Source organism: Pararhizobium sp. A13, assembly GCF_040126305.1.
Classification (GTDB): domain Bacteria; phylum Pseudomonadota; class Alphaproteobacteria; order Rhizobiales; family Rhizobiaceae; genus Pararhizobium.
In genome coordinates, this window is the sequence record NZ_CP149510.1 from 2318641 (window position 1) to 2540610 (window position 221970).

General features: G+C 61.2%; 237 protein-coding genes, 1 tRNA gene and 7 pseudogenes (1 of these 245 only partly in view). 114 read left to right on the forward strand and 131 right to left on the reverse strand.

Features of this window, described 5'->3' with window-relative positions; all coding sequences use genetic code 11:
* The first annotated feature begins 20 nt into the window (after window positions 1-20).
* A complete protein-coding gene (locus WI754_RS11245; RefSeq protein WP_349433449.1) occupies window positions 21-287 on the forward strand; it encodes a hypothetical protein in 267 nt (88 codons plus the stop codon).
* A 24-nt stretch (window positions 288-311) separates the two neighbouring features.
* Here WI754_RS11245 and msrB read toward each other — a convergent pair whose 3' ends face one another.
* Window positions 312-719: a peptide-methionine (R)-S-oxide reductase MsrB gene (gene msrB / locus WI754_RS11250; RefSeq protein WP_349433450.1), complete on the reverse strand. Its 408-nt coding sequence runs from the start codon at window positions 717-719 to the stop codon at window positions 312-314.
* 240 nt (window positions 720-959) lie between these two features.
* Here msrB and WI754_RS11255 point away from each other — a divergent pair, with 240 nt between their 5' ends.
* The 10 genes and pseudogenes from WI754_RS11255 (at window position 960) to WI754_RS11300 (ending at window position 9384) form a co-directional block, all read left to right on the forward strand.
* Window positions 960-3323: a putative monovalent cation/H+ antiporter subunit A gene (locus WI754_RS11255; protein ID WP_349433451.1), complete on the forward strand. Its 2364-nt coding sequence runs from the start codon at window positions 960-962 to the stop codon at window positions 3321-3323.
* Window positions 3320-3739, forward strand: a complete 420-nt coding sequence (locus WI754_RS11260) for a Na(+)/H(+) antiporter subunit B (protein WP_349433452.1) — start codon at window positions 3320-3322, stop codon at window positions 3737-3739. The genes WI754_RS11255 and WI754_RS11260 overlap by 4 nt, the downstream gene beginning before the upstream one ends.
* Window positions 3739-4116 (forward strand): Na+/H+ antiporter subunit C, encoded by a 378-nt coding sequence (locus tag WI754_RS11265; protein WP_349433454.1) that lies wholly within the window; start codon window positions 3739-3741, stop codon window positions 4114-4116. Before WI754_RS11260 ends, WI754_RS11265 begins: the two co-directional genes overlap by 1 nt.
* Window positions 4117-4123: 7 nt before the next feature.
* Entirely contained in the window at window positions 4124-5686 is a 1563-nt protein-coding gene (locus WI754_RS11270) for a Na+/H+ antiporter subunit D (RefSeq protein WP_349433455.1), read from the forward strand.
* Window positions 5683-6159 carry a Na+/H+ antiporter subunit E gene (locus WI754_RS11275; protein WP_349433456.1) on the forward strand — a complete coding sequence of 159 codons (477 nt, stop codon included), beginning with the start codon at window positions 5683-5685 and terminating at the stop codon, window positions 6157-6159. The genes WI754_RS11270 and WI754_RS11275 overlap by 4 nt, the downstream gene beginning before the upstream one ends.
* Entirely contained in the window at window positions 6156-6539 is a 384-nt protein-coding gene (locus tag WI754_RS11280) for a cation:proton antiporter (protein ID WP_349433458.1), read from the forward strand. The genes WI754_RS11275 and WI754_RS11280 overlap by 4 nt, the downstream gene beginning before the upstream one ends.
* Window positions 6536-6898, forward strand: a complete 363-nt coding sequence (gene mnhG / locus WI754_RS11285) for a monovalent cation/H(+) antiporter subunit G (RefSeq protein ID WP_349433460.1) — start codon at window positions 6536-6538, stop codon at window positions 6896-6898. The genes WI754_RS11280 and mnhG overlap by 4 nt, the downstream gene beginning before the upstream one ends.
* Window positions 6899-7374: 476 nt before the next feature.
* Window positions 7375-7806, forward strand: a complete 432-nt coding sequence (locus WI754_RS11290) for a MucR family transcriptional regulator (RefSeq protein WP_349433461.1) — start codon at window positions 7375-7377, stop codon at window positions 7804-7806.
* Between the two features lie 518 nt (window positions 7807-8324).
* Window positions 8325-8546, forward strand: coding sequence for a hypothetical protein (locus WI754_RS11295; protein WP_349433462.1), 222 nt, complete (start codon window positions 8325-8327; stop codon window positions 8544-8546).
* 70 nt (window positions 8547-8616) lie between these two features.
* Window positions 8617-9384: pseudogene (locus tag WI754_RS11300) on the forward strand (DUF6456 domain-containing protein).
* Window positions 9385-9390: 6 nt separating this feature from the next.
* Here the strand turns inward: WI754_RS11300 and WI754_RS11305 are convergent.
* Window positions 9391-9813: a SufE family protein gene (locus tag WI754_RS11305; RefSeq protein ID WP_349437797.1), complete on the reverse strand. Its 423-nt coding sequence runs from the start codon at window positions 9811-9813 to the stop codon at window positions 9391-9393.
* 209 nt (window positions 9814-10022) lie between these two features.
* On the reverse strand, window positions 10023-10457 hold the full coding sequence (locus tag WI754_RS11310; protein ID WP_349433464.1) for a DUF5330 domain-containing protein: 435 nt from the start codon (window positions 10455-10457) through the stop codon (window positions 10023-10025).
* A 546-nt stretch (window positions 10458-11003) separates the two neighbouring features.
* Here WI754_RS11310 and WI754_RS11315 point away from each other — a divergent pair.
* From WI754_RS11315 to WI754_RS11325, 3 genes are all read left to right on the forward strand, one after another.
* Window positions 11004-12605 (forward strand): HAMP domain-containing sensor histidine kinase, encoded by a 1602-nt coding sequence (locus WI754_RS11315; RefSeq protein WP_349433465.1) that lies wholly within the window; start codon window positions 11004-11006, stop codon window positions 12603-12605.
* Window positions 12577-13524, forward strand: a complete 948-nt coding sequence (locus WI754_RS11320; protein WP_349433466.1) for a peptidoglycan-binding domain-containing protein — start codon at window positions 12577-12579, stop codon at window positions 13522-13524. Before WI754_RS11315 ends, WI754_RS11320 begins: the two co-directional genes overlap by 29 nt.
* 415 nt (window positions 13525-13939) lie before the next feature.
* Window positions 13940-14287 carry a DUF1491 family protein gene (locus tag WI754_RS11325; protein ID WP_349433467.1) on the forward strand — a complete coding sequence of 116 codons (348 nt, stop codon included), beginning with the start codon at window positions 13940-13942 and terminating at the stop codon, window positions 14285-14287.
* A 10-nt stretch (window positions 14288-14297) separates the two neighbouring features.
* Here WI754_RS11325 and WI754_RS11330 read toward each other — a convergent pair whose 3' ends face one another.
* On the reverse strand, window positions 14298-15347 hold the full coding sequence (locus WI754_RS11330; protein WP_349433468.1) for a DUF2336 domain-containing protein: 1050 nt from the start codon (window positions 15345-15347) through the stop codon (window positions 14298-14300).
* Window positions 15348-15726: 379 nt separating this feature from the next.
* Window positions 15727-16560, reverse strand: a complete 834-nt coding sequence (locus WI754_RS11335) for an SH3 domain-containing protein (RefSeq protein WP_349433470.1) — start codon at window positions 16558-16560, stop codon at window positions 15727-15729.
* Between the two features lie 258 nt (window positions 16561-16818).
* On the opposite strand from WI754_RS11335, the gene WI754_RS11340 reads away from it, so the two are divergent.
* A complete protein-coding gene (locus tag WI754_RS11340; RefSeq protein WP_349433471.1) occupies window positions 16819-17097 on the forward strand; it encodes a hypothetical protein in 279 nt (92 codons plus the stop codon).
* Window positions 17098-17499: 402 nt separating this feature from the next.
* Window positions 17500-17682, forward strand: a complete 183-nt coding sequence (locus WI754_RS11345; protein WP_349433472.1) for a hypothetical protein — start codon at window positions 17500-17502, stop codon at window positions 17680-17682.
* Window positions 17683-17759: 77 nt separating this feature from the next.
* Here the strand turns inward: WI754_RS11345 and WI754_RS11350 are convergent, their stop codons facing one another.
* The 4 genes from WI754_RS11350 to WI754_RS11365 form a co-directional block, all read right to left on the reverse strand.
* The gene (locus tag WI754_RS11350; RefSeq protein ID WP_349433473.1) at window positions 17760-18305 is read right to left on the reverse strand and encodes a DUF1254 domain-containing protein; all 546 of its coding nucleotides are present in this window, start codon (window positions 18303-18305) and stop codon (window positions 17760-17762) included.
* Complete coding sequence (locus WI754_RS11355; protein ID WP_349433474.1) at window positions 18298-18885, reverse strand: DUF1214 domain-containing protein; 588 nt, start codon at window positions 18883-18885, stop codon at window positions 18298-18300. Before WI754_RS11355 ends, WI754_RS11350 begins: the two co-directional genes overlap by 8 nt.
* 240 nt (window positions 18886-19125) lie before the next feature.
* Window positions 19126-19449: an endonuclease domain-containing protein gene (locus tag WI754_RS11360; RefSeq protein WP_349433475.1), complete on the reverse strand. Its 324-nt coding sequence runs from the start codon at window positions 19447-19449 to the stop codon at window positions 19126-19128.
* A gap of 247 nt (window positions 19450-19696) precedes the next feature.
* Window positions 19697-21943 carry a transglycosylase domain-containing protein gene (locus WI754_RS11365; RefSeq protein ID WP_349433477.1) on the reverse strand — a complete coding sequence of 749 codons (2247 nt, stop codon included), beginning with the start codon at window positions 21941-21943 and terminating at the stop codon, window positions 19697-19699.
* A 151-nt stretch (window positions 21944-22094) separates the two neighbouring features.
* On the opposite strand from WI754_RS11365, the gene WI754_RS11370 reads away from it, so the two are divergent.
* Window positions 22095-22562, forward strand: a complete 468-nt coding sequence (locus tag WI754_RS11370; protein WP_349433479.1) for a YcgN family cysteine cluster protein — start codon at window positions 22095-22097, stop codon at window positions 22560-22562.
* Between the two features lies 1 nt (window position 22563).
* On the opposite strand, the gene WI754_RS11375 is transcribed toward WI754_RS11370, so the two are convergent.
* Window positions 22564-22923, reverse strand: a complete 360-nt coding sequence (locus WI754_RS11375) for an MmcQ/YjbR family DNA-binding protein (RefSeq protein ID WP_349433481.1) — start codon at window positions 22921-22923, stop codon at window positions 22564-22566.
* Window positions 22924-23109: 186 nt separating this feature from the next.
* Between WI754_RS11375 and WI754_RS11380 the strand changes: the two genes are divergently transcribed.
* Complete coding sequence (locus tag WI754_RS11380; RefSeq protein WP_349433483.1) at window positions 23110-24003, forward strand: hypothetical protein; 894 nt, start codon at window positions 23110-23112, stop codon at window positions 24001-24003.
* Window positions 23984-24154, forward strand: coding sequence for a hypothetical protein (locus WI754_RS11385; RefSeq protein WP_349433485.1), 171 nt, complete (start codon window positions 23984-23986; stop codon window positions 24152-24154). Before WI754_RS11380 ends, WI754_RS11385 begins: the two co-directional genes overlap by 20 nt.
* 285 nt (window positions 24155-24439) lie before the next feature.
* On the opposite strand, the gene WI754_RS11390 is transcribed toward WI754_RS11385, so the two are convergent.
* Window positions 24440-25423, reverse strand: coding sequence for an IS1595 family transposase (locus WI754_RS11390; RefSeq protein ID WP_349433486.1), 984 nt, complete (start codon window positions 25421-25423; stop codon window positions 24440-24442).
* A 263-nt stretch (window positions 25424-25686) separates the two neighbouring features.
* Between WI754_RS11390 and WI754_RS11395 the strand changes: the two genes are divergently transcribed.
* Together WI754_RS11395 and WI754_RS11400 are read left to right on the forward strand one after the other, a co-directional pair.
* The gene (locus tag WI754_RS11395; RefSeq protein WP_349433487.1) at window positions 25687-26547 is read left to right on the forward strand and encodes a hypothetical protein; all 861 of its coding nucleotides are present in this window, start codon (window positions 25687-25689) and stop codon (window positions 26545-26547) included.
* Window positions 26520-27071, forward strand: a pseudogene (locus tag WI754_RS11400) (DNA-packaging protein); the annotation flags it as partial. The gene WI754_RS11395 and the pseudogene WI754_RS11400, both read left to right, overlap by 28 nt.
* A gap of 347 nt (window positions 27072-27418) precedes the next feature.
* Here the strand turns inward: WI754_RS11400 and WI754_RS11405 are convergent.
* Entirely contained in the window at window positions 27419-27568 is a 150-nt protein-coding gene (locus WI754_RS11405; RefSeq protein ID WP_349433489.1) for a hypothetical protein, read from the reverse strand.
* A gap of 163 nt (window positions 27569-27731) precedes the next feature.
* Here WI754_RS11405 and WI754_RS11410 point away from each other — a divergent pair, with 163 nt between their 5' ends.
* From WI754_RS11410 to WI754_RS11505, 20 genes and pseudogenes are all read left to right on the forward strand, one after another.
* Window positions 27732-28463 carry a hypothetical protein gene (locus WI754_RS11410; protein ID WP_349433491.1) on the forward strand — a complete coding sequence of 244 codons (732 nt, stop codon included), beginning with the start codon at window positions 27732-27734 and terminating at the stop codon, window positions 28461-28463.
* A 162-nt stretch (window positions 28464-28625) separates the two neighbouring features.
* Window positions 28626-29779 (forward strand): annotated as a pseudogene (locus tag WI754_RS11415) (phage portal protein).
* A 56-nt stretch (window positions 29780-29835) separates the two neighbouring features.
* Window positions 29836-30096: a ribbon-helix-helix protein, CopG family gene (locus WI754_RS11420; RefSeq protein ID WP_349433492.1), complete on the forward strand. Its 261-nt coding sequence runs from the start codon at window positions 29836-29838 to the stop codon at window positions 30094-30096.
* Window positions 30097-30630: 534 nt separating this feature from the next.
* Window positions 30631-30942: a DUF6107 family protein gene (locus WI754_RS11425; RefSeq protein ID WP_349433494.1), complete on the forward strand. Its 312-nt coding sequence runs from the start codon at window positions 30631-30633 to the stop codon at window positions 30940-30942.
* A gap of 41 nt (window positions 30943-30983) precedes the next feature.
* A pseudogene (locus WI754_RS11430) lies at window positions 30984-31530 on the forward strand (HK97 family phage prohead protease).
* Window positions 31531-31614: 84 nt separating this feature from the next.
* Window positions 31615-31788: pseudogene (locus tag WI754_RS11435) on the forward strand (phage major capsid protein); the annotation flags it as partial.
* 226 nt (window positions 31789-32014) lie between these two features.
* On the forward strand, window positions 32015-32407 hold the full coding sequence (locus tag WI754_RS11440) for a phage head-tail connector protein (RefSeq protein ID WP_349433496.1): 393 nt from the start codon (window positions 32015-32017) through the stop codon (window positions 32405-32407).
* Window positions 32408-32453: 46 nt separating this feature from the next.
* The gene (locus WI754_RS11445) at window positions 32454-32660 is read left to right on the forward strand and encodes a hypothetical protein (protein WP_349433497.1); all 207 of its coding nucleotides are present in this window, start codon (window positions 32454-32456) and stop codon (window positions 32658-32660) included.
* Window positions 32661-32782: 122 nt separating this feature from the next.
* Window positions 32783-33034, forward strand: a complete 252-nt coding sequence (locus WI754_RS11450) for a hypothetical protein (protein ID WP_349433498.1) — start codon at window positions 32783-32785, stop codon at window positions 33032-33034.
* Between the two features lie 127 nt (window positions 33035-33161).
* Entirely contained in the window at window positions 33162-33848 is a 687-nt protein-coding gene (feuP, locus tag WI754_RS11455) for a two-component system response regulator FeuP (RefSeq protein WP_349433499.1), read from the forward strand.
* A 73-nt stretch (window positions 33849-33921) separates the two neighbouring features.
* Window positions 33922-35316, forward strand: coding sequence for an ATP-binding protein (locus tag WI754_RS11460; RefSeq protein ID WP_349433501.1), 1395 nt, complete (start codon window positions 33922-33924; stop codon window positions 35314-35316).
* A 193-nt stretch (window positions 35317-35509) separates the two neighbouring features.
* Window positions 35510-35959 carry a hypothetical protein gene (locus WI754_RS11465; RefSeq protein WP_349433503.1) on the forward strand — a complete coding sequence of 150 codons (450 nt, stop codon included), beginning with the start codon at window positions 35510-35512 and terminating at the stop codon, window positions 35957-35959.
* A gap of 96 nt (window positions 35960-36055) precedes the next feature.
* The gene (gene ccmI, locus WI754_RS11470; protein WP_349433504.1) at window positions 36056-37210 is read left to right on the forward strand and encodes a c-type cytochrome biogenesis protein CcmI; all 1155 of its coding nucleotides are present in this window, start codon (window positions 36056-36058) and stop codon (window positions 37208-37210) included.
* Window positions 37207-37659, forward strand: coding sequence for a cytochrome c maturation protein CcmE (ccmE, locus tag WI754_RS11475; protein ID WP_349433506.1), 453 nt, complete (start codon window positions 37207-37209; stop codon window positions 37657-37659). The genes ccmI and ccmE overlap by 4 nt, the downstream gene beginning before the upstream one ends.
* Entirely contained in the window at window positions 37656-39644 is a 1989-nt protein-coding gene (locus WI754_RS11480; protein ID WP_349433508.1) for a heme lyase CcmF/NrfE family subunit, read from the forward strand. The genes ccmE and WI754_RS11480 overlap by 4 nt, the downstream gene beginning before the upstream one ends.
* Entirely contained in the window at window positions 39641-40102 is a 462-nt protein-coding gene (locus WI754_RS11485) for a cytochrome c-type biogenesis protein (protein WP_349433510.1), read from the forward strand. The genes WI754_RS11480 and WI754_RS11485 overlap by 4 nt, the downstream gene beginning before the upstream one ends.
* Window positions 40103-40300: 198 nt before the next feature.
* Window positions 40301-41871: pseudogene (locus tag WI754_RS11490) on the forward strand (Do family serine endopeptidase).
* A gap of 149 nt (window positions 41872-42020) precedes the next feature.
* Window positions 42021-42721 (forward strand): annotated as a pseudogene (locus tag WI754_RS11495) (response regulator transcription factor).
* Window positions 42718-44127 (forward strand): ATP-binding protein, encoded by a 1410-nt coding sequence (locus WI754_RS11500; protein ID WP_349433512.1) that lies wholly within the window; start codon window positions 42718-42720, stop codon window positions 44125-44127. Before WI754_RS11495 ends, WI754_RS11500 begins: the two are co-directional and overlap by 4 nt.
* 43 nt (window positions 44128-44170) lie before the next feature.
* The gene (locus WI754_RS11505; RefSeq protein ID WP_349433514.1) at window positions 44171-47125 is read left to right on the forward strand and encodes a bifunctional [glutamine synthetase] adenylyltransferase/[glutamine synthetase]-adenylyl-L-tyrosine phosphorylase; all 2955 of its coding nucleotides are present in this window, start codon (window positions 44171-44173) and stop codon (window positions 47123-47125) included.
* Here WI754_RS11505 and WI754_RS11510 read toward each other — a convergent pair.
* Window positions 47115-49472, reverse strand: coding sequence for an ATP-binding protein (locus WI754_RS11510; RefSeq protein WP_349433515.1), 2358 nt, complete (start codon window positions 49470-49472; stop codon window positions 47115-47117). The two genes, WI754_RS11505 and WI754_RS11510, sit on opposite strands and share 11 nt — an antisense overlap.
* A gap of 206 nt (window positions 49473-49678) precedes the next feature.
* Window positions 49679-52327: an aminopeptidase N gene (pepN, locus tag WI754_RS11515; protein ID WP_349433516.1), complete on the reverse strand. Its 2649-nt coding sequence runs from the start codon at window positions 52325-52327 to the stop codon at window positions 49679-49681.
* Window positions 52328-52812: 485 nt separating this feature from the next.
* Here pepN and WI754_RS11520 point away from each other — a divergent pair, with 485 nt between their 5' ends.
* On the forward strand, window positions 52813-53751 hold the full coding sequence (locus tag WI754_RS11520) for a DMT family transporter (RefSeq protein ID WP_349433517.1): 939 nt from the start codon (window positions 52813-52815) through the stop codon (window positions 53749-53751).
* 24 nt (window positions 53752-53775) lie between these two features.
* Here WI754_RS11520 and WI754_RS11525 read toward each other — a convergent pair whose 3' ends face one another.
* The 6 genes from WI754_RS11525 to WI754_RS11550 all read right to left on the reverse strand — a co-directional run bounded on the left by WI754_RS11525 (window position 53776) and on the right by WI754_RS11550 (window position 58328).
* Window positions 53776-55056, reverse strand: coding sequence for an MFS transporter (locus WI754_RS11525; protein ID WP_349433518.1), 1281 nt, complete (start codon window positions 55054-55056; stop codon window positions 53776-53778).
* A 225-nt stretch (window positions 55057-55281) separates the two neighbouring features.
* Complete coding sequence (locus WI754_RS11530; protein ID WP_349433519.1) at window positions 55282-55428, reverse strand: hypothetical protein; 147 nt, start codon at window positions 55426-55428, stop codon at window positions 55282-55284.
* Window positions 55429-55482: 54 nt separating this feature from the next.
* The gene (locus WI754_RS11535; RefSeq protein WP_349433521.1) at window positions 55483-55659 is read right to left on the reverse strand and encodes a hypothetical protein; all 177 of its coding nucleotides are present in this window, start codon (window positions 55657-55659) and stop codon (window positions 55483-55485) included.
* Window positions 55660-55811: 152 nt separating this feature from the next.
* Window positions 55812-56699: a uracil-DNA glycosylase gene (locus WI754_RS11540; protein WP_349433522.1), complete on the reverse strand. Its 888-nt coding sequence runs from the start codon at window positions 56697-56699 to the stop codon at window positions 55812-55814.
* A 65-nt stretch (window positions 56700-56764) separates the two neighbouring features.
* Complete coding sequence (locus WI754_RS11545; protein WP_349433523.1) at window positions 56765-58063, reverse strand: Hsp70 family protein; 1299 nt, start codon at window positions 58061-58063, stop codon at window positions 56765-56767.
* 19 nt (window positions 58064-58082) lie between these two features.
* The gene (locus WI754_RS11550) at window positions 58083-58328 is read right to left on the reverse strand and encodes a hypothetical protein (protein ID WP_349433524.1); all 246 of its coding nucleotides are present in this window, start codon (window positions 58326-58328) and stop codon (window positions 58083-58085) included.
* A gap of 184 nt (window positions 58329-58512) precedes the next feature.
* On the opposite strand from WI754_RS11550, the gene WI754_RS11555 reads away from it, so the two are divergent.
* The 4 genes from WI754_RS11555 (at window position 58513) to WI754_RS11570 (ending at window position 63268) form a co-directional block, all read left to right on the forward strand.
* Window positions 58513-60177: an electron transfer flavoprotein-ubiquinone oxidoreductase gene (locus WI754_RS11555; protein WP_349433525.1), complete on the forward strand. Its 1665-nt coding sequence runs from the start codon at window positions 58513-58515 to the stop codon at window positions 60175-60177.
* A 203-nt stretch (window positions 60178-60380) separates the two neighbouring features.
* Complete coding sequence (locus WI754_RS11560) at window positions 60381-60998, forward strand: L,D-transpeptidase (RefSeq protein WP_349433526.1); 618 nt, start codon at window positions 60381-60383, stop codon at window positions 60996-60998.
* 274 nt (window positions 60999-61272) lie between these two features.
* Window positions 61273-62274 carry an ABC transporter substrate-binding protein gene (locus WI754_RS11565; protein ID WP_349433527.1) on the forward strand — a complete coding sequence of 334 codons (1002 nt, stop codon included), beginning with the start codon at window positions 61273-61275 and terminating at the stop codon, window positions 62272-62274.
* Between the two features lie 106 nt (window positions 62275-62380).
* A complete protein-coding gene (locus WI754_RS11570; RefSeq protein WP_349433529.1) occupies window positions 62381-63268 on the forward strand; it encodes a proline/glycine betaine ABC transporter permease in 888 nt (295 codons plus the stop codon).
* A 105-nt stretch (window positions 63269-63373) separates the two neighbouring features.
* On the opposite strand, the gene WI754_RS11575 is transcribed toward WI754_RS11570, so the two are convergent.
* Entirely contained in the window at window positions 63374-64279 is a 906-nt protein-coding gene (locus WI754_RS11575) for a DMT family transporter (RefSeq protein ID WP_349433530.1), read from the reverse strand.
* Between the two features lie 146 nt (window positions 64280-64425).
* On the opposite strand from WI754_RS11575, the gene WI754_RS11580 reads away from it, so the two are divergent.
* Window positions 64426-64899, forward strand: a complete 474-nt coding sequence (locus tag WI754_RS11580) for an Lrp/AsnC family transcriptional regulator (RefSeq protein WP_349433531.1) — start codon at window positions 64426-64428, stop codon at window positions 64897-64899.
* A gap of 61 nt (window positions 64900-64960) precedes the next feature.
* Here the strand turns inward: WI754_RS11580 and WI754_RS11585 are convergent, their stop codons facing one another.
* Together WI754_RS11585 and WI754_RS11590 are read right to left on the reverse strand one after the other, a co-directional pair.
* Window positions 64961-65407 (reverse strand): DoxX family protein, encoded by a 447-nt coding sequence (locus WI754_RS11585; RefSeq protein WP_349433533.1) that lies wholly within the window; start codon window positions 65405-65407, stop codon window positions 64961-64963.
* A 204-nt stretch (window positions 65408-65611) separates the two neighbouring features.
* Complete coding sequence (locus WI754_RS11590) at window positions 65612-66625, reverse strand: zinc-binding alcohol dehydrogenase family protein (RefSeq protein WP_349433534.1); 1014 nt, start codon at window positions 66623-66625, stop codon at window positions 65612-65614.
* A gap of 102 nt (window positions 66626-66727) precedes the next feature.
* Here WI754_RS11590 and WI754_RS11595 point away from each other — a divergent pair, with 102 nt between their 5' ends.
* A complete protein-coding gene (locus WI754_RS11595; RefSeq protein WP_349433535.1) occupies window positions 66728-67075 on the forward strand; it encodes a helix-turn-helix domain-containing protein in 348 nt (115 codons plus the stop codon).
* Window positions 67076-67088: 13 nt separating this feature from the next.
* On the opposite strand, the gene WI754_RS11600 is transcribed toward WI754_RS11595, so the two are convergent.
* Window positions 67089-68594 (reverse strand): glycosyltransferase family 39 protein, encoded by a 1506-nt coding sequence (locus WI754_RS11600; protein ID WP_349433536.1) that lies wholly within the window; start codon window positions 68592-68594, stop codon window positions 67089-67091.
* Window positions 68595-68799: 205 nt separating this feature from the next.
* Between WI754_RS11600 and WI754_RS11605 the strand changes: the two genes are divergently transcribed.
* Window positions 68800-69696 carry a diacylglycerol kinase family protein gene (locus tag WI754_RS11605; RefSeq protein ID WP_349433537.1) on the forward strand — a complete coding sequence of 299 codons (897 nt, stop codon included), beginning with the start codon at window positions 68800-68802 and terminating at the stop codon, window positions 69694-69696.
* A gap of 27 nt (window positions 69697-69723) precedes the next feature.
* Here the strand turns inward: WI754_RS11605 and WI754_RS11610 are convergent, their stop codons facing one another.
* On the reverse strand, window positions 69724-70731 hold the full coding sequence (locus WI754_RS11610; protein WP_349433538.1) for a glycosyltransferase family 2 protein: 1008 nt from the start codon (window positions 70729-70731) through the stop codon (window positions 69724-69726).
* 108 nt (window positions 70732-70839) lie between these two features.
* On the opposite strand from WI754_RS11610, the gene WI754_RS11615 reads away from it, so the two are divergent.
* Window positions 70840-71796 carry a lysylphosphatidylglycerol synthase domain-containing protein gene (locus WI754_RS11615; protein ID WP_349433539.1) on the forward strand — a complete coding sequence of 319 codons (957 nt, stop codon included), beginning with the start codon at window positions 70840-70842 and terminating at the stop codon, window positions 71794-71796.
* A gap of 4 nt (window positions 71797-71800) precedes the next feature.
* On the opposite strand, the gene WI754_RS11620 is transcribed toward WI754_RS11615, so the two are convergent.
* The 4 genes from WI754_RS11620 to WI754_RS11635 form a co-directional block, all read right to left on the reverse strand.
* Complete coding sequence (locus WI754_RS11620) at window positions 71801-73303, reverse strand: AMP nucleosidase (RefSeq protein ID WP_349433540.1); 1503 nt, start codon at window positions 73301-73303, stop codon at window positions 71801-71803.
* Window positions 73304-73379: 76 nt separating this feature from the next.
* The gene (locus WI754_RS11625) at window positions 73380-73700 is read right to left on the reverse strand and encodes a YnfA family protein (protein WP_349437798.1); all 321 of its coding nucleotides are present in this window, start codon (window positions 73698-73700) and stop codon (window positions 73380-73382) included.
* Window positions 73701-73780: 80 nt separating this feature from the next.
* Window positions 73781-73954, reverse strand: a complete 174-nt coding sequence (locus WI754_RS11630; RefSeq protein WP_349433541.1) for a hypothetical protein — start codon at window positions 73952-73954, stop codon at window positions 73781-73783.
* A gap of 12 nt (window positions 73955-73966) precedes the next feature.
* Complete coding sequence (locus tag WI754_RS11635) at window positions 73967-74140, reverse strand: hypothetical protein (RefSeq protein WP_037121339.1); 174 nt, start codon at window positions 74138-74140, stop codon at window positions 73967-73969.
* Window positions 74141-74383: 243 nt separating this feature from the next.
* On the opposite strand from WI754_RS11635, the gene WI754_RS11640 reads away from it, so the two are divergent.
* Window positions 74384-75025 (forward strand): glutathione S-transferase family protein, encoded by a 642-nt coding sequence (locus WI754_RS11640; protein WP_349433542.1) that lies wholly within the window; start codon window positions 74384-74386, stop codon window positions 75023-75025.
* A 45-nt stretch (window positions 75026-75070) separates the two neighbouring features.
* Here WI754_RS11640 and WI754_RS11645 read toward each other — a convergent pair whose 3' ends face one another.
* Entirely contained in the window at window positions 75071-75412 is a 342-nt protein-coding gene (locus tag WI754_RS11645; RefSeq protein WP_349433543.1) for a DUF2147 domain-containing protein, read from the reverse strand.
* 547 nt (window positions 75413-75959) lie between these two features.
* On the opposite strand from WI754_RS11645, the gene WI754_RS11650 reads away from it, so the two are divergent.
* Window positions 75960-76226: a sel1 repeat family protein gene (locus WI754_RS11650; protein ID WP_349433544.1), complete on the forward strand. Its 267-nt coding sequence runs from the start codon at window positions 75960-75962 to the stop codon at window positions 76224-76226.
* A gap of 61 nt (window positions 76227-76287) precedes the next feature.
* Here the strand turns inward: WI754_RS11650 and WI754_RS11655 are convergent, their stop codons facing one another.
* From WI754_RS11655 to WI754_RS11665, 3 genes are all read right to left on the reverse strand, one after another.
* Window positions 76288-77409 (reverse strand): pyridoxal phosphate-dependent aminotransferase, encoded by a 1122-nt coding sequence (locus WI754_RS11655; RefSeq protein ID WP_349433546.1) that lies wholly within the window; start codon window positions 77407-77409, stop codon window positions 76288-76290.
* A 121-nt stretch (window positions 77410-77530) separates the two neighbouring features.
* Window positions 77531-77962 (reverse strand): PilZ domain-containing protein, encoded by a 432-nt coding sequence (locus WI754_RS11660; protein WP_349433547.1) that lies wholly within the window; start codon window positions 77960-77962, stop codon window positions 77531-77533.
* A 211-nt stretch (window positions 77963-78173) separates the two neighbouring features.
* Complete coding sequence (locus WI754_RS11665; RefSeq protein ID WP_349433548.1) at window positions 78174-78530, reverse strand: PilZ domain-containing protein; 357 nt, start codon at window positions 78528-78530, stop codon at window positions 78174-78176.
* Window positions 78531-78863: 333 nt separating this feature from the next.
* Between WI754_RS11665 and WI754_RS11670 the strand changes: the two genes are divergently transcribed.
* Window positions 78864-81089 (forward strand): caspase family protein, encoded by a 2226-nt coding sequence (locus tag WI754_RS11670; protein WP_349433549.1) that lies wholly within the window; start codon window positions 78864-78866, stop codon window positions 81087-81089.
* A gap of 77 nt (window positions 81090-81166) precedes the next feature.
* Here WI754_RS11670 and WI754_RS11675 read toward each other — a convergent pair whose 3' ends face one another.
* The gene (locus WI754_RS11675) at window positions 81167-81346 is read right to left on the reverse strand and encodes a hypothetical protein (protein ID WP_349433550.1); all 180 of its coding nucleotides are present in this window, start codon (window positions 81344-81346) and stop codon (window positions 81167-81169) included.
* A 294-nt stretch (window positions 81347-81640) separates the two neighbouring features.
* On the opposite strand from WI754_RS11675, the gene WI754_RS11680 reads away from it, so the two are divergent.
* Together WI754_RS11680 and WI754_RS11685 are read left to right on the forward strand one after the other, a co-directional pair.
* Window positions 81641-81730: transfer RNA gene (locus WI754_RS11680), tRNA-Ser, on the forward strand.
* A 189-nt stretch (window positions 81731-81919) separates the two neighbouring features.
* Window positions 81920-82114 carry a hypothetical protein gene (locus WI754_RS11685; RefSeq protein WP_349433552.1) on the forward strand — a complete coding sequence of 65 codons (195 nt, stop codon included), beginning with the start codon at window positions 81920-81922 and terminating at the stop codon, window positions 82112-82114.
* A 167-nt stretch (window positions 82115-82281) separates the two neighbouring features.
* Here the strand turns inward: WI754_RS11685 and WI754_RS11690 are convergent, their stop codons facing one another.
* The 40 genes from WI754_RS11690 to WI754_RS11885 all read right to left on the reverse strand — a co-directional run bounded on the left by WI754_RS11690 (window position 82282) and on the right by WI754_RS11885 (window position 113800).
* On the reverse strand, window positions 82282-83019 hold the full coding sequence (locus WI754_RS11690; RefSeq protein WP_349433553.1) for a hypothetical protein: 738 nt from the start codon (window positions 83017-83019) through the stop codon (window positions 82282-82284).
* 246 nt (window positions 83020-83265) lie between these two features.
* Window positions 83266-84072, reverse strand: coding sequence for a hypothetical protein (locus WI754_RS11695; protein WP_349433554.1), 807 nt, complete (start codon window positions 84070-84072; stop codon window positions 83266-83268).
* A 122-nt stretch (window positions 84073-84194) separates the two neighbouring features.
* Window positions 84195-84890, reverse strand: coding sequence for a hypothetical protein (locus WI754_RS11700; RefSeq protein WP_349433555.1), 696 nt, complete (start codon window positions 84888-84890; stop codon window positions 84195-84197).
* A gap of 19 nt (window positions 84891-84909) precedes the next feature.
* Window positions 84910-85716, reverse strand: coding sequence for a DNA adenine methylase (locus WI754_RS11705; RefSeq protein ID WP_349433556.1), 807 nt, complete (start codon window positions 85714-85716; stop codon window positions 84910-84912).
* Between the two features lie 153 nt (window positions 85717-85869).
* Window positions 85870-86001 (reverse strand): hypothetical protein, encoded by a 132-nt coding sequence (locus WI754_RS11710; RefSeq protein ID WP_349433558.1) that lies wholly within the window; start codon window positions 85999-86001, stop codon window positions 85870-85872.
* Complete coding sequence (locus WI754_RS11715; protein WP_349433559.1) at window positions 86001-87749, reverse strand: hypothetical protein; 1749 nt, start codon at window positions 87747-87749, stop codon at window positions 86001-86003. Before WI754_RS11715 ends, WI754_RS11710 begins: the two co-directional genes overlap by 1 nt.
* Window positions 87750-87786: 37 nt before the next feature.
* Complete coding sequence (locus WI754_RS11720; protein ID WP_349433560.1) at window positions 87787-88116, reverse strand: hypothetical protein; 330 nt, start codon at window positions 88114-88116, stop codon at window positions 87787-87789.
* Window positions 88103-88438, reverse strand: a complete 336-nt coding sequence (locus tag WI754_RS11725) for a hypothetical protein (RefSeq protein ID WP_349433561.1) — start codon at window positions 88436-88438, stop codon at window positions 88103-88105. Before WI754_RS11725 ends, WI754_RS11720 begins: the two co-directional genes overlap by 14 nt.
* A complete protein-coding gene (locus WI754_RS11730) occupies window positions 88438-89562 on the reverse strand; it encodes a pyocin knob domain-containing protein (protein ID WP_349433562.1) in 1125 nt (374 codons plus the stop codon). The genes WI754_RS11725 and WI754_RS11730 overlap by 1 nt, the downstream gene beginning before the upstream one ends.
* Window positions 89552-89779: a hypothetical protein gene (locus WI754_RS11735; protein ID WP_349433563.1), complete on the reverse strand. Its 228-nt coding sequence runs from the start codon at window positions 89777-89779 to the stop codon at window positions 89552-89554. The genes WI754_RS11730 and WI754_RS11735 overlap by 11 nt, the downstream gene beginning before the upstream one ends.
* The gene (locus WI754_RS11740; protein ID WP_349433564.1) at window positions 89780-92959 is read right to left on the reverse strand and encodes a hypothetical protein; all 3180 of its coding nucleotides are present in this window, start codon (window positions 92957-92959) and stop codon (window positions 89780-89782) included.
* Window positions 92959-93387 (reverse strand): hypothetical protein, encoded by a 429-nt coding sequence (locus tag WI754_RS11745; protein WP_349433565.1) that lies wholly within the window; start codon window positions 93385-93387, stop codon window positions 92959-92961. Before WI754_RS11745 ends, WI754_RS11740 begins: the two co-directional genes overlap by 1 nt.
* Entirely contained in the window at window positions 93384-94031 is a 648-nt protein-coding gene (locus WI754_RS11750) for a hypothetical protein (RefSeq protein WP_349433566.1), read from the reverse strand. Before WI754_RS11750 ends, WI754_RS11745 begins: the two co-directional genes overlap by 4 nt.
* Window positions 94028-94681 carry a hypothetical protein gene (locus WI754_RS11755; RefSeq protein WP_349433567.1) on the reverse strand — a complete coding sequence of 218 codons (654 nt, stop codon included), beginning with the start codon at window positions 94679-94681 and terminating at the stop codon, window positions 94028-94030. Before WI754_RS11755 ends, WI754_RS11750 begins: the two co-directional genes overlap by 4 nt.
* The gene (locus WI754_RS11760; protein WP_349433568.1) at window positions 94678-98052 is read right to left on the reverse strand and encodes a phage tail length tape measure family protein; all 3375 of its coding nucleotides are present in this window, start codon (window positions 98050-98052) and stop codon (window positions 94678-94680) included. The genes WI754_RS11755 and WI754_RS11760 overlap by 4 nt, the downstream gene beginning before the upstream one ends.
* Window positions 98052-98342, reverse strand: a complete 291-nt coding sequence (locus tag WI754_RS11765) for a DUF1799 domain-containing protein (protein ID WP_349433569.1) — start codon at window positions 98340-98342, stop codon at window positions 98052-98054. The genes WI754_RS11760 and WI754_RS11765 overlap by 1 nt, the downstream gene beginning before the upstream one ends.
* A gap of 77 nt (window positions 98343-98419) precedes the next feature.
* Entirely contained in the window at window positions 98420-98833 is a 414-nt protein-coding gene (locus WI754_RS11770; RefSeq protein WP_349433570.1) for a hypothetical protein, read from the reverse strand.
* A 53-nt stretch (window positions 98834-98886) separates the two neighbouring features.
* Complete coding sequence (locus WI754_RS11775) at window positions 98887-99816, reverse strand: phage tail tube protein (RefSeq protein WP_349433571.1); 930 nt, start codon at window positions 99814-99816, stop codon at window positions 98887-98889.
* A gap of 2 nt (window positions 99817-99818) precedes the next feature.
* The gene (locus tag WI754_RS11780; protein ID WP_349433572.1) at window positions 99819-100016 is read right to left on the reverse strand and encodes a hypothetical protein; all 198 of its coding nucleotides are present in this window, start codon (window positions 100014-100016) and stop codon (window positions 99819-99821) included.
* On the reverse strand, window positions 100016-100435 hold the full coding sequence (locus tag WI754_RS11785) for a hypothetical protein (RefSeq protein WP_349433573.1): 420 nt from the start codon (window positions 100433-100435) through the stop codon (window positions 100016-100018). Before WI754_RS11785 ends, WI754_RS11780 begins: the two co-directional genes overlap by 1 nt.
* Window positions 100432-100998, reverse strand: coding sequence for a phage virion morphogenesis protein (locus WI754_RS11790; RefSeq protein ID WP_349433574.1), 567 nt, complete (start codon window positions 100996-100998; stop codon window positions 100432-100434). The genes WI754_RS11785 and WI754_RS11790 overlap by 4 nt, the downstream gene beginning before the upstream one ends.
* The gene (locus WI754_RS11795) at window positions 100998-101429 is read right to left on the reverse strand and encodes a DUF1320 domain-containing protein (protein WP_349433575.1); all 432 of its coding nucleotides are present in this window, start codon (window positions 101427-101429) and stop codon (window positions 100998-101000) included. The genes WI754_RS11790 and WI754_RS11795 overlap by 1 nt, the downstream gene beginning before the upstream one ends.
* A complete protein-coding gene (locus WI754_RS11800) occupies window positions 101429-101839 on the reverse strand; it encodes a hypothetical protein (RefSeq protein WP_349433576.1) in 411 nt (136 codons plus the stop codon). Before WI754_RS11800 ends, WI754_RS11795 begins: the two co-directional genes overlap by 1 nt.
* Before the next feature lie 105 nt (window positions 101840-101944).
* Window positions 101945-102844, reverse strand: coding sequence for a Mu-like prophage major head subunit gpT family protein (locus WI754_RS11805; RefSeq protein WP_349433578.1), 900 nt, complete (start codon window positions 102842-102844; stop codon window positions 101945-101947).
* A 9-nt stretch (window positions 102845-102853) separates the two neighbouring features.
* Window positions 102854-103264, reverse strand: a complete 411-nt coding sequence (locus tag WI754_RS11810) for a hypothetical protein (protein ID WP_349433579.1) — start codon at window positions 103262-103264, stop codon at window positions 102854-102856.
* Window positions 103261-104343, reverse strand: a complete 1083-nt coding sequence (locus WI754_RS11815; RefSeq protein ID WP_349433580.1) for a phage protease — start codon at window positions 104341-104343, stop codon at window positions 103261-103263. The genes WI754_RS11810 and WI754_RS11815 overlap by 4 nt, the downstream gene beginning before the upstream one ends.
* Window positions 104344-104593: 250 nt before the next feature.
* The gene (locus WI754_RS11820) at window positions 104594-104944 is read right to left on the reverse strand and encodes a hypothetical protein (RefSeq protein WP_349433581.1); all 351 of its coding nucleotides are present in this window, start codon (window positions 104942-104944) and stop codon (window positions 104594-104596) included.
* 212 nt (window positions 104945-105156) lie between these two features.
* Complete coding sequence (locus WI754_RS11825; RefSeq protein WP_349433582.1) at window positions 105157-106377, reverse strand: phage minor head protein; 1221 nt, start codon at window positions 106375-106377, stop codon at window positions 105157-105159.
* Window positions 106377-107957 (reverse strand): DUF935 domain-containing protein, encoded by a 1581-nt coding sequence (locus WI754_RS11830; RefSeq protein WP_349433584.1) that lies wholly within the window; start codon window positions 107955-107957, stop codon window positions 106377-106379. The genes WI754_RS11825 and WI754_RS11830 overlap by 1 nt, the downstream gene beginning before the upstream one ends.
* The gene (locus WI754_RS11835; protein ID WP_349433585.1) at window positions 107957-109600 is read right to left on the reverse strand and encodes a terminase family protein; all 1644 of its coding nucleotides are present in this window, start codon (window positions 109598-109600) and stop codon (window positions 107957-107959) included. Before WI754_RS11835 ends, WI754_RS11830 begins: the two co-directional genes overlap by 1 nt.
* A complete protein-coding gene (locus tag WI754_RS11840) occupies window positions 109597-110175 on the reverse strand; it encodes a DUF3486 family protein (protein WP_349433586.1) in 579 nt (192 codons plus the stop codon). Before WI754_RS11840 ends, WI754_RS11835 begins: the two co-directional genes overlap by 4 nt.
* A 1-nt stretch (window position 110176) precedes the next feature.
* The gene (locus WI754_RS11845; RefSeq protein ID WP_349433588.1) at window positions 110177-110476 is read right to left on the reverse strand and encodes a hypothetical protein; all 300 of its coding nucleotides are present in this window, start codon (window positions 110474-110476) and stop codon (window positions 110177-110179) included.
* Window positions 110473-110838, reverse strand: coding sequence for a hypothetical protein (locus WI754_RS11850; RefSeq protein WP_349433589.1), 366 nt, complete (start codon window positions 110836-110838; stop codon window positions 110473-110475). The genes WI754_RS11845 and WI754_RS11850 overlap by 4 nt, the downstream gene beginning before the upstream one ends.
* Complete coding sequence (locus WI754_RS11855) at window positions 110835-111056, reverse strand: TraR/DksA C4-type zinc finger protein (protein WP_349433590.1); 222 nt, start codon at window positions 111054-111056, stop codon at window positions 110835-110837. Before WI754_RS11855 ends, WI754_RS11850 begins: the two co-directional genes overlap by 4 nt.
* Window positions 111053-111412: a hypothetical protein gene (locus WI754_RS11860; protein ID WP_349433591.1), complete on the reverse strand. Its 360-nt coding sequence runs from the start codon at window positions 111410-111412 to the stop codon at window positions 111053-111055. Before WI754_RS11860 ends, WI754_RS11855 begins: the two co-directional genes overlap by 4 nt.
* Window positions 111413-111414: 2 nt before the next feature.
* Window positions 111415-112251: a peptidoglycan-binding protein gene (locus tag WI754_RS11865; RefSeq protein WP_349433592.1), complete on the reverse strand. Its 837-nt coding sequence runs from the start codon at window positions 112249-112251 to the stop codon at window positions 111415-111417.
* Window positions 112252-112331: 80 nt separating this feature from the next.
* Window positions 112332-112685, reverse strand: a complete 354-nt coding sequence (locus WI754_RS11870; protein WP_349433593.1) for a hypothetical protein — start codon at window positions 112683-112685, stop codon at window positions 112332-112334.
* On the reverse strand, window positions 112682-112879 hold the full coding sequence (locus WI754_RS11875) for a hypothetical protein (protein ID WP_349433594.1): 198 nt from the start codon (window positions 112877-112879) through the stop codon (window positions 112682-112684). Before WI754_RS11875 ends, WI754_RS11870 begins: the two co-directional genes overlap by 4 nt.
* Window positions 112872-113531 (reverse strand): regulatory protein GemA, encoded by a 660-nt coding sequence (locus WI754_RS11880; protein ID WP_349433596.1) that lies wholly within the window; start codon window positions 113529-113531, stop codon window positions 112872-112874. The genes WI754_RS11875 and WI754_RS11880 overlap by 8 nt, the downstream gene beginning before the upstream one ends.
* Complete coding sequence (locus WI754_RS11885; protein WP_349433597.1) at window positions 113528-113800, reverse strand: hypothetical protein; 273 nt, start codon at window positions 113798-113800, stop codon at window positions 113528-113530. The genes WI754_RS11880 and WI754_RS11885 overlap by 4 nt, the downstream gene beginning before the upstream one ends.
* A gap of 89 nt (window positions 113801-113889) precedes the next feature.
* Here WI754_RS11885 and WI754_RS11890 point away from each other — a divergent pair, with 89 nt between their 5' ends.
* Entirely contained in the window at window positions 113890-114681 is a 792-nt protein-coding gene (locus WI754_RS11890) for a hypothetical protein (protein WP_349433598.1), read from the forward strand.
* Window positions 114682-114732: 51 nt separating this feature from the next.
* Window positions 114733-115452 carry a hypothetical protein gene (locus tag WI754_RS11895; protein WP_349433599.1) on the forward strand — a complete coding sequence of 240 codons (720 nt, stop codon included), beginning with the start codon at window positions 114733-114735 and terminating at the stop codon, window positions 115450-115452.
* 40 nt (window positions 115453-115492) lie between these two features.
* Here WI754_RS11895 and WI754_RS11900 read toward each other — a convergent pair whose 3' ends face one another.
* The 11 genes from WI754_RS11900 to WI754_RS11950 form a co-directional block, all read right to left on the reverse strand.
* On the reverse strand, window positions 115493-116146 hold the full coding sequence (locus tag WI754_RS11900; RefSeq protein WP_349433600.1) for a DUF3164 family protein: 654 nt from the start codon (window positions 116144-116146) through the stop codon (window positions 115493-115495).
* A 4-nt stretch (window positions 116147-116150) separates the two neighbouring features.
* Window positions 116151-116444, reverse strand: coding sequence for a hypothetical protein (locus WI754_RS11905; RefSeq protein ID WP_349433601.1), 294 nt, complete (start codon window positions 116442-116444; stop codon window positions 116151-116153).
* Window positions 116441-116719: a hypothetical protein gene (locus WI754_RS11910; RefSeq protein WP_349433603.1), complete on the reverse strand. Its 279-nt coding sequence runs from the start codon at window positions 116717-116719 to the stop codon at window positions 116441-116443. Before WI754_RS11910 ends, WI754_RS11905 begins: the two co-directional genes overlap by 4 nt.
* Window positions 116716-117018 carry a hypothetical protein gene (locus WI754_RS11915; RefSeq protein WP_349433605.1) on the reverse strand — a complete coding sequence of 101 codons (303 nt, stop codon included), beginning with the start codon at window positions 117016-117018 and terminating at the stop codon, window positions 116716-116718. Before WI754_RS11915 ends, WI754_RS11910 begins: the two co-directional genes overlap by 4 nt.
* The gene (locus WI754_RS11920; RefSeq protein ID WP_349433606.1) at window positions 117015-118040 is read right to left on the reverse strand and encodes an AAA family ATPase; all 1026 of its coding nucleotides are present in this window, start codon (window positions 118038-118040) and stop codon (window positions 117015-117017) included. Before WI754_RS11920 ends, WI754_RS11915 begins: the two co-directional genes overlap by 4 nt.
* Window positions 118041-118159: 119 nt before the next feature.
* Window positions 118160-120142, reverse strand: a complete 1983-nt coding sequence (locus tag WI754_RS11925; protein ID WP_349433608.1) for a transposase domain-containing protein — start codon at window positions 120140-120142, stop codon at window positions 118160-118162.
* On the reverse strand, window positions 120142-120603 hold the full coding sequence (locus WI754_RS11930; RefSeq protein ID WP_349433609.1) for a hypothetical protein: 462 nt from the start codon (window positions 120601-120603) through the stop codon (window positions 120142-120144). Before WI754_RS11930 ends, WI754_RS11925 begins: the two co-directional genes overlap by 1 nt.
* Entirely contained in the window at window positions 120600-121433 is an 834-nt protein-coding gene (locus tag WI754_RS11935; RefSeq protein ID WP_349433611.1) for a ParB N-terminal domain-containing protein, read from the reverse strand. The genes WI754_RS11930 and WI754_RS11935 overlap by 4 nt, the downstream gene beginning before the upstream one ends.
* Window positions 121433-121786 (reverse strand): hypothetical protein, encoded by a 354-nt coding sequence (locus WI754_RS11940; protein WP_349433612.1) that lies wholly within the window; start codon window positions 121784-121786, stop codon window positions 121433-121435. The genes WI754_RS11935 and WI754_RS11940 overlap by 1 nt, the downstream gene beginning before the upstream one ends.
* Window positions 121780-121917 (reverse strand): hypothetical protein, encoded by a 138-nt coding sequence (locus WI754_RS11945; RefSeq protein WP_349433614.1) that lies wholly within the window; start codon window positions 121915-121917, stop codon window positions 121780-121782. The genes WI754_RS11940 and WI754_RS11945 overlap by 7 nt, the downstream gene beginning before the upstream one ends.
* 188 nt (window positions 121918-122105) lie before the next feature.
* Window positions 122106-122423, reverse strand: coding sequence for a helix-turn-helix domain-containing protein (locus tag WI754_RS11950; protein WP_349433616.1), 318 nt, complete (start codon window positions 122421-122423; stop codon window positions 122106-122108).
* Between the two features lie 366 nt (window positions 122424-122789).
* Here WI754_RS11950 and WI754_RS11955 point away from each other — a divergent pair, with 366 nt between their 5' ends.
* The 4 genes from WI754_RS11955 to WI754_RS11970 all read left to right on the forward strand — a co-directional run bounded on the left by WI754_RS11955 (window position 122790) and on the right by WI754_RS11970 (window position 126114).
* Window positions 122790-123080: a hypothetical protein gene (locus WI754_RS11955; RefSeq protein WP_349433618.1), complete on the forward strand. Its 291-nt coding sequence runs from the start codon at window positions 122790-122792 to the stop codon at window positions 123078-123080.
* A gap of 304 nt (window positions 123081-123384) precedes the next feature.
* Complete coding sequence (locus tag WI754_RS11960; RefSeq protein ID WP_349433619.1) at window positions 123385-124422, forward strand: PIN domain-containing protein; 1038 nt, start codon at window positions 123385-123387, stop codon at window positions 124420-124422.
* 99 nt (window positions 124423-124521) lie between these two features.
* Window positions 124522-125196 (forward strand): hypothetical protein, encoded by a 675-nt coding sequence (locus WI754_RS11965; RefSeq protein ID WP_349433620.1) that lies wholly within the window; start codon window positions 124522-124524, stop codon window positions 125194-125196.
* A 78-nt stretch (window positions 125197-125274) separates the two neighbouring features.
* Window positions 125275-126114, forward strand: a complete 840-nt coding sequence (locus WI754_RS11970; RefSeq protein ID WP_349433621.1) for a hypothetical protein — start codon at window positions 125275-125277, stop codon at window positions 126112-126114.
* 446 nt (window positions 126115-126560) lie between these two features.
* Here the strand turns inward: WI754_RS11970 and WI754_RS11975 are convergent, their stop codons facing one another.
* The 4 genes from WI754_RS11975 to WI754_RS11990 form a co-directional block, all read right to left on the reverse strand.
* On the reverse strand, window positions 126561-126857 hold the full coding sequence (locus tag WI754_RS11975) for a hypothetical protein (protein WP_349433623.1): 297 nt from the start codon (window positions 126855-126857) through the stop codon (window positions 126561-126563).
* A 474-nt stretch (window positions 126858-127331) separates the two neighbouring features.
* Window positions 127332-127682, reverse strand: a complete 351-nt coding sequence (locus WI754_RS11980) for a hypothetical protein (protein WP_349433624.1) — start codon at window positions 127680-127682, stop codon at window positions 127332-127334.
* A gap of 112 nt (window positions 127683-127794) precedes the next feature.
* Window positions 127795-128181: a hypothetical protein gene (locus tag WI754_RS11985; protein WP_349433625.1), complete on the reverse strand. Its 387-nt coding sequence runs from the start codon at window positions 128179-128181 to the stop codon at window positions 127795-127797.
* A 210-nt stretch (window positions 128182-128391) separates the two neighbouring features.
* Window positions 128392-128877, reverse strand: a complete 486-nt coding sequence (locus WI754_RS11990) for a hypothetical protein (RefSeq protein WP_349433626.1) — start codon at window positions 128875-128877, stop codon at window positions 128392-128394.
* A gap of 266 nt (window positions 128878-129143) precedes the next feature.
* On the opposite strand from WI754_RS11990, the gene WI754_RS11995 reads away from it, so the two are divergent.
* Both WI754_RS11995 and WI754_RS12000 read left to right on the forward strand, forming a co-directional pair.
* Window positions 129144-129986 carry a Hint domain-containing protein gene (locus WI754_RS11995; protein WP_349433627.1) on the forward strand — a complete coding sequence of 281 codons (843 nt, stop codon included), beginning with the start codon at window positions 129144-129146 and terminating at the stop codon, window positions 129984-129986.
* Window positions 129987-131209: 1223 nt separating this feature from the next.
* Entirely contained in the window at window positions 131210-132202 is a 993-nt protein-coding gene (locus WI754_RS12000; RefSeq protein WP_349433629.1) for a porin, read from the forward strand.
* Window positions 132203-132304: 102 nt separating this feature from the next.
* Here the strand turns inward: WI754_RS12000 and WI754_RS12005 are convergent, their stop codons facing one another.
* Together WI754_RS12005 and WI754_RS12010 are read right to left on the reverse strand one after the other, a co-directional pair.
* Complete coding sequence (locus WI754_RS12005; protein ID WP_349433630.1) at window positions 132305-133201, reverse strand: alpha/beta hydrolase; 897 nt, start codon at window positions 133199-133201, stop codon at window positions 132305-132307.
* A 125-nt stretch (window positions 133202-133326) separates the two neighbouring features.
* Complete coding sequence (locus tag WI754_RS12010) at window positions 133327-135399, reverse strand: lytic transglycosylase domain-containing protein (protein ID WP_349433631.1); 2073 nt, start codon at window positions 135397-135399, stop codon at window positions 133327-133329.
* A 301-nt stretch (window positions 135400-135700) separates the two neighbouring features.
* Between WI754_RS12010 and dapA the strand changes: the two genes are divergently transcribed.
* On the forward strand, window positions 135701-136585 hold the full coding sequence (gene dapA, locus WI754_RS12015; RefSeq protein WP_349433633.1) for a 4-hydroxy-tetrahydrodipicolinate synthase: 885 nt from the start codon (window positions 135701-135703) through the stop codon (window positions 136583-136585).
* Complete coding sequence (gene smpB / locus WI754_RS12020; RefSeq protein WP_264266040.1) at window positions 136585-137061, forward strand: SsrA-binding protein SmpB; 477 nt, start codon at window positions 136585-136587, stop codon at window positions 137059-137061. The genes dapA and smpB overlap by 1 nt, the downstream gene beginning before the upstream one ends.
* Window positions 137062-137119: 58 nt before the next feature.
* On the opposite strand, the gene WI754_RS12025 is transcribed toward smpB, so the two are convergent.
* On the reverse strand, window positions 137120-137698 hold the full coding sequence (locus tag WI754_RS12025; RefSeq protein ID WP_349433635.1) for an NYN domain-containing protein: 579 nt from the start codon (window positions 137696-137698) through the stop codon (window positions 137120-137122).
* 620 nt (window positions 137699-138318) lie between these two features.
* Between WI754_RS12025 and rpoZ the strand changes: the two genes are divergently transcribed.
* The 10 genes from rpoZ (at window position 138319) to era (ending at window position 146577) form a co-directional block, all read left to right on the forward strand.
* On the forward strand, window positions 138319-138726 hold the full coding sequence (gene rpoZ, locus WI754_RS12030; protein WP_113006685.1) for a DNA-directed RNA polymerase subunit omega: 408 nt from the start codon (window positions 138319-138321) through the stop codon (window positions 138724-138726).
* Between the two features lie 157 nt (window positions 138727-138883).
* A complete protein-coding gene (locus WI754_RS12035; RefSeq protein ID WP_349433636.1) occupies window positions 138884-141106 on the forward strand; it encodes a bifunctional (p)ppGpp synthetase/guanosine-3',5'-bis(diphosphate) 3'-pyrophosphohydrolase in 2223 nt (740 codons plus the stop codon).
* A 116-nt stretch (window positions 141107-141222) separates the two neighbouring features.
* On the forward strand, window positions 141223-141810 hold the full coding sequence (locus WI754_RS12040) for a hypothetical protein (protein WP_349433637.1): 588 nt from the start codon (window positions 141223-141225) through the stop codon (window positions 141808-141810).
* Window positions 141811-141819: 9 nt separating this feature from the next.
* Window positions 141820-142278 carry a DsrE family protein gene (locus WI754_RS12045; RefSeq protein WP_349433638.1) on the forward strand — a complete coding sequence of 153 codons (459 nt, stop codon included), beginning with the start codon at window positions 141820-141822 and terminating at the stop codon, window positions 142276-142278.
* Between the two features lie 173 nt (window positions 142279-142451).
* On the forward strand, window positions 142452-142604 hold the full coding sequence (locus WI754_RS12050; protein ID WP_081920925.1) for a DUF3563 family protein: 153 nt from the start codon (window positions 142452-142454) through the stop codon (window positions 142602-142604).
* Window positions 142605-142759: 155 nt separating this feature from the next.
* Window positions 142760-143398, forward strand: a complete 639-nt coding sequence (locus WI754_RS12055; protein WP_349433639.1) for a DUF2062 domain-containing protein — start codon at window positions 142760-142762, stop codon at window positions 143396-143398.
* Window positions 143399-143485: 87 nt separating this feature from the next.
* A complete protein-coding gene (gene acpS, locus WI754_RS12060) occupies window positions 143486-143893 on the forward strand; it encodes a holo-ACP synthase (protein ID WP_349433640.1) in 408 nt (135 codons plus the stop codon).
* Between the two features lie 185 nt (window positions 143894-144078).
* Entirely contained in the window at window positions 144079-144822 is a 744-nt protein-coding gene (gene lepB / locus WI754_RS12065) for a signal peptidase I (RefSeq protein WP_349433641.1), read from the forward strand.
* Window positions 144819-145535, forward strand: a complete 717-nt coding sequence (gene rnc / locus WI754_RS12070) for a ribonuclease III (RefSeq protein ID WP_349433642.1) — start codon at window positions 144819-144821, stop codon at window positions 145533-145535. Before lepB ends, rnc begins: the two co-directional genes overlap by 4 nt.
* Window positions 145536-145644: 109 nt before the next feature.
* Window positions 145645-146577, forward strand: coding sequence for a GTPase Era (gene era / locus WI754_RS12075; protein ID WP_349433643.1), 933 nt, complete (start codon window positions 145645-145647; stop codon window positions 146575-146577).
* A 13-nt stretch (window positions 146578-146590) separates the two neighbouring features.
* Here era and arsC read toward each other — a convergent pair whose 3' ends face one another.
* The 4 genes from arsC to WI754_RS12095 are packed head-to-tail and all read right to left on the reverse strand — an operon-like array spanning window position 146591 to window position 148587.
* On the reverse strand, window positions 146591-147016 hold the full coding sequence (gene arsC, locus WI754_RS12080; protein WP_349433644.1) for an arsenate reductase (glutaredoxin): 426 nt from the start codon (window positions 147014-147016) through the stop codon (window positions 146591-146593).
* Window positions 147017-147036: 20 nt separating this feature from the next.
* Window positions 147037-147711: an MIP/aquaporin family protein gene (locus tag WI754_RS12085; RefSeq protein ID WP_349433645.1), complete on the reverse strand. Its 675-nt coding sequence runs from the start codon at window positions 147709-147711 to the stop codon at window positions 147037-147039.
* Window positions 147711-148238, reverse strand: a complete 528-nt coding sequence (locus WI754_RS12090) for an arsenate reductase ArsC (protein WP_349433646.1) — start codon at window positions 148236-148238, stop codon at window positions 147711-147713. Before WI754_RS12090 ends, WI754_RS12085 begins: the two co-directional genes overlap by 1 nt.
* The gene (locus tag WI754_RS12095) at window positions 148231-148587 is read right to left on the reverse strand and encodes a helix-turn-helix transcriptional regulator (RefSeq protein ID WP_349433647.1); all 357 of its coding nucleotides are present in this window, start codon (window positions 148585-148587) and stop codon (window positions 148231-148233) included. The genes WI754_RS12090 and WI754_RS12095 overlap by 8 nt, the downstream gene beginning before the upstream one ends.
* Window positions 148588-148764: 177 nt before the next feature.
* On the opposite strand from WI754_RS12095, the gene WI754_RS12100 reads away from it, so the two are divergent.
* The 3 genes from WI754_RS12100 to WI754_RS12110 all read left to right on the forward strand — a co-directional run bounded on the left by WI754_RS12100 (window position 148765) and on the right by WI754_RS12110 (window position 153772).
* Window positions 148765-149763, forward strand: coding sequence for a glutathione S-transferase family protein (locus WI754_RS12100; protein ID WP_349433649.1), 999 nt, complete (start codon window positions 148765-148767; stop codon window positions 149761-149763).
* A 299-nt stretch (window positions 149764-150062) separates the two neighbouring features.
* The gene (locus WI754_RS12105; RefSeq protein ID WP_349433650.1) at window positions 150063-151319 is read left to right on the forward strand and encodes a cyclopropane-fatty-acyl-phospholipid synthase family protein; all 1257 of its coding nucleotides are present in this window, start codon (window positions 150063-150065) and stop codon (window positions 151317-151319) included.
* Window positions 151320-151450: 131 nt separating this feature from the next.
* On the forward strand, window positions 151451-153772 hold the full coding sequence (locus WI754_RS12110) for a Tex family protein (RefSeq protein ID WP_349433652.1): 2322 nt from the start codon (window positions 151451-151453) through the stop codon (window positions 153770-153772).
* A gap of 167 nt (window positions 153773-153939) precedes the next feature.
* Here WI754_RS12110 and WI754_RS12115 read toward each other — a convergent pair whose 3' ends face one another.
* Window positions 153940-154308, reverse strand: a complete 369-nt coding sequence (locus tag WI754_RS12115; protein ID WP_349437799.1) for a heparinase II/III family protein — start codon at window positions 154306-154308, stop codon at window positions 153940-153942.
* Between the two features lie 546 nt (window positions 154309-154854).
* Here WI754_RS12115 and recO point away from each other — a divergent pair.
* Together recO and WI754_RS12125 are read left to right on the forward strand one after the other, a co-directional pair.
* Complete coding sequence (recO, locus tag WI754_RS12120; RefSeq protein ID WP_349433653.1) at window positions 154855-155601, forward strand: DNA repair protein RecO; 747 nt, start codon at window positions 154855-154857, stop codon at window positions 155599-155601.
* A 13-nt stretch (window positions 155602-155614) separates the two neighbouring features.
* Window positions 155615-156124, forward strand: a complete 510-nt coding sequence (locus WI754_RS12125) for a PaaI family thioesterase (protein ID WP_349433654.1) — start codon at window positions 155615-155617, stop codon at window positions 156122-156124.
* A gap of 27 nt (window positions 156125-156151) precedes the next feature.
* On the opposite strand, the gene WI754_RS12130 is transcribed toward WI754_RS12125, so the two are convergent.
* The gene (locus WI754_RS12130) at window positions 156152-157021 is read right to left on the reverse strand and encodes a sigma-70 family RNA polymerase sigma factor (protein ID WP_349433655.1); all 870 of its coding nucleotides are present in this window, start codon (window positions 157019-157021) and stop codon (window positions 156152-156154) included.
* A 147-nt stretch (window positions 157022-157168) separates the two neighbouring features.
* Between WI754_RS12130 and WI754_RS12135 the strand changes: the two genes are divergently transcribed.
* The gene (locus WI754_RS12135; RefSeq protein WP_349433656.1) at window positions 157169-157627 is read left to right on the forward strand and encodes a carboxymuconolactone decarboxylase family protein; all 459 of its coding nucleotides are present in this window, start codon (window positions 157169-157171) and stop codon (window positions 157625-157627) included.
* Window positions 157628-157692: 65 nt separating this feature from the next.
* On the opposite strand, the gene WI754_RS12140 is transcribed toward WI754_RS12135, so the two are convergent.
* Entirely contained in the window at window positions 157693-159696 is a 2004-nt protein-coding gene (locus WI754_RS12140; RefSeq protein ID WP_349433657.1) for a PhoX family phosphatase, read from the reverse strand.
* 186 nt (window positions 159697-159882) lie between these two features.
* Here WI754_RS12140 and WI754_RS12145 point away from each other — a divergent pair, with 186 nt between their 5' ends.
* The 3 genes from WI754_RS12145 (at window position 159883) to WI754_RS12155 (ending at window position 164367) form a co-directional block, all read left to right on the forward strand.
* A complete protein-coding gene (locus WI754_RS12145) occupies window positions 159883-162747 on the forward strand; it encodes a DUF2339 domain-containing protein (RefSeq protein WP_349433658.1) in 2865 nt (954 codons plus the stop codon).
* 36 nt (window positions 162748-162783) lie between these two features.
* Window positions 162784-163440: an HD domain-containing protein gene (locus WI754_RS12150; RefSeq protein WP_349433659.1), complete on the forward strand. Its 657-nt coding sequence runs from the start codon at window positions 162784-162786 to the stop codon at window positions 163438-163440.
* 81 nt (window positions 163441-163521) lie between these two features.
* On the forward strand, window positions 163522-164367 hold the full coding sequence (locus WI754_RS12155) for an MOSC domain-containing protein (protein WP_349433660.1): 846 nt from the start codon (window positions 163522-163524) through the stop codon (window positions 164365-164367).
* 11 nt (window positions 164368-164378) lie between these two features.
* Here the strand turns inward: WI754_RS12155 and WI754_RS12160 are convergent, their stop codons facing one another.
* Window positions 164379-165380, reverse strand: a complete 1002-nt coding sequence (locus WI754_RS12160; RefSeq protein WP_349433662.1) for an aldo/keto reductase — start codon at window positions 165378-165380, stop codon at window positions 164379-164381.
* A 104-nt stretch (window positions 165381-165484) separates the two neighbouring features.
* On the reverse strand, window positions 165485-165616 hold the full coding sequence (locus WI754_RS12165) for a hypothetical protein (protein ID WP_349433663.1): 132 nt from the start codon (window positions 165614-165616) through the stop codon (window positions 165485-165487).
* On the opposite strand from WI754_RS12165, the gene WI754_RS12170 reads away from it, so the two are divergent.
* The 4 genes from WI754_RS12170 (at window position 165615) to nadC (ending at window position 171021) form a co-directional block, all read left to right on the forward strand.
* Window positions 165615-166856 (forward strand): MFS transporter, encoded by a 1242-nt coding sequence (locus tag WI754_RS12170; protein WP_349433664.1) that lies wholly within the window; start codon window positions 165615-165617, stop codon window positions 166854-166856. The genes WI754_RS12165 and WI754_RS12170 overlap by 2 nt on opposite strands.
* Before the next feature lie 175 nt (window positions 166857-167031).
* Window positions 167032-168111, forward strand: coding sequence for a quinolinate synthase NadA (gene nadA / locus WI754_RS12175; RefSeq protein ID WP_349433665.1), 1080 nt, complete (start codon window positions 167032-167034; stop codon window positions 168109-168111).
* A 222-nt stretch (window positions 168112-168333) separates the two neighbouring features.
* Window positions 168334-169932, forward strand: coding sequence for an L-aspartate oxidase (locus WI754_RS12180; RefSeq protein ID WP_349433666.1), 1599 nt, complete (start codon window positions 168334-168336; stop codon window positions 169930-169932).
* A 180-nt stretch (window positions 169933-170112) separates the two neighbouring features.
* Window positions 170113-171021 (forward strand): carboxylating nicotinate-nucleotide diphosphorylase, encoded by a 909-nt coding sequence (gene nadC / locus WI754_RS12185; RefSeq protein ID WP_349437800.1) that lies wholly within the window; start codon window positions 170113-170115, stop codon window positions 171019-171021.
* Between the two features lie 18 nt (window positions 171022-171039).
* Here the strand turns inward: nadC and WI754_RS12190 are convergent, their stop codons facing one another.
* Both WI754_RS12190 and WI754_RS12195 read right to left on the reverse strand, forming a co-directional pair.
* Window positions 171040-171261, reverse strand: a complete 222-nt coding sequence (locus tag WI754_RS12190; RefSeq protein ID WP_349433667.1) for a DUF6434 domain-containing protein — start codon at window positions 171259-171261, stop codon at window positions 171040-171042.
* A gap of 9 nt (window positions 171262-171270) precedes the next feature.
* A complete protein-coding gene (locus tag WI754_RS12195; protein ID WP_349433669.1) occupies window positions 171271-171501 on the reverse strand; it encodes a hypothetical protein in 231 nt (76 codons plus the stop codon).
* 507 nt (window positions 171502-172008) lie between these two features.
* On the opposite strand from WI754_RS12195, the gene WI754_RS12200 reads away from it, so the two are divergent.
* Window positions 172009-172677: an EF-hand domain-containing protein gene (locus tag WI754_RS12200; RefSeq protein ID WP_349433671.1), complete on the forward strand. Its 669-nt coding sequence runs from the start codon at window positions 172009-172011 to the stop codon at window positions 172675-172677.
* A 194-nt stretch (window positions 172678-172871) separates the two neighbouring features.
* The gene (locus WI754_RS12205) at window positions 172872-173384 is read left to right on the forward strand and encodes a superoxide dismutase family protein (RefSeq protein WP_349433673.1); all 513 of its coding nucleotides are present in this window, start codon (window positions 172872-172874) and stop codon (window positions 173382-173384) included.
* A gap of 64 nt (window positions 173385-173448) precedes the next feature.
* Here the strand turns inward: WI754_RS12205 and WI754_RS12210 are convergent, their stop codons facing one another.
* The 8 genes from WI754_RS12210 to WI754_RS12245 all read right to left on the reverse strand — a co-directional run bounded on the left by WI754_RS12210 (window position 173449) and on the right by WI754_RS12245 (window position 178526).
* Window positions 173449-174426: an NAD regulator gene (locus WI754_RS12210; protein WP_349433674.1), complete on the reverse strand. Its 978-nt coding sequence runs from the start codon at window positions 174424-174426 to the stop codon at window positions 173449-173451.
* Window positions 174416-174955 carry a tyrosine phosphatase family protein gene (locus WI754_RS12215; RefSeq protein ID WP_349433676.1) on the reverse strand — a complete coding sequence of 180 codons (540 nt, stop codon included), beginning with the start codon at window positions 174953-174955 and terminating at the stop codon, window positions 174416-174418. Before WI754_RS12215 ends, WI754_RS12210 begins: the two co-directional genes overlap by 11 nt.
* Entirely contained in the window at window positions 174955-175563 is a 609-nt protein-coding gene (locus WI754_RS12220) for an HD family hydrolase (RefSeq protein WP_349437801.1), read from the reverse strand. The genes WI754_RS12215 and WI754_RS12220 overlap by 1 nt, the downstream gene beginning before the upstream one ends.
* A complete protein-coding gene (locus WI754_RS12225; protein ID WP_349433678.1) occupies window positions 175560-176399 on the reverse strand; it encodes a folate-binding protein YgfZ in 840 nt (279 codons plus the stop codon). Before WI754_RS12225 ends, WI754_RS12220 begins: the two co-directional genes overlap by 4 nt.
* Before the next feature lie 71 nt (window positions 176400-176470).
* The gene (locus tag WI754_RS12230; protein WP_349433680.1) at window positions 176471-177220 is read right to left on the reverse strand and encodes a hypothetical protein; all 750 of its coding nucleotides are present in this window, start codon (window positions 177218-177220) and stop codon (window positions 176471-176473) included.
* Window positions 177221-177233: 13 nt separating this feature from the next.
* Window positions 177234-177503, reverse strand: coding sequence for a hypothetical protein (locus WI754_RS12235; RefSeq protein WP_113004128.1), 270 nt, complete (start codon window positions 177501-177503; stop codon window positions 177234-177236).
* Between the two features lie 125 nt (window positions 177504-177628).
* Complete coding sequence (locus WI754_RS12240; RefSeq protein ID WP_349437802.1) at window positions 177629-178048, reverse strand: TIGR02301 family protein; 420 nt, start codon at window positions 178046-178048, stop codon at window positions 177629-177631.
* A gap of 55 nt (window positions 178049-178103) precedes the next feature.
* Entirely contained in the window at window positions 178104-178526 is a 423-nt protein-coding gene (locus tag WI754_RS12245; protein WP_349433682.1) for an NUDIX hydrolase, read from the reverse strand.
* Between the two features lie 65 nt (window positions 178527-178591).
* On the opposite strand from WI754_RS12245, the gene WI754_RS12250 reads away from it, so the two are divergent.
* The gene (locus WI754_RS12250) at window positions 178592-179347 is read left to right on the forward strand and encodes an SOS response-associated peptidase (RefSeq protein ID WP_349433684.1); all 756 of its coding nucleotides are present in this window, start codon (window positions 178592-178594) and stop codon (window positions 179345-179347) included.
* A gap of 4 nt (window positions 179348-179351) precedes the next feature.
* Here the strand turns inward: WI754_RS12250 and WI754_RS12255 are convergent, their stop codons facing one another.
* Window positions 179352-179510, reverse strand: a complete 159-nt coding sequence (locus tag WI754_RS12255) for a hypothetical protein (RefSeq protein WP_349433686.1) — start codon at window positions 179508-179510, stop codon at window positions 179352-179354.
* 415 nt (window positions 179511-179925) lie between these two features.
* Here WI754_RS12255 and cysS point away from each other — a divergent pair, with 415 nt between their 5' ends.
* The 10 genes from cysS (at window position 179926) to WI754_RS12305 (ending at window position 187017) form a co-directional block, all read left to right on the forward strand.
* On the forward strand, window positions 179926-181317 hold the full coding sequence (cysS, locus tag WI754_RS12260) for a cysteine--tRNA ligase (protein ID WP_349433688.1): 1392 nt from the start codon (window positions 179926-179928) through the stop codon (window positions 181315-181317).
* 233 nt (window positions 181318-181550) lie between these two features.
* Entirely contained in the window at window positions 181551-181952 is a 402-nt protein-coding gene (locus WI754_RS12265; RefSeq protein ID WP_349433690.1) for an endonuclease domain-containing protein, read from the forward strand.
* On the forward strand, window positions 181931-182131 hold the full coding sequence (locus WI754_RS12270) for a hypothetical protein (RefSeq protein ID WP_349433691.1): 201 nt from the start codon (window positions 181931-181933) through the stop codon (window positions 182129-182131). Before WI754_RS12265 ends, WI754_RS12270 begins: the two co-directional genes overlap by 22 nt.
* Complete coding sequence (locus WI754_RS12275) at window positions 182128-182610, forward strand: GFA family protein (protein WP_349433693.1); 483 nt, start codon at window positions 182128-182130, stop codon at window positions 182608-182610. The genes WI754_RS12270 and WI754_RS12275 overlap by 4 nt, the downstream gene beginning before the upstream one ends.
* Entirely contained in the window at window positions 182607-183101 is a 495-nt protein-coding gene (locus WI754_RS12280) for a GFA family protein (protein ID WP_349433694.1), read from the forward strand. The genes WI754_RS12275 and WI754_RS12280 overlap by 4 nt, the downstream gene beginning before the upstream one ends.
* 2 nt (window positions 183102-183103) lie before the next feature.
* Window positions 183104-183577 (forward strand): GFA family protein, encoded by a 474-nt coding sequence (locus tag WI754_RS12285; protein WP_349433695.1) that lies wholly within the window; start codon window positions 183104-183106, stop codon window positions 183575-183577.
* Window positions 183574-184533: a prolyl aminopeptidase gene (pip, locus tag WI754_RS12290; protein ID WP_349433696.1), complete on the forward strand. Its 960-nt coding sequence runs from the start codon at window positions 183574-183576 to the stop codon at window positions 184531-184533. Before WI754_RS12285 ends, pip begins: the two co-directional genes overlap by 4 nt.
* A gap of 232 nt (window positions 184534-184765) precedes the next feature.
* Complete coding sequence (cimA, locus tag WI754_RS12295) at window positions 184766-186382, forward strand: citramalate synthase (protein ID WP_349433697.1); 1617 nt, start codon at window positions 184766-184768, stop codon at window positions 186380-186382.
* Between the two features lie 81 nt (window positions 186383-186463).
* On the forward strand, window positions 186464-186688 hold the full coding sequence (locus WI754_RS12300; RefSeq protein ID WP_349433698.1) for a DUF433 domain-containing protein: 225 nt from the start codon (window positions 186464-186466) through the stop codon (window positions 186686-186688).
* The gene (locus tag WI754_RS12305; protein WP_349433699.1) at window positions 186688-187017 is read left to right on the forward strand and encodes a DUF5615 family PIN-like protein; all 330 of its coding nucleotides are present in this window, start codon (window positions 186688-186690) and stop codon (window positions 187015-187017) included. The genes WI754_RS12300 and WI754_RS12305 overlap by 1 nt, the downstream gene beginning before the upstream one ends.
* A 20-nt stretch (window positions 187018-187037) precedes the next feature.
* Here WI754_RS12305 and WI754_RS12310 read toward each other — a convergent pair whose 3' ends face one another.
* Window positions 187038-189023, reverse strand: coding sequence for a bifunctional 2',3'-cyclic-nucleotide 2'-phosphodiesterase/3'-nucleotidase (locus tag WI754_RS12310; RefSeq protein WP_349433701.1), 1986 nt, complete (start codon window positions 189021-189023; stop codon window positions 187038-187040).
* A 203-nt stretch (window positions 189024-189226) separates the two neighbouring features.
* Here WI754_RS12310 and rarD point away from each other — a divergent pair, with 203 nt between their 5' ends.
* Complete coding sequence (gene rarD / locus WI754_RS12315; protein ID WP_349433702.1) at window positions 189227-190165, forward strand: EamA family transporter RarD; 939 nt, start codon at window positions 189227-189229, stop codon at window positions 190163-190165.
* Between the two features lie 26 nt (window positions 190166-190191).
* On the opposite strand, the gene WI754_RS12320 is transcribed toward rarD, so the two are convergent.
* Entirely contained in the window at window positions 190192-190812 is a 621-nt protein-coding gene (locus WI754_RS12320; RefSeq protein WP_349433703.1) for a TIGR00730 family Rossman fold protein, read from the reverse strand.
* Between the two features lie 258 nt (window positions 190813-191070).
* Between WI754_RS12320 and WI754_RS12325 the strand changes: the two genes are divergently transcribed.
* From WI754_RS12325 to pssA, 4 genes are all read left to right on the forward strand, one after another.
* Window positions 191071-192897, forward strand: a complete 1827-nt coding sequence (locus WI754_RS12325) for a LysM peptidoglycan-binding domain-containing protein (protein WP_349433704.1) — start codon at window positions 191071-191073, stop codon at window positions 192895-192897.
* A 198-nt stretch (window positions 192898-193095) separates the two neighbouring features.
* Window positions 193096-194982: an ABC transporter ATP-binding protein/permease gene (locus WI754_RS12330; RefSeq protein ID WP_349433705.1), complete on the forward strand. Its 1887-nt coding sequence runs from the start codon at window positions 193096-193098 to the stop codon at window positions 194980-194982.
* Between the two features lie 147 nt (window positions 194983-195129).
* Complete coding sequence (locus WI754_RS12335; protein WP_349433707.1) at window positions 195130-195828, forward strand: phosphatidylserine decarboxylase; 699 nt, start codon at window positions 195130-195132, stop codon at window positions 195826-195828.
* 35 nt (window positions 195829-195863) lie between these two features.
* Window positions 195864-196715 carry a CDP-diacylglycerol--serine O-phosphatidyltransferase gene (pssA, locus tag WI754_RS12340; protein ID WP_349433708.1) on the forward strand — a complete coding sequence of 284 codons (852 nt, stop codon included), beginning with the start codon at window positions 195864-195866 and terminating at the stop codon, window positions 196713-196715.
* Window positions 196716-196786: 71 nt separating this feature from the next.
* Here the strand turns inward: pssA and WI754_RS12345 are convergent, their stop codons facing one another.
* The 15 genes from WI754_RS12345 to WI754_RS12415 form a co-directional block, all read right to left on the reverse strand.
* A complete protein-coding gene (locus tag WI754_RS12345; RefSeq protein WP_349433709.1) occupies window positions 196787-197527 on the reverse strand; it encodes an SDR family NAD(P)-dependent oxidoreductase in 741 nt (246 codons plus the stop codon).
* 133 nt (window positions 197528-197660) lie between these two features.
* On the reverse strand, window positions 197661-199151 hold the full coding sequence (purF, locus tag WI754_RS12350) for an amidophosphoribosyltransferase (RefSeq protein ID WP_349433710.1): 1491 nt from the start codon (window positions 199149-199151) through the stop codon (window positions 197661-197663).
* A gap of 155 nt (window positions 199152-199306) precedes the next feature.
* A complete protein-coding gene (locus WI754_RS12355) occupies window positions 199307-199921 on the reverse strand; it encodes a CvpA family protein (protein ID WP_349433712.1) in 615 nt (204 codons plus the stop codon).
* Between the two features lie 236 nt (window positions 199922-200157).
* The gene (gene radA, locus WI754_RS12360; RefSeq protein ID WP_349433714.1) at window positions 200158-201561 is read right to left on the reverse strand and encodes a DNA repair protein RadA; all 1404 of its coding nucleotides are present in this window, start codon (window positions 201559-201561) and stop codon (window positions 200158-200160) included.
* The gene (locus WI754_RS12365) at window positions 201561-201878 is read right to left on the reverse strand and encodes a type II toxin-antitoxin system RelE/ParE family toxin (protein ID WP_349433715.1); all 318 of its coding nucleotides are present in this window, start codon (window positions 201876-201878) and stop codon (window positions 201561-201563) included. Before WI754_RS12365 ends, radA begins: the two co-directional genes overlap by 1 nt.
* Window positions 201868-202131: a type II toxin-antitoxin system ParD family antitoxin gene (locus WI754_RS12370; protein WP_349433716.1), complete on the reverse strand. Its 264-nt coding sequence runs from the start codon at window positions 202129-202131 to the stop codon at window positions 201868-201870. The genes WI754_RS12365 and WI754_RS12370 overlap by 11 nt, the downstream gene beginning before the upstream one ends.
* Window positions 202132-202185: 54 nt before the next feature.
* On the reverse strand, window positions 202186-203346 hold the full coding sequence (alr, locus tag WI754_RS12375; protein ID WP_349437803.1) for an alanine racemase: 1161 nt from the start codon (window positions 203344-203346) through the stop codon (window positions 202186-202188).
* Between the two features lie 132 nt (window positions 203347-203478).
* Entirely contained in the window at window positions 203479-204123 is a 645-nt protein-coding gene (locus WI754_RS12380; protein ID WP_349433718.1) for a TerC family protein, read from the reverse strand.
* 144 nt (window positions 204124-204267) lie between these two features.
* Window positions 204268-205767: a replicative DNA helicase gene (locus tag WI754_RS12385; protein WP_037121452.1), complete on the reverse strand. Its 1500-nt coding sequence runs from the start codon at window positions 205765-205767 to the stop codon at window positions 204268-204270.
* Between the two features lie 395 nt (window positions 205768-206162).
* Window positions 206163-206738 carry a 50S ribosomal protein L9 gene (gene rplI / locus WI754_RS12390; protein WP_349433719.1) on the reverse strand — a complete coding sequence of 192 codons (576 nt, stop codon included), beginning with the start codon at window positions 206736-206738 and terminating at the stop codon, window positions 206163-206165.
* A 24-nt stretch (window positions 206739-206762) separates the two neighbouring features.
* A complete protein-coding gene (locus WI754_RS12395) occupies window positions 206763-207740 on the reverse strand; it encodes a DUF2232 domain-containing protein (RefSeq protein ID WP_349433721.1) in 978 nt (325 codons plus the stop codon).
* Window positions 207741-207944: 204 nt separating this feature from the next.
* The gene (gene rpsR / locus WI754_RS12400) at window positions 207945-208193 is read right to left on the reverse strand and encodes a 30S ribosomal protein S18 (protein WP_037107250.1); all 249 of its coding nucleotides are present in this window, start codon (window positions 208191-208193) and stop codon (window positions 207945-207947) included.
* 12 nt (window positions 208194-208205) lie between these two features.
* Window positions 208206-208655 (reverse strand): 30S ribosomal protein S6, encoded by a 450-nt coding sequence (gene rpsF, locus WI754_RS12405; RefSeq protein ID WP_056332059.1) that lies wholly within the window; start codon window positions 208653-208655, stop codon window positions 208206-208208.
* Window positions 208656-208919: 264 nt separating this feature from the next.
* Window positions 208920-209480, reverse strand: coding sequence for a GrpB family protein (locus tag WI754_RS12410; RefSeq protein WP_349433722.1), 561 nt, complete (start codon window positions 209478-209480; stop codon window positions 208920-208922).
* A gap of 541 nt (window positions 209481-210021) precedes the next feature.
* Entirely contained in the window at window positions 210022-212025 is a 2004-nt protein-coding gene (locus WI754_RS12415) for a GGDEF and EAL domain-containing protein (protein WP_349433724.1), read from the reverse strand.
* 309 nt (window positions 212026-212334) lie between these two features.
* On the opposite strand from WI754_RS12415, the gene WI754_RS12420 reads away from it, so the two are divergent.
* Window positions 212335-213375 carry a class I SAM-dependent methyltransferase gene (locus WI754_RS12420; RefSeq protein WP_349433725.1) on the forward strand — a complete coding sequence of 347 codons (1041 nt, stop codon included), beginning with the start codon at window positions 212335-212337 and terminating at the stop codon, window positions 213373-213375.
* 145 nt (window positions 213376-213520) lie between these two features.
* On the opposite strand, the gene WI754_RS12425 is transcribed toward WI754_RS12420, so the two are convergent.
* Window positions 213521-214564: an aldo/keto reductase gene (locus WI754_RS12425; RefSeq protein ID WP_349433726.1), complete on the reverse strand. Its 1044-nt coding sequence runs from the start codon at window positions 214562-214564 to the stop codon at window positions 213521-213523.
* A gap of 226 nt (window positions 214565-214790) precedes the next feature.
* Between WI754_RS12425 and fabD the strand changes: the two genes are divergently transcribed.
* From fabD to gmk, 7 genes are all read left to right on the forward strand, one after another.
* Window positions 214791-215735 (forward strand): ACP S-malonyltransferase, encoded by a 945-nt coding sequence (gene fabD, locus WI754_RS12430; RefSeq protein ID WP_349433728.1) that lies wholly within the window; start codon window positions 214791-214793, stop codon window positions 215733-215735.
* 24 nt (window positions 215736-215759) lie between these two features.
* A complete protein-coding gene (gene fabG, locus WI754_RS12435; RefSeq protein WP_349433729.1) occupies window positions 215760-216497 on the forward strand; it encodes a 3-oxoacyl-[acyl-carrier-protein] reductase in 738 nt (245 codons plus the stop codon).
* A gap of 317 nt (window positions 216498-216814) precedes the next feature.
* Window positions 216815-217051 (forward strand): acyl carrier protein, encoded by a 237-nt coding sequence (locus WI754_RS12440; RefSeq protein ID WP_018327362.1) that lies wholly within the window; start codon window positions 216815-216817, stop codon window positions 217049-217051.
* A 220-nt stretch (window positions 217052-217271) separates the two neighbouring features.
* Window positions 217272-218531 (forward strand): beta-ketoacyl-ACP synthase II, encoded by a 1260-nt coding sequence (fabF, locus tag WI754_RS12445; RefSeq protein ID WP_349433730.1) that lies wholly within the window; start codon window positions 217272-217274, stop codon window positions 218529-218531.
* 299 nt (window positions 218532-218830) lie between these two features.
* Window positions 218831-220009 (forward strand): endolytic transglycosylase MltG, encoded by a 1179-nt coding sequence (mltG, locus tag WI754_RS12450; protein ID WP_349433731.1) that lies wholly within the window; start codon window positions 218831-218833, stop codon window positions 220007-220009.
* A gap of 157 nt (window positions 220010-220166) precedes the next feature.
* Window positions 220167-221054 carry a YicC/YloC family endoribonuclease gene (locus WI754_RS12455; RefSeq protein ID WP_349433733.1) on the forward strand — a complete coding sequence of 296 codons (888 nt, stop codon included), beginning with the start codon at window positions 220167-220169 and terminating at the stop codon, window positions 221052-221054.
* 2 nt (window positions 221055-221056) lie between these two features.
* On the forward strand, window positions 221057-221722 hold the full coding sequence (gene gmk / locus WI754_RS12460) for a guanylate kinase (protein WP_349433734.1): 666 nt from the start codon (window positions 221057-221059) through the stop codon (window positions 221720-221722).
* 4 nt (window positions 221723-221726) lie between these two features.
* Here gmk and WI754_RS12465 read toward each other — a convergent pair whose 3' ends face one another.
* Window positions 221727-221970: the final stretch of an isoprenylcysteine carboxylmethyltransferase family protein gene (locus WI754_RS12465; RefSeq protein ID WP_349433735.1), read on the reverse strand. The gene runs 380 nt beyond the window's last position; only the last 244 of its 624 coding nucleotides appear in the window; its start codon lies off the right edge, out of view; the stop codon is at window positions 221727-221729.

Sequence of the window (221970 nt, forward strand, 5' to 3'; positions counted from 1 at the left end):
ACGCCGAGAAGGAGGGGGCAATGGCAGAACCTCGGAGTGCGGCAAGCCGCACACTTTCAAGCGAACACCCGAACTACGGCGTCGATGACAAGGGCGTCCCCCTTTGGAGCGAGGCGGACGAAGAGATGGCGTCGGGCCGCAATTGGTCGATCATCCTCGTCTTCCTGTTCGTTCCCTTGATGGCGCTGGTTGTCCTTGTGCTCTGTCTTTACGCGCTGTTTGCGCATCTCTTCGGCATGCCACAAGCGCCCGAGATGGGCATCGGGAGCACCAGGCTTCCATCCTGACAGACGGCCGCCGGGGCGGGCGGCTCACTCCTGCTCGAAGGTCAGGGCAACCCCGTTCATGCAGTAGCGCAGGCCGGTCGGCGGCGGGCCGTCGGGGAACACGTGGCCGAGATGCGCGTCGCAATCGGCGCAGCGGATTTCCGTCCGGCTCATGCCATAGGACGTGTCGTGATGTTTCGTCACGGCGTTGGGCGAGATCGGTTCGTAGAAGCTCGGCCAGCCGGTGCCGGAATTGAACTTTGCCTGCGAGCGATAGAGCGGTCGGTTGCAGCAGACGCAGTGATAGACACCCTTCTTGCTCAAGTCGAAATCCGGGCTCGAGAAAGCGCGCTCGGTGCCGTGCTGGCGGGTGATGCGGTACTGTTCCGGCGTCAGCTGCGCACGCCATTCCTCATCGGTCTTGAATATTTTCAAGGTGCTGGTGTCGTTCATCGGTCTCTCCTCGGATTTTCTGCCAAGATATAGGAAGGGCGGGGCGTTCCGGCAATCACCCCGGCCCTGCCTCCAATCGTGCGGCTGCTGCAATCTGGGGAGAGGGCGCGTTTTTCACGCCGTAACCTTGAGTTTGTTCCCCGCTTGGCTTATCCCGAAGCGTGTTCGCCACCGACATTCGTTCGCCGCGCCTCCTCATCTCCTTTGCCACCTGCATCCTTGAAAGGAACATGCTGACCCATGAATGTCGCCGATCTGACATTTCTGGCGCTCCTTTTGCCGTTCCTCGGCGCAATCGTGGCACCGCTGCTGACCCGCATTCTCGGTCACAAGGCCGCCTGGGTGCTGGCACTCGTTCCCGTGGCGGTCCTCCTGCATTTTACCAGCTTCTTGGCGCAGATTGCTCGCGGCGAGGTGGTGACCGGCGGCTATGTCTGGGTGCCGTCCTTCAATGTCAGCTTCTCCTGGCTGATCGACGGGCTGTCGCTGACCTTCATCCTTTTGATTTCCGGCATTGGCGCGCTGATCGTGCTTTATTCCGGCGGTTACCTGAAGAGACATCCGCATCAGGGCCGGTTCTTCTCGTTCCTCTTGATGTTCATGGGCTCGATGCTGGGGCTGGTGGCGTCCGACAGTTTCCTGATGCTGTTCGTGTTCTGGGAGCTGACCTCGATCACCTCCTTCCTGCTGATCGGTTTCGATCATGAGCGCGAAGCCGCCCGCCGCGCAGCGCTGCAGGCCTTGGTGGTGACCGGCGGTGGCGGGCTGTTCCTGCTCGCCGGGCTGATCATCCTGTGGAACATCTCCGGCATCACGCAGTTTTCGTTGCTCACCGCTTTTGCCCCGCTGGTCAAGGCGAGCCCGTTCTATCTTGCTGCGCTGATCCTCGTGCTGGGCGGCGCCTTCACCAAATCGGCGCAATTCCCCTTCCATTTCTGGCTGCCGAACGCCATGGAAGCACCGACGCCGGTCTCGGCCTATCTGCATTCGGCGACGATGGTGAAAGCCGGCGTCTATCTCTTGATGCGGCTTTACCCGGTGCTGGGCGGCACGCCGGAATGGCAGGTCATCCTGCCGGTGTTCGGCGCCGTGACCCTCATCGTCGGGGCGCTTTTGGCGGTGCGCCAGACCGATCTGAAGCTGATGCTCGCCTATACGACGGTGTCGTCGCTCGGTCTCCTGGTTCTCCTGACCGGCTTCGGTGCACCCTACGCGATCGAGGCGGCAGCGCTCTATCTGGTGGCCCATTCCCTGTTCAAGGGGGCGCTGTTCATGGTGGCGGGCTGCATCGATCACGAAACGGGAACGCGCGACGTGACGCGGCTCGGCGGCCTGCGTTCCGCCATGCCGCTGACCTTCGTCATTGCCCTGGCGTCGGCCGCTTCGATGGGCGGGCTGCCGCCCTTCTTCGGCTTCCTGGCCAAGGAAGAGGTCTATACGGCGCTGTCCTCCTTGGACCCGCGCGCGATCACGTTTGCGACCCTCGTCGTCGTCGGCAATGCGCTGATGTTCGCCGCCGCCTTCGCCGTGGCGATGAAGCCGTTCATCGGCAAGCGGTTGGAAACGCCGCAGGCCCCGCACGAGGCACCGGTCCTGCTCTGGCTTGGTCCGGCCGTGCTGGCGCTTGCGGGCCTCGCCGCCGCATTCCTGTCCGGCCCCGTTCATGCCCTCGTCTCTTCCCCCATGGCCTCTGCCATCGCCGGCGAAGCACGTGCCGTTGCGATCTCGCTTGAGCCGCATCTCGGCGTACCGCTCATGCTGTCGGTGCTGACCGTCGCTCTGGGCGTCGGTTTCTATCTTGGGCTGACGCGGCTTCGCGCGGCGATCGCCGCCGTCCTCGCCGCTATCGGCTGGGGCCCGGATCGCGGCTTCGACCAGGCGATGCGCGGCCTTGTCCGCCTGTCCTCCGCCGTCACCCGGCGGCTGCAGAATGGCCGGCTCGACACCTATATGACGGCCACCTTCGCCCTGCTGGCGGTCGTCCTCATCGCACCGCCCTTCCTCTATGGCGAACTGGCGCGCGCGCCGGTTTTTCCGCAAGACATCCCACTGCATGAACTCGCCATCATGGCAATCGCGGTGATCGGGCTTGTCGCGGTGGTTCTGGCGCAGGACCGGCTGACGGCGATCGTTTCGCTCGGCATCCAGGGCTTTTCGGTGGCGGTGATCTTCCTGCTCTACGGCGCGCCGGACCTCGCTTTCACCCAGTTCATGATCGAGACGCTCGCCGTCGTCATCCTGGCGCTGGTGATGACGCGGCTAAGGCTTTCGCCATCGGACCATCGGCCGTTTCGCGAGACCCTGCCGGATGCGGCCATCGCGCTTGCCTGCGGGCTCGGCGCGACGCTACTCCTGCTCAAGGTGACCGAAGGACCGTTCAACGCGGCGCTCAGCGATTTCTTCAACCAGTATTCGAAGACGATCGCCCATGGCGCCAATGTCGTGAACGTCATCATCGTCGATTTCCGCGGCACGGATACGCTGGGCGAGATCGCCGTGGTGATGATCGCCGCGCTGGCGATCCTGTCGCTCGTGCGGCTGAGGGCCGGATCGCTCAGGCCCATCGCCGACAACGATCCCGATGCGGAGGAGCCCGGCCGATGAGATCGCTGATCTTCCGCACCGTCGCGCCGGTGATCGTCGGCCTAATGGTCCTGTTCTCGATTTTCGTGCTTTTGCGCGGCCACAACGAGCCGGGCGGCGGTTTCATCGGCGGGCTGATCGCGGTTGCCGCCCTGTCGATCTACGGCATCGCCTTCGGCGTCGAGACCGTGCGTCGGGCGATCGTCGTTCATCCGCTGGCGATCGCCGGGGCAGGGCTGCTTTTGGCGACGCTGTCGGGCCTTTTGTCTATGGTCTTCCATGTGCCGTTCATGACGGGGCTTTGGGTCTATCCGGTCATCCTCGGCGAAGAGGTGCCGCTGTCGAGCGTCATGACCTTCGATATCGGCGTCTACCTGGTCGTCGTCGGCGCGGTCACCTCCGTCGCCTTGTCGCTCGAGGAAAGGGGAGAGGATTGATGGAACCCGTTTTCGCGCTCCTCACCGGCATCTTCCTGGCGATCGCCATCTATCTGCTGATGTCGAAATTCATCATCCGCATGCTTATCGGCGTCGCCATCCTCGGCAATGCCGTCAATCTCCTGATCTTCACCAGCGGCCGGATCATGCGCGGCGTGCCGCCGGTCATCGGGCCGGGTCTCGACGTGCCCGCCGGGCCGGTCGCCAATCCGCTGCCGCAGGCGCTGATCCTGACGGCGATCGTGATTTCCTTCTCGTTCTTCGCCTTCCTGCTGGTGCTCTCCTGGCGCGCCTACAGCACGCTGGGCACCGACAACACCGATGAGATGCGGGTGGCCGAGCCGGACGACGCCGCGCTGCCGCCGCTGGGATATTGACGCGACCATGGCCGCCGTTTCCTCGCCCTCCGCCGATCTGTCCGCAGCGCTGGTTCTTAAGCCGGTGGACGCGCTCGACTGGCTGGTGATCCTGCCCGTCGCCTGGTGCATCGGCATCGGCGCCATCCTGATGATGGTGCGGCACCGGACCTTTCTCCAACCGCTGATCGCCATTGCGGCACTTGGCGTTCTTGTCGGCCTCGACGCAGCGCTTCTGTGGCATGTCTCTCAAAACGGTCCGGTGACCATGGTCATGGGCCGCTGGCTGCCGCCCTTCGGCATCGCGTTCACGGTCGATCTGACCGGCGCGCTGTTTGCGCTCATGGCGGCCGTGGTGGCGCTCGCCGGCGCCGTTGCCGCCGTCACCGACATCAACGGAAGCGGTCGCCGCTACGGCTTCTATCCCTTGCTGATGCTGTTGATGGCCGGCGTCAGCGGCGCCTTCCTGACCGGCGACGTGTTCAATCTCTATGTCTGGTTCGAGGTTCTGCTGATCTCCTCCTTCGGGCTGCTGGTGCTCGGCTCGGAGCGCGAGCAGATCGACGGGGCGGTGAAATACGGCTTCCTCAATCTGGTCGCCACGACGCTGTTCCTGATCGCCACCGGTTATCTCTACGGCATCTTCGGCACGCTCAACATGGCCGACATCGCGGCCAAGGCCGTCGAGGTGCGGGGCACGGCGCCGCTGACGACGCTGATTGCGCTCTTTGTCTTCGCCTTTGCCATGAAGGCAGCGGCCTTCCCGGTGAACTTCTGGCTGCCGGCCTCCTATCATACGCCGCGCATCGTCGTGTCGGCGCTGTTTGCCGGACTGCTGACCAAGGTCGGCATCTATGCGCTGATCCGCGTTTCCGTCATGCTGTTTCCGCTCGAGCGGCAAGAACTCAGCCTCGTCATCGCGCTTGCCGGCGCGCTCACGATGATCACCGGCGCGCTCGGCGCGCTGGCGCAGACTGACACGCGGCGGCTGCTCGGCTATCTCGTCATTTCCGGCATCGGCTCCATGCTTGCCGGTATCGCCGTCGGCGGATCGGGCGGCATCGGCGGCACGGTCTTCTACGCACTGCATTCCATGGTGGTGATGACGGCACTCTATCTGGCCGCGGGCCTTGCCGCCCGTCTCAGCGGTGGCTTTTCGCTGTCTTCGCTGCGTGGGCTCTATACGCGCCATGCGCTGTTTTCGGCGTTGTCGCTGATGCTGTTCTTCGCGGTCGCCGGCCTGCCGCCCTTTTCCGGCTTCTGGCCGAAGGTGATGCTGGTCAAGTCCGCACTCGACACCGGTGCCTGGTGGCTGGCGGGCGCCCTGCTTCTCGCCGGCTTCCTGACGATGATCGCCACGGGGCGGCTGTTCCTGCTCGCCTACTGGCGGCCGGCCGGCGCGGCCGCACCGTCGGGGGAGGTCGCCCTGCCGGCAACGCTGCTGTTGCCGCTGATTGCCCTGACGGCGGTCAGCGTCCTGATCGGGCTGTTTCCCGAGATGTTGCTCGGCCTCGTCCAGAAGGCCGCCTTGACGCTCAACGAGCCGTCCCGCTATCTCCATTCCGTCTTTCCGGCCGGGAGTGCGCCATGAGATTCAGCGTCGTCAATCTGCTGTTGACTTTGGTCTGGGCGGTCGTCACCGGCAGCTTCACCTTGCACAACCTGGTGCTCGGCTTCGTGGTCGGCGCCTTGTCGCTGCTCCTGGTGCGCGAGCAGTTGCCGGCCAGCCTGCATCGCGCCCGCCCGGTGAAAGTGCTGCTGCTGGCGGGATTGTTTCTCAAGGAACTCACGCTGTCGGCAATCAAGGTCGCGTTCATGGTGCTACGGCCGAACATGCGGCTGCGGCCGGGCATTTTCGCCTTTCCGCTGACGATTACGCGCGATTTCGAAATCACCCTTCTCGCCAATCTGATCACGCTGACGCCCGGCACCTTGTCGGTCGACGTCTCGGACGACCGAAAGACGCTTTATGTGCACGCGCTCGATTGCCATGATCCGGCGGCCGAAAGGCGGGCGATCTCCACCGGCTTCGAGCGACGCATCCGCGAGGCTTTTCCGGCATGAGCGCGTCGGCCATCCTTTCTGTCTCGACCACTTTCGCGCTTGTCACCCTGTCGCTTGGCCTGTTGCTGACGGTGGCCCGGATCGTGCGCGGACCGACCCTGCCGGACCGGGTGCTCGGGCTCGATATGCTTGTCGCCATCGCCATTGGCTTCATTGCCGTCATCGCCATCCGCAGCGGCTTCAATCTCTATATCGATATCGCCATTGCGCTGAGCCTTGTCGGCTTTCTTGCAACCGTGGCCTTTGCCCGCTTCATTCTGGCCCGCGGCTTGTCGCCGGAATCAGGCAGCGGCCCACTTGAGGACAGACGTGCCGTGCCAGTGCCGAAGCATGGAGCGGCCATGCCGGCGCGGCGCCAGAAAAAGGGAGGCCGCCGATGAGCGCCGGTCCGGATATGCTGGTGGCGATCGCCGTCAGCGTGCTTTTGGTGGTCGGCTCGATCTTCAGCCTGTTGGCTGCGGTTGGGCTTCTGCGCTTTCCGGACCTCTACACGCGCATGCATGCGGCCTCGAAGGCGGGCACTGTCGGCTCCGGACTGCTTTTGCTGGCCGCGGGGCTGCACGCGCTCGATGTCGCCATTCTGCTCAGAGCGCTCGCCGGATTTGCATTCTTTATTCTGACGGCACCGGTGTCCGCCCACCTTCTTGCCAAGGTCGCCCATCAGGCGGGATACAGGCTCACCAATCTGTCCGTTACCGATCAATTGCCATTGGCAAAACGGAAGTCCGGTAGCCTCTAGTATCCGCAAACACCGCAGCAGATTAGACGTAGAGAATCGCTCGCCCACCAACACAACGCTGTGTCTTTTTTTGGATGTAACGTAATGTTTCCATCACGGTGAGGGTTCGCGCCGCATTTCAAGATGAGTAGGCTAGATCTCGCATAAATTATTATTGGACTTTTCTTTGATCGGTGTTAATCGAGTAAAGGCAAAGTGTCCGTTTCCATATTAATTCGTTGTAAAATTCCAGCATTGGTTGTGAATATTGGTTGTTGCTTTGAGGTTCCGGTATGTCCTGGTGCTTTGGCGACGTATTCAAACCCCGGAATTTGGAGTAATATGAGAGCTTGTCGAGGTTTTACGGTTTCTGTCGAGGGAAATCTTCGAATCAGGATCGTTTGCCGCGCTTTTCGGACATTTTCTTCGCATGTTTTAGTTGTGCTCGCGATCCCGTCGCGGGCATGTTGGAAGAATTCCGATAGGAGAAAGAAAGAATGACGGATCTAACGCTTGGCTCGGGCCATGATCTTCTAGTTGAACTCACCGCGGAGATCGTTGCAGCCTATGTCAGCAATCATGTCGTACCGGTCGCCGAACTCTCGACGCTGATCGGCGATGTGCATGCCGCCCTGAACAACACCAGCAGCCCGGCTCCGGTGGTTGTTGCCATTGAGAAGCCGAAGCCGGCCGTGTCCGTGCGCAAGTCGGTTCAGGATGACCAGATCACCTGCTTGGAATGCGGCGGCACCTTCAAGTCGTTGAAGCGCCACCTGATGACGCACCACAGCCTGTCGCCGGAAGAGTACCGCGAGAAGTGGGACCTGCCGGCCGACTATCCGATGGTGGCTCCGGCCTATGCCGAAGCGCGTTCGCGCCTCGCCAAGGAAATGGGTCTCGGCCAGCGCCGCAAGCGCCGCGGCAAATAAGGACTGGGCGCTCCAGCCCCTTAAGGCAGCAAACCGGCCCGGCGAGACCTGGCCGGTTTTTTACCATCCGCGCGTCGCAGGAGAGCGACATCAGATTCGCGGAGAGAGGAAAATATGCCTAATTTTCTTCGGTTAAATCACTAAAAACCTCGAAAAAACAATGCGCGGTTGCACGAAAGGTGTTCCTTTCATCCCCTCAATCACACTAGGGTGTATGAATTACTTCCTATTTAAAGGAGTAACTCATGCCCCTCTGCAAAGCTGACCCTCCCTCTTTCCGCCCTCCATTTTACGCCGCCGAACCGCAGCCGTCCGGCGGCACGCCAGCGCCAGCCGCTGGAAATCAAATCGGCCGCGCCGCCGTCCGCTCGCAGTGCGGTCACAATTGCAGAGCCCTCGGGACCTGTCCTGCCCGTCGCTGCCCATCTGCGCTGCCGCGTCGTGCGTCAGCTAACGGCGGAGATGGTGATGCTGGTCGGCGAGCGGGTGCCGCTCAGGCGCGACCGCCGGCGCATCAGTTGCCATGTCCGGCAGATCTCCATCTATGCCTGCAATGTCGTGCTGCAGATTTCGCTCACGATATCGGCTACGCCTTCGGCCGCGACCGGACGACCGTCAGCCATGCCTGCAACGTCGTCGAGGACCGCCGCGACGATCCGGCCTTCGATGATTTCGTCGCCTCGGTCGAGCGCGTCTTAACCTCGGTCTTTGGCGCGCCGGGAGGCCGCGAGCATGAGTGATGCCGTCGATGCCGGCCACAAGACTATCGTCCGCCTTGTCCGATATGCCGCAAGTCATTCGGCTGTCTTCATGGAGCCCGTGGACGCAGGCGTGACGCTCTCTTCCGGCGGCGACCGGCCGCAGCGGCATTTCCCTCAAGCCGCGCTGGACCGGGCCTGCGCGTGCCTCGTCGTCCGTGACGGCAACGGCGTCCGCGCCACTTGCGAAGCGCAGGCCTTCCTGCGCCGCGCGCTGCTGGCATCGGAAGACGCGTTTCAGGAGCAGCATCGGGACACTGAAAACCGCACCGTTTCCGTCGGCGGCATCCGCCAGACCGTACGCGTCAATCCGCTGGAATCACCGCTCGGCGCTATCGCCCGGCTGAAGGAGAAATCCGGCCAGGCCTTCTTGGCCCCCGAAGCGCTTGCCGCGGGAGAGCGGCTGCATGCCGATTTCACCCGGGCGCAATTGCAGCCGCGCCTGACCATGGCCTACGAGCCACGGCTTGCGTCCAAGACCAAGGGCGGGGCGGGCGGCACTGCCGACATGTGAGACACGGCGCTCGCAGCGCACATGCGGGTCGGCAGGGCGATGGAGGCGATCGGCCCGGAACTCTGCGGCGTCGCGCTCGATGTCTGCTGCTTTCCGAAGGGATTGGAGCTCGTCGAGAGGGAGCGGCAGTGGCCGGGGCGCTCCGCCAAGCTGATGTTGCGCGCCGCCCTGATGGCGCTTGCTCGTCACTATGCGCCGCCGCGGGCGGCTGGCAGGCAAAGCCATGTCTGGGGAGCGGAGGGGTATCGGCCGGATGCCAGCGGCCCGATGACCGGCCCGTTGACCGGCCCGGTGACCGGTATGTGACCGGCCTTATGCCGACAGCCGCCGGGCAGCCTCGTCCTTGATGCGCTTGACCATCGAGCGCAGGCCGTTGGCGCGCTGCGCGGTCAGATATTCGATCAGGCCCATGCGGCCGAATAGGTCGAGCGCGTCGATCTTGAGGATATCCGAGGCAGGTTTTCCCGAAAAGATCGACAGCACGATGGCGACGAGGCCGCGCACGATATGGGCGTCCGATTCACCTTCGAAGGTAAGGATCGGATCGCTTTTGGCGCTGTCGGCATGGGTGACCAGCCAGACCTGGCTGGCGCAGCCCTGCACCTTGGTTTCGGCCGTGCGCTTTTCCTCAGGCATCTCCGGCAGCTTGCGGCCGAGCTCGATGACATAGCTCATCCGGTCCTGCCAATCGTCCAGATAGGAGCAATTGTCGATGATTTCGGCAAGCGGCGTGATCGGCGATATGTTCATCTGGTCCATACCCTTCATATAGGCGCGATGCCGAGGAGTGTGAAGCGTTTTTGGAAAACATCCCGCTCCCGGCATGCGAATCAGCGGTTTGGCCGGCACAGGGGACGGTAGAAAGAAAAAAGCCGTGAGGGATGAGCGTTCCTCACGGCGGCCGTATATCGGCAGTTCAGGCAGTATGAAGGGAATCGGCGCGGCTACCTTGCCTGAGCCGCCTTCGGCTCGAGGCGCTTCTCCGGCACGGGCACCTTGTTGAAGAGTGGCTCGGCCTCGGCGGAAACCGGTTCCTGCGCCGTGACAGCGGTCGCCGGTACAGGAGTGGCGATGGTGCCGGTCGTCACGGTGTCGCTCGGTTCGGCGAATTGCTGGTCGAGGAAGAGATAGGCGATCTTTGCGCCTTCGCGGGCCCGATGTCCGAGCGCCACGAAGGTCTCGGCGCCCTTTTCGCAGACGTCGGGTTTCTGCACGCAGAGCGCGCTGATATAGCCGAAGGCCTCGGTCGCGGCCGACATCGTGTCGCCGACATCCACCTTCGGACCCTTGTCAAGCGTCGCGCTGCTCGACGGGTCGAGAAACGGCAGAAGCACCAGCACCAGCGAAAACCAGAATGTTCCCTTGATCAGAAACCACATTGTTTTGCCCATCCTTTTGGTCCGGCACCTGACGTCCGGTCTTTGCCGGATTTTCTTCTTGGCGCCTTGTCATCACACCTTAGGCAGGGATTCGGAACATGCCTTTGCCAAAACCGTTCGCATTTGCACCGACTTTTCGTAAAATTGTCGATATCGGCATTTGAACGGTATTTTACGCGCATTTTAACGGTGGCCATTAAGGATCGTGGCAGTGTTGCAGGCAGCGGCCCCGCAAACGCGGGGCGCGCCGAAGGGTCGTTCTGCCACATAGGTTAACAGAGCGGGAAAAACCGCCTGAAATCCGTTGCTTACACCCCATTAACCACAAAAGAGAAAGCCGGACCGATTTGTCCCGGAATGGGATTTTCCGGCGATTCCGCGGGTTTTGCGGCAATTTGATTTATCCTTTCATTAAGCCGCCGGTGCGAAATTCGGATAGGTGAAGTCATCTTCCGGTAAGCCCGTTTTCGGGCCTGAGATGACGACCTCGCATAAGGACGGAACCATGATGGATTCCGGAAAAAGAACGAGCGTACAGGGTTAAACGTGAGCGTATTGCGTAACATTGCTGGCAGGATAACGTCCCGCGTGGACGACGCCGCACGCCTGTGGCTGCCTCGCCGGGTGGCCGGCGAGCCAGAGAGAAGCCGCGAGCTCGCCGTTGTTCGTGCCGTTGCCGCCACCGCTCTCGTTGCTTTCCCCTCCGTTCCGCTGGCGCTGTCCGTTGCCCTGCCGGTTTCGCTTTCGTTGCCCGTCGGTGCGGCACTGGTTGCCGCGGCCGCGCTGATGACGGCGGCGGGCGGCATCGCCTATGTACGCAACCGTCCGGTTGTCCTGCCGGTAGCCGCGCCCGCGCCTGCCGATAATGGCGCCCGGCATTATGATTGCTTCGCCGGCCTCGTCACGATCCACGATATCAGGGGTTCTGTCACCGCCATTCACGGCCGTGACGCGGAATCCTACCTGGCATGCATGCGCAATCCGACGGGTCGCGGTTTTATCGAGCAGATCCACGTTTCCGACCGTATCCTCTTCCTGCAGGCGATCGATGAATTGCGTCAGGGCAATCGCCAGGCGACGATCGATATCCGGTTCGAGCGGCCCAATGTCTTTGCCGAGGGGGAGCAGTTCGTGCACATGCGCTGCGAGATGACCGCGCTCGGTAGCGACGAGGAGCGGCTCGCCTCGATTGTCGTCCAGTCGCGCGACGTCTCCGAGGAGGCGCGCCTGCGGGCCGAGGCCGTCCAGAAGACCCGGCTCGCCGAATCCGCCAATGACGCCAAGACGCGGTTCCTGGCGGCGGTCAGCCATGAATTGCGCACGCCGCTCAATGCCATCCTCGGTTTCTCCGACATCCTTGCCGGCGAATATTTCGGCAAACTCGAAAACGATCGTCAGCGGGAATATGTGGCGCTGATCAACCAGTCGGGCGCACATCTCCTGTCCGTCGTCAACACCATGCTCGACATGAGCAAGATCGAGGCCGGCCGCTACGAACTGATGCCGGAGCCGTTCCGGGTGTCGGAGGTGGTCAATGCCTGCGAAGCGATGCTCGGGCTGCAGGCGCGCGAAAAGGGCGTGCAGCTGACCAGCCGCATCATGCGCACGGTGGGTGAGGTCAATGCCGATCAGCGTGCCCTCCAGCAGATTTTGATCAACCTCGTCGGCAATGCGATCAAGTTCACCGACCGCGGCGGCCTCGTCACCATCGATGCGGAGGTGTCCGGCAGCGATCTGAAGCTGACCGTCAGCGATACCGGCATCGGCATCGCCGAGAGCCAGCTCGCGACGCTCGGCCAGCCCTTCGTGCAGATCCAGAACGACTACACCCGCAAATATGAGGGAACCGGCCTTGGCCTGTCGCTGGTCAAGGGGCTGGTGGCGCTGCATGGCGGCCAGTTCGACCTGCGCAGCCGTGCCGGCGAGGGAACGGTGATCACCGTCACAATTCCGCTCGACGGCTCCGGCATCCGTGTCGCGGACGAGCATGAAGTTGTGGAACAGACAATGGTGGAGTTCCCGCCGCGCCTGAAGGAGCGCACAAGGGAGACGACCAACGGCCGGATGGTTTCGCAAACGAACCGGTCGGATGTCGACGTGACGATTGGAGGCGCTGGTCATGACGGCTCGCAAGCGAAAACAGCCTGAGCGGAAAAAGAAGGCGCAGCGCGGGCCTGGCCTTGCGATGATGGGCCTTGTGGTGGTTGGCCGCGGCCTGATCGTCACCGGCCGTCTCGTCTCGCGCAATCCCCGTCTCTTCGGCGGCTCTGCCGCTTTCGTGGTCGCGTTCAGTTTCGTCGCGGCGAATGCGATGTGGTACCAGCCGGGCGCCCATCCGTCGCCGCTGTTGCGCACCCGCCTGCCGTTCACGCATCCGCAGACGGCCAATCTGGACGAGGAACCGGGTGGCGCCGCGCCGCGCAAGGTGACGACCTTCGTCATCCAGCGGGAGGATGAAACTGCGGCGGCGACTATCGATGAGCCGAAGCCGGAACCCGCAGCTGAGGCGGCGCAAGTCGAGCCGGCGGCAACGCCGGTGACGGGCTCGGCGCTGGTGATCGGCGTCCAGAAGGAACTGGCCCGGCGGGGCCTCTATGACGGTCCGGCCGACGGCAAGACCGGCCCGAAGACCGCAGCGGCGATCACGCGCTTCGAAAAACAGGCCGGCCGGCCAGAAACCGGGGTCGCCAGCGAAACGCTGCTCGCAGCCCTGCAAAGGGAGCCGGCGACGGCCAGGACGCTGACCGCCGCCCGGCCGGCCGAACGGCCCTATGAGAACGTCAAGGGCGGCAAGGGCGAACTCGACCCGGTCGCCGCCGCGATCCGCAATGCCGAGGTCGACCCTGAGTTCATTCCGAAGGTCGATATCCCGGCCTCGAGCGAACTGGTGATGAACATCCAGAAGGGCCTGAGCAACCTTGCCTATAGCGACGTCTCGATCGACGGCGTGGCCGGCGAGCAGACCCGCTCGGCCATCCGCCATTTCGAGAAGCACTACCGCCTGCCCGAAACCGGCCAGCCGAGCGACAAGGTGCTGAAGAAGATGAAGGAAATCGGCGCGCTCTGAAGTGCTGCGTGCACGTCCGACGAAATTCCCGGCGAGCTTTGCCTCTCACCCTGACCTCTCCCCGCAGGCCAGGGCCTCATTGCTTACAGATATGCGGCTTGTTCCCTCTTCCCCCCGGCGGGGAGAAGGTGGCGCGAAGCGCCGGATGAGGGGGTCGGCTGGCGCCGAATTCGCCGAAAAACCCCCTCGTCGCCTCGCATACGCTCGGCACTTCTCCCCGCGGGGAGAAGTGGGAGCTTGTCGCAATCGCCTTCGATCCATATGCGACAGCACTCCCGCCCGACAATAGGGCATCGCTTCATTGGGGGTGTTGCGCGTCTTTCCACCTCGTTGGATGTCAGCTTTCGACAGGATGTGTTCGCCCGCAACCGGGGCGACATTTGCGCTGCAACCCGCACCGGTGTATCTGCCTGCCATGCGCCTGAAATCCGAAATTTTCGTCTCCGCCCTCGTTCGCCGGGTTTTCAACCTCGGCGGCTATGCCGCCGTGCTGCGAAAAGGCGCTGAAGACGCCGGCGCGATTTTCATCCGGCAGCGGTCGCGGCTTGGCAGCGAAACGCTCTATGCCCCCGCACCCCAGAGTTTCTTTGACGGTTCGGCGCCTGGACGGCTGTTCGAGATCCGGCTTGAGGAGGCCGATGGCGAGGTTGTCGATCAGGCGATAGCCCGCGAAATCCGTTTCGATCCGGATTGCTGGGTGGTGGAAATTGAGGTGGATGGTCGCGGCGATCTGTTCGATGTCACCGCCGAAAGGGAAGGCTGACGTCGGTTTGTCAGCGTCCGCGACCGAAAGCCCGGTTCTGCTGGGGGACGGCGCCGTCGCGCGCGGTCGTTTCCTTGGCGACAGGCGTCCGGCGCGGATCGGCGCCGCGTTCGGGCGCAAGATAGGGCTGATGTTCGGCCTTGGCCGCCGCTTCTTCCTGCTCCATGCGCAGCCAGGATTGAAGGCGGAGGCGGCTTGTCTCTGGCGTGAGCGACGCGATGAGCGCATCGCCGCGCGTGGCGCCGCCGAAGCGTTCGCCAAGATCCGGATAGAGCGCGCCAAGGATGAAAAGCGTGTCCGCAGGCTGCATGCCAAGCGCGGTCAGGGCAATGGCGAGTTGCTGGCCGGAGATGTCGAGAAGGATGCGTTCGCCAAGCTCCAGGCTGGTCGACAGGGCGCTCGCAAGGCTGGCGGCGAAAAGATTGGCCTCGCCGGAGCGAGCGAAGCGGACGAGAAGCGCCTCGTGAAGCGGGCTGACGGGCGCGATGACCGGGTCATTTGGCCCGTCCTGCTTGGGCGCGCGGGCAAGCGCCTTGATATCGCTGCGCAATTGTTCTTCGCGCAGCAGTTTCGCAGCGTCCGATGCGGGTGCGGACAGACGCATTTCGGCCGCGGCCGGCACCTCGGGCGTTTTTACGAGCGCGCTGGCCGTCTGGCGGCGCTCGACAAGCGCATCGACCACGTGAACCGATAGGTTTTCGCGGCGGGCAATTGCGGTGGCATGAGCCGGACCCTGGGCGCGGATGATCTGCATGAGGGTCGCATCGCTGATCGAGGTCGAGCGGGTGAGGAAAATCGCGGCAATAGACACTGGCGCGTTGCCGATCAGGAGCGCCACCGATTGCGGCACGTGCGGGCACTGCGAGAGCGCGGCTGCCGCCTGGCGGCGGGCTTCGTCGCTGGAGGCGGCAAACAGGGGTTCGAACAGTTCCGCAAATTGCTTGAGGTCGGACCGGCGCGGATGGCGCAATCCCTCGAAGCCGGTCACGGTCGCCATCAGGACGACGTCCTTCAGCCGTCCTGCCTGCGGCCTTTCCAACTCACGAAACCGGTCCGCCACGGATACACCCACTCGTACATACACACCACTGTCCCGATTTCGGACGAACGGTCTTTCCGGTCACCCGAAGGGATATCGAAATCTCAGGCAAAATCGGAGGGCATCGTTCGAACGTCGTGGCCGACACCAGTGTCAATGACGCTAAAGCGCTGAAAACATTGGCGCCGGCACAGTTCATGCCGACCCTGCCGATCATGGCTGAATGATCGGGAGAGAGTACGGCCACGTGGTTAACATTTCGTTTACCGATCGAAAAGGACGGTACCGGCATCTTGTATACAGGTGTCGCGGCAGCGGCATTGCGGCCGCTGGAAGGTTGCCCGGGAACGCAGAACGGGCGGCATCATGCCGCCCGTTGCAATGTTTGCGGGAAACCATGTCAATCGCAGCGGTCATCGCCTGGCCGGCAACGGCGGCGGCTATCCCGGTTCCGGCTATGGTCGCGGTCCGTGTCGCGGCGCTGCACGCGTGGGCGATCCCTGTCACGCTCGCGCCTGTCGCGGAATTCCCGGACGTCGTCGCGGCGACGGCGCTCGGCGCGGTCACGATCACGGTTGCGGTCACGGCGCTCGATGCGGTCCCGACCGCGGTCACGGCGTTCGATACGATCTCTGTCGCCGTCTCGGCGTTCGATACGGGCCCGGTCGCGGTCGCGGCGAGAGCGTTCGAAGACCTCGCCATCATCGCCGCGGCGCATACGGTCGAAGGCCTCGTAGTCGCGGCGAATGCGGCGATCGCGCTGATAACGATCCCCGTCGGTATCACGGCGATAGTAGTCGCGGTTGCGGCGGTAGTCGTCGCGATCACCGCGATAGTAGTCCCGCTGCCTGTAGAAGTCGCGGTTGCGGTAGTAGCGATCCCAATAATTGCCGATCTCGAAGGTCACAAACGGAATACCGAGCGTGTCGTAATAATCCGGCTCCAGGTAGACGCGGCTTTGCTGGTACTCCACCTGCACGTAGCGGGCCGCGACCCAGCCGCGAGCGTAGTAGAAGGACACGTCGCACCAGGCAATGTCGGCAAGACAGCCATGGATTTCCACCGACGTGCCGACGGGAATGACGGTGACCGCCGGATAGCCCGTGCCCGGTCCCGACCGCATGTTGACATTGGCAGTGGCAAAGCCTGCCGCCGCCTGTGCGGTGGCGGGCAGCAGAAACGCGGCTAGCGCCAGCAAAGCGGCCTTCCATGCATGTTTTCGATATGTCGTCATCAACTCTCCATCCCTATCGATCGGCGTCGGGTCCGCTGCGGCGACCGTGCCATTCGTTGGCGCACACACCTTTGTTTTTATGTCTTTTTTGAGATGACACCTTTTCAAAAGCCGTGCGTGTTTCACGGAGAAACGCGAAAGCCACGCCCTTCGTTCCGAGGAGGGTGAATGGCGCCTGCCGGGAACGGGGCCAGCGAAAAACCGGGAACCAAAGACAGGCTGGCGCGTTGAGACGACGTTGGAAAAGGAGCCCCTGACATGGTCGAAAAGAAATTCGCAGCCGTACCGAATGAAGCCGAAATCGACGGGAGTGCCGCACGGGTCGATCTCGACAACCAGATCGCCGAATTGCGCGCCGAGATCGCCCGGCTGACGGAATCCGTTTCAGCCATCGGCACGGGCGCAAGGGCCGTGGTGGCGTCCGAAGCCGAAGTGTTGACTGAACGCCTGCGCGAACGTGTCCGCGAGGAGCCCGTTTCGACCTTGCTGGCGATCGCTGGAGTTGCCTTCGTCATCGGCCTGCTGGCAAGGCGGTGATCACCGGGGCGTTTGCCCTGTTCCCTTCGGAACGGCGGCGCCTCGATTGCTCGTCTATTGTCATTTTTGAAAGCGGAAGGCTTTGTCCGGTGTTATCGTCCGAGCAAATCAGGTCGGCAAATTAACCAAGAGCAGCGATTTCTATCGCTAGGATTAGGGTTTTGACCGTTAAGGAGCTATTAACTATCGTATGGCTCTATCGGATAGCCGGTGGCAGATCACGCGATCTGCAGACGGCCCCGCTTTTAGGAATGGCATGACATCCGGGTGTCCCGGAAGAAGGAGCAAACGAGAAAGGCGCAGATGTCCGGGCGAAAGCTTGAGGAACGCGTCGGCCCGCAGAACGGGCAGGGTGAAATAAACGATAGTTCATCCGTCTCAACCAGATTTTTGGAGACGAGCATGGCAGAAGTTATTCGAATAGAGGACCGCCTTACGCGGGCACCGCCGAAGCCGGCGATGGGTCCTGTTGCGCCGAGCAACGCCGTCATCCTGTTGTTCACCGGCATTCGCTACGAGCGGCTGGACGGCCACAGGGGTGCAACGCCGCCGAAACCGGTTCCCGACCAGACCAAGAAACATTGAGATATTTTTGAAGCCGGTGCGACTCAGCCCCGCCGCACCTTCTCCGACACACGCCCCTGAATTTTGAGTTTTGCGGCTCAGCGCCGGAACGGCTCGCAGCTCGATTCGGCGAGAAAATTACGCACGGGCTCTTCGAAACTGTCGGTTGGGGCGAGCGCACGCAGCACGGCATAACCTTCCTCGTCCGGCATTTCGACCATGATCGACTGGGCGAGGCTTGCAGGCGGCGTCTTTCTGAGATCGACCAGCTGGATCGGCGTTGCCATCACCAGATCGAGATTGCCGTTCACTGCCGTGTGGTCGTTCATGCTGAAAATCTCGTTGGAATCAGCGTCGTAGATCGACAACGACCAGAAGGGGACTGCGCCCTTGGCAAGGAACCGGACGGCGCCGGCGCTGACTGAAAAGCCGCAGACGGCGACGCGCAGGAACGGGTCCTCATTGGCAAGGCCGGTCGGGCCAGGCTCATTGGTCAGCGGGAAGAAGCTGTCCATTTCGTAAAGACCGAGCACCCGGCTATAGGCATCCTTGCCGGTGAACTGCGGCAGCGCCAGGATGATGACGATGTGCAGCAGTGCGGCACCGACGAGGCCGACGAGGATGGCGAAGAGAACACTACGCATCCTGGCATCCCGTCTTGACGATCTTCGGCATGGCGAGATCGATGAGGCCGGAGGAGCCGGCGGTCGGGGTGTCGAGCAGGGTCAGCACCAGTTTGAAGGCGCCGATGTCACGGATCGCAAGCCAGTTGTCGGGTTGGGCGACTGCGGAGACATGGATCACAAAAGAGCTATCCGGCTGGCGCAGAACCGTCCAGGCATTGATCGCGCCGGGCAAGGCCGGATCGGCCTTCATCGGCTGGTCGTTGGCGCTGGTCGAATAGAGCGTCCAGAAGCGGGCCGGCGGGGTGACGCCGGTTATATCATAGGAGCAGCCGGAGGAGAGCTTTTCGCCGGCGCTGTCGGTGGCTGCGGTGAACGGCAGGCCCTCGGCGCCACCATAAAGCAGCTTGCCTGCGCGCGCCCGGTGCGCCTTGGCATAGGGGTCGGTATTCTTCGTCTGGGCATCCGGAAAGGCGACCCAGGGGCCGAGCGCGATCGCCCCGAAGCCGACCGTTGCCTTCAAGGCCGAGACGGTCGAGACGATGCCGACGCCGAAGGCGACGCACAGGGCAAGGGCGACGAGGAGAGGGATGCGGAACAAGGGCTTACCTTGGGGATGAAGGTTGAATGGCAGGCGAACGGCGTTTCGAGTTCGTTGCGGCGTGCCCCCCTCTGTCCCTTCGGGACATCTCCCCCACAAGGGGGGAGATTGGCAGCAAGCGGCCGCCGGCACCGGCAATAAGCTGTATTTTCGATTGCGCGGAGGCGTGGGAAAAGAACGATCTCCCCCCTTGAGGGGGAGATGTCACGTGGTGACAGAGGTGGGTGAGCCATACATTCATCACTTGAACGCTCCGGCGCCGACGACCCGCACAATGTGCTGGCAGACGTTGTCGATATCGCGAAGAACATCGTCGTTCCAGAAGCGCAATACGGTCCATCCAAGCGACGACAACAGATCATCACGAACATCATCGTGAAGCCGCTGTTCTTCCCGTCCATGACCGGAGCCATCGACCTCGACAATGATCGTGTGCTCGGGGCATGCGAAATCAACGACATAGCCGGCGATCGGCAATTGTCGGCGGAAGCCCATGCCCATCAGCCGATGCGCGCGAAGCTCGTTCCAGAGCTTCAACTCCGCATCCGTCATCGCCTTGCGCATTGAGCGGGCGTTTTTTCGGACAACGGGTCTGACATCAGAGTCCGGCAAAACACCCCCTTCTGTCCCTGCGGGACATCTCCCCCTCAAGGGGGAGATCAGGGGAAGCCCACCCCCCGCTGCATCAAAAACCTCGCCCGCAATTGGCAGCCAGCGAGGGAAAAGAGCAATCTCCCCCCTTGAGGGGGAGATGTCACGAAGTGACAGAGGGGGGTGACCGGGCGGGAGGCTCGCGATCGAAGTGCAGACCTCAGCGTCCCGCATTCCGTCCTCCCTTGACGATCTCGCCGGTGGATTGCAGGTCGATCCCGGCGACTTTGCCGGGCAGGTCGGCCGGCGCCTTCAGCGGGGCAGCGGTGTTGAATTTCTCGGCGATCGATTTCAACAGGCGGGTCACGTCGGACGAGAGCGAGCGGGGGCGCACGAGTGGGGGAAGTGCGTTTTCATCCACGGGCTTGGCGGCTGCGCCCTCGGCCTCCTTCTTCTTGGCGTCGGGGCCTGGCAGCGGGTTTTCGATGCCGGGGATGGCGCGGTGCTCGATGCCCTGCTCGGCATAGTCCATCAGCCGCTTGAAGGTCATGGCCGGAAGCGAGCCGCCGGTCATGTTGTTGGTCGAGGTATAGTCGTCATTGCCGAACCAGACCGCGGTCGTGTAATCGCCAGTGAAGCCGACGAACCAGGCGTCGCGATAGGCCTGCGTCGTGCCGGTCTTGCCGCCGACGACGATGCCGTTGTCGAGTGCCGCCTTGCGGGCGGTGCCGATGATCGGGATCTGGGTCAGCATGTAGTTCATGTTGGCATTGGCTTCCTCGCTGACGACGCGTTTGGCCGGTGGTTCGTCGCGGCCGAAGTCGTAGAGGATATCGCCGTCGTAATTGAGGACCTGGCTGATGCCGTGGCGGCGTGCCTGCAGGCCGCCGGCGGGGAAGACGGCGTAGGCCGTCGCCTGGTCGAGAACCGTGACCTCCGATGTGCCGAGCGGCATGGTCTTGTCGGTGCGGATCGTGGTTTCGACACCCATCTTCTTGGCCGTCGCGGCGATGATCTCGGTGCCGAGCTCATCCTTGGCGAGGCGGACAGGAACGGTGTTGATTGACTTGGCGATGGCGGTCAGAAGCGTGACCCTGCCGGAATAGCTGCGGCCGTAATTCTGCGGCGACCAGCCGCGCCAGGTGACCGGCGCGTCGCTGATGGTCGAATCCGGCTTGAAACCTTTTTCCATGGCGGCCGTGTAGGTATAGACCTTGAAGGACGAGCCCGGCTGGCGCAGCGCCTTGGTGGCACGGTTGAACTGGCTCTCGCCGTAATCCCTTCCGCCGACCATGGCGCGCACGGCGCCGCCATTTTCGATCATCACCATGGCGCCCTGCTTGACCTTGTAGCTTTCGCCATATTGCCGAAGGCTCGCTTCGACCGATTCCTCGGCGGCCTGCTGCAGGCCCATGTCGATCGTGGTGCGCACGACGAGGGAGTGTTGGGCGAACGGCGCGGCAATGCGCTGCACCTCATCGAAGGCCCAGTCGAGGAAGAAATCGGGGGCCTGGACCTGGGCCCGGTCGATGACGGTCGCCGGATTGAGGCGGGCGGCGATCACCTGTCCTTCGGTCATCAGGCCGCCCTGGACGAGGTTGGTCAAGACCTCGTTGGCGCGGGCACGGGCGGCCGGCAGGTTGACATGCGGTGCGTAGCGGGCAGGCGCCTTGAACAGGCCGGCGAGCATGGCGCTTTCGGCGAGATTGATATCGGTGATGTTCTTGCCGAAATAGAACTGCGAGGCCGCCGCTGCGCCGAACGTGCCGCCGCCCATATAGGCGCGGTCGAGATAGAGCCGCAGGATCTCTTTCTTCGACAGGTTGCTTTCCAGCCAAACGGCAAGGAAGGCCTCCTTGATCTTGCGCTCGATGGTGCGCTCGTTTGACAGGAACAGGTTCTTGGCGAGCTGCTGGGTCAGCGTCGAGCCGCCCTGGACGACGCCGCCGGCGCGGGCGTTTTCGGTCATGGCACGGGACAGGCCGAGGAAGTCGATGCCGTAATGATCGAAGAAGCGGCGATCCTCGGTTGCCAGCACCGCCTTGATCAGCGTGTCCGGCAGTTCGTCGATCGGCACGGAGTCTTCATGGATGATGCCGCGATGGCCGATTTCGTTGCCATAGCGATCCAGGAAGGTGACGGCGAAATCGCTCTGGGCGCGCCAGTTGCCCTTGGTCTCCTCGAAGGCCGGCAGCGCCAGCGCCAGCATCAGCACGGAGCCGGCGGTGCCCCAGGTCATGCACTCGCCGAGCACTTCGAACAGCGCCTTCTTCCAGCCGCGCACGGTAAAGCGGCGGAAGAAGATGGTGAGGTCCTCCCACCAGACGCCGAGACGGAAACCGGCATTCCAGACGGTCGAATCGATCCAGGAATCGACGCGCAGCAGGATATGGCGCTTCCTCGGGCGGTCATCCCGCGGGACGCCGTCATTTTGGGTCCGGTTGTCGTCTTGGTTTGGATCCTGCACGGCGATAGGCGTCCTGATGGCTCGGTTCCCCGGGCCGATATTTGCATGGGGCGGGTTTCTATTCTATGCCGATATCGATAATGAGCCTTAAAAAACCGGCAATCTTTTGTAAAATTGTCGCAGAAATCGAACACAAGAAAGTACGAAAATCATGGGCGCCGAGCCCTTCTGGAGGACAAAAAGCCTAGCCGAGATGACCAATGCGGAGTGGGAAAGCCTCTGCGACGGTTGCGGGCTCTGTTGCCTCAACAAGCTCGAAGACTGGGATACGGGCGAGATCGCCTGGACCAATATCGGCTGCACGCTGCTCGATGGCGAGAGCTGTCGCTGCAAGGACTATCCGAACCGGCAGGCGACGGTGCCCGACTGCATCCAGCTGACGCCGGAGGAGGTCGAGACGCTCACCTGGCTGCCGCCGACCTGCGCCTACCGGCTGGTGCGCGACGGGCATGATCTCTACTGGTGGCACCCGCTGGTGTCCGGCGACCCGGAGACGGTGCATCAGGCCGGCATCTCCGTGCGCGGGCGGACCGTGTCCGAGGATGACGTCGATGTCGAGGATTTCGAGGATTATCTGGTGGACTGGCCGCTGACGGTGGGGGCGGAGGCGAAGGGGTAGGCTATTCGGCAGGCTCCTCGGATTTCTGCAGAGGTTCCTCGGTTTTCTGCAGGGTCTTCGGCGCGACGTTGCGCCAGGCGGTCTCCATCACGTGCTCGATAATCTCTTCGTCGGCATCCATGAACCAGACGGAGGTCCAGCCCTTTTCGCCCCAGCCGCCGGGGACCGCGGCGCAGACGCTGGGTTCGGTTTCGATCAACATCCTCTGCTGATCGGGCGTGAACTTGAAGACGGCCCGGCCGGCTTCCGGCAAGGACATGAAGATACGCTTGCCAACGCGAAAATCGCGTTTTCCGAAATGGGCGCTTTCAACCGCACCCGGCAGGCTCAAAGCCCACTTTTCCAGGTCCTCGGTCCTCATGGTGGAAGATTACCACGCATCGTTAAATGTACAAAATTAAGAAAATTATCCGTAATAGGAAAATAATCCTAATTATATACTTGACGTACCAACATTCGAAAGGCATGATTCGAAGTGCGTGACAGGCCGGTTTTTGACGTCTTGAGAATCTGTTACCCTACTGCGACAACCAGTGGGGTAGGCAACGTGAAACGCGTCAATCTTCTTGAATATTTTGAGTTGGCCGAAAGTCTCCAAAGCACCAAGAGGTCTCTTTCAGTCGAAAAAGCGAAAGCTGGGAATATTTTTTTTGGGGTAATGGGGCTTCCGCAAAAACTCGAATCTTTCATAGCTAATGATAACGGATTTGGGACGTGCAAACGGGTAGCGAACGACTTGCTGACCTGTATAAATGATTGGGTCTCAGAGAACGTCATGCCCAACGGGTCTTATTCTACAGAGCTGTTTGAGACCGAGTTGTCTAGCTGGCAATGGGGTAATATTTCGAGGAAAATAGATTCCTTCCGCAGTGTTTTTGAAGCGGAATGCCATGACATAGATATCTATTCGGTGGGCCAGATCGCGATCTACAAAACTCAAGCTCTTGTATCTGATGGGGCGAACATCATCGCCGGGGAATACAGGGCGGATATTTCAGAAGCCGCTTTGAACGAATTTAACAATGCAGGGAAATGCCTTGCGTTTGACCTGCCAACAGCGTGCGGGTTCCATGCTCTCCGGGGTCTTGAGCTAGTCTTGGACGATTATCTGTCTTCCTTCGCTGTTAAGACCGATAAATTCAGGAGCTGGAACGACTATATACAGGCGGCGAAAAAGCTGATTGATGACCAAGCCGCCGTTGATAAACCTTCTCCGAAGGTCGCGGCGATGCTTGATAGAATGCGAGAGCTTGATCGCAACCCGCTCATGCATCCCCGAGATACACTTGATATTGTGGGCGCAGATCAGCTCTTTAAATTGGCGGCTATCACAGTGGGCGAAATGGTGCGAGACGCACGACGCGTTAAGCGCGCCCAAAAGGTGGCGCTAATCGCAAGCAAAGCCGGAGCAGAGTTGTCCGATGGACAGGCAGCAGAATAACGATATTGACGAAAAGAAGGGTGACGAGGTTCTTCGGCGCATGTTGAAGACGCCACCACAGCCTGACGTTAAGCCCCAGGTAAGCAAAGGTGGCTTAAAACAGAAACCGGGCGGCAATCCCGCGAAGAACAACCGCCCGGAAGATCAGTGACTTATGCCACCATCACTTTTTGATGGTCTCAACTACATGGGTACGGGGCTTGTTTACGGCGGTTTTCACCGTTGTAAAACGTCCTGTAACCGCACTGCGGCCGATTTTGGTTGCCTTAGCCATTTCGCTCACCTCCTTTCTCGGGCAGTAGCCCGCCTGTGAAGGTAATGTCCGATAGGAGCCGCGCGAATCACAAAACAACCAGTAATAATATCGCCTATTAGCAATCTCTGAGTCTATGGGCGATTCTTCTTTCGTTTTCGCATTAGCTTTCGAAGCTTTTGCTTAGGCGTCAGCGCCTTCGTCAGCCCGCCGATAAGTAAGACGCTTGCCACGAGCGCCAGCAATAAGCTGTTCGGCGCGTTCGGCATCTGAGATTTTCAGGGCGGTTCGGCGGTTATACCTGAAATCAAACTCGGCAAGATAACGGTGAAGATGGGCTTCACCGCAATGCTGGTAAACGCCAATCATGCCGCGCTTAAAGACAGAGAAGACGCCCTCGATCGTGTTTGAGTGGATAGCAAAACCGTCCTCATAACGAACGTATTCCTTGCGGGAATGCTTCGTTGTCTTGTGGCTGGCGTATTCCTTGCCGGTTTCGGTGTAGAGGCGGCTTTCGTCGGTGATGAGGTTGGTGTCGCGAGACACGTTGCGAACCAGAACATCGCGAACACTGTCCTTGGTGGCGTGGTTGATATGGAAGGTGCGAACCTTCCCGCCGCGCTCTACAAGGCCGATCACAACGCGCTTGTGAGCGCCGCCAGCCTTGCCGCTCTTGGTTGGCGTCGCGATACGGCCACGAGACAGCTGGGCAGGAGTTTCGCGCTTGCCGATGTAGGTTTCGTCGGCTTCAACGGTCTTGCCTTCGCCGCCGATGGGGCCAGAGGATTTAACGTCTTCCTTCATGGCTTCACGAATACGGTGCGCCATAAACCAAGCTGTCTTGTATGTGACGCCAAGCATACGATGGAGCTGATGGGCGCTCATTCCCTTCTTCGAAGCGGCCATGAGGTGAGTGGCAAGAACCCACTTGTTCAGGCCGATCTTCGAGCGCTCGAACACGGTGCCAACAGTCACGGTGAAGGGACCGCGGCAAGCGTTGCACTTATAGACGCCTGGGCGGGTGGATTTTCCGGCCAGCTTTGTAATCGCCGTCTGATCGGAGTTGCCGCAATGAGGGCAGATCGGGCCATTCGGCCAATGGATCGCCTCAAGGTGTTCGCGAGCCTTTTCGGCGTTGGTGTAAATCTCGTTGGTCAAATCGAACATCGGCTATCTCCTTGGGATTATTGATACCAAGAAGGTCGTGGTACGTCAAGTATATAATTAGGAAAATAATCCTTGACGCCGTCGCGGCGCTTTGATAGGGTTATGGCACAGTCGGAAAAGTGCGGTTGGGGTGGCGGTTTCGCTTTATCGTCGGACGGTCACCCCACCCCGGAGCTTCGCTCCGACCCTCCCCCTCAAGGGGAGGGTGAGTATCCGGCGCCTGGTATCATCAGCGTAGCGACGCTGCTCTCAAGGACATTGCGATGACGTCTGATCTGGATTTCGATCCGGAGCTCTTCGGTTTCTGGCCGAAGGCGCCGGTCTATGACGGCTTGCGGCCGGGCGGCGAGGCGGAGCTCGAGGCCATGGCGCGGCACGTCATTCTCGACACGAAGGCCGAGCGCACCTCGCTCGACGACCTGCAGGACATGCTGAACGGCATGACGAAGGAATTGCGCGAGCAGATGCAGCAGTTCCAGCGGCTGCGCGAGGCGGCGCACGAGCGGGAAACCGAGGCTGAGGGCGACATCGACCGCAAGCTGATCCAGGCCGACGACAAGGCGAGCATCGAGGCGATGTCGCTGATCGTGCGAACCCTGGAGAAGATCGACAGCCTGCAGAGGACGATCGTCCGCGACCGGGAACTGCAGGCGGAGCAGAATTTGGATGAAGAAGGGTACGACGCTCTTGTGCGCGAATTCAACAGCCGCATCGAGGAGCAGGCCCTCCAGTTGTCGCGAGCGGAAAGCGCCGAGAGGCCGAAGGCGCGGCAAAGAATGCTGCGGCTGAGCACGCGCCTGCTACAGACGCCGTCGGCGTGCCGCGAGGCGGCGGACCCTCCTGAGCCCTGGCTCGTCGAGGCGGCGCGGCAGTTCTTCGACCTGGAAGATGATCTCGATCGGGAAATGGGCAGCGTGCTGGAAGAGCGATACAACGGTCGAGAACTGATCGGGGCACTGAACGCCGGACTTGCAGCGCCGCTCAAGACCTGCAACGCGCCCTCACGCGAGGCGGCGCCAAGCGGCGGCGATAGCGGGGCGAAAGTGGCGGACGAGGCCGGCTTGTTCCCGAGTGCTGCAGAGCCGCAAGCCGAAGCTGGTCGCGGGCGGAGATCGAGGCGCTGAAACTGCGCGACGCCGGGCCGCTCGGCCGCATCGTCGTCGCGGCCGATCCGCCCTCCGGCGGGGGCCGGGAATCCTGTTGTGGTATCATTGTGGCTGGCCTCGACCGGACCGGGCGCGGCGTCGTGCTGGCGGACTGCTCGGTTGAGGGCGCAAGCCCGGCCGGATGGGCGGGCTCAGTGGTCAAGGCCTATCGGCGGTTTGATGCCGACCGGATCGTTGCCGAGGTCAACCAGGGCGGCGACATGGTGCAGGCGGTGCTGAAGGGCATCGACGCGCACTTGCCGGTGACCGCGGTCAGAGCCTCGCGCAGCAAGTGGTTGCGGGCCGAACCGGTCGCCGCGCTCTACGAGCAGGGGCGGGTGGTGCATGCCGGCTCGTTTCCGGCGCTCGAGGACCAGATGTGCGATTTCGGGCCGGACGGACTGTCATCGGGACGCTTGCCGGACCGGCCGGGCGCGCTAGTCTGGGCGCTGACTGCACTGATGCTGGAAGGCGGCGGCGAGCCGCGGGTGCGGGGGATTTGATCTACCTCCCCCTTGAGGGGGGAGGTCGCGACGAAGTCGGGGTGGGGGTGATCCATTGCGTGCCGCAGAAAGTCACCCCACCCCGGAGCTTCGCTCCGACCCTCCCCCTCAAGGGGAGGGTGAATGGCGGCTTATTTGCGCGGTGTGGAGGCCGACGGTTTGGGCGCGGCCGACGCGTTTTCGCGCATCTGGCGCCATTCGGTTTCGAGGCGTTCGAACTGGGCCTGGGAAATTTGCTGGGCCGGCATGGGCGATCCTCTCTTTGGTTTTGCAGCCACCGGTAGCGTCGAGGGCACCGAAAACCGGTCCGGACGAGGCAATACGATGGAAAAATCAGGATGGGATGATCAACGGTTGTCGTCGGTGCTGCTGGACGGCTTTTGGACGGAGGAGGCATTGAGGCGCATCTGCTGCCAGGCGTTTTCGAACCGGTCGAGGATGTGCTGGGGGACCGTCGAGCGGGTCGTGTCTGGCTGTATCTTGCTCTCTGCGTTCATGCGATCCTCCTTGACGAAAGGGCAATGTCATATTGCTGTCTTCAAATTCCACATCCCAAAGGTAAAGTAAATCAGCAGATTAAATAGTTTAAACGATTTAAATTGATTAAATCGATTTAGAGTCACGACTTTTTTCAACGGGATGAATGGCGGTGGAGCGACGATGACGATGAACCGGGCAGCCTTTTTCAAAGCGGTACGTGCGTCACTTTTCGACGATGTCCTGAAGCAGGGCCAGGTCGAGGGGTTGACGGCGATTCTCGATCGCTGGGCGCAGATGCCGGCACCGGCAGACAGGCGCTGGCTCGCCTACATGCTGGCGACAGCCCATCATGAAACGGGCCGCACGATGCAGCCGGTGCGCGAAACCTTCGCAAAGACAGACGAGCGGGCGATCGCCATTCTGGAGGCCGCGTTTCGCAAGGGCAGTCTGCCTTCGGTGTCGGTTGCCTACTGGCGGCGCGACGGCGAGGGCAAGAGTTGGCTCGGGCGCGGGCTGGTGCAACTGACGCACAGGGCCAACTATGAGACGATGGCGGCGGCGACGGGGATCGACCTGCTCACCCATCCGGAGCGGGCGATGGAGCTTCCGGTCGCCGTCGATATCCTGTTTACGGGGATGCAGAGCGGCGCCTTTACCGGCAAGAAACTCGGCGACTATTTCTCTCTTTCCCGGGAGAGCTGGACGGGTGCCCGGCGGATCATCAACGGCCGCGACAGGGCGGAGCTGGTGGCGAGCTACGGCAAACAGTATCTCGCGGCGCTCAGGCTCGCACCGGGCGCGCCGCCGGCGACCGGCCGGGTAACGGAGCCGAGTCCAGGACACGACAGTTTTGAGAGTACCCCCCTCTGTCACTTCGTCACATCTCCCCCTCGAGGGGGAGATCGGGAGTAAGAGGCCCGCCCACGCCAATCTCCCCCCTTGAGGGGGAGATGCCCGACAGGGCAGAGGGGGAAACGGCCACGTCGTCTATTGTGTTTTACCGCGACGCATTTTTCCCGGATGTGTCGTCTTGGTTTCAGACCCACCCATCGGTGCATCGAGGATTGAGACACCATGAAAAATCCATTTCGTCTGCCGTGGCGCTGCCCGGCGGAGAGCGAGCGCCTGCGCGAAACCAAGGCGGCGTCCGGCTTCATCGCGATCGCGCATGAGGGCCGGGCGCGCTGGACCGGGCGGTCCTATGCGGCGCTTGCCCGCGAGGGCTTCATGAGGAACCCGGTGGCGGACCGGGCAGTACGGCTGATTTCGGAAGCGGCGGCGGCGGTGCCGCTGCTGCTCTACGAGGGGACCGGGGAACGCAGCGAGCACCCGCTGCTATCGCTGCTGGCGCGGCCGAACGGCCGCATGGCAGGGGTCGATTTCCTGGAGACGCTCTACGGCCATCTGCTGCTGTCGGGCAATGCCTATGTCGATGCGGTCAGTGTCGGTGAGGCGCTGCGGGAACTGCATCTGCTGCGGCCGGACCGGGCGAGCATCCGCGAGGGCCGCGACGGCTGGCTGGAGGCTTATGAATACCGGGTCGGCAATCATCTGCTGCGGCGGATCGCGGCGAGCGAGGGGGGCCTGTTGCATCTGCGGCTCTTCCACCCGCTCGACGATCATCTCGGATTTCCGCCGCTGGCCGCAGCACAGATGGCGCTCGATCTCTCCAATGCGGCGGCCACCTGGAACAAGGCGCTGCTCGACAATTCGGCCTGGCCTTCGGGCGCCTCGTCTATCAGCCGAAGGAGGGCGGCAATCTTTCGGCCGACCAGTACGACCGGCTGAAGACGGCGCTGGACGAAAGCTATTCCGGGCCAATGCGGGCGGGCCGGCCGTTGCTGCTCGAAGGCGGGCTCGACTGGAAGGCGATGGGGCTTTCGCCGAAGGACATGGATTTCGTCGAGGCGAAGAACGGGGCGGCACGCGACATCGCGCTCGCCTTCGGCGTGCCGCTGATGCTGATCGGCATTCTCGGCGACAACACCTATGCCAACTACCAGGAGGCCAACCGTGCCTTCTATCGGCTGACGATCCTGCCGCTGATCAGCCGCACCGCCGCAGCGCTGTCCGGCTGGCTGTCGGCGCGTTTTGGCGAGACGCTGACGCTGGTGCCGGATCGCGACCAGGTGACAGCGCTGACCGGGGAGCGCAGCGAAGTCTGGACACGGGTGAAGGACGCGGATTTCCTGAGCGACGAGGAGAAGCGGCAGGCGGTGGGGTATTGAGGGAAGGGACCATTGCTGGTAATTTGTTATACGGCGTATAACAAAAGGATGTGATGATGACCAAGCCTGTTCTGTCCGATCCGATCGCGCTGCGTCTGCCGGTGGATGTGCTGGCCGATATCGAGACAATCGCCAAGGCCTCGGACCGATCCCGTAGCTGGGTGATGGTTCGCGCGATGCGGTATTATCTGGCCACAGAAGGCAAGGATATTCTGGAGATTGAGCACGCCCGCGAAGGCATGCGTCAAGGCAAGTTTCAGGATATGGACGGATTGCTGGAGGAATTGGAGGCGTTGAACAAGGATGATGCCGCTTGATGAAGCTGCGCATTTACGACGATGCCGCGGCTTATCTTAGAGCCGAGCGCGCATACCTTGTCCGCTTCGACAAGCGGGCTGCATCGGCGATGATCCGGCAGCTGCGGCAAACAATGGAGATGTTGCGGCGATTTCCTCAGGCGGGACAAGCATTGGAAGGCTCGAGGCGTGCGCCGCTTTTCTGTGCCGCCCTATCTCATAGACTACGAAGTGGTGGACGGAATTCTCAGCGTCCTCATCATACGTCATGCGCGTCAGCATGATCCGGATATTTTCTCCGACCCAAGCGATGACTTCGAAGATATCTGATTATTTTCAGATGCTTGAAGTGATCTCCGGATTCTTCTTGCTGGTCTGCTGCACCGGCGCCCGAGGTCGTGGATTCGGTTTCTGAACATCACGCCGCAGCCGATTCAAAAGATTAAGAAAACCGCCGCGGCTGACGCAGCGTCAGGCAGCGCCTGACCTTGCGGAAGAAGGCCGCAGGCGCGTGAGACTCGTCCAGTTTTCATAATAGCATCAATGGCTTAATAAATGGCTGATTTTGGCAATGACCCTGGCCTTTGGGCCGCCAAGGGTATCGGCTCGGTAGCCGGTGCTGCCGTATCGCTTGTGTACATGCTGCCCAAGGGCAGGCGCGAGGCGGGCTCCCGTTTCTTCACCGGGATGGCCGGCGGGCTGATCTTCGGCGGACCTGCCGGCCTGTGGATCGTCGCCAAGCTCGGGATCGGCGGCAGTCTTTCCGGCACCGAGGTGATGCTGACCGGATCGGCTGCCGCCAGTCTTTCGGCGTGGTGCGTGCTCGGCGCGGTGGCGAGGGTGGCGAAACGCTACGGCAGAAAATAGCGGCGGCGATCGCCGTCCCATTCCAAACATCGGAGATACCCATGACAACCGACAGCTTGTCTGTCTGGCGAACGAAGAAGTTTGCCAATCTGACGCTTGCCGGGGTGACAGGGGAAGGGCGTTTTTCCGGCTATGCCAGCATTTTCGGCGAGGTCGATCTCGGCAAGGATGCGATCGAGCCGGGGCTTTTGCACAGTCGTCTGCCCGGCGCGGCGCCGGAGGCGTGCGCATGCTGTTCCAGCACGATCCGGGCGAGCCGCTCGGCGCCTGGAAGACGATCCGCGAGGATGCGCGCGGGCTCTATGTCGAGGGGCTGCTTTCGCCGGGCGTCGCCCGCGCCAAGGAGGTGCACCAGCTGATGAAGGCGGGCGCGCTCGACGGGCTGTCGATCGGCTTCCAGACCGTCAAGGCAAAGACCGACAGGGGCGGCGTGCGCCGCATCCTCGAAGCCGACCTCTGGGAGATCTCGATCGTCACCTTTCCGATGCTGCCAGGGTCTCGAACGTCAAGAATGCGCGGTTCTTCCGCGACAACGAAACGGAGCTCGTGCGCACCATGCGGCGGGCGGCCCGGATGATGAAGCTCTGACAAGAAGGATATGCCAATGAGTAAGACGAGCAGTGTCGCCCCGAGATCAAGGTTGCCCCCGAGATCAAGACGGGGCCGGAGACGATGACCGCCGCCTTCAAGGATTCCGACTACCTCGTCGTCGACCGCACGGGCGTGCGGGTGTTACGCGATCCCTGTTCCGCCAAGCCCTATGTGCTCTTCTACACGACCAAACGCGTCGGCGGCGGCGTGCAAAATTTCGAGGCTATCAAGCTCGTCAAATTCGCGGCATCTTGAAAACGCGCGAGGCGGCCCTTTTTCAAAGGGATGCAGATCATTCGCGCCGGCGGTCTTCCCTGCCGCGTGGCGCGAGGACGGACGCGGCTCCCCTCCCGCCGCGTCCGTCCATTTTCCCGCCCTTCGAGCGTTTCCGTTTTCTCCGCTCGGTCGTTTTATTTTCACGCAATGCCGGACGGAAAGCCGCTTCGCACCTTTCCTGGAATTGCTCTAAACGGAGATTTCCATGACCACTACGGAACAGACGCCGCCCGTCGGCGAGCCGCTGACCCTTGCCGAGACGAAGGCGCATCTGCGCCTCGACGGCAGCGCCGAGGACGATCTGATTACATCCCTGATCCGCACGGTGCGCGAGCATCTGGAGTGGCAGACCGGGCTGGCGCTCTTGACCCGCACCTTCCGGCCCTATCTCGACGACTGGCCCCGAACGCGGGTGATTCAGATTGTCAGGGGGGCGGTGCAAACGATTGAAGGCGTTACGGTTTACGATGCGGCCGGGATGCCGGGAGAGATCGATGTTTCCGGGTTCGTACTCGACGGTCGGGCGCGTCTGAGCAGCCGGCGCCAGGGCGGGCGATCAACGGCATCGAGATTGATTTTTCCACCGGTTTCGGCGTAACCGGCGCCGACGTGCCGGATACGCTGAAGCGGGCGATGACGATGCAATGGGTGAATTGAAGAACTGGTATATGTCGAAGACGGTGTGGGGAGGCGTCGTTGCTATCCTTGCTTCGTGCAGCCATCTGCTCGGGGTGGAGATAGCCCCGGACGACCAGAGTGGACTGGTGGACAGTCTGACGGCACTTGCAGCTGCGGCGGGTGGGCTGGTGGCAATCTGGGGCCGAATTTTGGCGAGAAAGCGATTGCGCTAGCGATTGCCCAAGAGACTGCACAAGGCCGGGCAAACCGCGGCGTTAGCAGGACATTCATTTGCCATTCAGACTGTTTCGTTTATTAAAATTACAATGATGCTTCCCAAGTCGAAAGTGCGTCCATGTCCTCACCCTTGATCATAGCAACGCTAGCAGCGGGCCTTTCCGGATTCGCGCCGCCAGCGATTGATGTGCCATCGGCGGTTGTCGAGGTGGATGGCGATTGCGGCCAGGCTGCCGCCGAAGTCGTGGCGAAGACCGGCGGCGAACTCCTGTCCGCACAGCCGACCAGCGACGGTCAATGCGTCGTGACCGTTCTCATTCCCGGCAATGGTGGCCGCCCGAAGAAGGTGACGATGCGGGTACCGATGTAACGCAGCTGCAGGCGCTGGCATCGAAAATGTTCTCGAACCGGATCGAATAGGATATTCATTGAGTCTCGTGTCACAGCGCGCAGCTCAATCCGGCGGGTGGGCTGTCGCTGAAGGAAAAGGTCTGTTCATGCGCATTCTGGTGGTCGAAGACGACGTCAACCTCAACCGTCAGCTGACGGATACGTTGAAGGAGGCGGGTTATGTCGTCGATCAGGCCTTTGACGGCGAAGAAGGCCACTATCTCGGTGATGGCGAGCCCTATGACGCGGTCATTCTCGATATCGGCCTGCCCGAAATGGACGGTATCACCGTGCTTGAAAAATGGCGTGGCGCCGGGAAGGCAATGCCTGTCCTGATCCTGACGGCGCGCGACCGCTGGAGCGACAAGGTCGCGGGTATCGATGCAGGCGCCGACGATTATGTGACGAAGCCGTTCCATGTCGAGGAAGTGCTGGCGCGTATCCGGGCACTGATCCGGCGGGCAGCCGGGCATGCAAGCTCGGAAATCGTCTGCGGGCCCGTGCGCCTGGATACCAAGGGTTCCAAGGCGATGGTCGATGGCGTGGCGCTGAAGCTCACCTCGCACGAGTTCCGGCTTCTCTCCTATCTGATGCACCATATGGGACAGGTGGTATCGCGCACGGAACTGGTCGAGCATATGTACGACCAGGATTTCGACCGCGATTCCAACACGATCGAGGTTTTTGTCGGTAGATTGCGCAAGAAGATCGGCAACGACCTGATCGAGACCGTGCGCGGCCTCGGCTATCGCATGCAGGCGCCGGGCATGGCCAGCAAGGAAGCGAAATCCTGAGCGGGATCGACATGACTGAAACCAAGGGTCTTTTCGCGTTCGATACGCCGGAGCATGACGGGCGCATGTGCCCATGAGGCTTCGCCCGCAATCTCTTACCGCCCGCGTTCTGCTCGTCTCCACTGTCTGGGCCGTGGCGGCGCTGGTGGTGATCGGCGTGGTGATCTCGGCGCTCTACCGGCAGGGCTCGGAGCGTGGCTTTCAGGATCTGTTGCGCGCGCAGCTCTACAACGTCATCAACTCTATCGTCGTCAACGACAAGTCGGTACTGGCCGGCAGTCCGCAACTGGGCGACCTGCGGTTTTCGCAGCCGCAGACCGGCTGGTACTGGATCGTCGAGCCGATCGGCGAATTCAATACGCCGCCTTTGCTGTCCACTTCGCTCGGCTCGGGCAAGCTGCCGATCGCAAGCCTCGACGAAGTTCCCTTCGATATTCGCTACGAGCGCTTCTACACGACGGTCGATTCCTTCAAAAACGAAGTCGAAGTGGCCGAGACGGAAGTCGTGCTTGACATCCAGGGGCATACGGCCCGCTTCCGGGTTGCGGGCAATCGCGACGTGCTGGAAGCCGACATCAACGATTTCAACCGCAATCTCTATCTGGCCCTGTCGATCTTCGGTTTCGGCGGTCTCGGCATGAATGCAATGGCCATTCTCTTCGGCCTTCGGCCGCTCGATCAGGCGCGGCGGTCGCTCGAAAAGATCCGTGGCGGCGAGAGCGAGCGGCTGGACGGCGAGTTTCCGCGCGAAATTCAGCCACTGGCGAGCGAAGTCAACGCGCTGATCGACAGCAACCGCCGCATCATCGAGCGTGCCCGCATGCAGGTTGGCAATCTCGCCCATTCGCTGAAGACGCCGATTGCTGTTCTCATGAACGAGGCGCGGGTGCTCGAGGCGCCGCATGGCGACCTCGTCAAGGCACAGGCCGACGCGATGCAGTTGCAGGTTCAGTCCTATCTCAACCGGGCGCGGATCGCCGCCCAGCGCGAGTCGGTGCTGGCGCGCACGGAAGTGGAGCCGGTTCTGGAGCGGCTGGTGAGGGTCATGCGCAGGCTGCATCCGGAAAAGACCTTCGTGCTGACGGTCTCGCCGCCGGGCCTCATCCTCGCCATGGAGCAGCAAGATGTCGAGGAAACGCTCGGAAACCTCCTGGACAATGCCGCGCGTTACTCCGCCGACCAGGTTCGCGTCACGGCGCACATCGCATCGGAGGGGCTGCAGGGCAAGGACCCGGGGCGGCGGAACTGGATTACCATCGAGGTCGATGATGATGGCCCCGGTCTCGAACCGGACCAGATTGCCGTTGCGATCAAGCGGGGTAGGCGGCTGGACGAAAGCAAACCCGGCACCGGTCTCGGGCTTTCGATCGTCAGGGAAATTGCGGGGGAATATCAGGGGACGCTCGACCTGTCGCGCGGCGATCGTGGCGGGCTGAGTGCCCGGATCCTGCTGCCGGCTGTCTCGTGATGGGACGCTTTGAAAACCTTGCGTGACTTTTTTGACAGAGTCGCAGGCAAAATCTCGAAACGGTTCGGCTTTGGGCTCTCCGTTTGTTGCCTGCCCAAGCGCGGAATGTAAAAAGACAGTCAGCCATGGAATCGGCTCTGAGGCCGGCCATGATCTGCCGATACAACGGAAATCGCGAGAGCTGCCCCGCACGATGAAGAACCAGGCCCGTTTCACGACGCTTTTTTCGGCTCCTCCGGCTGCGTGCCTGATTGCGTCGGCTCTGCTTCTGAGCGGCTGCGGCACCACTTCGCGCGATGCCGGCAAAACTGGCGGCACGGTGACATCGAATACGTCCGCTTCCTATATCGCTGCCCTTGGTGGCGGGGTGATCGGGCGCACCGCGGGGCTTTCGATCAGTAAGGCCGATCGCCAGCGGGCACTCGAGGCGGAATACCGTGCCTTGGAAGTGGCACGTGGCGGCCAGCCGGTCGTCTGGGAGGGATCGGGCATCAGCGGTTCCGTCGTTGCCGCCGCACCCTACCAGGTCGGTTCGCAGAACTGCCGCCAATACAGCCACACGGTGACGATCAAAGGGCAGGACAGCGTCGCGCGCGGCGCCGCCTGCCGCAACCCGAATGGCACCTGGACACCGCTGACCTGACACGATCCGCGCGATGTTGCGGCGAAACGCCTCAAATTTCCGTCATTTCCCGTTTTCCGATTGGAATGGCGTTGTCCGCATAGTAATTGAGCGCACATGCTGTTCTGGATCCTTGTTGCCACCCTGACGGCGGCTGTTGCCGCTGTCCTGCTGCTTCCGCTGCTACGTGCCGCCGCCGGCGCAGAGGTTCCGCAATCCCATGACGTCGAAGTCTATCGCGACCAGCTCGAGGAGCTGAAGCGCGACGAGAAAAATGGCCTGATTTCCGGCGAGGACGCGGAATTTGCGCGCGCCGAGGTGGCGCGCCGGCTGCTTGCGGCGACGGACGCGGTGAAGGCCGCGGGACCCGCTCAGCCAGCGCGGCGGGGCAACCGGCTGGCGCAGCTCGCCGTCATTCTTATCCTGCCTGCCATTGGCCTCTGTCTTTACCTACGCACGGGAAATCCGGACGTACCGGATGCGCCGCTCGCTGCGCGCCTGGCGAACCCGGGCGATGACATGAATATCCTGATCGCGCGGGCCGAGCAGCAGCTTGTCGCCAATCCGGAAGACGGAGCAGGTTGGGATGTTCTGGCACCGATTTATTATCGCAGCGGCAGGATCGAGGATGCTGCCGCAGCTTTCCGCAATGCGCTTCGGATTCTCGGGCCGACGCCCGCGCGTCTCGGCGGCTATGCCGAAAGCCTGATCGCGATTTCTGGCGGCTTGATCACCAACGAGGCGCAGGAGGCGCTGCGCAAATCGCTGGCGATCGAGCCGAACGACCCACGCGCGCAATTCTATCTGGCGCTTGCCTTGAAACAGGAAGGCAAGGCGCCGGAAGCGCTCGCGGCGTTCCAGCAGATCGTCAAGGCATCGCCAGCCGATGCGCCGTGGCTGCCGCTGGTCAATGAACATATCGCCAGCCTCAAGGGCGATGGCGCAGCACCCTCCGCGGATCAGGCGGGGAGCGCATTGGGCGGTCCTACGGCCGACGACGTCGCGGCAGCGCAGACCATGAATGCCGGCGACCGGAATGCTATGATCGAGGGTATGGTGGAGAGCCTTGCCGAAAAACTGAAGGACGATCCGAAGAATTTCGAAGGATGGATGCGGATCATCCGTTCCTATTCAGTGCTCGGTCAGAAAGAGAAGGCCGCCGAGGCCTTGAAACAAGGTTTGAGTGCCTTCCCGGCCGAGGGCGAGCAGGGCAAACAATTGCTGGCTTTGGCAGGCGAACTTGGCCTGACGGCCGATGGAGGCGTGAAGTGACCCGCAAGCAGAAGCGTCTGGCGATCATCGGCGGCGGCGTCAGCTTCATCATCGCGGCCGTGCTTCTGGTGATGTTCGCCTTCAGCCAGGCAGTTGCCTATTTCTACGTTCCCGGCGATCTCGCCAAGGCGCATCTGGCACCGGGCACCCGCATTCGGCTGGGCGGGCTGGTCGAGGCGGGGTCGGTCAAGCGCGGCGATGGCATGACGGTGAGTTTCAGCGTTACCGATACGCTCGAACGTGTGCCGGTGACTTACACGGGCATTCTTCCGGATCTCTTCCGCGAGGGGCAGGGCGTCGTCGCCGAAGGTGCGTTTGCGGCCGGCAGCCCGGTTTTCGTGGCCGATACGGTGCTCGCCAAGCATGACGAGACCTATATGCCGAAGGACGTGGCGGACCGGTTGAAGGCGCAGGGCGTGTCGCTCGGGGGCAAGGAAAATATCCAATGATCATCGAGTTCGGTCATTATGCGCTGGTTCTGGCGCTTGGCGTGTCGGTGTTGCAGGCGATCATGCCTGTTTTCGGCGCGGTGCGTGGCGACCGGGCCCTGATGGAGATCGGCACGGTCGCGGCCAAGGCGACCTTCCTGCTCGTCGCCCTCTCTTTCGGCGTTCTGACCTATGCCCATGTGACGTCGGATTTTTCCGTCCAGAACGTCTGGGAGAATTCGCATTCGCAGATCCCGCTGATCTACAAGTTTTCCGGTGTCTGGGGAAACCACGAAGGCTCGATGCTGCTGTGGATGCTGATCCTCACCTTCTTTTCGGCCCTGGTCGCGGTGTTTGGGGATAACCTGCCTGACACGTTGAAGGCCAATGTGCTTGCCGTTCAGGCCTGGATTGCCAGCGCCTTCTCGCTGTTCATCCTGTTGACGTCGAACCCCTTCAACCGGCTCATCGACGCGCCGGGCGAGGGGAGAGATCTCAATCCGGTGTTGCAGGATATCGGCCTCGCTATCCATCCACCCTTGCTTTACCTCGGCTATGTCGGATTTTCCGTCTGTTTCTCCTTTGCTGTGGCGGCCCTGATCGAGGGGCGCATCGATGCGGCCTGGGCGCGCTGGGTGCGGCCCTGGACGCTGGCTGCCTGGACCTGCCTGACGGCGGGAATCGCGATGGGATCCTACTGGGCCTATTATGAGCTTGGCTGGGGCGGTTGGTGGTTCTGGGACCCTGTAGAGAACGCCTCCTTCATTCCCTGGCTTGCCGGGACCGCGCTGCTTCACTCCGCGCTGGTGATGGAGAAGCGCGAGGCGCTGAAGATCTGGACCGTGCTGCTTGCGATCATGACCTTCTCGATGTCGCTGCTCGGCACGTTCCTTGTCCGCTCCGGCGTGCTCACCTCGGTTCACGCCTTTGCGACCGATCCGACGCGCGGCGTCTTCATTCTGGTCATTCTGATCCTTTTCATTGGCGGCGCCTTCTCGCTGTTCGCGTTCCGCGCCGCGCGTCTCAAGGCGGGCGGTCTGTTCGCGCCGATTTCGCGCGAGGGCGCACTGGTTCTCAACAACCTGATCCTGACGACGGCCGCAGCCACCGTTTTGACCGGTACGCTCTATCCGCTGGTGCTGGAAGCGCTGACGGGCTCGAAAATCTCGGTCGGACCACCCTTCTTCAACATGACGTTCGGGCTGTTGATGCTGCCGCTGCTCCTGGCGGTGCCGTTCGGGCCGTTGCTGGCCTGGAAGCGCGGCGACCTGCTGGGGGCTGGACAGCGGCTCTTCGCGGCGGTGGCGATCGGCCTGGTTGCCGGCTGCGTGATTTATTATGCACGGCATGGTGGGCCGGTCATGGCCTTGTTCGGGCTTGCGCTGGGTGCGTACCTGATTGCCGGATCGCTGACGGAACTGTTGCTGCGATCCGGCATCGGCAAGGTGGCGGGATCTGTTGCACTGCGCCGGCTCTCAGGGTTGCCGCGCTCGGTTTTCGGGACGGCGCTGGCGCATATCGGTCTTGGCGTGACGCTGATCGGCATCGTCGCGGTGACGGCCTTCGAGACCGAGCATATTGTCGAGATGAAGCCCGGCATGACCATGGATGCGGGTGGGTATACGTTGCGTTTCGACGGATTGCGGGATGGCAAGGGGCCGAACTACACCGAGCAGTCAGGGCACTTCACCGTCATGCGGGCGGGAGTTGTCGTGACCGAGGTCTGGTCGGCGAAGCGGCTTTATACGGCGCGGCGGATGCCGACTACCGAAGCCGGCATCCGGACGTTCGGCGTGAGCCAGCTCTATGTGTCGCTTGGCGACGGCATGGCGGATGGCGGTGTCGTGGTGCGCATCTGGTGGAAGCCGATGATCCTCTGCATCTGGGGCGGTGCGCTGTTCATGATGGCCGGTGGCGCGGTGTCGCTGAGCGACCGGCGTCTGCGGATCGGGGCGCCGGCGCGGGCGAAGAAACAGAAGAAGCCGGTTCTGGAGCCAGCGCAATGATCCGGCGGCTGGTCTTCGTTTTAGTCATGCTGCTGTCGGCGTCGCCAGTATTTGCCGTTAATCCGGACGAGGTATTGGCCGATCCGGCGCTTGAGGCGCGGGCGCGTGCTTTGTCGGCGCAACTGCGCTGCATGGTGTGCCAGAACCAGTCGATCGACGATTCGAATGCGGAGCTTGCAAAGGATCTGCGCATTCTCGTGCGCGAACGCATCACCGCAGGGGATTCGGATGACGCCGTCATCGACTATGTCGTGTCGCGCTATGGCGAATTCGTTCTGCTCAATCCCCGTTTTGAGACGAAGACCTGGCTGCTGTGGGGAGCGCCGATCGTCTTGCTTTTGGCGGGCGCGGCCGCGATGATCGTTTCTGCGCGGCGCAGGACCGGCAAAGCGACCGGCACGCCGCTGTCGGACGAAGAGCGGGCAAGGCTGGATGCGGTGTTGAGGAAAAGTGAGTAGTGAGTAGTTGCAGGGCTCCGCCGATTGAAGAGCCTTTTCCACCGACTACCGACTACCGACTACCGACTACCGACTCTCCACCCAACATTACCAAAAGTTCATTCTTCGGACACAAGTCAGTAAGGTGCGTTCGACTATTCCTTTCTCAACGGCTGTTCCTCCAGTCAGCCAGACACATGAAGAGAAAAGGCAAATCGAATGTTTACGACAAACGCACTGCGTCCTTCCCTCAAGACCGCTCTGAAGACCTCGACCGTCGCGGGTCTCGCGGCTGTCCTGCTTTCGACCGGCATTCCCGCCGCCGTCACCTATTCCTTTGCCGCTCCGGTGAAGATCGAAGCGCCGCAGGTTCCGAGCTTCGCCAACGTGGTCGATGCCGTTTCGCCGGCTGTTGTCTCCGTTCGTGTTCAGTCCCGCGCCAACCCGGTTTCCGACGAGGCCAGCAACGGTTTCAGCTTCGATTTCGGCGGCCGTGGTCTGGACGAACTTCCCGACGATCACCCGCTCAAGCGCTTCTTCAAGGAATTCGGCGGCCCGAACGGCGGCCAGGATAACGACAAGCGCGCCGAGCGGGGTCATGGTCCGCGCGACAGCCTGGCCGTCTGCGCCCGACATCGCAGGGTTCCGGCTTCTTCATCTCCGAGGACGGCTATCTCGTCACCAACAACCACGTCGTTTCCGACGGATCCGCTTTCACTGTCATCATGAATGACGGCACAGAACTGGACGCCAAGCTGGTGGGCAAGGACAGCCGCACCGATCTCGCCGTGCTGAAGGTCGATGACAAGCGTAAGTTCACCTACGTCAACTGGGCTGACGACAGCAAGGTTCGTGTTGGCGACTGGGTCGTCGCTGTCGGCAACCCGTTCGGTCTCGGTGGTACGGTGACTTCCGGTATCATTTCGGCACGCGGCCGTGATATCGGTTCCGGTCCTTACGACGATTATCTGCAGGTCGATGCTGCGGTGAACCGCGGCAACTCGGGTGGCCCGACCTTCAACCTCAATGGAGAAGTGGTCGGTATCAACACCGCAATCTTCTCGCCGTCCGGCGGTAACGTCGGCATTGCCTTCGCCATCCCCGCTTCCGTCGCCAAGGATGTCGTCAACGACCTGATGACGCACGGCGAAGTCTCGCGCGGCTGGCTTGGCGTGCAGATCCAGCCGGTCGACAAGGATGTCGCCGAGTCGCTCGGGCTTGCCGAGGCAAGCGGCGCGCTTGTCGTCGAGCCTCAGGCTGGATCGCCGGGTGAAAAGGCCGGTATCAAGAAGGGCGACGTGATCACCGCCGTCAACGGCGACACGATCAAGGGCCCGCGTGAACTGGCTCGCAAGATCGCCATGATGCGCCCCGGCACGAGCGTTGATGTTGCGCTGTGGCGCGACGGCAAGGCTGAAAGCGTGAAGCTGGAAATCGGCACATTGCCGGCCGAAACCAAGGAAGCCGCTGCCGGTACCGACCAGCAGCAGCAGGAAGAGCAGCAGCCTTCGAGCGAGAAGGCGCTGGCTGATCTCGGTGTCACCGTGACGCCGTCGGATGACGGTAACGGTGTCATCATCTCCTCGGTCGATCCGGACTCCGACGCCAGTGACCGCGGGCTGAAGGAAGGCGAGAAGATCGTCTCCGTCAACAACCAGGAGGTCAAGTCGGCTGACGACATCCTGAAGGTGATCGAGGAAGCCAAGAAGGACGGCCGCACCAAGGCGCTGTTCCAGATCGAAACCGACAATGCCAGCCGCTTCGTGGCACTGCCGATCAGCCAGGGCTGACGCGGTTCCACTGAAACAACCGGGCGCCGCGAACCTTGTCCTGAGGTTGCGCGGCGCTCGGCATTTCAGCCCGTCTCATCTGCGCAACCGGGCAGGCGAGGCGGAATTCCCAAGGGCAAACCGGTTGTGGAAGGCACGGGTCCGGGACTATGGTCACGCGTATGAAGATTCTGATTATCGAAGATGACCTTGAGGCCGCCGCCTATCTTGCGAAGGCGTTTCGGGAGGCGGGCATCGTCTCGGATCATGCCAGCGACGGCGAAAGCGGTCTGTTCATGGCCACCGAGAATAGCTACGACGTGCTCGTCATCGACCGGATGCTGCCGCGCCGTGATGGGCTGTCTGTAATTTCGGAATTGCGCCGCAAGGGTGTCCATACGCCCGTGCTTATCCTGTCGGCACTTGGTCAGGTCGATGATCGGGTCACCGGCCTGCGCGCCGGCGGCGACGACTATCTGCCCAAACCCTATGCCTTCAACGAGCTTCTGGCCCGGGTCGAGGTGCTTGGCCGCCGCAAGGGTGCGCCGGAGCAGGACATGGTCTATCGGGTGGGCGATCTGGAGCTCGACCGGCTGTCGCATACGGTGCGCCGGCAGGGCCGGGAGCTGCTGCTGCAACCGCGCGAATTCCGGCTGCTCGAATATCTGATGAAGAATGCCGGCCAGGTGGTGACGCGCACCATGCTGCTGGAGAATGTCTGGGACTATCATTTCGATCCGCAGACCAACGTCATCGACGTGCATGTGTCGCGGCTGCGCTCGAAGATCGAGAAGGATTTCGACCAGCCGCTGCTGCGCACGTTCGCGGTGCCGGTTACATGATCAAGGAAGACGGACGCACCGACGCATGAGCAGACTGCGCGTCCTTTTTCGCACGACCGCTGTTCGCCTCTCGGCGCTCTATCTTCTGCTTTTCTCACTCTGCGCCGCATTTCTGGTCTTCTACGTCACCGCCATGTCGCAGCGACTGCTGGAACAGCAGACGAAGGATGCAGTGACGGCGGAAGTCTCGCAGATCGAGGAGATCTACAGCCGGGCGGGCGTAAACGGATTGCTGCGGACACTGGAGCGCCGGGCGCGCCAGCCGGGCGCCAATCTTTACGTCATTGCCGGGCCGACCGGCGAAATCCTTGCCGGCAATGTTGCCTCGTTGCAGCCGGGGCTTCTGGACCAGGAGGGCTGGACGGGCGAAGCCTTCCGCTACCAGCGCTACACCGACGAAAGCCGCAAGGAAACCCATGTGGCGCTTGCACATGTTCTCGTTCTCGACAACGGGCTGCGCATTCTGGTCGGCCGCGACCTGCAGGAGCCCGAGAAATTTCGCGTGCTCGTCCGCCAGGCGCTGGTCGTCGCACTTGGCATCATGGGTATCGGCGCACTGATCATCTGGTTTGCCATCGGCCGCAATGCGCTGAAGCGGATCGACCGCATGTCGGATGCCAGCACGCGGATCATGGCGGGCGACCTGTCGCAGCGTTTGCCGATGAGCGGCTCCGGCGACGAATTCGACCGGCTGTCGGAATCGCTGAATGCTATGCTTGGGCGGATCGAGAAGCTGAACGAGGGGTTGCGGCAGGTTTCCGACAACATCGCCCATGACCTGAAGACGCCGTTGACGCGCCTGCGCAACAAGGCGGAGGCCGCGTTGGCGCACAAGGCGACGAATGCCGGCTACCGGGCATCGCTCGAGGAAATTATCGGCGAATCCGACCAGCTGATCCGCACCTTCAACGCGCTCCTGATGATTTCGCGCGTCGAGGCGGGCTCTGCGGCCGCGGAGATGAGCGATGTCAATCTATCCCAGAGCGTTGCCGACTGTGTCGAGCTTTACGAACCGGTGGCCGACGAGCAGGGTTTGACGCTCGAAGCGGAACTGCCGCCTGATATCCACGTGTCCGGCAATCGCGAACTGATCGGGCAGGCGCTAGGCAACCTGATCGACAACGCCATCAAATATTCCGAGGGCGGGGACAATCCGCTGATCAAGGTCAGCCTTGTGAAGCGGGATGGGGCAATCGCGGTCTCGGTGGCAGACCATGGACCCGGCGTCCCGGCGAACAAGCGCGGCGATGTGATCGGGCGTTTCGTGCGGCTGGATGAAAGTCGCAGCAAGCCCGGCACTGGTTTGGGGTTATCGCTTGTCGAAGCCGTGATGGAGATGCATCAGGGACGCCTGGAACTGAGCGACACGATACCGGGCGCCGAAAACAATCGCGGTTTGACCGCCAGCATGGTTTTCGGAGCGCCTTCCGGCTGATAGGCATGGGGAGCCGAAATCGGGAGTGGCGGGGAGGGTAACGATGCAGACGGATGCGCGACGTTTAACGGACATCGCCGCATGCGCCTTGCGGCCGATGAGCCAGACGGATGCGAAGTCCGTCCTCTCCAGCCTCAAGGACATGGCCAAGAGTCATTCGGAAATCGCCGACCTCCTGGCCTCGGAAACGCCGCTGAAGGACTTCATCATCGCAGCCCTTTCGCTATCGCCCTACCTGCGGGATACGGCAGTTTCCCAGCCGCAAGTGCTCGTTCGGGCTCTGGGGGGGGCGATCACGCTGCATCTGGATAAATGCATTCAAACGGCAAGGCATGCCTGGAAGGGTGATGCGGCCGGCAAGCCTTTGTCCGATGCCGAGATCATGACGCGGCTGAGAAATGCCAAGCGCGACATTGCCTTCGCCATGGCGCTCGCTGATCTCTCCCGATCGTTCGACGCACGGGAAACGACGCGATGGCTGAGCGAGTTCGCCGGTGCCGCCGTCTCGGCGACTGTCGATCATCTGCTGCTCAGCGCGCATGACAGCGGCAAGCTCAAGGTCGTCGATGTGGAGCGGCCGAGCGAACGGTCGGGTGTCGTGGTTCTTGGCATGGGTAAGCTCGGCGCCTTCGAGTTGAACTATTCCTCCGATATCGATCTCGTTGTCTTCTACGAGCCGCAGGCTCCACTGATCATCGATCCCCAAGATGCGCCGGAAACATTTGCCCGGTTGTTGCGCCGGCTGATCCGCATCCTGCAGGAGCGCACTGGTGACGGTTATGTCTTTCGCACCGACCTGCGCCTGCGGCCCGACCCCGGGGCGACGCCGCTCGCCATTCCGGTGGAGGCGGCGATGCTCTATTACGAGAGCAGGGGGCAGAACTGGGAGCGGGCGGCATTCATCAAGGCGCGCCCGGTTGCCGGCGATCTCAACGCCGGCGATGCCTTCCTGCGCGAACTGACGCCGTTCATGTTCCGCAAATATCTCGACTATGCGGCGATCGCCGACATTCACTCGATCAAGCGGCAGATCCATGCGCACAAGGGGCATGGCGAGATTGCAGTGAAGGGGCACAACATCAAGCTCGGCCGCGGCGGCATCCGGGAGATCGAGTTCTTCGTCCAGACGCAGCAGTTGATCGCCGGCGGGCGGATGCCGGAACTGCGGCTGCGCGCCACCGAGCCGATGCTCGAGGGATTGGCGCGGGCCAACTGGATCGATGCGAAAACGGCGGACGAACTGATTTCTGCCTATTGGTTCCTGCGCGATGTCGAGCATCGGGTCCAGATGGTCCGCGACGAGCAGACGCATGTGTTGCCGACAACGGAGGCGGAACTCAAGCGCATCGCCTATATGATGGGCTTTGCCGACGTTGCATCGTTTTCGACGGAACTGTCGCGCGTGCTGAAGACGGTGGAGCGTCGCTATGCCCAGCTTTTCGAGCAGGAGGCGAAGCTTTCGGCGGAGACGGGCAACCTCGTTTTCACCGGGCAGCGGGATGATCCCGACACGCTCGAAACCCTGAGGAAGCTCGGCTTCGAGCGGCCGCAGGATATTTCGCGGACAATCCGCACCTGGCACTACGGCCGATACCGCGCGACGCAGTCGGTGGAGGCGCGCGAACGGCTGACGGAATTGACGCCGCAGCTTCTGCGCGTCTTCGGAGAAAACAAGCGCGCCGACGAGGCATTGCTGCGTTTCGATCATTTCATTGCCGGTCTGCCGGCCGGTATCCAGCTTTTCTCGCTGCTCGGCAACAATCCGGGGCTGCTTTCGCTGATTGTCAACATCATGTCGTCCGCCCCGCGGCTGGCCGATATCATTGCCAGCAAGCCGCATGTCTTCGACGGCATGCTTGATCCGCGGCTGCTCGTCGAGCTGCCGACGCGCGACTATCTGGCGGAGCGCATCAACGGCTTCCTTTCCGGCGCGCGCCACTACGAGGACATTCTCGATCGATTGCGCATTACGGCTTCCGAGCAGCGGTTTCTGATTGGCATCCGCCTCCTGACAGGGGTGATCACGGGGGGGCAGGCGGGGTATGCGCTCACCGATCTTGCCGACCTTATCATTGCCGCGGCGCTCGACGCCGTGCTGCATGAGGTTGATGCCGCGCACGGCAAGTTTCCCGGTGGACGCGCAGCCGTCATCGGCATGGGCAAGCTCGGGAGTCACGAACTGACGGCCGGCTCCGATGTCGACATCATCCTGCTCTACGACCACGACGAGACGGCCACCGAATCCAATGGTCCAAAGCCGCTCGATTCCGTTCGCTATTTCACGCGCATCACGCAAAGGCTGATTTCTGCGCTCTCGGCACCCACCGCTGAAGGCGTGCTCTATGAAGTCGATATGCGGCTGCGCCCCTCGGGCAACAAGGGACCGGTCGCGACGCGCATCAATGCCTTCGCAAAATACCAGCGTGAAGAAGCCTGGACTTGGGAACACATGGCGCTTACCCGCGCTCGGGCTTTCTGCGGTGAGGACAGCCTGATTGCCGAGGCGAACACGATTTTTCGCGAAGTTCTCGGTCAACGCCGAGATGTTGCAAAGGTGACGGCGGATGTCGCCGAGATGCGCGGGCTGATCGACAAGGAAAAGCCGCCGAGCGATGTCTGGGATTTCAAGCTCATTCCGGGCGGACTGGTCGATATTGAATTCATTGCCCAATATCTCATGCTGATCGCACCGGCGCGGGGCAGCGATGTGCCGCCGAGCGGGACGTCGACTGCCGATGTCCTGCAGGCGCTTGGACCGGCTTTGATCTCGCCCGCCGACCTGGAGACCGTACAGGAGGCGCTTGCGCTGTTCACCAATCTCTCGCAGATCGTCCGGTTGTGCATCGAGAGCGATTTCGAGCTGAAGGATGCACCGGCCGGACTGATCGATCTTCTTTGCCGTGCAGCCGATGCGCCGGATGCCAAGGTGCTGGAGGCGGATATCCGCCGCCTCTCCAAGGCCGTGCGCCGGGTATTTCAGGCGACCATCAAGCCTTAGAGCACGGAACCTCGGCGCGCGCATCCGTATCGGGGATGCGCAGGGAGATGATCGTGCCGATGTTTTCCAACGAATAAATCCTCATCGCCCCGCCATGCAGGTTGGTCAGCGACCGTGAAATGGCAAGACCGAGGCCGGAGCCGCCCTTGCTCTTGGCATACTGGCTCTGCACCTGTTCGAACGGCTGTCCGATCTTCTGGAGCGCCGCCCGCGGAATGCCGATGCCGGTGTCGGCGATGGTCAGCGTCACGGCGCCTGCCACCTTTCGGGCACGCAGCGAGACTTTGCCGCCCTCATTGGTGAACTTGACGGCGTTCGACAGGAGATTGAGCAATATCTGCTTCATTGCGCGCCGATCGGCGACCAGTGTCAGGCCGGACGAGACCTGCTGATCGACGCAGATGTTCTTCTGTTTCGCCGGAATGGTGGTGAAGCGCAGCGTCTCCTCGATCAGCGGCGCGAGATCGATTGTTTCCCGGTTCATTTTCATCTGCCCGGCCTCGATCTTCGACATGTCGAGGATATCGTTGATGACGTTCAGCAGGTGTTTGCCGCTATCATGGATGTCGTGGGAATATTCGTCGTATTTCTCGGAACCCAGCGGGCCGAACATCTTGTTCTGCAGGATTTCGGAGAAGCCGAGAATGGCGTTCAGCGGCGTACGCAACTCGTGCGACATGTTGGCGAGGAATTCGGATTTCGCCCGGTTCGCTGCTTCCGCCCGTTCTTTTTCAGCCTGATAATTGGCATTGGCGACGGACAATTCCGCTTTCTGTCGCTCGAGCGTGATGCGTGAGGTCGAGAGATCGCCGATGGTTGCCATGAGACGGCGCTCGGATTCGCGCAGCCGCACCTGATGGCGTTTGAGCAGCGTGATGTCGGTGCCGACGGAGACCAAGCCGCCATCGCGGGTACGCCGGTCGTTGATCTGCAGCCAACGTTGGTCGGCGAGCTGGACTTCGGATGTCTGCGAATGGTTGGACCGGTCGGGGTCGGCGATCCGCCGCTCGATGATTGGTCGGGCTGCTGCTGCGTTGACGACGGAGCGTTCGGTGCCGGGCACCAGGACATGGTCGGGCAGCTTGTAAGCCTGCTGATAGTGGGTGTTGCACATGACAAGGCGGTCGTTCTTGTCCCAGAGCACGAAGGCCTCGGAGGTGCATTCGATGGCATCGGCCAGCCGCTGGTCAGCCTCGGCGTAACGCTGGGCGAGGCGATGCTGTTCGGTGACATCCATGGCGATGCCGATCAGGTGTACGCGGCCGGATGCAGTGCGAATGACCTGCGCGCGCGCCCTCATCCAGACATAGTGGCCTTCTGCGTGGCGCATCCGGAACACCTGGTCGATCTGCCGGGCATCTCCCTTGGCGATGGTGCGGGCGACCTTGTAGATGCTGCCGTCATCCGGATGCATCAACCGGGCGGCGTCGCCGAAGGACAGAACGCTGCTCTGCGGCGGCATGCCGAGCATTTCATACATCGACCGCGACCAGAAGAGGCGACGGTTGGGCATGTCGAAATCCCAAAGGCCGCAGCGGCCGCGCGAAAGCGCCGTTTCGACGCGCAGGTTGGATTCCGCAAAAATCTGGTCCGCGTCGCGGGCGCGCTTGGCCTGGATGTAATAGGCATAGAGCACGACAAGCAGGATGGCCGAAATACCGGCAAACAGCGTGACGTTCAGCGAAACCTCGTCCCGCCACAGCTTTTCGATCCGCGCCAGCGGCGTCGCGACGAGCAATGTTCCGGCGCCACCCGGTACCTGCATCAGCGCCACGACATGCTCGACGCCGCTGATGAAGGTCTTCATCACGGTCGAGCGCTCGCCAAAGTATTGAAAGGCGGCGATCTCCGGCGCCACTGCCGCAAGTGTGCGGCCGGTATAGACGGCGCCGTCCGGGGAACTCGCGAAAATCCGCCCATCATTGCGCATGGTCAAAACGAATGCGCCGGGTTCAAGCATATCCGGCGGAAGGAAGGCGTTCAGCCGCTGCTCGACATCCCATCTCTGCGCCTTGTCGAACAGGGCCACGCCGTTTTCCTGAAGGGCTGCACTTGCCGTCGCGGCGGCGAGCACCGTTGCCTGGCGCGAGCTCGCCTCCATGCGCGCATGTTCGACCATGATGCCGTTGACGCGGGAGATCGCAACGACGAGCAGAAAGGCAGTAATCAGGATCGGGATGGAGCGCTTCAGCAACGGCTCTGCGCGCGCAAGGCGCAGCGCTGCCGGCTCCTTAAAAATCCGTGCGTGCTGGATGACGCCCTTCTCCAGGTTCAGGAAACCTGGAAATTTTGGCCGCAACCGCTCACCGGCCGCGCGTCCCCGCTGCGCTTCCGCCATCTTCGTCAATTCTGTAGGTCCTCATGTGATTCGATGCGCCGCTCGCTCGAACCTGACCCAATGAATCAATTGTGATTCGGCTTGTCCAGAAGAAAATGTAAAACTTTATTAACCATTTATCGTCATTGGAAAATGATATTGTCGCAACCTGCGGGCGGCTGGAAACGGAAAAACCCCGCTATTGCGGGGTTTCGGCACTATCTGCTTGATAAATCCTAGCCTTTCAGCATCCGCTCGACGATGTCGCTGACATCGGCGGAAAGCTTTGCAGCGGCTGCGATTTCGCGAAGCGCGTTGCGCGCATGCTCGGCACGGACGTCCTCCAGCGACCGCCACGAGCGCATCGAGGTCAGGATGCGCGCGGCCAACTGCGGATTGCGTGGATCGATGTCGAGGATCTGACGAGCGAGGAAACGGTAGCCCTCGCCGTCGGCCCGGTTGAAGCCGGTCGGATTGGAGAAGGCGAAGGTGCCGACGAGAGCCCGGACCCGGTTCGGATTGGAACTGTTGAACAGCGGATCGGCCATCAGCGTCCTGACGCGGTCGAGCGCATCGGTCCCGGGGATCGTCGCCTGGACGGTAAACCACTTGTCGATGACCAGCGCATTGTCCGCGAAGCGTGACTTGAAGGCCGCAAGCGCTTCCGTCGTTTCGGCAGACTCTGGAAACCGATGGGCGAGGATCGTCAGCGCCTGGCTGAGATCGGTCATGTTGTTGGCGGATTTGAACGCATCGACGGCGCGGCCCGGCTGGTTCTCGGCATAGACGAGATAGGAGAGCGCGGTATTGCGCAGGGACCGGCGACCGGCGCTCGCCGCATCCGGGCTGAACGGGCCATCGACCACCATCTCGTCCACAAGCGTCGCAAATGTATCCCGCCCGGCCGCCGCGACGGCTGTCATGATCTGCTGGCGCCCCGCATGGATTGCGTCCGGGTCGTTGTTGCTGCCGATCTCGCGGGCAATATCGGCTTCGCTGGGCAGGGCCAGAGCCTGCGCGCGGAAGGCCGGTTCGAGCTTGCCGTCGGCCGCCGCTGCAAGGAGTGCCTCGATCAGGGCCTTGTCGCATTTTGCGGCCTCGTCGGCCTTGGCGCTGGCTGTCGCCGCGACGAGGTTCGGCAAGGCGAGGTCGTTCAAAGCCTGCCAGCGGGCGAACAGATCACTTTCGTATCTGGCGATATGGGCCCGATCGGCCGGCGTCTGCTCGAAATGCAGGTTGATCGGCGTGGAGAAATCGCGATTGAGCGACAGGACAGGACGCGAGACGATGCCGGTGAATGTGACGGTCTGCTTGCGCTCAACGAGGTGGAGGACGTCGCCCGTGACTTCAGCGCCGATGGCTGCGGAAAGGGCAGCCTCAGAGCCGTCCTCCAGCAACAGCCCGAGCCTGAGCGGAATATGCATCGGCTCTTTGGCGTTCTGCCCGGGCGTCGGCGGCACCATCTGCTCGAGCGACAGGGTGAAGGTTTGTTTGGTCGCGTCGTAGGCGGTCGAAGCGGTGACGAGCGGCGTGCCCGCCTGATGGTACCAGAGCGAGAACTGCGTCATGTCACGCTCGCTGACATCGGCGAAGCAGGCGACGAAATCCTCGATCGTTACCGCCTGTCCGTCGTGGCGGTCGAAATAGAGATCCATGCCTTTCTTGAAGAGGTCCGCTCCGAGCACCGTCGCGATCATTCGCGTGACTTCGCTGCCCTTCTCGTAGACGGTCGTCGTGTAGAAATTGTTGATTTCCCGATATTTTGTGGGGCGAACGGGATGGGCGAGGGGACCCGCGTCCTCCGGGAACTGTTCGGCCTTCAGGTGGCGAACTTCGGCGATGCGCTTGACCGGGCGCGAGCGCTGGTCGGCCGAAAATTCGTGATCGCGATAGACGGTCAGGCCTTCCTTGAGGCAGAGCTGGAACCAGTCGCGGCAGGTGATGCGGTTGCCGGTCCAGTTGTGGAAATATTCATGCGCGATGATCGCCTCGATATTGGCGTAGTCGGCATCGGTCGCGGTCTCGGGATCGGCAAGCACGTACTTGTCGTTGAAGACGTTCAGCCCCTTGTTCTCCATCGCGCCCATGTTGAAGTCGGAAACGGCGACGATCATGAAGATGTCGAGATCGTATTCGCGGCCGAAGACCTCCTCGTCCCACTTCATCGAGCGCTTGAGCGCGTCCATGGCATAGGTCGCGCGCGGCTCCTTGCCGTGCTCGACATAGATTTTCAGCGCGACTTCGCGGCCGGACATGGTCGCGAAGGTGCCTTCGACGACGCCGAGATCAGCGGCAACCAGTGCAAACAGGTAGCTCGGCTTGGGGTGCGGATCGAACCAGGCTGCGAAATGCCGGCCATCGCCCATACTGGCACCGCCGAGATAATTGCCGTTCGAAAGAAGCAGCGGCGCGGTTTGCTTGTCCGCAATGATGTTGACCGTGTAGACGGCAAGCACGTCCGGCCGGTCCGGGAAATAGGTGATGCGGCGGAAGCCCTCGGCCTCGCACTGCGTGCAATAGACATTGCTGGTGCGGTAGAGACCCATCAGCTTGGTGTTGGCTTCCGGGTTGAGCTCCGTCGTCACGGTGATCTCGAAGGGGGCTGTCGCGGGCAGGTTGCGGATGGTCAGCGTATCTTCCGTTGCCTCATAATTTGCCGCCGGAATCTCTTCTTGATCAAGCAGCAGACCGGTCATCTTCAACTCGTCGCCGTCGAGGATGAGCGGTGCATCCGCACTCACGCCCTCACGCCGGTGGAAGATCAGCCGTGCTTCGACCTTGGTTTCCTTTGGGTCAAGTTCAAAGGTGAGATCCACTCTCTCAAGGACGAAATCCGTCTGCCGATAGTCTTCCAGATGAATGATTTCGCCCGTATCTGTCCGCATTGTTTGTCCCGCTGGCATCTCCCGTTGTGTCATGCTCGGGAAGAGGCTTGGTCATCGTGAAGAGGCTGCGCGTTCTGCGGAGCTTCGGGGGTAGGAGCGTTCTTTTCGGTGGCCGGCGCTGTGTTCCAGTGTGTCCGATCTGTCCCGCACCCAGGTCTTGCATCAGAGACTTACGAAATTCGCCCTAACAATATTTAAATCAGGCGTGTCTTTTTGGCACAGATTGTGCAAATTTCCTGGCGGATGTTCGTGTTTGTTGACCCGCAGACGGATCGCAGCGCTTCTGCTGCTGGTTCCAGCGTAGGACATTGACGCGGAGGCATCAAATATTTCCGTCTCACATCAAGAAAATTGATCGCCCTTTCCGTTCATCGCGCGCTAGACTAATTCGGCCTAAGCGACGGATTCTCCGCTCGCATCCCCCCGCAGCCCGTCGTGCTTTTGGTTTTGGCCCGCTGCCGTCTTGTCCGCTGAGCGTGCCGCATATGGATGCCGAATTTTCTCACCCGATGAAGGGTATTTCCCTCAAGGTCCTGTCCGTACTGGTTTTCGTCTGCATGGCGACGCTGATCAAGGCGGCCGGTACAGGGATCGCCACGGGCCAGATCACCTTTTACCGCTCGGCCTTCGCCATGGTGCCGATCCTCGGTTACCTGGCTTTCAAGGGCCATCTGCGTACCGCCTTTCACACTAAGGATATTTTCGGCCATTTGGCGCGGGGCTTCATCGGCATCCTCTCCATGAGCTGCGGCTTTTATGGCCTGGTGCATCTGCCTCTGCCGGAAGCGATCGCCATCGGCTATGCGATGCCACTGCTCGCTGTCGTCTTCGCGGCAGTCTTTCTCAAGGAAACGGTGCGGGTCTACCGTTGGTCGGCGGTCCTGATCGGCCTTGTCGGCGTGATGATCATCACCTGGCCGCGCCTGACATTGCTGCGCGACGGCGGCTTCGGATCCGGTGAGGCGCTCGGCGCGTTGTCGGTGCTCTTGTCGGCGGCGCTCGGCGCCGTTGCCATGGTGCTGGTGCGAAAACTGGTCGCCAAGGAGCGCACGCACACCATCGTGCTTTATTTCTCCCTCTCGGCCTCCTGCTTCTCGCTGCTCACGCTGCCCTTCGGCTGGGAGCCGCTGCCGTGGAACTCCTTCCTGCTCCTTTTGGCGGCCGGTTTCTGCGGCGGCGTCGCGCAGATCCTGCTGACGCAGAGCTATCGTTACGCTGACATGTCGACGATTGCGCCCTTCGAATATACCTCGATCATCCTCGGCCTGATCATCGGGTATTTCCTCTTCGATGAAGTCCCGACCGGCGTGATGCTGATCGGCACCGCGATTGTGGTGGGTGCCGGCATCTTCATTATCTTCCGGGAACACCAACTGGGTCTTGAGCGCAAGGGTGCGCGAAAACACGTCACGCCGCAGGGATGACGAAAATCCCCTGGAAGGTGAAGATCAGGACGACGTGACTGGAGCCGTATCGTCCTCCACCAGTTCGGTCAGTCGCACTGCCTGGTTCATCGCATTCACCGCTTCCGTGCCCGGAGTGGGCACGGTGTTTGCCTGGAAATCGGTCTTTGCGACCAGGCCGTCCTTTTGGCTGCGCTGGGCGATGCGCCAGGCAGCATAGGCCGCGTAGAGCGCAAAATAGACGGCGAGCAGCACGAAAAGCGCCGGTGGGCCGAACCAGTCCATCACCGGTCCCACCATCAGCGGGCCTGAAATCGTACCGATACCATAGGTGATCATCATGCCCGAGGAGACCTCGACATATTCGTTCGGTCGGGCAAGGTCGTTGGCATGGGCGACGTTGAGCGCATAGATCGGAAACAGCACCGAACCGACGCAGGCCGCGACGACGTAGAGGACAAGCGGGGTGGCGCCGACGAACGCCACCATGGCGAGGCACGACACGACGCCGAAGATGCCGCAGGCAACCATGACGATGCGCCTATCCATCCTGTCGGACGCTCGCCCGATCGGAATCTGGGAGAAGGCGCTCCCCGTCAGCAGGGCTGCCAGAAGCGTGGCGCCCTCGGCGGTCGAGAGGCCGATTTTCTGGGTGAAGACGCCGCCGAGATTGAGCCAGGCACCGGCCATGGCACCGGCAAGGAAGGCGCCGACGACCGCGACCGGTGAGCGGCGGAAAAGGCCCGGCACGTCGAAATTGGCCTGTGCCGGCGGCGCCGGCATGGCGGATGAGGATAGTGCCGTCGGCAAAAGCGCGAGCGAAAACAGGACGCCGCAGAGAATAAAGAGCGAGGAATTCGTCGGATCGCCCAACGGCACGAGATATTGCCCGCCGATCGTCCCGACCATGGTTGTGATCAGATAGACCGAAAACAGCATGCCGCGATTTTCGTTGGTCACCCGCTCGTTCAGCCAGCTCTCGATGACGAGGTAACTTCCCGAAATGGCAAAGCCGGAGATGGCGCGAAAGAAGATCCAGGCGCGCCAGTCGACGACCAGGCCGCACATCAGAATGGCGATGCTGAGCAGCGTGATCAGGGCGGCAAAGACCCGGACATGGCCGACGCGCGCGACGAATTTCGGCGTAACGATGCAGGAGAGGGTGAAGCCGAGCGTATAGCCGGTGGCGATCAGCGAGATGATCAGCGTCGACCAGCCTTCTGCCACCGAGCGCACCGGCAGAACATAGCTCGCCAAGCCGAAGCCGATCATCATCAAGAGCGTCGACAGGATCAGGCTGAACACGGATCTGAGGCTGGTCAGCATGAACGCTCCCCGGGCGCATTCGCCGGCTGCTTGATCGTTGTCAAGCGGTCAGGCGGGCGCTGAAAACAGGTTGGAGCGGATTGCGCGGTCAGAACGGTTGGAATTGCACGGCATGCCGCCCTTGAGTTTGAAGGACGAGTGTGGCTCTAACCAATTTCTCCTGCGCTGTCGATTGCGACAGGGTTTGGCGCAGATCAGGAGATCGACGTCTGTGTCTGAGACAAACTACTTCGGCAGCAGCGCGCTGATGGCGTGCCGGTCTGCCTGTTTCGCAGGGGCATCGATGCTCAGGCGGCTATATTCACGCGAGGCGCGCACGGCGGTCCCGATGTCTGCGACGGTTTCTATCAGGGCGCGGATGGAAGCGGACATGAACGGGACTTTCGAAATCTTGGCAAGACGGCCGCGCGCAGGCGCGGCCTCAAATTAACGCTGGATGAATTCGGAAAAGATTTGCACCGGGCGCGTGGTGCGGCCGTAACCTGCGGCAGTCATCTGTTCGTTCGCAGCCGAGCCGAAGCTGGCGAAGGGCGTGCGAAGCGGAGAGCCGGCTTGGCGGAGCGTCTCGAAGCCGCTATGCAGAGGACGAAAACGGGCGGTCATGGTTCAATTCCTTATTCCAGTCCTCCCGTGACCTTATATTGCGACGCAGCATCGATTCCGCAATGCATCATTTCGCGTTGCTGATATGCGTAGGCCGCATGGCTCTCTTCATTGTTTGTTCACAAATCAGGCAGACGGCCGTTGAGAAACTCTTAACCACGAATCCGGGCGCGAAACGCCAGCAGGTCCTGCCAGGCGAGTCGCTTGCTGGCTGGGGCCGACATCAGATCCTGCGGATGCAGCGTGGCAAGGGCAGGAACGGTTGTGCCGCCAACTGCGATATCGCGCCATTCGCCGCGCATGTGGTGGATGGTGTCGTTGCCGCCGAAGAAGAAACGGCCGGCGAAATTGCCGAGAATGAGCAGATGCCGGGGCTCGGCGAGCATGATCTGGCGCTCGATGAATGGCCGGCAGATATCGGTCTCGCGCGGCGAGGGCACCCGGTTTCCCGGTGGCCGCCAGGGAATGACGTTGGTGAGCAGCACGGACGTCCGGTCAAGCCCGATCGCCGCCAGCATGCGGTCCAGCATCTGTCCCTGCTTTCCGGAAAAGGGAATGCCGTCCCGGTCGTCGTCGCCGTTCGGCATCGGGCCGATCACCATGATCCCGGACGACGGGTTTCCGTCGGCAAACACCATGTTGCGAGCGCTGTTTCTGAGGTTGCAGCCCGAAAATGCCTCCATGGCGCTCTTCAATTCGCCGAGCGAGCGGGCCGACTCGGCCGCGAAACGGGCCTCGGCGATGGCCTGCTCGTCGGGGATGGCCATTTGCGGGACGGCGGCCGGTGCCGCGGCCATGCGATTGCCAGACGGGCTGGACGTGTCCCGGTTTGTTGATGGGCGTGGCGTGTCGCTCTGTGCGGAGGTCTGCGTTTTTTGCACGGCTTGCGAGCCGATGTTGCCACGCGCCGCTTTTGCTTGCGCGAACTCGGCGAAACGATCGACGGGATCCCGTTCCAGCAGCCATTCGACGCCCGCTTCCGCATGGAAATGCAGAAGGGCGGCAAGTTCGGCCGGGGTCATCCTGTCGCTGGAGATCATGTTCTCTCTTCTACAGAAGGGTGGATCACCCGGAAAGCGGAAAAGTCGCCGCGTCCTCAGCCATTTCAGGCAGCCATCGCCGTCCAGCGTTCTATATCGTCGCGCTCGCCGATCAGCGCCAATCCATGGGCGATCGACAGCAGTTCGCCGCCGCTTTCGATGCGGTCGCTGGCGAAGCGGTTTTCGAAAAGGCGGCGAATGGCGGGCACGAAGGACGTGCCACCGGTCAAAAACACCTTGTCGATGCTGCCGGCGGGTGTGTTCGTCGTCATCAGAACCTCGTCCAGCGCCTCCTCGATCCGCGCCAGGTCGGGCGCGATCCAGCTTTCGAAATCGCTGCGGCGCACCGTCTGCCGGCTCCTTTCGCCGAGCGGCGCGAAGTAAAACTCGGTTTCCTCCTCGCGCGACAGCCACATCTTGGCGGCGGAGACCGCCTGGTACAGCGGGTAGCCCTCATCGTGCTCGACGAGATCGACGAAGGCCTCGAGCTTTTCCGGCTCGACGGCCGAGCGCACCAGCTGCTTCAGATCGGTAAAATCCTTCAGCGTCTTGAAGATCGACAGCTGGTTCCAGCGGCCGAAATTGGCATAGTAGCTGGAGGGCACGTCGAGCAGCTTGTCGAAGCTCTTGAACTGGCTGCCCTTACCGATCAGCGGCGAAACGACATTGTCGATGATGCGGAAGTCGAAATGATCGCCGGCGACGCCAACGCCGGAATGGCCGACCGGCACGGCCGTCAGCTCTCCCCCGTGGCTTTCGAAGCGGATGATCGAATAGTCCGTCGTGCCGCCGCCGAAGTCGGCGACCAGCACGGTCGCATCCTTCTTCAGGTTCTGGGCAAAGTAAAACGCCGCCGCCACCGGCTCGTAGACATAATGAACCTCGGGAAAGTCGAACGAGGACAGCGCCCGGTCGTACCGTTCCAGCGCCAGCGATTCGTCCGGGTTGCTGCCGGCGAAACGCACCGGCCGGCCGACGACGATGCGGCCGTAATCCTGTTTCCAGCCATCGCCCGCATAGTCGGCGATCCGGGTGAGGAAAGACCGCATCAGGTCCTCGAAGCCATGGCGCCGGGCAAAGATCAGCGTGCCCTGGAAGAGGGGGCTCGCGGCAAAGGTCTTGATCGATTGCAGGAAACGCGCTTCGCCGGGATTGTCGATGAACTGCTGGATCGCCGCCTGTCCGGCCTCGATCTTCACTGCCGCAGCACCCAGCTGCGCGTGCTTCATGAAGGACAGGGCGGTGCGCATGGAATCATTGGTTCCGGCCGCGCTGGTAAAGCTCAGCGATTGCGTCGCGTCGCCATGCGAGGCGGCGAGCACGGAATTGGTGGTGCCGAAATCGAAGCCGAGGGCCTTTGCCATTGAGTGTCTCCAATGCTGGTCAGTGCATGTCCTTCGGCCCCGCGCGTCGAAACGCCGCATCGTCAAGACTGACGCCGGACATCGCTTGCAGGGATCGGGATAGGGTGCATCCGCCGAGTGCGAATGCGTTACGCATTTTGAAGCGCGCCTCCTCGCACGGGGAGAGGGCAAAAGCAAGGCACGGCTGGATTTCGAGGCTTTGAAGATCAGCCTTGAAGACAGGATCCAGCTCGCGCAGGAACAGACCGTCGCCTTGGCTCAGCATCGGTAGATTTTGACGTTTACGTCTACGTTATATATTATGCTCGCGGAGTGCATGACGTCATGCGCAATTCGCAGGCCCACTGTCGCAGACCGGCTCGACAAGGTTTCCTGTATTTGTCATGACGGAGCTTAAGAATTGGGAACAAACCGGATAAAAACGCCGGGGCAGGACTGGAGACAATCAAATGAGCGACGCGATGGAATTGCCCGAGCGCGAAAGCATGGAATTCGACGTGGTGATCGTCGGCGCGGGTCCGGCCGGTCTTTCTGCCGCCATCCGTCTGAAACAGGTCAATCCGGAGCTTTCGATCGTCGTCCTCGAAAAGGGCGCCGAAGTCGGTGCGCATATCCTGTCGGGCGCCGTCGTCGATCCGATCGGCATCGACCGGCTGTTGCCCGGCTGGCGCTCGGAGGAGGGGCATCCCTTCAAGACCGAGGTGACGGACGACCAGTTCCTGCTGCTTGGCCCGGCCGGCTCGATCCGCCTGCCGAACTTCGCCATGCCGCCCTTGATGAACAATCACGGCAACTACATCGTCTCGCTCGGTCTCGTCTGTCGGTGGCTGGCCGAAAAGGCCGAAGCGCTGGGCGTCGAGATCTATCCGGGCTTTGCCGCGACCGAAGTGCTCTACAATGAGAGCGGTGCCGTCATCGGTGTCGCGACCGGCGACATGGGCATCGAGAAGAATGGCGAGCCGGGTCCGAATTTCGCGCGCGGCATGGAACTGCTCGGCAAATATACGCTGATCGGCGAGGGCGTGCGTGGATCGCTCGCCAAGCAGCTGATCGCCAAATACGATCTTTCCAGGAACCGCGAACCGCAAAAATTCGGCATCGGCATCAAGGAACTCTGGCAGGTCAAGCCCGAGAACCACAAGCAGGGTCTGGTGCAGCACTCCTTCGGCTGGCCGCTCGGCATGAAGACCGGCGGCGGCTCGTTCCTCTATCATCTCGAAGACAATCTGGTCGCCGTCGGCTTCGTCGTCCACCTCAACTACAAGAACCCCTATCTCTATCCCTTCGAGGAATTCCAGCGCTTCAAGACGCATCCGGCCATCCGCGGCACCTTCGAGGGCGGCAAGCGCCTGTCCTATGGCGCCCGCGCCATCACCGAAGGTGGCTATCAGTCGGTGCCGAAACTCTCCTTCCCGGGCGGTGCGCTGATCGGCTGTTCCGCCGGCTTCGTCAACGTGCCGCGCATCAAGGGCAGCCACAACGCTGTGCTGTCCGGCATCCTCGCTGCCGAAAAGCTTGCGGACGCGATCGCCAGCGGCCGGGCCAATGACGAGGTCATCGAGATCGAGAACGGCTGGCGCGACAGCGCCATCGGCCAGGATCTGAAGAGGGTCCGCAACGTCAAGCCACTGTGGTCGAAGTTCGGCACCGCGATCGGCGTCGCGCTCGGCGGCCTCGACATGTGGACGAATACGCTGTTCGGCTTCTCCTTCTTCGGCACACTGAAGCACGGAAAAACCGACGCGCAGTCGCTGGAACCGGCGTCGATGCACAAGCCGATCGCCTATCCGAAACCCGACGGCGTCTTGACCTTCGACCGCCTCTCCTCGGTGTTCCTGTCAAACACCAACCACGAGGAAGACCAGCCGGTGCATCTGAAGGTCAAGGACATGGACCTGCAGAAGCGCTCCGAGCACGACATCTACGCCGGACCTTCCACCCGCTACTGTCCGGCCGGTGTCTACGAATGGGTGGAAAAGGACGGGCAAAACGTCTTCGTCATCAACGCCCAGAACTGCGTCCACTGCAAGACCTGCGACATCAAGGATCCCAACCAGAACATCAACTGGGTGCCGCCGCAGGGCGGCGAAGGGCCGGTCTATCCGAATATGTGACCATCGGACGGTCGAAACAAGCGGGTCGGGAAGATCGGGGTCGTCGTGTAGCGAAGCCGCTCTCCGGCCTTTTTCTTGTTTGCGCTGAGACAAGGAAGACGAAGCCGCGCTGATGCCGCTTCCAATGTTCGCAGCGCTTAACCGGCTATTAACCATGTTTTCCGTAATTTCGGTTGTATCAACCAGATATTAAGGAACGTCTCATGTCGCTCACCCGCCGTGGCCTGCTTCTGAGCATATCTGGTCTTCTTTCCGGCTGTACCGTCAGCGGACCGAGCCATCGCGCCAACTATGCTGCCTTGTCGGACGAACGGTTCCCGTTGCCTGCCATGCCACTTGAAAGGATCAAGCCGGAATTGCGGCGGCAGGAGGTGGTTTACGAGACCCAATATGACGCCGGCACCATCGTCATCGATACGCCGGCGCGCCGGCTCTATTATGTTCTCGGCGAGGGAAGGGCGATGCGCTACGGCATCGGCGTCGGGCGCGAGGGCTATGCGCTCGCAGGTTCGGCCTATATCGGACGCAAGGCGGAATGGCCGAGCTGGACGCCGACGGGCAACATGATCCGCCGCGATCCCGAGCGGAACTTGAGATATGCCGGCGGCGTGTCTGGTGGGCCGCACAATCCGCTCGGTGCCCGCGCCGTCTATCTCTACCGGAACGGCAAGGACACCATGTTCCGCATCCACGGCACCAACCAACCGCAGACCATTGGCCAGGCCATGTCGAGCGGCTGCGTCCGCATGCTCAATCATGATGTTGTCGATCTCTATGAACGCGTCGCGGTCGGCGGCCGGGTGATCGTGCTGCAGGCCTGATCGCCGTTAAAATTTAATCGTTTCAAAATATTAGCGGGTGTCGATCGGCGCCCGTGCACTATTGTTTTTGTACCCCGCCGCGATAAATGTCACTGGAATGGCGCAGGTGGAACAGGCGCAGGCGCAGCCTGAGCGGTATTCCTCTCCGCAGCTGCAAAATTTGACCATGGAGGCATGCGGGAACCTATCCCGCCTGTCCGGATCATGAGGCCGGTTGCGGCGGTGCTGCCGGACCTCGTGGGCGTCATACACCGCCTTCTAAAGAGGGAACGACATGAAACATCTCCTTGCAACGACCAGCCTTGCCTTCGGCCTGCTGGCGCTCGGCAACGCGGCCTCGGCAGCCGAATGCGGCGACGTGACGATCGCCAGCATGAACTGGCAGAGCGCCGAGGTTCTGGCGAGCCTCGACAAGTTCATTCTCACCGAAGGCTACGGCTGTAACGCGGAAATCATCGTCGGTGATACCGTGCCGACGATCACCTCGATGATCGAAAAGGGCGAGCCGGACGTCGCTCCGGAAGGTTGGGTCGATCTGCTCCCCGACGTCGTCAATCGCGGCATTGAGGAAGGAAAGCTGGTCGGCGCAGCGGTGGCGTTGTCCGATGGCGGCGTGCAGGGCTGGTGGATTCCGAAATACATCGCTGACGCCCACCCCGATATAAAGACGATCGACGACGCATTGAAGCATCCTGAACTCTTCCCGGACCCGGAAGACAAGAGCAAGGGCGCCGTGCACAACGGTCCGCAGGGTTGGGGCGGCACGGTTGTCACCTCGCAGCTCTACAAGGCTTATGGCGGCGAAGCTGCCAACTTCAGCCTGCTGGACACCGGCTCCGCCGCCGGCCTCGACGGTTCGATCGCCAAGGCCTACGAAGGCAAGGAAGGCTGGGTCGGTTATTACTGGGCGCCGACGGCACTCCTTGGCAAATATGCGATGGTCAAGCTTGAGCACGGTGTTCCGGCGGACGCGGCCGAATGGAAACGCTGCAACACGGTTGCCGAATGTGCGGATCCGAAGAAGAACGACTGGCCGAAGGACAAGGTCCAGACGCTGGTTACCAAGAGCTTTGCCGACCGCGCCGGCGAGGATGTCATGGCCTATCTCAACAAGCGTGCCTGGACGAACGATACGGTCAACGGTCTGATGGCCTGGATGACCGACAACCAGGCAAGCGGTGACGATGGCGCCAAGCATTTCCTAAAGGAAAACGAAGCACTTTGGACGCCGTGGGTCTCTCCGGAGGCTGCCGAGAAGATCAAGGCTGCTCTCTGATCGTGTGACGGGCCGGCGCGCCACAGTGGCCCGCCGGCCTTCTGTTTCTGCGGCGCCCGGCTCGAGGAATGGCCGGCGTCGATGCATAACGAATAAGGGGACCGGCATGGATTGGCTCACCAAATTTCCGCACATGAACGACGATTCGCTGCGCAATCTGAAAAAGGTGATCGATGAAGGCTTTCGCGCCTTCACCCGTGCCTATGGCGATGTGATCGAGGGGTTCTTCGAGCCGCTGCAGTTCTTTCTTATCCACTCCGAACGCTTCATGACGCGCACGCCCTGGCCGATCATCCTGGTCTTGGTCGCCCTGGTCGCGTGGTTTGCGAGCCGGAACCGGAAGATCGTCGCCGCCTGCGTCGCGACGCTGCTGGCCATCGGCTATTTCGACATGTGGGACGATACGATGAAGACCATATCGATGATTTTCGTCTGTACGGTGCTCTCGATCGCGATCGGCATCCCGATCGGCATTGCCATGTCGCGGTCCGATCGGCTGCAAAACACGGTCAATCCGGTGCTCGACGTGATGCAGACCATGCCGAGCTTCGTTTATCTGATCCCCGTCGTCATGCTTCTCGGCATCGGCAAGGTGCCTGGCCTCATCGCCGTCGTCATCTATGCGATCCCACCGATGATAAGGCTCACCAATCTGGGTATTCGTCTTGTCGACAAGGATGTGCTCGAGGCCGCCGACGCCTTCGGCTCCTCCAATTGGCAGAAGCTGAAGAACGTGCAGATGCCGCTCGCGCTGCCCACCATCATGGCTGGCATCAACCAGACGATCATGATGGCGCTTGCCATGGTGGTCATCGCCTCCATGATCGGGGTGCAGGGCCTCGGCCAGCCTGTTCTCAAGGCCATTGCCAACCAGTATTTCACGCTCGGCATTTTCAACGGTCTGGCGATCGTCGGTATCGCGATCATCTTCGACCGGGTGAGCCAGGCGTACGGACAAAGGCTGCAGCGCCACCGTGAAATCATTCACGGTTGACCGTGGAAAACACGGAAACGCCGCCAGCGGAGGGCTGGCGGCGTTTCCGGCCTTCAGGACTGATGGGGGCGCCCGGAACGCGGCGCCGCAGCCAGGCGGGGCTGCTCAGCGTTTTCCTGAAAAGAGCCCTGTCGACAGAGCAACGCCCATGCCAGTGATGACGGCCGCACTGACCTCGAACAGGCCGATCTCCTCTCCCAGCAACAATCCGCCGCCAAGCGTGGCAAGGACCGGCGTGATCGCGGTGAAGGCGGCGGCCTGCGTACCGCCCAGTGCCCGTACGGCCATTCCATAGGCGACCATGGCCGTCAGTCCGGACAAAACGCCCTGGCTCATCACCTGCACGGCGATTTCATTGGCCGGGGTGACACCGAGCGACGTTCCATAGATGAGTGCCAGACCAAGATGGATCAGGAACGACCAGATGGCGATGACGGCGCCTGCTTCCACGGCGGTGAGCCCCGAGCGCTTGAACGCGTGGGTGTAGCTTGCCCAAAGAAGGGCGGCGCCCGGTAGCAGGATAAAACTCGTCCGGGGAATGCCGGCGCTCGAAAGACCGCTGAACAGAAGAATGCCGACGCCCGCGACGATGGCGGCAAGGCCGAGCCAGCGGCCGGCATCGGGCCGTTCGCGGAAGACGAAAACGCCAATCAGCGCGGCGGCGAGCGGCATCGATCCTCCAAGCAGGATGCCGGCGGAGGCGGCCGGCGTGGCGTGGATCGCAAAGGTGGTCAACTGGAAGAACAGGGCGCCGGAGCCAGCGACCATCAGGGCGAGAAGGTAGTGTGGAACGCCCTTCGGCAGAAGCCCGAGGCGCCACCAGACCGGCGCGAGAACGACCGCGGGGACGCCATAGCGAATAAGGCCGATATCGATCGTTCCCAGTGGCGTCGTGGCGCTGTGACGGGTGGCCAGTATCCAGCTTGCCCAAATGAGGACAGTGATGCTTCCGCCGATGTAACCGGCCGTAGTCGAAGGCGTATTCGTGCGGGCAAAGGCGAGCGTGTTCATCGGACAACCCTTTCTTTCGAGCGTGAAAATGTGTTCGTCTGAAAGGAAAATTAGTGCCAAAAAGGGAGGCATGTCCTTGCTATTTATGCTTATGATTTATACTGCTGGCAACTATCTGCCAATTATTTGGTACAATGTTATTGAATATGCCAAGTCTGGACAAATTCGATATTGCCATCCTGCGCATCCTGCAGGAGGACGCGCGTGCGACGAATGTGGAAATCGCCGAGCGGGTGAACCTGTCTCCGTCGCCGTGTTTGAGGCGTATCCGAAATCTGGAAAAATCCGGCGTGCTGCGCGGCTACCGGGCCGATATCGACCGCAAGGAGGTGGGGCTGGGGCTGACCGTCTTCGTCGAAATCAAAGTCGGGCGTCACAGCCAGGAAAACGCGCGCTTGCAGCAGGAGGCGCTGCTCGCCATCCCGGAAGTCGTTTCCTGTTTCCTGATATCCGGCAGCGCCGATTTCCTGGTCGAAGTGGTTGTCGCCGATCTCGCAGCCTATGAAGCATTGCTGACTGAAACCCTGCTTGCGCTTCCGGGCGTCGCCGACATCCGCTCCAATTTCGCCATCCGCACGATCAAGACCGGCGGCGCCCTGAAGCTGCCGGAGCCGCGCTAAGAAAAATCACCTGCCGGAGAATGTCCGGCAGGTGATTTCAATCGGGCTGTGGCCCGCTGCGTTAAGCGTTGAGTTCCGCGAAGTTCGGCCGGGATACGGCCGCATTCTCGCGCTTTGGAGCCGATTTCCAGGCAACCACCATCAAGCCGCCGATCACCGTGATGTGCTCCATGACCACGTAGAATTCAAGCGTCTTGATCGGCTCCTGCATGGTCCAGAAGGTATGAGCGATCGGAATGGTGAGCAGGGTGAAGACGGCGAGCGCGCCGGCGCCAAACCAGGTCCCGCGGTTGGCGATGATCAGCGCGGAACCGCCGAGCTGGGTGACGATCACCGCAATGTTGAAGAGCAGGGCAGGTTCCAGCCCGAAGTGCGACATCTCGGCGACACCGGCGTTGAAGTCGATGAGTTTGGCAAGGCCGCTTGCCCAGAACATATAGGTCAGGATAGCGCGCGCCAGGTAGCCGAACGGGCGGGAACCGACAATGGAATCAATAAAGGAAGGCATTTTTTTTCTCCGGTGATAGGCGATGAAACTGCCCCGGAACCGGTCTCCTGTCGCGGGCTTTGGACTGGTTCCGGGGCAGCGCGGCGTCACCGGTTGGGGAGGCTGTTCGGTGGGCCGCGCTGTCTCCTGTTTACTCAGCGCGAAGAAGAGGGGAGGTTCCCGCGGGAACTGCCGGGAAGCCTCATTCAGCGGACACCGCGCGCCTCAGAACCCGGCGAGCACAAGCTTGCCCTTCGTCCGGCCGGTTTCGATCAGCGCATGGGCCCTTTTCAGGTTTTCGGCGTTGATCAGCCCCAACGTCACCGTCAGGGTCGAGCGGATCTTGCCGCCATCGACCAGCCGCGAAACCTCGTGCAGAATACGGTTCTGCTCCTCCATGTCCTTGGTCTTGAACAGCGAGCGGGTGAACATGAACTCCCAGTGAATGGATACGGCCTTGCGCTTGAAGGGCAGGATGTTGAGCGTCTTCGGATCGTCGATGAGGCCAAAGCGGCCCTGCGGCGCGATCAGCTTGATGATCTCTTCCAGATGGTCGTCGGTATTGGTGGTGGAAAAGACGAAAGCGGGCGCGCCGAGCGCCAACTGGTCGATTTGGTGCGCCAGCGGCTTGGCGTGGTCTAGCACATGATGGGCGCCGAGATCATAGGCCCATTTCTGCGTTTCGGGGCGGGAGGCGGTCGCGATCACGGTGAGATTGGTCAGCGCCCGCGCCAGCTGAATAGCGATCGAGCCGACGCCGCCGGCGCCGCCGATGATGAGGATGGTGTTGGCAGCACCCGGCACCGGGTCGTTGACCTTCAGCCGGTCGAACAGCGCTTCCCAGGCGGTGAGCGAGGTGAGCGGCAGGGCAGCGGCTGCCGGAAAATCAAGCGTCTCCGGCTTTTTACCGACGATGCGCTCATCGACCAGATGGAATTCGGCATTCGAGCCCGGCCTGTCGATGGCGCCTGCATAGAAGACGGCATCACCCGGCTGGAACAGCTTAACCCCGGGCCCGATCGCCTTGACGATCCCGGCCGCGTCCCAACCCAGCACCTTCAACTGGTCAGCCTCCGGCTTTGCGCTGGCCCGAACCTTGACGTCCACGGGATTGACGGAGACAGCCTTGATCTCGACCAGCAGATCGCGGCCTTCCGGCGTGGGAAGGGGCAGATCCACATCGATCAACGCGGTTTCGGCGGTGATGGCCTGGGGGATTTTGTAAGCAATGGCGCGCATCGGGAAGCTCCTTCGAGTTTGAATGGAGGCTAGATGCGCATTATGCTGCAGCAACGCAAGAATGCACAATAAGTGTATATAGTACCAAAAAGGATACTGTGAATGCCGCGTGTTCGCCACAAGCTGCTCGACTGTTCGCCCGGTTGTCCGGTCGAGGGCGTGCTTCACCTGATCGACGGGAAATGGAAGGGCGTCATCCTCTATCATCTGCTGGAGGGCACCATGCGCTTCAACGAACTGCGCCGCCGCCTGACCAGTGTTACCCAGCGCATGCTGACGAAGCAGTTACGCGAGCTGGAAGCTGACGGCCTGATCGAGCGCACGGTTTTTGCCGTGGTGCCGCCAAGAGTCGATTATTGCCTGACGCCGCGCGGCCGCAGTCTTGAGCCCGTCATCATGGCGATGAAGCGCTGGGGCGACGAACATATCATGTTGCAGGCTGCCGAATGATTTTCCGGCAGGATCAGGGTTTGCGAACCCAAGCATAACCGAACCGGAAGCTGTCGCCATCGCTGCCGTAGATATAGGGCAGGGCGATCGTCTGTGGCTGAAGCGGCGGGACCGTGCCGATGCGCTGTTTCAGGCGGTCTTCGAGCCGCGTGGGAACGGTGGCGCCATCCTCGGCGTTTGCGCGCCACACCAGCAGGATCGGGCTCTGTGCCGACCAGTCGAAAGGCGGGCTGTAGAGCCGGTAGGTTTCCGTATCGACGGGCGTGTGCGGCAACTGCATGCGAATATTCCCGGCGAGGAAAGCGTCTTCGGCAATCACCAGAGCAGGAGTGGCGGCTGGCTTCGTGACGACATCCTCGATGAAGTCCCGATAGGGCACGGTCAGCTTCGGATGGGAATTCATCGGTCCAGCTGCGACGATACGCAGAACCAGCGATGCCGGAATAAGCACCATGAGCAGAAGAACGACCGGGATGAACCGCCTCAGGAAATCGCCTTGGGCAACTCCGTAGGCATCGAGCTTCATGCAGAGATAGAGCGGCAGAATGAACAGCACCGGCGACACCCACCGGGTTTTAAGTTCTGCCGTTCCCGCGAAGAAGATCAGAAACAGCAGAAAGATCAGCAACACCCCGAACATGACCTCGACCAGCCGTGTCTTCGGATTTCCGGCGCGCAGGGCGGGCCAGAAACGTCCGCGGGCAACGCAGGCATAGACGAGAACGGTCAGCGCACAGAAACTGAGAAGCGTCAGCGGCAATTCCGAGAGGCCGCGAGCGATCTGCATGAGTGCGCCATCCCGCCCACCCGTTTCGAGTTTCTCGACAGTGTCCTGAGAGGCGATCTCGAAGTTCTGGAAGAGCCAGAGGGTATGCGGAGCCACAATCGCGATTGCAACCGCAGCTGTGACGAGAATGCGCCAGTCGAAAATCCGCTGGCGATAGGTTGGGTTGGCAAGGACCGCGACGAGGGCGCAGAAGCAGAGAATCGAGAAATTGTATTTCGATATCAATCCGATACCGATGGCGATGCCGGTCAGCAGATAGGTGATGAGCGTCGGCCGGTCGAGCGTGCGAAACAGGCCGTAGAGGAAAAGGCAGGCTGCGAGAAGCGAGGCATTCGAATGGGTGAGATCGCGCTGCGCCAGCCAGCCGATTTCCGGAATGGTCAGCAACCCGAGGGCCGCGGCCACGGCAAGCGACTTGTTTGCGAGCACTTGCCGGGCGGCGAGGTAATAGAAGACGTAGCTCAGGAACAGGAAGAGGTTCTTGACAAGGCTCAGCGCGAACAGCGACTGCCCGATGCCATCGATGACCGCATGCTGCACCCAGTTGAAGAACGGTGGCTGCGTGTCATATCCGAGAGCGTACCACTGGCTCATCAGGATTTGCCCGGCCTCGTCCATTTCCAGGGAATTCGGCAGGCAGATGCGAACGATCAGATTGAGCAGGAAATAGGCGCCGATCAGCAGGATGAACGTGCTGGGTCGCGTTTCAAGTTTTTCGACGAGCGAATTCATGCTGGATGGCCTTTGCGCAGGGATCGCGCGGGGTTCTACCACACGGGGTCGTCGTGACAACAGCCGGCACGGTTTCCAAATCTGCGATTGGTGATCCCCCTCCATCTACGCTTCAGCCGCGGCCGCTTGCCGTTCAAACCCTGATAATTTGCGGCGCGAACCCCATATGATGTTTGCCCGCATGGCGCAGTCATAAGGACAACGAATGAAGATCAAGGCCATTTTCAATCGAGACGGAGGAACCTTCCGGACGACGGATATGGAAGCCTTTAGCCGGAAGGCCGAAGAGGTTTTTCGCGCAAGGGGCCACGAGATCGAAATCGCGGTTGTCTCCGGTAGCGAGATGGGCGATACCCTCGAAAAAGCAGCAAGACGCGATGACCTCGATGCCATGATCGCAGGCGGCGGGGATGGCACGATCTCCGGGGCGGCGGGCGTTGCCTGGAAGAACGGCATGCCACTGGGTGTCGTTCCGGCCGGTACGATGAACCTGTTTGCCCGATCGCTGAAACTGCCGCTCGATATCTGGAGGGTGCTGGACGTGCTTGCCGATGGCAGGATCACGGACGCCGATATCGGCAGCGCCGACGGCCGTGCATTTGTGCACCAGTTTTCCATGGGGCTGCATGCCCGCATGGTGCGCTATCGCGAATCGTACAGCTTCGCCTCACGGCTCGGGAAAATCCGCGCCAGCGCGCGCGCGGCGGTCGGTGTCATCTTCAATCCGCCCGAATTCGTGATCGAGTTCGATGTGGATGGCATTCATGAAAGGCGCGAGGTTTCGGCCATTTCCGTGTCCAACAACCATTTCGGCCCGAACGCCCTGATGTATGCCGATGACCTGACCGGCGGGCATCTGGGATTCTATACGGCGCCACCCTTGAAGCCGGCAGGTGTCGCCAAGCTGGTCTTTGATATCCTGCGCGGCAAATTTCGCGAAAGCCCGCTGATTACCGAAATGAGCGTGTCGGCCGTCGATCTGCATTTCCCCGTCGAGCGTCACAAGACCAACTGCGTCATCGATGGCGAACTGCTGCCGATCGGCCGCGATGTCGCCCTGCGAATCCATCCGGGCGAATTGAAAGTGCTCGTCGGACAATAGCCGCCCGCGTTCAGGCGGCAGCCCGGTTCACGCGTTCGGAGCATCCCCGCTAAAGACCTTGCGCACAATGTAGGGCGGCGTGTCGTTTTCGCCCGAATAGATGCGCGCCATCATTTCCGCCAGAATGCCGGTGGTGATGAGCTGGACGGAGGAGAGGAACAGCATGACGCCGACGATCAGCATGGGCCTTGCCCCGATATCGTTGCCGAGCAGAAACTTGTCGACGAAGAGGTAGAGCAGGATGAGCGAGCTGAGCGCTCCCGCCGCCAGGCCGATCGAGCCGAAGAAATGCCCCGGCCGTGCCTTGTAGCGCATGAAAAACAGCACGGAGAGCAGATCGAGGATGACGCGGAAGGTTCGCGAGATCCCGTATTTCGATGTCCCGTGCTGGCGCGCGTGATGAGTGACCGGCATTTCGCCGATCCGGCTGCTCGGCACGACGCCGGCAACCCAGGCCGGAATGAACCGGTGCATTTCGCCCATCAGCTTGACCTGCTTGATGATCGATGCCTGATAGATCTTCAGGCTGCACCCATAGTCGTGCAGCTTCACTCCCGTGATCTTGCCGATCAGATAATTGGCGCACCAGGAGGGGATCTTGCGCAGGAAAAGCCCGTCCTGCCGGTTCTTGCGCCAGCCGACCAGAAGGTCGAGTTCGCGCTCCTCGATGGCTTCGACCATGGCCGGGATATCGCGCGGATCGTTCTGAAGATCACCGTCCAGCGTGGCGATCAGCCGCCCTGCGGCTGTATCGATACCGGCCTGCATGGCGGCGGTCTGGCCGAAATTACGCTGCAGCTCGACGATCCTCAAGCGCAGGCTCGAATCGGCAAGCTCCTTGCGGGCATTCACCAGCGTCGCGTCGGTGCTTCCGTCGTCAACGAGAATCAGTTCCCAGCTGCGTCCGAAACTGACCATGGCATCGCGGATGCGCGTGACGAGCGGACCGACGCTTTCCTCCTCGTTATAGATCGGCACGACAACGGACAATTCGATCGCGTCAGTGACGACAGTTTCAGTCCTGTTTGCTTGCAAGATCGGATCCAATGCCAAAGCCTCTGAAAAACGCCGCCGGTTCTCTTGCCCGGGTTCTCGTGATAACAGCCATGAACCCATAGCACCGGACAGGAAAGTAGCAAATATATGAATGCAAAAGGGGATGCCAGCCGGGACTCGTGGCTTGTCCGCAACCGGATGACCTTGGTCTCCTTGGCTGCCGTCGTTGTCTATGCCGTATTCGTTCAGTGGATCTGGGGCTGGCCGGCGCTGTTTCGGCAGTGGGCGGAGATCGGCGTTATCCCGGTGCTTTCGGCGCTGGCGCTGCTGGTCGGCACCTATTTCATCCGCTGTTATCGGATCTACGATTATTTCCCCAACGAGACCCGCGGCCGCTTCCTTCAGCTTCTGCGGGTGACACAGGTCCACAATCTTCTTAACATCATGCTGCCGTTCCGCGCCGGGGAAACCAGCTTTCCCTTGCTCATGCGCTCGGAATTTGCGGTTCCTTTGGCGCGCAGCACGTCGGCATTGCTGCTCATGCGCGTTCTAGACCTGCATGCGCTGTTCGCCGCAGCCGGGGTCGGCCTTGTGCTCGAATACGACAACCAGCGTCTCGGCTGGCTTTTATGGGCACTCTTCCTCGTCTCGCCGCTGCTTCTTTCTGTTCTGAAGGGCAGCGTGCTCGCGTTTGTCGAGCGCCGGCTGCCGGAAAGGCTGGGCAAGCTGCTCGAGGAAATAGAGGCCGGCCTGCCGGCAAACACGATGGCCTTTGTTCGGGCATGGTTGATGACGGTTCTCAACTGGTCGACCAAGGTCGCGGTGCTTGCCTGGGTGCTGTTCACCATGGGCGTCGTGCCGCTCGGCGCCTGTTTTGGGGGCGCTCTGGGCGGTGAGTTGTCGTCGGTGCTGCCGGTTCACGCGCCGGCCGGCGTCGGCACCTATCCGGCCGGCATCACCGCGGGCGCGGCCTCGTTCGGCGCATCGGCGAAGGGTGCCGCTTTTGATCTGCTCGCCAGCGCCAGCGTCAACGCGCATCTGTTGATCATCGTGTCGGCGGTTGCCGGCACGCTGCTGTCGATCGTCCTCTCGCCGCGGCGCTAAGGCGCTACTGGAACGCCGTTTCGAAGAAGCTGCGCAGCTTGCGCGAATGCAGCTTTTCCTTCGGCATGGCGGCGAGCTTCTGCAATGCCAGGATACCGATCTGCAGATGCTGGCTAACCTGCGTCTTGTAGAAGGCCGTCGCCATGCCCGGCAGCTTCAATTCGCCATGCAGCGGCTTGTCGGAAACGCAGAGCAGCGTTCCATACGGCACGCGGAAACGGAAGCCGTTGGCCGCGACCGTGGCCGATTCCATGTCGAGCGCGATGGCGCGCGATTGCGACAGCCGCTTCACCGGGCCGCGCTGGTCGCGCAGTTCCCAGTTGCGGTTGTCGATCGTCGCCACGGTTCCGGTCCGCATGATCCGCTTCAGGTCGTAACCCTCGTAGCCGGTCACCTCCGCCACGGCGTCCTGCATCGCCACCTGAACTTCGGCGAGCGCCGGGATCGGCACCCAGACCGGCAGGTCGTCGTCCAGCACGTGGTCCTCGCGCACATAGGCATGCGCCAGCACATAGTCGCCCAGCGTCTGGCTGTTGCGCAGGCCTGCGCAATGGCCGAGCATCAGCCAGGCATGTGGCCTGAGCACCGCGATATGGTCGGTAATCGTCTTGGCATTGGAAGGGCCGACGCCGATATTGACGACGGTGATGCCGCCATGGCCTTTCTTCTTCAGATGATAGGCCGGCATCTGCGGCAGGCGGGCAAGTGAAAGGTCTGATTCGGGCTTGTCCGACCCAGCTTGGGTAATGATGTTGCCCGGTTCGACGAAGGAGGTGTAGCCGTTGCCGCCCTCGGCCATCTGCTTGCGCGCCCAGGCGCAGAACTCATCGACGTAGAACTGGTAGTTGGTGAAGAGCACGAAATTCTGGAAATGCGTCGCACTGGTTGCCGTGTAATGGCTGAGGCGGGCGAGCGAATAGTCGATGCGCTGGGCGGTGAACGGCGCCAGCGGCGAGGGTTCGCCGGGGCCTGGTTCGTAGGAGCCGTTGGCGATCTCGTCGTCTGTGGTCGTCAGGTCGGGCGTGTCGAACAGGTCGCGCAATGGCGTATCAATGTTTTCCGCCATCGACGCCTCGACATAAGCACCTTCTCCGAAAGCAAAATGCAGAGGGATCGGCGTTGCCGATTCGGAGACGGTGACGCCGACGCCATGGCTGCGGATCAAGAGGCCGAGCTGTTCCTTGAGGTAGTGGCGGAACAGCTTCGGCCGGGTAACCGTCGTCGTATAGACACCCGGCGCGCTGACATAGCCGTAGGACAGGCGCGAATCGACATGGCTGAAACTGCTGGTCTCGATGCTGACCTGCGGATAGCAGGCACGATAGCGCGAGATCGGCGTTCCCGTGCGCCCGAGCTCGGTAAAGGCATCGACCAGGAATTTGGTGTTGCGTTCATAGAGCGCCGACAAGGCATCGACTGCTGCGGCGGGGTCATCGAACGTCTGCGGCTCGAAAGTGTCCGGCGTGGTGATGGAAAGGGCGGAAAGGGAAGAGATTCGTTTGTTCATGCGGCATTATAGGATGGCGTCTTTTACAAGCAAACGACAAGATTTGAATGCACAGGTGTCGCCTGGAAAAAGCCGCTCAGCGCGGTCCGGCAAGGATGACGACCGTACCGGCAACGGCAAGCGCCACACCGCTTATATCCCAGCGATCCGGACGAACATCTTCGACAATCCAGAGCCAGCTCAGCGACGCGGCGATATAGATGCCGCCATAGGCCGCATAGGCGCGTCCGGCAGCAGCCGTATCGATCAGGGTGAGAAGCCAGGCGAAGAGAGCGAGGCTCGTCATGCCGGGAATGAGCCACCAGATCGGCTTATCCATCTTCAGCCACGCCCAGAAGGCGAAGCAGCCGGCGATTTCCGCAAGAGCGGCAAGGACATAGATGAAAAATGCGGAGATGGGCATGATGTTCCTTCCTTGGCGACACATAGGAAGGCAGCAGATTCAAATGCGCAAGTGCTTCGCTTGCGCCGACAGCATCAGCTCATGGATTGGCGCTGAAGCGTCACAAAAAGAACGAGGCCGGCTCCCTGCTTGCCGACGCCAAGGCCGGAGGCCTTGCTGTAGGCGATCGCCCCCATCGGCGCCATCAAAAGGGCTGCAAGCGTCAGCATGCGCAGGGCGATGGTTGCGGAACGGGTGAGGGAAGACATCGTTCCTGGCCTTTAGAGCTTGGCTTGTTCGCAGAACTGCGCGGTGTGCACGGTGCAGTCGGCGATCGAACCAGCATAGTTGTGGCGGCGGCGCTGCGTATCGGCGCTGACGGCAGCTGCAAGCGTGATCGCGAAGACGACCATGAGCATGCTGATGATGGTGAGGCGGCGGGCGAGGATGTCCATGAGTTTGTCCGTTTGCTCGGGTTTGTCGGTCGGGGTTCAACTCGATGATGGCCTTTTCGCATAGGCAAACTGAACTGTTGCTGAGACCCCGGTTCATCTCCCGTTCATCTTCGTGGCTTTCACCCTTGTAACGGTGATGGGTGCCGCCTAGGTTTTCCGCGAGTTTCCCAACTGGAGATAGCGGATGACTGCCCCGATCGAACTCACTATTGGCCGACCCCGAACGGCTGGAAGATCACCGTCATGCTCGAGGAACTCGGCGTTCCCTACGATGTGAAATATATCAATATCGGCAAGGGCGAGCAGTTCGCGCCGGACTTTCTCAAGATCGCGCCCAACAACCGGATGCCGGCAATCGTCGATCCCGACGGTCCGGGCCGCGAGCCGATCTCGGTATTCGAATCCGGGGCCATCCTGCAATATCTCGGGCGCAAGTTCGGCAAGTTCTATCCGACCGACGAGCGCGCTCGCTTGGATGTCGATCAGTGGCTGTTCTGGCAGATGGGTGGGCTCGGGCCGATGGCCGGCCAGGCGAACCATTTCCGCAATTATGCGCCCGAAAAGATCGAATACGGCATCACCCGCTATACCAACGAGGTCAATCGTCTCTATGGCGTGATGAACAAGCGGCTGGCGGACCGGCCGTTTCTCGCCGGCGAATATTCGATCGCCGACATGGCCTGCGTCGGCTGGGTACGCCAGTACGAAGGCAATGGCCAGGATCTCAACGATTTTCCCAACCTGAAGCGCTGGTTCGAGACGCTGACGGCTCGCCCGGCAGTTCAGCGGGGCTTTGATGTCGGCAGGCAAGAGCGGGAGCGGCAGAAACACCTGTCGGAAGACAAGGAAGCCCAGAAAATCCTGTTCGGCCAGACCGCCCGCTGAGTATTAAGACAAGACCGGCGGGCAGGGCCCGCCGGATATCAGTCATTACATGCGCGTCCAGGTCTGCGACTTGCAGAGGACCTTCAGTACGCAGCCCTGCATCTTCAGTGAAGCCCCATTGATTGACGCCGAACCACTATAGGTCTTGTCATTGGCGGGATCGGTGATCTCGCCCGTATAGCTTTCACCGCTGCCGCTCATGCTGCCGATGCGCTTGCCGGCGTGCTTTCCTGTCTTCAACGTAATGCAGTAAGCGCCGCCGCAGGAGGCGATGGCGGCCGTCTCGCCGCTTGCGGTCTTCCAGTTCCCTTCGATCGGTTCGGCGGAAAAACCTGTAGCGGTCGTGGCCAGCGCCATGGCTGTTGCCAGGATGAATGTGCGGATCATGTAGTTCCTCCCGTAAGTTCGACGAACAACCATGCGCCGCGGCATGGGCTGGTCGAAAAGTTGCCAGAGCTGGTCTCCTCACCGCTCAACGCGCGGAAAATAACTTACGCGGACGTAAACGTAAATATACGTTCGTGCCGTTTTCCGATGAAAATTACCGGAAAACGTGGCTCCAGATGCGACCGTTCTCGTTGAGGCGCCGCAGGCCACCGTTTTGCGTGGTTAGCGATTGGTTGAAATCAGCGCCTGAATTTTCCGTAAAGATTGAGGCAAAAGCCAGTGTTTCAAGGCAGTCCGATGTTTAACAAAAAGTCAAGTTTACCAATCGTTTGAACTTTGTTTGTTGCAAATTAATCATGCATTTTAAGCGTGTATTGAAACCGCTGCGGCATACTCAAATCCATAAGACGAGCAGGGAAAAACACCCCGCCGGAACCCCTTGGGGGACCGAAAGCCGCACAAGACGGCCCGGCCCCCAAGGTGCCTAAAAAGGCAAACAAAACAGGGACTGCGTGAGTAGTTAACCAGGCAAACAGGGACATAGAAAATGGCACGCTTTGACATTCAGAATGCTTCGGATGCCACGATGGGTGGCGAAAACCGCGCGGACGTCTTTTGCGAAATGGGCTTGATGTATGCAACCGGACGTGGTTGCGATATCGATCTCGTCGCCGCGCACAAGTGGCTCAACATCGCAGCGATCAAGGGCTCCGACCGTGCAGCGGCGCTGCGTGCGGACCTGGCGATGACCATGACCAAGATCGATCTTGCCACCGCCCTGCGCGCCGCCCGCGAATGGATGACCATGCATTGAAACGGGTTCATATCGCTGGCAGGCGGTAGGCGCCGAGACCTCCGAAGATGGGGCGCGGCGTCTATTGCCTGCTAAGCGATTCAAGCACCTTCGGCAGCGCCGCTTCCAGAAGCGCCATATCCTCCTCCGGCCCGGTACTGATACGGATGCAGCGGTTGAGCGGCGCAACGCCCGGCATGCGGATGAACACGCCGTGATCGTCCATCAGCCGATCGACGATCGCGCGCGCAAACACGGCGTCGTGTCCGCAATCGATGGCGACGAAATTCGTCGCCGAGGGCAGGGGCTTCAGCCCGTTCTTGATAGCGATTGCGGTGATCCTGTCGCGCGACGCTGCGATGTTTCCAAGCACTTCCGTCAGATATTCCCTGTCGGCCAGCGCTGCGAGCGCCGCGGCGGTGCCGATCCTGTTCATGCCGAAATGGTTGCGGATCTTGTCGAAGGCCTGCGCGGTTCCCGGCGTGCCGATGACATAGCCGACGCGCGCACCCGCTAGGCCGTAGGCTTTGGAGAAGGTGCGGGTGCGGATCACGTTCGGCATGTCGATCAGCGATGCGATCGAGGGGATCGTGCCCGTCGGCGCGGTCTCGCCATAGGCTTCGTCGAGCACGAGCAGGCATGTCTGCGGGAGTGCCTTGGCAAAGGTGATGACACTGTCGGCGTCCCACCAGCTTCCCATCGGATTGTCGGGATTGGCGAAGTAGACGAGCGGCGCCTCTTCCCGCTTGACCGCTGCCAGGAGACCGTCGAGGTCCTCGCGGTCATCGACGTAAGGCACCGTCACCAGCCGGCCACCATGACCTGCGACGTGGAAGTTGAACGTCGGATAACCGCCGAGCGAGGTAACAACCGGCAGGCCGGGCTCGATCACCATGCGGACGATCTGGCCAAGAAGGCCGTCGATGCCTTCACCGATAGCAATATTCTCCGACGCCGTACCGAGATGTCGGGCCAGCGCCTGCTTCAGCTCGAAATTTTCCGGGTCGTTGTATTTCCAGACCCCCGTCGCGGCATCGCCCATGGCAGTGAGAACCGAGGGGGCAGGACCGAATCCGCTTTCATTGGCGCCGATCCGTGCTTTGAGCGAACGGCCGCGCTGTCGCTCGATCGCTTCGGGACCGACAAAGGGAATGGTGGAAGGAAGGGAGGCGATGAGGGGAGTAAAGCGGGAAAATGCGGACATGCTGTCTATCGAGCCTGACGATGGATGAAACCGCAGCGGACACTAGCGATGTTTGATCGCCATGGAAACCGAATCCATTCGCGAAACGCGCGTGTGTCCGCCCTCGAGACGCGGGACGCCGTCAGTGTTTCTTCTGCTCGTTCCCGGTGAAGAATTCGTAGCGGACGATTTCGTGCAGGAATTCCTCGTCGATCGGCTTGATGAAATGCACCTGGATGCGATGGTCGCTGCGGAAAATTTCGGCGCAGCCGATTCGCTTCTTGGTGCCGACGATGGTCAGATAATAGTGCTGCGGCAGGCCGATCGTGGTGTTGACGGTGAAGGCAGCGCCGCCGCGTGAAATTTCCAGCATCTTGCAGGTGCGGGTCGAAACGCCGCCAAGGGCCGGCCGCACGGCCATCAGGGTGCCCGCCTGTCCGATCGTGAAACGCTCGAAGCGCTCCTCATAGAGCTTGGAGCGGACCACGGAGTACATCGTCGAGTTCTGCATCACCACTCCCTTGGTAGCGATGGACGGCGGATCCATCGATCCAAAGCGCCTCGCCGTCAACATCTCCCGCTCTTGCCCTCCTCCTGACGACAGTAAGCGATCCATTGAGAATCGATCATGGATATTGCAATCCTTTGAAAGCATTCCCTAAAAATTTAATGAGGAGTTAAATCGCCGGAAAAGGCCTTGTTTTGGCGTGGCGATTCAAGGCGCCAATCCAAAGGCACCGATAGGCGGTTGGATCGCAGGCGTCGGCGAAATCGCGTGGTCGGCTTCAGATCAGCCCGCTGGTAAAGTCCATCCGGATCAGCCGGCTGATGAATTCCGGCGCCAGCTGCATGTTGAAGCGGACGCCGAGTTCGGAATTGTGCCGGTGAACCTGCGAGCAGCCGATCTCCTCGCGGAAGCCGTCGATCTCAAGGAAGAAATGTTTCGGCAAAAGGATATTGGCGTTGAAATCCAGCATGGCGCCACCGACGGAAATGTGCCGCAGCAGGCACTGGTATTTCGTCTTCGTCTTCAGGTGCTGCCCGACAACAAGGATACGGCAGGGTCGCTCGATATAATAATGCTTGTAGCTGGCGGTCGGTTGACCCGGCTTTGCCTCGGCGAGATGCATCACCATCGACATCGGAAACTCCGGAAAAGATGACGGCGTGGCGCCGCTTCTGCTGGACTGTTCGACTTCTGACGAAGGCGCTCTTCGCGTTTTATCAAGCACCATATTACGATGACAGCAGTTTTAGCCGCCAGCCTTGTCCTGAGCTTGTGCCTTTCACGGCCCTGTCTTCTGGCTTGCTTAAAAAAGCGCAAAGGCGGACATTGAAACAGGCTGGGCCATACGTAATAGTTTCATGAAAAGCGCGCGGCGGAAAAGGCCGCGCGGAAACTAGGGATCATGTTTGTGCGGTTTGCGGGGGCGCGCGAAACGTCCCCGCCGCTGCGCAAGCGCGGAGGGAAAATCATGTTCAAAGCCTATTCTCGGCGCTGGGTGCCGATCTTCGTTCTGTCACTATCCGTTTTCGCGTTTCAGGCTGGCGCGGCCGAGGCGGCGAAACGGGTCGCTCTCCTGATCGGCAATGAAAAATATGAGGCGACATCGCAGCTGAACAACCCGGCCAACGATGTCGAACTGATGAAGGCGTCCTTCGAGGACGCCGGTTTCGATGCGGTGACGACCGTCCACGATCTCGACCGCGCCTCGATGGTGCGTGCGCTGCGCGATTTCGAGGATGCGGCCACCGGCGCCGAAGTCGCCATCATCTATTATTCCGGCCACGGCATGGAGATGAATGGCCAGAATTTCCTTTTGCCTGTCGATGTCGCGTTGAAGTCGGACAAGGATGTGGAGGACGAGGCCGTTCCGCTCGATCGCGTGCAGCGTTCGCTGGAGGGCGCGACCCGGCTGAAGCTGGTCATTCTCGACGCTTGCCGCAACAATCCCTTCGAGCAGTCGATGACGCGGTCGATTTCGACCCGCGCCGTCAGCCGCGGTCTCGCCCGCGTCGAGCCTGAATCGGCCGATCTCTTGGTTGCCTTCGCCTCGAAGGCCGGCACGGTCGCCATGGACGGCGAAGGCAAGAACAGCCCGTTTGCAACGGCTCTGTCCAAATATCTGACGGAGCCCGGCGTCGATGTGCGCATCGCGCTCGGCAAGGTGCGGGACGAGGTGGTGGCGGCGACAAACCGCAGCCAGGAACCCTTCGTCTACGGCTCGCTCGGCGGCGCGCAGATCTTCCTCAACATCAGGGAGGTCAACGTCAACGTCACCAACAACGGCAACACGGAAGAGGTCTCGCCGAACGGCCAATCGGCGGCCGCCGCCGACTGGCAGAACATCCGCGATCTCGCCGACAAGGACCTGATCGAGGTCTTCCTTGCCAAGCACGGCTCGGACCCCGTCTACAAGATGCTTGCGGAAAAGAAGCTGAAGCTGTTGGCCGAAGCCGCGCAGACATCGACGTCCAGTCCGGACGAGATTGCCTGGGATGCGCTGAAGCAATCGACGGATGGTGCGGCGCTGACCCGCTTCATTGAGCGTTATCCGGACAGCAGGCACAAGGCGGAGGCGGAAATGCAGATCGCCGCCCTCGAACCGAAGAAGGGGCTCAACATCTCGCAAACCGGCAAGGACACGCAGGCATCGCGCGATTGCTACCTGCTGGCGGGCGAGCCGCAATCCATGCCGGGTTTCCTCGGCGTCAATTTCCTGAAGATCGATTCGGCCCGCGCGCTCACTGCTTGCGCCCAGGCCGTCAACGAAAACCCCGACGACATGCTGCTCGTCAACATGCTCGGTCGCGCCCATGACGCCGGCCGCAACTATGTCGAAGCGCGGCGCAACTACCAGAAGGCGGCGGACGGCGGCAATATGTACGGGCTGACGAACCTCGCCTGGTTCTCGATCTACGGCACCGATGGTCCCGTCGATATCGACAAGGGCAAGCAGATGTTCGAGCAGGCGGCCAATGCCGGCAATTCCTATGCCCAGGCATCGCTCGGCTGGCTCTACCGCGAAGGTTATGGTGGCGTGCCGCAGGATTATGCCGAGGCGCTGAAATGGTATCAGCTCTCGGCCAATCAGGGTTATGCCAATGCCATGGCGACGATCGGCTGGTTCTACCGTGAAGGAAACGGAGTGCCGAAGGACTTCAACCAGTCGCTTTCCTGGTACCAGAAGGCGGCCGAAGGCGGCGATGCCAATGCCATGTCTTCGCTCGGCTGGGCTTATCAGAACGGTCTCGGCACGACGCAGGATTATGCGGAAGCCAAGAAATGGTACGAAAAGGCGGCCAATGTCGGCGATTCCTATTCGATGGCGCTGCTCGGCTGGTTCTACGACGTCGGCAACGGCGTGCCGCAGGATTATGTGCAGGCCCGCAATTGGTATGAAATGGCAGCGAATGCCGGCAGTGCCTATGCCATGGGCAATCTGAGCCGTCTCTATGATTTCGGCCTCGGCACGAGGGCGGACCCGAAGGAAGCGGCCCGCTGGGCAGCGGCCAGCGTCGAGGGCGGCGATCCGGCGAAACTGCAGGAGATGAAGACCTCGCCGAATAACTTCACGCCGGCCTTCCGCAAGGAAATCCAGGCGCTGCTCAGGGAGCGCGGCTATTACAGCGGACCGCTTGACGGTGACTTTGGCGCAGCCACCCAGAATGCGATGGATCGGCTGGCGAAAAAGAGCTGACAGATATCCAACGAGAGAAAACAAAGGCCGGGCCTGTGGCAGCAGACCCGGCCTTGGCACGACCTCACGAAGGCTGGCTAACGCTTGTTTTCCAGGGCCTTGAGCGCCACCTGGCCGGCAGCATGCGCCTGCAGCTGGCTGGTAAACTGGCCGCTGGCGGGATAGACAACGGAGCCGCGCTTGATGACGAAGGCCCACCGCCCGTTGCGAAGCTTTTCGATCGTCACTTGAGTTTCCGGTTTGCTGTCGCTGTTCACTCTATGCTCCCAGGCTGTTCCGCGCCGCCCGCAGCGGGGCGAGGGCGGATTTCGAAAGCACAGGACTACCGCAAAACGCCCGCAGCCGGCAATCAGGCAACAGGGCGAAAGGCTATTGGAGCTTTGCCTCAGAACGGCGCGGCAGAAGAGCAAATCCGCCCGCACGCAGGCTTGATCAGCTCTTGTCGGGGACTGCACGCGCGCAGTCACGCAGGACGGAAAATTCAACTTTGTAGCGGGTAACCGCAAAAATCCCTTGCAATGAAGGGCTCCTGACTCTAGTCAGGCGCTAACGGAGAGGTGGCCGAGTGGTCGAAGGCGCTCCCCTGCTAAGGGAGTATACCCGGAAGGGTATCGAGGGTTCGAATCCCTTCTTCTCCGCCATCAGCCCTCTGTGCGATACGCGGTTCATGGTTGTAGCGTGACGCGCCTTTTCGGAATTTTGCCACGGCGAATCGGAATTTTCGTTTTTCCAGCACTCCGTTAAAAAATCTCTTTCAGCGTTTTTAGCCGTTATGGCAAAGTCTCGAACACGCTGGCTGGGGATGCGGGCGGGAAGAGAGACGTGACGCCATGAAATTTGAAGAGCTTCCCGATTGGCGTTTTAAAGTCCTGGAAACGTCAATGAATGTCTACAAGGCAACCTGTGTTGACTCGGTGGGAAGAACGGTCGAGCGACAAGGTCTAGATTCAGAGACGCTATTGGACGAGGCAAAGCAAGACGCCCTCGAAATCACGGGTGCCCGTTTGCAGAAACCTTCAATTTGAAGCTTCCTGCCAATTCTAAAGCCCTTCTCAAATACCCTTTGAACCATCCTCAAGTGCGCTGCGGTCAATACGACAGCGCGGCCGAATCACATGCAAAATTCGGCAATGGGAAGCCGTCGCGACCACGATTGTGTAGCGCACAAATTCGAATGGCAGACCGCGCAAGTTCATGTGGCAGCAGATTTCAAAACCGCAAGGTATCTGGGCATGCCTTTTTGGGAACGTACGATCCCTACGGGACCATGCCGTGTGAACTGGACGGTATCCTGGGGCCAATCCTCCTGCCACACATCTTTGAGGTAACCCACGGCGATCGAATACGTCGGCGCGCCCGCAAAGGAGAAAAAGCGGATATCGACTACAATCAACCGGGTTTTTGCACTGGCGAATATTTCCATTGTATACGCGTCGGTGCTGGCTCGTTGCAGTGAGCCGACTCCGATGTACTCGTTCCAGTTATCCAGGCTCGCATCGTCTCCATGTATGATGCCCAGGACCAATGGCATGAAATTGTCGATACCGATGCGATCCACGGCCACGCAATAAGCGATTTTCGCCAGTGTTCTTATGAACGATGTAGGGTTGAATGTCGTCCATACCTCCACTGCGCCTTTTGAATATGGTGCCTTTGGCTTTGCATGCCACAAGCGGAAGCCTTGACCCCTTTTTTTCTCCGGAGGTGTGCCGTTGATCAGGCGGGGTGGGTCGAATAGAGGCAACACAATCGGGATCGGAAAATTTGCGAGCTCATATTCTACAAACGCATCGCTGAAGCCCGTTATCCCCCTAGGATACACTTTGATAGTCTCTTGGTGAGCGCCCTTTTTTCCGACCTTGAAGTTGTAGGCGATGCGGTACGGTCCGAATTGGTGCCGCTGGACGTCCAATTCAAACCTCGACGTCATTTTTGCGTGTTCGGGACAACTAGCATCGTGAAGGACATGAGTTCCCCCCAATCCGGCCGGCATAATATGCTCGCGGGAGAGATTTTCGGTGCTTCCGCAGTAGATGCAGCGTCCGACCCGAGTGCTTTGCATAGGTTCTCACGGCGATTTAGGAAAACGGATTTCCGCGAAATGCCTTCGCCGTAGCGAAAGCGCCCAGTAGTGCGACTATGACTTAGAAGCGCCGCGCCAACGAAAGCGGAGGCACTAACAGCCGAGATATGCGCGTAGTGTGGTCCAGTAACGCGACCACTGCAGGTACGCCCCCTGATCCCTAATCTCCACTTCGGTCGTGCTCCTAATTTCGCTATTTGCGATATATGCGACACGTCCGTCTACCTGCCATTTCACGACCGTGACCTCGGAAAAACGAGCCAGTACCATACCGTTTTTGCATTTGTCTGTGCATATCTCGTATCCCTTCCATTCTTTGTACGCAGGCGATCCCGGGCGGGCGACGACGTCGAGGGCTGTGAAAAGATATGACAATGAAAGGAAAATGAAGAACGACACGGTGACCGAACCGAAAAGCAGATCCATGCGGTGTAGCTCCCCACGACGTCGACGCGTATTGATCGTCTCCATGACCAGAAAACCGAAGACCAACGTCACAAACAAAGGCAGAGCAATGAACGCGCGGAGGGGCAACGCATAATACGCGACGGGCAAGAATACGAGCGGACCGATGAACCACCATTTCGAGTAAGGCCCGAAAGCGGCATTACGTCTTTTCGGTCCATCATTCCCTAAGTAGATCCGGTACAGCACCAAGATCGCGAATTCGATAAAAATTACAGGCGATAGAGTGAGCGCATTCACAGCGACGTCGGTAATGGTAATGTAGCTTAGCACGTGGATGCCTATCGCTAGGCACTTTCCCAAAAGCGTCGCAACGCCGAAAAGAAGACTGACTGAAACAACGCCGGTTGTGATCTGGCTGATCACGTCGGCAGGCGGAAAACCAATGCCACCAACCAGCGGCTTTCTTGCTTTGGACGGTTCTTGCTCGTTCATGCTTGATGTATGTGATGCTAATTGATACCCGTCAAGCGGGTGCCCCATGCTGTCACGCGGTCCGCCTCACCCACCAAACGAGGAGCGAAAGCTCCATGTCGCGAGAACAGCAAGAGCACACGTCATTTTTTCCAGGGCTCACGGCGGGTGCTCAATTCATAGAGCGACTGCACCACGCCTTCAGATGGATACTCTCCTCGCGCCGTAAAGGCATCGTAAGCACTGAGCACATGGTTGACCTCCGCTAAATCAACCCCATCTGCCTTAGAGAACTCCCGCAACTGGTCTGTTGTTGGTAGGGTTTTGTATTCATTCGCGACCAGGAAGCCGACAGTATTTGGAGCATGTTTCTGGTCGGAACGAGCGCCGATGACCGCATAGAGAAGCCGTATCCCTAAGCGTGTTTTCAAAACCTTGATGTTGGCTTCGACCAGATCGCTGCGGGTCGAGGCATCCCCGGCGGCGAGTGTCTTGATTATGTTAAATTCCGCCTCCTCCCCAAAACCGCCCATATAGCGGTGGCCACCCTTATTTAGCATCTGCTCGGTGAGGACATATGAAATCCTATTCTCGACTTCTTTCAACGACGAGAGGATCTCCTCGGCGCGATCAATCTGCTCGCGGAACTCTGCCGAAAAGGCCGCCGGCGATATTGAGAATGACTTCAGCTCCCTCCAAGTGACAAAGCTGGACAAGAACGCAAGGGCGCCGACAACGAGAAAGAAGCCGGCTGCAACGGGATTAACGAAGCTGATAGCGAGTGCCGAAGCCACAAGTGCGATACCAGTAAGCAAAAGTATCAGCTTCCGAAGACCCATTGAGGAAAATCCTTCCGGTTCACGAGGAGGTAACGATCAACTCCCTTGCGCTAACACCTTTTCCACCGCCAATTGAGTAGGTCAACTCGGTTCCAACACATCGAAACGCCGCGAATAGCTCCCTGGTCTCGTAGACGTCGTTTATGGACAAAAGGAAGTTCCCTTTGATCCTCTGCAACCGCTCCGCGATGATGATAAACTGATCGCGGGCGAAAAGTGCCTTTCCATAGTCGTCTTCGCAACCCCAGTAGGGCGGGTCGAGATAGAAAAGCGTGCCCGGCCGGTCATAGCGATCGATAAAGGCCAGCCAGTCGAGGTTCTCGATCACGACGCCGGAAAGGCGTTCGTGAACGTCTTCAAGCAGCGGCGCCAGTCGATTAAGATTGAAGCGCGCGCCTTTATCCAGCGAGACACCGAAATTCTGTCCCGCGACCTTTCCGCCGAAGGCCAGCTTCTGAAGGTAGAGGAAACGCGCCGCGCGCTCCAGATCGGTCAGCGTGGCCGGGTCGCAGGCCTTCAGGCGATCGAACTCGCGCCGTGAGGTGATCTGGAATTTCAGCGTGTCCATGAACTGCGGATAGTGCCGCTGCAGGATGCGGAAGAGGTTGACCACCTCGCCGTTGCGATCGTTGATCACTTCCGATCGAGGCGCCCTGGAGCGGCGGAAGAACACGCCGCCCATGCCAATGAACGGTTCGGCATAGGTCGTGTGCGGAATGGCATTGATCATGCCGACCAGACGGGCGGCGAGCTGGCGTTTGCCACCGATCCATGCGGCTGGTGGCTGTGTGCTTTCAACGTCTCTAAAGTCGTCTTTGAAGGGCATTTGAAACTTTCGGAGAATCAGTCACTAAGACCCCGCCCTGCAGGGTACGGGTGTGACAGTTATCCAAATTGGCTGTCGACGGGATCGGTCGCCAAACTTGACCCGTCTCCGGAGCGGGTGACCGCTCCGGGCACCTGGTGCATTTAGGGCATCCTAAAGATCAGAAGGGATTGCAGTCTGCGTCGTCCAGACTTCGCCGGTCGCAGAATTTTCCCAACTTTCCGCGAGCCAAAGAACGTCGTCTTCGTCCCGCCAGTAGGCCTCGCCGGTTTTGATCGGGTCCATCATTCCATCCCCTTAAGGCAAACATGCGTGAGGACCGCGCCGGTTCCAGCGGCTTGGACATTGAGACGGATAAACTTTGGTAGCTCTCCTGCATTGTGGGTGATGCGGACTGTCCCGACCACGCCGACGACAACGGATCCACTCGAAAACCAGTTGACCCCGTCATCCGAGAGCTGCAGCTGAAAACTCGGAGCGCCGGTACCGATCGAAGACAGCGTCACCGCCGCGTAGAACCGCGAACAGCCCTCGACGGCATAGGTCGGCGTCGTGGCGTTCAGAAGGTTGACGTTGAGCGCCCGGTCGAAGAACGCACGACGAATAGGGGCAAGGACATTCTGCTGCGCCATCCGCAGGACCGAGCGCGTGAAGCTCGGCGTCGTGCCCCCGACCGTCTGGACGTACCGCAAACGGTTTCCGGACAGCATCAGAACCGGGGTGCGGTAAACACCGGTGGCCGTGATACGCGGGAGGTCCCAAATACGAAACCAGTTGGTGCCGCTGTCGTCACTCTCCTCGATGCCGATATCCAACGTCGGGTTGGTGCCGGAGACGGCGGTGACCGGGACGATGAACGACGCCGAACCACCGCCGCCGTTTTCGGGCGCGGACGTTGCACCCGTGGTAGCGGAGCCAGTCAGCGCCGCTGAGGAGATTTCAGTGAAGACGTTGTTGACGTCTCGAACCGGGAAGGTGCCGGTCGCGTTGACCGGAACGCCTTTGCCAGACGACGCATCACCCCGGCCGGAGGCGACCTCGATAGCGATTTCCTGCACGTCCATAACGAGGACGCGACCGATGGTCACCGTCGTGGCCGAGCTGGGGGCGGATGCGCCGTTCTTGAAGCGGAGCCTGATCTTGTAGAGCTTGTTCGGATCGCACGCCTGCTGCGATACGCGGTTCATGGCACCACGGCTGCCGCCGGAGTTGGCGGAAACCGCCGTGGCAACGGCGTCCTGCGGGCGCAGCTCCAGAAGGTAGTCAACAGTGCCGCTGGACGTCGGCTGGCCGCTCACAGATGCGCTGACGGCGCCAGGGGCGCTGTCGCCGACGACTTCAAGAGCCGTCGTGCTTGAACTGGTGCCATCCATCTTGAGCGAGGCGCGGTTGGCCCAGTCGTTCGCAAGATTGGCGTTGACGACGGGCTGGAGTGTGACGGGGTCGACCTCCACCGCCTCCATGTAGACGGTGTTGTTGGCGATCCGCTGGCTAAGGCTCGCGGTCATCTGCACATCGAATGGGACGGTAAACACCTCCTTCGACAGGAGGCTATATTCCGCGTTGATCGCGGTGCCCATATTCACCACGAGGTTCGAGCCGGACACCGTGACGCCCATGCCGCCAGCATCGGTCTCAACATCCCACTTGTCAGCGGAGAGTGCTGAGCCGTTGAACTCGTCGGCCCATTTCTTTTGCGCGGTGCCAATCTGGCTATATGCACTGCCATCGGGCAAGTTCGTCTCAGATGACAGCGATGCACTGCCGCTCCAGACCTTCAGCGGATATCCGCCGTCGTTGTTATAGACCCTCAGACGCGCGATCGGCACTTTGGCAAGCCGCAGGAATGGCGGATTGGTCAAGGCCGAAATCGAGCCAATCTGCAGCCAGGGTGCGTCGTCATCCGCCTGCGCCTCGACATCGACAAAGGCTTTCGAATTGGGATCGATCTGCGCCTGGACGGCCCAATCGCCGGTCGGGCCGAAGGTGGCGCTGATAAAGGTTGCAGCGGTCGTATTGATGCGTTCGGTCATCGGGTTACCTTGTCTTTGAAGAGGGTTTGAAGTGCGCTCACGGCCAGACGAATGCCGGCAGCTCGGCGATGAATTCTGCGACAGTAGGCTGCGCCCGCTCGCCGGCCGTCACCCTGCCCAGTTCCGCCGTGGCGTAGGTCCACACCGCCGATCGCCAGGCAAACAGCGCCTCGGCCTCGGCCGCGAATTGCGGATTGGCGTCGTTGCGGTAGCTGACGGCTGATTGCAGGCTGTCGTATCGGCGTTCGCGCGCCTTGGCCTCCAGATGTGCCTGGATGGCGCTGGAGTATTCAGTCATCGCCAGCGTGAACGCATCAGCCGCCCGCTGCTCGGCTGTGACGACCCTGGAAAAATCAATTGTCGTCATTGGCCAAGATCTCCTCTTCGATGGCATTGAGATTGACCGGCAGCGAAACAGGTCCGTCTCCCGTCGTCATGATCGGCTCGGGGAATGTGACGTTGCTCGACGCATTGGGCTTGTGCGGAAGCAGAAGCGTGACCGTCAAAAGCCCGTCTTCTCTGGAAACAGGCCCGGCGAACCATTCGGAATCGACCGCCCCAAACGGCAGCGTCGCACCCTCCGGCAGTGGCGTGAAATCGAACGCCTCGCCATTGACCGTGAGAACGTCGCCGGCCACGGAAACGGACAGACTGTCATCCCGCATTTGCGGCGATAGGTTGATGCGCATCAGAACCATCTCCCTGTTGCCGTCACATAAATCGTCTTGTTGTTCCCCGCCGGATTGGAAGAGGAATTCCAGACAACAAACGTCGTTGATGTGAGGGTTTTTGTGATCGAGCTACCGCCGCCAACAAAGGCAACGTCGGCGCGGCCGAATTCATAGGACATTCGCGGGTTAACACCGACGAACGCCGCCGGGAAAGTCCATAGAGACTCCGACGCGAAGCCGAAGAGAGAGCCGCGCGCCGTGGCAATCGCTATGCCGGAAACATCCATGCCATGTGTGCAAATCAGCGTGCCGTCTGCCATCTTGACGTATTCGCCATTTGCGTTGCTGCCGCGCTCAAAGATCGACCCGATAGCAATTCCCGATGATTGAGAAACCGTGCCTTGCAGCTGATGCTCAATCTTGAACCACGCATTCCAAGACGCCCCCGATGCTGTTGTCGAGGTTCTTTTCCAGGTGCTTTGGTTGACCCTGAGGATCTGCCAATATCCATTGGAGGCGTTATTGGCGATTACCTCAAGAATGGAGCTGCCGTATACGGGAGACCCTGCGCCATAGACTGACGGCCCGTTGGCCCACGCTCCAGTTATCGTGTAAGTCCCCGGATAGATCAGCGAATTGAAATCGCCGTCGACCAGGCCGACATCCGCTCCACTCGGCACGGGCGAAGGGTGCCCCGGTGACGGTCCGAGCTTCGCGAGGAGCGCCGTCATGGTGTCGGCCGCCACGATGTCGCGTCCTTTGGCCTTGAAGTCGGAAAGCGCCGCTGCGGCTGACCCGGTAAAATAGGGCAGCTTGTCGGCCGCGCTCGTCAAAGCGGCGATCGCGGCGAGGTCTCCATCGGACAGCGTTTCGAGCAGCAGCCGGACGCGATCCTGAAACCGCGTTACGTCGCCCTTCGGCTGGATCGCATAACTGGCGGCATTTTGCGTCGGTCCCGGCCACGGATAGGCCAGCGTGATCGCCGAGCCGGCAATCGCGGCGATCGGGATCGCCAGCCCGACATGGGCGCCGAAGAAATCGCTCTCGCGCACGTTCGACCAGCTGACCGACTGTCCGGTCACCGCCACCTGGCCATTGGCGATCGAGGCTGTTCCGGAGCGGATCAGATCATCATTCGCCATCGGCCGGCTCCTTCGGTGTTGCCATTGTGCCGACACGGTCGCGCAGCCGCTCATTTTCCGCTTGCAGCGCGGCGATCGTGTCGTCGCGGTTGATCAGATGCTGCGCCAAAGCGAGGTTTCGCTCGCGCAGGTATTCGGCAAGGTTCGCCAGCTCGTTGAGCCGGGCGCGAAGGCTGATGGGAAAGGGCGTTTCCGCCGCCATGTGGCTGTCGGTCATTCAGTTGGCTTTCTTGTAGACGACGGGTGCGATCGTGCGTCGGCCGATAAAGAAGTCTTCTCCGGACGCGGATTTCTTGACGACGATTTTGTAGTTGAAGACCCCGGAGCCCGAGGTTCGCATGTGATAGAAGGTCGCCGTCTGCGAAGCGCCCAGCGCCGTGAATTCGAGCGTCGATTCCTTGATCATCACGTTGTCTTCGCGCAGTTCGATCAGCAGCGAGGCTTTGCCGCCAACGAGCGTGGTGGCGCGGGCGATGATGTCGGCATTGATGACGATGCCGTCATCGACGGTTTTCGAGACGTTCGTATCGGCCACGCCCTGGAACACGGTGGTCATCGTCACGGTGTCGATGGTCGCGACACTGAACAGTTTGGTGGCCGCGCCCTGGGCGAGCGCCGAGGTCTGGACGGAACCGTCCTCGAAGGTGATTTTGCTCGTCGAAATATTGCGGATGTAGGCGGTGTCGATGTAGACGCCCGTCGCATCGACCGCAAAGATTTGCGATCCCAGCTCGTCGTCACCGGCGGCAACGGCAAACCGGCCGGCATTGACGACGACGCGCGCAAGCTGGTTCGGATTGGACGGGACATAGGCAAACAGGCCGGCGGTGCGGTAGTCTTCCGCCGTCCCGAACCGCGCCTGCAGGCCGACTTTCGAATAGCCGCTGATCCCGGTGTTGACGACTTCGAAGCGCAACCGCGCATCGGCCGTCGCTTCGCCGACCTGCGCCGAGAGGGAATTGATCAATGTCCCCTGCGCGGTGATCGAGTTGCCGTGCGACGTCACCGTGGTCGACACGGCGTCGAGCGCCGAAACCGACGCCTTGTCGTTGAGGCTGGCGGTGATCGCGGTGATCGACGCGCCGTGGGCCGTGATCTGACCGCCCTGAGCGGCGACCTCGGCGACGGTGGAATTGAGCGCCGAGACATCGGCCTTGCTACCCAAACTCGCCGCAAGCTGCGTGACCTGCGATGCCAGGGCCGCTGTGGTGCTGGACGCGACGGTGATCTGCTCGATGAAACTCGCAAATTGCCCCGTCGTCGTGGCGATCTCGCGGCGCAGCTGCTGCTTGTCGGCGAAGTTGGCGAGATCCTGCTCGGCGATGCTGCGGGCCATCGCCGTGCTGTCGTCGATCAGCCGCCGAATGTTGTTGTCCTGCCAGATCCACTGACTGAGCTTCACCACATCGGCCGTGACTTCCTTGGTGATTTCCAGCAGATGCAGATCGTCGGCCGAAAATCGGATGTCGTCGGTGGTGACATCAAGCCAGCTGCTCCAGGCAGTCTCGCGGTTGGAAAACGGCACGAGCTTGCCGGAGACCTGATACTCCGTCGCCGGCAGGCACCAGTTGCCCGAAACAAGCCAATTGAACGGCACGCCATAGGGATACTGATCGCTGCTGAACACAACGGCGCCGGTCGCCTTCACCCGCACGCGGACCCACACCCGCTTGACGTCGTCGAGGTTGGCCGCACACGACACACGGATGGCCGGCCGGCGCGACAGTCCGTTCTGATCGGTGACCTCGGCCTTCACGGCCGACCAGCCCTGCATGATCTGCACCGGCGCCGCGATCCGGCCGAGCCAGCCGACCGCTGTCGGTAGCTCGAAGTCGGTCGACCAATCATAGTCGGACGGGTCGATCTCCTGCAGCGTCACCAGCTGGTTCATCGTCGGCTCGCCCTCGACCTCGACGACGAGGAAGCGCTTGTTCACATAGCCGTTGTGTTCGGAGGTCCAGGTGACGACATCGATGCCGGGTTCAAGCGCATAGGCCTCCGGCGGCAGCGGCACCTGGTGCTTGCGGAAACGCCGTTCCTCTTTCAGCGCTGCCCGCATGAGGCGCTGCACCTGCCGTTTGTGGGGAGCCGCCCGAAAGGCGATATCGGCGGGTAGACGCTTGCCGTCGCGCTCTTCCAGGTCGGGCAACCGAAGCGCCGGCGCGTCCTTGCTGGCCCAGGCCTCGTCGGGCTCCGGATAGACCGCATTGATCGCATTGATGGTCTGGTCAAGCGCCGGGAACGGTTCGAAGGCCTGCGGCGAGGTCACCAGCACCTCGGCATCGGTGAAGGCGAACACCGCCGCGCCGAACGCACCATTCTTCAGCTTGAACACGCCAGCGGTATCGGCGAGCCGGCCGCCCATCGCCTTGCGGAACTCTTCGACGACTTCGATCGGCAGGACGTCGCCGGCGATTTCCAAGCCACCGCGAAACTGCGGCTCGCGCGAGCCATCGGCATTGTCGATCAGCCGGCCGCATTCCTGGGCGGCGGCAATCCAGCTCGATGAGGGAAGCCGATGCTCGGCGACGTCCTGGCCGCCGTAGAACCATTCGTTCTTGTACTTCAGCCCCCGGATGACGTTGTAGGTCATCACCGCCAGATTTTCGGACGGTTCCCAGGTGGCGGTGTCGCTCCAGCGATGCGAACCGCTGCCGCCATTGGTCGAATCCTTGCGGATATCGTAGAGCGGCAACGGCGCCATTTCGAAGAGGCAAGCGGGCTGGCCGCGAAAGAGCTTTCGATTGAAGCGGTAGGTCATGACGGCGTAAGGCACGCCCCGGCCGACCATGCTTGCCGTCCACGGGCGCTTTTCGTGATCGCCGAACTTGTCGATCAGGTACGCGTCGGCCTGTGTCTGAGTGCCGTCGTGGAAGCGTACCCACGCATAGTCGGTGAATTCACCGTCGTCTTCGACCCGATATTCCTCGATCGGGAAACCGCGCGATACCGCCTCGTCCCAAAGGATGGTGCACTTCTCGTCGTCGATCCAGATGCCGCTCAGCCCGCTGACCGGCAGATTGCCGAGCTCGATGACCTCGGTCATGTGGCTGTTCGGTGTGCCGTTCTGGTCGCCGTAGCTGCCGATGTATTTACGCCGGCCGCGCGTCGCTGTGCGTCCGATCGTCGTCGACACCGCCTTGTCGTCACCGACCTCGACCTGCAACTTGACGCCGACCGGCTGCTGTTTCGGCTGGTCTGGCGTGAGCGCCATTTGCAACAGCGTCGAGCCGATGCTCATCGCCAGCCCAAGCACGACCTGGGCGATGCCGGCGCCGCTGGCGATCGCGCCAATCACGCCGGCGATCGCACCAACGAGCGGACCGGCGGCCGCCGGATCGGCGCCGAGCAGGAAGAAGGTCAGCGCTGTAGTGGAAAGGGCGAGCCGCTTCAGCATCAACCGACCCTGAACGCGCGTCTGGCGGCCGAGCGATCGACCGTGCCGAGGGTGCTTTCGCCAAGCACGATGATGCGGTCGCCGTTCACCACGCCGAGTACGTGACCGAAGGCAGTATCGACCGGCAGCGCTGCGATGTCGCCGAGCTGTGCCTCGCTCGGATGGGCATATTCGGGCAGGTATGACGCGGCGAGATCGGCGAGGTCGGAAAAGCCGGCTTCCCGCATCACCCGGTAGGCGCCGGCGGCATCCTCGTAGCGGCCACGAAACTCTGCCGCCAAATCCTCGCCGGTCAGAACTATGACGACGCGGGCGGCAAGGCCGATCGCGCATTCATGTTCCTTCCAGGAGAAGGGTGAACGCCGGATCTCGTCGATGGCGTCGTGAAATGGTCCGACCCACATGGGGACACGGCTGAGAGTTTTCATTTTTCCCCCCACGGCACGCGCCAGCTGCCCACCGAACCGGCATACTTGCCGAAATCATCGACCTCGCCACTCGGGCCCAGGCGCTTCTTTTGCTCCTCGTGGCTGGACTTCGCCGGGTTCGAACGGGTGAGCATCACCATGGCGTCATTGACGGTCTTGATCTCGACGACTTCGTCACCGCCCTCCGATTCGGTGTTGATCGGCGAGCCATCGACGACGCCGAGCCACGCAAGCGGCGGCGTCCCGACCAGAAGGCGGCTGTCGGGATCGAGCAAAGCGTCCCAGATCTCCACCTGTCCCAACCGAAGATCGAGACCGCGCACCAGTTCCTGAACGACGGGCGCGATCGCGGTCATTTCGATCGTGACCGTCTGGACCGTCAGAGACGAGACGCGCGGTATGGGGCTGACGGCGAGGTTGACGCCGCCATAGAAGGTTCGGGTGGACGGCAGGTTGTTGATGCCGGACGTGACGGTGATCAGCATATCCTCGTCGCCGGTCCAGAAGCTCATACGCTCGGTTTCGACGTTGCCGGAGGCGTCAGGCCACGTCCAGCCGGTGAAGGTCACCAGCTTGCGCGGGACGATGCCCCGCTCGGGAGCGGCCTGCAAAGCAGCATAGAAATCGGGATCAAGGTCTCTCATGGCTTCTGGATCGCGGTAAAACCGGCTCCCTCGGTGAGGTGACGGCGCGCCTGGCCGGGCCGGTGTGTGTTGGGCATGATGACCATGCGGCAGGCCGGCTTTGTCAGCGTCACGATGTCATCGACGCCGATCCCGACAGGGATATGCGGAAAGACCCCGATCAGACCGGTGCTGCCGTCACCGAATGTGGTGGCGCTCTCGGAAATCTCGAGGAACACGTAGCGCACCGGATTGGTATTGTAGGCGAGCTGCATCTTGTCACCCGGCAAAAGGCGGTAGCCGGCCGGCAGGCCCTTGAGAGCGATCGACGCGCGATGCGAGGGGATCGAATCGACCCGCACAATCGCGTTGCCGAGAACAGCGCCATTCGGATCGTCGTGCGGGTACTTCGACAACGGATCGTAGAGGAAGAACGCCTCCTGGGCGCCGTGCAGTTTTCGGATGAGCGCCGCATATTGCTTCATCTCGCTGCTCGACCGGCGATCGAGTTCGACGGTCGCCAGCCAAAGCGGCGAGGCAAGCTCGGCCTGCCAGATACGGCCGCTGCCCTGGCCGGAGAGCGAATCGTTGCGCTTCACCGACCACTCGACGGACGAGATCGGCAGGCGGTCGGCAAAATAGGGAAGGGCGTAAGGGTAGCTAACGGTCATTGGCCCCTCACATACGGACGCTTTTTGATGACGGCGTTGCGTGCCGGTTGTTTCTTGTCGTAGGCCTTGATGCCGCGCCGGACACCACGGTCGATGGCGTCCTCGATGTCGCGATCGCCACGGGGATTATCGACATAGATGTTGAAGACGGGCGCGCCTTCGGCCTGCGAATGGCCAGCCTGAGCCTCCGACATCGATCGCGGATAGACAGCGCCGGGAGCGTTGACGAAACCGCCGCTGGCAAAGCCGGGCAGGCGGTTGTCATTGAGCGCTTCAAGGAAGGAGCGCACGCCCGGTTTTGCGACGGTCCCGGCGTTGACGACGAATTCCTGTCCATGCACGAACCCGGCGATATCGCCGCGTCCCATCGAACCGGTCCAGCCGCCGGTGTCGAAGCCGTTCACCAGGAAGCTGCCGAACGTGGTGTTCGGCGTCCAGAAGGAGCTGGTCGGCGAAATGCCGCCAAGCAGTCCCTGGAACATGCCGAGGAAACCGCCGCCACCACCGCCGCCGCCGCTGTTTGCCGCGTTGACCAGCTGCTGGCTGAATTGTCCAAGACCGTTGCCCAGTTGGCCGAGACCCTGCATGGCACTGGCGCCGGCGGTACCGAGACCGCCGATGGTCGAGGTTGCCGTCTGGCCGGACTTCGCCAGATGATCGAGCGCAGCCGAGGCGGTGTCCATGCCCTTGCTGTCGACGCCGGGCCAAAGCGCGCGCTGGGCCGATGTCAGCCCGCTTTCCCAAGAGCCGCCGCCCATGCCGACACGCTCACCGCCGAGGTCGAAATGCATCGTGTCCATGGCGCCGTACTTGCCACGGCCGCCACCGAAGTAACCGCCCCAACGGAAGTCGCCGGCAAGCTCGGGATATTTGGCCATCTGCACCTGGCGGGCGGTCTGGGCGAAACGCTCATAGGTGCCGAAGCTCGCGGCGTCCTGGTAGTTCCCGAGCATCCTGCCGCTGGCGAGATCGGTGAGCTGCACATCGGTTGCAAGGCCCTTGCCGTGAAACCGGCTGTCACCGGCGCGGAAGCCGGAGATGGCATCGACCTGGTATCCGGGAAACTGCTTTGCCGCCGTGTCGAGGATGTCCGTCAGGCGGGCATCGACACCGGCACGGTAGTTGCCGATCTGACGCAGGGCGTTGCCGGCGGCATTGGTGACGCTGGATAAGGCTGCAGAAGCGACACCGCCGGACAGCGCACTATTATCGTTGGCTGCGCCGAGGACGCCGCCGAACGTGGTATTGGCGCCGGCAAAGCCGATCGACTTGTTGAGCTGATTTCCGCCGACCAGGCTCGCCATGTTCGCAAGCGTCGGCAGGCCACTGCCGAACAGGCTGTTCTTCAGCGGGTTCTTCACGCCGAAGTCGAGGAAGAAACTTCCAAGGTCCTTCAAAAGGCCCGTCAAAGCCCCTTTGAAGTCGCCGCTCACCATTTTGTCGAGTACGTTGTCGATCGCGTTTTCGCCAGCGGATTGCCAGCTTTCCCACGCCGCTGCCTGCCGCTTGATGGTTTCGCTGAGGTCGCTGATCAGGCCGGCATTGGTGCGGAACTGATTGGCCTCGGCGCTGCCGCTGGCAAGGCCGAGTTCGCGGATGCGCTGTTCTGCCTGAAGAGCGGCGAGCAGCTCGGCACGCGCCGATGAGCTTGCGCCGACGAGCGAGAGTTCTGCCTGAAGGCGTTCGATGTCGTTGTCCTGGGAGCGCAGCGCGTTGGCGGCGGCGATCTGTTCGGTGAGCTTGCCGTATTCAGCGGCCTTCTGGCGAATCAGGTCGAGCTCGGCCTGGTCGACCTCGACGCCGCGCTTTGCCGCGTCTTCGCGGACCCGTGCCGTCAGATCGTGCTCCATCCTGAGGCGAGCCGCTTCACCCGCCGTCTGGCCGATCAGCGAAAGCTCGAGCTTCTGGCTGGCGACCGAGCTGTCGAGTGAGAGCAATCGATCACGCTGCGCGTCTGCCAGCTCTTTTTCGGCGGCAGCAAGCGCGAGCTTACCAGCGGCTTCGATGCGATCTCGGCGAGCAGGGGCACTTTCGTCGCTGGTGTCGGCGGCGGCGTTCCGGCGCGCGGCTTCCGCTCTTTCCGCCGGTGAACGGGCATAGAGCTCGGCGAGCTGTGCCTGAAACGCTTCATCACGCCTTTCGGCCTCAACCCGCTCCCGCGAGAGATAGAGCGACAAATTGCCGGCGTCGGTTTGATTTGTCGTGCCACGCGACAGGAGAAGTTTGTTCGGGCCCTGGTCGTTGAAAATGGCATCGCGGACCCGCTGAAATTCCTTGAGGGCATCGGTGGCAGTCTTCAGCTTCTCCGATTCCGCGATGATCTTGCTTGCGGCATCGGCAAGGCTGGGATCGAGGGCAACTTGCCGTTCGATCGTCGCATAGAACGCCTCGAAATCCGCATCACCCGCCTTGACCTGGTTTCGTAGCGTGACCAGGGCTTCCTGTAACTTCGGTTCGTTGGCAACGAAACCGGCACGCGTCCGGCCGCCGACATTCTCGCTTTCAAAGAAGCTCTGAGCTTCGGCGATCGTCGCAACACGCAAAGCGGCCGCACTGCGCGTGCCGATCGCGTTGAGGAGCCGCGTGCTCTCGGCGGTCGCCGCTTGTGCCTGGCGTGCGATGCCGCCGTAGGCTTCGGCAATGCGCTTCAGAGCTTTTTCCTGATCGTCGAGAGCGGCTTCCAGCGTTTTGCCTTCGTCCGCCGCCGTGCTGAAATACTGGATCGCGGCGGCAGCCAGGGCGACCGTGCCGATGGTGACCAGCGAGAGCGGATTGACGATCGACATGAAGGCCGAGGCCAACCCCTGCACGGGCTTGTCCATCGAGCCGATGACGGCGGAAAGCTGTGTTCCCTGCTGGAGCGCGATCTGCAGCGGCGACATGCCCATGGCGGCGGTAACACCGATGTCCTGGAACTGCGCCGCGATATTGGCGGTATTGGCATTGGCAGCCGAGTTTCGGAGCGCGGCATTGCGACCGTTCAGCGCTTCCATCGAGGACAGAGCCGCCCGGCGCTGCCTGTCGATCGCGGCGGTCATTTCATCGACGGAAAGCGCACCGGCGACATGGGCGGCTTTGATCGCGGCCACTTCCTGGTGATAGGTGCGCATCGTCGCATAGAGCGGATTGTACTTGGCGCGCAGATCGTCGAGCGCCTTGCCCTCTGCCGTCAATGGCGCCGTGCGATCGCCCGCGCCCTTGACATTCGCCGCCAGACCGTCGGCCGCATTGTCGAGCGCGCGCAGCTTCGCGGCTGTCTGGTCAGCAGCCTTGCCGATGCCGCTGATCGCGGCCGACGCGGCCGCCGAACCCTGCGCGGTCTGGCTGGCGTCGATCTCGACCTTGGCGGCAATCTTCAGCGGCGCGGCCATCACTCGGCCTCGTTCAGGATTTCGAGCGCGGCATTCTCCATGGCTTGAAGGTCATCGAAGACGTGGGGCGCGGTATCGTAGCGGCGCAAGACGATGTCACAGGCGGTGTAATCAAGACCGAGGAAGATCAGGCCGGCCGCCGTCGCGACGGCGCGCCACTGCGTTGAGCAGGCGACGAAGGCGGCAAAGGATGGCCAGTTGCATTCCATGATGTCTATTCGGTCCCCGATAGTGCTTTCGTCATCGTCAACAGCGACCGTGACGCCAAAGCCGGCGAATTGCTGTTGCACGTCGGCGTCGATCGTCGTCGGCCGGCTGCGATCGGCGCGGCCGCGTCGGGCATAGGCCCACGCGACCGCCGCCGCCGTCAGTTTCCCAGGCGGGCCTTGCCGGTTGCGATGGCTTGCTTGTAGGCCTCGTTGATCCCCTCGCGGATGTGATCGCGCTTGAGTGCGACGAGGAGGTTCTCGTTGGTGAACGGAAACACGTTGTCGTCGGCGCCGATGACGCCGCGCCAGTTGCGCGTCACCCGTTGAAACTCGCGGAGCTGAAGCGCGTCGAGCTTCTCCTGGGTCGTGCGGAGTTTGTCCGGGCCGGTATCCGCCGCAGCTTCGGCGAAGATCGCCGAGCGTTCGTCGTCGAACGTCTTCACCTCGTCACGGTCGATGATCTCGAACTCGATCTCGAACGCGAACTCGCTGAACGTGCCGGGCTTTTCCGGGTTCGGCTCGTAAACCTTGACCGGCCACCAGGTCGTGAGCGTCTTGACCATTTTGAACATGTGATTTTCCTCGTTAGAACGTCGTTCGAAGCCGGTTCAAACCGGCGTCGATGTCACTTGACGGTGATCTTGAATTCGTCGTTGCCGGCCACCGTGGTGAACATCAGCGGCAGGGTGTTGTTGACGATCTTCTGGCTCTCGCCATAGGCTAGGCGACCGATCTGGACGGCCGGCGCGTCGATCTTGACGATGTTGCCGGCGGTGGTGCCGTGCTGAAGGGCAAGGGCGCCGGTGGTGTGGGCGTCGGCGATGGCAAACCAGTTCTTCTGCGCAAGCAGCACGGCTTCCATCACGGCGCTGCCGGTCATGACGCGATCGACGTGCTCGATGCTTTCCGCACCGATCAGGAATCGCGGCTCGATTTGGTTACCGAGGTCGAAGGTCACGCCTTCGCAGACGCCGGCAAGGCCATGGAGCGAGAATGTCGTGTTGGCCTTGTTGACCGGAACCGGTTTCTTGAACCCGGTGAGGGTTACGGCCGGCAGGACAATGTCGCTGATCGTTCCGAGCAGACCGGTGAAGCTGTAGGCCCAACGCGGGATCTGCTTCGGCGTGAAGCCGAATGTGTAGGTGCCGCGTGCGCCGAGCAGCACATGGTTGACGCCATCGACATTGAAATAAAGCGATACCGCTTCCTGCGACTGCGAGATTGGCGTGTATTGCGCGTCGACGCCGGCAGCGATGACTTCCATCATGCCGCAAGCCCGGTGCGTCGGGCCCCAGGCAGGCGCGGTTCCCGCCGCGCCAGAGCCGGCGATCTCGCATTCGCCCGAGATGGTGGCATGCGACCCCGTCAGAATGACGCCCTGGTGACCCATGTAGGGCACGACCAGGTCGCGGCCGACTTCATCGCCGACAGACGGATTGAAGACGACGTTCGTCCACAGCATGGCGTTGGCAGCGCCGGTCGGGACGGCATCGGTACCGTAAACCGTCTCGGCCTTGGCGAGGATGGCCCGATTTCGGAAATAGCGTTTCGGCATGATCAGGCACCCTTCTTCGGCTTGGCTGGCGGCGTGGCTTCAGGTTGGGCGGAGGCGGTTGTCCCTTCCGCCTCCGCTTCCGGGGACGAGGAGGCCCCGTCCAGGGCGGCGTCTGCCGCCTTGGCTTCGTCAGGCTCGATGGTCCGCTGCTGGAGCGTCAGAGAGCCGTCTGCATTCCGGATGTACGATCCGCCAAGCATCAGTTTTCCTCTTCGATGTAGTAGGCTGTGGTGTAGGCGTCCTCGAACCAGACGGTTCCGCCGAGCGCCTGCTGAAGCTCGCCGGCCGCATGCTCGATCGGATCGGCGGCGCCGGTCGGGATGAAGCCGAGCAGCTTGCGGCGGCAATAGCGCCGAAGCTCCTCGATGTCGGTGATCGCGGCCGCGTTGTTGATCGCCGACACGTTCTTGGTGACGATGACGACGCCGATCGTGGCGACCGTGCGCTGCAGGACGGTGTTGATCCGCTCGTTTTCCGCCGATCGCTCTTCCGAGGTGAAGGCGTAGACGGCCGGAAAGGCGAGCGGCGCATCCTTGACGTCGGCAAGGGCTGCGGCGCCGCCGGAAATCGCGAACGGGGTGCCGCTCTCCATGAGGCGATTGAGGATCGACTGGATCACTGGGACAGCTCCTGTTTCAGGAAGTCCTGGCCGGCCGCAGTCATCGCCGCGATGTCCTGGTCGTTAAAGCCGAGATAGGGGCGGGCGGGGATACGCGTGACGTGTTCGCCGATCGTCACGCGCTTCTCGACCGCGCCCTTGGTGCCGGCCTTCACGAAGCGGTACCGGCTGCGGATCTTCTTCAAGGAGAGTTTCGTGCTGCGGGCGTAGTGCGGAATTTCCGCGCCGAACTGGTGAACGCCGGCATATTCGAGATTGGTGCCGACCTCGGCGCTGGTGGCGTCGGAAGCCGTCGTAAGGCTACGGTAGAGCCGCGTGGTCACGCGCAGCATGTTGGAGGTGCCGCGCTTGCGACGGCCGATGCGGGCATTGACGGTACGCTTCGACAGCGGCTTCCAGGCGACGCCATCCGGTCCGACCTGACGCTCAAAACGGCGTTGGGTTGAAGTCAGCATCAAGGCGGCAAAGGTGGCCATCAGTTCGCCAGGATGACGGGCAGCACCTATGACGCGGGATAGGACGGCAGTGGCGGTGTCAGTGAGGGTGATTTTCGAGCCGGTCATCAGAAACCGTTCAGACTGTCGCGGCTGAAGACGCGGGCCGGTGCGCTGATCTGGACCTGACCGCCGCCAGCCGTTTTCGGCGCTTCCGCCCCATTGGTGAGCTGCACCAGGCCGCGCGATACATCGCGCAGGAAGCTGGTCGCCTCGTTGAAGGCGCGGGTGATCTGGCTGTCCTTGTCGGCGCGGTCGCCGTAGAGGTAGTAGCGGGCGATATCGGCGACGGTCTTTTCGAGAACCGGCGGCACGACGGATAGCGGCAGCGCCAGAACCTTGGCGAGATAACCATCGGCCAGCGCGGTGGCATCGTCGATCGCGCGACCGACAGTGACATCGTCGATCGTCGAAACCGGGATGTTCGTCCGGTCGGTGAGCTGGACCAGCTCCAGTTCACCGAAGCGGTCGATCAGTCCCTGTTTCGTCACGTAGGCCATCAGTCATCCAATCCGACGATTTCGATGACGAGCATCGCCTCGGCGAGGATGGCCTCGATCTGCGCGGGCCGCAGCGCGAGCGCGCGGTGGTCGGTGGCGACCGCCGCGTGAGAAATTCCGCCGCGCCAGAAACCAGCCTTCTTCGACGTGATGCGAAGCATGGGCTCGGAGGCGGTGCGGTGCGATCCGATCGCTTCCACGGTCAGCGGATAGAGCGAACGAAACTCGTCTTCCTCGATCGCCCACTCCGGATGAACGTTGAAGGAAACGGCGATCGCGCGCCGCTCGTCGTCGGAGATAGCCGGCGAGAGGCTGGCCGGATTGCCAGCCTCTCCGTTTGCGGCTTCGCTCTCGGGGGTATTGGTGGCGATGGTTTCGGGCGAGGTCACCGCGCCGATTTTCCTGGTCATGGGAACATCCTTCGGTTGTTGAAGAAGGGCCGGCGATCCGGCCTTTGTTCAAAAACCGCCGACCAGGTGCATGAGCCTGGTCGGCGTCCGTCACTGGCTCGACCGTCAAGCGAGCCAGGGAACAACGAGGACCTCGGCGGTCCCGTACCACTTGTTGGTTTCACCGCCGGTGGTGAGCTGGTTGCCGACGATGGTGCGGGCTGCACCTTCAAGGCTCGGCGGCACGACCATGAGACGCGGGTTCAGACCCAGCGGACGGCCGTGGTCGCCCTTCATTTCTCCGAGCGCCACGCGGGCCGCTTCGTAGTGGGTTGCGTCGAGCGTCTGCTTGGAACCCCAGCACTGTTGCCAGAAGCCGAAGCCGACCTGGCACCGTCCGTCGAGGCCGTACTGGAATTCCTTGCGGTTGAAGACGTTCGGATCGTCTTCCTTGTCCATGCGCACGAGGTTGGTGAACTTCTTGCGGTCCTGGAAGATCAGCGGCTTCAGCGGACGGGAAACGTCCATCAGGAACCAGGCGGTGCCAGCGCCGCCATCGGTGTTGGCGACGTTGACGATCGTCTGGCCATCCGCGCCGATGACGGGATGGTCGGTGTCGAAGAAATACTGGCCGTCGTAGCAGGTGGTGGAGAAGCCGAGCTTCAGCAGTGCCCAGACCAGTTCGTCGGGGAAGGTCGCGGCGGCGCTGCCCAGTTCTTCGAACAGCGGTGCGTAGATGCCGAGATTGTCGTCTTCGAAATCGTCGCGATCGACGCCGATCGTGTTTTCGAAGGAGCGGTTGGTCAGCGTATAGCCGTGTTTCGCCATCGCGTTGACGACGCGGTCGCCAAGCCATTCGCGGAAACGCGGTGCCTTGCCGAGCCAGCCATATTCCTGACTGCGGGTGGTCGACGGCACGATAGTGGCGATCCGCTGGTAGAGGCTGGTCGCGCTACCGAGGCCGCGTGCGAAGGCAGCGGAAAAGCCGACATTCGCAGATCGGAGAGTGGTTGTGTTGATGTCCATGTCGGCCCCTTAGGAGAACTTGACCCAGACGCCGAGGGCGTCCACGTCGAAGACTTTGCCGACGACCGAACGCGTGTTGGTCGCCGAGGTTTTCGCGACCGTCTGGTCATCGACGCCGTAGCAGTCGGACCCGATATCGGCCTGGGTGATGAGATCGCCGGCCGCCGAGTTGGCGTAGCGGAAGATGCCGGCCGAGATCTCGGCCGAGATGGCACCGGCGGCACCAGCGGAGTTGTCGGCACGGCGCTCGACGCGGCCGGCGCCCTTCAGTGTGGTCGAAACCGTAACCGGGACGGCGTTGCCGGCGGCGTTGATGGCAGCCATCGCACCGGCATATAGGACCGTCGCCGCAGCGACGGGAACGACCCGCTTGTCGCCAGAGCGGCGCGGCGTGTTGCGGTCAGCGGAAAGAGCGGTCAATGGACGGCCTCCATGTCTTTCTTCGCCTTCAGCATGTCCTCACGCGAAAGGCCCATCTGGCTCATGACGAGAAGGTCGGCGTCATCGAGGGTGGCTTCGCCGTTAGCCGGCGGGGCGACGATGGCGGTGCGCTGCGATGCGGTCAGGACCGGCGACTTTTCGAGGAACGCGTTGAAAGCGGCGATATTCGACTTGTGCAGGTCGATGGCCCAATCCTTCAGCGACGGCATGATCTTGCCATCGGCGATCGCCTGGGCGACGTCGGTTTCGGCCTTGTCGGTTGCCACGGTCGTTCGCAGTGCCTGAATGTCGGCCTGCAGGGCCGTGACCTGGGCGATCGGCACGTACTTCGCCGGGTCGACGGTGCCCGAGCCGGCGCGCATCGCGGTGATGGCGGTGACGGCGTCTTCCGGCTTGGCCGCGCCCGAGGCAGCGACCAGCGCGGCATTGGACGCGAGCAGAGCGTTCATCGCGACGAGGATGTCAGCCTCGCTCGCGTCCTCGGGCAGACCCAAGGCCTTCGCAATGGATTTCATGTCGTTGGTTTCCGTTTCTGTTGGAAGGAGGGCACTCGCCGCGACGACGGCTAGATCGAGGTCGGGCGTGTTCGTGAGCGCCGCCGAGAGGAGAAGCTGGACCTTGCCGGTTTCCTTCGGTGCGTAGAACGTCGGGGAGATGTAGCGGTATTCGCCGGCACGGATCGAAGCCGCAGCTGCGGCCGTCCATTCGACCCGGCCCCAGAGGCCAGTGTCGCGGACCTGAAATTCCTTGATCCAGCCGGCGGCCGGTGCGCGGCCGCCGACGCCAGGGATGGCGGCGAAGATCGTCTGGTGATCGTAGTCGACGACGATCTCGGTTGCGCCGGCGCGCTTGAGCGTCCGCTCGATGATCGCGGACATCTCGACCACACCGCCGGTGTCGAACGGGCCACGGCCGGTGCGACCGGAAAAGACGCCGGCCGGCATCAGCATGATCCAGTTGCCGGCGGTACCTTCAGCCGTCGCCGCGTCGATCGCGGCAAGCGCCACGGCATGGACGGCAAGAGCCTGAGTGGAGAAGTGGGTGACGGTTTTCTTCATGCGGGCAAGATGCCCACAAGCCAGAACGCGAAACAGTCACAAGGGTCTGTGGTTAGGAGCCGGAACGCATTCGACGGCTCGGGAAAGACATATCATGCGCTCGACTGCGATCAAGGTTCAAATTTGAAGCCGATTTGAAGCCCGTGGACGCGTTTCGTGGGGCTGGCTGCAGCAACCGGGCGTCTGTGGCAGGCGAAGCGCCTCACGGGCTTAACTCGCGGCCGTGGCTTTGCGACATTTCGCGGCAACATCACTCGGGGAAAGACTCGTTACAAACCCGAATGAACGCCGGGAATAGTTCAGGCCTCGTCTCCAGGTCCTTCGTCATCCTGTCCAGGTGTTTTTGAACCCTCTCCTTAGCCTCCGAGGGGCTTTTTCCAACTTCAACCAGATCCTTCTTTCCCGCTTCGTACAGAATCTCGGCCTTTTTGCTGTGACGGTCTGAAGCGGCCTTGGCGCCCATTTCCTTGTAGGCGTCCCGCAGACCAAAGTGGAGCGCAGCGCACATGAAATACTCGTCGCGTACGAACCGTCGCTTTCCCTCAGCAGAAGCAATGAAGGGAACGGAGAAGATAAGAGCTGCAACAATCGGAATTCTCATATGAAATGTGATCCTCTGCCGGGCGGTCGCCTTTGCATCAAAAAGGAATTGACGCAGAGTTTCAACTTCGGCGCGCGTCTGAGCTTTCTTGCAAATTGGGCCGGATGCGAAGATAATGGGTTGTGCGCGTGACACGGTGATATTCTCCCTGCCGTAGGACCGTCGAAAGACGGGATCGCAATATGGGGTTCTCGGGAGGCCCCATCGCGCACTCACTCCTCCCTTCGATCGATGATGATTTTTACACTCGGACGGTTCAGCAGCCGGCGGATATTGTCGTCGCTGGCGAAGCGGAACGAGGTGACGAACGCGGCCTTGCCGGTCTTCGTCGTTTTGGCCGCGACATAGCGCCAGCGTCCATCGGCGAGCTTGACCAGGACGAATGTATTCTGACCGTCCTGAAACACCATCGTCGGGTTCGCGCCGATCGACGGCAGCTGCAGGTAATCCTCCCTGGTCATTTCCGGATGATGGCGTAGCTGCTTTTCCATTGTGGCCTGCGAGAGGATCGCGACGCGCGCCTCTGTCCCCAGCGCCTTTGCTGTTTCCGGCGGGATCGGCATCACCGGCATCGAGCCTTCCGGCTTCTCCAGAAAGCGGGCAAAGGCATCCGATCGCACGCGCTCCTGAACGAGCGGTTCGAGCAGCTCGAACGGCGCGCCGGCCGTCTTCTCCGCGAGCGCCTCGTTGATGGCCACGTTCGCGCCGACGCGGCCGGGGTTATAATCCCAGCCCGGATCGATGCCGATCGGGATATCGCGGATCTCGCCGGTGCGCTTGTTGACCCACGTCTTGGTTTCATCCTCGGGCGGTTCGAAGATCAGATTTTCGCCTTCCGAGATCAACTGGTCGATCTCGCGTTGTGACAGGCTCTGCATCGTGCAGCGGCAACCGAAACCGTTCGGACAGGCCCACTTGTTCCAGTAGGGATGATCGACCGGCAGCACGAGGTTATGGCGCCGGGCGTGCGCCGGCCGCACGTGATCGTCATGCATGGTCACATAGCGCAGAAAGGGCCGGCTCTTCTTGTTGCGCTCAAAGCCGGCCCAGTGGCCGGCTGCGTAGGAGACGCGCATGTTGACGTTGAAGATCGTTTCCAGCCGGCGCAGCGAGCCGAGCTGGGCGGGACGGATTTCCTCGGTTAGCGGATCTCGGACCAACTGGCGACCCCACCATCCCTTCGCCTGGAGCAGCGGCGTCAGTTCGCGGGAGAAATCGCGGATGGTCCGACCGTCTTTAAGAGCCTTCGCAAGGCCATTGAAGATGTCCTGAAGCACGTCGAAGCCGGCGGACTTGGCGACGGTGAACATGCTGGAATGATCGGCCGCATAGGCGTCCTGCCACGCGAACGTTGACGACAGCTGCCGGCCACGCGCTTCGAGAAAGCGGATGGCATCGGCCGGCGGAAGCGGGACGAGCTGCGCGGTCGCCATCAGAGATCGTCGCCCACTTCGCCCGCCAGGCGCGCTGCAAAGGATGCGCGTGCGAGCAGCTCGGCAAGCTTCGTCACGCCCATGGTTTCGATGCGCCGCGCGATGATGGCCTGGGCTGCAGCCTCAGAGGCTGCGGTCGCCAGCTCGTCTTCGAGCCCGGCGACAACCGGCGTCATCATCTGCTCCCAGTCATCCGCCACGATTTCGTCGACTGCCCGGTCGACCGCATCGCGGTCCGGAGTGGCGAGTGCCGGCGTGCCGGTCATCGGAACCGGTTTCTCCTTCCTCTTCGATCCGGATGGCTTCTGCGTTTCGTCGGTCTCTGCCGGCGCACTCTGGCGCGGAGCGACCAGCAGCTCGTCCTCGGCGGCGGGATCGGGAATGCCGATCTTGTCACGTATGGTCGCCATCCCGACCTTCAGGCCGAACGGCACAAGCGTGGCAACGTTCTTTACCAGCTTCTCGATATCGATCTCGTCCGGACGGCCGATCTTGATTTTCGGATAGGCCTTGCGCCTGCCGTGATTGAGATCGACCAGCGGCCGCACCAGGTCGCGATTGAGGGTGGCGGCAAGCTGCTTGGCATCCGAGCGCTCGATGTCGGCCCGCACGCCATCATGAACCTTGCCGACCGCATAGCCCCCGGCCTGCGCATCGGTGGTCGCGGTCTGGCCGAGAACGATCTTCGACACCTGCCGATCGAGCCAGTCCTGGCGCTTCTCGTAAAGCTCATGCGAGCCGGAGATCGATGCCTCGATAAACTCGATCGACATCGACTGCGGGATGATCGCGGCGAAGTCCGAGCCGATGCTGGCAACGGCGTTGAGAAGGATGTCCTTGTCGGCCGGCATCGCATCCGGACCGAACTTGCCGACCCGCAACGGCTGGCCATAGGCCTCGCAGAACACTGCCCAATCCTTGGCGGTGAAGCTCTTGAAGAGGAAGGTCCAGGCGATCGACCGTGCCAAGCCGCCGCGAATCGTCAGGCCGGATTTGACCTTTGCCCGGTGAACGATCCACTTGAACGGCAGCAACGGCTCGTTGCCCGCTTCACCGCGCAGCATCAACGTGTCGCGGTCGGTAACGTCGAAATCGAACCACCGGGGATCGCGATACTTCAGCGCCTCCGGCATCCATTGCCCTTCGGACGTGTCCCAGATGATTTCCGTGGCGGAATAGCTCTTGCCGATCGCGTCGAGAATATCGATCAGCTCGTCTTCGAAGATGTCGCGTTCGATGACTTGGCGCACCAGCTCGGCATCGCGAACGCTTTCCGCGTCCTCGCCAGCGGCTTCCACGGTGATCTCCAGTCCGGACACCTGCCGTTTGCGGATGGTGAGGACACCGGCATAGTGGAGATCGCGCTCCTCCATGTCCTCGGCCAACTCAAGATATGCCTCGGCATCGCCATCGATGGAGTGACGCAGGATGCGCGCGAGTTTTTCGGGGGTGAGGCCGGGCGCCTGGTGACGGCCGAAGGGCTGGCGAACGCCGCGCGTCGTCACGCCGCCTTGCTCCTGCTTCAGAGCCGCCTTGACGATCGGCCGACCCGAGGCGTCGAGAATAGGAGAGAGAGCCATCACATGATTCCTCGACGGCCGCGCAGGCTTGCCATGCGGAAAGCCTTCTCGCCGTCATTGCTGGATGTTTCGGAAAAACGGCTTTCGACCGGCGTTGCCGGTGCATAGGAATATTCGTGCCACTGCATGCGACTGGCGAAATGCGCCAGCGCCAGCGCGATCGCATAGTCGCCGTGCCGTTTCTTGTTGGTCTCACCCGTGCGCGAATCGGGAATGCTTGGAATGCCGCGGATGACCTTGACCAGGCGAAGGTCGGACAGATGGTCATCGTTCTTCGAAATGGCGATCGCATCGTCTTCGAAGGCCGCCTTAAGCGGCGGCATGTTCACCCGATACCATTCCTGCGAAAACTTGATGGCGTGGACCAGACCGGCCGGATGATCCTTGTCACGCAGGCCGAACAGCCGGCCCATGTCTTCGGCGACCGTCCAGCCCATGCCGGTGGCGTCGAAGGCAGCGCCGACGAGGCGTGGCGACGCCTTCAGCACCGTCCGCGTGATCATCTTCTGCTCGTCGCCAGGAACGCCACGAAGTTCGAACGTCAGCGCGCTCGTGCGTTTCAGCACCTTGTCGATCGACAGCAGCGTGCCGACCGACAAGTCGGCGACGCGGGCAAAGTCGAAGCCGAAGGCATGCATCAGCGCTGGATCGAGTTCGTCGAGCGCGGCCTCCAGTTCGATCATGAAGGGCGCCAGCAGGCTGCGGCGCTTCAGTTCCGGCAGGTGCAGGAAGTCGAGCGGAAGATCGAGCGGCAGCACCGGCGCGCTCGATGTCATGCGCGCCTCGATCAGCGGGCCGGTCAACCAGGCACCTGTGCCCATGGTCGGAATGCAGAACAGTTCTTCGTCGGCGCCGTCGCCATAGAACTTGATGATGCTCTCGCGCCATTCGGCTTCCGCCTCGGGCGTCCAAGGCTTGTTGGTGACCAGGCAGATGCGCTGGTAAAGGCCGTCCTGCAGGGCCTCGTCAAAATCGATATGCAGGTGAGCATAGGACGAGCGGCCGCCCAGGATGTCCTGGATCTGAATGTTGAACTCGTTTTCCGTGCCGTTGTGGGTGGAGCAGACGACGACCTGGCCGCCCCACATCAGGAATGCCAGCGCCGCCTTCAGCAGCTCCTTCAGGTTATCGACGAAGGCGGCTTCGTCGATCATGACGACGCCCTGCTTGCCGCGCAGGGAGCGGGGCGCCGACGACAGGCCGATGATCTCGAAGCCGGAGGCAAAGCGGATGCGGAACGCCTGGATCGAGCGCACACCTTCGTCGTCGCTGTCGTCGAAAAGGAACTCGTCCATTTCCAAGGCGGCGGTCGAAAACGCGCGGGCCCACATGGCGCAGGCGTCGATGAACTCGCGCGTCATCTCCTGGCTGTAGGAAATATACATGACGTCCATGCCGCCCGCGTCCTTGGCGCGGCCGGCACGAAGCACGGCATAGGAGGCAAAGCCCCAGGTGAGACCGATACGGCGGCTCTTCTCGATGAACAGAACGTGGCAGGTCGAGCTTTCCAGCAACGCGACCGCCCGCGACTGGTAGGGCAGAAGCGCCTTTGGCAGGCCGAGCTGATCGATGATGCCGGGCAGGACAGCCGTCGATTGCCGGCGGATTTCCGCCCATTCTTCCTTCGAGAACGGTGCGCTCACTTCTGCACCCCGAGGATCTGGCCGAGGATGGCATCGGTCGTCTCGGTCGACATGCCCTTCATTTTGGCCACGGCCTGGACGGCTTCGACGGCCTTCGCCTCAAAGTCCTTTTCGACCTTCAGGCGGCGGGTCGTGGACACGCCTTGCGCCTGCGCTGCAGCCCGCAGCGCGTTTGCCAGTGACATCGCGCCCTTGGGATCGATGCCCGCTTCGCCGGCCGAGGTGAGCAGTTCGAAGACGAGGGTCTTGATCGCCTCAGCGGCGATCAGGGTGAGATCGTCGGACGCCTGGGCATCGAACTTACTGGCGATCGTCGAAGCGATTTCCCGCGTCTGGTTCATGCGATGCGACATGGTCGCCAGCTTGATCGAATACCGATTGAAGGCAGAGAACGATGGAATATTGAATTCCAGCTCGCCACGATGCTCTTTCTTCAGAGCCTCAAGCTTGCCGTAGAATTCGGCGTAGATGTCGGTCTGGGTCCGGTCCCGGTCCTGTAATTGTTCGGCGGCCCAGGCAACGACCGGGCCGCACTCGTCAGGCAGTAGCTCAATTCCCGAAAGGCGGCTGCGCATATCATTCCACCAGCGAAGGGCGGGCGACGCCTTCCAGCTCTATGCGGCGATCGACGTGATCCTGACCGGCGCGCCGCAGCTCGGCAATGAACACACTGCCGGCTTCCGTGATCTTCACCGCACCGATGTCTTCGAGGTAGCGCAACTGGACGCGCACCCATCCCCGCGATCGACGGTGACCGAAGGTGTCGAGGACGGTGGTCAACAGCGCTTCATTCAGCCGGTTGTCGGTCTGCTTCGACAGTTCTTTCAGAATGACCAGGCGCGCATCCTTGGTCAGATGCTCGTTAAAATCGCTCATGCAACATCTCTCTTCATCAGGAAGTCCTGCACCTGAAGCACCGTGCGCGAAGTGCTCAATTGGTTCTCTTCCATTCGGCCGAGCTTGCCCGAGAGGTCGGCGATTGCCATCCGCATCTCCATGAAGGCTTTCGCGTCGGGCAGGTGCTTCATCTCGCCTTCGATCGCCTGGGTGCGGCCACCCAGCGCGACGACGGCTTCTGACAGCGCCTCGATCTTGGCGTCGGTCTTCGTCCTGTAGGCGTCCAGTTCGGAGGCCATCTTTTTGGAGGGCGACGAAATCATCATCCAGATCGAGGAGCCGAGTGAGATCAGCAATGCTGCCAACGTGGCCCATGCCTTGAAGGGTTCGAGGTCATTCATCGGTGATATTTCTCGGCTTCATGAAGCGTCTGGCAATCGATGCAGCGGCACGCAAACGGCGCGGCGAGACGGCGTTCTCGGGAGATCGGCACATCGCACTCTATGCAAATGGCCGATCCGGGTTGCTTGAGCGCGACGGCGGCATCAGCAATGCCGGCGTCGCGCTCCTGGTCCGCCCGTTCGGCGGCAAGGTCAAAGGCAGCGTTCGAAAGGTTCATTTCGGGTCGGCTCGAATGCGGTTAGAGGAAACCAGATCACGGCCCGTCGCTGCCTGCAGGGTGAGAATGTGCGGTTCGAGGAACGTCTGAATGTCATCGCGCGTGTTGAGATCGAAGCGCTTCAGGGCGTCGGGAACTGACCGCGAGACGTAGTCGATGGCGTCATCGAGCGAGCCGCCCGGAAGCAGCAAAAGCTTTGCACCATTGCCGAGAGCAGACTGAAGCGCGTCCTTGTGCTTGGCGTCGATCTGAATGCCGGTCCAGCGGCTGAACAGCGTGCAGAAGGCGGCGATGACGGTGACGATCGCCATGTCGAGAAGTGGCGGCAGAACCTGAGTGAGCAGGATTTCCTTCATGGTCAGTCCTTTGATTGGAAGGGTTCGAGTGCTTTGGCAGTGTTCCGACCGACGATGCCGTCGACGGTGAGGCCGCGAGAGCGCTGGAAGGTTTTGACCGCAGCTTCGGTACCGGGACCGAAATTGCCGTCGATGGTGAGGAGGTAGTGGCCGGCGGCAGCAAGGGCGCGCTGCAGCTCGACGACCAGGTCGCTTTCATGGCCGCGCCGCAAGACGACGAAATCCTGTTCGGTCGCGATCCTGTCGCCCACGATGACAGCGACGAGCTGCTTTGCCTTGGCGAGATACTTGGCGCGGTCGGCAAGGCCATTTCGCCCGCCGTTCACGACCTTGGTGACGGCGACCAGGTCATCGCGATCGGCGAGCTTGTTGAGGCCCTTGGTCGCCCAAAAAAAGAATGCCGCCCAGGCCGCCCAGGGGAACAGCGCCACAAGATGCGGTTGCTGTTCGAAGTCGGGGCAGTCAGGAATGAAAGCCCGTAGCCAGGCGGTAAAATTGCGGTAGTTGTCGCGGCCGGTCAGCTGGATCGGACCACGCCCCTTGAAGCGCACGCCGTCACCCTTGCGGGTATTGCCGAGATCGGCCCGGCCTTCATAGGCAGCACCCGAGGCATATTCTTCCGTGGTGCTGAAGCCGTCGCTCTCATGGCCGAGCTGCGCCAGGAGGTGCGCGATCCGCACTGCCGTGGTCACCGCGAACTGTTCGAACAGCTGAGGCAGAAGTGGTGCGAAGGATGCAATGATCTCGGCCTGACGCCGTGCCTTGAAGGCAGACAGTTTCGGCGCGATCGCCCTCAGGACGGACGCATCGATCCGACTGGCAAGGGAAGTACCCGGCATATTTCTGGCCCCAACGTGCAGTGAGTGTGGGGCGACAATGGGGAGTTTTCAGAAGGGGAAACAGCCGCAAGGGTTTGTGGCTAAGAGCCGAAGAAGCTCAACTGGCGATCGTCGCGGACTTTCAACCAACCTCGAACGGCTACATCGCTGACGTGAAGGTGGCGAGCGATCGCGTTCACCGTCCAACCTTTATCCTTAAAACTGCGAGCGATAAAGGGCTTTGCAAGCGGGATGCGCAGCGAGCCGGAACCGAGACGTGCTGCAAGTCGCATGTGGGCCTCAGCGCCGATCAGCTGCGTAACCGGAGATCGGTCCTGTGGCCGCTCGGAAAGGTAGGCATAGCTTCCGCCGAAGGCGAGAAGGAAACGGATGCCGAGGTCCTCGCCGAGCGTATCGATGTAGGGCTGGATATGTGCAGGGACCTTGTTCGTCATGAGCGCGGCGCCTTGCCATAAACCGCCGCTTCAAGCTGCATCTGCTTGGCAGTGAGAAGTGCGACCTTCTGCTGTGTCCGTATCCGCGAATGCGCATCCATGCGCACGGTTCGAAGGCGCTTCAAAAGCGCTTCACGCTTCGCCGTGATCTCGGCAAGTTCGGTGCGGACAAACAGCGGAAGGGCTTTAGCCATCGGCACCTATCGCCACCTTCCGTTCGCGGATGCGCCGGCCGAATTCATTCATGACCGGTATCCACTCAGCGGCCGACAGCTCGCGGCCGGCGACGTGGGTGCCAACAATGCCGACCACGGCTTGCCAGAACGCTTGCGAGATCGCGCCTTGCTCCGAGCCCACCAGGAGGACCCATTGTGCCCTAGCGATCTTATAGCCATCGGCGCGAGCAAAGGCCGGTGTGAGTTTGCCGACCGACCAGTCAACGCCTGCCTCGCGAGCGATCCAGGCTTTGATCGCCTCGATCACCTTGGTGGCGTCCTCGGCGTATTTCATGAAGCGGGTGTGGTCGATGCCGGACTGTCGCCTTACAAACGCCAGCAGCGCGGCGTCGTCGCGGTTCTCGACAATCCCGAGATTGTAGGCGGCAATCCATAGCGCCTGCAGTTTCGACGCGAATTTACCTGTTAGCTTTTGCCGGCCGTCCGGCCGGCGCTCAACCGGCCGGAAGCCTTCGCGACGGAACGCCGATATCACTATCTGACGTTCGTCCTCGGTCATATCCTTGGCGGATGTCTTGCCGGTGATGATGTGCAGCTTTGCGCGGTAGGTGTCATCGTCGAGGCCGAGCTGCTTCTTTGCGACATGTAGGGCGGCGATGGAGGAAGTCATAACAGCCTCCTGCTGGTCGTTTCTCGGGCGACGTGGTCGGCCTGGACGATTTCGAGATCAAGGAGGATGGCGGCTGTATTCGACGGGCCGGGGCAGGGCAGCAGACTTCCGATGGGCTGGCCTGGCTCAACGTAGAAAATGGCGCCGCAATCAAACGACAGCTTTCGGTTCTTTCGGCCTCCCAGCGCAAGACCCCGTTTAGAACCACAGACCGGGCAATTGGATAGCGCATCGAACTTAGCGATGCGCTTCCGCGTCAGAGTGTCCATGCTGAGCCTCCGGTTGCTGAGGTTTTCCCGCTATGCCAAAACTTATGGGCGCAGGTAGAGCGCGTGGGGACACGAGAACGATGAAGCGAATGGGTATTGGATTTGGGTTCTTCGTGCTTCTGGTGGCCGTTGCATTGGGATTGCCGACGATCTTCGGGATACCGCGCGCCGAAGACGGCACGGGCGGCGATCCTTGGCGAAATTACATTTATGATTTCCAGACGTTGATCGGCGGTTTTCTCGCTTTGATCGCGGCCTACATTACGCTGCACCAAATGAAAGAAAGCGACGCCCTGCAAGAAAGGCGTCATCAGCAGCAAATAAGCGCAGTAAACAGACGCGACGTGCTTATTATCGATCGGTTCGCCAAGGCCTTTTTGCAGTGGTTGCGCCGCGATCTTGATCGGATGCAGGGCGCTCTTGCCGTAGCTACGACCAGTGTCGCGATCAGCCCCGATATCGACGCCCAAGCTGTGGAGATCGCCTGGCCCCCCGAATGGGACCAGGTTCGAGCGCACATGACGGAATTTGGCGATGCGTTGAAAGATGTCCGAGAGTATTTTGGCGACGGAGTCGTTCGCGTGGGAGACCAACGGCTGATCGACGCGAGTGCTTTGTTCTCGCCGGCCATGTACAACAAATCCCTCTACGTTATTCGGGCCCTCGATGCCTTTGTTCTCCATGTCGGGAACGTTCAAACTTTTAGAGCGGCCGCGACACGGCCGGTGACGCCGAATTGGTATGATCCGACAATGCTTCATTTGCTTGGTGGTGTTTGGCTTGCGTTGCGTGATTTCCTCAACGAAGCCGAGCAATTGGCTGCTGAGATCGCCCCTGTGAACGATCAATTCAATCCGGCTCACACGACCAGAGTTATTTGACCCGAATCGACCTAGAGTGAGGTCTTTCAACGGCGAAGGGGTTTTGGGGGCTTGCCACGTAACGATAACGATCAAAACGCCGCTCTGATCGCGGGGATAATAATTCTTCTTGTGCTCCTCCTTTTCCCGATTTTCTTCGGCGAGGGCTCCAGTATTTTTGACGGCGAAAGCAATCTTTGGCGCGAGACCGTGCAGGAATTTCAAACCCTTTTCGCCGGCATTCTCGCGATTGCTGCAGCTTGGGCAACAATCGTGCAGATGCAGAAGAGCGAAGAGAGGCAGGAGATACGGCATCGCGAAAGTTTCAAGAGCGCCAATCTGCCGAAATATCTCGCCGTAACGCGGCTGTCGGCCGACATTCCGCATAAGTTGCGCATTCACGCCGCGAGGATTGACCAATACATGGCGACCATTCCGGCTGGAACTTGGCCCAGTCCAAACAATGAAAATTTGTCGGCGTTTGTATGGGCCGTCTACGCAGCGCGGGAAATCCATCGGCTCTCGACCGACAGCCACTTCTCCGATTGTGCCAGCTACTTCACGCCGAGACTCTCTGAAAGCCTGCGTGACTGCGTTCAGTATGGAGAGACGATCACCGCAATGACCCCTGAGCCCAATTTTCTTACGATGTTCCACATTGACGAAAACGGAACGCCCGATTGGTACCATGCCGGCATTATTCCGATTTTGGGAGATCTTTCCCAGCAGGCGCAGACGCTCGCTGGCAATATCGACGTATGGGCAAAGTTTATGTTGAGCGAAATTGCGTGATGTTCCGAACATGTCGGTTTTTGACGAAACGGAGATCATGTCACGCCCTCGCCATATCGATAGTGATGGCGCGCCATTCATCAGTCAGGTTCTCGCGCTGATAGAACCGAACATATTCCTTGCTGCCAGTGACGCGGATGGCATCGCGGATGGCTTCCATGGCGCGCTGCCATCGTGCGTCCGTGATCTCCAGGCGAAGCAACATGAACACGTCGGAGCGTGAGACCTGGCCTTCCTTGTCGGTGTTGAAGGCTCGCATGACGATCGCCTGGATTTCCTCGCGGCTGTCGGCTGACCATTCCGTCAGGCACTCGTTTATGAGCGCCTTGGCAATCTGCAGCTCCGGGCCGAAGTCGATCAGGTCGGCTACCTGCACCTGGACTTTCATCAGGCCGTCATAGGTCTGATAGGTGCGGTTGCCCTTTTTGCCGCCGATCTTCGCGTCGTATTTCTCGGCGAGGATCGTATCGAGCGCCGTCAAGTCGGCTGCGGTATGGCCCTTGAACCGGCTGACCTGCGCCGACAATGCGGAGGCAAAGGCGATGCAGGTGCGAACGGTCTGATCTTCCAGCTTGGCCTCGGCCTTGACGCGGCCGATGGGGTCGAGCCCGCCCTTCGCGTTCTGCATGAATTCCTTGCCGTTCACGATCGTGATGCCGGCGGCGGGCTTTTCCTCGAGGATGACTGCGTCCATGGTTTCAACCTTTCGCTTGTTTCTGTGTGGCCCGCGCACGGCGCAGGCCCTTGGCGGCGGCGACAAGGGCGGCAAGCGCCGGCTTCTCGTCGCGGGATTGGTGGGCATTCTCGACGCGGGTAATCGCCCGCGTCACGTTGTTGATTGCCCTCTCGACGGCCACGTCGAGAGAGCGGGTGGCGAGGTGCCGGGTGCGCAGCTCGGCAAGGCGCTGGGCAAGCAGGATGTCAATTTCCGGGCCGAGTGACGCCATGGCGTCGCCGATCGGGAGCTGCACCTTGAGTTCCACCGTCTTCATGCCGCGTCGCCACCGTCGTCGGAGCGTGGCACCAGCACGATCCGGGTGGGAAACCGAAGGATCGTGGCCTCATCCGGGTATGCCTGTTCCTCGCCCATCCTGATGCGGGCGAGATGCAGGTCGTCTTCGAGCAGCTCGGCAAGCTCGATGAAGGTATTGAGCCGCTGCAGGAGCTTCGGCTTCGTGATGGCCGGCGCGATGACAGCGAAAAGCCGCATCGCTTTCACCTCCTCGCGGGTTCGCCGGATTTCATCGGAGAGAAGCATGCCGGTCATGACCTCCTCCCGAAATCAGGTGTGATCACCTTGCCTTCAGGATCGAAGATCATTTCGTCCATCAGGCCAACGGCCCCCTGGTCGAGTAAGGTCGCGGCCTGCTGGTGGCCGTCTGCCAGACGGAACACGTTAAGCTCTTGCTCCATGCTCAGGGCGAGGCTGCGAACCGCACGCAGCCTCAAGATGAGGGCACGGCAATCGTCGCCATCCATTTCGATTCCGTCGCCATGGTAGTGAGGCTCGAACTCGCCAAGGATATCCGTGAGGCGGTCGCTGACCTTTGGAAGTGCCTGGCTCATGCCATGTCCTCCACGTCGCGGTTCTTCCACGCCCATTCGATATGGCGGAGCGTCACGTCCTCGCCATTTGCGGCCATGGTGGCGAGCTTCATCGTTTTGTCGATCTGCCGGAAGGCGCCGCCCTTCATGCCAATGCCCGTCAGGAACTTGATACTGTCCGGGTCGGTGATGTTCCATGCGGCGATGAAGGCGCGGAGATCCTCGGCAAATGGCGCGGTGCGTTGCAGCCGCTTGCCGATGCGGCTTTTCAGCTGCGCATAGGACTTGCCCTTCTTCGCCTTGGAAAAGCGGCTGTAGACTTCCGAATTGCCGACGATGGCAACGCCGCATTTGTAGACATCGACAAAGTGGCGAAGCTGGTTCAGCGCTTCGTCATTGAGGTGCTGCCCCTCGTCGATGATCAGCAGCGTGCCGGCGCCGGCCCGCTTGATGCGGTTGCCGATCGCACGGGCAAGCCGGGCCGGGTTGTGCTCGTGCACGTCCAGTTCCTCGGCAAGCTCGACGAGCATGCCGTGAACGGTTTTTGTGTTTTCGGATACGGTAGCGCGATAGACGTGCGGCCGGGTCTTTTCGTATTGCAGGCATGCCTCGGTTTTGCCCATACCGGCGCCGAGCGTGATCATCACGAAATCCGGGCAGGCTTGCGCCCAGTTCAACGTTTCGAAGATTTCGACGGTGCCCTTCAAGGCCATGAAGCTGACCGATTGCGGGACCGACGCGACGATCGCCGCACTTTCCTTCATGGCAGACAGCCAGTGGCTGATCGTCCGGTTATGCCCGTCGAGGCGGCCGGTATACTTGCCTGAAAACCACTGGCTGAATGTGCCATCCGCCATGTTGATGCGACGGGCGACCTCGGCCTTCGACCAGCCGTTTTCGCGCGCCACCTCGATGACGCTGTCGACCAACTGCCACCACAGGGCGATATCGTCCGGCGTCTTGTTGTCGGTCAGCTCCGGCGCCTTGACCGGACGCTCCCAGATGGAGCTGCCGAGCTGACTTGTGCTTACATGCTTGTTCATCTACAAGGTTCCTCGTGTTGCCCCTAAGGGGCTGATTGGTGGGCGGGATTTCGATCTCGCCCTATTTTTTTGTCGGAACCGTACTCACTACTTTTCGGCTCATGTGACGGCGGTACGCACTACCTGTCCGCCGTATCCCCTTTCGGGAATTCCAGGATCGAAGCGCCGCCCGTTGCGCGGGCGAGACCTCGGGAAAAACTTTCGTTGAATTCGTCGATGTCGACGGCGTGCTCTGCCGCCTGGGCGAGGTTGCCGGTCACGAGGCGGGTGACGGCCGGCCGGATCGGCTCGGCCTTCGCCGGCGCGGCCGGCTTGCTGCCCCTGTAGTAGATCTCGCCAAGCTGCCGGGCGGTCAGCGCGGTATGCGCCTCGGCTGCTGCCGCAACGGCTTTCTGGTGGGTCTTGAGGGCGCGGGCGTGCATGCGCGCATCGTCGATGTTGTCGAAGCCAGCGTCGGCGACGCACTGCGCCTCGCAGATCAGCCGGTTTTTCAGGTCGTAGACCTTGACCGGCTCGTGCAATGCATCCGGATCAAAGCGGATAATGACCTTCTGGCCGGCCCACTGGTTGAGTTCGCGCGACCAGTAGCGGTTCCCCTGGTAGTGGATTTCGCCGGAGCCGGGGCGGGCTTTGATCGCCTCGGAAGCAAGCAGCCAAAGCGAAGCTTGGGCGGGCGACGGCACCCGCACGATCGTCGAGGAAAGCGCCATGGAGGCGGCGAAGGTCTCGTCGAAGCTGCGGCCCTTGCAGTTCTCGGCCCGGCGTCCGGTCTGCGCGTTGTGTTCCTCAACTTGCGCGGCGACATGCGCCTTGAATTCCTCGAAGGGAATAGCGCGGCTCATATAGTTCTCGGGCTTGGCGCTCGGCTTGTTGCCGGTATAGGCACCGGCGCAGAACGGATGTTTGGCGATATTCTCGGCCAGGTCGCCCCAGGCGCGTTCGATCGGCTTTGACTGACCGGCATAAGGCCGCGTGAAATGCGTTTCGACGCCGAGGGTCGCCAGAAGGCCGCGCGGGTCCTCTTCCCGAACCTTGAACCGGAAGCGCTGGCGGGCCTCGCCGGTGATCCATTTCGAGGAGAAGGCCTTTCCGTTGTCGAGATAGATAGCCTCGGGAATGCCAAAGGCCTCGACCATATCGCCGATGCAGAGCCGCACCGATTCCCACGTTTCCGCCTCGGTCAGCCGCCAGGCGACGATCTTGCCCGAGAAGAGGTCCTGAATGCCGAGCAGGATGAAGCGCACCGGCTTTTTCGACCAGGGCACCGAAACGAACACGTCAACCTTGTGACCGTCCATGTTGGCCATCTGCATGGCGTGCAGGTGCGCGCGGGTTCGGCGCTGAGCGGGATAGAGCGTCCGCGCCTTATCCTTGCCCTCGCGGGTGAGCAGGGCGACGGCCTTGCCGACCTCCTTTTCCAACCGCCGCCGCAGGGTCCGCTCGGAGAGGATCGGCAGCCAGCCCTCGCGCTTGGCGATCTTTTCCATGCGCCGGAAGCAGGCCGAGAACTTTGGTTTCTCCGGTCGCAGGAAATCGGATTTCAGGTATTCCCATGCCTTCGGATGGCAATCGGCGGTATCGGCGACGACGCCAGAAGCGACGGGCGAAAACGAGGGCGCTAGGGCTGCAAGCCAATCCCGGCGCGGCCAGCCCTCGACCATCTGCCGCCACTCATAATAAGTGGCAGTGGCTATCCCTGCCTTTTTCGAGCAGTACCCCACGGCATCGCCGGCCTTGATGCCGCTGGCGCGCATCTCCTCGACTTCGGTCAGAGTGGCAAGGCGCTCGCTGCAGATCGTTTTATGCTCGCTCGAAAGGGCCTCGAAGCGGGTCCAAAGCATCTTCGAGCGATCGAGATCGTCGGTGACGACTTCCGCCGTATGCAGGTAAGCGAGCTTGGCGCCGGCTGCGGATGGCAAAACCGAAACGTGATATTCCATGCCGCCGCCGCGCTGCTCGGCCTTTCGGACCTTGCCCGGATTGAGGTCCCACCCACAGCGCTCGGCCTGGTCTCGCATGCGGCGAGCCGACGTTGGCAGGCCCGGCAGCTTTGCCTCGGCAAGCTCGACGAGAGTGAACCACTCTTTGATAGCGCCTCTCATTACCGGCCACGCCTCCGAATGTTGACGGGAACGGCGAGCAACGCCTTAAGCTCTGCCGCTCGCTCGCGTTGCTCCTGTTGCAGCCGGGCGATCTCGGCCAGGCGCGCTTCGTCGCCTTCGAGCATCGTCAGCCCGTCATCCGAAACGACCAGGTCCCAAAGCCAAACGGCGCCGGTGGCGCGCACGAAGGCCTTGAAGCGCACGAGGCTGATATCGTGCGTTTCCTTGCTCTCGGCGGTGTAGGCATCCAGCGCCGCCTTGGTGACGGCCGGAATACCGAGATACTGCGCCATGCGCGCCGCGATCGTGGGCCGGTCGTGCGGGCATTCGCGGATGGCCTGCGCCATCGCCCGTTTCAGGCGGGCGCGAAAGCGCTGCAGGTCGATCTGACCGGCGGGAGCACGGGTCGGGAAGATTGGCTTTAGGAAAAGATCGAACTGGCCGGGATGACGCTTGCTCACTGTGCGGCCTCCAGAAAGGAAAGATCGTCCTGGTCGCCGATATGGTCGAGGAACGAGCGCCGGGTGCCGGCGTCGGCCTTTTCCCAAAGCGCAACCAGCTTTTTCATGATCTCGGCCTGCTGCTGTTCGGCGGTGAGCGATGCAACGGCCGGTTTGGTCAGGGCCAGAACCTTTTTCAGATCGGGCTCGTGACGCAGCGCGGCAGCGATGCGGACCTGCTCTTCGAGCGGCATCTTCGCCAGCTTCAAAAGCTGCGTTTGATCGTCTGCGATAGGCGTACCGCGCACCATATGGCGCAAGTCGGCATGGAGGTTTTGACCGATGCGATTGACGCGTTTGAAGCTTGGGGCGGAGATGCCCAGTCGCTCACATACACGCTCGGAAAGCTCCCGGCCTGCTGCAAAAATAACAGGATCATCGTGATCCTGTTTTCCGGAGGGGCGCCCGCCCTGAGGATTAATGCGGCCATTTTTCTCCTCCCACATTTCCCGGAACTTCAGAACGAAGATGGCGCGGTCGAGCTTGGACAACTCATTGCGATAGAGGTTCTCGCTGATCTCCATCAGCTGCGCCTCGGTCTCGTCGGCAGACACAAGAATGGTATCGATTTCGCCCCAGCCGTTGATGGCCGCAGCGCGCAGACGGTGCCCGCCGGCGACCAACGTGTAAGGGGTTCCCTTGCGGGCGGATGTTGCTCGAACGGTGATCGGATTGATCAGGCCGCGTTCCGCCATCGACGCGGCAATCGCCTGCGCGTGGTCTTCATCGACCGGCCGCGCGCGTTCGCCAACAAAGATGTCGGATAGGGGGAGGGACTTGAACGAGGCCATCAGGCTGCGACCTTTCGTGTTTCTCGATTGAAGATTTCGCGGGCACGGCGGGCCATGCGCTCGTAGGCGATGTTGAACACCGCACAGTCGCGCCGGGTGGTCACAGCCTGCATTGCAAAGGAAATCGTGGTGCGCTGGCGCTCCAGCATCATGGCGATGCGGCGGCGCGGAACGTGGAACTCGTCGCGCATCAGCGTGACGGCGCATTGCCGTGCAAGCAGCGCGTCGAACAGACCGTGGGGCGGCTCGATGATGTCACGGAGCGCGATATGGCTGAAATGCTCGCGGACGGCTTGATAGCAGCATGTGAGCATAAGGCGTTGCCGCTCGTCGGCATGATGAACATTCACCATGCCGGCACCTGCAATTGACTGCAGACGGCGGCGATCACCGCGACCAGACCTGAAACCACAACGCCGAAGATCAGCGCCATGTCCGCCACCCTGCAGATGCGCGAGCGGGACGGAATGAAGGGATTTTCCATGTCGATTCGACCTGTTCGATTTGGCGTTGTGGCGAACTCGGAAACACTGGAAGGTGAGGGCGTGGCACGGACGGTCTTGGACTGGACAGCCGGGGAGGATCGCCCGCTGGAGCGGGACCAACGTTCGCCCTGCCGGTGAAATCCCGGATGGCAAAGGCTAGAGCAGCCGGCCGAACGCGCCGCACACATCAGGCAGCCTCGCTTTGGCGGCGGGCGTGGCGGTAGTTCTCGGCCGGCTGCGGGCTCTTGCGGCTTCCGTCCGGATAGTAGCGCGAGCGCCACAAAAGGTGCGGCCGGGTTCTGAGGGCCGCTGCGATCGCCCGTTCGCCGCTCATATGCGGCTCATGGACGGCGTTTCCGGCGGTTCCGGACGGCAGGCAATAGGCCTTGTCGATCTCGGCGAGCGTCAGCTTGGCGACGATCAGTCGGCTTTTGATGCGGGCAACCTCTTCGAGGCGCTTGCGCTCGGCGCGGGTGATCTTGTCGGCGGGGGAATGGCGATGCATAAAAGATCCTAGGTCCAGATTGCGGGTGGCCCTGGCCGGCCTCCCTTTTTTGGGATGTTGAAATCTGCGAACACAGAAAGGAATAAATCTGAAAACAGTTTTTGTAAAGCTGAAAACAGATTTATTGGAAAAGTTTTGGCGCGTCCTGAATCGGAGCCAAAGACGCCTTTGGCCGCTCGCTTGCGCGAGTTTAGAAAACGAATAGGCGACCCCGACAGGGATGATGTCGCGTTAAGCCTCGGGGTAAGTAAGAGCGCGCTCGCATCGTATGAGCGCGGCGATACTGAGCCGGGCGCATCTGTGCTTGCCTCTTATCGGAGCATCTACGGCGCAAGCACCCTCTGGCTTATCGCCGGGGAGGGCCAGATGTTCGATGATCCGGCAAAAGCGCCGCCGCCTTCTTTGCAGGTCGACCCGCAGTTGATGGAGAGCCTCTACAAAGCCGTTGAGGTCGCCTATCGGGAGACGAAGCAGAAGCCGCCGCCGCACCGGGTCGCCAACGAAGCGGCCACACTATTTAATGTGCTTCTATCGCGGGTGCCGGACATCAGAGATGCGACAATCGTCAATGCGGTAATTCCAGCGCTGGCGAAGGAATTGGTCGATCGGTTGGCCAAGGCCGCCGCCGAGCCCGGCTCCGGCAAACGTTCGGCCTGATGATCGTCAAGCCAAGCCTGGATCAACCGAAATTTCAGACAGGGTCGGACGCCCCCAGTGAAAAACCAGGGCACGAAGTTCGACTATGTTACGAGGGAGGGGCGAGCAATTCGCCAAGGGATGGAAGCTGCGGGCGCAGGGGATACTCAGAACATTAATGCAAGCCTTCATATACAGTATTAGTCTATGCTATTTGCCGTTGTGCTAACGAGCAAGAGGCGAGGGGCAATCGTAACGAGATGGTCTAGTAAAATGCGCGTGATCCGTGCCGACTGCGCGCGGCGGTGCCTGACAGGGGGATTCAATGCTTCGCGTTCTGGTCGATACCTGCGTCTGGTTGGATCTCGCCAAGGACTATAGAAACCAACCAATCATCGCCGCGCTTGAGGACCTTGTGGACGATGTACATTTCAGTCTCATCGTGCCGCAGGTGGTCCTAGACGAGTTCGCGCGGAGCAAGGACCGTGTGGCCGCTGACGCCAAGCGCAGCCTGCAGTCGCACTTCAGCCTTGTCCGGGACGCTGTGCGGCGATTCGGAGACGGGAAGCTTGTCGACGCAACCATCAAGTCGCTGAACGAAGTGGATCACTCGGCGGTCTACAAAGGTGAGGCCGTAAACGAATCCATTGAACGGATTGAAGGGTTGCTTTCCGCTGCCAAGGCGATCCCAGCCACGGAGGCCATTAAGGCTCGGGCGGCTGACCGGGCACTGGATGGTGTCGCTCCTTTTCACCGGCCGAAGAACAGCATCGGCGACGCCATCATCATAGAGACCTATGCCGACGAAATGGGCCAGGAAGGCAGCTCAGGGGACGAGTTTGCCTTCGTCACCCACAACAAGGCCGATTTCAGCCAGGAGAGGGGTGATCACCGCCAACCCCACGCCGACCTCGTGCCACTGTTTGATGGCGGCCGTTCGGTCTTTTGGACTTCAATGGCCGACCTGCTCAACGACCTCGATGGGGATCTTCTGGCGAATTACGATCTTGAGCTCTATGGCGCGAGCCAGGTGCGTGGCCGCTCCGAAATATTGGAGGCCGAACACCTACTGTATAGGCAAGTTTGGTACAATCGCCACCAGAACCTCCGGATCGACATAGAGCGCGGTCGGGAGAAAGTGGTCTCGGAATTGGAGTGGGAAACGGCCAAGCCTAGGCAGCAACTGCGGATGACGACCGAGGGAATTTGGAAAGCAGCGCAGGAGGCCGCAAGAAGAACCGAAGCCGAGGTCGGGCTCGAAAACCTCGGCCCATGGGACAATTTCGACTGGGGCATGATTAACGGGAAACTGAGCGCGCTGCGGTGGGTGCTTGGCGACGAATGGGATATGCTCGACACCTAGTGGTGAAAATCTGACGGTTGGTAAGCCGAAATGCCGGTTTCGACCCTTTCCGGACCTTCCTCGTCCTAATCGCCGTCACTGCATACGACGGAGGGATAGATGCAAAAGAAGCTGTTGGTATCGGTAGCGATTATCATATCAATCATTTCAGCCACAACAACATCGGCCCAGTGGGCATGGGAAACGGAGAAGGAGGAGAAAGAGCTGGAGAGCGAGACAAAGCGCCTGATGGAAGAGCTGAAGATCGACAAAGGTAAGGCCCTTAAGGAAATCATCAGGAGACAGTCCGAAGTTCTTCGTAAAGATGAAGAAGCGCGTAAAGCGGTACTGGCCGAAATGGAACGCCTTGGTGAACAAGCTAGAGAAAAGGAAATGGGCCTGTTTGCATGGAAGCGTGATGGCTTAGCCTGGGCCGGGCGACCGTCCGAGAAGGTCGAAGCTGAACGGGCTGCTATGGCTGCGTTCGATTGCATGTTTCTTGCCGTTCGTGGTGGTGCCGATCACGCGGGGGACGCTGAGCGCCTGTTTGCGTATGCGCGGGAGAGAGCCAAACGAGCACTGCCGTATAAGGATAATCCACACTCCTTTACCCCCTACAAGCATCCCGGCACTATTTCCGATGACTTTTGGATTGGCACGCTCTTTTCAGATGCACGTGCTCGCATAGATCGACTATTCGACGATGACGACGACAGCTCGTTAAGGCACTGGGGTTCTTCAAAGGCCGCAGACGAGTTCGACCGTCGAAACTGCAGATTCATGGGAAAACCCTGAAATCGCTTTCAGATAAGCGGGCCGCTGCAGTCCGGCCCTCACGTTTCTCACGTTTATCAACCTAGTCTCGGTTTCAAAATGACGTTCGGTGTTTGCAAACTCACTGGTGCTAAGGGTACCTTTATAAAATGCCACCTCCTCCCGAAAGCTATTACGGCACCACCAGACCGGAGTGAAGTGCGGGTCGAAGGCGGAGAAGGTCGGCTCCCAACTGCGCGCTTTGACAGTTGGTTTGACAAAACAATAGTCACCCGAAAAGGCGAAGACATCTTCGAACGGCTCGACGCGTTCGCGATTTCCGAGTTGCGCCGGCATAAACTCGTTTGGAGTTCTTGGGCCGACTACGAGGTTCTTTGTCCGATCGAAAGCGAACGGATAGATGATCAATGGGGCGTGAGACATGTGGCGTTCTCAAATCCCGAGCGGATGCGGCTATTTTGCCTCAGCCTGTTGTGGCGAGCGGCGATGACGGAACTGCCTGGTTTTACTACTGTGATGCTTCCGCTGAGGCGTCTGCAACTTTTGACGGATATGCTGCTGTCTGATAGCGCGACCCCATTCGAACACTTTCCTATCCACCTAATTCAATTGAGGACCCGTGGAGGGTGGCACAATCAGACCCCCATAAAACAGGTTAAGCGGTTTCCTGATGTGGACGGCACCGAACGGGAGGTCGGCACTTTTAGATTCTACATGGATGGCCTGATCATCCACATCGATGATGATGTCGATGATCCCGTCCATTGGCGTTTTAAGGGTGTTGCTCTAGGCGAAAGCCCCGAACAGGTGATTCTGACAATGCCTTTCGAACGCTCCCGCCAAGACGAGTTGATCACTAGCCATATGCTAAATGAATTGAATGATGAGCGACATGCAGCAATTGTCGATCGAATTTTCGCTCAAAGCAGTGAAACCTAATCTTCTCAGACGATCCTAAAAAGCCCGGTGATAGGTCTGACCCTCCGTGACAAAGCGTCCGAGATAAAAATCAACACCTTTTCTGCTTGAACGTTGATTTTAAATGACTTTCCCTACGTTGGACGCAACGTCCGACTTAAGTTTGGATTTTGGAGGCCGTTTGCTCGAAAAACGCCACTATTCACCGCCAGCGAGGAGCGGCGTCTGATCCTTACTTTTCAAGGATTTGAAGACGCTTCAAAGCCGCTTTAGCCGTTTTTGAAGCCCATCTCGAAGTTCAATGCATTTTCTACGTAATGTTCGCTTTCCGGCGGCGGCGCTCCAAATCGGCTGTCAAAAACTCTCTGAGGCATTTCAGCCCTCAGCTCGCAACGCCCCATATTATAAGACGTTCCCGCCCATTCCCGGCAATTCCCACTTATTCCCGATTCTTCCGGTTCTCTCTGTCAGACAACAATGGTGCCACGGCTGCCGCCGGAGTTGGCGGAAACCGCCGTGGTAACAGCGTCCTGCGGGTGCAGCTCCAGAAGGTAGTCAATAGTGCCGCTGGACGTCGGCTGGCTGCCCACGGAAACGCTGATCGCACTTGGGGCGCTGTCTCCAACGACTTCAAGCGCCGTCGTGCTCGAACTCGTGCCATCGATCTTGAGCGAGGCGCGGTTGGCCCAGTCGCCTGCAAGATTGGCATTGACGACGGGCTGGAGTGTGACGGGGTCGACCTCCACCGCCTCCATGTAGACCATGTTGTCGGCGATCCGCTGAGTGTCCGCTCGATGATCGCGGACATCTCGGCCACGCCGCCGGTGTCGAACGGGCCACGGCCGGTGCGACCGGAAAACACCCCGGCCGGCATCAGCATGATCCAGTTGCCGGCGGTGCCTTCAGCCGTCGCCGCGTCGATCGCGGCAAGCGCTACGGCATGGACGGCAAGAGCCTGGGTGGAGAAGTGGGTGACGGTTTTCTTCATGCGGGCAAGATGCCCACAAGCCAGAACGCGAAACAGTCACAAGGGTCTGTGGTTAGGAGCCGGAACGCACTCGACGGCTCGGGAAAGACATATCACGCGCTCGACTGCGATCAAGGTTCAAATTTGAAGCCGATTTGAAGCCCGTGGACGCGTTTCGTGGGGCTGGCTGCAGCAACCGGGCATCCTGTTACGGCGAAGCGTCTCACGGGCTTAAATCGCGGCCTTGGCTTTCCGACATTTCGCGGCAACATCACTCTGGAAAATGGTCGTTACAAACCCGAATAAACCCCCGGAGTAGTTCGGGCGTCGTTTCCGCCACCTTCGTCAACCTGTCGATGTGTTTTTGAACCCTCTCCTTAGCCTCGGAAGGGCTTTTTCCAACTACAACCAGATCCTTCTTTCCCGCTTCGTACAGGACCTCGGCCTTTTTTCGGTGACGGTCTGAAGCGGCCTTATCGCCCATTCCTGTGTAGCCATCCGCCAGACCCAAGTGGACCACGGTGCACATGAAATACTCATCGCGTACGAACCGTCGCTTTCCCTCAGCAGAAGCAATGAAGGGAACGGAGAAGATAAGAGCTGCGACAATCGGAATTCTCATCTGAAATGTGATCCTCTGCCGGGCTGACAAATGAGCAGCGGGGAGTCTGTGAATTATAATTTTAGGTGAACAGGCATTGCCGCTCACTCTTATAACCCTTGCCACCGATCGGTCATTTATCGTGCAGCAACGGCGACGTGACTTGGTTTTGAGATGCCCGTTGCATCTTGGCCTCATGCAAATTCCAGATCGTCAGAAACACTGTCGTAACGGCGAAGAAGGCCAGCGCCGCCAGATGGATTTTACCGATGCGGCGCGCGAAATAAGACCTGGCCTTGGCCTCGATGGCCTGGCTCGCGGCTCCAAGCACCCTGTCGTTTTCTTTCAGATACCCGGCGATGCGTCCGCTGGAGCTATGCCGCCCTTGTGATCGATCATCTTCGCTTGGGTCCGCACTCAATCCAGTACGCACGCCGCTGAAGATTAGGATTGCCAGCAACACCCAAAACACCAAGAAGGACAGGCCAGAAAGCTGGCCGCTTGTAGTGGCCATATCCATTGACGTCTCCGGTAAAACAATGATCGCCTCACTATCAAAAAGGAATTGACGCAGAGTTTCAACCTCGGCGCGCGACCTGAGCTTTCTTGCAAATTGGGTAGGATGCGAAGATAATGGGTTGCGCGCGTGACACGGTGATATTCTCCCTGCCGTAGGACCGTCGAAAGACGGGATCGCAATATGGGGTTCTCGGGAGGCCCCATCGCGCACTCACTCCTCCCTTCGATCGATGATGATTTTAACACTCGGACGGTTCAGCAGCCGGCGGATATTGTCGTCACTGGCGAAACGGAACGAGGTGACGAATGCGGCCTTGCCGGTCTTGGTGGTTTTGGCGGCGACATAGCGCCAACGCCCATCGGCGAGCTTGACAAGGACGAAGGTGTTCTGACCGTCCTGAAACACCATCGTCGGCTTCGCGCCGATCGACGGTAGTTGCAGATAATCCTCCCTGGTCATTTCCGGATAGTGGCGCAGCTGCTTCTCCATTGTGGCCTGCGAGAGGATCGCGACACGTGCATCGGTGCCCAGCGCCTTCGCAGTCTCCGGAGGGATCGGCATCACCGGCATCGAGCCTTCCGGCTTTTCCAGAAAGCGGGCAAAGGCGTCGGATCGCACGCGCTCCTGGACGAGCGGTTCGAGCAGCTCGAAAGGTGCGCCGGCCGTTTTTTGGGCCAGCGCCTCGTTGATGGCCACGTTCGCGCCGAGCTTGCGCGCGTTGTCATGCCTGCAATTATTGGCGGGATGACGGAAGAACGCGAACTGTCTTGCTTAGTGCGCACTCTGATCGACTGACCGATCGGGACGAAAAATGGCCCCGCCATGGGATCTCGCCTGCTACTTCCCAATACGCCCTTTGAGTTACAGCGGATGCACTAATGGGGCGATGTCCAGAAACGGCGACCTGGCGCAAAATTGACGCGTGCATTCTAGACCGGCGCAACAACGAAAAGGACAGGTCAATGTCAGGCAACGAACTGCATATGCAGCGCAATCGTGCGCGGCGCCACTTCCTCGGACTGGCGACTGCGACGACTGCCAGAATTGCTCTCGTAGCAGCGGCTTTGTCTCCATCTTCAATCGTGCACGCCAAGGGAAAGATGTGGTGGAAAACAGACGGCAACGCCCATGGCCAGTCCGGGGGACATGGCGAGTCCGGCGGCAGCGCAATGTGCTTTCTGCGGGGCACCTCGATCATGACCCCGACAGGCGAGGTCTTCATTGAGGATCTTCAAATCGGCGATCGCGTCGAAACGGTGGGCGGAAAAGCCAGGGCGATCAAATGGATCGGTCGCCAGTCCTACAAGCGAAGCGGCTCATCCTGGAAGGACGGTGTGGTGCCGATCCGCATTTGGCGGCACGCGCTTGGCCACAAGACGCCTCACAGGGATCTCTATCTTTCTCCCGGCCACGCCCTGTTTATTGATGGCGTGCTCGTCAGGGTGAAGGACCTTGTCAACGGGACTTCGATTGCCCCTGCTCCCCATCGCGAGACGATCGAATATTTCCAGATCGTACTGGATAGCCATGACGTGATCCTCGCCGAGGGTGTCCCAGCCGAGACGTTCCTTCTCACTTCCAACAACATCGAAGGGTTCATGGACTTCGGTGAATTCGCGCGCCTCTATCCTGGCGATCAACATCGTTCCATGGCGCCGTACGCTCCCATTGTGGGGCTCGATTCCGGCCGCGAGCACCTGAAGGCGCTTCTGCCTCGTGGAGTCCGTCGTGCCTTTCAGATGCGTGAACCGGTTCAGGACATCTACGAAAGAGTCGCAGCGCGCGCCGGGCAACTGGTCAGTTAAGACTGCAGTACGCGAGAAGACGGTATCTTGGGCCAGCGATAACGCACCTTGATCCCCGCCACCCATCGGATGGGGGGTGGGATAAAGCGCGTTTGTTCCTTGCCGGCCTTAGGAACAAACGCGTCGCTCGACCTTTTGGAGAAGGCTCATACACCAAACGGATGACCTCCCCTTCCGCTGGGACAGGCCAGCTTACCCCAGCTATTGCCCGATTTGCTCAAATACGAACAGGTGCGAGAGCATTTTTCAAAGACGGCGCCCCCCACAATAAAGTGTGTTGATCGATCATTGTAGCGCCGAAACGCGCGCATATTGCCGCCGTCGCCGACCATCGGTGTGGACTGAAGACGCCAGCTGGCTATCCGACCTTCAGGATCTACGGAAAAATCCCGGACAGACGATCCACCCGACCGACGGGAGCCCAACTGAATTGACGCCCAAAAGGGGCCCGCCACTCCTGGCACCAGCGGGCCGAACTCTTCGTTCTGAAAATGCCGCGTGTAATGCGACATATTTCTAACTTCGAAAATGTGGGTCTAGCTCCCGGCGAGGCTTCCTACGGGACCAACCTGCACGATACCGTACATTTGATGTCAGGGTGACACGGATCAGGAGAAAATGGCCTCGTCCCGGCGATAAGGCGATAAGACGAGGCCAACAGATTTTCCTCGTGAGGGTATGGCCTTTAAGTTCGAACGCTCTGCCCCCTTCCAGAGCGAGGGGGCCTTTCTTTGAGGCAGCCTTCGAAAACGTCCATGTGATTCTGCGAATCTCTTCGTTTCTCGTTCGGATGCGCATCGTGATTCCGTTCTGCGACGCATGGAATCGTCCTTGGAAGGCGCCGCCGCGCAGCTTCAACTCAGTTGCGAATCCGCCCCTGTGGCCTCTTTTTGCCCCATTTTTGCCTCGTTATGACACGCACGGGCCGTGAGTGCAGTCGGCTAAGCGCCCATGAATAAAGGGTTTTCTTAACGCCTTGTTAAGAACTTCCGGGTGCTTGAGGCGATTTTGTGTCGTTTCAGCAACAGCGCGGGGGGAAGGGCGTATCAAACTGCATGAACTCGCAAGTTGGTGATTGCGCAGACGGTCCGGTCTTGTATTTTCAACTCCGGAAGCAAGGGCGGTTGATCGTCCGACTTCTTAAATGTTGGGGATGGGGCAGGGAACGCTGTCCTTCAGCAAAATACCCAGACCCGTTTGAAACTTTTGACTGGAGGTCAGAAATGAACATCAAGAGCCTTCTTCTCGGCTCCGCTGCAGCTCTCGCAGCAGTATCCGGCGCCCAGGCAGCTGACGCTATCGTAGCTGCTGAGCCGGAGCCCATGGAATACGTTCGCGTTTGCGACGCTTTCGGCACTGGCTACTTCTACATCCCGGGCACGGAAACCTGCCTGAAGATCGGCGGCTACATCCGTACGCAGATCAACTACGATGAAAACTGGACTGAAGCCGGCGCTGACTGGGATGCCCGTTCGCGTGGTTACCTGACCTTCGCAGCTAAGAGCGACACCGAATTCGGCGCACTGTCTGGTTACATCAACCTTGAGACCAACGATAACGGTGACACGCACCTCGACGGCGCATGGATCAACATCGCTGGCTTCGATGTCGGTTACTTCTACAACTGGTGGGACGACGGCCTCTCGGGCGAAACCGACGAAATCGGCTCTGAGACGACCATCGCGAACGCTATCCGTTACACCTATGACGGTGGCACCTTCCAGGTTGGCGCAGCAGTTGACGAGCTGAGCGGTCCCGCTCTCTACGGTCATGCTGGCACGAACGACGACATCGGTGTATCTGGCCTCCTCGGCTTCACGCTCGGTGGTGTTACGGCTCAGCTCATCGGTTCCTACGACTTCGACGCTGAAGAGGCTGCATTCCGCGCCATCTTGACCGCTGAACTCGGCCCGGGCACCCTCGGCTTTGCTGCTGTCTACTCGACGGATCCGAACTACTTCTACGACAAGGCAGAATGGTCGGTTGCTGCTGAGTACAAGATCCAGGCAACTGAAAAGTTCTTCATCACCCCGGCTGCTCAGTACTTCGGCGACTACGGCTTCGACAGCGATGTTGACGCTTGGAAGGTCGGCGTAACGGCTGGTTACCAGATCACGGAAGGCCTGCGTACGCTCGCTACCGTCAACTATAAGGATGTCGACGGCGAAGACGACGGCACCTGGACTGGTTTCCTCCGCCTGCAGCGCGACTTCTAATCTGATCTGACTTCGGTCAGTGATGGAAAGCCCGGCCGAAAGGCCGGGCTTTTTCTGTTGCGATGCTTATTTTGTGACAACTGTTGACGGCAGCGATGCTCTCTAGGAAACCCCGCTGATGAAGCCCCGGATTTCGGCGAGCAAATCCGGGCGGTGTAAAAGTGGGGCGTGGCCTTGGCCCGCAGCGGCCACAGATCTCATGCGTGGATGCCGCTCCGCCATCTCGGCGAATGTCGCTGGCGAGAGGATCGCGGAGCTTTCTCCCCGGATCGTCATCAAAGGCACCGGTTTCAATCCTTCGTAAAGCGTCCAGAGGTCTGCCATCGGGGTTTCCCCGGTGATGTTTCTCAGCGGCTCGATCAGGGCCGGATCGAAATCCGCGACGATCATGCCGTCCTTTTCCCTGAAGATGGCTTTTGCCATGTCATCCCAATCCGCCTGATCAAGGGCCGGGAACGCGTCGCCGTGCACGCGCTTGAGACTTTCAACCGCCTCGTCCCAGGATTGCAGGACCGGCTGTGCCTCCAGATATTGACGGATCAGGAGCAGTCCGCTGGTCTCGATAACCGGTCCAATGTCGTTGAGAATGACGCCACGCAATAGGGTCGGGCGCATCGCGGCAAGCAGGTGGAGGATCAGGCCGCCGCGTGATGTCCCGATGAAAATTGCCTGCTCAACATCGAGCACGGCGCATGCGGTGAGCACATCCTCTGCCTCGACCGGAAGCTGATAGTGGCTCTTGTCCGGGTCCCAGGCGGAAAAGCCGCGGCCGCGATAGTCGAGTGCTACGACGCGGCGCGGTCTGTCTGGGTGGGTGGAGAGCTGCTCCGCCAGAAGGTGAAAGTCGCGGCTGTTGCGGCTGAGCCCGGCCAGGCAAACGATCGGCAGCGTTCTCTTCGTCTGTGGGTTGTCATGGCCGTAGTCACGGGCATAAAGCTGCAAACCGTCGCTTGCGGAGAAAAAGCGCTCCGTAAAACTCGCCTTGATTGAATGTGTCACGGGTTCTCCCTTCATTTCACATCGGAGAACCATAGCGAATCGCGGTGCTGCGGAAAGAGGGGCGGTGTTTGGTTTTCAACCGACCAGGCTGCACACCACCTTCTTCGGCTTACGGAAAGCGTGCTCTAACGCCCCAAGCGCAGATCATGAACGATATCGGCCGTCTGCCCGAGCCGGGATTTGTAGACCTGATAGTTCTCCATCACCCGCTGCACATAGTTGCGGGTTTCTGCAAAAGGAATGCGTTCGATCCAATCAACCACATCGTCGATCGATTTGCCGCGCGGATCGCCATAGCGGCCGATCCATTCGGGCACGCGGCGCGGGCCGGCATTGTAGGCGATGAAGGTGAGAATGTAGGAGCCGCCGAAATCGTCGATCTGTTCGCCGAGATATTGCGCGCCGAGCGTCGCATTGTAGGCCGTGTCGGTCGTCAACCGCTCCTTCGAATAGGCAAGGCCGAGACGCCCGGCGACGCCTTTTGCCGTGCCGGGCAGAATCTGCAAAAGCCCGCGCGCATTCGCCGGCGAAATGGCCGCAGGATTGAAGGCGCTTTCCTGGCGGGCGATGGCATAGGCGAGCGCCTTTCCGGAGCCGCTGATGTTGGCGGTCGCGGGAATGACGCCGATCGGGAAGGCAAGAGCGGCGACATCGATGCCGCGGCCGAAAGCAAGCTTGCCGATCTGCAGTGACAGCTGATGGCCCCCGGCCTTTTCTGCGCGGGCGGAGAGGATGGCAAGTTCTCCCGGGCTCGTCAGTTCTTCGGCCAACGCCCGGTAGAGGCTGTCAGCGCGCCAGCCGTGACCGGCCGCTTCGAGACGGGCAATGGCGCGAACCGCCTCGCGGCTCTCGAACCGTGAACGATCATCGGCGCTCGGCGACGGATAGGTGACATTCAGAGACTTCCGGCCGAGACGGGCAGCGGCAAGTTGACCGTAAAAGGTGCCAGGCAGGGTGGCTGCCTTGGCATAATATTCGTCCGCATTGCCGGGAGCGCCCGCCTCGACGGCGCGGCCCAGCCAGTACCAGGCGCGTGAAACCGAGATCGGCCTGTTGGATGCCTGCAGGATGCGCCGGAAATGCTGGGCTGCGGTCGCCGCGTCCTCAAGCCCGCGTAGCGCATACCAGCCGGCATGAAATTCGGCGTCGACAACATCCACCGGATCGGTTGCGACGTGCTTCGCCGCTATCCGGTAGGCGGCCTTGAACTTGCCCTGATCGAGCAGTCCCCGGCTGACGATCCGCTGCTCGACCCACCATTCTGCGGGGTTGACGAGGGCATCCTTGTCCTTCGGCAGATCGGCGAGCAGCTTTGCCGCCTCCTCGTATTTTTCCTGCTTGCGCAAATATTCGACACGAATGAAGAGGTAGGCAGGTTCCTTGTGCCATGAAGGATCGACAGCAGCGATGAGCGCTGCGGAGTTGCTGGCCTTTTTCGCAACACCCACCCAAGCTCGGTAGAGAGACTGGGCCTTGCCGAGATCGCTAAAGCGGGCTGCCTGATCCTGACGGCCGCGATAGAGCAGCATTTCCATTCGCCGTTTGTGATCGGCGGTTGTCAGGAGGCTTGGAAATTCTGCGAGAATCTTGGTTTCGGTCGCCTTGTCGAGAGCGTCTTTCGTCCAAAGGGCGCGCAGCAGTTTCGCAGCGGCAGTCTTGTCTCCATTCGCCTGGAAAGCGCGGGCGAGGATAATTGTGCCATCGGCGGTTTCCGGCCGCGTCGTGCCAAAGGCCGAGAGCACGTCGGATGCGGGCGGATTCTCGCGGTAGAGCGCATGTTCGGAATTGGCGCGTAGCGCGCCAAGCCCCGGCCAGCCCTTCAATTCCCGTTGGGCTGCTGCAATTTCATAGGAGGGAACGCCTTTCTGGCCGGAAACGGCGATCGCCCAAGTGAGAATGTGGCGATCGAGCGTGCCCTCGGCCATGGCGTCGCGGGCTGCGATGGCGCCTTGGGGGTCCTTGTTGGAAAGAGCGTCGAGCCCTGCCTTGAGGTTTGAATTGATCGGCACTGTAGCGCTCGCCGAGACGATAGAGCCGGTGACGTCCTGAGATGGGGATCGGCGGGTTTTCGCGAGAACCTGGGGTTTGAAGCTTGGCAGCGGGGTCTGGTTTTCCTGTGCATATGCGGCGACGGCCAAGAACATGATCACCGATGCGCCGAGCATCGTAATCATCCGGCGAGACTTATGTGCGCGCATCAAAAACCCCACGCTTCCCCGTGCCAGTCTCTCATTTGGCGATGCAATTGTTAACGAAAGGTTACCCGCTTCCATTCAATCCCATAAATATCGGCGCTTCCACGCCAGCGGTGGTTGCGCCCTGAAATGCATAAAAACGCCGCTTATGCCGGAGAAATAGACGGGAACCGGCGATGAATGGCGTGATAGAGTGCTTGCCGCAAGCACCTCACATGATTATGGTGCGCCAGTTTTCTAACCATGAAATGCGGCCAAAGCGTGGGTTGGTTTCAAGCTTCCCGGGCGCCGTCAGGAGTCGTGCATGTTCAAGGGATCCATTCCCGCTCTCGTCACCCCGTTCACCGCTTCCGGAGCAGTCGATACGGATAGTTTTGCCGCGCATGTCGAATGGCAGATCAGCGAAGGCAGCCACGGCCTGGTGCCAGTCGGCACCACCGGTGAATCGCCGACCCTGTCGCATGCCGAGCATAAACGCGTGGTTGAACTGTGCATCGAGACCGCGGCAAAGCGTGTGCCGGTGATCGCAGGTGCGGGATCAAACAATACAACCGAGGCTGTCGAACTGGCGCAGCACGCCGAAAAGGCCGGGGCCGATGCCGTTCTCGTGGTGACCCCCTACTACAACAAGCCGACCCAGAAGGGGCTTTTCGCCCATTATGCGGCGATCGCCGAGAGCGTGAAGCTGCCGATCGTCATCTACAATATTCCCGGCCGTTCGGTGGTGGATATGAGCGTCGAGACGATGGCAGCCCTTCACAAGGCCTATCCGTCGATCATGGGCGTCAAGGATGCGACCGGCAAGATCGAGCGCGTCTCCGAGCAGCGCATGGCCTGCGGTTCCGGGTTCGTCCAGCTTTCGGGCGAGGACGCGACGGCGCTTGGCTTCAACGCTCATGGCGGCGTCGGCTGTATCTCGGTCACGGCCAATGTCGCGCCGCGCCTCTGCGCCGAATTCCAGGAGGCGACGCTTGCCGGCGACTATGCCAAGGCTCTGGAATATCAGGACAAGCTGATGCCGCTGCACAAGGCGATCTTCATGGAGCCCGGTCTCTGCGGGGCCAAATATGCGCTGAACCGGCTGCGCAAGATGAGCCGCACCGTCCGTTCGCCTCTGCTGTCGACGCTTGAGCCGTCAACCGAGGCCGCCATCGATGCAGCGCTTCGCCATGCGGGGCTGATGAACTGATGGCACCCAAAGGCAGCCAGCGCGTGGTCAAGAGAATTGTCGCGGAGAACCGGAAGGCCCGCTTCAACTACGAGATCATGGACACCTACGAGGCCGGTCTGGTTCTGACCGGCACCGAGGTCAAGTCGTTGCGCGAGGGCAAAGCCAATATCGCCGAATCCTACGCCACCGACGAAGGTGGTGAGATGTGGCTGATCAATTCCTATCTGCCGGAATATCTGCAGGCAAACCGCTTCAATCATGAGCCGCGTCGCCGCCGCAAGCTGCTTCTGTCGAAACGGGAGGCCAGCCGGCTTCAGAGCGCGATCAATCGCGAGGGCATGACGCTCATTCCGCTCAAGATCTATTTCAACGATCAGGGCAGGGCGAAGCTCGAGCTGGCACTGGGCAAAGGCAAGAAGCTGCATGACAAGCGTGAGACCGAGAAGGAACGCGACTGGAACCGGCAGAAGAGCAGGCTCCTCAAGGATCACTGATCCTGACACACCCCTCAAAATTCAAAGGACCGGTCTCAAGTGGCCGGTCCTTTCGGTTTCATTCGTTGATGTCGACGGTGGTTGGTTCGACGACGCGGGGCGCTCGCTCGGAGGGGTCGCGACCGACTTCGGCCTTGAGACTGACCAGTTCGATGAAGTGATCGGCCTGACGGCGCAGGTCATCGGCGATCATCGGCGGCTGTGTCGACATGGTCGAGACCACCGAGACTTTGCGTCCCTTGCGCTGCAGCGCTTCCACCAGTGTTGTGAAGTCTCCGTCTCCAGAGAAGATCACAAGGTGATCGACCGTTTCGGACTGTTCCATCGCGTCGATGGCCAGTTCGATGTCCATGTTACCCTTGATTTTCCGCCGGCCGAGCGAATCGGTAAATTCCTTCGCGGGCTTTGTCACAACCTTGTAACCGTTGTAGTCTAGCCAGTCGATCAGCGGGCGGATGGACGAGTATTCCTGGTCCTCGATCAGCGCCGTGTAATAGTAGGCGCGAAGAAGGTAGCCGCGCTTCTGGAAAGCCTTGAGCAGCTTGCGATAATCAATGTCGAAACCAAGGCTTTTCGAGGCCGCGTACAGGTTCGCGCCATCGATGAACAGGGCGATTTTTTCGCGGGGGTCGAACATCGTTTTATCCTTTTTGTTGTCTCAATGTTTTTTTGATTTTCAACCTGGCCGCGCCCGAGTGGGAACCAGTGCGGAATAATCCCGCTTACATTAAGATTTCCTCATATGCTAGCCATCTAAAAGATTTCTTGATATGCCAGCCATCTAAGCCGGAATTTGCTTTAATCTAAAAAAATTCCGGTTGGAATAGCTATTTTTCGCACTTTTTTGCTAAAAATGAGAATTTTGTGGCTTTATTTGGGATTCTTTTTGCCGACATCGTGTCGAGCATCCTGTTTAAGCCGGTATCCTCCCTCCCAGAATGACAATAAGCTTTAGAGGCATTCAATCATCATTTATGAGGATGTCAAAGCCTATCGATGGACCGTGATTGCTCGGAGTCGCTTGGCATGGGCATCTGGCGGCTGCTGATTGCGCGGATATCTTTTTCTGCGATGCAGGAAAAACTTGAATTTGTCCGCTTTTGATTGTATCGGGCAGGTTAATTCCTGAAATCGGAGCCACGCATACCGTCAGGCCGACGGCTGGCCGGGCTCCGATGTTGTTAATCAGCGCAAGCGACGGATCATTTCAGGGTATCCGCGATTGAAGCTGCGCTCTCGAGACCCAAAGGACAGGCAATGGCCCGCGTCACTGTTGAAGATTGCATCGACAAAGTCGATAACCGTTTCGAACTCGTCCTTCTGGCAAGCCACCGCGCCCGCCTGATCTCGCAGGGTGCTGCGATCACCATCGACCGCGACAACGACAAGAACCCGGTGGTTGCTCTGCGCGAGATTGCAGATGAAACGTTGTCTCCCGGCGATCTGAAGGAAGACCTGATCCACTCGCTGCAGAAGCATGTCGAAGTGGACGAACCCGAACCCGATCCGTCGTCGATGATCAGCGGCGATGCCGCTGCGGCCTTCGCTGAAACGGCTGAAGATGATGATCAGCCGGAGCCGATCACCTTCGATCGCATGTCGGAAGAAGAGCTGCTGGCCGGCATCGAAGGTCTGGTTCCGCCGGAAAAAAGCGACGACTACTAAGCCGTTGCTCGTCCGGCTTGTCGCCGGACGCGACGCTCTGACGCAATGCCGCGTTTTCGTTCAGAAATCGCGTAAAGCCGGTATTTGCAAAGCAGTGCGCCACTCCTATGATTGGCGCACTTTTTCTTTTCCGGATATCTCCTGGAGCCGCTAGCGGATGATGCGCCAATACGAGCTCGTTGAGCGCGTTCAAAAATACAAGCCCGATGTAAACGAGGCGCTGCTGAACAAGGCCTATGTTTACGCCATGCAGAAACATGGCCAGCAGAAGCGGGCGAGCGGCGACCCCTATATTTCCCATCCCCTCGAAGTCGCTGCGATCCTCACCGAGATGCATCTCGATGAATCGACCATCGCGGTAGCACTTCTGCACGATACGATCGAGGATACGACGGCGACACGTGCCGAGATCGACGATCTGTTCGGCGAGGACATCGGCGCTCTTGTCGAGGGGCTGACCAAGATCAAGAAGCTCGATCTGGTGACCAAGAAGGCCAAGCAGGCGGAAAACCTGCGCAAGCTGCTTCTGGCGATTTCCGACGATGTACGCGTGCTTCTCGTCAAGCTTGCCGACCGACTGCACAATATGCGCACGCTCGATCATATGTCGGCGGAAAAGCGCGCGCGGATTTCCGAGGAGACGATGGATATCTATGCGCCGCTTGCCGGCCGCATGGGTATGCAGGACATGCGCGAGGAACTCGAGAACCTCTCGTTCCGCCATATCAATCCCGAAGCCTTCGAGACGGTCACCCGCCGCCTGAACGAATTGTCGACGCGCAACGAAGGGCTGATCAAGAAGATCGAGGACGAACTAGGCGAACTCATTCTGGCAAGGGGACTGGTGGGCGCCGTCGTCAAGGGCCGGCAGAAGAAACCCTATTCGGTCTTCAAGAAGATGCAGTCGAAGTCGCTCTCCTTCGAGCAACTGTCCGACGTCTGGGGCTTCCGCGTTATCGTTGCGGATATCCCGGATTGTTACCGCGCGCTCGGCATCGTTCATACCCGCTGGCGCGTCGTGCCCGGCCGGTTCAAAGACTACATCTCGACGCCGAAGCAGAACGACTATCAGTCGATTCACACCACGATCGTCGGACCCTCCCGCCAGCGCATCGAACTGCAGATCCGGACGCGGCACATGCATGAGATCGCCGAATACGGGATTGCTGCGCACACGCTCTACAAAGACAGTGTCGAGCCGGCCGGCGACGTCAGGATGTCGCCGAAGTCCAATGCGTATTCCTGGCTGCGCCGGACGATCGAGTCTCTGGCGGAAGGGGACAATCCGGAAGAGTTCCTTGAGCATACCAAGCTCGAACTGTTCCAGGACCAGGTCTTCTGTTTCACCCCGAAAGGTCAGTTGATCGCCTTGCCGCGTGGTGCGACGCCGATCGATTTCGCCTATGCCGTCCATACCAATATCGGCGACACCTGCGTCGGGGCAAAGATCAATGGCCGCATCATGCCGTTGGTCACGCGACTGAACAACGGCGACGAAGTGGAGATCGTCCGCTCCGGCATTCAGGTGCCGCCGCCGGCCTGGGAAGAAATCGTCGTCACCGGCAAGGCGCGCGCCGCCATCCGCCGCGCCACCCGCGCTGCCGTGCGCAAGCAATATTCCGGGCTTGGCTACCGCATTCTCGAGCGCACGTTCGAACGGGCGGGCAAGTCGTTTACCCGCGAGGCGATGAAGCCGGTCCTGCATCGTCTCGGCCACAAGGATATCGAGGATGCGATCGCAGCCGTTGGTCGCGGCGAGCTTTCCTCGCTTGACGTGCTGCGCGCCGTCTTCCCCGATCATCAGGACGAGCGCGTCACGGTGAAGCCACAGGACGAAGGCTGGTTCAATATGCGCAGCGCCGCCGGCATGGTGTTCAAGCTGCCAAACCGGCCGAAGGACATGTTCGACATGCTTGAGGGGGAGGGGCCGGAAGCGCTGCCCATTCGCGGGCTGTCGGGCAATGCCGAAGTTCATTTCAGCGCCTCGGGCGCCGTGCCAGGGGACCGCATCGTCGGCATCATGGAAAAGGACAGGGGCATAACGATCTATCCGATTCAGTCCCCCAGCCTGCAGAAGTTCGACGATGAGTCCGAGCGGTGGATCGATGTGCGCTGGGACCTCGACGAAGCGAACAACACCCGCTTCATGGCCCGCATACAGATCAATGCGCTGAACGAGCCCGGTACGCTTGCCGAAATTGCCCAGTCGATCGCGACCAGCGACATCAACATCCGCACGCTCTCGATGGGCCGGGTGGCCGCCGATTTCAGCGAGTTCCAGCTCGATCTGGAAGTCTGGGATCTTCGCCAGCTCAATCACCTGATTACCCAGATCCGCGAATTGCCCAGCGTTTCCACGGTCAAGCGCGTCTTCGAGTGATGCCGCGTTTGCGGCATCACCGAATAGGGAAAGCCTTTCCTGCGTCCTTCTGAAAGACCGGTTGTTCCACGCGGTTCTTCGTGGGAACATGCCATTCTTCTCGGACGGAGGATGCGATGCGTGCACTGCTGCGAGCACTGGCTTTCGGACTTGTCCTGGGACTGCCTGCGGATTTTTCGGTCGCGGCAGATACCAATCTTCAATTGTTCGGACGGGATGTCGGCAAGGAAAAGGCCTATGCCTGCTATGCCCGGACATACACCAAGGCGCATCTCGCCAGTCATCCCGATCAGAACGTCCGCGACATGATGGTTTTCGTCGATAGCTACGAGGACGAGGGTGGCGCCGGCCGTCAGTATATCCTGGGCATGTCGGTCAATTTCCGCCAGTTGAAAAGACCCTACAGCGTCTATGGCGGATGTTCCGCCGGCACGGATGGAAAACAGGCCCTGCACTGCGGCATTGAATGCGACGGCGGCACCATCGCCGTCCGCATCAAGGACAAGAATTCCATCCTCCTCGATATTCCCGACGGCGCGCGGGTCAGCGACGAAGAGGGCGAGGAGGAATTGAGCGACTTGCCCGAAGGCGCCAAGTTCGGATCGGACGACAAGATTTTCCGTCTCGACCGCACGGCACTTTCGAGCTGCCTGCCGCTTGCTTCCGACGAGGAAACCAAGGCCGCTCTGCTGGCGGCGCATTGAGGTGGTGTCATGTCGATCAAACGCCGGACTGTCTTCACGCGTGCCCTGATCGCGCCGCTCGCCGCGCTCTTTGCAGGACGCGCCGCGTCTGCCGCGACGGCGTTGCCCGATGTCGGCAGGCAAAGGGTCGTCTATCACCTTGCCGATACCGAGAAGGTGATGTTTGTTCTTGGGAATATCCGCAACCATATAGAGGGCATGGGCGGGCCGCAGGCCGTGGATATCGTGCTTGTCGTGCATGGCCCCGCATTGACCCTTTTCCACACGCTGAAAGCCAACCCCAAAATGGCCAAGCAGGTGGCCCGGATGAGCGCGGAAGGTGTTCGCATGGCCGCGTGCGGCAATGCGATGGCGGCGCAAAAGCTGGAGATCGCCGATTTGCTGCCCGGTTTTGTCCGCGCCGACGAGGGCGGCGTTGTCCGCATCGCGAAGCTTCAGACCGAGGGCTACGTCTACATTCGGCCATGATTGGCGGCATTTCCGCATAGTCGGACGGCAGTTGCTCCGAAAATGTGCACTTTAAGGGGTAAAGTGATGCATGTCATGCGTGAAACGCATGGCTGCCGCCTCTTTGTAGCTCTGGTGAATAAGCGCGGCCTCAACTATCTTCAGCGTCGGGAGGTAAACGAAAGAGGTTTACCATGTTTAAGCAACTGAAGAAAATCACCCGCGCCCTGCGCGTACCGTCTGCTGAAGAGCGGGAAATGAACTATCTCAATGGTTCGCTCGACCGGATCGATCTGGAATACCGTCAGCGTCAGGTTGACCGCGGCCTGTTCCGCAACTCCTTCTAAGTCACGCTGCCGTCCGGCTGCCTGTTTCGGCAGGCTGCCGGGACATATGCAAATTGCGCATGCCTGACTGGTTCGCTGTGCATGATGCGCAGGCGCCCTGAAGTGCCGGGCATGATGGCCCGATCTGCGGCATATTTGCGCTTGGCCATGCCGGAATGCTGATTTTCCGGTACCTGCCATTGAACAGCCATATCCGCATCGTCTATCAGGACAGCATGTTGTTCAGACGCAAGAAGCCCGCAACCTTGTCGGGAAGGCTCCGTGAGTTTCTGTGGCCGCGAAAGGGCTTTTCCCGCGGCGTGCGGTATTTGTCGATGCGCGTCCTGCGGCTATCGTCCTCTCCGCATTCCATCGCCGTCGGCGTTGCCGCCGGGGCAGCGTCTTCCGCAACGCCGTTTGTCGGCTTTCACATCATCATCGCCCTTGCTGTTGCCTACCTGCTGTCGGGCAATCTGATCGCTGCCGGCATAACAACCGCGCTTGCCAATCCGCTGACCATACCGTTCATTCTCGTCGCGACCTACGAGGTTGGCGTGGTGATCCTTGGTACAGGCGGCAGCGGTGCTCTGACGGGGGAAAACATCCTCCATATGCTGAGCCATCTTGAACTGGCGCAGTTATGGGAGCCTTTGCTCAAGCCGATGCTGATCGGCTCGGTGCCGCTTGCGGCCGCAAGTGCCGCTCTTTTCTATGTCGCGGCCTTTTATGCCGCCAAGCTGTTCCAGTCCCGCCGCAAGGTTCGGCGCTGCGGCAACGTGCAGGCCCGCACGGCGGGATCGGCGAATGGTCCTTGATCTCACGAATTTTTAACTTGGCAGACGGCTGTCCGTTTGCTCTTGTCCAGCGACGCGGCCTCAACGCTCATAAGGTATTTCGTTTCGATGATTATCGGCATCGGCAGTGACTTGATCGACATCAGGCGTATTGAAAACTCGCTTGAACGCTTCGGCGAGCGGTTTAGCCAGCGCTGCTTCACCGAAATAGAGATCCGGAAATCCGAAGGCCGGAAAAACCGCGCCGAATCCTATGCCAAGCGGTTTGCGGCGAAGGAAGCCTGTTCGAAGGCACTCGGGACAGGCATGGCGCAAGGCGTGTTCTGGAAGGACATGGGCGTCGTCAACCTGCCGGGCGGCAAGCCGACGATGCAGCTGACCGGCGGTGCTGCCGAAAGACTTGCAGCAATGCTGCCGGCCGGTCACCGCGGTGTCATTCATCTCACCATCACCGACGACTTTCCGCTGGCGCAGGCCTTCGTGATAATCGAAGCTCTGCCCGTTGCCCCGGATTAAGGAAGCGTTTAGAGCATGTCCGAATGAAGCGGACCGGAAAACGGGTGTGGTTCATTTGAAAAAGCGGCGCCGGGCACGATGTGCATCAGGCCGTCATTCAGATGTCCGGCAGGATACAAACCGCAGGCAATATCTTCGCTCGACGCGACAACCGGTCGAGCGCTCATGGATCAAGGAACGACGGCGTGGCAGAAAAAATAGAAAAGAAGCAGAGTGGCCTTTGGGAAAACGTCAAGGTCATTATCCAGGCGCTTCTCTTGGCAGTGGTGATCCGCACCGTCTTCTTCCAGCCCTTTACGATCCCCTCCGGTTCGATGATGCCGACGCTGCTGGTCGGCGACTACATCTTCGTCAACAAGTTCGCCTATGGCTACTCCAAATATTCCCTGCCGTTTTCGCCAGATCTGTTCAGCGGCCGTATTTTCGCCAGTGAGCCGAAGCGCGGCGATGTCGTGGTGTTTCGTTTCCCGCCGAACCCGGACATCGATTACATCAAGCGCCTGATCGGTCTTCCGGGCGACAGGATCCAGGTTCGCGACAGCATTCTCTACGTCAACGACAAGCCCGTTCCGCGCGTGCCGGATGGCGCCTTCCGCGCTGACGACCAATATGACACGGGCGCTGAAGTTCCAGTCTATCGCGAGACGCTGGACAACGGCGTCACGTTCGATACGCTCGATCAGTTTCCGGATTCGCGCGGCGACAACACACGTGAGTTCATCGTTCCGGAAGGCCATTATTTCATGATGGGCGACAACCGCGACAACTCGGCCGACAGTCGTTTCGATGTCGGTTTCGTGCCCGCGCAGAACCTCATCGGCCGTGCCAGCATGATCTTCTTCTCGCTCGGCAATGACACGTCGTTCCGCGAAGTGTGGAAATGGCCGACGAACCTGCGATACGACCGTCTTTTCAAGAGTGTCGAATGAGTAAGGGCCGTTCGCTGAGCACGGAGGACCGGGAGCGCCTTGAAGCTGCGATCGGCTACAGCTTCGTTCAGAAGGAACGGCTCGACCGGGCGCTGACCCATGCCAGCGCCCGCAATGCCAAGGGCTCGAACTACGAGCGCCTGGAGTTCCTCGGTGACCGTGTGCTCGGGCTCTGCGTCGCCGAGCTTCTGTTCCAGACCTTCAAGGAAGCAGACGAAGGCGAGCTTTCCGTTCGCCTGAACCAGTTGGTCAGCGCCGAAAGCTGCGCGCTCGTCGCTGACGCGCTGTCGCTGCACCTCTTCATCCGCACCGGCGCCGACGTCAAGAAACTCACCGGAAAACACATGCTGAATGTGCGGGCCGATGTGGTAGAGTCGCTGATCGCCGCGATCTATCTCGATGGCGGGCTGGAGGCAGCGCGCGGTTTCATCCAGCGCCACTGGTCGGCGCGGGCAAGCCGGGTCGATGGTGCGCGTCGCGATGCCAAGACTGAACTGCAGGAATGGGCACACGCCAAATTCGGCGTGACGCCGAGCTACCGCATCGACGACCGGTCCGGTCCGGATCACGATCCGCGCTTCACGGTGACGGTGGAGATTCCCGGCATTGCACCGGCAACCGGCATCGACCGCTCGAAGCGAGCCGCCGAACAAGTGGCCGCCACGAAGGTCCTGGAGCGGGAAGGCGTCTGGAAGGCCGCAGCGACGGCCTGATCTGTCCGGAGGCAAAAAGCCTCCTGAAAGATCAGGCAATCTTTTGATAGACCATGCGATCCTGCGCGCCGTTGCGGCGCCCGGCGCACAATCGGAAATTACGGACGATATGAGCGAAAACACTGTAGAGACAACGGCGCCGGAAGGCGTTGCCACCCGTTCCGGCTTCGTGGCGCTGATCGGCGCCACCAATGCCGGAAAGTCCACCCTGGTCAACCGGCTGGTCGGCGCCAAGGTGTCGATCGTCAGCCACAAGGTGCAGACGACCCGCGCCATCGTCCGTGGCATCGCGATCCACAAACAGGCCCAGATCGTCTTCATGGATACGCCCGGCATCTTCAAGCCGCGCCGCCGCCTCGACCGCGCCATGGTGACGACCGCCTGGGGCGGCGCCAAGGATGCCGACGCCATCATGATGCTGATCGACAGCGAGCGCGGCCTCAAAGGCGACGCAGAGACCATTCTCGAGGGGCTGAAGGAAGTCGAACAGCCGAAGATGCTGGTCCTCAACAAGATCGACCAGGTTTCGCGCGAGGATCTCTTGAAGCTCGCAACCGCGGCCAACGAATATGTCGACTTCGAGCGCACTTTCATGATTTCGGCGCTCAACGGTTCCGGTTGCGACGACGTGCTCGACTATCTCGCCATGAAACTGCCGGAAGGCCCCTGGTATTATCCCGAAGACCAGATTTCCGATCTGCCGATGCGTCAGCTCGCCGCGGAAATCACCCGCGAAAAGCTCTTCCTGCGCCTGCATCAGGAACTTCCCTATTCGTCGCATGTCGAGACGGAGAAATGGGAAGAGCGCAAGGACGGCTCGGTGCGCATCGAGCAGGTGATCTATGTCGAGCGTGACAGCCAGAAGAAGATCGCGCTCGGCAAGAACGGCGAGGCGATCAAGGCGATATCCATGGCCTCGCGCAAGGAGCTCTCCGAAATCCTCGAACAGCCGGTTCACCTGTTCCTGTTCGTCAAGGTCCGCGAAAACTGGGGTGACGACCCGGAGCGCTTCCGCGAAATGGGGCTGGAGTTTCCGAAGTAGGCCAGCGGCTGGTCTATGACCTGATCCTCTTGCCTTTTGCGTCGAGCACCTGTTCGCCGTCTTCCTTGGCGAAGGGGCCCCTGTGCGTCTCCGGCAGGATATCGAGAACCACCTCCGACGGCCGGCAGAGCCGCGTGCCCATCGGTGTGACGACGAAGGGCCGGTTGATCAGGATCGGATGCGCCAGCATCGTATCAAGCAGCCGGTCGTCGCTCAGCGCCGGATCGGCAAGGCCGAGTTCGTCGAAGGGGGTACCCCTTTCGCGGATCGCCTCGCGGGCGCTGAGGCCGGCATCGGCGACCATCGCTTTCAACGCGTCCCGGCTTGGCGGATTGTGAAGGTATTCGATCACAGTGGGTTCGATCCCTGCACTGCGGATCATTGCGAGTGTGTTACGGGACGTGCCGCAATCGGGGTTGTGATAGATGGTGACGGTCATGATGGCCTCGGCGCGGGTGCTCAGGTGTTGGTGGAGGGCTGCCGCAGCAGCCAGCTCATCAGGGAAAGCGCAAGAACTGCCCCCAGAATTTCGGCGATGACGAAGCCTGGGAGATCGAGCGGACGGATCCCGGAGAAGGTATTGGTCAGCGACCGCGCCAGCGCCACGGCGGGATTGGCGAAGGAGGTGGACGCGGTGAACCAGTAGGCGGCGGTGATGTAGAGCCCGACCAGCCATGGCACGCCCTGCCGCTCGAAGCGGATGCCGGCAAGGATTGTTGCCACCAGGCCGAAAGCAGCTACCCCTTCGGAAAACCACTGCGCAGGCCCTGTGCGCACCCTCAGCGAGGCTTCTACGGGCGCAAGGTCGAACATCAGATGGGCAACGATCGTTCCGGCGATCCCCCCGAGGCATTGGGCCACGATATAGAGTGCCAGATCGCGCCGCGGCAACTCGCGCTTCAGCGCGAAAACCAACGATACGGCCGGATTGAAATGCGCGCCGGAAATCGGTGCGAAGATGGTGATCAGCACCACCAGAATAGCACCCGTCGCGAGCGTGTTGCCGAGAAGCGCCAGCGCCGTATCGTCCGTCAGCGTGTCGGCCATGATGCCGGAACCGACCACTGTCGCGACCAGCAGGCAGGTTCCGAGCGCTTCTGCGAAAATTCGCCGCTGCAAATCGAATGCCGGCATCATCCGGCCTTCGCCGGGCTGATACTCGCGCCTTCCATGGCGCCGATCTGGCGCAGATGTGTTTCCATCGCCAGTTTGTCGATCGAACTGTGCGGCAGGGCGAGAAATGCCATGATCCGGTTTTTCAGGAACCGTGCGGCCTGTGAGAAGGCGCGCTCCTTCTCGAACTCGTTGCCTTCCACCGCCGCGGGGTCCTCGACGCCCCAGTGTGCCGTCATCGGATGGCCGATCCAGACAGGGCAGGCCTCGCCGGCGGCATTGTCGCAAACCGTGAAGATGAAATCCATCTGCGGCGCGTCTTCGACGGCAAAGACGTCCCAGCTTTTGGAACTGAAACCGGTTATCGGATAGCCCAGCGCGCTCAATTCCCGTAAGGCCAGGGGATGAACGGTCCCCTTCGGATAGCTCCCCGCCGAATAGGCTTTGAAACGGCCCTTTCCTTCGGCATTCAGGATGGATTCAGCGAGAATGGAGCGAGCGGAATTTCCGGTGCACAGGAAGAGCACGTTGTAGATGCGGTCAGGCATGGGCTTTTTCCTTTGGAGTACAGCAGGGAACGAGATCTGCAATCAGCGGAGCGCAGAGATCGGGATGACCGGCACAGCAATCTTTCAGGAGGAACGTCACGACATCGCGCAGGCTGTCGAGGCTGGCGCGGTAGACGATGGACCGGCTTTGTCGCTCAGCCGTAATGAGGCCCACCCGCTGCAGGGCTGCCAGATGTGTCGACATGGTGTTATGGGGAACGCCGAGCAGCCGGGCGATTTCCCCGGCTGGCAAGCCATCGGGTTCGTGGATGACGAGCAGCCGAAAGGCATCCAGGCGGGTACCTTGGGCGAGAGCGGCAAAGGCATTGACGGCATTGTTATTGTCCATATGTCGAGAATTATCGACATATGGATCCTCCGTCAACATGAAACTGCCTGGCTGGGTGACTCCCGTCATCGAACACTCTGTCGTTGAAACGCCGGCTTGCGGTTCCTGCGTGCGCGTGGGATTTCGGAACCAAATGAAGCGCCCGGCAGTTTCGGGCTTGCAAAAGGACGTCTCTCGATGCCGCAGCTGGTCGATGGAAAATGGGAAAAAGGCGACGTCGCCGCGAGTGAGATGAGGGACGGCGCCTTTCATCGTGAACCCACCAGCTTCCGCAACTGGATCACCTCCGATGGATCGCCGGGGCCGGACGGCCAGGCGGCGCTTCCCACTGAGGCCGGCCGCTATCAGCTATTTGTCGCCTTCATCTGCCCCTGGGCATCCCGCACGCTGATGATGCGCAATCTGAAAGGCCTGCAGGATATCATTTCCGTATCCATCGCTGAACCGGAACTCGGCGAAAACGGCTGGACCTATGCCGAGCCGCAGGACGCCGGTCCGCGCCTCGCCAAGATCCGTTACCAGCACGAACTCTATACGGCATCCGACCCGCATTATACCGGCAAGGTCTCCGTCCCGGTGCTTTGGGACCGGAAGGAAGGCCGCATCGTCAACAACGAATCCGCCGATATCATTCGTATCCTCAACACTGCCTTCAATCAGCTGTCGGATAACATGCTTGATTTCTACCCGCAGACGCTGCGCCCGGAAATCGACCGCTGGAACGCGCCGATCTATGAGAAGGTCAACAACGGCGTCTACCGGGCTGGTTTTGCCAAGACGCAAGGTGCCTATGAGGAGGCCGCGACCGACCTCTTTGAAATGCTCGATACGCTCGAAGCGCATCTGTCGCAGAGCCGCTACATTGCTGGAGCCCACTTCACCGAGGCCGATATCCGCCTGTTCGTCACGCTGATCCGCTTCGACTGCGCCTATCACGGCGCCTTCAAATGCAATCTGCGGCGGCTGGAGGATTATCCGAACCTGTCGAACTATCTGCGGGAGATCTACCAGTGGCCAGGCATCCGCGAGACCGTGCGGATCGATCAGATAAAGCGCGGCTATTATTCCATCGCCCATATCAACCCGACACGGATCGTCCCCGTCGGGCCCGCGCTGGACCTCGACCGGCCGCACGACAGGGCACGTCTCGACGGGCATGGCGTGGTTACCCTTTGATTTTGCTAATTTACTAAGCAAATAAATCTTTGAGGGACCTGCCGCAGCCATTGCGAAAAAGCGAAACCGCGCTAGTCTAGTACCCGTTCTGATGGATAAGTTTCCCGATCGGGAGCGCCCAGACGATCTGCCCGGCATGCCGACTGGCGGTGTCACGATTGCTTCCAGCACGGCTTGTTTTCCGGCGATGGCGTTCCAGCTCCGGTTTTCCCGTCCCCGGATTTTCCGGCGACACGTCGAGACCGGCACCCCGTGAATATCCAGCGGAACGATCCGATGGGCTGTGGTCGAGGTCTGGAATGAGCACAACATTTCTGAAACTGCTTCGCCGGCTGGTTCAAAAAGGCAATCTGCGCATTGCCCTTTCGTCTGGAGAACAGGCCGTCCTTGGTGATGGCTCCGGTGAGCCTGTCGCGCTCCGGATGATCGATGAAGAGGCCGAAAAGGCGATCCTGCGCGATCCGGGCCTGAAATTCGGGGAGATGTATGTCGACGGGCGCGTCGTCATCGATGAGGGCAACATTTTCGATGTCATTTCGATGATGAAGGCCAATGGCCTCGAACGGGCAGCGACCGTCAGCAACACGGTCACCGCCCTTCTGCATGTCGCCGAACAGCAGGTCAAAAGCCGCCTGCCGGTCAATCGCAACAAGCACAATGTCGCCCATCACTACGATCTCGATGGCAAGCTGTTCGATCTGTTTCTCGATCAGGACTGGCAATACTCCTGCGCCTATTTCGATCCGCCCGGCATCAGCCTCGATGAGGCGCAGACCGCGAAGAAGCGCCACATCGCGGCAAAACTGCTTCTGGAGCCCGGCCAAAGGGTGCTGGATGTGGGCTCCGGCTGGGGCGGCATGGCGATGTACCTTGCCGAATCGTCGGGCGTCGAAGTCACTGGCATCACGCTCAGCGAAGAGCAATTGAAGGTTTCCCGCGGGCGAGCGGCAAAGCGCGGGCTCGCGGGCCGCGTCCGTTTCGAACTGCAGGACTATCGGACCATGGCGAACCAAAAGTTCGACCGCATCGTCTCCGTCGGCATGTTCGAGCATGTCGGCATGGCCAATTACGGCAATTTCTTCAGCAAGATGGCGGACCTGCTTGCTCCGAAGGGGGTGATGCTGCTGCATTCGATCGGCCAGGCGGAAAAGCCCTGGGCGACCAATCCCTGGATCGAGAAATACATCTTTCCCGGCGGCTATATGCCGGCCCTGTCGGAAGTCTTGCCGGCGATCGAGAAGGCGCGGCTGATGATCAAGGATATCGAGATCCTGCCGATGCATTATGCCCACACGCTCCGGGCCTGGCGCGACCGCTTCACGGCGCGCAAGGAGGAGGCGATCCGGCTCTATGACGAGAGATTCTTCCGCATGTGGGAGTTCTATCTGGCAGCGTCCGAAACGGCCTTCATCTACGACAAGCTGCTGATCTTCCAGATCCAGCTTTCGCGCGAGCAGGATGCCGTGCCCTATACCCGCAGCTACATCGGCGAGCGCGAGGTGGCGTTGCGCGAATTCGAAAAGACGCGTCCGCCGCTGGAGCGGGTCGAGTTCTAAGCTGACCTTGGTTGCAACGGAGGGCATTATCCTTCTGTGGACGCTCATTAGCCGGTGGAGCGCCTTCACTTGGCCTTGATGGCATGTGCCTCTATGGTGTCTGCCACATCATCATCAAGACACGGAATGCCATGCCCCTGCCTTCAAAGCCCATTGCCGTCCTCATCGCCCAGGAAATCAAGGCCACGCCTGCGCAGGTGATTGCAGCCATCGAGTTGCTCGACGAAGGCGCCACCGTTCCCTTCATCGCGCGTTATCGCAAGGAAGTGACCGGCGGTCTGGACGATACGCAGTTGCGCGATCTGGCCGAACGTCTCGTCTATCTGCGCGAACTGGAAGCCCGCCGGGTCTCGATCCTCGACTCGATCCGCAGTCAGGACAAGCTGACGGAGGAGCTGGAAGCCAAGATCGCCGCCGTCACGACGAAGGCGGAGCTGGAAGACATCTATCTGCCCTACAAGCCGAAGCGGCGAACCAAGGCGGAAATCGCCCGCGAGCGCGGATTGGGGCCGCTGGCAGAAGCCATTCTTGCCGACCGCTCCGTCGCGCCGGCAGACCGCGCATCGGCCTTCATCACGGCGGAGGTGCTGGACGTCAAGACCGCGCTTGATGGCGCCCGCGACATCGTTGCCGAGGGGATCACCGAAAATGCCGACCTGCTCGGGCGCCTGCGCGCCCATATGCGGCAGGTCGCGTTTCTGCGCGCCAAGGTGGTCGATGGCAGGCAGGAGGCTGGCGCCAAATTCTCCGACTATTTCGACCATTCCGAACGCTGGGCAACCGTCGCCGGCCACCGGGCACTTGCCATGTTGCGCGGCTGGAACGAGGAATTCCTCTCCGTCGATATCATCGTCGATCAGGACGAAACCGCGCCGGTCAAGCCAGTCGAGCGCACCATCGCCGCCGCCTACACCGTCGGCGGCACGTTGCCGGGCGACAAGTGGCTGATGGAGGTGATCGGCTGGACCTGGCGCGTCAAGCTGTCGATGTCGCTGTCGCTCGATCTGATGCGCGAAATGCGTGAACGGGCGGAAGAGGAGGCGATCCATGTCTTCGCGCGCAATCTGAAGGACCTGCTTCTTGCCGCTCCCGCCGGCTCACGCGCGACGATGGGCCTCGACCCGGGCATCCGCACCGGCGTCAAGGTCGCGGTCGTCGATGGCACGGGCAAGCTGCTCGAGACGACGACGGTCTATCCGTTTCCACCGAAGAACGACATTCGCGGCACCCAGGCCGAACTTGCAAGCCTCGTGCGCAAACATAAGATTGAACTGATCGCCATCGGCAACGGCACGGGCAGCCGCGAGACGGAACGTCTCGTCGCCGACATGCTGGGCCAACTGCCGGCGGGACCGAAGCCCACCAAGGTCATCGTCTCGGAAGCCGGCGCTTCGGTCTATTCCGCCTCGCAGGCCGCGGCGGATGAATTCCCCGGCCTCGACGTATCCCTGCGCGGTGCCGTCTCGATTGCCCGCCGCCTGCAGGATCCGCTAGCCGAACTGGTGAAGATCGAGCCGAAATCGATCGGCGTCGGCCAATACCAGCACGATGTCGACCAGGGTCGTCTCAACCGCTCGCTCGATGCCGTCGTCGAAGACGCCGTGAACGCCGTCGGCGTTGATCTCAACACGGCGTCGGCGCCGCTGCTTGCCCGCGTCTCCGGTCTCGGCAAATCGTCCGCCGAGGCGATCGTCACCCATCGCGACGCGACCGGGCCCTTCGAAAGCCGCAAGGAATTGATGAAAGTGCCGCGGCTTGGCGCCCGCACCTTTGAGCAATGCGCCGGCTTCCTGCGGATCCCGAACGGCAAGGAGCCGCTCGATGCATCCTCCGTGCATCCGGAAGCCTATGGCGTGGCGAAAAAGATCGTTGCAGCCTGTGGCCGCGATGTCCGGGCGATCATGGGGGACAGCGCCATCCTGAAGGGTCTCGATCCGCGCACTTTTGTCGATGAGCGCTTCGGCCTGCCGACGGTCAAGGACATTCTCGCAGAACTCGAAAAGCCCGGCCGCGACCCGCGCCCGAGCTTCAAGACCGCCACCTTCGCCGACGGTGTCGACGACATCAAGGACCTGAAACCCGGCATGCTGCTCGAGGGCACCGTCACCAATGTCGCGGCCTTCGGCGCCTTCGTCGATATCGGCGTCCACCAGGACGGGCTCGTGCACGTCTCCCAGCTCGCTGATCGCTTCGTCAAGGATCCGCACGAGGTGGTGAAGGCCGGGGATATCGTTCAGGTACGCGTCACCGAGGTCGATGTCCCCCGCAAGCGCATCGGGCTTACCATGCGCAGGGACGGTGCCGCCGAGTCAGGCGCACGCGAGGCGAGGGGCGACGCAAAGTCAGCCCAGCAGAGCCGCCAGAATCAGGCCCGTGCTCCGCAACCGAAACCGCAAGCCCCGTCGCAGGGCGCTTTCGGGGCTGCGCTGGCGGAGGCCATGAAACGGAAGTAGAGGATTAGCCGCCGCAGCTCGGTTGCTGTCTGTGGGGCAGCAACCGAGCTGCGCTTTATCGTGCCTGCACGAGCGATAGCGTGACGCCATCCGGCGGAACGAGGCCGCGCCAGCTTATCCGCATCGCTTCCACCTTTGTGCCGAAAGCCGGGGAATGCCAGCCGCCTTCACCAATGTCGCCACCCGCCTTGATGGTGATGTCCCCCGGCGCCTTGAAGGACAGGGTCGCAATCGTTTCCCGGTCGCGCGAAATCAGGGACGGTGCCGTCCTTCATCTGCGCGTGCCATTCGGGCGCGAGCTGGAGGACGATCTCCGCCTCCAGGCCTACAGTGCCGGTCAGCTTGTCGCGGATCGCGAAGCCCTCCGGCGTCGAAGACAGCGTGCGGCGATGCTCGGCACCAAACCGCTTCCGATAACCGTCGTGGCTCGCAACGACGGACCAGTTTTCTCCGCCGGTCGCGGTTTCCAATGTGGTGACCGCCTTGTGCGACCAGTTGAAGGAGCCTGACATCGTGCTCTGGTCGGCGCCGCCGATGTTGAGCGTATTGTGGGCACGGGTACCACGGAACCAGTCCCGCCAGTTGCCGCCGGTGGAAAGATGTCCTTCGCAGGACGATGGATGGGGTGAGTTCGCGTGGTTGTCTGGTGCGGTCGCTCATCGCGATCAGGTCGCCGATCAGATTGTTCCGCCCCATTCTTCCGGTCCCATAATGGGCGGGCCAAACAGGCCGAGCCCGGAGAGAAGCGCGATACTGCGAAGACATCAATCACCAGAGGTACCGATAGTCAGAAGGTGCTTGACCTCACCACGCCGAATAGAGAAGACAACTATTGCGCCATGCACGGGGCTAAAATTGTCTCGGCAAACCAGGTCACAGACCGACCTCAGCAAATATTTCGGTATTCACGCTTCCAAATGCAAATGCGGTCGCGATTCTTCCCCGATGCGATAGTACAGGAATGAGAGCATAACGTGGCGCGTTTGCCACGATGTGGGTCAACTGCCGCGGTGCAGACATCGAGATCGGCCACACCGGCCTCGGCCGTTGTCTTCATCGGTCGCCAAAGGTAAAACTGAGCCATGCAGTGGAGTGATCAGGCCATTATCATCGGCGTCAAGCGGCATGGCGAAACCTCCGTCATTGCCGAGGTTATGACGCGGGCGCACGGGCGTCATCTCGGCCTTGTCCGCTCCGGCCGCTCGCGGACGATGCAGCCGGTGCTACAGCCTGGAAACGAGGTCGAGGTTACCTGGCGCGCGCGGCTGGATGAGCATCTCGGCGAATTCCGCGTCGAGCCGGTGCAACTGCGTGCGGCACGGCTGATGGAGGCGGCGACATCGGTCTACGGCGTCCAGGCCATGGGTGCGCTTCTACGGCTGCTGCCGGAGCGTGATCCGCATCCGCATCTCTATGAGGCTCTCGACGTCATTCTCGAAAATCTTCACGACCCGCGCGACGCCGGCGAATTGTTCGTGCGCTTCGAGATCGCCGTCCTCAACGATCTCGGCTTCGGGCTCGATCTGGCCGAATGTGCTGCAACCGGTACGCGCTCCGATCTGGTCTATGTCTCGCCGAAATCCGGCCGCGCCGTCAGCCGCGAGGCGGGCGCGCCCTATGCCGACAAGATGCTGGTGCTGCCTGCCTTTCTTGTCGCGGGTGGCGCCGCCGACTACGACAGCCTGCTGGCGGCCTTCCGCATGACGGCCTTTTTCCTTCATCGCCATGTCTATGAACCGCGTGGCATTGCCCTCTCGACGGCGCGCGACGGCTTCGTTCAGGCCGCCTTGAAGGCGCTGAAGCCGCAAGATGCAGTTTCACACCCATAAGGATCCCGGAAAAATGTCCGTTGAACTCTACCCCGGAATGACCGTCTCCGGTATCGGCACCGTGCCGCTGGATGCTGTCGCGCGCGATGGTGGGCTGAAGGCGATGCTGGACCTCCTGGCCGGCGTCCATCCTGCGCCGCCGATGGCCGCGACGCTGAAATTCGGCCTGAGCGAGGTGGAGGAGGGCAGGGTGAGTTTTCGGGGGCTGCCATCCGCCGAGCATTTGAACCCGCTCGGCACGGTGCATGGCGGCTGGGCGGCAACGATCATGGACTCGGCCCTCGGCTGTGCTGTCATGACGACGCTGAAGCCGGGCGAGGCTTATACGACCGTCGAGTTCAAGATCAATCTAGTCCGCCCGCTGCTGCCCGGCATGGGCGAGGTCTTCTGCGAAGGCAGGATCGTCCACCGCGGCCGCACATTGGCGACCTCGGAGGCTTGGCTGAAGGACGGGAACGGCAAGCTGCTGGCACATGGCACGGAAACCTGCGCCATCTTCCCGATCGAGAACCTGATGCGGTGACGTTTCCGTCACCGCCGGCTGGGCTCCTCACCCCTGGTCGAACAGCGTGAAGTCGATCTGGTCGAGCCGCTCCGGATCGGCGATCGCCTGCACTTCGGCGATCCTGCCGTCGCGGATCGAGAGGCGCAGGATGACGCGCAACTGCCCGCCGACCTCGACGATAAGCCCGAAGCCATCGTCGATAAAGGCCGGCCTTGCGCCAAGGGCGCGGCCCTTGAACGTATTGGCGACGGCCGCAGCACCTTGGATTTCCGCCTGCGATCCAAGCTTCACGGCCGCAACGTCGGCGCGGAACACGACATTCGGATCGAGGACCGCAAGCAACGCCTCGAAATCCCCGCCGCGCGACGCCGCCAGAAAGGCTTCGACGATCCTGCGCTGGTCACTGCGATCGGCATTGGCCGCTGTCCTTGCACCCTGAACACGGCGGCGGGCGCGGCTCGCCAGCTGTCGCGCGGCTTCCGGCGAACGATCGACGATAGGCGCGATCTCGTCGAAGGGCACGGCAAACATGTCGTGCAGCACGAAGGCTAGCCGTTCCGCCGGCGTCAGCGTCTCCAGGACGATGAGCAGCGCGGCGCCGACCGAATCGGCAAGCAGCGCTTCATGTTCGGCGTCGTCGGCCGATGTCAAAGGTTCCGGCACATGCGGCCCATAAGGTTCTTCACGGCGTGATTTGCGGGCGCGCAGCATGTCGAGGCAAATGCGCGCGACCACCGTCGTCAGCCAGCCGCTGAGATTGCCGATCTCCGACATTTCGGAGCGGCCAAGGCGTAGCCAGGCTTCCTGTACCGCGTCTTCCGCCTCGCTGCGCGACCCGAGCATGCGGTACGCTGCCGCCCTCAGCCGGCCGCGATCGGCCTCGAATTTTTCTGCCAGAAATTTTTTCTCGTCCATCCGTCACATTCCTCCACTTCGCTTCGTCATGCCTTTGACGAACGAGAACCGGGCGATGTGACAGACAATCGTCCCGGAAACGGCAGCGTCAAGATCAACCGTCCGGATACCGATATCCGGACGAACCACAGAGTGAGGAGATATCCCGTGCAGCCGAGAATGAACAACCCCGCCGTCATGATCCCGGAAGCCATGCAGGCCCTGAATTCACTGGCGAACGTCACGCGCAAGGGCGGCGTGCCCGCGCTCACCCTCGAACTGGTCAATCTGCGCGCCAGCCAGATCAACGGCTGCAGCGTCTGCGTCGACGCCCATCCGCGCGTGGCGAAGAAAGCGGGCGAGACCGATGAACGCCTCTTTGCGGTCGCCGCCTGGCGCGATACGCCATACTTCACCGATGCGGAACGGGCAGCCCTTGCGCTGACCGAAGCACTGACGCGCATCAGCGACCGCGCCGATCCGGTGCCGGACGACATCTGGAACGCGGCAGTCCGCCACTATGAGGAAACGGCGCTGGCCACCCTTGTTCTCGCCATCGCCAACATCAATGTCTGGAACAGGCTGAACGTCGCCACCAGGCAGGTCGCCGGCGTCTGGAAGCCCTGAGGCAACTGCACAACACGAAAATGGCGCCGCGAGTGCAGCGCCATTTCTCAATTCAGGGAAAGATTTCAGCCGATCTTGCCGCCACCCTGTTTGGTGATGGCAACCACGGCCGGGCGCACCGGCATGTCGTCCTTGAAGTCCGGCCAGCGCGTTGCCGGAGTTTCGAACGTGGCAAGCCCCGCATCGCCCGGATGCTGCACGGCGACGAAGAACGTGTCGGATGTCGGGTTGAAGCTCGGTCCGCACATTTCCGCACCGACCGGCACGCGGAAGAACAGCTTCGACGTGCCGCGGGCCTCCCCCTCGGTATCAACGGCCCAGATGCCGTCGGTACGGCCGGTGTCCTTCTCGTTGTTGCCGTCGGTCGCGACCCAGAGGCGGCCGTCGGCATCGATGGCGCAGTTGTCCGGCATGCCGAACCAGCCATTCTTCGTTGTTGCCGTCGAGAAGGATGCGCCGACTTCGGCAACCGAAGGATCGCCACATTTCAGGAGAACGTCCCATTTCGACTTGGTCGAGGCAAAGTCGCCGTCGGTCTCGGTGATCTCGACGATGTGACCGAAGGCATTTTCGGCGCGCGGATTGGCGTTGTCGACCTGATCCGCTTTGCGCTTGGTGTTGTTGGTCAGCATCACATAGACCTTGCCGGTCATCGCGTTCGGCTGGATGTCTTCGGGCCGGTCCATCTTGGTGGCGCCGAGAGCGTCGGAGGCAAGACGGGTGTTGATCAGAACATCGGCCTGCGAGCCAAAACCGTTCGCCTCCGTCAGCGGACCTTCGCCATGGATCAGCGGCATCCACTCGATCGTGCCGTCGGCATCGAACTTCGCCACATAGAGCGTGCCCTCGTCGAGGATATCCATGTTGGCGGCGCGGTCGTTCGGGTTGAACGTGCCCTTGGTCACGAACTTGTAGACATAGTCGAAGCGCTCGTCGTCGCCGCAGTAGAACACGACGCGGCCATCCTTGTTGACGACCGATTCGGCGCCCTCGTGCTTGAAGCGGCCGAGCGCCGTGCGCTTTTTCGGTATCGAGGTCGGGTCCATGACATCGACTTCGACGATCCAGCCGAAGCGGTTGGCCTCTGCCGGTTCCTTGGAGACATCGAAGCGGTCGTAGAATTTCGACCATTCATACGTGCCGCCCGGCGCGCCGAGCCGCTTCAGCTGCTTGAACTCCGGATGATCCTCGGCGATCTCACCACCGAAATAGCCGTTGAAGTTCTCCTCGGCCATCACGTAGGTGCCCCAGGCGGTGACGCCGCCGGCACAGTTGTTGATGGTGCCGAAGACTTGCTTGCCGGTCGGATCGGATGGCGTCTTCACCCGCTCGTGGCCCGCGACGGGACCGGAAAGCTGCATCTCGGTCTTGACGGTGATGCGGCGATTGTATTTGCCGTCGAGCACCGGCTGCCATTTGCCGTCGACCTTGCGGATTTCGACGATCGTGCCGCCATGCGCGGCCATTTCGATATCGACGAGGTCCTTGGTGTATTCGCCGAGCTTGACCTTTTCCTCTTCCTTGCCGTCCTTCATTTCCTTCACGACCGACGCGAACTTCGGAAACATGATCTCGGCATTGGTATATTCGTGATTGACGACGAGCAGGCCGTGATCCGGATTGCCGTCCAGCGGAATGAAGCCGACGTAATCGTTGTTGTAGCCGAACAGCTTTTCCTGCGCCGCAGCCGTCTGGTTCAGCGGGTCGAAGTCCGGGCTGTCGGCAAAAAGCTTGTCGCCCCAACGCAGAAGGATATCAGCGTCATAACCTTCGGCGACGTGATGGGTCTCGTCGACGCCGGCCTCGATCTCCGTGAAGTCGAAGCTGGAAAGGTTGCCATTGGCGCGCGCATCGTCCGCGGTCAGGATCGCAAGCGGGCTGACTGTGGTGGAGATGGCCGCGACCGCAAGCGAGCCGGCCATGAACGACCGGCGCGAAAAGCGATGATTGATGATATCGCCCATCGTCGGGTTGGTGGAACAGTTCTGGCCGATATCTTCGAGCGCTTCGCGCCGGTCGGTCAACGTCTCGATTTCTGGGGCGGTTGTCGGGGCAGCAACGTGATCCATGATTCACTCTCCTCTTTGTCCGGAACCTGCGCAAAGGCGCGTCGAAACATGCATAGCCACCGTATAATGACAGGTTCGCGACAATCCGTTGAAGAGATTGCTGTCCTCAACCGTCTTCGATTTGGACTGCGAGCGAAAAGCTGTATGGTCGATGCTGTTGCGCCACTACGGCCTTGAGGAGAAAACATGATCGAAGTCATTGCTTTCGTTGCCTTTGGCATCGCACTGGCGGCGCTTCTCAACGGACGCAAGACGGCCGAGCGGCTGGAGGCCGAGATTGCGGCACTCAAGGAAGAGTTGAAGCGGATCGAGGACCTGCAGCGCGCGATTCCCACAGTGGATATCCTTGCGGAAGCTGTGGAGCAAACCGAGCCGGTGAAAAGCCTCCCGCAGCCGGTCGAACCCGCAATTGTGGAGCGCAAGCGTCTCTCCGAAATCAGGAAGGGCGACGCGATTTTCGGCGGGCCGCCGCCCAGCCAGGATGCCGTCGAAAAGGCGTCGCGCGGCGAGCCTGTGGCTGCGAGATCTGCCCCAGCTTCAGTGATCGACGCCGTCGCACCACGACCGAAGGAAAGCCTCGAAAGCCGCCTTGGTGCGCGCTGGGCCGTTTGGGTCGGCGGCATCGCGCTGGCGCTTGGCGGCATCTTCATGGTCAAATATTCGATCGACGCGGGTCTGCTCAGCCCCGCGGTGCGGCTGTTCATGGCGGCCGTCTTCGGTCTCGTCCTGATGGGCATAGGCGAATTTGTCCGCCGTCGATCCGTGCCTCTGGTCGCGGACACGTTCCAGAACGCGATGATCCCCGGTATCCTCACGGCGGCGGGCGCGGTCACGCTGTTCGGCGTCTGCTATGCCGCCCACGGCATCTACGGCTTCATCGACCCGGTCACTGCCTTCGCGCTGCTGGCACTGGTGTCGCTCGCGACGGTCGGCCTTTCCTTGCTGCATGGACAGGCGCTGGCTGGGCTTGGACTGCTCGCCTCGCTGGTCACGCCGGCACTGGTGTCCACCGAAAGCCCCAGCCCCTGGAGCCTGTTCGGCTTTCTGGCCATCGCCTGGGGCGCAACGCTGCTTGCGGCGCGCATCCGGCGCTGGACCGTTGTACCTTCGCTCGCCAATATCGGCCTTTGCCTCTGGACACTCGCTTATGTCGCCTCGGCCAAGCCGTTCGAGACGCTGCCGGTAACACTGGTCATGCTGGTGGTGATCGCCGGGGTCGGGTTTGTCTGGCCGGGACCGACCGCAGGCGATGCTGCCGCTGATCTGCCGGAGGCGGTGGATGGTCGACCAGCGGCGCTGTCACGCGCGTCCTGGGACCGTGTGATAGCGCCACCCCTTGGCGCTATCACGGTGACGGCCGGCATCTCCGCTCTGCTGACGGCGCTCGCCATGATCAGCCCTCTCGCCACTGCGTCCGGGTATCCCGTCGCAGAGTTCTGCGTCATCGTTGCCGCGCTTGCGGGGCTGGGTGCCTGGCGCAGCTATGCCCTTTATCCCGCCGTGCTTGCCGCCTTCACGGCAATCGTCGGCTTGTGGAGCATAACGGCGTCGAGCGGTCTCCTGACGTTCATCGATCCGGCTTTTCCCGGGACCATCGCCACTCTTGCCGTGTCCGGACGAACCGCGATGCTCGCCAGCATGGTGCTCTCCTCTGTCTTCATCGCGCTCGGAGCCCTGGCAAGCCATCTGCATCTGAAAGATCGTCCGCCTCTGGCCACACTATGGGCGGCGATCACGGCGATCGTGCCATTCGCGCTCGCCGGCATGTCGCTGCTGATGACCGGTAACCTGACCTTCGATCTGCCACACGGATTGTTTGCGCTGGCGACAGGCCTTGTCCTTCTCGGTCTTGCCGAATGGTTGCCACGCCGCGATGCGCCGCAGGAAGCCGTTCACCTTCCGCAAGCGTTTCTGGTCGCCGGATCGCTCGGCCTGTTCGTCATCGCGTTGCATGCGCTGACGGATGGTCTTGCAACCACGATCCTGATCGCCTTCCTCGGGGCTGTCTATGTCGCAGCAACACGCCTGCGGGCTTGGCCCGCGCTGCCCTGGATGATGGTGGGAGCGGCCGTTGTCGTGCTTGCCCGCATCGCCTGGGAACCGACCATCGTCGGGGCGCAAAATCTGGGAACGACGCCGGTCTTCAACGCTCTGCTCGCAGGCTACGGCATCCCCGCGCTGCTTCTTGTTCTCGCCGCTTTCGAACTGCGGCACTGGCCGGGCGAGCGCGTCCGAAACCTGCTGCAGGCGCTGGCGAGCTTGTTCGCACTGCTGACGGTCGCGATCCTGGTGCGCCACGCCATGAACGACGGCGTGCTCGACAGTTCGGTGCCGACACTCGGCGAACAGTCGATCTACACGCTGCTTGCGATCGGCGCCTCCGGCATCCTGATGACTCTCGACAGGAGATCGCCGAGCCCTGTCTTCCGCTATGGCAGCATGGTGGTCGGCGTCCTGTCGATGCTCTCGATCCTTGCCGCGCATCTGCTCGGCCTCAATCCCTATTTCAGCGGCGAATTGCTGGGCTCTATGCCCTTCTTCGACCTGCTCTTGATCGGCTATCTGTTGCCGGGACTGGGTTATGCGGGCCTTGCCTGGTATGCCCGCGGCAAACGGCCGATGCCCTATGTCACAGCGCTTGCGGTGACGGGAGCCATCCTCGCCTTCTCCTGGGCAACTCTGTCCGTGCGTCGCTTCTGGCAGGGCGAAAGCATTGCCGACTGGAAGGGTTTCCTGCAGGGCGAGACCTATACCTATTCCGTCGTCTGGCTGCTGCTCGGCGTGCTGCTCCTAGCGCTCGGCTCGCGCTTCAATGCCAAGAGCATCCGTATCGCCTCGGCGGTGCTGGTCTTCGTTGCGGTGCTGAAGGTCTTCCTGATCGACATGGCCAATCTCGAGGGCTTCCTACGGGCGCTGTCCTTCATCGGTCTCGGGGGGGTGCTGATCGGCATCGGCCTGTTCTACCAGAAGATCCTGTCCGGCGAGGCGCGCCTTCCGGCGGAGCCGCAAACGCCGGTGGACATCGAAGCGGAACCGGGCCAAACAGCCTGACCGCTTCGATTCTCCCCGCCTTGCCATGGAGCTTGCATGAGCCACCTGCCTTCGCTTGCCGCTGCATTCGCGCCTTATGAAGCCCTTGCCGAACGGCTGCTGCCGCATGCCGTTTCCGGCAATGACGGCTCGCACGATGCCGCGCATCTGATCCGCGTGTGGAAGAACGCGCGTCGTATCCATGGGGCCGAAGGCGGCGACCTGCGCATCCTTGCCGCTGCTGTGCTGCTGCATGATTGCGTCTCTGTCGAGAAGAATTCGCCGGTGCGCGCCCAGGCGTCTCGTCTGGCCGCCGAAAGGGCTTTTGAACTGCTCGATGAACTTGGCTGGCGCACCGCAGAGATCACCGCCGTCGCCCACGCGATCCTCACGCACAGTTTCTCCGCCAACATCCCGCCGGAAAGTCTGGAAGCGAAAATCCTGCAGGACGCGGACCGGCTCGATGCGATCGGCATGATCGGCGCGGCCCGCTGCTTCTACATTGCCGGACGCATGGGAAGCGGGCTCTACGATCCGCTGGACCCCTTGGCGGAAGACCGACCGCTCGACGACAAGGCCTATGCCATTGACCATTTCGAGACGAAGCTGTTCAAGCTGACGGACGGTTTCCAGACGGCGGCGGGCAGGGCGCTTGCCCGGCAACGGCAGGAAAGGCTGCGCGCGGTGCTTGGCATGCTGATCGAAGAAATCTAGGAAAGACAATTGCTTGCGTCGATCGGCGGAATCAGTCTGCGATGCTCTTGAATCACAATCTGAACGCCTGGGAGTGACAACATGAAGGTGACCGGTCTCAACATTCACCCGCTGAAGAGCGGCCGCGCCATCGCGCAGGCCTCCGTTTCTGTTCAACGGGATGGGTTTGCCGGCGACCGGCGCTTCATGGTCGTCGATCCCGATGGACAGTTCATCACCCAGAGGGAATTGCAGCTTCTGGCCCAGGTCGAGGCGACGCATGTTGCGGGCGGCATCCATCTGAAAATGGGAAGCCGCGTCCTCACCGCGTCGTTCGACCCCAGCCGGCGCATGGACGTGCGCGTCTGGTCGAGCAACGTCAATGCTGCGGTTGCCGCAGATCATGCCAATGCGACGCTGTCGGGCTGGTTCGGCCTGCCGGTCAAGCTCGTCCATCTCGATGCAACCGCCAGCCGCTTTGCCAATCCGGAATGGGCAGGGCCTGAGAGCCCGATGAGTTTTGCCGACGGTTATCAGCTGCTGATCACCACGACCGCCTCGCTCGCCGATCTCAATCTCTCGCTGATTGCAAAGGGGCAGGAGCCGGTCGGCATGGATCGCTTCCGTACCAATATCCTCATCGACAATGACGAGCCCTGGGAAGAAGACCTCTGGGAAAGCGTCGAGATCGGCGGCATCGCCTTTGATCTCGTCAAACCCTGCGCCCGCTGCATCATGACGACGCAGGATCAGGTGACCGGCGAGCGCATCGGCGGCAACCCGATCCAGGGCCTTGCCGAAAAGCGCATGTCGGCCGACCGCCGGGTGCCGGGCGTTCTGTTCGGCTGGAACGCCGTGCCGCGCGGCGAGGGCACGATCAACCTCGGTGACGGAATGCGGGTCGTGAAGATGCGGGAAGAGCGCTGGCCGATGAAGATCAGGGCTTGACCCGGCAAGGTTCAGGCCGCGGTTTCACGGCCGCTTGAGCGCCGTTCGATCGCCTCCATGATCGGATGCGACAGCGGCCCTTTCTCAAGCGCCCCCGCGTTTTCCTCGACCTGTTTCACCGTGCGAAACCCGGGGATCGGCAGTGTGTTCGGCGAACGAGCCCAGAGCCATGCGAGCGCGCCCTGCGTTAGTGTCCGCCCGTCGGATTGCAAAAGGTCGCGGATCGAATCGAGCCGCCTCGTAAACTCCGGATCGACGGCGCCATCGCGAAAATATTTCAGCCAGTCGAGATCGGCGCTGCGCACGTCGTTTGCCGCCAGCCTGTCGCCCGGTTTGAACTTGCCGGAGAGCAGCCCCATTGCGAGCGGGCCGCGGTTGATGGAGATGAGGTTCTCCCTTTCGATGAGCGCGATCATCTCGGGAACCGGTTCGAGCACATTCATTGTGTGCTGGACGGAAACGAAGCCCTCGCGATTGGCGAAGCGGGCGGCGCGTTCCGGCCAGTCCGTGCTCCAGCCATAGGCCGCGATCTTGCCTTCAGCGCGTAGGGTGTCGAGCGTATCGAAGACTTCATCGGCTTCGACGGGATCGAATTCGTTGAGGTGGAACTGCAGAAGGTCGATCCGCTCGCGCCGGAGCCGCTTGAGTGAGGTTTCAAGCGATGTCCGGATGAAGTCCGGTGCGGCGAAGGCCCCGGTTGCCTGTTTCGTCGCCGGATCGGTGGCGAATCCGAATTTCGTCGCCACGACGATGTCGGGATGCCGGGCCAGCGCCTCGCCGAGAACGTCCTCGGAGTGCCCGGCACCGTAATTCGATGCCGTGTCGAAGAAGCGAATGCCAAGCTCGATCGCCCGGTGAATGGCCCGGATCGATTCCGCGTCGTCGACATCACCCCAGCCAAGCGGGACGTCGCCCGAATAGAATGGCCCGCCGATCGCCCAGCAGCCCATGCCAAGCCGCGGGATGGCGCTCCCGTTCCAGAGAATATCGGTGGATTTTGTCTTGTCGAGCATAACGGTCTCCGCGTGACTTTTCGCGGACGCTATCAGCTGCCGCTGTGGCGAGAAACGCAAAGGGCCGGAGGACGTTTTTCAGAAACGAAAAACTCACTTTCTGCTCAAGCAGCGCTGCCGTTCCCGCTGGCCAGCCCTGATTCATCAATTTGGCTGATTGCAAAGTCATTTAAATTCACTTTTTTTGCATGTTTTCGACGTGTAGTTTGGCGTTCCATTAACACGGAGCTGTTCATGTCCGCCGTTTCCCAATCCACCGCGCAGCTACGTGCCGCCAGACCCAATATTCCCTGGCTGATCATCGCGGCGGGCTCGATCGTCGCCATGCTGACCTTCGGGCCGCGCTCGGCCATGGGGTTTTTCCAGCTGCCGATGCTGGCCGATACCGGCTGGGACCGCACGACGTTCGGCCTTGCCATGGCGCTGCAGAACCTCTGCTGGGGGCTCAGCCAGCCGTTCTTCGGTGCCGTGGCCGACAAGTTCGGCACCTGGCGGGTACTGGCCATCTCCGGGCTTCTCTATGCCGCCGGACTATTCCTGATGTCGTTCGGCGGTTCGCCCGCCACCTTGCACATCGGCGGCGGCGTGCTGGTCGGCCTGGCGGTCGGTGCGGGCTCTTTCGGCACGGTGCTTTCGGCCTTCGCCCGCAATGTCACGCCGCACCAGCGCTCGATGGCCTTCGGCATCGGCACGGCGGCGGGCTCGGCCGGCATGTTCCTGTTCGCGCCCTTGAGCCAGGGGCTGATCTCCGCCTATGGCTGGTCGGATAGTCTCGTCTATCTCGGCCTTGTGATGCTGCTCGTGCCGCTGTTTGCCATTCCGTTGCGCGGCAACGCCTCGTCCGGCAGCCAGAAGGAAACTCTCTACAAGCAGTCGATCGGCGAGGCGCTGAAGGAGGCGCTGGGCCACAAGAGCTATCTGCTGCTCGTCTCCGGTTTCTTCGTCTGCGGCTATCAGGTGGCCTTCATCACCGCACATTTCCCGGCCTATATCGGCGATATCGGCATCGATGCGCGCTATGCGGTGATCGCGCTGGCGCTGATCGGCTTCTTCAACATCATCGGCTCGCTGTCGGCCGGTATCATCGGCCAGCACTATTCGAAGCCCTATTTCCTGTCGCTGATCTATATCGGCCGCTCGATTGCCGTCGCTCTGTTCCTGCTCCTGCCGCAGTCGCCGGCATCGGTGATCGTCTTCTCGATTGTCATGGGGCTCCTGTGGCTGTCCACCGTGCCGCCGACCAACGGGCTTGTCGCCATTATGTTCGGCACACGTCATCTCGGCCTGCTCGGCGGCATCGTCTTCCTGTCGCATCAGGTCGGCTCGTTCCTCGGCGTCTGGATGGGCGGCTATCTCTACGATCGGTTCGGTTCCTACGATCCGGTCTGGTGGCTCGGAGTAGCGCTCGGCATTTTCGCCGCCATCGTCCATTGGCCGATCGAGGAGAAGCCGGTCGCCCGCCCGGCGATCGCCTGACGGCCCCACAAATTCTTGGCCCTCGCGCAGAAATAGCGGGAGGGCATTCTTGAAAACTGTCACAAAACTTTCTAAGTCTCATCCACCGGCACTGCCGGTTTTGTTTTGATCCTGTTATGCTCAACTTGAGCAAAATAGGTTTTGCCGCCGGAGGGGCGGTGAGAGGAGCAGTTCGATGACGATCGCACAGACCAATGCGGCCCTTAAGACTTCCGGCGCATTCCAGACCGCCGCCGAGCGCTTCGGCATCATCGAAAAACCGGACCTGACCTTCACACCGGACATCGCACGCGAAACCGAACATCTCTACGAGCGGGTGAAGCAGTTCATTCCCGCCTTCGAATGGCCGGTCTACGCGCCCTATGTGCACGTCATCAACCGGCTGAAGAAAGAGCGCGGCGCCGTCATCCTCGCCCATAACTACCAGACGCCAGACATCTTCCACTGCGTCGCCGATATCGTCGGAGACTCGTTGCAGCTCGCGCGCGACGCCACCAAGGTCGATGCCGAGATCATCGTCCAGTGCGGCGTGCACTTCATGGCCGAGACCTCCAAGCTTCTCAATCCGGAAAAGACCGTGCTGATCCCGGACGCCAGGGCCGGTTGCTCGCTGTCAGAATCAATCACCGGCGCCGATGTCAGGCTCTTGAAGGAGCGCTATCCCGGCGTGCCGGTCGTTACCTACGTCAACACCTCGGCAGACGTGAAGGCCGAGACCGATATCTGCTGCACATCATCCAACGTGTTGGCGGTCGTCGAAAGCCTCGAGAGCGATACGGTGCTCTGCATCCCAGATGAATATCTGGCGATGAACGTCGCCAAGCAGACGAAAAAGAAGATCCTCACCTGGAAGGGCCATTGCGAGGTGCACGAACGCTTCACGGCGGCTGAGTTGCTGGCCTACAAGGAGGCCGATCCCTCGATCGAGATCATCGGCCACCCGGAATGCCATCCGGACGTCATCGCCGTCTGCGACTTCGCCGGCTCCACGTCGGGCATGATCAACTACGTCAAGGACAAGCGTCCGGCCCGCGTGCTGCTCGTCACCGAATGCTCGATGGCGTCGAACATCCAGGCGGAGATCAAGGGCGTCGATTTCATCAAGCCCTGCAATCTCTGTCCGCACATGAAGCGCATCACGCTGCCGAAGATTCTCGACAGCCTGCTCTTCATGACGGAGGAGGTGCTAGTCGATCCGGCGATCGCCGATCGCGCCCGCCTCGCCGTCGAGCGGATGGTGAATTTGAAGCAGTAATTTGTGGTTCCGCCGGGAGGGGCGAAATGCGAGACAGCGCAGACGATGGATTTGGAACCGGGAGCTCCCGGCCTGCGGTCTCCCCCCTTGAGGGGGAGATGCCCGACAGGGCAGAGGGGCGCGTTTCTGGCGCGGCCCTCAATCGTCGAACCCCCCTCTGTCACTTCGTGACATCTCCCCTCAAGGGGGGAGATCAGTCCGCGACCGTGGGAGTTTGAGCATATGCTGACTGACCATTTCCGCCCGCAATCCTTCAACGGCATCGACGATATCGTCATTGTTGGCGGCGGCCTTGCTGGCCTTTTCTGCGCGCTGAAACTCAGCCCGCGTCCCGTCACCGTGCTCGCCGCCGCTCCGATCGGCCACGGCGCCTCCTCCGCCTGGGCGCAAGGGGGCATTGCCGCTGCCATGGGGCTCGGCGACACCATCGACAAGCATGTCGCCGATACGCTCACTGCCGGTGCCGGCATCGTTGACGAGAAGATGACGCGGCTGATGGTCGCCGAAGGCCCGGCGCGCATTCACGATCTGCTCGGCTACGGCGTACCCTTTGACCGCGATCTGGAAGGCAAGCTCCTTCTGTCGCGCGAGGCCGCCCACTCCGAGCGTCGGATCGTGCGGGTCAAGGGCGACATGGCCGGCAAGGCAATCATGGAAGCGCTAATATCAGCAGTGCGCAACACGCCGTCGATCCGCGTGCTGGAAGGTTATGTCGTCGAGGAACTGGTGCGCCAGGGCCGCTTCATCTCCGGCGTCATCGCCCGCCCGGATGCCGGCCAGTCGAAGAAGCGCGTGTCGTTCCCGGCTCGCGCCGTCGTGCTCTGCTCGGGCGGCGTCGGCCATCTCTTCTCCGTCACGACCAACCCGACCGAAGCCTGCGGGCAGGGCGTCGGCATGGCGGCGCGCGCTGGCGCCATCATTGCAGATCCGGAGTTCGTGCAGTTCCATCCGACGGCGATCAATATCGGTCGCGACCCGGCACCGCTCGCAACGGAAGCCCTGCGCGGTGACGGTGCGCATCTCATCAACTCCGCCGGCCGCCGCTTCATGCTCGACATCCATCCGGACGGCGAGCTTGCGCCGCGTGACATCGTTTCGCGCGGTGTCTTCGCCGAGGTCCAGGCCAGGCGCGGAGCCTTCCTCGATTGCACCAAGGCTGTCGGCGCGCATTTCCCCGAGGCCTTCCCGACTGTCTATGCCTCCTGCATGTCGGCCGGCATCGACCCGGTCACCCAGCCGATCCCGGTCGTTCCGGCGGTCCATTATCACATGGGCGGCGTGCTCACCGATGCCGAGGGCCGCACCTCGATCGATGGGCTGTGGGCGGCTGGCGAGGTGACCTCGACGGGCGTCCACGGCGCCAACCGGCTGGCCTCCAACTCGTTGCTGGAAGCCGTTGTCTTCGCCGCCCGCATCGCGGAAAACATCAAGGGCATGTTGCCGGAACCGAAGATTACCGATTGGGGCAACAATGCCGGCGAGAACGACGATCCGGTGACGCTGGAAGACAGCCCGCCACTGACAGCGCTGCGTCACATCATGAGCGATCATGTCGGTGTCATCCGAGACCAGGACGGACTGACCCGCGCCATCCGCGCCATCGCCAATCTTGAGCGGCAGAATACGAGGCTGCGCTTCAGCAACATCCTCACCACGGCCAAACTGATGACGGTCGCAGCCCTCCAGCGCAGCGAAAGCCGTGGCGGCCACTATCGCTCCGACCACCCGGAACCGCGCCCGGAATGGAAGCGCCGCACCTTCCTGACGCTCGCGGAGGCCGACCGGATCGTCGCGGACGTGACGGAGACGGAAGTTGCGTAACGTGTTTCTCTTCTCCCCAGCGGGGAGAAGGTGGCCCGAAGGGCCGGATGAGGGGGAGGCTGCTGCATACGCGGAGCGACCCCGCATCGCCTCGCCTTCGCTCGGCACTTCTCCCCGTGGGGGAGAAGAGGAAAGCCGGTAATGCCGATTAAACAGACAGCCGAACCGAAAGAACCTGCCATGTCGCTCACCGCCCTTCGTCCCGAACTGCCCGCCCTGATGGCCGAGGAGCATGTTCGCGCGGCACTGCTGGAAGATCTCGGCCGCGCCGGCGACATCACCACCTACGCAACGATCTCGCCCGACAGGACCGCCGCCGCGGAAATGAACGCCCGCGAAAACGGCGTCGTCGCCGGCATGGAACTGGCCCGCACGGCCTTCCGGCTCATCGATCCGGCAATCCGCTTCGAGGCACTGGTGGCGGATGGCGACCGGGTTCATCCCGGCGCCGTGCTTGCCCGCATCTCCGGACCCGCGCGCGGGCTTTTGTCGGCCGAGCGCGTCGCTCTGAATTTCCTCATGCATCTCTGCGGTATCGCCACCTATACCGCGACATTCGCCGCCGAGATCGCCCATACCCGCGCCAAGGTTTGCTGCACCCGCAAGACCATCCCCTGCCTTCGGGCGCTCGAGAAATATGCCGTCCGTCTCGGTGGCGGTTCCAACCATCGCTACGGTCTCGACGATGCGATCCTGATCAAGGACAATCATATCGCCGTTTCCGGCGGTGTCGCCAGCGCCGTCAACGCCGCGCGCGCCTATTGCGGCCATCTGGTCAAGATAGAGGTGGAAGTCGACGGCCTGGAGCAGATGCGCGAGGCCCTGACCGCCAGCCCGGATGTCATCCTGCTCGACAATATGGGGCCGGACCTGCTCAGCCAAGCCGTCGCTGTCAACGCCGCCCATTGGCAGCTGTCGGCCGATGCCTATGCCAGCGATCCGCGCCGCACGAAGCTGGAAGCCTCCGGCAACGTCAATTTCCAGACCATCCGCGCCATCGCCGAAACCGGCGTCGATTACATCTCGACCTCGAAGATCACCATGGCGGCGCCGACGCTGGACATCGGGCTGGATGTGGTGATCGGCTGAGCGCGGCGGGCGGCAGTTTCAGCAACTATTCTCTCTTTGCCGCCGCATCCATTCATCCGCGACATCGCCCATTGTCTTTGCCCTGCCGTCCCTGATCCAGGCCATGAAGGGCCGATCAAAGGCGAAGTCCTCGCCGCACTGCGCCGTGAGAAAGCGTCGGACATTCTGGGTGTTGCGGTAGGTCGCCGTGACCGCGGTATTACGATCGATCGCGCCGCCATGCCAGTCGAAACCCTTCATCGCCGTCTCCTATCGCTGCAGCACGAACGGGCAGACAAGGCGCGCGCCGATCGTCAGCGACTTGCCGCAGTCGTAGCGGCAGGTCTTGAAGGGACCATTCACGTCCTCGCTATTCAGATTGCATGGGGTGACGACCGGCTGATCCGAGCCGCGGTTGCCATCAAAATAATCCGGAATGTTTGGCCTGTCCTCGGGTGAGGTGAGCAGCGAGCCGGCGAGAAAGATAGCAATCGTCTTCATCGGTTCAGGCCTCGCTCCCGTGGGTGAATTGCCGACAGGGAACCTTTACCACGCCAGGCAGTTGGCGCAAACGAGCCTCGTTTCGCGGGGCGAAATTTAAAATGGACTATTCGTGTCGGCAGATGTGGGGTTTCGTTGCCATTGGTGTCTTTGCACAACTGGTCGAAGGCGGGCATGGCCTTAGGCCTTCTTTCCACCGCAAGCCTGCTTGCCTTCGGCGTGCCAGCTGACGCTAAAGAAAACTAAAGTTATAATCTGGAAACAAAATGAAATATTTGGAAGTATCAAGAAATAGTCGTTAATTTTTTCGTGATTCAAGAGCTGTCAACTGTATATTTTAGTGATGAACAAATATTTTTGACGGAATCGTCGAACCAGTTTAACTCGCTTCCTGTCCCCTTTTTATATCGCGTATGGCGGATACACATTATCTACCACGAGCGTTTCGAAAAGGAGAGCTTTATGTTAAGTGTCTCGACAGGCACAAGCGCGTATCAATACCAAAATATGTTTTCCAAACTGGACAAGAATGGCGATGGCACCGTCAGCCAGGATGAGTTCAGTGCCGGCCGTCCGAAGGATGTGAGCGAAACGCAGTCGGCCACCCTGTTCGGCACGTTGAACAGCAGCGGCACCGGCGCAATGACCTATGACGAGTATGTTGCCGGCTCTGAGGATACTGCCCAGACCACATCGGACAAGTGGTCCGGTGAAATGATGGCGATGATGCTGGATATCATGCAGCAGAGCCAGGGCACCGAACCGCCGGCGCCGCCGTCGTCGGCGGACATGTTTGCCGATATCGACGCCGATGGCGACGGTTCGGTAACGCAGGCCGAGTTCGTGGCCGCCCGTCCGGACGACGTCAGCGAGGAGGAGGCGACCGCCTTCTTTGCCAGCCTTGACACCGAAGGCACCGGATCGTTGACGGAGGAGCAGTTTTCGGCGGGCATGGAAGCCCAGGGACCTGGCGGTCCGCCGCGCGGCATGATGCCGCCGCCGCCGCAAGACGGTACGACGACGGAGAGTGCCGACACCAGCACGGATAGTGCCGTCGATACGACAGAGGCCATTCAGGATATTCTCGATCAGTTGCTGTACGCCATCCAGGCATATCGGGAAAACAGCGCGCAGGCTGAGAGCGAAACCCAGGCGGACCTTCTGCTCGCCGCCTGACCACCAGGCAGCATTCAGCCCAAGAACGAAGCCGGGTTCAAGGGCGACGAACCCGGCTTTTCGCGTCTGCCGTTAACTTCTGGGAAGACAAAAAGCCAGCGCGGCATTCCCTTCCTGTCATCCACTTGGAACCGTCACGATATCCATGCGTTGGGTTGGATCGCACGCGTTCGATCAACCGGAAGGATATCCAGATGAAGAACCTCATCTTGACGGTGGCGCTTGCCGCCTGTGTCGCAACACCCATCTTCGCACAGCCTTCGTCGCAGACGGCCGTCGCCAATTTCATCGGAAAAGATGGCAAGGAGACGGGCAGGGCGGTCCTGACCTCGGCCAAGTATGGCGTGTTCATCGAAGTCGAGGTCACCGATCTGCCGCCGGGCAAGTGGGTGGCGTTCCATATCCATGAAACCGGTGAATGCGATGCTGCGCATGGCCACGAGTCTGCCGGCAAGCATTTCAACCCGGGCAAGACCGAACACGGGTTTCTCGCTGTCAATGGCCCGCATGCCGGCGACATGCCGAACCAGTATGTCGGCGACGATGGTGTCTTGCGTGCGCAGGTGTTCAACAGCATGGTGGTGCTCGACAATGCCGAAAACGGCATTCGCGGCCGGGCTCTGATGGTCCATGCCAAATCCGACGATAACCGCAGCCAGCCCTCCGGCGACGCTGGCGAACGGCTGGCTTGCGCGGTGATCGAATAGCGCTCGCAGCCGTATTGCCCCTGTCCCTCTCGAGAAGCGAGGGTTGCAAGATCAATCCGAAGCGCTATCGTCCGCCGACTTTCAGCCCGGGCGCCGGGCGTTCGTCGAGAATCTGGCGGCGGAATCGGAAGAGGGCGGCCGGTCGGCCGCCGGTAGCGGCGGTCAACATGCCAGTCGGTTCGACAAGCTCGGCGCCTTCGACAAGGCGGCGGAAATTCTGCTTGTGCAGATGGCGGCCGGAAATGGCCTCGACGGTCGCCTGCAGGTCCGTCAGCGTGAATTCCGGCGGCATCAGCTCGAAGATCACCGGCCGGTATTTGATCTTGCCGCGCAGCCTTGCGACGGCGGTTGCGACGATACGGCGGTGGTCGTCGCGCATCGTCAGGCCGAACGGCGGCGTGGCCGTTGCAACTGCCCGCCCGTCGATGACGGCCTCGCCGACAAGTCCGGCCTCGTAGAGAAGCTCGTAGCGTTCCAATACGCGCTCTTCATCCCAGGGAAAATCATCAAGCCCGAAGGCAAGCCGCATACGCGTGCGCCGCTGGGGCAGGCCCATGCGCTCGTCCTGATGCCCGCTTTTTTCCCATAGCCGCAAGGCGGGAAGGATGATCTGGTCGATGATCGCAGGACGGCCCTGTCGCCAGTCTTCCCACGGAAGGTAGCTGTACCAGTCGCGCCAATGAGCGCCGGCATCCGCCAGCCGCGCATTGTTTTCCGCGTCGGTGCGCGTCAGCGCCAGATAACCGACCGACACCATATGCTTGCCGCTTTCGCCGGGCGAGCGATGCCGGCCGCGGTCGCCGAAGGTATAGAGCTGTTCGATATAGCCGAGATCAAGCGCCGTCTGCTGCTCGACGCTTGCGCGCAGGCTGGTCTCGAAAGTGCGGTGGCGGGCGGGATCGAAGGGGCCGAAGGGCAGACCGTCGCGGCTGTCTTCCTGTCCTTCGCTGACGACGAGGATTCGCGGCGAGCGGCTGGTCGCGGCGACGATCGCGGCATTGAGGCCGATCTCGACGGTGATCGCCTTGTCGTCAACCGGCATGGGAGACGGGCTCCGGCCGTGGCGGAAAGACAAAGGGTGCGTTGCCGTCCGCATCGGCGCCCCGGCCGATCCCCTTGATCGCCGCCACCAGCCGTCCGTTGCGCGACAAGAGATGGTCGCCGATCTCGATCAGGCGCGAGTTCGGCGTGACATAGGCGGAGGCGGTGCGCAGGCGCCACGCGAGTTCGATCTCGTCCTGATCAGGTTCCACCGCCAGGGCGGCGATGGCGGCGGCAGCCGGCGATCGGGAAATCCCCATCCAGCAGTGGACAAGCAGCGGTGCCGACCGATCCCATTGCCGCGCAAAGCCGATGATCTGCACGACATGGCTTTCCTGCGGCGCCACCAGTCCGTCATTTCCGCCAAAACTGATGTCGTTGACGCCTAGCAAAAGGTGGCGGGTCGCGTCGATCACCGCCGGGCGATGAAAGCTCTGGTCCTTGGCAAGCAGGCTGATCATTTCGCGGCAGCCGTGGCGAACGGCCATTTCGGCGATGCGCGAGAGGGGGGAAACAATGATTTGCGGCATCAGGATGCCACTCGCGCGTTGATACGCATAGCTTCGATGGCTTCAAACCGTTCGGCGAAGAGTTTCTGCGCCTCGATCGACGGCATCGGATCGATCAGGATCATCTCGCGGGTGATGCCGCGTGGCTGGCCGAAGAATTTGCCTGCTTCCACGAGCGAAAACCCGGCAAGCACGGTCGCCTCGAAATAGGCGGCGATCTGGTCGGCCTTCTTTATCTTCGCCTTGAGCTCTGCAGGCGTTGTCGCGGGAAGCCCGAAGCGGATGTGAATGGCGCCTTCCAACCGTTTCTCGACCACCTTGTAGCCGCCGCCCACCACCGCCTTGAAAGGTGAGATCATATCGCCGATGACATATTCCGGCGCATCGTGCAGCAGCGCCATCTGGCATTCGTCCGGCGTGCCATTGTACTGCCGGCGGAAAATCTCCTCGACCACCAGGCTGTGCTGGGCAACGGAAAAGGCGTGGTTGCCTTCCGTCTGGCCATTCCAGCGGGCAACGCGCGCGAGCCCGTGGGCGATATCGGACAGTTCGACATCGAGGGGCGACGGATCGAGCAGATCCAGCCGTCGTCCGGACAGCATGCGCTGCCAGGCGCGGGCAGACATCAGGCGCTCGCCTCGTCGGCTTCAGCCGGAAATTCAAGCCCTGTCCAGGCGGGTAGCGCAAGTGTCACCGGCACATCGCCCGCCAGAATCGCTTCGCCCGAAGCCATGGCTTGCCCGGCCTTGTCGATACGCACGATCGCTAGAGCGGATCGCCCGATCACGGTGCCGAGCGCGCCGATGGGCCGGTCCTTCACCGTCAAAGGCGTGCCGGTTGCAGGCAGGGCGGTATCAGCCGTGACGATGACGACGCGCTTGCGCGCCGTGCCGCGATGCTGCATGCGCGATACGACCTCCTGCCCGACATAACAACCCTTCCTGAACGAAAGCGCGCCGTTCTTGTCCATCAGCACGTCGTGCGGAAAGGCGTCCTGCAGAGCATAGTCGCTGCCCGCAACCGCAATGCCGCTCGTAACCCGCAGGCGCTCGTGTTCATCGATGCCGCTCGTTTCAGTTTCCGCGCCATAGGTCCGATAAACCGTTTGCCCCGCCTTGGCGAAACGGGCATCGCGATAACCGCCCGATGTCTCCGCGAAATGAATGGTAACCGCGGACGGCGACGTGACAGAGAGCAAGATCGGAAGCCGCAGCTTGTACATCGTGAGCCGCTTCAGCAGTGCCTCGGCCTGGTCTGTCCCGGTTTCAAGCCGGATCGCTTCGCCGTCGCGTGTCACCAAGAAATCGAAAAGGATCTTGCCCTGCGGTGTCAGCAATGCGCCCGGTTTGGCTTCGCCGTCTTCCAATTGCCCGAGATCGGTCGTGATCAAGGCCTGCAGAAAATCCTGCGCACCCTGTCCAGACACGGTGACGACGGCGCGATCGGCAAGAGCAGTGGGTTGCATGGGGTTTATCCTGTTCATCGGTAAACAGGTAGGATTTCAGACGAGCCTGAGCAAGCGCTTTGCGCCGGCGATCAGTCTCCGGCGACGAAAAATTTCCACTGGCCGTCGGGCGTGATGCCGACACGATAGAAATTGTAGTTGCCGCCCTCTTCCATCCCGGCGACATCACCGGCGGTCACCAGCCGGAAGAGATCGACCTTCTCGGGCGCGGTCAGCGAGGAAAGAGACTTTTCGGTGAAATAGGGCCAGACATAGATTTCGTCCGGCGTTCCCTTGTCGACCAGCACGAAGCCTGTCGACAGAACGTCGAGCAGGATCGCCAGAATTTCGATTCCCTCCTGATCGCCGGACAGTCCCTTGAGGACCTCGACGGGATCGGTGCCGTTCTCGCCCACCTGCGTCTGCGTCGGGCCCTTGCCAAGCAGCGGCCGCAGCCGTTCGATGTCACCGGAAGCCGCGGCCTCGACGATCAGTTCGCGCATGCGGGCGACGGCCTGCGGAATTTTCGACACATCGGACAGCACTTCGACGGGAGCGGCCGGTGCCGGATCTTCGACCGTATCGTCCTGTTCGTCGTGAGCTGGCTTGTTCACGAGCGGATCGGGCATCGGGATCTGCATCGGTCCCACGTCATCCGGCTCATCCACTTCGGGGACGTCCTTGCCCTTGTCGTTCTCGTTCACCTGTCCGGGAATCTGCTTGAGCTCGCTGAGCGCAAACGCAGCGTGCGGAAAGAGGAAGGAGGAAACAACGAGCCCGGCGAGCAATAACGCAGAAAATCGAACCGCAACTGGCCGGTTTGCTGACATCTGGCGTAACATGGCTGCCTCGAAACTACTGCAGAGTACGTTCCGGTGAGAATTCTCCGGCCAGCATGCGCTCGCGCAGCGAGTTCAGCATGGCTTCCGCCCCGTCTTCGCCGTGCAGGCGGATCGTCTCGCGCATGGCAAGGGCTATGGCCGCATCGGCGATGATCTCAGGCTCGATGCCATCAGCCATTCCATCCGCCCAGGCTTCATTCTGGTGTTCCAGGGCTGCCTGCATCTTCTCATGAACGATCATGTCGTCGATGTCATTCAGACTGGGTTCCATCATTCGTTCCATGCCGTTTCACGCTCTTTACTTGGCACCTGACTTGAGGTGGCGCCACTTCTTACCACTCTCTTAACGACCTTAGCAGCCTTTTCCCAAAACGACACGGGCTCCTGAAAAAAGAGGTTAATTTCCCGTTAATTTCCAAAGCGGGCGGTTATTTCTGAAGCAAGTGTTGCTCCTTCGGCACGGTATCGCTCGTCGGCGACCACCGCGGCGGCCGTGCAGGCCGTGTAAACGGAGGCAAAAGTCCGGTATCCGCGGTTGAAGGCGGCGGTCATGCGGGCGCGCCTCTGTGCTTCGCCGCCGGCCTCCTTGTCGAGCAGATCCTGCATCGATTGCCGCCAGCCATCTGCCGCCTCATCCTTGCAGAGTGTCCGCAAATAATGAACGGAACCAAGGATCTCCGAAAGGCGCAACAGCCGCGCGTCATAGGGCGCAGGCTTTTCAGCGGTCACCGCCGGGGTGCCGATAACCGGGGTCTCCTGCGCCTCGGCGAACGGCGGAGCTAGAAGAGCCAGCAAAAGAGACAATCGAATGGCCAGGAAGCGGATCATATCCTTTTGAAGCCCCGAATCGCTGCCTGAAGCAAGTTGATTCTCGGCGCGGTGATCATTGCCGGCGAAGCGCTTCGAGTTTTTCCACGCATTCGCGAACGCTGTCTGGGATGGGAAGATTGAAGATTTCAGCGGCCGTGTACCAGCCGATGCCGGCCGCATCATCGCCCGCAACAGCAATAAGGTCCGAATCTGCCTCCACGCTGAAGACCGACAGGAAAAAATGCCGCGCTCCCGGCCCATCCGATTCGCGCGGCGGCAGGTCATAGGTTTCGAAGAGGTGCGGATTGCGTGGCAGGATGCCGGTCTCCTCGTGAAACTCGCGCACCGCCGTTTCTGCCGGCGTCTCGCCGATCTCAGCCCGCCCGCCGGGAAAAGCATACATATCCGCCGACGGCGGATTGGCGCGTCGCACGAGCAGGTAGCGTCCGTCGCGCTCGAGAATGGCGGAGGAAGCGAGCTGGGGAGGGGATGTCATATTCATCAAACCGGGCAAGCATTGTAAACCTTGACCCACCTTAGGCGAAGTGCGATTTGAATTCCATGTGCGGACGATTTGCGCTGACGGCGACACCGGAAGAAGTGGCGGAATTTCTCGACCTCCTGGAGACGGAGGGCTTTCCGGCACGGTTCAACATCGCGCCGACCCAACCCATTCTCGTCGTCATCGCCGGCGATCGCCAGCAGCCGGGCAGCAACCTGCCGGAGCGCGAGGCGCTGCTCGTGCGGTGGGGCTTTACCCCCTCCTGGGTGAAGGATCCACGCGATTTTCCCCTGCTCATCAACGCCCGTGCCGAAACCGCGATCGGCAAGGCCTCGTTCAAGGCGGCGATGCGCCATCGGCGCATCCTCATTCCTGCTTCCGGTTTCTACGAATGGCATCGCCCGCCCAAGGAGAGCGGCGAGCCCTCGCAGGCCCACTGGATACGTCCGAAAAATGGCGGCATCGTCGCTTTCGCCGGTCTCATGGAGACCTGGTCCTCGGCGGATGGATCGGAGGTCGATACCGGCGCCATCCTCACCACGCGCGCCAACGCCCGGATCGCGGATATCCACGATCGCATGCCCGTCGTCATCAAGCCCCAGGATTTTTCCCGCTGGCTCGACTGCAAGACGCAGGAACCGCGCGATGTCGCGGACCTCATGGTACCGGCCAGCGAAGACTATTTCGAAGCCATCGCCGTATCCGACAAAGTGAACAAGGTGGCAAATACCTGCGCCGATCTCCAGGCCCCGGTGAGCAGGCCCGCCGCAACGCCCAAAGAGCCTCCGGCAGACCGTCAGTTGTCGCTTTTTTGAGGGGTCAGGCGAATTGTTTCGGCAGAGCAGGTTTCTTGACCGGCTTTGGCTTGACCTGCAAAGCGGCGGCAAGGACGGCCTTCAGGCCCAGCGGACGGTATTGCTCGACAAGCTCGGCCGCAGCAACACGCTTACCGTGTTTGTCCATCTTATTGCCAGACATTTCAAACTCTCCTTTGATGCTTTCCCTAGCTGGAAGCGCTTCGTTCCAGTGTGTTTTCCACCAAAACGGCGTTCCTTATTGTGCCCCGGGAAACAGGCAGCAATGTGCAAGTGCCTGAAAGCCTTGATTCCCCGGGTGTCCGGCGTCTCCAGATAAGCCCAATCATGACAAAACAATGACCAATTCTCCTCTATCCCAACATATGATGCTGGAACGCGGTTGACCTCTTGACCGGGCGCAAGCGAAGCGCGATAAAGCTGCCCATGAAAACGGTTATCTGCATCATCTGCCGGATTATTATTCGCTAGCCTCAACGCTGGCCTGGCCGTTTTCGTCTCCCAAAAATCAAGATGACAACGCGAAGGTCCAGCCGGGCGGCTGCGTGTATTCGGTGATGCGGAATGGGAGATTTGGAATGGGCGGACTGCCGACATTGAAACTGTACAACACGCTGACACGGGAGAAATCGGCTTTCGCGCCGATCGACCCTCAGAATGTCCGCATGTATGTCTGCGGCCCGACCGTCTATGACTACGCCCACATCGGCAATGCGCGGCCTGCCATCGTCTTCGACGTGCTGTTCCGGCTGCTCCGCCACGTCTATGGCGAAAACCACGTCACCTATGCCCGCAACATCACCGACGTCGATGACAAGATCAACGCCCGGGCGCTGCGCGACCATCCCGGCCTGCCGCTGAACGAGGCCATTCGCCTCGTCACCGAAAAGACCGAGACGCAGTATCTTGAGGACGCCAAGGCGCTCGGCTGCCTTGATCCGACGGTGCAGCCGCGCGCGACCGACAATATCGGTGAGATGATCGACATCATCGAAAAGCTGGTCGCCAAGGGCCATGCCTATGCGGCAGAGGGCGAAGTGTTGTTTGATACCCGATCGATGGCGGACTACGGCCGGCTCTCCAACCGCAATCTCGATGACCAGCAGGCCGGCGCCCGTATCGCGGTCGAGGCGCACAAGAAGAATCCCGGCGATTTCGTGCTGTGGAAACTGTCGTCCGACAGCGAGCCCGGCTGGGACAGCCCCTGGGGCCGTGGCCGTCCCGGCTGGCATATCGAATGCTCGGCGATGAGCCAGCGTTATCTCGGCGAGATCTTCGACATTCACGGCGGCGGGCTGGACCTGATCTTCCCGCACCATGAAAACGAGATCGCCCAGTCGCGCTGCGCCCACGGCACGGATGTCATGGCCAATGTCTGGATGCACAACGGCTTCCTGCAGGTCGAAGGCCGCAAGATGTCGAAGTCCGAAGGCAACTTCGTCACCATCTACGAATTGCTGCACACGGAAAAATTCGACGGCCGCAAATGGCCGGGCGAGGTTTTGAGGCTGGCCATGCTGATGACGCATTACCGCGAGCCGATCGATTTTTCGATCAAGCGGCTGGAAGAGGCGGAGCGTTTGCTTGCCAAATGGCCCGCGGTCAAGGAAATCGGCGGGGCGGCGGATGCCTCGGTGGTCAACGCGCTTGCGGACGACCTGAACACCGTTGCGGCGGTGCAGGCTCTGCACGCTCTCGCCCAGGCGGCCAATGCCAATCCGGCTCTGCTTCCTGCCTTCGCCGCGAGTGCGGCTCTGCTCGGCGTTCAGCCGAAGAAAACCGAAGTGGACGAAGCCCTGGCCTCCGCTGTTGACGCCCTGGTGGCGATGCGGCTGGAAATGCTGAAGGCCAAGAACTTCGCCGAAGCCGATAAGATCCGCGAGGATCTTGCAACCAAGGGTATCCAGCTCAAGGACAGCAAGGACCCGGCGACCGGCGAGCGGGTCACGACCTGGGATGTCAAGCGGTGAGCCTTGCCACCCCCCTCTGTCACTTCGTGACATCTCCCCACAAGGGGGGAGATCGGGGACGCGTGGCGGCGCTTGGGTGCCATCTTGGGTTTTCGGAGTTGCTGAAGTATCGCGTTGGTTTGAAAGCACCCCGCTGTTTCAGTTTGTCGGAGGTCGCGATGTGACGAATGCAGGCGCCGCGACTGATCTCCCCCCTTGTGGGGGAGATGTCACGAAGTGACAGAGGGGGTATCGTGCCGCACGGTGAGGTTTCTTCGCAAATCCGCTCAAACGCCCGGCGCATGCGCAGGGCGATGACGGAGGCGGAGTTGAAATTGTGGAGTGCCCTCCGTGCACACCGACTGATGGGCCTCAGTTTTCGCAGGCAGATGCCTGTGGCTGGCTTCATAGTCGATTTCGCCTGCCCGGCTCATCGCTTGATCGTCGAGCTTGACGGTTCTCAGCACGCAAACGAGGATCGCATTGCCTACGATCAGCAGCGAACGGCGCGCCTGGAGCGAGATGGCTGGACGGTGGTTCGCTTCTGGAATGATGATGTGTTGAAAGACATCGACAATGTCTGTCAGCACATCCTTCTGGTTATCCGGGACGGGCTAATTGCGGAGAAAGAACAATGGGCACCACCTATCGCGTAACATTGCAGAGAGACGCCGAAGGACAGTTCATCGAGATACCAGAGGAGCTTGCGCCTCTGACGGAAAATCTCGTCATCTATCCTGACGGTGACCGGCTCATCATCCAACCAGCAGACGCCGAGCCACCGATCGAGGGCGAAAGCGCCAGCAGTCGACCGCGTTGGAAGGATCACCCATGACTGACCTCGTCCACACCGGCGGCTGCCAATGCGGTGCTGTCCGTTTCCGCGTCGAAGGCACGCTCGGCGACGCCTCCATCTGCCACTGCCGGATGTGCCAGAAGGCGGCCGGGAATTTCTACCTGCCGCTGGTCTCCGTGCGAGGGGCCAAGCTCACCTGGACGCGTGGCGAGCCGAAACGTTTTCAGTCGTCGAATGCGGTGTCCCGCGGTTTCTGCCGCGATTGCGGCACGCCGCTGACCTATGAGGCGCCGGATGGCGTGGCTCTGGCGATCGCGGCCTTCGACAAGCCGGAGGGCATCGTTCCGAAGATCCAGTGGGGCATCGAGGCCAAGCTGCCCTATGTCGACCATATTCCGAGCCTGCCGGGCGAGGACACGATGGCGGATCAGGATGCGGCGTCCTTTCTTGCGACGCTCGTGTCTTACCAGCATCCGGACCGCGATACGGCCGAGTGGCCACCGAAGGAGCGCGAATGAGCATTTCCCGCATCTATACGGGCGGCTGCCAGTGCGGCGCGGTGCGCTATCGGGCGGAAGGCACGCTCGGCGATCCGCATTTGTGCCATTGCCGCATGTGCCAGAAGGCGGCCGGCAACTATTTCATGCCGCTTGCCAATGCGGCGCTCGCGTCGTTCCGCCTCACGCGGGGGGAGCCGAGTTGGTTTCACTCCTCCGAATTCGCCCGGCGCGGATTTTGCGCCGCCTGCGGCACGCCGTTGTTCTATGACATGCCGGGGGCGGATTTCATCAATATCGTGCTCGGTTCGCTCGACGATCCCTACGATGTGCGGCCGTTGACGCAGTCTGGCGTGGAATCGCGCGTACCCTGGTTTTCACATCTGGCGGGACTGCCGGGCGGAGAAACAGATGCCGGCAACAAGTCCGGTGCCGAGCGGCATCTGGCGATCCTTGAATCGAACCGTCAGCATCCCGATTTCGACACTGAACATTGGCCACCGGAGGAATAGACATGACCGAGACCATTCGAACCGGAGGCTGCCAGTGCGGCGCCGTGCGCTTCAGGATTCACGGAGCGCTTGGCCGCCCGTCGATCTGCCATTGCCGCATGTGTCAAAAAGCTTTCGGCGGTTTCTTCGGTCCGCTCGTCACGGTCAAAGGTGAGACGGAGTGGACACGCGGCGAACCCAGCTATTTCCAATCATCGGTGAACATCAGCCGCGGTTTTTGCTCATCCTGCGGCACGCCGCTGACCTACCGCCATCCCGGCGGCCTCGAAATCGCCATCGGCGCTTTCGACGACCGCTCCGATCTCGCGCCGCAGATACAGGTCAATTATGCAGCCCGGTTGCCCTGGGTGACGACGATTTTCGACCAGCCGGTCCATGATGATCCGGACTACTATTCAAAGCAGGAGCAGATCATCTCTTTTCAACATCCCGATCACGACATGGCCGAATGGCCCACCCATGGTTTGAATCTATGACATCAGAACTGCGCACGCTTTATCCGGAAATCGAACCCTACGCGTCCGGCCATCTCGACGTCGGCGATGGCCACGTCATCTATTGGGAAAGGGTCGGCACACCCGGCGCAAAACCCGCCGTCTTCCTGCATGGTGGCCCCGGCGGCACGATTTCGCCAAGCCACCGCCGCCTGTTCGATCCGAAGCTCTACGACGTGACCCTGTTCGATCAGCGCGGCTGCGGCAAGTCGACCCCGCATGCCGAACTTGCGGCCAATACGACCTGGCATCTGGTTGCCGATATCGAGCGGCTGCGCGAATTGGCCGGCGTCGACAAATGGCTGGTCTTCGGCGGTTCCTGGGGCTCGACGCTGGCGCTCGCCTATGCGCAAAAGCATCCGGAACGGGTGTCGGAACTCGTCGTGCGCGGCATCTATACACTGACGAGGGCCGAGCTCGACTGGTACTATCAGTTCGGCGTCTCGGAAATGTTCCCGGACAAGTGGGAGCGCTTCATCGCGCCGATCCCCCAGGACGAGCGCCATGAGATGATGCTCGCCTATCACCGGCGCCTGACGAGCGATCACAAGGCGACCCGTCTCGCCGCCGCGAAGGCCTGGAGCATCTGGGAAGGCGAGACGATCACGCTCTTGCCGGAACCCTCGACCAGCGACAAATTCGAGGAAGACGAGTTCGCCTACGCCTTCGCCCGGATCGAAAACCACTTCTTCGTCAATGCCGGCTGGCTGGAGGAAGGGCAGCTTCTGCGTGACGCCCACAAGCTTCAAGGCATTCCGGGCGTCATCGTCCACGGTCGCTACGACATGCCGTGTCCGGCGAAATATGCCTGGGCGCTGCACAAGGCTTGGGGTCAAGCGGAATTCCATCTGGTCGAAGGAGCAGGCCACGCCTATTCCGAGCCCGGCATTCTCGACAAGCTCATCCGGGCGACCGACCGGTTTGCGGGGAAGGTGTGAACGAGATGGAACTGTCGATGGTTTTGAATCTGCCGCGGGTTACCCCCCTCTGTCACTTCGTGACATCTCCCCCTCAAGGGGGGAGATTGCTCTTTTCCCGCGCTGATTTCGGAGTAAGGGTCGCGCAACACTTGCGGCACATCTCCCCCCTTGAGGGGGGGATGTCGGCGAAGCCGACAGAGGGGGGTAACGCCCCGCAACGACGAAAGACATTGCTCCTTGGAGGAGCCGCATGACCAGAGAACGCATCTATCTCTTCGACACCACGCTTCGCGACGGGCAGCAAACGCCCGGCATCGATTTTTCCGTCGAGGACAAGATCGCCATCGCCAAGATGCTGGACGAATTCGGCATGGACTATGTCGAAGGCGGTTATCCCGGTGCCAACCCGACCGATACGGAGTTTTTTGATAAGAAGCGCACCGAGAAGGCACGCTTCGTTGCCTTCGGCATGACCAAGCGCGCCGGCGTGTCGGCGTCCAACGATCCCGGGCTGACGAGCCTCTTGCAGGCGCAAAGCGACGCGATCTGTCTTGTCGCCAAGAGCTGGGATTATCACGTCCGCGTGGCGCTCGGCTGTTCCAACGAGGAGAATCTCGAGGCGATCCGCACGTCCGTCGAAGCCGTCGTTCAAAGCGGCCGCGAGGCGATGATCGATTGCGAGCATTTTTTCGACGGCTACAAGGCCAATCCCGGCTATGCACTGGCCTGCGCCAAGACGGCCTATGACGCCGGCGCCCGCTGGGTCGTGCTCTGCGACACCAATGGCGGCACCCAGCCGCCGGAAATCCGCGACATCGTCGCCGCGGTGATCGCCCATGGCGTGCCCGGCGCCAATCTCGGCATTCATGCCCATAACGACACCGGCCAGGCGGTCGCCAATTCTCTGGCTGCGGTCGAGGCCGGCGTGCGCCAGGTCCAGGGTACGCTGAACGGCATCGGCGAGCGCTGCGGCAACGCCAATCTCGTCACGCTGATCCCGACGCTCGCGCTCAAGGAAGCCTATAACCGCCGTTTTGAGACAGCGATCGATGCCGATCGGCTGCAGGAGCTGACCCAGCTTTCCCACGCCTTCGACGAACTCCTGAATCGCTCGCCGGACCACCAGATGCCCTATGTCGGCGCCTCCGCTTTCGCCACCAAGGCCGGCATTCATGCTTCCGCGTTGCTGAAGGACCCGCGCACCTACGAGCATGTGACGCCGGAAAGTGTCGGCAATCTGCGCAAGGTCATGGTGTCGGATCAGGGCGGCAAGGCCAATTTCATCAATGCCCTGAAACGGCGCGGCATCGTCGTCTCCAAGGATGATCCGAAGCTCGACAAGCTGATCGCGATCGTCAAGGAACGAGAGGCGACCGGCTATGCCTATGAGGGCGCCGATGCGAGCTTCGCCATTCTCGCCCAGCGCATCCTCGGTTCGGTGCCGGAGTTCTTCCTGGTCGACAGTTTCCGCGTCATGGTCGAGCGCCGCTTCGATGCCAACGGCAAGCTCAAGACCGTCTCGGAAGCCGTGGTGAAGGTCTCGGTCGATGGCGAGACGATGATGTCGGTCGCCGAAGGCCATGGCCCCGTCAATGCGCTCGATTTGGCGCTCCGCAAGGACCTCGGCAAATACCAGTCAGAGATCGAGGATCTGGAATTGGTGGACTACAAGGTGCGTATCCTCAACGGCGGCACCGGGGCGATCACCCGCGTCCTGATCGAATCGGTCGACGCCACCGGCGCCCGCTGGTGGACGGTCGGCGTGTCCGACAACATCATCGACGCGTCCTTCCAGGCTTTGATGGATTCGATCGTGTTCAAGCTGTTGAAGAACCGGGATCAGGCGGGGCTGGCGGCGGCTGAGTAGACGACAAGGGGAGGCGACCGCCGGTTCGCGCTGTGTTATGACTATTGGGGCGTGCGGCGTGACAATATCGAGGAGACTGCAATGAGCGAAATCCATCGGATTACCGTCGATCCAGAGCAGTGCGGCGGCCGCCCGACGCTTCGCAACCTTCGCATCCGCGTCAAGGACGTGCTGGACCTGCTGGCGGCAGGAGCCAGTCATGCTGAGATTCTTCAGGATTACCCCGCGCTCGAAGAGGGCGACGTCCAGGCCGCGCTCGAATATGCCGCGCGCCAAAGCGATCATCCTGTCCTTCACGTCGCGTAATGCGCTTCCTGGTCGATGCCCAGTTGCCGCCGGTGCTCGCGCGTTGGCTGACTTTGCGCGGCTACGAAGCCGCGCATGTCTCTGAAAAGGGAATACAAGCCGCGACCGACCGGCTGATTTGGGACTGCGCTTTGATTGAGGGGTGGGTCATCGTGACGAAGGACGAGGACTTTGCCCAGCACAAGGTGTTCACGCAAGCTGGCCCGGCTGTGGTCTGGATCAGGTGGCCTAATACGCGACGCCACCAACTTCTCGTCCGGTTCGAAGTCGTTCTACCGGCAATTGCCGCCGCGCTTGCGCGCGGCGAAACATTGATAGAGGTCGTTTAAACGGGTCGCAGTACGCCCGTTCACAACACCAGCCTAAACTTCGCAAACCCGTCCGCACCATCCCCCGCATCCTCGATCTTGACGCCCCTGACATCCGCGATCAGTCCGCGCGCCTTCGGGCCGCTCTCGAAAATCGCGGTGGCACCCTCGACCGGCTTGAAGCTCCAGTTGCCGTCCGCCGATGGGTTGATGGTGCCTTCGGCGATGATGTAGCGGACGATGACGTCGCGGTTGGTGTCGGGCGCTGCGAATACCACCTTGTCGGCGGCAATTTCCGGGAACTTGCCGCCGCCGCCGGCGCGATAATTGTTGGAGGCGACGACGAATTTCTGCGTCGGATCGATCGGCTTGCCGTCGAAGGAGAGGTTCTGGACGCGGTTCGATCCCTCGTTCACGGCCTTGCCGTCGTTGTCATATTTGGCCGGCTGCGTGAGGTCGATCTCATAGGTCACGCCGTCGATGATATCGAAGTTGTAGGAGGGGAAGCTAGCGTTCAGCAGAGCCACATCCTTGGCACCCGGCTCGATCGTGTTGAACATGCCGGCTGACATTTCCAGCCAGTTCTTCACCTGCGCCCCGGTGATGACGACGGCCTGAACGGTGTTCGGATAGAGATAGAGATCGGCGACGTTCTTGATGGCGATGTCGCCGGCCGGGACGTCGGTATAATAGTCCGCGCCGCCGCGCCCGCCGGACTTGAACGGGGCAGCTGCCGAAAGCACGGGCAGGTCCTTGTATTCGGTGTCCTTCAGCATCTCCTTGATATACCAGGTCTGCGCATTGGAGACGATCTGCACGGACGGATCGTCCGCCACCAGTGCGAAGTAGGAATAGAGCGGCGCCGAGGTCTTGCCGACCGGCGTGCGGATATAGGCAAGCGTCGCCTCATGCTCGGCATTGGCGGCATTCAGCACATCGGCCCGGTCTGCCACATCGGCGACCACCTTCTTGTCCTCACGGTGATAGATCGGCCGCGCCTCGGTGGTGAAATCGACGATCCTCCAGCTGTTGCCGTCCTTTTCGATGAGCAGGTCGATCAGGCCGAGATGCGAGCCCCAGAAGCCGCCCATCACGGCCGGCTTGCCGAGCAGCGTGCCCTTGGCGGGATCGACGCCCTCGATACCGTCGAAGCTCTTCGGCCCTGGGAAGACGAGGTGCTGGTGGCCGGTGAAGACCGCGTCGATGCCCTCGATGCCGGCGAGATAGAGCGAGGCATTCTCCATCCGCTCGCTCTGGCCGCTGCCGTCGATGCCGGAGTGGGAAAGCGCGATGACGATGTCGGCACCTTCTTCCTTCATGGCCGGAATCCAGGCCTTCGCCGCCTCGACGATGTCGCGGGTCTGTGCCTTGCCCTCCAGGTTCTTGATGTCCCAGAGCATGATCTGCGGCGGCACGAAGCCGATGATGCCGATCTTCAGCGGGCTGGTGGCGCCGGAACCATCGGTCACGATCTTCTCGACGATCGTATAGGGCTTGAAGAACAGCTCGTCCGTCTTCGGGTCGGAGGCGAGCTGTCCTTTAGTCAGGTTGGCGCAGACATAGGGGAAATTGGCCCCGGCGAGCACCTTGAACATGTAGTCGAGGCCATAGTTGAACTCATGGTTCCCCAGTGTGCCCGCCTCGTAACCGAGCACGTTCATCGCCTTGATGACCGGATGCACGTCACCATCCTTCATGCCGCGCTGATAGGCCATGTAGTCGCCCATCGGGTTGCCCTGCAGGAAGTCGCCGTTGTCGACAAGGAAGGAATTGCCGGCCTCGGCGCGGATGGCGTCGATGATCGAGGCGGTGCGGGCAAGCCCCATCGTGTCGTTCGGCTTGTCGCCGTAATAGTCGTAAGGGAAGACGTGGACGTGGATGTCGGTCGTTTCCATGATGCGCAGATGCGCCTGGTTGGCGGCCGCACGCGCAGCGAAGGGATGCAGCAGGATGAGCGCGGAAGTGGCGGCGGCACCGCTAAGCAGCGAGCGGCGGGTTATCGGATGGAGCGCGAGCTTGGATGACATGTGAAGTCCCTTCGTCTGACCCGTCATTGCCTGCCTGAAACCTAGGGTGGGAAGCTGCGGAATGCACCCCGCAAAATATCACCTATTTTCCCGAGGTCTCTATCAGCCTTGCTGTATGCAAGTTCACGGAAATGAATTGGTTGATCAACGGTCTTTGGAGTAGGACGGGTCCCAACGATAAAATCTTGACGGGATGAAGCGCCGTGGCTGATGCGAAACAAACACCGGTGGGGCAAAACGGCGATTCGCCGCGCGGCTTTGCCTTCGCGCTGACGGCCTATCTGCTATGGGGTTTCCTCCCTTTCTTCATGAAGGCTGTCGCGCATATTCCGGCTTTCGAGGTCGTCGCCCATCGGATCGTCTGGTCGGTGCCGCTTGCCGGCGCCGTCCTCATCCTGCTCGGCCGCACGGATGACGTGAAGACCGCGCTGCGCTCGCCGCGCATGTTGAAGATGGCGATGCTGACGGCCGTTCTCATCACCATCAACTGGGGCATCTATGTCTGGGCGATCGGAGCCGGGCGGGCGCTCGAAACCGCGCTCGGCTACTACGTCAACCCGCTGTTCTCGATTTTCCTCGGCGCAGTGCTCTTGAAGGAGAAGCTCAATCCGGCGCAGATCATCGCGATCGTTCTCGCCGCCATCGCCGTCGTCGTGCTCGCCTTCGATGCGGGCGGGCTGCCATGGGTTTCTATCAGCCTGGCGCTCTCCTGGGGCCTCTATGCTTTCTTCCGCAAGACCCTGCCGGTCGGGCCCAATCAGGGCTTCTTCCTGGAAGTGCTGCTGCTCAGCATTCCCGCACTCGGCTATATCGCCTATCTGGAAGCCTCGGGGCAGGGGCATTTCTCCGACACCGGCTGGGCCGATGTCGCCTGGCTCATGGCCTGCGGTGTCGTCACGGCGGTTCCGCTGATGATCTATGCCAACGGCGCCAAGCTGCTGAAGCTCTCCACCATCGGCATCATGCAGTATATCGCTCCGACGATGATCTTCATCATCGCCGTGTTCGTCTTCCACGAGCCCTTCGGTACGTCGAAGCTGATCGCCTTCATCCTGATCTGGGCGGCACTGGCCGTCTATTCGACGTCGATGCTCATGGAAAGCCGCGCCCGCCGCGCGGCGCCGCCAACTCCCGCCGAATAGTTCGGGCTGGGACAGTCAAAAAAATATCAAAGCTTGGAGATGATCGCGGCTTCACCGTCGCGGTCGACATCGCTTGCCCAGTGAGCCAACAACGCCGGAACGACTTCCTCGGCGGCGTCGATGACGAGCGGCTGGACGAGATGGGCGGTGTGGATGAAACCGGCTTCCGCCATATGCTGGATCAGCGTCATCAGCGGATCCCAGAAGCCGTTGATATTGACGAGCACGATCGGCTTGCGGTGACGGCCGAGCTGCGCCCAAGTCATGATCTCGACGATCTCTTCCAGCGTGCCGATGCCGCCCGGTAGGGTGACAAAGGCGTCGGCACGCTCGAACATCTTGTGCTTGCGGTCATGCATGTCCGGCGTGACGATCAATTCGCTGAGCTGTCCCAGCGAATGACGGGTGGCCTCCATATCCATGAGAAATTCTGGTATGATGCCGGTAACGCGCCCGCCATGCGAGAGAACGCCGCTTGCGACTGCGCCCATGATGCCCTTCGTGCCGCCGCCATAGACGAGCCGGAGATGATTCTCGGCGATGGATTTGCCCAGAATGCGGCCGGCATCGATGTAGGATTTATCGCGGCCGGGCTGGGAGCCGCAATAAACGCAGATGGATCGAATCGGGATATTTTTCTCACTCATGGTCCAAAAAGACATCCCACCGCAGCAGGCGTCAAGAAAAATGACGGAAAACAGGGGCGCGGCCTGGCCCGGACATGAGGCGATGCTTGTAGAAAGCGACGGAAATCGTTAGCGTTTTCAGGAATAAGCTGACGATATGTGCAGGGCTGATTCCGTCTGGTTAGGAAAACGGAAAGCGGCAGGCATGTAGGCTTCGGGAGAGTCGTCCTCTGGTGTCCATTTCGGGCGCAGCCGGCTCCCGGCCATTTGGAGATGTGCATGATGAAGAACAAGGCCGGCTGGGTGGCCCTTATCGTCCTGGCAATTGCATCCCTGCTGATGTTTTTCTTTGTCCTGCCGAATATCAACAAAGGCAAGGACACCCTCACTGCCGACGCGCCGGTGGATAGCCCGGCAACCCTGGCCGATACGAAGAGCGCGCGGCCTGCGGCTGAGGGTGAGGCGGCGACCAACACCGGCAAGTCTGCCGATCCGGCTGCCGAATGGACGGTGCCGGGGTTCGATGTCCTGCGTGTCGAGCCGGATGGCTCGACGGTCATTGCCGGGCGGGCTCAGCCCAACACCAAGCTTGAAATCGTCAACGGCGATACGGTCATCGGCACGGCCGACGTCGGCGCGACGGGTGATTTTGCCGCGATCTTCGACAAGCCGCTTGCAGCCGGCGATTATCAGCTGACGCTGCGCAGCGTCGGGGAAAACGGTGTGACCAAGTCCTCGGAAGAAGTTGCTACCGTTTCGATCCCCAAGGACAAGGCCGGCGAACTGCTTGCCATGGTCTCGAAGCCGGGCGAGGCAAGCCGCATCATCACCAAACCGGCGGTCGAGGCAAACTCTGCTGATCCGGCTGCTCAATCCACGACGGCGACAGGCGAAGTCGCAAAGGCAGAGCCTGTTCCCGGCGCATCCGCCACGGTGACGGATAGCGCCGTTTCGGCCCAGACCCCGGCCACGGGAGATGCGGCCGTTCCGGCAACCGGCGAGAACCCGGCTGTCGCTGTCTCTGCCGTCGAGATCGAAGGCAAGAAGATCTTCGTTGCCGGCAACGCCAAGGCCGGCGCGCTGGTTCGCATTTATGCCGATGACAAGCTTGTCGGCGAGATGAAGGCCGACGAGCAGGGACGGTTCGTGGTCGAGGGTACGATCGACCTGCCGGTCGGAAACCACACGATCCGCGCCGACGTGCTGGGCGCCGATGGCAGCAAGGTTGAGATGCGCGCCGCCGTTCCCTTCGATCGTCCGGCCGGCGATCAGGTGGCAGCGGTGGCTCAGCCCAACGCGCAAGGGGCTGTCGCGCCCTTCGAGGGCGGCAGCTTCGATGGTCTGCGGATGGAGGCGACGAAGGCGCTCGGTCTGCTCAAGGGTTTGTACGCGGACGGCAAGGTGCCGACGGCCGAAGAACTGGCGGCAGCACGCTCTGCAACCGAAATCGCGTTGAAGTCGCTCGCCGATTTCAAGGTCGCCGACAATCTCGATGCCAGCGTCAAGGAAATGGCGGCCAAGACGGCCAAGGCCGCGGCCGATGCGCTTGCCATGCTGAAGTCGCTGCCGACCGATGCAGCCAGCGTTTCCGCATCGCTTGGTAAGATCGAGGCAGCGGTCGGCTCGGCGCTGATGCCGCGCACCGACGGCACCGGCGGCAACGCAGTTGCGACCGATACTCCGGCGACGCCGGTACAGAACGATGTCGCAAAGCCGGCAGTGGAAACGGCTGAGAAACCTGCCGCGGAGTCAGCCACACCTTCCGCAGAGTCCGGCGCTGCCGCGACTGCAGGCGGCGACAACGCCGCACCGGCCGAGAAACCGGCAACCGGGCAGGCTGCCGCCGAGCCGCAGACGGTGCAGCAGGCTCCGCTGCAGCAGAGCAAGACCTCGGTGATCATCCGCCGTGGTGATACGCTCTGGCAGATCTCGCGCCGGGTCTATGGTGCCGGCGTGCGCTATACGACAATCTATCTCGCCAACGAGGACCAGATCAGCAATCCGGACCGTATCCTGCCCGGCCAAGTCTTCGGCGTGCCGGACGAAGCCATGTCGGAAGACGAATCGCGGGAAATGCACCGCAAGCGCATGAAGGGTCTGCGCTGATCGCTTTTTACCGGCTGCTCCATTGCGGCCGGCCATCGTGAGACCTATGTGAGCCCAAAAGCGGCGCCTTGAGAGAGGCGCCGCTTTTGATTGGAATTCCATGCACGTGCTTTCATGTCTGTCATCGGCATGACACCTCAGGCACGCAAGGACGGCTGTTGCTGAAAAGGCAGCCGGAGAACGAAGGCGGAAACACACGTGGCAGCGCAGAAGAAGACGGTATCGGCGGACGCAGGCAATCCGCTGCAGACGATCATCAATCTCTGGCCCTATATGTGGCCGAGCGACCGTATAGACCTCAAGATGCGTGTCGTCTGGGCGACCCTCATCCTGCTGGTCGCCAAGATCGTGCTCCTGCTCGTGCCTTATTTCTTCAAATGGGCGACCGACGCACTGAACGGCAAGACCGACATTGTCGGCGTTCTCCCGGCCGTCTTCACCGGCGCCGTGATGCTGGTGCTGGCCTATAACCTGGCGCGTTTGCTGCAGGCGGGGCTGAACCAGCTGCGCGACGCGCTGTTTGCGAGCGTCGGCCAGCATGCCGTGCGCCAGCTTGCCTATCGCACATTCGTCCACATGCACCAGCTGTCGCTCCGCTTCCACCTGGAACGCCGCACCGGCGGCCTGTCGCGCATCATCGAGCGCGGCACCAAGGGCATAGAGACGATCGTCCGTTTCACCATCCTCAACACGGTGCCGACCCTGATCGAGTTCCTTATGACGGCAGTGGTCTTCTGGTGGGGCTATGGCTTCAGCTATCTGCTGGTGACCGCCATCACCGTCTGGCTCTATATCTGGTTCACGATCAAGGCCAGCGACTGGCGCATCTCGATCCGCCGCTCGATGAACGACAGCGATACGGACGCCAATACGAAGGCGATCGATTCCCTCCTTAATTTCGAGACGGTCAAATATTTCGGCAACGAGGAGATGGAAGCCAAGCGTTTCGACCAGTCCATGGCGCGCTACGAGCGTTCGGCGACACAGGTCTGGACCTCGCTCGGCTGGCTCAACTTCGGCCAGGCGCTGATTTTCGGCGCGGGCACAGCGGTCATGATGGTGATGTCGGCGCTTGCCGTCCAGCGTGGCGAACAGACGCTCGGCGATTTCGTCTTCATCAACGCGATGCTGATCCAACTTGCCATCCCGTTGAACTTCATCGGCTTCGTCTATCGCGAAATCCGCCAGGGCCTGACGGATATCGAGCAGATGTTCGAGCTGCTCGAGGTCGAGGCGGAGGTCGTGGATAGCCCGGATGCCAGGGAATTGGTGATCGACCGCGGCGCGATCGCCTTCAAGGACGTGCATTTCGCCTATGATCCGGCCCGTCCGATCCTCAAGGGCATCAGCTTTGAGGTACCGGCAGGAAAGACCGTCGCCGTGGTCGGTCCCTCGGGCGCCGGCAAATCGACGCTGTCGCGGCTCCTCTACCGCTTCTACGATGTCCAGGAGGGCGCCATCACCATCGATGGCCAGGACGTCCGCGACGTGAAGCAGAAGAGCCTGCGGGCCGTGATCGGCATGGTGCCGCAAGATACGGTGCTGTTCAACGACACGATCGCCTACAACATCCGCTACGGCCGCACCTCCGCCACGCAGGCGGAGATCGAGGCGGCGGCGGATATCGCCCAGATCGGTGAGTTCATCGAGAGCCTTCCGGAGGGCTACGGCGCCATGGTCGGCGAGCGCGGCTTGAAGCTGTCGGGCGGCGAGAAGCAGCGTGTCGCCATCGCCCGCACGGTGCTGAAAAGCCCGCCGATCCTCATCCTCGACGAGGCGACCTCGGCGCTCGACACCCGCACCGAGCAGGAGATCCAGACGGCGCTCGATATCGTCTCGCAGAACCGCACGACGCTGGTCATCGCCCACCGCCTGTCGACGGTCATCCACGCCGACGAGATCATCGTCTTGAAGGACGGCGGCATCGCCGAGCGCGGCACCCATGGGGAACTTATCGACCGCGACGGCCTTTACGCCTCGATGTGGAACCGCCAGCGCGAAGCGACCCAGGCCGAGGAAACGCTGAAGAAGGTCCGCGAGAGCGACGATCTGGGTGTCGTGGTGCGCGGTGCAGCGGCGATGTGATAGGGGAGTGAGGAGTGATAGTAAGCAGTGAGCAGTGGATAGCCAGCGTTCTCAGAACTTCTCGCGGCTCACTACTCACTAACGACTACCAACTGCTGCTTTTTCCCTGTACGTCCTAACCGAACGAAAATCTGGAGATCCCTGTTCATGAGCTTGATCAATTCGGTGCGCAACACGCTGGTCCCGGTCCACAAGGAAGGCTATCGCTTCATCGCCGGTTTCTTCGTCGTTTCGCTGCTTCTCGGGTTTCTCTGGGAGCCGCTGATGTGGATCGGTTTCATCCTGACTGCCTGGTGCGCATATTTCTTCCGCGATCCGGAACGCATGACGCCGCTCGATGACGATCTGGTCATCAGCCCGGCAGACGGCCGTGTCTCGTCGATCGCGCTGGTGACGCCGCCGGAAGAGCTTGGTCTCGGCACCACGCCGATGCTGCGCATCTCGGTCTTCATGAACGTTTTCAACTGCCACGTGAACCGCTCGCCGGTGCGCGGCACCATCCGCCGTATCGCCTATCGCGCCGGAAAGTTCGTCAATGCCGATCTCGACAAGGCAAGCCACGAAAACGAGCGCAACGGTCTTGTCATCGAGACGGCGCATGGCGAGATCGGCGTTGTCCAGATCGCCGGTCTTGTCGCCCGCCGCATCGTCTGCTGGTCGGCTGAAAACGATGCGCTGCAGCCCGGCGAGCGCTTCGGCCTCATCCGTTTCGGTTCCCGCCTCGACGTCTTCCTGCCCGAAGGCGCCCAGCCGCGCGTCAGCCTCGGCCAGACGGCCGTCGCTGGCGAAACCGTCCTGGCTGAGTTCGGTTCTGCAAAGGGTCCGGTCATCAGCCGCCGCGGTTGATGGCAGGCGCTCGGTAACGGGAACAGGAGTACGTCATGGAAACGCCCTTTCCGTCCTTTGAACCGAATGGCCCGAACGACGAGGCGCGCGGTCCGCGCCTCAGGGAAATTCCGCTGCGGCTGATCGTGCCCAATATGATCACCGTGCTTGCCATTTGCGCCGGCCTCTCCGGCGTCCGGCTTGCCTTCGAAAACCGCTTTGAACTTGCCGTCGCCATGGTGCTGGTCGCAGCCTTCCTCGATGGTATCGACGGCCGTGTGGCGCGGCTGATGAAGGCGACTTCGAAGTTTGGCGCCCAGATGGATTCGCTCGCCGACATCGTCAATTTCGGCGTCGCGCCCGCGCTCGTTCTCTACGCCTTTGTTCTCGACCAGGCCCGCTCGCTCGGCTGGATTGCCGCGCTGATCTATGTCATCGCTGCCGGCCTGCGCCTTGCCCGCTTCAACGTCATGGCCGAGCGCGAGGTAAAAGCCTCCTGGCAGTCGGAATATTTCGTCGGCGTGCCGGCGCCGGCCGGCGCCATGCTGGTCCTCCTGCCGATGTATCTCGGCCTTCTCGGTCTTGCCCCGGATCGCGTCGTCGCTCTCGTTTCATCCGCCTATACCGTGCTGATCGCCTTCCTGCTGGTCAGCCGCCTGCCGGTCTGGTCCGGCAAGTCGGAAAACCGCGTGCGCCGCGATCTCGTCCTGCCCGTCATCCTCTTCGTCGTTCTCTATGTCGCGACGCTGATGAGCTTCACCTGGGAGACGATGGTGATCACGGCGGTCGGATATCTCATCAGCCTGCCGTTCGGCGCGCGCAAGTGGCAGAAGAAATACGGCGACTGGCCCCTGCATCCGGACCATCCGGTGCCGGTCGACGACGGGTTGCCGGAAGACAAGAAGTAGGGTGTTTGTTGCCATCAAAAAAGCCGCTGCGAGCGACCCGCAGCGGCTTTTTTCATTCTGGTATCCAGTGATCAATCCGGCAGCCGATAGTCGACGATCCGGTTTTCGCGCAGGATGAAGAGCTTGCCGGTCTCCGTCTGGTCCGGGCCGACCAGCGGCAGCAGCTTGGCGGCGACTTCCGAAGGATGCGGCACGGTTGATGGGTCCTCACCGGGAATGGCTTGCGCCCGCATGGCGGTGCGGGTCGCGCCCGGATCGACGCTGAGGATGCGCAGCGGCAGGCGTTGCGTCTCGCCGGCCCAGGTGCGTGCCAGGGCCTCGACTGCGGCTTTGGAGGCGGAGTAAGGCCCCCAAAACGGCTTGCACTTGTGGGCGGCGCTGGAGGACAGGATGAGTGCACGGCCAGCGTCCGACTGTTGAAGCAGCGGATCGACGGAGCGGATCAGCCGCCATGTCGCGGTGACGTTGATGGTCATCACCTTCTCGAACACCTTGGCCTCGACATGACCGATCGGCGAGATGACGCCCAGCAAGCCGGCATTGGCAACGAGGATATCGAGCTTGCCCCAGCGCTCATGGATGGCGCCGCCGAGCTTGTCGATCGCTGCCATGTCGGCAAGATCGAAGGGAACCAGTGTCGCCGGCAATCCGCCGGCGGCCTTGATCGCGTCGTCCAGCTCTTCCAACCCACCGATGGTGCGGGCGCAGGCGATCACCTGGGCGCCGGCTTTGGCCAGTTCAAGCGCGGTGAAATAGCCGATGCCGCGCGATGCGCCGGTGACCAGTGCTATGCGGCCCTTGAGATCGATCATGTCTGGGTGGCTCCGAATTCATTGATGCGGCCCTGCTGTGCCACACGTCTGGGCGAAGACGCAAGACATGGTGCGGCAGGTTCAAGAGCCGAAGGGCAGTTTCCTCGAATCCTTTCCGATTCGAGGAACAGCGTCAGCCGTTGCTGGCAAGAACCGATAGCTTGAGACCGGCAGTCTCGCCATTCTTGTCCAGAAGCCGGGTCGGATAATCACCGGTGAAATAATGATCGGTGAACTGCGGACGGGCCGGATTGCGGTCTTCGCCGCCGACGGCGCGATACAGGCCGTCGATCGTCAGGAACTCCAGCGAGTCGGCACCGATATATTTCGCCATCGCCTTGACGTCGGCATACTGGTTGGCGAGCAGCTTGTCGGCATTCGGCGTGTCGATGCCGTAGAAATCGGGATAGAAGATCATTGGGCTCGCAACGCGGACATGGACTTCGGTTGCGCCCGCATCGCGGATCATCTGCACGATCTTCAGCGAGGTCGTGCCGCGCACGATCGAATCGTCGACCAGCACGACGCGCTTGCCTTCGATCATGGCGCGGTTGGCCGAATGCTTCAGCTTGACGCCGAAGGCGCGGATCTGCTGCGTCGGCTCGATGAAGGTGCGGCCGACATAGTGGTTGCGGATGATGCCATATTCGAAGGGAATGCCGCTCGCCTGGGCATAACCAAGTGCCGCCGGCGTGCCGCCATCCGGAACCGGTACGACCACGTCTGCCTCGACCGGTGATTCCTTGGCGAGATTGATGCCCATGTTCTTGCGCGCCACATAGACGCTGCGGCCGCCGACGACCGAATCGGGACGGGCGAAATAGACGTACTCAAACAGGCAGAGCCGTTCCGGCTGAGGGTTGACCGGCTTGCGCGCATCGATCTGGATCGAACCATCGGGCTGGATTTCGCAGATGATGACTTCGCCGTTCTCGACGTCGCGGATGTATTTCGCGCCAATGATGTCGAGCGCGCAGGTTTCCGAGCAAAAGATCGGCTTGCCGTCGAGTTCGCCCATGACCAGCGGCCGAATGCCGGTGGGGTCGCGCGCGGCAATCAGCTTGGTGCGCGTCATGGCGAGCATCGAATAGCCGCCCTCCATTTGCCGGATGGCGTCAATAAAGCGGTCTGCCGTCGAGCTATGGCGCGAGCGGGCAATCAGGTGAAGCACGACCTCGGTGTCCGAGGTCGACTGACAGATGGCGCCGGTCGCAATGATCTGGCGGCGAAGCGTCAGGCCGTTGGTGAAGTTGCCGTTATGGGCAATGGCGATGCCGCCGACTTCCAGTTCGGCAAACAGCGGCTGTACGTTGCGCAAGGCGACTTCGCCGGTGGTGGAGTAACGGGTATGGCCGATGGCGATCGAACCGGGCAGCTTTGCCAGGATCGCCGGATCGGTATAGTGGTCGCCGACCAGGCCCATGCGCTTTTCGGTACGGAACTGCTTGCCGTCGAAGGTGACGATGCCCGCCGCTTCCTGTCCACGATGCTGCAGCGCATGCAGGCCGAGCGCAGTGAGCGTCGCGGCGTCCTGGTGCCCCAGGATGCCGAAGACGCCGCATTCCTCGTGCAGCGTATCGCCATCGAATTCGTCGTTGATCTCTTCGGATCGCAAATGGGTCATCGCTGTTGGCCTTTATCCTAAGGGCAGGAACGCGTTGCACATATTGTATCGGGTCATCGGCCCTTCAAGCCACAAGGACTTGAGGGAATTGCATGTCATCATTGCAAAATGGACAGAGCCCGCCGGAGCGGGCCCTCGTTTTCCATTGCTCGGCCCTAGCCGTTGGTCGCCGCGCCATTGGTTGCGGGCGTTTCTTCGGCCGGCGGCTGGGTGGTCGCGCCGCCAGTGCCTTCGTTCTCGCCTTCGCCGGTCGTATCCTTGCCGCGCAGGCGGTCGAGGATCGTCGCATCGGCATTTTCCGGCAGCAGCGCTATCAGCTTGCCGCCGAGATTGTCGAGCAGCGGCTTGGATTTCGCTGTCGTCACCCAACCCGGCTGCTGTTGCGGCGCGACCAGCCAGTTGAAGAACAGCATGGCGACGACGACCAGCAGAATACCGCGGGCAGCGCCAAAGAGGAAGCCGAGCGTCCGGTCAAGCGCGCCGATACGGCTGTCGATGATGAAATCGGCGATCCGCATGGTGATGAACGAGATGACGATCAGGGCGACGAGGAAGACCACGCCGGCCGAGCCGATCATCGCGACGGTGTCGCTGCTCGTGTAATTCTTCGCATAGGGCAGGAGAAAGGGGTAGAGGAAGTAGGCAGCGGCCGCGGCGCCGACCCAGCTTGCGACCGACAGCACTTCCCGGGAAAAGCCGCGGACCATTGCCAGGATGGCCGAGAAAAGCGCGACGCCGAGAACGATACCGTCGAGAATTGTAATGGGCATATTGTCCTACTCCGAAACCGCCTGCTGCGCCGCGCGTCCAATCGGACGCGCAAAGGACGCAGCAACCCCTTTGTATCTGCTGCATAGTTTAAATCGAGCGCGATTTAAAAACTATGCAGCGCGACCCCACGCTGATTTTCCGCGAACCATATATCATCACGCCGGAAGCGTCTTTCGATGGTTCATCGTTGAACACTGTTTTCACCGGAATTCGCCGGTTTTACGCGGCGTTTTCCTCAATCATCGTTGTCTGCCTGCTTCAAGGCTCCCTTCGAGCCGGCGATGCGCGCCACCAGATCCGGCAGGCTTTCCATCTCGCTCCAGCTCATGCCGTTGCCCTTGGGCAGGTCGGCGGAGGCGGAGGGCAGGACGGCCTGTGAAAAGCCGAGCTTTTCGGCTTCTTTAAGGCGCTGCGCTGTATGGGCAACCGGCCGGATGGCGCCGGACAGACTGACTTCGCCGAAATAGACGCAATCGGAGGGAAGGGCAAGACCGGCAAGCGACGAAACCAGCGCCGAAGCGACAGCAAGATCGGCTGCGGGCTCGGAAATTCGGTATCCGCCCGCGACGTTGAGATAGACATCGTGCTGGCCGAGCCGCACACCACAATGCGCTTCCAGGACCGCAAGGATCATCGCCAGCCGCGCCCCGTCCCAGCCGACGACGGCGCGGCGCGGCGTGCCAAGCGACGTCGGCGCAACCAGCGCCTGGACCTCGACCAGTACCGGACGCGTTCCCTCCATGCCGGCAAAGACGGCGGCACCCGGAGATTTCGCGTTGCGCTCGCCGAGGAAAAGCTCCGACGGGTTGCTGACTTCGCGCAGCCCCTTGTCCGACATCTCGAACACGCCGATCTCGTCGGTCGGGCCAAACCGGTTCTTGACGGTGCGGAGAATCCGGTAGTGATGGCCGCGATCGCCTTCGAAATAGAGCACGGCATCGACCATATGCTCGACGACGCGCGGACCCGCGATCTGGCCTTCCTTGGTGACGTGGCCGACGAGCACCACCGTCGCTCCCGTCTGCTTGGCAAAACGGATCATCGCCTGGACGCCGGTGCGCACCTGCGTCACCGTGCCCGGGGCCGAATCGACGATGTCGCTCCACAGGGTCTGGATGGAATCGATGATGACGAGATCGGGCCGCTTGCCGTCACCCAGCGTCGCCAGGATGTCCTCGACATTGGTTTCAGCCGCCAGCAGCACGTCGGTATCGGCCGCCCCCAGTCTTTGAGCTCGCAGGCGAACCTGCGCCACCGCTTCCTCGCCGGAAACGTAGATGATCCGATGCTTGCGCCGCGACAATGCCGCTGCCGCCTGCATCAGCACAGTCGATTTGCCGATGCCGGGATCGCCGCCGATAAGGACGGCCGAGCCGCGCACGAAACCGCCGCCGGTTGCCCGGTCAAGTTCGGAAATGCCGCTTTGAATGCGCGGCGCGTCCTCGATCTCGCCGGACAGGGTGGTCAGCGCCACCGGCCGGCCCTTTTTCGGCGTCTTGCCGGGCCCGCCGCCGATGCCGCCCATCGGGTCTTCTTCGACGATGGTGTTCCACTGGCCGCAGCCTTCGCATTTTCCAACCCAGCGGGGATGAACGGTGCCGCAGTTCTGGCAGATGAATTGTGTCCGGGCTTTCGCCATCAAATTTCGCTTTCGGGGAAGTCTTCGGAGGATATGTCCTGGCGGCCGTGGAGGATGCGGACGATGAAGGTATGGGATTCCTCGATACGGAAATAGATGCAGCGGTCGCGATAAGGCAAACCGCGGAGACTCTGACCGATTTCATCGCGCGTCACGCCTGTAAAGCCGCTGCGTGCGATTGAACGAATTTTCAGGTTAATGTCGAGAATGAAGCTGGCGGCCGCGTCTGGATTCCTTGCCGCGATATATTTGAAGATTGAACGAAGGTCCGCACGAGCTGCCCGCGAGAAGATGGGTTTGCGGGACTTAATCGTCATGCTGCCCGTGCATTATATCGTTCAGCAGCGCCTCGCCGTCTTTGTACTCGTATACGCGGCCAGCGGCGATGTCGTCGTCGCCTTCCTTGATCAGCCGCTTCAACTCCGCAAGCTTCGTCTCATCCCGCTCCAGCAGCCGCAATCCCGCGCGCACGACTTCGCTCGCATTGTTGAAACGGCCGGACCTCACCTGCTCCTCGATGAAGCCGTCGAAGTGATCGCCGATGACGAAGGATTTTTTCGCGTTGGACATGGGGAAACTCCTTTGCCGTCAAACTAACACAAGGTGGGAACAGTTCCTACCTGTCTATGACTCGATATAGGTGCGATCATAGCGATGCCCAAGACTCGTCAGCATCTCGTAGCCGATCGTGCCGCCAGCCCGCGCCACATCGTCGACCGCGACGTTATTGCCAAAGAGCTCTATGTAGTCGCCCGGACGGACCGCATTTTCCGGCAGGTCGGTAACATCGAACAGGCTCAAATCCATCGTCACGCGTCCGAGGTGCGGAACTTTATGGCCGTTAAGGAAACCGAATGCGCCCGACGGTCTCGCCTGCCGCAAGGTCACGCCGCCGCCCGACACCGAGCGGTGATAGCCGTCCGCATAGCCGATGGCGACGATTGCCACGTGGCTGTCGCGGGAAAATTGCGCCGAGGCGCCGTAGCTTGCGGTTTCGCCTGACCGGACGCTGCGAATCTGGATGATGCGGGCCTGCGCCGTCACCACAGGTTTCATCGGATTCGCTACGCCGTTGACAGCCTCGCCGCCATAGACGGCAATGCCGGGGCGGGTCAGGTCGAAATGGAAATCCGGTCCAAGGTGAACGCCGGCCGAGTTGGCCAGGCTTGATTCGATACCTTCGAAAGCAGCGGTAACTGCCCGGAATGACTCGAGTTGCCGGCGGTTCAGCGGATGGGCCGGGTCGTCGGCGCAGGCGAGGTGGCTCATCACCAGGATGGGCGAAAAGCTTGCCGGGCGGGCCGGGTCGTTTGCCAGCGCCAGAGCCTCGGACGCGTTCAGTCCCAGCCGGTTCATGCCGGTATCCACATGCAGCACGCAAGGGTGATCACCGCGTTCCGACAGTACCGACATGAAGAAGGCCAACTGTTCTTCGGAATTGATGATCGGAACCAGGCTGTTGTCGAAGAAAAGCTGCTCGTTGCCGGGCCACATGCCGGCGAGGATGTAGATGCGCCCGTCCGGCACCAGCGGACGCAGTTCCGCGCCCTCCTCGGCATTGGCGACGAAAAAATCCCGGGCACCGGCGGCGTAGAGCGTTTCCGCGGCCGGCTCGATGCCGATGCCATAGGCATTGGCTTTCAGCACCGCCGCAGCCCGCGCCTTGCCGGACAGTTTGTCCATATTGCGCCAGTTGTCGGCAAGCGCACCGAGATCGATAATCAACCGGTTGGAGGCGGCATCAAATGCGGGAAGGGTGGAGGAGGGATCGTGCGATTGGGCCATGGCAAAAGGGATACAGCCAAGCGTCCCCAACTGCAATTGCAGCGTTCGCGGAAGCAGCAAGTCTGTAGCCGCTTCCCGGCGTATTTTTCACAGCGGCAACCGGCGGTCTTCCCGCCGGCAACCATTCGCCGATTACATGAACGACGAGGTCAGAATCGGCTCCACTTCCATGAAGCCTTCGTAGATCATCTTCAGTGCAACGAAGAGGATGATGGCGAGACCGACATAAGAAATCCAGTGATAGCGGTGCAGCAGCTTGGCGATAAACGATGCGGCGACACCCATCAGCGCGACGGACACCGCAAGGCCAATGATGAGGATGTTGGGGTGTTCGCGCGCGGCACCGGCAACGGCGAGCACGTTGTCGAGCGACATCGAGACGTCGGCAACGACGATCTGAATGGCGGCCTGTTTCAGCGTCTTGCGCGGCGCGCGATTGCCGACCACGCCGTTTTCGTCGATATCCTCACCGGTCAGCGTTTCCAGACCTTGGGCTTCTTCCTTCGCGGTGGTTCTGATTTCACGCCACATCTTCCAGCAGACCCACAGGAGCAGGATGCCACCGACGAGCAGCAGGCCAAGAATTTCGAGCAATTGTGTCGTGAGCAGCGCAAAGGCGATACGCAGCACGGTCGCCGCCGCGATCCCGATCAGGATCGCCTTGCCGCGCTGCTCCTTGGGAAGACCGGCTGCCGCCAGACCGATGACGATGGCGTTGTCGCCTGCGAGCACGAGGTCGATCGCAAGCACCTGCAGCAGCGCGATTAAGGCGTCCATGAAGAGATTTCCCCAGACTAGAGACGTTGGACCACGGCCATTGCAGCCGCGGCTATTCAGCTAATTTTGTTTTCGCTTATCCGGAAGTCCGGCAATTTGCAACGTGGCGAACCCCATTGACCCTCCGGAAGCGGTCTTTTCCAATCAATGCTCGTACTGTGTGAAGGACGGATCGGCGAGGTCGGTGAAGCGGGTGAATTCCGACTGGAAGGCGAGCTTGACGGTGCCGGTCGGCCCGTGACGCTGCTTGGCGATGATCACGTCGGCGGTGCCCTTCACCTTTTCGAACTGCATCTTCCACTCTTCATATTTCGGATCGAACTCGTCGCGCGGCTCCATGTTCTTGACGTAGTATTCCTCGCGGAACACGAAGAGCACGACGTCGGCGTCCTGCTCGATCGAACCAGATTCGCGAAGGTCGGAGAGTTGAGGCCGCTTGTCCTCGCGGCTTTCCACCTGGCGGGAGAGCTGGGAGAGTGCGATGATCGGCACGTTCAGCTCCTTGCCTAGTGCCTTCAGGCCCGTGGTGATCTGGGTGATTTCCTGCACGCGGTTGTCGCTCGATTTGCCGGAGCCGGTCATCAGCTGGATATAGTCCACCACGAGGCAGTCGAGACCGCGCTGACGCTTGAGGCGGCGGGCACGGGCGGAAAGTTGGGCGATCGAAATACCACCGGTCTGGTCGATATAGAGCGGCACCTTCTGCATATGTTGAGAGCATGCCACGAGCTTCTCGAAATCGTGCTCGGAAATATCGCCGCGGCGGATCTTCGAGGAGGAGACTTCCGTCTGCTCGGAAATGATACGCGTTGCCAGCTGCTCAGACGACATTTCGAGCGAATAGAAACCGACGACGCCGCCGTTCTTCGCCTTCATCGAACCGTCGGCCTGCACTTCGCCTTCATAGGACGCAGCGATGTTGTAGGCGATGTTGGTTGCAAGCGAGGTCTTGCCCATGCCCGGACGTCCGGCAAGAACGATCAAGTCGGAGCGCTGCAGGCCGCCCATGCGGGCGTCGAGCGAGTGAATGCCGGTCGAGATGCCTGAGAGCGAACCGTCGCGCTCGAAGGCCTGCCCCGCCATGTCGATCGCCAATGCCACCGCGTCGTTGAACGACTGGAAGCCGCCATCGTAGCGGCCGGTTTCAGCGAGTTCGAACAGGCGGCGTTCGGCATCCTCGATCTGGCTCTGCGGCGGCATGTCGAGCGGCGCGTCATAGGCGATGTTGACCATGTCCTCGCCGATGGTGATCAGTGAGCGGCGCAGTGCCAGATCATAGATCGCCCGGCCGTAATCTTCCGCGTTGATGATCGAGACGGCTTCCGAGGCGAGACGGGCGAGATATTGCGCCACCGTCATGTCGCCGACCTTCTCGTCGGCCTTCAGGAACGTCTTGATGGTGACCGGGTTGGCGGTCTTTCCCATGCGGATGATGTCGCCGGCGACCTCGAAGATCTTGCGGTGCAATGGCTCGTTGAGATGAACCGGCTTCAGGAAGTCCGAGACGCGATAGAAGGCATCGTTGTTGACGAGAATGGCGCCCAGGAGCGCCTGCTCGGCCTCGAGATTGTTCGGCGCTTCGCGATACTGTGCTTCGGCCTGATCCTTGGCAATGGGGACAAGTCTGCGCGCTGCTTCGTTCATGGCGTTCCGTCTCTGTCTCGCGTGGTCTGATGGTTGCGGTACCCGATTTGCGAGCGTTGGGGCCAGGGGTCAAGTGTATCGCTGCAACAGCCGCCGACGCATTTGATCCGGGGGCAAGCCGTCACCGTTGTTCACAGGGTTCCGCTGCTGAACGCGAAAAATCTGTCGATACGGGCATTGGCTATTGACCGGATTTCTGATGCGAATCGCTGTCGTCAGCGGTTATTCTAACCTCGGTTCGAACCGGTCACAGGATTTTTTGGCGGCAACTGTCCGGCTGTCCACCGTTCAGGATGCAACCGCCCATCCTCAGACGCAGAAAGGCCCGCGGACGGGCCGCGGGCCTTTTTGTTCAAAACAGGCGCTGCGATCGGCGCCGCGTGCTTTTAAGAAGCTTATTCTTCTTCGGCTTCGAATTCAGCTTCCGGGTTGAAGAAATCTTCCGGCTTCAACGCGTCTTCGTCAACGCCGTAGATGGCGTCGGCAGAGGTGAGGCTTTCGCCCTTGAGCTGGCGTTCTGCTTCTTCAGCCGAACGGGCAACGTTCATCTGAACCTTGATTTCGACTTCGGCATGCAGGTGCAGGACGACGTCATGCAAGCCGATCGTCTTGATCGGGTTGTTGAGGTCGACCTGGTTGCGGCCGATGTTGAAGCCTTCGGCACCCAGAACTTCAACGATATCGCGAGCAGCGACCGAACCGTAGAGCTGACCGGTTTCGCCAGCCGAGCGGACGACGACGAAGGACTTGCCGTCCAGCTGTTCGGCAACGGTCTGGGCTTCGGACTTGCGCTCGAGGTTGCGGGCTTCCAGCGTCGCGCGCTCGGCTTCGAAACGCTTCTTGTTGGCTTCGTTGGCGCGCAGCGCCTTGCCGAGCGGCAAGAGGTAGTTACGGGCAAAGCCGTCGCGAACCTTGACGGTTTCGCCCATCTGGCCGAGCTTGGCGACGCGTTCGAGAAGAATGACTTGCATGGTGATGTCCTTTCGTTTGTCTGTTCAGAGGTCTTTTGTTTCAGTGTCAGTTGTTTTCCCTGCCGGCGACAGCGCGATGGCGCGCCGCGTGTCCATCAGACCCGACAGGAGAAAGAAGAATGCCGGCACCTGGAAGATCAGAACCGACATGTAGCCGATCCACAAAACGGGCAGCCGCCAGGACTTGCCGCGCGTGCGGAAATGGAAGACGGCGAACCCGGCAAGCAGGAAGCCCGCGCCGAAGGTGCCGCAGATGAGCGCGCCGATGATGGCCGGTGTGCCGCCCATGAAGGCGAGAACCAGGCCGCCGAGGAAGGCGAAGATGGAATAGCGGTGCATGCGCAGCGTCGATGGCATGTCCTCGCGCGGGCGCAGGCCTTTGCCTGAGGTCTGGACGATGCGGCTGGCGATGTAATAGGCCGCAAACAGGATCATCACCCAGAGGGCGCCGAACAAGAGCGGCCAGGCGACCTGGAAGAGGGACTTGATCTGCTCGACCACCGCCGGAGCAGGGTTGAGCAGCGGGTCCTGCGCCTTCATCGCGATCAGCACCTGATCGACCACGATGCTGGCGAAACGGTCATCATATCCCAGCGCCGCGCCAATGATGATAGCCGCGACCGTGACCAGCAGCACGAGGTGGGCGAGGATATCGGAGAGCGGATACCAGGCAAGCGCGTCCTTCGGGCCACCGATCTCGGAAGCCGGCCGTGCCAGATTGGCGAGGTGGCTGAGCCAGGCGGCCGGCGCAAGCATGAGGATCACGACGAAAAAGGCAGACAATGGGGAGGCAAACAACGCAAGGCCGAGGCCCGCGACGACAACGGCAACGGCGGCGGCGGCATTGCCCCAGCCGAGGCCGGCGATGAGAACAGGCAGCGCGGAAGCGATAACGAGCAGGATGGCAAAATACGACTGCGGCGTCGCCCCGAGCAAAAGCAGGGCGGCGGTAATGCCGGCAAGCGCGCCGGTCAGCAGCGATGTTGCATTCAGTGTCTTCACGGGTCGCTGTCCTGCTTATCAAGCAGTTAGAGGCGTTTCCTGATGAAGGAACGAAGCCTCAACATGGGTTTTAGCGCAAGTTTGCGCCGGCGTTTCCGATCCGCGCCCAACGCGGAAGGGAGAAGGTGAGGCGATGCCGGATGGCCGTTCGCCTCACCTTGAGTCAGCTTCCGTCGAGTCAACAGACTGACGGACGGTCAAGTCTTAGGACATGACGTAGGGCAGGAGGCCGAGGAAGCGGGCGCGCTTGATGGCCTGGGCCAGTTCGCGCTGCTTCTTCTGGGAGACTGCCGTGATACGCGAAGGAACGATCTTGCCGCGCTCGGAAATGTAGCGCTGCAGGAGACGGATGTCCTTGTAGTCGATCTTCGGAGCGTTGGCGCCGGAGAAGGGGCAGGTCTTGCGACGGCGATGGAACGGGCGGCGTGCCGGAGCGGACAATGTATCAGCCATGATCTTTTCTCCTTATGCCCGGTCTTCGCGCGGACGGCGCGGACGGTCTTCACGATCACCACGGTCCGGGCGCGGACCACGGTCGCCGAAGCCGCCACGGTCAGGACGGTCGCCATCGCGGCGCGGACGGTCGTCGCGGTCGCGCTTCTGCATCATGGCGGACGGGCCGTCTTCATGCTTCTCGACAGCGATGGTCATGTAACGAAGAACATCTTCGTTGATGCGCATCTGGCGCTCGACTTCGTGAACGGCCGGTGCCGGAGCATCGATGTCCATCAGAACGTAGTGAGCCTTGCGGTTCTTGTTGATGCGATACGTCAGGGACTTGAGGCCCCAGTTTTCGACGCGCCCGACTTTTCCGCCGTTAGCTTCCAGTACACCCTTGTACTGTTCGACGAGAGCGTCGACCTGCTGAGCGGAAATATCCTGCCGGGCAAGGAATACATGTTCATAAAGAGCCATGATGGCCAAGCCTTTCTTGCGTTAATCGTCACCCGGACCCCAGCGGCTAAGCCTCAACGACTGTTCTATTGGCTGCGGACAGCCGGCAAGAAAGTGTTGTTTCGAGACGGTCGAGAGCGGAGACACGGGAGGCTGGACCCCTTTAGGTCCTGACAGGTTTCTAAGGGAAACCGGCCCTCCGTTCAGCCACCAGCCAGAAGACCGGATGTTGCGAACAGCGCGCTTATACGCATTTTCGGCCAGGAAGCAAGGGGCGAGGGGAAATTAGCACGGGGCCGCGTGGCCTGCGCGCTCCATCCGTAGCGCTATTCTACGTACACGCTCGGTGGATGCCTGCCGCACGGTCCTCGCGACGAAGTCGGATTTGCCGCCAGTGTAGAATTTCCAATCGCCATCTGCCTCCGCTGCCAGCTTGCCCTTCAGTGCTGCATATGCGGCGGCGGCGTCCGGGTGCGTGCGGAGCCAGTCCCGAAACAGGACGCGGTTGTCGTGCGTGACGTTTCCCGGCCCGCAGAGGTAGAGGCGGGTCCCATAGGATCGGTGACCCGAGGTGAAGGTCCACATGCCATCGCCGTAAGGATCGCCATGAAAGGTAAACTCCGCGAGCGACTTCACGCGCTCGACCGCAGCAGGGACCAGTGTTTCACTGAGAAGCACTGCATCGATGTCGATCTTCGGCTTCGCCGGCAGGCCGACGACCGAGGTGCTCCCGATATGGTGGATATCGTTCACCATATCGCCGATAAGCGTCAGTATCCGAGACTTGTCCCGCTCGAATAGCCCAGGCCATGCCGGATCGTAATCGACAACCTTTATTGTGCTCATTTTGGGCATCATATGGTTCAAGTTATGGTTGCACAGTGCCCGATTCTCAAAGCGCGCGGAAGTGGGCAACGCCTTCGTCCACGCGCGGAAAACCGCCGTGGTTTTCAAAGAGCAGTTCGGACGGGGTGCTGAAAGCTGCCTCGTAGGAATAGAATAGGTGACACCTTTCGGCGCCCCGTTCGGCGGTTTCTGCCCGCAAACGCGTTCCGCTACGGCCTCGTCGGCCCTCTGCGCGATTGCATGCCCGCAGCAGCAGCAGCAGCATCGGCCTGCGGAGGGGAACCTTCTTGCGAACCCCGGCCTCGGGGACTTCCGTCCTTTCCCCGAACCCGGCGCCGGCCCCGCCTGGCTGCCACGGCTGGCAGTGTATCCGAGGGCGGGACGGGGGCGAGTATGGCATGGGCGCGAGGGGCAGGGATGAGCGGGGATGATTGAGGCCGAGGGTATGCCGCACCGGAGCCTGTCGCGGCCTGGGCGTGGATCCTCGGGTCAGGCCCGAGGACCCACTTCCAAGCCTTAAAGCGGCAAACCCTCGACCGCCTCATCCCCGCAGTGGACTGACCAGTCGCGCCCGGCGCGGATCGGCGGGTGGGGGCGCCGTGAAATTTTCCGCGGGTGCCGGGCGGCCGACGTGGTAGCCTTGCACCTGGTCTATGCGGAATTCCTGCATGAGCCTGAGCTGGTCATCGGTTTCCACGCCTTCGACGAGGATATTGTGGCCGCGATTTCGCACGAGGCCGATGATATCCTGGAGCATGGCCTTGCCGCGCGGGGTGCCGCAATCGTGCAGGAACGAGCGGTCGATCTTCACCGTGTCGAAATCGATCAGGCGAAGCCACGAAAGACCGGCAAAGCCGGTTCCAAAATCATCGAGCCAGATCTTGATGCCCAGCGTCTTCAGGTCGCTGATGCAGCGGAGAATGTCCGAATGCATCTCCATCTCGAGACCTTCGGTGATCTCCAGCGCTAGCCGGCCGCCGGCGACGCCTGTCTCTCCGAGGATCGCAGCGACGGAGGCCGCAAAGCCGGGGGCCTTGAGCTGAATTGGCGAGACGTTGACGCTGACGACCGGCACGTGGTCGTCCATCAGGAGTTCGCGGCACACCGTCCGTATGGCCCAGCGCCCCAGCTCCAGGATGGCGCCGGTTCGTTCCGCGACGGGAATGAAAAGGCTCGGCGTCACCGCGGTGCCATCCAGCATTCTCAGGCGCATCAGCGCCTCGACGGCTTCGATCCGGCCCGACACGGCGTTTCTTATCGGCTGATAGACGAGGGAAACGAGTTTCTGGTCGATCGCGATCTTCAGCAAAGCCGCGACGTTCTCGCTCTCATCGCTGCTCTGGGGATCGTTCGGATCGAACAGGCGGACGCAATTGCGACCGCTTGCCTTGGCTGCATAAAGCGCGCGGTCCGCCTCGTGGATGATCTTCTCGAGCTTCGTACCCGTTTGATTCCTGGTAAACGAGGCGCCAACGCTGACGGTGACGATCGAGGTCCCATCCCGCCGCTGCCCATGCGCCAGAGCCAGGTCCTCGACCGTGCGACGAATGGCTTCTGCAAGATCCGCCACCCGCTCGCCGGTGTCCAGGCGAGCGAGAACGATGAACTCTTCGCCGCCATAGCGTCCGATCGAGCCGCCGTAGGGACTGATCGAGGCCTCGAGTGCATTGGCGACGAGGATGAGGCAGCGATCGCCCTCCTGATGGCCGTAGCAGTCGTTGTATCTCTTGAAGAAATCGACGTCGATCAGGATTGCTGCAAAGTTCCGGCCGGATTTTTGCCAGTCGTCCCAGTAGTAACGCAGCCTCTGGTCGATTGCCCGGCGATTTGCAAGACCCGTCAAGGGATCGGTGTTCGACAGCCTCAGCAGAGCTTTTCCCCGTTCGGATGCCTCGTTGTGCTGAACCTTCGCCTCCAGGGCGTTGAGGAAGACCTTGTAGCGTTCCCTGTTGAGCTTCCAGTTCACATAGGACGTGAAGACGAAGCAGGAGGCGCAAAAGGTCCCGAATGCCAGCTTGTAGGTGGGGTCCATCGGTGGGAAGGACAGCAGAGCGGCCAGGAAAATGAGGAGAATGACGACCGATGCAACGACTGAAAGGCGAAAGTGGAAGCTGAAGAACAGGTTGACGCTCATCATGAAGATGGCACCGAAGACCATGTAGTAGGATATGCTCTGAATATCCGATGTCATCATGGCCGTGCATAGCCAACCGGCATAGGCAAGGATAACCGCGCACGCACTGGTGGCATCGATCGCGTTCGCGCTGGCATTCAAGCGGACCTGTATTTCGAGCGCGGCGATTGCGACGATGCCGACGGCGAAGCGGGCGGCGATCGCGTAGAGCGCGACGTCCGGAACGAGCAAAATGTCGGTGATCGAAAACAGAAGATAGGCGGCGACGGCGATCCAGAGTCCTTGTCTGGTGGCCTGCCTGCGCGTGCTTTGGCCTTCCTCCCGATAGAGCGCACGAAGCTCCGCCGAGGCCGGTCTCGGCGGCTCGGTATGGAGATCGATTTCAACTACGTCGGCCAACGTGTGCTTCATGCACTTTCCATTGCGTTGCGTCGCATTCTCTAGAGCTTGAGGTCTCTTTCCAACAGTCGACGCTGTCTCAGTCGCCCCACGCCGGCCATCCGGATAGGCAAGCTATCAGGAAAGGGCAGCAGTTTTCGGCACAATAGGACAGGTGCATTAACTTTTTCTGAACTTGGCGACGAGCGTCGACGCACCCGCGGCGGAGTCAACCGACACGCGAGTGCATTAACCATAACCCGCGAAAACGGGGTCGCTCGGATTGGCACTTCATCTATTTTTCACCATTATATTAATGATCTATTAACCCACGAGGTTCGAGTGTCCCAATTTAACATTGCCTTCGACGGCGAAAGCCTGATTACCCCCCAAGCCATCATCACCGAACTTTCCCCCGCCAAAACCGACCGACACGATGATCAGCTCGCAACAGCGAAAGCTGAACTCGCGCTCGTGCTGGCGATTGCCCTGCAGCAGATCGAAGAACGCCGCGATCCGGCGCAGACCGTAAAGCGGCTTATCGGGGCGCTTCATGAGACGCGCAACAAGTTCGAACCAAGCGTCTGGCAGGCGCTGATCCCGATCGTGCAGAGCCATCCGTCGGCGAAGATCTTTCAGCAGGATCCGTTCACGCGCTGGTCTTTCGAGAAGCCGCGCGGTTATTCCGGTGACGCGAGCTTGATCGACTTCATCTATGGCCACCCGGCCGTTGCGCACGAAGTCGCAAAATCCACGCCGCTTGGGCTCGGGATTTATGAATATACCAGGAACGCGCCCGGCCCCGTCGCGGTCAGGGAGCGGCGTGACATTCTGACCCGCTACGTTGACGAGATCGCCGCGGAAAAAGGCCCCGAAACCGAGATACTCACGGTCGCCGCCGGCCATCTGCGGGAGGCCGACAGCTCGGTCGCGCTCCAGGAAGGGCGGATCAGGCGGTGGGTCGCTCTCGATCAGGATCCTCTCAGCATCGGATCGATCACACGGGATTTCCAGGGCACCTGCATCGAGGCGATCGATGGTTCGGTCCGCGGGCTGCTCAGCAAGAAGCATCAGCTTGGCAAGTTCGATTTCATCTATGCCGCTGGCCTCTATGACTATCTCGCCGACAAAGTCGCGATCAAGCTGACGCAGGCCTGCATGGATATGCTGAAGCCGGGCGGCGTCTTCCTCTTCGCCAATTTCGCCGACGACATGGCCGACGATGGCTATATGGAGTCCTACATGAACTGGGCGCTGCTGCTGCGCTCGGAGGCGGACATGTGGAATGTCATCAATTCGAGCGTCGAGCGCAACAGCGTTGACGCGAGTGTCTGGTTCGGCGCGAACCGGAACATCGTCTACGGCACGATCAGGCGTTTGTGAACGTTTGAGTTTAGGCTTTGCGATGGCCTGCTGCGCGCAGCGGGCCATCCTGGTGTGGGATCAGAAGGTTGGCCGCAGCCATGATGCCTGTCTCACACCGTCTCCTGCTCCAGGCAGCCATTGACCGGCTGCGTTTCGGTATTCTTCAGATCGGCGCCGGGAACTGCCGATGCAGATGCCCGATCCCTTCCATCACCGCCGCCGACAGCTTTACATCCTTGGCGCCGATATCCGTCTTCAACTGCGCCATGCTCGTCGCGCCGATAATGACCGAGGTCATGAAGGGGCGGGTGAGGCTGAAGGCGAGTTGCATCTGGGCGAGATCGAGGCTGTGGGCGCGGGCGAGTTCGGCATAGGCGGCGACGGCGGGTCCCTGGTATTCGGTGTAGCGGCCGCCAAGGTCGCCGTTGATGGAGAGGCGGGAACCTGCAGGGCACGCGCCGTTGAGATATTTGCCGGTCATCAGGCCGGCTGCGAGCGGCGAATAGGCGAGCAGGCCGATATCCTCGTGATGGCTGACTTCGGCGAGGTCGAGATCGAAGGCGCGGTACAGGAAGTTGTACTCGTTCTGTATGGAGGCGATGCGCGGCAGGCCGTGTTTCTCGGCAAGCGACAGCATCGTCATCGCGCCCCAGGCGGTGTCGTTCGACAGGCCGACGGCGCGGACCTTGCCTGCCTGCACGAATTCTCCGAGCGTTTCGAGGATCGCCAGAAGTTCACCCGGCACAGTCGACCTGTCCTGCTTCGACGGATTGTAGGTCCAGGCGTTGCGGAAGTGGTAGTGGCCGCGGTTCGGCCAATGCAGTTGATAGAGATCGACATAATCCGTCTGGAGCCGTTTCAGGCTTTCATCGAGCGCGATCCGCATGGTGGCGGGGCTCATCGGGCTGCCGCCGCGGATATAGGGGCGTCCGGGACCGGCGACCTTGGTGGCGACGACGACGTCATCGCGTTTTCCGCGCGCCTTCAGCCACGTGCCGATATAGGCTTCCGTGCGCCCTTGCGTTTCGGCCGAAAGCGGCGTCACAGGATAGAGCTCGGCCGTATCGATGAAGTTGATGCCTTCGTCAACCGCGTAGCCGAGTTGCTCGTGGGCCTCGGCCTCGGTGTTTTGCGAGCCCCAGGTCATGGTGCCAAGGCAGATTTCGGAAATGCGGATGCCGGTGCGGCCGAGTGTCTTGTAGCGCATGGGAGTGCCTCGATCTGGTTCGGCGGCGAATGTAGTGGCTGTTTGTTGCGGCGCAAGAGAAAAGCGCGAGACTATGCACAAAGGCCGATATGGATGCACAAGCCTTGACTCGCAGGGCAGGAATGTGAATGGAGAGGAAAAAGCCGATGCCCGTCCTCTGTTTCGGGCGAAGCTTGCACATTCAAACTGCGCGGTTGTCGCCGTGCGTGGCGGAGGGAAAAACCTCATGGCAATCGCATTCACATTTCCAGGACAAGGCAGTCAGGCGCTCGGCATGGGCAAGGATCTGGCCGACGCCTTTCCGGAGGCCGCTGCCGTCTTTGCCGAGGTCGACGATGCGCTGGGGCAAAAGCTCTCCGACATCATGTGGAACGGGCCGGAAGAAACGCTGACGCTGACGGCAAACGCCCAGCCGGCGTTGATGGCGGTCTCGATCGCCGCGCTGCGCGTAATGGAAGCCAAGGGGCTCAATCTGACATCCAAGGTCGCCTATGTCGCCGGGCATTCGCTCGGTGAATATTCCGCGCTCTGTGCCGCCGGAACCTTCTCGCTTGCCGACACGGCGCGGCTCCTGCGCATCCGCGGCAATGCCATGCAGGCGGCGGTGCCCGTCGGCAAGGGCGCGATGGCGGCAATCATCGGCCTGGAGCATGGCGATGTCGACGCCGTTTGCGCGGACGCATCCGCGCTCGGCTCCTGCCAGATCGCCAACGACAATGGCGGCGGCCAGCTGGTGATTTCCGGCGAGAAGGCAGCTGTCGAAAAGGCGGCGATGCTGGCGACCGAGAAGGGGGCCAAGCGTGCCATCCTTTTGCCTGTGTCCGCGCCCTTCCACTCGGCGCTGATGGCGCCGGCGGCGGACGCCATGCGCGAGGCTCTGGCAACGGTCGCGAAGAGCAATCCGGTGGTGCCGCTGATCGCCAATGTGCGGGCGGCGCCGGTGACGGATGCGAGCGAGATCGCCAGCCTTCTGGTCGAACAGGTTACCGGCCAGGTCCGCTGGCGCGAGACCGTCGAGTGGTTTGCCGCAAACAACGTCACGACGCTGTACGAGATCGGCTCCGGCAAGGTGCTGACCGGTCTTGCCCGCCGCATCGACAAGACGGTGAGCGGCATCGCCGTCAATTCCCCTGCCGACATCGACGCGGCGCTTCAAACTCTGCTCGGCTGAGCCGAAACTATAAGGATCAAGACCATGTTCGATCTGTCTGGCCGCAAGGCTCTCGTTACCGGCGCATCCGGCGGCATCGGCGAAGAGATCGCCCGCATCCTGCATGCGCAGGGCGCCACCGTCGGCCTGCACGGCACCCGCGTCGAAAAGCTGGAAGAACTCGGCAATTCGCTCGGCGAGCGCGTCCACCTGTTTCCGGCGAACCTTGCCGACCGTGGCGCTGTCAAGGCGCTCGGCGAAAAGGCCGAAAGCGAGCTCGGCGGCGTCGACATTCTCGTCAACAATGCCGGCATCACCAAGGACGGCCTGTTCGTGCGGATGAGCGACGAGGATTGGGACGCAGTACTGGAAGTCAACCTGACGTCGGTCTTCCGGCTGACCCGCGAGCTGACCCATCCGATGATGCGCCGCCGCCATGGCCGCATCATCAACATCACCTCGATCGTCGGCGTCACCGGTAATCCGGGGCAGGCCAACTACTGCGCCTCCAAGGCGGGCATGATCGGCTTTTCCAAGTCGCTCGCGCAGGAGATCGCCACCCGCAACGTGACGGTCAACTGCGTCGCTCCCGGCTTCATCGAGAGCGCCATGACCGGCAAGCTGAACGACAAGCAGAAGGACGCCATCATGGGTGCCATCCCGATGAAGCGTATGGGTACCGGTGCCGAAGTCGCGGCCGCCGTCGCTTACCTCGCCTCCAACGAAGCGGCTTATGTCACCGGCCAGACGATCCATGTGAATGGCGGCATGGCGATGATCTGACGGCCGTAAAACGCCTGCGCTGCCGCGTTTTCGCGTTAATCGAAGGGGCGGGGCGGAAATACCGGGAATTGCGTGTTGACCAAGCCATTGCCGGCCATTTTCGGACTTTGCGGCAGCCATAAACCGTGTTAAGCGGGCCATGACTGTGCGCAGTCGATCGGAAGATATGAGGCACCCGCCGTCTTTTGCAGTGCGTGGTCTGCCGCTCTTGCGGTTGAAGAGATTGCCGGGGTGATCGTCTTGATCTCTCTGGCGTTAATAGGGTACCGATGTCAGAACGGCATCGTTGAGAAAAAACAAAGGTCGAGGAATCCGACATGAGCGACGTAGCAGAACGCGTAAAGAAAATTGTTATTGATCATCTTGGCGTCGACGCCGAAAAGGTTTCGGAAGGCGCAAGCTTCATCGACGATCTGGGCGCGGACTCGCTCGACACCGTCGAACTGGTCATGGCATTCGAAGAAGAGTTCGGCGTCGAAATCCCCGACGATGCAGCCGATTCGATCCTGACGGTCGGCGACGCTGTCAAGTTTATCGAAAAGGCGCAGGCCTGATATCAGGTCGTGCAGGGCGGGGCGCATCGCGGCCCGCCTTCAAGTCCCCATGGGGCATGCTCTCTTTTTTGGCGAGCGATAAGCGCATTTAAGGAAAGTCTGATGGCTTCCGTACCTGATCGCGCGATATGAACATCACGGAAATGGATGTACGGGTCCGGTTTTTTAGCATGTGGTCCGGTCCGGTTCTGGAATTAACAGGCAGGGTGGATCACGGGCTATGAGACGTGTCGTTATCACCGGTACCGGCATGGTATCTCCATTGGGTTGCGGAACCGAGATCACCTGGTCGCGGCTGCTTGCCGGAGGAAATGCCGCCCGCAAGGTGACGGAATTCGAAGTCGAAGACCTGCCTGCGAAGATCGCCTGCCGCCTGCCGTTCGGCGACGGCACCAACGGCACCTTCAACCCCGATAACTGGATGGAGCTGAAGGAACAGCGCAAGGTCGATTCCTTCATCATCTATGCCATGGCCGCAGCCGAGATGGCGCTGGCGGATGCCGATTGGCATCCGAAATCCGACGAAGACCAGATCGCCACCGGCGTCATGATCGGTTCCGGTATCGGCGGTCTGGAAGGCATCGTCGATGGCGGCATCACGTTGCGCGACAAGGGTCCGCGCCGCGTTTCCCCCTTCTTCATTCCCGGCCGTCTGATCAATCTCGCCTCCGGCCAGGTGTCGATCCGCCACAAGCTGCGCGGCCCCAACCATTCGGTCGTCACGGCCTGTTCCACCGGCGCCCATGCGATCGGCGATGCGAGCCGTCTGATCGCGCTCGGCGACGCCGACGTGATGGTTGCGGGCGGTACTGAATCGCCGATTTCCCGTATCGCGCTTGCCGGCTTTGCGGCCTGCAAGGCGCTGTCCACCCAACACAATGACGATCCTCAGAAGGCTTCGCGCCCCTATGACAAGGACCGTGACGGCTTCGTCATGGGCGAGGGTGCGGGCGTTGTCGTGCTCGAAGAACTCGAACATGCCAAGGCGCGAGGCGCCAAGATTTATGCGGAAGTCGTCGGCTACGGTCTTTCGGGCGATGCCTTCCACATCACCGCGCCTGCGGAAGACGGCGACGGGGCCTATCGCTGCATGCAGATGGCGTTGAAGCGCGCCGGCCTGACGGCAGCCGATATCGACTACATCAACGCGCACGGTACGTCCACAATGGCGGACACGATCGAGCTTGGCGCCGCCGAGCGCGTTCTTGGCGAACACGCCGCCAGGGTTTCCATGTCGTCTACCAAATCTGCGATCGGCCATCTGCTCGGCGCTGCCGGTGCGGTGGAGGCAATCTTCTGCGCTCTGGCGATCCGCGACAATGTCGCGCCGCCGACGCTCAATCTCGACAATCCCTCGGTTGAAACGAAGATCGACCTGGTGCCGCATGTGGCGCGCAAGCGCGAGATCAATGTTGCTCTGTCGAATTCCTTCGGTTTCGGCGGCACGAACGCTTCCCTCGTTCTGCGCCGCTTTGCGTGATTTCATCGTTCACGGATCCGCTCGATGGCGGCCCGTGTTCTTCGATATCAGCGCCTTTCCTATATCCGGTGCTCTAATTGCATCCGTTATCCAGCTTTTGCCGCATTGCTCAGTTCAAACGTGAAATAGGGACAATTTGCGGCCGATAACCGGGAAGCCAGACGCTGGTCATGCTGACACAAGGCGAAAGGAATAGGTCGCTATAGTCGTGATGAAATGATTCTCTTTCCTGCTTCTCTTCTGGAGTTCGCATCAGGGATTGAGACGTGCATGATGCGAACTCCAGAATCAGGACCCTCGTGAACGACGCAAACGAAAACAGCGCAGTGCCTTTCGGCCGCAGCGAGGCCGGAAACAACGGCCCGATCATTCCGAAGTCGGCGAGCGAAGCTCTTCGTCCCGAAAAAGTGCCGCAGCCGCCGAAGCGGTCGCGCAAGGCGAAAAGCCAGGTCGTCATCTTTCTGAACTTCCTCATGACCGTCATCGTCTGCCTGACGATCGCTGCCGCCGCGACGGTTTACTACGCGATGACGGCTTACGAGGCCAAGGGCCCGCTGACGGCAAACACCAATTTCATTGTGCGCAACGGCGCCGGCATCCAAGAGATCGCAGGCAGCCTCGAGCGCAACAACATCGTCTCCGACGGGCGTGTCTTCCGCTTCATGTCGGAAGCCTATCTGGACGACGACACGCTGAAGGCCGGCGAGTACGAAATCAAGGCGGGCTCCTCCATGCAGGAGATCATGCAACTGCTGAAGTCCGGCAAGTCGATCCTCTATTCCGTATCGCTTCCCGAAGGCCTGACCGTCAAGCAGATGTTCAGCAAGCTGAGCACGGATCCCGTACTTGAAGGCAATCTGCCCGCAGAGTTGCCCGCCGAGGGCACGTTGCGCCCCGACACCTATAAATTCTCGCGTGGCACCAAGCGCAGCGAAATCGTCGCGCAGATGGCGGCCGCGCAGAAGGCGCTGGTCGATCAGATATGGGATCGTCGCGACCCGGACCTGCCGGTCTCCGGCCGTGATGAGTTCGTTACGCTCGCGTCAATCGTGGAGAAGGAAACGGGCATCGCCGACGAACGCTCGCGCGTCGCTTCCGTCTTCATCAACCGGCTGGAAAAAGGCATGCGCCTGCAGTCCGACCCGACGATCATCTACGGCATTTTCGGCGGCGACGGAAAGCCGGCCGACCGGCCGATCCTGAAATCGGACCTCGACAAGCAGACGCCCTACAACACCTACCTGATCAAGGGTCTGCCGCCGACGCCGATCGCCAATCCCGGCCGGGCAGCGCTCGAGGCGGTTGCCAATCCATCGCGCACATCGGACCTCTATTTCGTCGCCGACGGTACAGGCGGGCATGTGTTCGCGGCCACACTCGACGAGCACAACAACAATGTCCGCCGCTGGCGCAAGCTGGAGGCCGAGAAGGCCGCCGCGGCTGCCAAGGCGGCGGAACCCGAGCCCGTCCAGGAATAATCAGTCCCACGGCTTGTGGATGATACGGCTCCGGCACGCTTGACCCTTGCGGTCAACCGTGCCGGAGCCGTACACATTCAGGCATGTTTCAAAAGTTCCACGCGCGCTTTGCGAGCCAATTCCGGTCTGCGCGCCGCGAGGACCGAGGGAGAAAACGATGCCGTTGCAATCCATGACCGGATTTGCCCGCCGCGAGGGAACCTCCGGGCGTTATCGTTGGGCGTGGGAACTGCGCTCGGTCAATGGCAAGGGCCTCGATCTCCGGCTGCGGCTGCCGACCGGCACCGAACATCTGGAGGCCGAGGTACGCAAGCTCGTGGCGGAGTGTTTTTCGCGCGGCAACATGCAGATCAATCTAACCGTTAGCGCTAGCGAGGCGGGCGTCGAGACGGTGGTCAACCAGAGTGCGCTGGCCGCTGTCCTGTCGCTGCGCGAGCAGCTGCGTGACGTCATCGACCCGGCGCCGTTGCGCTTCGACACGCTGCTCGCGATCCGCGGCATCGTCGATTTCCGAGAGCCGGAAGAACAGGAGGGGGAGCGCGCCGCGCGCGACAGCGATCTCCTGGCAGGCCTGCGGCTTGCGCTTGCCGACATCGCCACCATGCGCGAGATGGAAGGGGCAGCACTCTGTCAAGTTCTGCTCGGCCAGATCGAAGCGATCGGAATGCTGACCCGCCGGATCGAAGCGGATCCGTCGCGCAGCCCGCAGTCGATCGCTGCCCGGTTGGCGCAGCAGGTGGCTCTGGTGTTGGATGGCGGCTTGACGATCGATCAGGATCGCCTCTACGGCGAGGTGGCGCTGCTTGCGGCCAAGGCCGACATCCGCGAGGAGATCGACCGTCTGCGCACGCACGTTGCCGCTGCCCGGGATCTCTTGAAAAAGGGCGGACCGGTCGGCCGGAAACTCGATTTCCTTTCCCAGGAATTTAACCGCGAATCGAATACGATCTGTTCCAAATCGAATGCCGCGACGGTCACCGCCGCCGGCATCGAACTGAAGGTCGTCATCGACCAGTTTCGTGAACAGGTCCAAAATCTGGAGTGACCATGAGCCCCGCCAGCCCACCATCCACAAAAGCCATTCAGCGCCGCGGCCTCATGCTGGTGATCTCGTCACCCTCCGGCGCCGGCAAGTCGACGATCGCGCGCAACCTGCTCGAAGCCGATCCGCAGATGAGCATCTCCGTCAGCGTGACGACGCGCAACCGCCGCCCGAGCGAGATCGAAGGCCGTCACTACTTCTTCAAGTCGATCCGCGAGTTCGAGGGCCTGCGCCAGACAGACGCGCTGCTGGAATGGGCCGAGGTGCACGGCAATTTCTACGGCACGCCGCGCGACGCGGTGGAGCAGGCCATGGCCGAAGGCCGCGACATGCTGTTCGACATCGACTGGCAGGGCGCCCAGCAACTGCAGGAGAAGATGGGTGGCGATGTCGTGTCGATCTTCATCCTGCCGCCGTCGATGGCCGAACTGCAGTCGCGCCTGCACCGGCGCGCCGAGGACACGGAAGAGGTGATTCAGACGCGGCTTGCCAATTCGCGCTCCGAGATCGAGCACTGGATCGAATACGACTATATCGTCGTCAACGAGGATCTCAACAGCGCCTTCGCCTCGGTCAAGGCGATCGTCGAGGCCGAACGCCTGCGCCGCGACCGTCGTCCCGGCCTGTTCGAGTTCGTCAACGGGCTTTTGACGGAAACTCCGAGGTTGTGACAGGTCAGGGGACGTAGAAGAGCGTCGCCAGATAGCCGGCAGCGTGCAGCTTTTCCAGAACTTCGACGGCTGGGAATAGGGCAACCAGGCAGATCGCATCACGAAAGGTCGTCGCGAGCGCGGCCGTCGAGAAGGTGACTTCTGTTTCGCTTCTGTACCGACTGAAATTCGGCCACAAAAGCGGCGTGTCTGCGGCATAGGCGCCGTAGGCGTCAGCGAATTTTCCGCGCAGGTGCGCCGCTTCCCGC

What these genes read in the sequence shown, in the direction of transcription:
- cysS (WP_349433688.1), top strand. Translation starts at nt 179,926, where the DNA reads ATGGGCGGACTGCCGACATTGAAACTGTACAACACGCTGACACGGGAG.
- WI754_RS11390 (WP_349433486.1), bottom strand. Translation starts at nt 25,423, where the DNA reads ATGTTCGATTTGACCAACGAGATTTACACCAACGCCGAAAAGGCTCGC.
- WI754_RS11345 (WP_349433472.1), top strand. Translation starts at nt 17,500, where the DNA reads ATGGCAGAAGTTATTCGAATAGAGGACCGCCTTACGCGGGCACCGCCG.
- WI754_RS11745 (WP_349433565.1), bottom strand. Translation starts at nt 93,387, where the DNA reads ATGAAAACTCTCAGCCGTGTCCCCATGTGGGTCGGACCATTTCACGAC.
- fabG (WP_349433729.1), top strand. Translation starts at nt 215,760, where the DNA reads ATGTTCGATCTGTCTGGCCGCAAGGCTCTCGTTACCGGCGCATCCGGC.
- WI754_RS11780 (WP_349433572.1), bottom strand. Translation starts at nt 100,016, where the DNA reads ATGCTTGGCGGATCGTACATCCGGAATGCAGACGGCTCTCTGACGCTC.
- nadC (WP_349437800.1), top strand. Translation starts at nt 170,113, where the DNA reads ATGTCGCTCACCGCCCTTCGTCCCGAACTGCCCGCCCTGATGGCCGAG.
- WI754_RS11795 (WP_349433575.1), bottom strand. Translation starts at nt 101,429, where the DNA reads ATGGCCTACGTGACGAAACAGGGACTGATCGACCGCTTCGGTGAACTG.
- WI754_RS12225 (WP_349433678.1), bottom strand. Translation starts at nt 176,399, where the DNA reads ATGCAACCCACTGCTCTTGCCGATCGCGCCGTCGTCACCGTGTCTGGA.
- WI754_RS12440 (WP_018327362.1), top strand. Translation starts at nt 216,815, where the DNA reads ATGAGCGACGTAGCAGAACGCGTAAAGAAAATTGTTATTGATCATCTT.
- rpoZ (WP_113006685.1), top strand. Translation starts at nt 138,319, where the DNA reads ATGGCCCGCGTCACTGTTGAAGATTGCATCGACAAAGTCGATAACCGT.
- WI754_RS11540 (WP_349433522.1), bottom strand. Translation starts at nt 56,699, where the DNA reads ATGATCTCCAGCGACAGGATGACCCCGGCCGAACTTGCCGCCCTTCTG.
- WI754_RS12040 (WP_349433637.1), top strand. Translation starts at nt 141,223, where the DNA reads ATGCGTGCACTGCTGCGAGCACTGGCTTTCGGACTTGTCCTGGGACTG.
- WI754_RS12000 (WP_349433629.1), top strand. Translation starts at nt 131,210, where the DNA reads ATGAACATCAAGAGCCTTCTTCTCGGCTCCGCTGCAGCTCTCGCAGCA.
- recO (WP_349433653.1), top strand. Translation starts at nt 154,855, where the DNA reads ATGCAGTGGAGTGATCAGGCCATTATCATCGGCGTCAAGCGGCATGGC.
- WI754_RS11350 (WP_349433473.1), bottom strand. Translation starts at nt 18,305, where the DNA reads ATGCGTAGTGTTCTCTTCGCCATCCTCGTCGGCCTCGTCGGTGCCGCA.
- WI754_RS12095 (WP_349433647.1), bottom strand. Translation starts at nt 148,587, where the DNA reads ATGGACAATAACAATGCCGTCAATGCCTTTGCCGCTCTCGCCCAAGGT.
- WI754_RS11840 (WP_349433586.1), bottom strand. Translation starts at nt 110,175, where the DNA reads ATGCGCAGCCGCCTTTCGGGAATTGAGCTACTGCCTGACGAGTGCGGC.
- WI754_RS11500 (WP_349433512.1), top strand. Translation starts at nt 42,718, where the DNA reads ATGAGCAGACTGCGCGTCCTTTTTCGCACGACCGCTGTTCGCCTCTCG.
- WI754_RS11265 (WP_349433454.1), top strand. Translation starts at nt 3,739, where the DNA reads ATGGAACCCGTTTTCGCGCTCCTCACCGGCATCTTCCTGGCGATCGCC.
- WI754_RS11715 (WP_349433559.1), bottom strand. Translation starts at nt 87,749, where the DNA reads ATGACCGAACGCATCAATACGACCGCTGCAACCTTTATCAGCGCCACC.
- WI754_RS11570 (WP_349433529.1), top strand. Translation starts at nt 62,381, where the DNA reads ATGGATTGGCTCACCAAATTTCCGCACATGAACGACGATTCGCTGCGC.
- WI754_RS12230 (WP_349433680.1), bottom strand. Translation starts at nt 177,220, where the DNA reads ATGTTACGCCAGATGTCAGCAAACCGGCCAGTTGCGGTTCGATTTTCT.
- WI754_RS12200 (WP_349433671.1), top strand. Translation starts at nt 172,009, where the DNA reads ATGTTTTCCAAACTGGACAAGAATGGCGATGGCACCGTCAGCCAGGAT.
- WI754_RS11665 (WP_349433548.1), bottom strand. Translation starts at nt 78,530, where the DNA reads ATGTCGATGGTGATGCATCTCGCCGAGGCAAAGCCGGGTCAACCGACC.
- WI754_RS11535 (WP_349433521.1), bottom strand. Translation starts at nt 55,659, where the DNA reads ATGACCGCCCGTTTTCGTCCTCTGCATAGCGGCTTCGAGACGCTCCGC.
- WI754_RS11725 (WP_349433561.1), bottom strand. Translation starts at nt 88,438, where the DNA reads ATGCGCATCAACCTATCGCCGCAAATGCGGGATGACAGTCTGTCCGTT.
- dapA (WP_349433633.1), top strand. Translation starts at nt 135,701, where the DNA reads ATGTTCAAGGGATCCATTCCCGCTCTCGTCACCCCGTTCACCGCTTCC.
- WI754_RS11900 (WP_349433600.1), bottom strand. Translation starts at nt 116,146, where the DNA reads ATGGACGCAGTCATCCTCGAGGAAAAGCCCGCCGCCGGCATCACGATC.
- WI754_RS11505 (WP_349433514.1), top strand. Translation starts at nt 44,171, where the DNA reads ATGCAGACGGATGCGCGACGTTTAACGGACATCGCCGCATGCGCCTTG.
- WI754_RS11565 (WP_349433527.1), top strand. Translation starts at nt 61,273, where the DNA reads ATGAAACATCTCCTTGCAACGACCAGCCTTGCCTTCGGCCTGCTGGCG.
- WI754_RS12050 (WP_081920925.1), top strand. Translation starts at nt 142,452, where the DNA reads ATGTTTAAGCAACTGAAGAAAATCACCCGCGCCCTGCGCGTACCGTCT.
- WI754_RS11865 (WP_349433592.1), bottom strand. Translation starts at nt 112,251, where the DNA reads ATGCCGGGTACTTCCCTTGCCAGTCGGATCGATGCGTCCGTCCTGAGG.
- WI754_RS12415 (WP_349433724.1), bottom strand. Translation starts at nt 212,025, where the DNA reads ATGAAGCACACGTTGGCCGACGTAGTTGAAATCGATCTCCATACCGAG.
- WI754_RS11245 (WP_349433449.1), top strand. Translation starts at nt 21, where the DNA reads ATGGCAGAACCTCGGAGTGCGGCAAGCCGCACACTTTCAAGCGAACAC.
- WI754_RS12210 (WP_349433674.1), bottom strand. Translation starts at nt 174,426, where the DNA reads ATGCCGGTTGACGACAAGGCGATCACCGTCGAGATCGGCCTCAATGCC.
- WI754_RS11885 (WP_349433597.1), bottom strand. Translation starts at nt 113,800, where the DNA reads ATGGACACTCTGACGCGGAAGCGCATCGCTAAGTTCGATGCGCTATCC.
- WI754_RS11830 (WP_349433584.1), bottom strand. Translation starts at nt 107,957, where the DNA reads ATGGCTCTCTCTCCTATTCTCGACGCCTCGGGTCGGCCGATCGTCAAG.
- WI754_RS12165 (WP_349433663.1), bottom strand. Translation starts at nt 165,616, where the DNA reads ATGAACAGCTCCGTGTTAATGGAACGCCAAACTACACGTCGAAAACAT.
- WI754_RS12195 (WP_349433669.1), bottom strand. Translation starts at nt 171,501, where the DNA reads ATGAAGACGATTGCTATCTTTCTCGCCGGCTCGCTGCTCACCTCACCC.
- WI754_RS11630 (WP_349433541.1), bottom strand. Translation starts at nt 73,954, where the DNA reads ATGTCTTCCCTCACCCGTTCCGCAACCATCGCCCTGCGCATGCTGACG.
- WI754_RS11955 (WP_349433618.1), top strand. Translation starts at nt 122,790, where the DNA reads ATGTTCGATGATCCGGCAAAAGCGCCGCCGCCTTCTTTGCAGGTCGAC.
- WI754_RS11635 (WP_037121339.1), bottom strand. Translation starts at nt 74,140, where the DNA reads ATGGACATCCTCGCCCGCCGCCTCACCATCATCAGCATGCTCATGGTC.
- WI754_RS12245 (WP_349433682.1), bottom strand. Translation starts at nt 178,526, where the DNA reads ATGACATCCCCTCCCCAGCTCGCTTCCTCCGCCATTCTCGAGCGCGAC.
- WI754_RS11320 (WP_349433466.1), top strand. Translation starts at nt 12,577, where the DNA reads ATGACGGCTCGCAAGCGAAAACAGCCTGAGCGGAAAAAGAAGGCGCAG.
- WI754_RS11915 (WP_349433605.1), bottom strand. Translation starts at nt 117,018, where the DNA reads ATGAGCCAGGCACTTCCAAAGGTCAGCGACCGCCTCACGGATATCCTT.
- WI754_RS12205 (WP_349433673.1), top strand. Translation starts at nt 172,872, where the DNA reads ATGAAGAACCTCATCTTGACGGTGGCGCTTGCCGCCTGTGTCGCAACA.
- mnhG (WP_349433460.1), top strand. Translation starts at nt 6,536, where the DNA reads ATGAGCGCCGGTCCGGATATGCTGGTGGCGATCGCCGTCAGCGTGCTT.
- WI754_RS11590 (WP_349433534.1), bottom strand. Translation starts at nt 66,625, where the DNA reads ATGCGCGCCATTGCTTACAAAATCCCCCAGGCCATCACCGCCGAAACC.
- rpsR (WP_037107250.1), bottom strand. Translation starts at nt 208,193, where the DNA reads ATGGCTGATACATTGTCCGCTCCGGCACGCCGCCCGTTCCATCGCCGT.
- WI754_RS11275 (WP_349433456.1), top strand. Translation starts at nt 5,683, where the DNA reads ATGAGATTCAGCGTCGTCAATCTGCTGTTGACTTTGGTCTGGGCGGTC.
- WI754_RS11975 (WP_349433623.1), bottom strand. Translation starts at nt 126,857, where the DNA reads ATGGTCTACATGGAGGCGGTGGAGGTCGACCCCGTCACACTCCAGCCC.
- WI754_RS11995 (WP_349433627.1), top strand. Translation starts at nt 129,144, where the DNA reads ATGTCAGGCAACGAACTGCATATGCAGCGCAATCGTGCGCGGCGCCAC.
- WI754_RS11375 (WP_349433481.1), bottom strand. Translation starts at nt 22,923, where the DNA reads ATGAGGACCGAGGACCTGGAAAAGTGGGCTTTGAGCCTGCCGGGTGCG.
- WI754_RS11750 (WP_349433566.1), bottom strand. Translation starts at nt 94,031, where the DNA reads ATGAGAGACCTTGATCCCGATTTCTATGCTGCTTTGCAGGCCGCTCCC.
- WI754_RS12280 (WP_349433694.1), top strand. Translation starts at nt 182,607, where the DNA reads ATGAGCATTTCCCGCATCTATACGGGCGGCTGCCAGTGCGGCGCGGTG.
- WI754_RS12275 (WP_349433693.1), top strand. Translation starts at nt 182,128, where the DNA reads ATGACTGACCTCGTCCACACCGGCGGCTGCCAATGCGGTGCTGTCCGT.
- WI754_RS11735 (WP_349433563.1), bottom strand. Translation starts at nt 89,779, where the DNA reads ATGACCGACAGCCACATGGCGGCGGAAACGCCCTTTCCCATCAGCCTT.
- WI754_RS11650 (WP_349433544.1), top strand. Translation starts at nt 75,960, where the DNA reads ATGGCACGCTTTGACATTCAGAATGCTTCGGATGCCACGATGGGTGGC.
- WI754_RS11855 (WP_349433590.1), bottom strand. Translation starts at nt 111,056, where the DNA reads ATGAACCTTTCGAACGCTGCCTTTGACCTTGCCGCCGAACGGGCGGAC.
- WI754_RS12455 (WP_349433733.1), top strand. Translation starts at nt 220,167, where the DNA reads ATGCCGTTGCAATCCATGACCGGATTTGCCCGCCGCGAGGGAACCTCC.
- WI754_RS12300 (WP_349433698.1), top strand. Translation starts at nt 186,464, where the DNA reads ATGAGCGAAATCCATCGGATTACCGTCGATCCAGAGCAGTGCGGCGGC.
- WI754_RS11335 (WP_349433470.1), bottom strand. Translation starts at nt 16,560, where the DNA reads ATGACGACATATCGAAAACATGCATGGAAGGCCGCTTTGCTGGCGCTA.
- WI754_RS11950 (WP_349433616.1), bottom strand. Translation starts at nt 122,423, where the DNA reads ATGCATCGCCATTCCCCCGCCGACAAGATCACCCGCGCCGAGCGCAAG.
- WI754_RS12010 (WP_349433631.1), bottom strand. Translation starts at nt 135,399, where the DNA reads ATGCGCGCACATAAGTCTCGCCGGATGATTACGATGCTCGGCGCATCG.
- WI754_RS12150 (WP_349433659.1), top strand. Translation starts at nt 162,784, where the DNA reads ATGAGCCACCTGCCTTCGCTTGCCGCTGCATTCGCGCCTTATGAAGCC.
- WI754_RS11645 (WP_349433543.1), bottom strand. Translation starts at nt 75,412, where the DNA reads ATGATCCGCACATTCATCCTGGCAACAGCCATGGCGCTGGCCACGACC.
- WI754_RS12105 (WP_349433650.1), top strand. Translation starts at nt 150,063, where the DNA reads ATGAGCACAACATTTCTGAAACTGCTTCGCCGGCTGGTTCAAAAAGGC.
- WI754_RS11595 (WP_349433535.1), top strand. Translation starts at nt 66,728, where the DNA reads ATGCCGCGTGTTCGCCACAAGCTGCTCGACTGTTCGCCCGGTTGTCCG.
- WI754_RS12255 (WP_349433686.1), bottom strand. Translation starts at nt 179,510, where the DNA reads ATGTCTGGCAATAAGATGGACAAACACGGTAAGCGTGTTGCTGCGGCC.
- WI754_RS11695 (WP_349433554.1), bottom strand. Translation starts at nt 84,072, where the DNA reads ATGAACGAGCAAGAACCGTCCAAAGCAAGAAAGCCGCTGGTTGGTGGC.
- WI754_RS11775 (WP_349433571.1), bottom strand. Translation starts at nt 99,816, where the DNA reads ATGCCGAAACGCTATTTCCGAAATCGGGCCATCCTCGCCAAGGCCGAG.
- WI754_RS11560 (WP_349433526.1), top strand. Translation starts at nt 60,381, where the DNA reads ATGTCGCTCACCCGCCGTGGCCTGCTTCTGAGCATATCTGGTCTTCTT.
- WI754_RS12130 (WP_349433655.1), bottom strand. Translation starts at nt 157,021, where the DNA reads ATGGACGAGAAAAAATTTCTGGCAGAAAAATTCGAGGCCGATCGCGGC.
- WI754_RS11720 (WP_349433560.1), bottom strand. Translation starts at nt 88,116, where the DNA reads ATGACGACAATTGATTTTTCCAGGGTCGTCACAGCCGAGCAGCGGGCG.
- WI754_RS11385 (WP_349433485.1), top strand. Translation starts at nt 23,984, where the DNA reads ATGGACAGGCAGCAGAATAACGATATTGACGAAAAGAAGGGTGACGAG.
- WI754_RS11480 (WP_349433508.1), top strand. Translation starts at nt 37,656, where the DNA reads ATGATCATCGAGTTCGGTCATTATGCGCTGGTTCTGGCGCTTGGCGTG.
- WI754_RS12160 (WP_349433662.1), bottom strand. Translation starts at nt 165,380, where the DNA reads ATGCTCGACAAGACAAAATCCACCGATATTCTCTGGAACGGGAGCGCC.
- WI754_RS11270 (WP_349433455.1), top strand. Translation starts at nt 4,124, where the DNA reads ATGGCCGCCGTTTCCTCGCCCTCCGCCGATCTGTCCGCAGCGCTGGTT.
- WI754_RS11450 (WP_349433498.1), top strand. Translation starts at nt 32,783, where the DNA reads ATGTCCTCACCCTTGATCATAGCAACGCTAGCAGCGGGCCTTTCCGGA.
- era (WP_349433643.1), top strand. Translation starts at nt 145,645, where the DNA reads ATGAGCGAAAACACTGTAGAGACAACGGCGCCGGAAGGCGTTGCCACC.
- WI754_RS12110 (WP_349433652.1), top strand. Translation starts at nt 151,451, where the DNA reads ATGCCCCTGCCTTCAAAGCCCATTGCCGTCCTCATCGCCCAGGAAATC.
- radA (WP_349433714.1), bottom strand. Translation starts at nt 201,561, where the DNA reads ATGGCGAAAGCCCGGACACAATTCATCTGCCAGAACTGCGGCACCGTT.
- WI754_RS12085 (WP_349433645.1), bottom strand. Translation starts at nt 147,711, where the DNA reads ATGCCGGCATTCGATTTGCAGCGGCGAATTTTCGCAGAAGCGCTCGGA.
- WI754_RS12425 (WP_349433726.1), bottom strand. Translation starts at nt 214,564, where the DNA reads ATGCGCTACAAGACACTCGGCCGCACCGGCATCCGCATTTCCGAAATC.
- arsC (WP_349433644.1), bottom strand. Translation starts at nt 147,016, where the DNA reads ATGACCGTCACCATCTATCACAACCCCGATTGCGGCACGTCCCGTAAC.
- WI754_RS11800 (WP_349433576.1), bottom strand. Translation starts at nt 101,839, where the DNA reads ATGACCAGGAAAATCGGCGCGGTGACCTCGCCCGAAACCATCGCCACC.
- WI754_RS11935 (WP_349433611.1), bottom strand. Translation starts at nt 121,433, where the DNA reads ATGGCCTCGTTCAAGTCCCTCCCCCTATCCGACATCTTTGTTGGCGAA.
- WI754_RS12250 (WP_349433684.1), top strand. Translation starts at nt 178,592, where the DNA reads ATGTGCGGACGATTTGCGCTGACGGCGACACCGGAAGAAGTGGCGGAA.
- WI754_RS12215 (WP_349433676.1), bottom strand. Translation starts at nt 174,955, where the DNA reads ATGCCGCAAATCATTGTTTCCCCCCTCTCGCGCATCGCCGAAATGGCC.
- WI754_RS11965 (WP_349433620.1), top strand. Translation starts at nt 124,522, where the DNA reads ATGCAAAAGAAGCTGTTGGTATCGGTAGCGATTATCATATCAATCATT.
- WI754_RS12045 (WP_349433638.1), top strand. Translation starts at nt 141,820, where the DNA reads ATGTCGATCAAACGCCGGACTGTCTTCACGCGTGCCCTGATCGCGCCG.
- WI754_RS11925 (WP_349433608.1), bottom strand. Translation starts at nt 120,142, where the DNA reads ATGAGAGGCGCTATCAAAGAGTGGTTCACTCTCGTCGAGCTTGCCGAG.
- WI754_RS11805 (WP_349433578.1), bottom strand. Translation starts at nt 102,844, where the DNA reads ATGGACATCAACACAACCACTCTCCGATCTGCGAATGTCGGCTTTTCC.
- WI754_RS11685 (WP_349433552.1), top strand. Translation starts at nt 81,920, where the DNA reads ATGAAATTTGAAGAGCTTCCCGATTGGCGTTTTAAAGTCCTGGAAACG.
- WI754_RS11420 (WP_349433492.1), top strand. Translation starts at nt 29,836, where the DNA reads ATGACCAAGCCTGTTCTGTCCGATCCGATCGCGCTGCGTCTGCCGGTG.
- WI754_RS12355 (WP_349433712.1), bottom strand. Translation starts at nt 199,921, where the DNA reads ATGCCCATTACAATTCTCGACGGTATCGTTCTCGGCGTCGCGCTTTTC.
- WI754_RS12310 (WP_349433701.1), bottom strand. Translation starts at nt 189,023, where the DNA reads ATGTCATCCAAGCTCGCGCTCCATCCGATAACCCGCCGCTCGCTGCTT.
- WI754_RS11770 (WP_349433570.1), bottom strand. Translation starts at nt 98,833, where the DNA reads ATGTTCAAAATGGTCAAGACGCTCACGACCTGGTGGCCGGTCAAGGTT.
- WI754_RS11575 (WP_349433530.1), bottom strand. Translation starts at nt 64,279, where the DNA reads ATGAACACGCTCGCCTTTGCCCGCACGAATACGCCTTCGACTACGGCC.
- WI754_RS11705 (WP_349433556.1), bottom strand. Translation starts at nt 85,716, where the DNA reads ATGCCCTTCAAAGACGACTTTAGAGACGTTGAAAGCACACAGCCACCA.
- WI754_RS11585 (WP_349433533.1), bottom strand. Translation starts at nt 65,407, where the DNA reads ATGCCTTCCTTTATTGATTCCATTGTCGGTTCCCGCCCGTTCGGCTAC.
- WI754_RS11605 (WP_349433537.1), top strand. Translation starts at nt 68,800, where the DNA reads ATGAAGATCAAGGCCATTTTCAATCGAGACGGAGGAACCTTCCGGACG.
- WI754_RS12145 (WP_349433658.1), top strand. Translation starts at nt 159,883, where the DNA reads ATGATCGAAGTCATTGCTTTCGTTGCCTTTGGCATCGCACTGGCGGCG.
- fabF (WP_349433730.1), top strand. Translation starts at nt 217,272, where the DNA reads ATGAGACGTGTCGTTATCACCGGTACCGGCATGGTATCTCCATTGGGT.
- WI754_RS11960 (WP_349433619.1), top strand. Translation starts at nt 123,385, where the DNA reads ATGCTTCGCGTTCTGGTCGATACCTGCGTCTGGTTGGATCTCGCCAAG.
- WI754_RS11340 (WP_349433471.1), top strand. Translation starts at nt 16,819, where the DNA reads ATGGTCGAAAAGAAATTCGCAGCCGTACCGAATGAAGCCGAAATCGAC.
- WI754_RS12170 (WP_349433664.1), top strand. Translation starts at nt 165,615, where the DNA reads ATGTCCGCCGTTTCCCAATCCACCGCGCAGCTACGTGCCGCCAGACCC.
- WI754_RS11850 (WP_349433589.1), bottom strand. Translation starts at nt 110,838, where the DNA reads ATGAATGACCTCGAACCCTTCAAGGCATGGGCCACGTTGGCAGCATTG.
- WI754_RS11980 (WP_349433624.1), bottom strand. Translation starts at nt 127,682, where the DNA reads ATGAGAATTCCGATTGTCGCAGCTCTTATCTTCTCCGTTCCCTTCATT.
- WI754_RS11550 (WP_349433524.1), bottom strand. Translation starts at nt 58,328, where the DNA reads ATGCTGAGCCAAGGCGACGGTCTGTTCCTGCGCGAGCTGGATCCTGTC.
- WI754_RS11820 (WP_349433581.1), bottom strand. Translation starts at nt 104,944, where the DNA reads ATGAGAATTCCGATTGTTGCAGCTCTTATCTTCTCCGTTCCCTTCATT.
- WI754_RS11325 (WP_349433467.1), top strand. Translation starts at nt 13,940, where the DNA reads ATGCGCCTGAAATCCGAAATTTTCGTCTCCGCCCTCGTTCGCCGGGTT.
- pip (WP_349433696.1), top strand. Translation starts at nt 183,574, where the DNA reads ATGACATCAGAACTGCGCACGCTTTATCCGGAAATCGAACCCTACGCG.
- WI754_RS12270 (WP_349433691.1), top strand. Translation starts at nt 181,931, where the DNA reads ATGGGCACCACCTATCGCGTAACATTGCAGAGAGACGCCGAAGGACAG.
- WI754_RS11875 (WP_349433594.1), bottom strand. Translation starts at nt 112,879, where the DNA reads ATGGCTAAAGCCCTTCCGCTGTTTGTCCGCACCGAACTTGCCGAGATC.
- WI754_RS11730 (WP_349433562.1), bottom strand. Translation starts at nt 89,562, where the DNA reads ATGGCGAATGATGATCTGATCCGCTCCGGAACAGCCTCGATCGCCAAT.
- WI754_RS12370 (WP_349433716.1), bottom strand. Translation starts at nt 202,131, where the DNA reads ATGTCCAACGCGAAAAAATCCTTCGTCATCGGCGATCACTTCGACGGC.
- WI754_RS12190 (WP_349433667.1), bottom strand. Translation starts at nt 171,261, where the DNA reads ATGAAGGGTTTCGACTGGCATGGCGGCGCGATCGATCGTAATACCGCG.
- WI754_RS11940 (WP_349433612.1), bottom strand. Translation starts at nt 121,786, where the DNA reads ATGGTGAATGTTCATCATGCCGACGAGCGGCAACGCCTTATGCTCACA.
- WI754_RS11290 (WP_349433461.1), top strand. Translation starts at nt 7,375, where the DNA reads ATGACGGATCTAACGCTTGGCTCGGGCCATGATCTTCTAGTTGAACTC.
- WI754_RS11825 (WP_349433582.1), bottom strand. Translation starts at nt 106,377, where the DNA reads ATGGCGACCGCGCAGCTCGTCCCGCTTCCGCCGGCCGATGCCATCCGC.
- WI754_RS12285 (WP_349433695.1), top strand. Translation starts at nt 183,104, where the DNA reads ATGACCGAGACCATTCGAACCGGAGGCTGCCAGTGCGGCGCCGTGCGC.
- WI754_RS11260 (WP_349433452.1), top strand. Translation starts at nt 3,320, where the DNA reads ATGAGATCGCTGATCTTCCGCACCGTCGCGCCGGTGATCGTCGGCCTA.
- WI754_RS11870 (WP_349433593.1), bottom strand. Translation starts at nt 112,685, where the DNA reads ATGACGAACAAGGTCCCTGCACATATCCAGCCCTACATCGATACGCTC.
- WI754_RS11360 (WP_349433475.1), bottom strand. Translation starts at nt 19,449, where the DNA reads ATGCGCAAGGCGATGACGGATGCGGAGTTGAAGCTCTGGAACGAGCTT.
- purF (WP_349433710.1), bottom strand. Translation starts at nt 199,151, where the DNA reads ATGACCCATTTGCGATCCGAAGAGATCAACGACGAATTCGATGGCGAT.
- WI754_RS12380 (WP_349433718.1), bottom strand. Translation starts at nt 204,123, where the DNA reads ATGGACGCCTTAATCGCGCTGCTGCAGGTGCTTGCGATCGACCTCGTG.
- WI754_RS11410 (WP_349433491.1), top strand. Translation starts at nt 27,732, where the DNA reads ATGACGATGAACCGGGCAGCCTTTTTCAAAGCGGTACGTGCGTCACTT.
- gmk (WP_349433734.1), top strand. Translation starts at nt 221,057, where the DNA reads ATGAGCCCCGCCAGCCCACCATCCACAAAAGCCATTCAGCGCCGCGGC.
- WI754_RS11970 (WP_349433621.1), top strand. Translation starts at nt 125,275, where the DNA reads ATGACGTTCGGTGTTTGCAAACTCACTGGTGCTAAGGGTACCTTTATA.
- WI754_RS11425 (WP_349433494.1), top strand. Translation starts at nt 30,631, where the DNA reads ATGGCTGATTTTGGCAATGACCCTGGCCTTTGGGCCGCCAAGGGTATC.
- WI754_RS11530 (WP_349433519.1), bottom strand. Translation starts at nt 55,428, where the DNA reads ATGTCCGCTTCCATCCGCGCCCTGATAGAAACCGTCGCAGACATCGGG.
- WI754_RS11660 (WP_349433547.1), bottom strand. Translation starts at nt 77,962, where the DNA reads ATGTTGACGGCGAGGCGCTTTGGATCGATGGATCCGCCGTCCATCGCT.
- cimA (WP_349433697.1), top strand. Translation starts at nt 184,766, where the DNA reads ATGACCAGAGAACGCATCTATCTCTTCGACACCACGCTTCGCGACGGG.
- fabD (WP_349433728.1), top strand. Translation starts at nt 214,791, where the DNA reads ATGGCAATCGCATTCACATTTCCAGGACAAGGCAGTCAGGCGCTCGGC.
- WI754_RS12240 (WP_349437802.1), bottom strand. Translation starts at nt 178,048, where the DNA reads ATGATCCGCTTCCTGGCCATTCGATTGTCTCTTTTGCTGGCTCTTCTA.
- WI754_RS12125 (WP_349433654.1), top strand. Translation starts at nt 155,615, where the DNA reads ATGTCCGTTGAACTCTACCCCGGAATGACCGTCTCCGGTATCGGCACC.
- WI754_RS11640 (WP_349433542.1), top strand. Translation starts at nt 74,384, where the DNA reads ATGCTCGAGGAACTCGGCGTTCCCTACGATGTGAAATATATCAATATC.
- WI754_RS12155 (WP_349433660.1), top strand. Translation starts at nt 163,522, where the DNA reads ATGAAGGTGACCGGTCTCAACATTCACCCGCTGAAGAGCGGCCGCGCC.
- rnc (WP_349433642.1), top strand. Translation starts at nt 144,819, where the DNA reads ATGAGTAAGGGCCGTTCGCTGAGCACGGAGGACCGGGAGCGCCTTGAA.
- WI754_RS11520 (WP_349433517.1), top strand. Translation starts at nt 52,813, where the DNA reads ATGGATGCCGAATTTTCTCACCCGATGAAGGGTATTTCCCTCAAGGTC.
- WI754_RS11460 (WP_349433501.1), top strand. Translation starts at nt 33,922, where the DNA reads ATGAGGCTTCGCCCGCAATCTCTTACCGCCCGCGTTCTGCTCGTCTCC.
- acpS (WP_349433640.1), top strand. Translation starts at nt 143,486, where the DNA reads ATGATTATCGGCATCGGCAGTGACTTGATCGACATCAGGCGTATTGAA.
- WI754_RS11710 (WP_349433558.1), bottom strand. Translation starts at nt 86,001, where the DNA reads ATGGACCCGATCAAAACCGGCGAGGCCTACTGGCGGGACGAAGACGAC.
- WI754_RS11760 (WP_349433568.1), bottom strand. Translation starts at nt 98,052, where the DNA reads ATGGCCGCGCCGCTGAAGATTGCCGCCAAGGTCGAGATCGACGCCAGC.
- WI754_RS12305 (WP_349433699.1), top strand. Translation starts at nt 186,688, where the DNA reads ATGCGCTTCCTGGTCGATGCCCAGTTGCCGCCGGTGCTCGCGCGTTGG.
- WI754_RS11580 (WP_349433531.1), top strand. Translation starts at nt 64,426, where the DNA reads ATGCCAAGTCTGGACAAATTCGATATTGCCATCCTGCGCATCCTGCAG.
- WI754_RS11485 (WP_349433510.1), top strand. Translation starts at nt 39,641, where the DNA reads ATGATCCGGCGGCTGGTCTTCGTTTTAGTCATGCTGCTGTCGGCGTCG.
- WI754_RS12055 (WP_349433639.1), top strand. Translation starts at nt 142,760, where the DNA reads ATGCTGATTTTCCGGTACCTGCCATTGAACAGCCATATCCGCATCGTC.
- WI754_RS11985 (WP_349433625.1), bottom strand. Translation starts at nt 128,181, where the DNA reads ATGGATATGGCCACTACAAGCGGCCAGCTTTCTGGCCTGTCCTTCTTG.
- WI754_RS11255 (WP_349433451.1), top strand. Translation starts at nt 960, where the DNA reads ATGAATGTCGCCGATCTGACATTTCTGGCGCTCCTTTTGCCGTTCCTC.
- WI754_RS11790 (WP_349433574.1), bottom strand. Translation starts at nt 100,998, where the DNA reads ATGACCGGCTCGAAAATCACCCTCACTGACACCGCCACTGCCGTCCTA.
- WI754_RS12090 (WP_349433646.1), bottom strand. Translation starts at nt 148,238, where the DNA reads ATGCCTGACCGCATCTACAACGTGCTCTTCCTGTGCACCGGAAATTCC.
- pepN (WP_349433516.1), bottom strand. Translation starts at nt 52,327, where the DNA reads ATGCGGACAGATACGGGCGAAATCATTCATCTGGAAGACTATCGGCAG.
- rpsF (WP_056332059.1), bottom strand. Translation starts at nt 208,655, where the DNA reads ATGGCTCTTTATGAACATGTATTCCTTGCCCGGCAGGATATTTCCGCT.
- WI754_RS11405 (WP_349433489.1), bottom strand. Translation starts at nt 27,568, where the DNA reads ATGAACGCAGAGAGCAAGATACAGCCAGACACGACCCGCTCGACGGTC.
- WI754_RS11310 (WP_349433464.1), bottom strand. Translation starts at nt 10,457, where the DNA reads ATGTGGTTTCTGATCAAGGGAACATTCTGGTTTTCGCTGGTGCTGGTG.
- msrB (WP_349433450.1), bottom strand. Translation starts at nt 719, where the DNA reads ATGAACGACACCAGCACCTTGAAAATATTCAAGACCGATGAGGAATGG.
- WI754_RS11690 (WP_349433553.1), bottom strand. Translation starts at nt 83,019, where the DNA reads ATGACGTCGAGGTTTGAATTGGACGTCCAGCGGCACCAATTCGGACCG.
- WI754_RS11845 (WP_349433588.1), bottom strand. Translation starts at nt 110,476, where the DNA reads ATGAGCGATTTTAACGAGCATCTGACCAAGGATGCGCGCCTGGTCATT.
- WI754_RS11440 (WP_349433496.1), top strand. Translation starts at nt 32,015, where the DNA reads ATGACCACTACGGAACAGACGCCGCCCGTCGGCGAGCCGCTGACCCTT.
- WI754_RS11755 (WP_349433567.1), bottom strand. Translation starts at nt 94,681, where the DNA reads ATGACCGTTAGCTACCCTTACGCCCTTCCCTATTTTGCCGACCGCCTG.
- WI754_RS11555 (WP_349433525.1), top strand. Translation starts at nt 58,513, where the DNA reads ATGAGCGACGCGATGGAATTGCCCGAGCGCGAAAGCATGGAATTCGAC.
- WI754_RS11615 (WP_349433539.1), top strand. Translation starts at nt 70,840, where the DNA reads ATGAATGCAAAAGGGGATGCCAGCCGGGACTCGTGGCTTGTCCGCAAC.
- WI754_RS11465 (WP_349433503.1), top strand. Translation starts at nt 35,510, where the DNA reads ATGAAGAACCAGGCCCGTTTCACGACGCTTTTTTCGGCTCCTCCGGCT.
- WI754_RS12335 (WP_349433707.1), top strand. Translation starts at nt 195,130, where the DNA reads ATGAGCTTGATCAATTCGGTGCGCAACACGCTGGTCCCGGTCCACAAG.
- WI754_RS11600 (WP_349433536.1), bottom strand. Translation starts at nt 68,594, where the DNA reads ATGAATTCGCTCGTCGAAAAACTTGAAACGCGACCCAGCACGTTCATC.
- alr (WP_349437803.1), bottom strand. Translation starts at nt 203,346, where the DNA reads ATGGCCCAATCGCACGATCCCTCCTCCACCCTTCCCGCATTTGATGCC.
- WI754_RS11620 (WP_349433540.1), bottom strand. Translation starts at nt 73,303, where the DNA reads ATGAACAAACGAATCTCTTCCCTTTCCGCCCTTTCCATCACCACGCCG.
- smpB (WP_264266040.1), top strand. Translation starts at nt 136,585, where the DNA reads ATGGCACCCAAAGGCAGCCAGCGCGTGGTCAAGAGAATTGTCGCGGAG.
- WI754_RS11395 (WP_349433487.1), top strand. Translation starts at nt 25,687, where the DNA reads ATGACGTCTGATCTGGATTTCGATCCGGAGCTCTTCGGTTTCTGGCCG.
- WI754_RS12325 (WP_349433704.1), top strand. Translation starts at nt 191,071, where the DNA reads ATGATGAAGAACAAGGCCGGCTGGGTGGCCCTTATCGTCCTGGCAATT.
- WI754_RS12035 (WP_349433636.1), top strand. Translation starts at nt 138,884, where the DNA reads ATGATGCGCCAATACGAGCTCGTTGAGCGCGTTCAAAAATACAAGCCC.
- WI754_RS12100 (WP_349433649.1), top strand. Translation starts at nt 148,765, where the DNA reads ATGCCGCAGCTGGTCGATGGAAAATGGGAAAAAGGCGACGTCGCCGCG.
- feuP (WP_349433499.1), top strand. Translation starts at nt 33,162, where the DNA reads ATGCGCATTCTGGTGGTCGAAGACGACGTCAACCTCAACCGTCAGCTG.
- WI754_RS12140 (WP_349433657.1), bottom strand. Translation starts at nt 159,696, where the DNA reads ATGGATCACGTTGCTGCCCCGACAACCGCCCCAGAAATCGAGACGTTG.
- WI754_RS12235 (WP_113004128.1), bottom strand. Translation starts at nt 177,503, where the DNA reads ATGGAACGAATGATGGAACCCAGTCTGAATGACATCGACGACATGATC.
- WI754_RS11920 (WP_349433606.1), bottom strand. Translation starts at nt 118,040, where the DNA reads ATGAACAAGCATGTAAGCACAAGTCAGCTCGGCAGCTCCATCTGGGAG.
- WI754_RS12410 (WP_349433722.1), bottom strand. Translation starts at nt 209,480, where the DNA reads ATGAGCACAATAAAGGTTGTCGATTACGATCCGGCATGGCCTGGGCTA.
- WI754_RS11525 (WP_349433518.1), bottom strand. Translation starts at nt 55,056, where the DNA reads ATGCTGACCAGCCTCAGATCCGTGTTCAGCCTGATCCTGTCGACGCTC.
- WI754_RS12345 (WP_349433709.1), bottom strand. Translation starts at nt 197,527, where the DNA reads ATGATCGATCTCAAGGGCCGCATAGCACTGGTCACCGGCGCATCGCGC.
- WI754_RS11545 (WP_349433523.1), bottom strand. Translation starts at nt 58,063, where the DNA reads ATGGCAAAGGCCCTCGGCTTCGATTTCGGCACCACCAATTCCGTGCTC.
- WI754_RS11740 (WP_349433564.1), bottom strand. Translation starts at nt 92,959, where the DNA reads ATGCTGAAGCGGCTCGCCCTTTCCACTACAGCGCTGACCTTCTTCCTG.
- WI754_RS12385 (WP_037121452.1), bottom strand. Translation starts at nt 205,767, where the DNA reads ATGAACGAAGCAGCGCGCAGACTTGTCCCCATTGCCAAGGATCAGGCC.
- WI754_RS11905 (WP_349433601.1), bottom strand. Translation starts at nt 116,444, where the DNA reads ATGAAGACGGTGGAACTCAAGGTGCAGCTCCCGATCGGCGACGCCATG.
- WI754_RS12180 (WP_349433666.1), top strand. Translation starts at nt 168,334, where the DNA reads ATGCTGACTGACCATTTCCGCCCGCAATCCTTCAACGGCATCGACGAT.
- rplI (WP_349433719.1), bottom strand. Translation starts at nt 206,738, where the DNA reads ATGCAAGTCATTCTTCTCGAACGCGTCGCCAAGCTCGGCCAGATGGGC.
- pssA (WP_349433708.1), top strand. Translation starts at nt 195,864, where the DNA reads ATGGAAACGCCCTTTCCGTCCTTTGAACCGAATGGCCCGAACGACGAG.
- WI754_RS11860 (WP_349433591.1), bottom strand. Translation starts at nt 111,412, where the DNA reads ATGAAGGAAATCCTGCTCACTCAGGTTCTGCCGCCACTTCTCGACATG.
- WI754_RS11815 (WP_349433580.1), bottom strand. Translation starts at nt 104,343, where the DNA reads ATGAAGAAAACCGTCACCCACTTCTCCACTCAGGCTCTTGCCGTCCAT.
- WI754_RS12025 (WP_349433635.1), bottom strand. Translation starts at nt 137,698, where the DNA reads ATGTTCGACCCCCGCGAAAAAATCGCCCTGTTCATCGATGGCGCGAAC.
- WI754_RS11700 (WP_349433555.1), bottom strand. Translation starts at nt 84,890, where the DNA reads ATGGGTCTTCGGAAGCTGATACTTTTGCTTACTGGTATCGCACTTGTG.
- ccmI (WP_349433504.1), top strand. Translation starts at nt 36,056, where the DNA reads ATGCTGTTCTGGATCCTTGTTGCCACCCTGACGGCGGCTGTTGCCGCT.
- WI754_RS11445 (WP_349433497.1), top strand. Translation starts at nt 32,454, where the DNA reads ATGGGTGAATTGAAGAACTGGTATATGTCGAAGACGGTGTGGGGAGGC.
- WI754_RS11280 (WP_349433458.1), top strand. Translation starts at nt 6,156, where the DNA reads ATGAGCGCGTCGGCCATCCTTTCTGTCTCGACCACTTTCGCGCTTGTC.
- nadA (WP_349433665.1), top strand. Translation starts at nt 167,032, where the DNA reads ATGACGATCGCACAGACCAATGCGGCCCTTAAGACTTCCGGCGCATTC.
- WI754_RS11370 (WP_349433479.1), top strand. Translation starts at nt 22,095, where the DNA reads ATGGGCGCCGAGCCCTTCTGGAGGACAAAAAGCCTAGCCGAGATGACC.
- WI754_RS12320 (WP_349433703.1), bottom strand. Translation starts at nt 190,812, where the DNA reads ATGAGTGAGAAAAATATCCCGATTCGATCCATCTGCGTTTATTGCGGC.
- WI754_RS11655 (WP_349433546.1), bottom strand. Translation starts at nt 77,409, where the DNA reads ATGTCCGCATTTTCCCGCTTTACTCCCCTCATCGCCTCCCTTCCTTCC.
- WI754_RS11880 (WP_349433596.1), bottom strand. Translation starts at nt 113,531, where the DNA reads ATGACTTCCTCCATCGCCGCCCTACATGTCGCAAAGAAGCAGCTCGGC.
- WI754_RS11670 (WP_349433549.1), top strand. Translation starts at nt 78,864, where the DNA reads ATGTTCAAAGCCTATTCTCGGCGCTGGGTGCCGATCTTCGTTCTGTCA.
- WI754_RS11910 (WP_349433603.1), bottom strand. Translation starts at nt 116,719, where the DNA reads ATGACCGGCATGCTTCTCTCCGATGAAATCCGGCGAACCCGCGAGGAG.
- WI754_RS11945 (WP_349433614.1), bottom strand. Translation starts at nt 121,917, where the DNA reads ATGGAAAATCCCTTCATTCCGTCCCGCTCGCGCATCTGCAGGGTGGCG.
- WI754_RS12365 (WP_349433715.1), bottom strand. Translation starts at nt 201,878, where the DNA reads ATGACGATTAAGTCCCGCAAACCCATCTTCTCGCGGGCAGCTCGTGCG.
- WI754_RS11890 (WP_349433598.1), top strand. Translation starts at nt 113,890, where the DNA reads ATGGGTATTGGATTTGGGTTCTTCGTGCTTCTGGTGGCCGTTGCATTG.